The organism is Pectobacterium hainanensis (assembly GCF_046237015.1).
Classification (GTDB): Bacteria; Pseudomonadota; Gammaproteobacteria; order Enterobacterales; family Enterobacteriaceae; genus JBJYIN01.
In genome coordinates this window covers 57,672-223,562 of record NZ_JBJYIN010000007.1, presented here as the reverse complement: position 1 = coordinate 223,562, position 165,891 = coordinate 57,672, and the positions used below count along the sequence as shown (strand labels likewise).

Annotated in this window: 138 protein-coding genes, 2 pseudogenes and 1 other annotated feature (1 of these 141 cut by a window edge); of the genes and pseudogenes, 54 read left to right on the top strand and 86 right to left on the bottom strand. The window is 48.4% G+C overall.

Annotated features, from left to right (window positions below; genetic code table 11):
• Window positions 1–165: 165 nt before the first annotated feature.
• The 6 genes and pseudogenes from ACKPVM_RS09700 to ACKPVM_RS09670 all read right to left on the bottom strand — a co-directional run bounded on the left by ACKPVM_RS09700 (window position 166) and on the right by ACKPVM_RS09670 (window position 7,965).
• On the bottom strand, window positions 166–900 hold the full coding sequence (locus ACKPVM_RS09700) for an oligogalacturonate-specific porin KdgM family protein (RefSeq protein ID WP_409308834.1): 735 nt from the start codon (window positions 898–900) through the stop codon (window positions 166–168).
• Window positions 901–1,369: 469 nt separating this feature from the next.
• Window positions 1,370–2,173, bottom strand: a complete 804-nt coding sequence (trpA, locus tag ACKPVM_RS09695) for a tryptophan synthase subunit alpha (protein WP_409308833.1) — start codon at window positions 2,171–2,173, stop codon at window positions 1,370–1,372.
• Entirely contained in the window at window positions 2,173–3,366 is a 1,194-nt protein-coding gene (gene trpB / locus ACKPVM_RS09690; RefSeq protein ID WP_409308842.1) for a tryptophan synthase subunit beta, read from the bottom strand. The genes trpA and trpB overlap by 1 nt, the downstream gene beginning before the upstream one ends.
• Before the next feature lie 19 nt (window positions 3,367–3,385).
• On the bottom strand, window positions 3,386–4,792 hold the full coding sequence (gene trpCF / locus ACKPVM_RS09685) for a bifunctional indole-3-glycerol-phosphate synthase TrpC/phosphoribosylanthranilate isomerase TrpF (protein WP_409308832.1): 1,407 nt from the start codon (window positions 4,790–4,792) through the stop codon (window positions 3,386–3,388).
• A gap of 7 nt (window positions 4,793–4,799) precedes the next feature.
• A pseudogene (trpD, locus tag ACKPVM_RS20595) lies at window positions 4,800–6,403 on the bottom strand (bifunctional anthranilate synthase glutamate amidotransferase component TrpG/anthranilate phosphoribosyltransferase TrpD).
• Complete coding sequence (locus tag ACKPVM_RS09670) at window positions 6,403–7,965, bottom strand: anthranilate synthase component 1 (RefSeq protein ID WP_409308829.1); 1,563 nt, start codon at window positions 7,963–7,965, stop codon at window positions 6,403–6,405. Before ACKPVM_RS09670 ends, trpD begins: the two are co-directional and overlap by 1 nt.
• Before the next feature lie 28 nt (window positions 7,966–7,993).
• Window positions 7,994–8,097: a sequence feature (Trp leader region), on the bottom strand.
• A 223-nt stretch (window positions 8,098–8,320) separates the two neighbouring features.
• Between ACKPVM_RS09670 and rnm the strand changes: the two genes are divergently transcribed.
• The 3 genes from rnm to rluB all read left to right on the top strand — a co-directional run bounded on the left by rnm (window position 8,321) and on the right by rluB (window position 10,908).
• A complete protein-coding gene (rnm, locus tag ACKPVM_RS09665; protein ID WP_409308828.1) occupies window positions 8,321–9,208 on the top strand; it encodes an RNase RNM in 888 nt (295 codons plus the stop codon).
• 27 nt (window positions 9,209–9,235) lie between these two features.
• Complete coding sequence (locus ACKPVM_RS09660) at window positions 9,236–9,856, top strand: L-threonylcarbamoyladenylate synthase (protein WP_409308827.1); 621 nt, start codon at window positions 9,236–9,238, stop codon at window positions 9,854–9,856.
• A gap of 167 nt (window positions 9,857–10,023) precedes the next feature.
• Window positions 10,024–10,908 (top strand): 23S rRNA pseudouridine(2605) synthase RluB, encoded by an 885-nt coding sequence (gene rluB, locus ACKPVM_RS09655; RefSeq protein ID WP_409308826.1) that lies wholly within the window; start codon window positions 10,024–10,026, stop codon window positions 10,906–10,908.
• A gap of 81 nt (window positions 10,909–10,989) precedes the next feature.
• Here the strand turns inward: rluB and cobO are convergent, their stop codons facing one another.
• Complete coding sequence (cobO, locus tag ACKPVM_RS09650) at window positions 10,990–11,580, bottom strand: cob(I)yrinic acid a,c-diamide adenosyltransferase (RefSeq protein ID WP_409308825.1); 591 nt, start codon at window positions 11,578–11,580, stop codon at window positions 10,990–10,992.
• Between the two features lie 17 nt (window positions 11,581–11,597).
• Window positions 11,598–12,359: a YciK family oxidoreductase gene (locus ACKPVM_RS09645; RefSeq protein WP_409308824.1), complete on the bottom strand. Its 762-nt coding sequence runs from the start codon at window positions 12,357–12,359 to the stop codon at window positions 11,598–11,600.
• A 754-nt stretch (window positions 12,360–13,113) separates the two neighbouring features.
• Between ACKPVM_RS09645 and sohB the strand changes: the two genes are divergently transcribed.
• Window positions 13,114–14,160: a protease SohB gene (sohB, locus tag ACKPVM_RS09640; protein ID WP_409308823.1), complete on the top strand. Its 1,047-nt coding sequence runs from the start codon at window positions 13,114–13,116 to the stop codon at window positions 14,158–14,160.
• Between the two features lie 77 nt (window positions 14,161–14,237).
• On the opposite strand, the gene ACKPVM_RS09635 is transcribed toward sohB, so the two are convergent.
• Together ACKPVM_RS09635 and ACKPVM_RS09630 are read right to left on the bottom strand one after the other, a co-directional pair.
• Window positions 14,238–14,507 (bottom strand): YciN family protein, encoded by a 270-nt coding sequence (locus tag ACKPVM_RS09635; RefSeq protein WP_409308822.1) that lies wholly within the window; start codon window positions 14,505–14,507, stop codon window positions 14,238–14,240.
• A 278-nt stretch (window positions 14,508–14,785) separates the two neighbouring features.
• The gene (locus ACKPVM_RS09630) at window positions 14,786–14,920 is read right to left on the bottom strand and encodes a hypothetical protein (RefSeq protein WP_409308821.1); all 135 of its coding nucleotides are present in this window, start codon (window positions 14,918–14,920) and stop codon (window positions 14,786–14,788) included.
• Window positions 14,921–15,009: 89 nt separating this feature from the next.
• Between ACKPVM_RS09630 and topA the strand changes: the two genes are divergently transcribed.
• Both topA and cysB read left to right on the top strand, forming a co-directional pair.
• Window positions 15,010–17,613 carry a type I DNA topoisomerase gene (topA, locus tag ACKPVM_RS09625; RefSeq protein WP_409308820.1) on the top strand — a complete coding sequence of 868 codons (2,604 nt, stop codon included), beginning with the start codon at window positions 15,010–15,012 and terminating at the stop codon, window positions 17,611–17,613.
• Between the two features lie 394 nt (window positions 17,614–18,007).
• The gene (cysB, locus tag ACKPVM_RS09620) at window positions 18,008–18,982 is read left to right on the top strand and encodes an HTH-type transcriptional regulator CysB (RefSeq protein WP_409308819.1); all 975 of its coding nucleotides are present in this window, start codon (window positions 18,008–18,010) and stop codon (window positions 18,980–18,982) included.
• 74 nt (window positions 18,983–19,056) lie between these two features.
• On the opposite strand, the gene dtpA is transcribed toward cysB, so the two are convergent.
• The 11 genes from dtpA to ACKPVM_RS09565 form a co-directional block, all read right to left on the bottom strand.
• Complete coding sequence (gene dtpA, locus ACKPVM_RS09615) at window positions 19,057–20,574, bottom strand: dipeptide/tripeptide permease DtpA (RefSeq protein ID WP_409308818.1); 1,518 nt, start codon at window positions 20,572–20,574, stop codon at window positions 19,057–19,059.
• Window positions 20,575–21,138: 564 nt separating this feature from the next.
• On the bottom strand, window positions 21,139–21,774 hold the full coding sequence (gene nth / locus ACKPVM_RS09610) for an endonuclease III (protein ID WP_409308817.1): 636 nt from the start codon (window positions 21,772–21,774) through the stop codon (window positions 21,139–21,141).
• Entirely contained in the window at window positions 21,771–22,475 is a 705-nt protein-coding gene (locus tag ACKPVM_RS09605; RefSeq protein ID WP_409308816.1) for an electron transport complex subunit E, read from the bottom strand. The genes nth and ACKPVM_RS09605 overlap by 4 nt, the downstream gene beginning before the upstream one ends.
• Window positions 22,472–23,101 (bottom strand): electron transport complex subunit RsxG, encoded by a 630-nt coding sequence (gene rsxG / locus ACKPVM_RS09600; protein ID WP_409308815.1) that lies wholly within the window; start codon window positions 23,099–23,101, stop codon window positions 22,472–22,474. The genes ACKPVM_RS09605 and rsxG overlap by 4 nt, the downstream gene beginning before the upstream one ends.
• A 57-nt stretch (window positions 23,102–23,158) precedes the next feature.
• On the bottom strand, window positions 23,159–24,214 hold the full coding sequence (rsxD, locus tag ACKPVM_RS09595) for an electron transport complex subunit RsxD (RefSeq protein WP_409308814.1): 1,056 nt from the start codon (window positions 24,212–24,214) through the stop codon (window positions 23,159–23,161).
• Window positions 24,215–26,395: an electron transport complex subunit RsxC gene (gene rsxC / locus ACKPVM_RS09590; RefSeq protein ID WP_409308813.1), complete on the bottom strand. Its 2,181-nt coding sequence runs from the start codon at window positions 26,393–26,395 to the stop codon at window positions 24,215–24,217.
• Window positions 26,388–26,966, bottom strand: coding sequence for an electron transport complex subunit RsxB (gene rsxB, locus ACKPVM_RS09585; RefSeq protein WP_409308812.1), 579 nt, complete (start codon window positions 26,964–26,966; stop codon window positions 26,388–26,390). Before rsxB ends, rsxC begins: the two co-directional genes overlap by 8 nt.
• A complete protein-coding gene (gene rsxA / locus ACKPVM_RS09580; protein WP_409308811.1) occupies window positions 26,966–27,547 on the bottom strand; it encodes an electron transport complex subunit RsxA in 582 nt (193 codons plus the stop codon). Before rsxA ends, rsxB begins: the two co-directional genes overlap by 1 nt.
• A 137-nt stretch (window positions 27,548–27,684) precedes the next feature.
• On the bottom strand, window positions 27,685–27,900 hold the full coding sequence (gene ydgT, locus ACKPVM_RS09575) for a transcription modulator YdgT (RefSeq protein WP_409308810.1): 216 nt from the start codon (window positions 27,898–27,900) through the stop codon (window positions 27,685–27,687).
• Window positions 27,901–28,054: 154 nt separating this feature from the next.
• Window positions 28,055–29,560 (bottom strand): L-arabinose isomerase, encoded by a 1,506-nt coding sequence (araA, locus tag ACKPVM_RS09570; protein ID WP_409308809.1) that lies wholly within the window; start codon window positions 29,558–29,560, stop codon window positions 28,055–28,057.
• A gap of 48 nt (window positions 29,561–29,608) precedes the next feature.
• Window positions 29,609–31,288: a ribulokinase gene (locus tag ACKPVM_RS09565; RefSeq protein WP_409308808.1), complete on the bottom strand. Its 1,680-nt coding sequence runs from the start codon at window positions 31,286–31,288 to the stop codon at window positions 29,609–29,611.
• A 373-nt stretch (window positions 31,289–31,661) separates the two neighbouring features.
• Between ACKPVM_RS09565 and ACKPVM_RS09560 the strand changes: the two genes are divergently transcribed.
• The 6 genes from ACKPVM_RS09560 to ACKPVM_RS09535 all read left to right on the top strand — a co-directional run bounded on the left by ACKPVM_RS09560 (window position 31,662) and on the right by ACKPVM_RS09535 (window position 38,668).
• Window positions 31,662–32,645 (top strand): arabinose ABC transporter substrate-binding protein, encoded by a 984-nt coding sequence (locus tag ACKPVM_RS09560; RefSeq protein ID WP_409308807.1) that lies wholly within the window; start codon window positions 31,662–31,664, stop codon window positions 32,643–32,645.
• Between the two features lie 110 nt (window positions 32,646–32,755).
• The gene (gene araG / locus ACKPVM_RS09555) at window positions 32,756–34,279 is read left to right on the top strand and encodes an L-arabinose ABC transporter ATP-binding protein AraG (RefSeq protein ID WP_409308806.1); all 1,524 of its coding nucleotides are present in this window, start codon (window positions 32,756–32,758) and stop codon (window positions 34,277–34,279) included.
• Between the two features lie 18 nt (window positions 34,280–34,297).
• On the top strand, window positions 34,298–35,284 hold the full coding sequence (gene araH / locus ACKPVM_RS09550) for an L-arabinose ABC transporter permease AraH (protein ID WP_409308805.1): 987 nt from the start codon (window positions 34,298–34,300) through the stop codon (window positions 35,282–35,284).
• A gap of 149 nt (window positions 35,285–35,433) precedes the next feature.
• Window positions 35,434–36,369, top strand: coding sequence for an arabinose operon transcriptional regulator AraC (araC, locus tag ACKPVM_RS09545; RefSeq protein WP_409308804.1), 936 nt, complete (start codon window positions 35,434–35,436; stop codon window positions 36,367–36,369).
• 100 nt (window positions 36,370–36,469) lie between these two features.
• Window positions 36,470–37,516, top strand: coding sequence for an oxidoreductase (locus ACKPVM_RS09540; protein ID WP_409308803.1), 1,047 nt, complete (start codon window positions 36,470–36,472; stop codon window positions 37,514–37,516).
• Window positions 37,517–37,669: 153 nt separating this feature from the next.
• Complete coding sequence (locus ACKPVM_RS09535) at window positions 37,670–38,668, top strand: bile acid:sodium symporter family protein (RefSeq protein WP_409308802.1); 999 nt, start codon at window positions 37,670–37,672, stop codon at window positions 38,666–38,668.
• An 81-nt stretch (window positions 38,669–38,749) separates the two neighbouring features.
• Here the strand turns inward: ACKPVM_RS09535 and add are convergent, their stop codons facing one another.
• The 4 genes from add to manA form a co-directional block, all read right to left on the bottom strand.
• Window positions 38,750–39,763, bottom strand: a complete 1,014-nt coding sequence (add, locus tag ACKPVM_RS09530; RefSeq protein WP_409308801.1) for an adenosine deaminase — start codon at window positions 39,761–39,763, stop codon at window positions 38,750–38,752.
• A gap of 196 nt (window positions 39,764–39,959) precedes the next feature.
• Window positions 39,960–40,940 (bottom strand): arsenic resistance protein, encoded by a 981-nt coding sequence (locus ACKPVM_RS09525; RefSeq protein ID WP_409308800.1) that lies wholly within the window; start codon window positions 40,938–40,940, stop codon window positions 39,960–39,962.
• 89 nt (window positions 40,941–41,029) lie between these two features.
• Entirely contained in the window at window positions 41,030–42,589 is a 1,560-nt protein-coding gene (locus ACKPVM_RS09520; RefSeq protein WP_409308799.1) for a YdgA family protein, read from the bottom strand.
• 59 nt (window positions 42,590–42,648) lie between these two features.
• Window positions 42,649–43,830, bottom strand: coding sequence for a mannose-6-phosphate isomerase (manA, locus tag ACKPVM_RS09515; RefSeq protein WP_409308798.1), 1,182 nt, complete (start codon window positions 43,828–43,830; stop codon window positions 42,649–42,651).
• Window positions 43,831–44,050: 220 nt separating this feature from the next.
• Here manA and fumC point away from each other — a divergent pair, with 220 nt between their 5' ends.
• A complete protein-coding gene (gene fumC / locus ACKPVM_RS09510; protein ID WP_409308797.1) occupies window positions 44,051–45,448 on the top strand; it encodes a class II fumarate hydratase in 1,398 nt (465 codons plus the stop codon).
• Window positions 45,449–45,503: 55 nt separating this feature from the next.
• Here fumC and tus read toward each other — a convergent pair whose 3' ends face one another.
• Window positions 45,504–46,436, bottom strand: coding sequence for a DNA replication terminus site-binding protein (gene tus / locus ACKPVM_RS09505; RefSeq protein ID WP_409308796.1), 933 nt, complete (start codon window positions 46,434–46,436; stop codon window positions 45,504–45,506).
• A 116-nt stretch (window positions 46,437–46,552) separates the two neighbouring features.
• Window positions 46,553–47,797, bottom strand: coding sequence for an MFS transporter (locus tag ACKPVM_RS09500; protein WP_409308795.1), 1,245 nt, complete (start codon window positions 47,795–47,797; stop codon window positions 46,553–46,555).
• Window positions 47,798–47,908: 111 nt separating this feature from the next.
• Here ACKPVM_RS09500 and ACKPVM_RS09495 point away from each other — a divergent pair, with 111 nt between their 5' ends.
• From ACKPVM_RS09495 to ACKPVM_RS09480, 4 genes are all read left to right on the top strand, one after another.
• On the top strand, window positions 47,909–48,802 hold the full coding sequence (locus tag ACKPVM_RS09495; protein ID WP_409308794.1) for a LysR family transcriptional regulator: 894 nt from the start codon (window positions 47,909–47,911) through the stop codon (window positions 48,800–48,802).
• A 196-nt stretch (window positions 48,803–48,998) separates the two neighbouring features.
• On the top strand, window positions 48,999–50,216 hold the full coding sequence (mlc, locus tag ACKPVM_RS09490; RefSeq protein ID WP_409308793.1) for a sugar metabolism global transcriptional regulator Mlc: 1,218 nt from the start codon (window positions 48,999–49,001) through the stop codon (window positions 50,214–50,216).
• A gap of 172 nt (window positions 50,217–50,388) precedes the next feature.
• Complete coding sequence (gene bioD / locus ACKPVM_RS09485; protein ID WP_409308792.1) at window positions 50,389–51,054, top strand: dethiobiotin synthase; 666 nt, start codon at window positions 50,389–50,391, stop codon at window positions 51,052–51,054.
• A gap of 169 nt (window positions 51,055–51,223) precedes the next feature.
• The gene (locus tag ACKPVM_RS09480) at window positions 51,224–52,711 is read left to right on the top strand and encodes an MDR family MFS transporter (protein ID WP_409308791.1); all 1,488 of its coding nucleotides are present in this window, start codon (window positions 51,224–51,226) and stop codon (window positions 52,709–52,711) included.
• A gap of 116 nt (window positions 52,712–52,827) precedes the next feature.
• Here ACKPVM_RS09480 and ACKPVM_RS09475 read toward each other — a convergent pair whose 3' ends face one another.
• Together ACKPVM_RS09475 and ACKPVM_RS09470 are read right to left on the bottom strand one after the other, a co-directional pair.
• On the bottom strand, window positions 52,828–53,109 hold the full coding sequence (locus ACKPVM_RS09475) for a DUF1161 domain-containing protein (protein ID WP_409308790.1): 282 nt from the start codon (window positions 53,107–53,109) through the stop codon (window positions 52,828–52,830).
• A gap of 115 nt (window positions 53,110–53,224) precedes the next feature.
• Window positions 53,225–53,575 carry a DUF1283 family protein gene (locus ACKPVM_RS09470; protein ID WP_409308789.1) on the bottom strand — a complete coding sequence of 117 codons (351 nt, stop codon included), beginning with the start codon at window positions 53,573–53,575 and terminating at the stop codon, window positions 53,225–53,227.
• A gap of 194 nt (window positions 53,576–53,769) precedes the next feature.
• Here ACKPVM_RS09470 and ACKPVM_RS09465 point away from each other — a divergent pair, with 194 nt between their 5' ends.
• Complete coding sequence (locus tag ACKPVM_RS09465) at window positions 53,770–53,958, top strand: ParD-like family protein (protein ID WP_409308788.1); 189 nt, start codon at window positions 53,770–53,772, stop codon at window positions 53,956–53,958.
• A gap of 8 nt (window positions 53,959–53,966) precedes the next feature.
• Window positions 53,967–54,743: a type I methionyl aminopeptidase gene (gene map, locus ACKPVM_RS09460; RefSeq protein WP_409308787.1), complete on the top strand. Its 777-nt coding sequence runs from the start codon at window positions 53,967–53,969 to the stop codon at window positions 54,741–54,743.
• Window positions 54,744–54,828: 85 nt separating this feature from the next.
• On the opposite strand, the gene ydfG is transcribed toward map, so the two are convergent.
• Entirely contained in the window at window positions 54,829–55,578 is a 750-nt protein-coding gene (gene ydfG, locus ACKPVM_RS09455) for a bifunctional NADP-dependent 3-hydroxy acid dehydrogenase/3-hydroxypropionate dehydrogenase YdfG (RefSeq protein WP_409308786.1), read from the bottom strand.
• Between the two features lie 249 nt (window positions 55,579–55,827).
• On the bottom strand, window positions 55,828–57,012 hold the full coding sequence (locus ACKPVM_RS09450) for a pyridoxal phosphate-dependent aminotransferase (RefSeq protein WP_409308841.1): 1,185 nt from the start codon (window positions 57,010–57,012) through the stop codon (window positions 55,828–55,830).
• Between the two features lie 218 nt (window positions 57,013–57,230).
• Between ACKPVM_RS09450 and ACKPVM_RS09445 the strand changes: the two genes are divergently transcribed.
• From ACKPVM_RS09445 to ACKPVM_RS09435, 3 genes are all read left to right on the top strand, one after another.
• A complete protein-coding gene (locus ACKPVM_RS09445) occupies window positions 57,231–57,488 on the top strand; it encodes a hypothetical protein (RefSeq protein WP_409308785.1) in 258 nt (85 codons plus the stop codon).
• 5 nt (window positions 57,489–57,493) lie between these two features.
• Window positions 57,494–58,348 (top strand): pyridoxine/pyridoxal/pyridoxamine kinase, encoded by an 855-nt coding sequence (gene pdxK, locus ACKPVM_RS09440; RefSeq protein WP_409308784.1) that lies wholly within the window; start codon window positions 57,494–57,496, stop codon window positions 58,346–58,348.
• Between the two features lie 275 nt (window positions 58,349–58,623).
• Window positions 58,624–58,737 carry a type II toxin-antitoxin system TacA family antitoxin gene (locus tag ACKPVM_RS09435; protein ID WP_409308783.1) on the top strand — a complete coding sequence of 38 codons (114 nt, stop codon included), beginning with the start codon at window positions 58,624–58,626 and terminating at the stop codon, window positions 58,735–58,737.
• Window positions 58,738–59,023: 286 nt separating this feature from the next.
• Here ACKPVM_RS09435 and yjjJ read toward each other — a convergent pair whose 3' ends face one another.
• From yjjJ to ACKPVM_RS09400, 7 genes are all read right to left on the bottom strand, one after another.
• Window positions 59,024–60,328, bottom strand: a complete 1,305-nt coding sequence (gene yjjJ / locus ACKPVM_RS09430) for a type II toxin-antitoxin system HipA family toxin YjjJ (protein ID WP_409308782.1) — start codon at window positions 60,326–60,328, stop codon at window positions 59,024–59,026.
• Between the two features lie 93 nt (window positions 60,329–60,421).
• The gene (locus ACKPVM_RS09425) at window positions 60,422–60,880 is read right to left on the bottom strand and encodes an RES family NAD+ phosphorylase (protein WP_409308781.1); all 459 of its coding nucleotides are present in this window, start codon (window positions 60,878–60,880) and stop codon (window positions 60,422–60,424) included.
• The gene (locus ACKPVM_RS09420) at window positions 60,877–61,320 is read right to left on the bottom strand and encodes an Xre family toxin-antitoxin system antitoxin (RefSeq protein ID WP_409308840.1); all 444 of its coding nucleotides are present in this window, start codon (window positions 61,318–61,320) and stop codon (window positions 60,877–60,879) included. The genes ACKPVM_RS09425 and ACKPVM_RS09420 overlap by 4 nt, the downstream gene beginning before the upstream one ends.
• 89 nt (window positions 61,321–61,409) lie before the next feature.
• Window positions 61,410–62,219: a YaeF family permuted papain-like enzyme gene (locus ACKPVM_RS09415; protein ID WP_409308780.1), complete on the bottom strand. Its 810-nt coding sequence runs from the start codon at window positions 62,217–62,219 to the stop codon at window positions 61,410–61,412.
• Between the two features lie 30 nt (window positions 62,220–62,249).
• Window positions 62,250–63,449 (bottom strand): MFS transporter, encoded by a 1,200-nt coding sequence (locus ACKPVM_RS09410; protein ID WP_409308779.1) that lies wholly within the window; start codon window positions 63,447–63,449, stop codon window positions 62,250–62,252.
• Between the two features lie 117 nt (window positions 63,450–63,566).
• On the bottom strand, window positions 63,567–64,121 hold the full coding sequence (locus ACKPVM_RS09405) for a TetR/AcrR family transcriptional regulator (protein ID WP_409308778.1): 555 nt from the start codon (window positions 64,119–64,121) through the stop codon (window positions 63,567–63,569).
• Between the two features lie 226 nt (window positions 64,122–64,347).
• Window positions 64,348–64,743: a cytochrome b562 gene (locus ACKPVM_RS09400; protein WP_409308777.1), complete on the bottom strand. Its 396-nt coding sequence runs from the start codon at window positions 64,741–64,743 to the stop codon at window positions 64,348–64,350.
• Between the two features lie 346 nt (window positions 64,744–65,089).
• On the opposite strand from ACKPVM_RS09400, the gene ACKPVM_RS09395 reads away from it, so the two are divergent.
• The 4 genes from ACKPVM_RS09395 to ACKPVM_RS09380 all read left to right on the top strand — a co-directional run bounded on the left by ACKPVM_RS09395 (window position 65,090) and on the right by ACKPVM_RS09380 (window position 72,521).
• Window positions 65,090–65,356 carry a YjbD family protein gene (locus ACKPVM_RS09395; protein ID WP_409308776.1) on the top strand — a complete coding sequence of 89 codons (267 nt, stop codon included), beginning with the start codon at window positions 65,090–65,092 and terminating at the stop codon, window positions 65,354–65,356.
• A 252-nt stretch (window positions 65,357–65,608) separates the two neighbouring features.
• A complete protein-coding gene (locus ACKPVM_RS09390; protein ID WP_409308775.1) occupies window positions 65,609–67,066 on the top strand; it encodes an SrfA family protein in 1,458 nt (485 codons plus the stop codon).
• Complete coding sequence (locus tag ACKPVM_RS09385) at window positions 67,066–70,050, top strand: virulence factor SrfB (RefSeq protein ID WP_409308774.1); 2,985 nt, start codon at window positions 67,066–67,068, stop codon at window positions 70,048–70,050. Before ACKPVM_RS09390 ends, ACKPVM_RS09385 begins: the two co-directional genes overlap by 1 nt.
• Complete coding sequence (locus ACKPVM_RS09380) at window positions 70,047–72,521, top strand: putative virulence factor (protein WP_409308773.1); 2,475 nt, start codon at window positions 70,047–70,049, stop codon at window positions 72,519–72,521. Before ACKPVM_RS09385 ends, ACKPVM_RS09380 begins: the two co-directional genes overlap by 4 nt.
• 73 nt (window positions 72,522–72,594) lie before the next feature.
• On the opposite strand, the gene cybB is transcribed toward ACKPVM_RS09380, so the two are convergent.
• The gene (gene cybB / locus ACKPVM_RS09375) at window positions 72,595–73,134 is read right to left on the bottom strand and encodes a cytochrome b561 (RefSeq protein WP_409308772.1); all 540 of its coding nucleotides are present in this window, start codon (window positions 73,132–73,134) and stop codon (window positions 72,595–72,597) included.
• A 258-nt stretch (window positions 73,135–73,392) separates the two neighbouring features.
• On the opposite strand from cybB, the gene sodC reads away from it, so the two are divergent.
• Window positions 73,393–73,917: a superoxide dismutase [Cu-Zn] SodC gene (gene sodC, locus ACKPVM_RS09370; RefSeq protein WP_409308771.1), complete on the top strand. Its 525-nt coding sequence runs from the start codon at window positions 73,393–73,395 to the stop codon at window positions 73,915–73,917.
• 66 nt (window positions 73,918–73,983) lie between these two features.
• Here the strand turns inward: sodC and ACKPVM_RS09365 are convergent, their stop codons facing one another.
• A complete protein-coding gene (locus ACKPVM_RS09365) occupies window positions 73,984–75,297 on the bottom strand; it encodes an ABC transporter substrate-binding protein (RefSeq protein WP_409308770.1) in 1,314 nt (437 codons plus the stop codon).
• 170 nt (window positions 75,298–75,467) lie between these two features.
• Window positions 75,468–76,757 (bottom strand): Gfo/Idh/MocA family oxidoreductase, encoded by a 1,290-nt coding sequence (locus ACKPVM_RS09360; protein WP_409308769.1) that lies wholly within the window; start codon window positions 76,755–76,757, stop codon window positions 75,468–75,470.
• Window positions 76,758–77,089: 332 nt separating this feature from the next.
• Here ACKPVM_RS09360 and ogt point away from each other — a divergent pair, with 332 nt between their 5' ends.
• From ogt to uspE, 3 genes are all read left to right on the top strand, one after another.
• Window positions 77,090–77,626, top strand: a complete 537-nt coding sequence (gene ogt, locus ACKPVM_RS09355) for a methylated-DNA--[protein]-cysteine S-methyltransferase (protein WP_409308768.1) — start codon at window positions 77,090–77,092, stop codon at window positions 77,624–77,626.
• 168 nt (window positions 77,627–77,794) lie between these two features.
• Complete coding sequence (gene fnr / locus ACKPVM_RS09350) at window positions 77,795–78,547, top strand: fumarate/nitrate reduction transcriptional regulator Fnr (RefSeq protein ID WP_409308767.1); 753 nt, start codon at window positions 77,795–77,797, stop codon at window positions 78,545–78,547.
• 139 nt (window positions 78,548–78,686) lie between these two features.
• Window positions 78,687–79,643 (top strand): universal stress protein UspE, encoded by a 957-nt coding sequence (gene uspE / locus ACKPVM_RS09345; protein ID WP_409308766.1) that lies wholly within the window; start codon window positions 78,687–78,689, stop codon window positions 79,641–79,643.
• An 84-nt stretch (window positions 79,644–79,727) separates the two neighbouring features.
• On the opposite strand, the gene pntB is transcribed toward uspE, so the two are convergent.
• Window positions 79,728–81,116 carry a Re/Si-specific NAD(P)(+) transhydrogenase subunit beta gene (gene pntB / locus ACKPVM_RS09340; protein WP_409308765.1) on the bottom strand — a complete coding sequence of 463 codons (1,389 nt, stop codon included), beginning with the start codon at window positions 81,114–81,116 and terminating at the stop codon, window positions 79,728–79,730.
• 10 nt (window positions 81,117–81,126) lie between these two features.
• The gene (pntA, locus tag ACKPVM_RS09335; protein WP_409308764.1) at window positions 81,127–82,656 is read right to left on the bottom strand and encodes a Re/Si-specific NAD(P)(+) transhydrogenase subunit alpha; all 1,530 of its coding nucleotides are present in this window, start codon (window positions 82,654–82,656) and stop codon (window positions 81,127–81,129) included.
• A 501-nt stretch (window positions 82,657–83,157) separates the two neighbouring features.
• Between pntA and ydgH the strand changes: the two genes are divergently transcribed.
• On the top strand, window positions 83,158–84,108 hold the full coding sequence (ydgH, locus tag ACKPVM_RS09330; protein WP_409308763.1) for a DUF1471 family protein YdgH: 951 nt from the start codon (window positions 83,158–83,160) through the stop codon (window positions 84,106–84,108).
• 96 nt (window positions 84,109–84,204) lie between these two features.
• Here ydgH and kdsA read toward each other — a convergent pair whose 3' ends face one another.
• The 6 genes from kdsA to hemA form a co-directional block, all read right to left on the bottom strand.
• The gene (gene kdsA / locus ACKPVM_RS09325; protein ID WP_409308762.1) at window positions 84,205–85,059 is read right to left on the bottom strand and encodes a 3-deoxy-8-phosphooctulonate synthase; all 855 of its coding nucleotides are present in this window, start codon (window positions 85,057–85,059) and stop codon (window positions 84,205–84,207) included.
• Between the two features lie 130 nt (window positions 85,060–85,189).
• Complete coding sequence (sirB1, locus tag ACKPVM_RS09320) at window positions 85,190–85,999, bottom strand: invasion regulator SirB1 (RefSeq protein ID WP_409308761.1); 810 nt, start codon at window positions 85,997–85,999, stop codon at window positions 85,190–85,192.
• A 2-nt stretch (window positions 86,000–86,001) separates the two neighbouring features.
• Complete coding sequence (locus ACKPVM_RS09315) at window positions 86,002–86,391, bottom strand: SirB2 family protein (protein WP_409308839.1); 390 nt, start codon at window positions 86,389–86,391, stop codon at window positions 86,002–86,004.
• Between the two features lie 29 nt (window positions 86,392–86,420).
• On the bottom strand, window positions 86,421–87,254 hold the full coding sequence (gene prmC / locus ACKPVM_RS09310) for a peptide chain release factor N(5)-glutamine methyltransferase (protein WP_409308760.1): 834 nt from the start codon (window positions 87,252–87,254) through the stop codon (window positions 86,421–86,423).
• Window positions 87,254–88,336: a peptide chain release factor 1 gene (gene prfA / locus ACKPVM_RS09305; RefSeq protein ID WP_409308759.1), complete on the bottom strand. Its 1,083-nt coding sequence runs from the start codon at window positions 88,334–88,336 to the stop codon at window positions 87,254–87,256. The genes prmC and prfA overlap by 1 nt, the downstream gene beginning before the upstream one ends.
• A gap of 34 nt (window positions 88,337–88,370) precedes the next feature.
• Window positions 88,371–89,627 carry a glutamyl-tRNA reductase gene (hemA, locus tag ACKPVM_RS09300; RefSeq protein WP_409308758.1) on the bottom strand — a complete coding sequence of 419 codons (1,257 nt, stop codon included), beginning with the start codon at window positions 89,625–89,627 and terminating at the stop codon, window positions 88,371–88,373.
• A 266-nt stretch (window positions 89,628–89,893) separates the two neighbouring features.
• Between hemA and lolB the strand changes: the two genes are divergently transcribed.
• The 3 genes from lolB to prs all read left to right on the top strand — a co-directional run bounded on the left by lolB (window position 89,894) and on the right by prs (window position 92,463).
• On the top strand, window positions 89,894–90,517 hold the full coding sequence (lolB, locus tag ACKPVM_RS09295; RefSeq protein ID WP_409308757.1) for a lipoprotein insertase outer membrane protein LolB: 624 nt from the start codon (window positions 89,894–89,896) through the stop codon (window positions 90,515–90,517).
• A 3-nt stretch (window positions 90,518–90,520) separates the two neighbouring features.
• Window positions 90,521–91,378 carry a 4-(cytidine 5'-diphospho)-2-C-methyl-D-erythritol kinase gene (ispE, locus tag ACKPVM_RS09290; protein ID WP_409308756.1) on the top strand — a complete coding sequence of 286 codons (858 nt, stop codon included), beginning with the start codon at window positions 90,521–90,523 and terminating at the stop codon, window positions 91,376–91,378.
• Window positions 91,379–91,515: 137 nt separating this feature from the next.
• Window positions 91,516–92,463 (top strand): ribose-phosphate diphosphokinase, encoded by a 948-nt coding sequence (prs, locus tag ACKPVM_RS09285; protein ID WP_264088679.1) that lies wholly within the window; start codon window positions 91,516–91,518, stop codon window positions 92,461–92,463.
• A 175-nt stretch (window positions 92,464–92,638) separates the two neighbouring features.
• Here prs and ychH read toward each other — a convergent pair whose 3' ends face one another.
• Window positions 92,639–92,908, bottom strand: a complete 270-nt coding sequence (ychH, locus tag ACKPVM_RS09280) for a stress-induced protein YchH (protein ID WP_409308755.1) — start codon at window positions 92,906–92,908, stop codon at window positions 92,639–92,641.
• Between the two features lie 397 nt (window positions 92,909–93,305).
• Between ychH and pth the strand changes: the two genes are divergently transcribed.
• Both pth and ychF read left to right on the top strand, forming a co-directional pair.
• Window positions 93,306–93,893, top strand: a complete 588-nt coding sequence (gene pth, locus ACKPVM_RS09275; RefSeq protein WP_409308754.1) for an aminoacyl-tRNA hydrolase — start codon at window positions 93,306–93,308, stop codon at window positions 93,891–93,893.
• Window positions 93,894–94,023: 130 nt separating this feature from the next.
• Window positions 94,024–95,115, top strand: a complete 1,092-nt coding sequence (ychF, locus tag ACKPVM_RS09270) for a redox-regulated ATPase YchF (RefSeq protein ID WP_409308753.1) — start codon at window positions 94,024–94,026, stop codon at window positions 95,113–95,115.
• A 149-nt stretch (window positions 95,116–95,264) separates the two neighbouring features.
• On the opposite strand, the gene ACKPVM_RS09265 is transcribed toward ychF, so the two are convergent.
• From ACKPVM_RS09265 to ACKPVM_RS09250, 4 genes are read right to left on the bottom strand one after another with little or no spacing between them, the layout of a single operon-like run.
• Window positions 95,265–95,702: a hypothetical protein gene (locus ACKPVM_RS09265; protein WP_409308752.1), complete on the bottom strand. Its 438-nt coding sequence runs from the start codon at window positions 95,700–95,702 to the stop codon at window positions 95,265–95,267.
• Window positions 95,678–96,967 carry a phosphatase PAP2/dual specificity phosphatase family protein gene (locus ACKPVM_RS09260; RefSeq protein WP_409308751.1) on the bottom strand — a complete coding sequence of 430 codons (1,290 nt, stop codon included), beginning with the start codon at window positions 96,965–96,967 and terminating at the stop codon, window positions 95,678–95,680. The genes ACKPVM_RS09265 and ACKPVM_RS09260 overlap by 25 nt, the downstream gene beginning before the upstream one ends.
• Window positions 96,964–98,724 (bottom strand): bifunctional alpha/beta hydrolase/class I SAM-dependent methyltransferase, encoded by a 1,761-nt coding sequence (locus ACKPVM_RS09255; RefSeq protein WP_409308750.1) that lies wholly within the window; start codon window positions 98,722–98,724, stop codon window positions 96,964–96,966. The genes ACKPVM_RS09260 and ACKPVM_RS09255 overlap by 4 nt, the downstream gene beginning before the upstream one ends.
• 48 nt (window positions 98,725–98,772) lie before the next feature.
• Window positions 98,773–99,378 (bottom strand): CDP-alcohol phosphatidyltransferase family protein, encoded by a 606-nt coding sequence (locus tag ACKPVM_RS09250; protein WP_409308749.1) that lies wholly within the window; start codon window positions 99,376–99,378, stop codon window positions 98,773–98,775.
• Window positions 99,379–99,621: 243 nt separating this feature from the next.
• Here ACKPVM_RS09250 and ACKPVM_RS09245 point away from each other — a divergent pair, with 243 nt between their 5' ends.
• Window positions 99,622–100,101 carry a hypothetical protein gene (locus tag ACKPVM_RS09245; protein WP_409308748.1) on the top strand — a complete coding sequence of 160 codons (480 nt, stop codon included), beginning with the start codon at window positions 99,622–99,624 and terminating at the stop codon, window positions 100,099–100,101.
• A gap of 130 nt (window positions 100,102–100,231) precedes the next feature.
• On the opposite strand, the gene ACKPVM_RS09240 is transcribed toward ACKPVM_RS09245, so the two are convergent.
• Together ACKPVM_RS09240 and ACKPVM_RS09235 are read right to left on the bottom strand one after the other, a co-directional pair.
• Window positions 100,232–100,525, bottom strand: coding sequence for an AzlD family protein (locus ACKPVM_RS09240; protein WP_409308747.1), 294 nt, complete (start codon window positions 100,523–100,525; stop codon window positions 100,232–100,234).
• Window positions 100,522–101,253: an AzlC family ABC transporter permease gene (locus tag ACKPVM_RS09235; protein ID WP_409308746.1), complete on the bottom strand. Its 732-nt coding sequence runs from the start codon at window positions 101,251–101,253 to the stop codon at window positions 100,522–100,524. The genes ACKPVM_RS09240 and ACKPVM_RS09235 overlap by 4 nt, the downstream gene beginning before the upstream one ends.
• Window positions 101,254–101,445: 192 nt before the next feature.
• Between ACKPVM_RS09235 and ACKPVM_RS09230 the strand changes: the two genes are divergently transcribed.
• Together ACKPVM_RS09230 and ACKPVM_RS09225 are read left to right on the top strand one after the other, a co-directional pair.
• On the top strand, window positions 101,446–101,910 hold the full coding sequence (locus ACKPVM_RS09230; RefSeq protein WP_409308745.1) for an Lrp/AsnC family transcriptional regulator: 465 nt from the start codon (window positions 101,446–101,448) through the stop codon (window positions 101,908–101,910).
• 120 nt (window positions 101,911–102,030) lie between these two features.
• Window positions 102,031–102,654, top strand: coding sequence for a hypothetical protein (locus ACKPVM_RS09225; RefSeq protein WP_409308744.1), 624 nt, complete (start codon window positions 102,031–102,033; stop codon window positions 102,652–102,654).
• An 88-nt stretch (window positions 102,655–102,742) separates the two neighbouring features.
• Here the strand turns inward: ACKPVM_RS09225 and ACKPVM_RS09220 are convergent, their stop codons facing one another.
• Window positions 102,743–103,156, bottom strand: coding sequence for a RidA family protein (locus ACKPVM_RS09220; RefSeq protein ID WP_409308743.1), 414 nt, complete (start codon window positions 103,154–103,156; stop codon window positions 102,743–102,745).
• A 146-nt stretch (window positions 103,157–103,302) separates the two neighbouring features.
• Here ACKPVM_RS09220 and ACKPVM_RS09215 point away from each other — a divergent pair, with 146 nt between their 5' ends.
• A complete protein-coding gene (locus ACKPVM_RS09215) occupies window positions 103,303–103,896 on the top strand; it encodes a TetR/AcrR family transcriptional regulator (RefSeq protein ID WP_409308742.1) in 594 nt (197 codons plus the stop codon).
• Window positions 103,897–104,072: 176 nt separating this feature from the next.
• Here ACKPVM_RS09215 and ACKPVM_RS09210 read toward each other — a convergent pair whose 3' ends face one another.
• Window positions 104,073–104,666 carry a hypothetical protein gene (locus ACKPVM_RS09210; protein ID WP_409308741.1) on the bottom strand — a complete coding sequence of 198 codons (594 nt, stop codon included), beginning with the start codon at window positions 104,664–104,666 and terminating at the stop codon, window positions 104,073–104,075.
• Between the two features lie 616 nt (window positions 104,667–105,282).
• Between ACKPVM_RS09210 and ACKPVM_RS09205 the strand changes: the two genes are divergently transcribed.
• The 3 genes from ACKPVM_RS09205 to ACKPVM_RS09195 are packed head-to-tail and all read left to right on the top strand — an operon-like array spanning window position 105,283 to window position 107,872.
• Window positions 105,283–106,296 carry an ABC transporter substrate-binding protein gene (locus tag ACKPVM_RS09205; RefSeq protein WP_409308740.1) on the top strand — a complete coding sequence of 338 codons (1,014 nt, stop codon included), beginning with the start codon at window positions 105,283–105,285 and terminating at the stop codon, window positions 106,294–106,296.
• Complete coding sequence (locus tag ACKPVM_RS09200) at window positions 106,293–107,102, top strand: ABC transporter permease (protein ID WP_409308739.1); 810 nt, start codon at window positions 106,293–106,295, stop codon at window positions 107,100–107,102. The genes ACKPVM_RS09205 and ACKPVM_RS09200 overlap by 4 nt, the downstream gene beginning before the upstream one ends.
• Entirely contained in the window at window positions 107,102–107,872 is a 771-nt protein-coding gene (locus ACKPVM_RS09195) for an ABC transporter ATP-binding protein (RefSeq protein WP_409308738.1), read from the top strand. The genes ACKPVM_RS09200 and ACKPVM_RS09195 overlap by 1 nt, the downstream gene beginning before the upstream one ends.
• A 422-nt stretch (window positions 107,873–108,294) precedes the next feature.
• On the opposite strand, the gene ACKPVM_RS09190 is transcribed toward ACKPVM_RS09195, so the two are convergent.
• Window positions 108,295–109,302: a zinc-binding alcohol dehydrogenase family protein gene (locus ACKPVM_RS09190; protein WP_409308838.1), complete on the bottom strand. Its 1,008-nt coding sequence runs from the start codon at window positions 109,300–109,302 to the stop codon at window positions 108,295–108,297.
• Window positions 109,303–109,459: 157 nt separating this feature from the next.
• Here ACKPVM_RS09190 and ACKPVM_RS09185 point away from each other — a divergent pair, with 157 nt between their 5' ends.
• Entirely contained in the window at window positions 109,460–110,398 is a 939-nt protein-coding gene (locus ACKPVM_RS09185; protein WP_409308737.1) for a LysR family transcriptional regulator, read from the top strand.
• A 55-nt stretch (window positions 110,399–110,453) separates the two neighbouring features.
• Here ACKPVM_RS09185 and hisN read toward each other — a convergent pair whose 3' ends face one another.
• From hisN to ascF, 3 genes are all read right to left on the bottom strand, one after another.
• A complete protein-coding gene (gene hisN / locus ACKPVM_RS09180) occupies window positions 110,454–111,245 on the bottom strand; it encodes a histidinol-phosphatase (RefSeq protein ID WP_409308736.1) in 792 nt (263 codons plus the stop codon).
• Window positions 111,246–111,484: 239 nt separating this feature from the next.
• Window positions 111,485–112,915: a 6-phospho-beta-glucosidase gene (locus ACKPVM_RS09175; RefSeq protein WP_409308735.1), complete on the bottom strand. Its 1,431-nt coding sequence runs from the start codon at window positions 112,913–112,915 to the stop codon at window positions 111,485–111,487.
• Window positions 112,916–112,933: 18 nt separating this feature from the next.
• Window positions 112,934–114,406, bottom strand: a complete 1,473-nt coding sequence (gene ascF / locus ACKPVM_RS09170) for a PTS cellobiose/arbutin/salicin transporter subunit IIBC (protein ID WP_409308734.1) — start codon at window positions 114,404–114,406, stop codon at window positions 112,934–112,936.
• Between the two features lie 379 nt (window positions 114,407–114,785).
• On the opposite strand from ascF, the gene ACKPVM_RS09165 reads away from it, so the two are divergent.
• The gene (locus ACKPVM_RS09165) at window positions 114,786–115,823 is read left to right on the top strand and encodes a LacI family DNA-binding transcriptional regulator (protein WP_409308733.1); all 1,038 of its coding nucleotides are present in this window, start codon (window positions 114,786–114,788) and stop codon (window positions 115,821–115,823) included.
• Window positions 115,824–115,842: 19 nt separating this feature from the next.
• Here ACKPVM_RS09165 and ACKPVM_RS09160 read toward each other — a convergent pair whose 3' ends face one another.
• Together ACKPVM_RS09160 and ACKPVM_RS09155 are read right to left on the bottom strand one after the other, a co-directional pair.
• A complete protein-coding gene (locus ACKPVM_RS09160) occupies window positions 115,843–116,370 on the bottom strand; it encodes a ClbS/DfsB family four-helix bundle protein (RefSeq protein ID WP_409308732.1) in 528 nt (175 codons plus the stop codon).
• A gap of 84 nt (window positions 116,371–116,454) precedes the next feature.
• On the bottom strand, window positions 116,455–117,294 hold the full coding sequence (locus tag ACKPVM_RS09155; protein ID WP_409308731.1) for an AraC family transcriptional regulator: 840 nt from the start codon (window positions 117,292–117,294) through the stop codon (window positions 116,455–116,457).
• Window positions 117,295–117,564: 270 nt separating this feature from the next.
• On the opposite strand from ACKPVM_RS09155, the gene ACKPVM_RS09150 reads away from it, so the two are divergent.
• The 3 genes from ACKPVM_RS09150 (at window position 117,565) to ACKPVM_RS09140 (ending at window position 122,619) form a co-directional block, all read left to right on the top strand.
• Window positions 117,565–118,968, top strand: coding sequence for an MFS transporter (locus tag ACKPVM_RS09150; RefSeq protein ID WP_409308730.1), 1,404 nt, complete (start codon window positions 117,565–117,567; stop codon window positions 118,966–118,968).
• Window positions 118,969–118,982: 14 nt separating this feature from the next.
• Window positions 118,983–120,992, top strand: coding sequence for a glycoside hydrolase family 127 protein (locus ACKPVM_RS09145; RefSeq protein WP_409308729.1), 2,010 nt, complete (start codon window positions 118,983–118,985; stop codon window positions 120,990–120,992).
• 385 nt (window positions 120,993–121,377) lie between these two features.
• Window positions 121,378–122,619, top strand: a complete 1,242-nt coding sequence (locus tag ACKPVM_RS09140; RefSeq protein WP_409308728.1) for a M20 peptidase aminoacylase family protein — start codon at window positions 121,378–121,380, stop codon at window positions 122,617–122,619.
• A 71-nt stretch (window positions 122,620–122,690) separates the two neighbouring features.
• Here ACKPVM_RS09140 and ACKPVM_RS09135 read toward each other — a convergent pair whose 3' ends face one another.
• From ACKPVM_RS09135 to ACKPVM_RS09115, 5 genes are all read right to left on the bottom strand, one after another.
• Window positions 122,691–123,056, bottom strand: a complete 366-nt coding sequence (locus ACKPVM_RS09135; RefSeq protein ID WP_409308727.1) for a hypothetical protein — start codon at window positions 123,054–123,056, stop codon at window positions 122,691–122,693.
• Between the two features lie 30 nt (window positions 123,057–123,086).
• The gene (locus ACKPVM_RS09130; RefSeq protein ID WP_409308726.1) at window positions 123,087–123,560 is read right to left on the bottom strand and encodes a hypothetical protein; all 474 of its coding nucleotides are present in this window, start codon (window positions 123,558–123,560) and stop codon (window positions 123,087–123,089) included.
• Window positions 123,561–123,658: 98 nt separating this feature from the next.
• Window positions 123,659–124,030, bottom strand: coding sequence for a hypothetical protein (locus tag ACKPVM_RS09125; RefSeq protein WP_409308725.1), 372 nt, complete (start codon window positions 124,028–124,030; stop codon window positions 123,659–123,661).
• A 58-nt stretch (window positions 124,031–124,088) separates the two neighbouring features.
• Window positions 124,089–124,577, bottom strand: coding sequence for a hypothetical protein (locus ACKPVM_RS09120; RefSeq protein WP_409308724.1), 489 nt, complete (start codon window positions 124,575–124,577; stop codon window positions 124,089–124,091).
• Between the two features lie 190 nt (window positions 124,578–124,767).
• A complete protein-coding gene (locus ACKPVM_RS09115) occupies window positions 124,768–125,220 on the bottom strand; it encodes an Rrf2 family transcriptional regulator (protein ID WP_409308723.1) in 453 nt (150 codons plus the stop codon).
• Between the two features lie 116 nt (window positions 125,221–125,336).
• Between ACKPVM_RS09115 and ACKPVM_RS09110 the strand changes: the two genes are divergently transcribed.
• Window positions 125,337–125,723, top strand: a complete 387-nt coding sequence (locus tag ACKPVM_RS09110; RefSeq protein ID WP_409308722.1) for a DUF1360 domain-containing protein — start codon at window positions 125,337–125,339, stop codon at window positions 125,721–125,723.
• A gap of 98 nt (window positions 125,724–125,821) precedes the next feature.
• Window positions 125,822–125,971: pseudogene (locus ACKPVM_RS09105) on the top strand (SymE family type I addiction module toxin); the annotation flags it as partial.
• Window positions 125,972–126,018: 47 nt separating this feature from the next.
• Here the strand turns inward: ACKPVM_RS09105 and ACKPVM_RS09100 are convergent.
• Together ACKPVM_RS09100 and ACKPVM_RS09095 are read right to left on the bottom strand one after the other, a co-directional pair.
• Window positions 126,019–126,381, bottom strand: coding sequence for a CDI system immunity component (locus tag ACKPVM_RS09100; protein WP_409308721.1), 363 nt, complete (start codon window positions 126,379–126,381; stop codon window positions 126,019–126,021).
• Between the two features lie 9 nt (window positions 126,382–126,390).
• Complete coding sequence (locus ACKPVM_RS09095) at window positions 126,391–128,316, bottom strand: CdiA C-terminal domain-containing protein (RefSeq protein ID WP_409308720.1); 1,926 nt, start codon at window positions 128,314–128,316, stop codon at window positions 126,391–126,393.
• Window positions 128,317–128,552: 236 nt separating this feature from the next.
• Here ACKPVM_RS09095 and ACKPVM_RS09090 point away from each other — a divergent pair, with 236 nt between their 5' ends.
• The gene (locus ACKPVM_RS09090) at window positions 128,553–128,789 is read left to right on the top strand and encodes a SymE family type I addiction module toxin (protein ID WP_409308719.1); all 237 of its coding nucleotides are present in this window, start codon (window positions 128,553–128,555) and stop codon (window positions 128,787–128,789) included.
• Between the two features lie 48 nt (window positions 128,790–128,837).
• On the opposite strand, the gene ACKPVM_RS09085 is transcribed toward ACKPVM_RS09090, so the two are convergent.
• The 8 genes from ACKPVM_RS09085 to ACKPVM_RS09050 form a co-directional block, all read right to left on the bottom strand.
• Window positions 128,838–129,311 carry a hypothetical protein gene (locus ACKPVM_RS09085; RefSeq protein WP_409308718.1) on the bottom strand — a complete coding sequence of 158 codons (474 nt, stop codon included), beginning with the start codon at window positions 129,309–129,311 and terminating at the stop codon, window positions 128,838–128,840.
• Window positions 129,308–145,060 carry a hemagglutinin repeat-containing protein gene (locus ACKPVM_RS09080; protein WP_409308717.1) on the bottom strand — a complete coding sequence of 5,251 codons (15,753 nt, stop codon included), beginning with the start codon at window positions 145,058–145,060 and terminating at the stop codon, window positions 129,308–129,310. Before ACKPVM_RS09080 ends, ACKPVM_RS09085 begins: the two co-directional genes overlap by 4 nt.
• A gap of 22 nt (window positions 145,061–145,082) precedes the next feature.
• The gene (locus ACKPVM_RS09075; protein WP_409308837.1) at window positions 145,083–146,747 is read right to left on the bottom strand and encodes a ShlB/FhaC/HecB family hemolysin secretion/activation protein; all 1,665 of its coding nucleotides are present in this window, start codon (window positions 146,745–146,747) and stop codon (window positions 145,083–145,085) included.
• Window positions 146,748–146,996: 249 nt separating this feature from the next.
• Window positions 146,997–147,815, bottom strand: a complete 819-nt coding sequence (locus tag ACKPVM_RS09070) for an ABC transporter permease (protein ID WP_409308716.1) — start codon at window positions 147,813–147,815, stop codon at window positions 146,997–146,999.
• A gap of 222 nt (window positions 147,816–148,037) precedes the next feature.
• Window positions 148,038–149,309: an ABC transporter permease gene (locus ACKPVM_RS09065; RefSeq protein WP_409308715.1), complete on the bottom strand. Its 1,272-nt coding sequence runs from the start codon at window positions 149,307–149,309 to the stop codon at window positions 148,038–148,040.
• Between the two features lie 123 nt (window positions 149,310–149,432).
• Window positions 149,433–150,479, bottom strand: a complete 1,047-nt coding sequence (locus ACKPVM_RS09060; protein WP_409308714.1) for an ABC transporter substrate-binding protein — start codon at window positions 150,477–150,479, stop codon at window positions 149,433–149,435.
• Window positions 150,480–150,650: 171 nt separating this feature from the next.
• Complete coding sequence (locus ACKPVM_RS09055) at window positions 150,651–152,105, bottom strand: NAD-dependent succinate-semialdehyde dehydrogenase (protein ID WP_409308713.1); 1,455 nt, start codon at window positions 152,103–152,105, stop codon at window positions 150,651–150,653.
• Between the two features lie 9 nt (window positions 152,106–152,114).
• Window positions 152,115–153,380, bottom strand: coding sequence for a 4-aminobutyrate--2-oxoglutarate transaminase (locus tag ACKPVM_RS09050; protein ID WP_409308712.1), 1,266 nt, complete (start codon window positions 153,378–153,380; stop codon window positions 152,115–152,117).
• Window positions 153,381–153,536: 156 nt separating this feature from the next.
• Between ACKPVM_RS09050 and pdxR the strand changes: the two genes are divergently transcribed.
• The 3 genes from pdxR to ACKPVM_RS09035 all read left to right on the top strand — a co-directional run bounded on the left by pdxR (window position 153,537) and on the right by ACKPVM_RS09035 (window position 157,053).
• Window positions 153,537–155,030 carry a MocR-like pyridoxine biosynthesis transcription factor PdxR gene (gene pdxR / locus ACKPVM_RS09045; protein ID WP_409308711.1) on the top strand — a complete coding sequence of 498 codons (1,494 nt, stop codon included), beginning with the start codon at window positions 153,537–153,539 and terminating at the stop codon, window positions 155,028–155,030.
• A 187-nt stretch (window positions 155,031–155,217) separates the two neighbouring features.
• Window positions 155,218–156,312, top strand: a complete 1,095-nt coding sequence (locus tag ACKPVM_RS09040) for an ABC transporter ATP-binding protein (protein WP_409308710.1) — start codon at window positions 155,218–155,220, stop codon at window positions 156,310–156,312.
• Window positions 156,313–156,435: 123 nt separating this feature from the next.
• Entirely contained in the window at window positions 156,436–157,053 is a 618-nt protein-coding gene (locus tag ACKPVM_RS09035) for a LysE family translocator (protein WP_409308709.1), read from the top strand.
• 47 nt (window positions 157,054–157,100) lie between these two features.
• On the opposite strand, the gene ACKPVM_RS09030 is transcribed toward ACKPVM_RS09035, so the two are convergent.
• The 7 genes from ACKPVM_RS09030 to ACKPVM_RS09000 all read right to left on the bottom strand — a co-directional run.
• A complete protein-coding gene (locus ACKPVM_RS09030; RefSeq protein ID WP_409308708.1) occupies window positions 157,101–157,349 on the bottom strand; it encodes a GlsB/YeaQ/YmgE family stress response membrane protein in 249 nt (82 codons plus the stop codon).
• Between the two features lie 137 nt (window positions 157,350–157,486).
• Complete coding sequence (locus ACKPVM_RS09025; RefSeq protein ID WP_409308707.1) at window positions 157,487–157,867, bottom strand: VOC family protein; 381 nt, start codon at window positions 157,865–157,867, stop codon at window positions 157,487–157,489.
• Between the two features lie 174 nt (window positions 157,868–158,041).
• Window positions 158,042–158,731, bottom strand: a complete 690-nt coding sequence (narI, locus tag ACKPVM_RS09020; protein ID WP_409308706.1) for a respiratory nitrate reductase subunit gamma — start codon at window positions 158,729–158,731, stop codon at window positions 158,042–158,044.
• The gene (gene narJ / locus ACKPVM_RS09015) at window positions 158,731–159,450 is read right to left on the bottom strand and encodes a nitrate reductase molybdenum cofactor assembly chaperone (protein WP_409308705.1); all 720 of its coding nucleotides are present in this window, start codon (window positions 159,448–159,450) and stop codon (window positions 158,731–158,733) included. Before narJ ends, narI begins: the two co-directional genes overlap by 1 nt.
• Window positions 159,443–161,008: a nitrate reductase subunit beta gene (gene narH / locus ACKPVM_RS09010; RefSeq protein WP_409308704.1), complete on the bottom strand. Its 1,566-nt coding sequence runs from the start codon at window positions 161,006–161,008 to the stop codon at window positions 159,443–159,445. Before narH ends, narJ begins: the two co-directional genes overlap by 8 nt.
• Entirely contained in the window at window positions 161,008–164,769 is a 3,762-nt protein-coding gene (locus tag ACKPVM_RS09005) for a nitrate reductase subunit alpha (protein ID WP_409308703.1), read from the bottom strand. The genes narH and ACKPVM_RS09005 overlap by 1 nt, the downstream gene beginning before the upstream one ends.
• Before the next feature lie 395 nt (window positions 164,770–165,164).
• Window positions 165,165–165,891, bottom strand: the final stretch of a protein-coding gene (locus tag ACKPVM_RS09000) for an acetyl/propionyl/methylcrotonyl-CoA carboxylase subunit alpha (protein ID WP_409308702.1). Its footprint extends 1,025 nt past the window's final position; the window shows 727 of its 1,752 coding nt (coding positions 1,026–1,752); its start codon lies beyond the right edge, outside the window — the gene reads right to left on this strand; its stop codon occupies window positions 165,165–165,167.

Genomic DNA, 165,891 nt, shown 5'->3' with positions numbered 1-165,891 from the left:
ATCGGGATTCCTTCGCTTGCCGCCTTCCTGAAACTTGAATTATTTTGGGTATATATGTAAAAAAACGGCGGATAATATATCCGCCGTTTTTAGAGACAGGAACTAACAAACCAATGAGTGAATATCTACTTCTTTATTAATATAGTGTTTACAAAATATTAATAATTAGAAGTTATATTGAATACCTGCACGATAACGGGTTTGACGATGATCGGTCGCCGAGTCTTGTTCAACGTTAGCTAACTGAATATACGGAGTCCAGTTTTTGTCGAATTTGTAGGACAGTTTCACGTCGTGGGTCATATTATCGTTGTCGTTATCATATATGTAGCCAAAGCTACCAGCTTTAGTGTTTTTAACGTATTCAAACTCATATTCAATAGTGAAATTGGCTGGCAGTTTATAACCGATAACGCTAGTGATGGCATAGCCTTTCATATCTGTATCTTTGGCTGTGCCGATATTGCCGCTATAGCGTTTGTAGAAAGGACGATAACGCAGGTTATAGTACAGGGAATCAGTGATGTTGACTGCACCCTTGATATATGGGCGGTAGTTATTGGTGTTGGAGTCAGTCACCATGTTGAAACCACCTTCCAGACTGAACGTCTTGTCAAACTTGTATAGATAGCTGGCGGTGACTTCAGTGCCGTTGCTGACGGTTTCGTTATAAGGTTTGTTTGGTTTATTATACGGATCGCTTTTATCACCAGAAGATTGTTTCCATTTACCTTCCAGAGACAAACCAAAACCGTTATCAAAACGGTTAGAGATCAGGAGACGATCCTGGTGGTTTGCATTTGCGGTATCTTTCATTTCATGGCGGTAGTCAATCGTTACCGCCATAGAGCTTAAACTTACTAAGGAGGTTACCACCATCGCTAAAATTTTAACTTTCATGTTATTTTCCCGTGTCGAAGAGAATTATTATTTAGAAACTGCTGCCACTTTTGTTCAGCGAGTTCCATTCTATTTATTATTTCTTTAAGTAATGTGAACAAGATCTTTAAAATAGAAAAATTAAAAATGATTTCAGTTATGTGATTTTCCTCTTATTTTTTGATTTTGTTTTATGAAGTGTGGAAATAAAACGCTATTTCATCTTAAATAATTCGAGAAAATAAAAAATTAATTTCAATTTGAAATTAATTTTTACATTTTTGATTTTTTTGAAATAAAATAGTTGTTGAGTTTGATGTTATTTCTTTAATAAAGGGATGTGCAATACTAAAATGAGATCGTATGCATGTGGATGCATGTTTATTGCTCGTCATACTTCAGGCTGATTGCGTATTGGCTTAGTTGGCCCATCCATGGGCTCTACTCCAGAAAACCAATGCATTGCATTGCTCAAGAGGATAACGTTTTATTAACGTGTTGCTGCTTTCATTTCACTAACAAAAGCCCGCAACTGGCTCAACATTTCAGAGGGATGCTGCTGATTCTTTTCAATGATGCGGACAATCGCTGAGCCGGATATTGCGCCTGCTGCGCCAGCCGCGAGTGCTTCTCGTACCTGGGCGGGTTCTGATATCCCGAACCCCTGAAGCGGTGGGGCAGCGTGATATTCGTTTAATTTTGCTATCAGGTGGTGTAACGGCATTTGCGCTCGTTTTTCCGTGCCAGTGACGCCTGCACGGGATAACAAATAAGTATAACCACGGCCATGCGAAGCAATTTCATGAAGCAGTTCGTCATCGGCATTTGGCGGGCAGATAAATATCGGCGCGATATCATGACGTTGTGCAGCGGCGCGGAAAGGGGCTGATTCCTCCACCGGCACGTCAGCAACCAGAACTGAATCAACGCCGACACTGGCGCAGCGTTGATAAAACGCATCAATACCATTACTAAATACTAAGTTGGCGTACATCAGTAGACCAATTGGCACATCCGGGTGTTTCTGCCGGATTGCAGCCAGCATTTCAAAACAGTGGCCTGGCGTGACACCGGCCGCAAAAGCGCGGAGATTGGCATCCTGAATGGTTGGGCCGTCAGCTAATGGATCAGAAAAGGGGATGCCAAGTTCTAAGGCATCAGCGCCAGCGGCGATGAGCGTATCGATGATCTTCAGTGATTGCTCGGGGGAAGGGTCGCCTAGCGTCACAAAGGGAACAAATGCCCCTTCTTTTTTATCTGCCAGACGTTTGAATAAATGTTGATAACGCGCCATTAAATTTCTCCCCGTTCTTTCAGAATATCGTAAACGGTAAATATATCTTTATCGCCACGGCCAGACAGATTGACCACCAGTATTTGCTCTTTTTCCGGCTCTTCTTTAATCATCTTAAGCGCATAAGCCAGTGCATGAGACGACTCTAACGCGGGAATAATCCCCTCGTGGCGAGAAAGCGCCTTAAATGCTTCCAGCGCTTCATCATCGGTGATCGAAACATAGTCGGCGCGACCAATGCTATTGAGGTAAGCATGCTGTGGTCCGACGGAAGGAAAATCCAGACCGGCTGACAGCGAATAAGACTCTTCGATTTGTCCGTCTGTCGTCTGCATCATGGGGGATTTCATGCCGAAGTAGATCCCGACGCGGCCGTGTTTTAACGGTGCGCCGTGCTGTCCGGTTTCTATTCCCAACCCTGCGGGTTCGACGCCAATCAGACGCACTGACTCATCGTCAATAAAATCGGCGAACATGCCGATGGCATTGGACCCCCCACCGACACAGGCTAAAACGGCATCAGGCAGGCGACCTTCTTTTTCTTGCATTTGAGCTTTCGTTTCTTCGCCGATCATGCGTTGAAATTCGCGAACGATCGTGGGATAAGGGTGTGGACCTGCCGCCGTTCCCAACAGGTAGTGCGCGTTTTCATAACTGCCGGACCAGTCCCGTAACGCTTCGTTACAGGCGTCTTTCAACGTAGAGGAACCACTGTGTACAGGGATGACTTCGGCGCCCATCAAACGCATACGGAAAACGTTAGGCGATTGGCGCTCAACATCCTTAGCTCCCATATAGATACGACATTTCAACCCTAATAATGCGCAGGCGAGGGCTGTCGCCACCCCATGCTGACCCGCACCTGTTTCGGCAATAATCTCACTTTTGCCCATTCGCTTTGCTAACAGAGCTTGTCCCAGAACCTGGTTGGTTTTATGCGCACCGCCGTGCAATAAATCTTCACGCTTCAGGTATAACTTGGTTCGTGTCCCCGCCGTTAAATTTTTGCACAAGGTGAGGGCCGTTGGACGACCCGCATAATTTTTCAGCAGATCAAAAAACTCAGCCTGAAAATCGGGATCCTGCTGAGCGCTAACGAAGGCTTCTTCCAACTGGCGCAGGGCAGGGATCAGAATTTGTGGAACATATTGTCCACCAAATTCACCAAAATAAGGATTAAGTAACGTCATAATATTCCTGTCTTTTATTCATTTAATGGTGAGCAGTTTTATTCGTTTGAACGGTGCGTAACGTTTGGAACACCGCGGCAATTTTATCGGCGTCTTTCAGGCCTGGCTGGCTTTCAACGCCGGAATTGAAATCCAACCCGGCACAACCCAATTGAGCGGCCTGTGCGCAGTTTTCGATATTTAACCCACCGGCCAGCATGACATTGTCCAGTGGTTGACCTTCCAACAAAGACCAATCGAAGGCGCGACCGCTTCCTCCTTGAGCATTGTCCAGTACATAGCGATCGACATCCTGCAAATGGAGAGGGGGAAATTCCGTCTTGATACTGAATGCCTTCCAAATTTTACAAGATGCGGGTAACTGTTGGCGAAGTTGAGAAATCGTCTGTTGGTTTTCCTGACCATGCAGTTGGACGGCGGCTAATTTGAGCTGTTTAGCAATATTGACGATATGCTCAATGGACGCATTGCGGAACACACCTACATAATGAAGCGGAGCACCAGCGATCACGTTTTCAGCCTGTGCCGGGGTAACATAGCGCGACGAGTCTTCTACGAAAATTAAACCACCGTAAAATGCTCCGCTATGATAAGCGGCCTTCGCATCGTTAGCTCGGGTTAGCCCACAGACTTTGTTTTCCCCCAGAATGACACGGCGCACTGCCATGGTCAGGTCTGGTTCAGACATTAATGAGCTGCCGATTAGAAATCCATTAGCGAACTGGCTCAATTCACGGATTTGTGCGTGGCGGTTGATCCCCGATTCGCTAATCACCGTCACGTTAGCAGGAAGACGAGGAGCCAGTGTCCGGGTTCGGTTAAGATCGATAGACAGATCGCGTAAATCACGATTATTGATACCGACAACACGAGCTTCAAGTTGGATGGCTCTGTGCAGTTCTTCCTCATTACTGACTTCAGTTAATACGCCCAGTTTCAGACTATGGGCGAGTTCTGAAAGTTGGCGATACTGAGTGTCGTCAAGCACCGATAGCATCAATAAAATGGCGTCTGCCTGATAATAGCGTGCCAGATAGATCTGGTAGGGGGAGATAATGAAATCTTTACACAACACGGGCTGTGACACCGCTGCGCTGACCCGTGGCAGAAAAGCAAAATCACCCTGAAAATATTTTTCGTCAGTCAGAACAGAAATAGCGGAAGCATAGTCCTGATAAACCTGCGCAATGGCGACGGGATCGAAATCATGACGAATTAACCCCTTCGACGGGGAAGCTTTTTTACATTCCAGAATAAACGCCGGTTTATTCTGGCGAAGTGCCTGATAAAAATCACGCTGGCTTGGCACGATTTCGTGCTGGAACGTAGACAGCGGCTGTTGTTGCTGGCGTTCTTCAACCCATAGGGCCTTATCTCGCACTATTTTATTCAACACCGTTTCCTGTTTATTCAAAATCGTTTCCTGCATGACTACTTTATCCTCTGGCTGACAGGTCAATAACGCGTTGATAAGCCTGTCCACTGTGTATGACTTCTAGCGCATGTTGAGCATTCTGACGTAGGTTTTCCTGCCCGAACAGGCGCATTAATAATGCAACGTTGGCAGCAACGGCTGCGCCGTGGGCTTGTTCACCTTTACCTTGTAGCAGCAATGCCAGAATGTCACGATTTTCTTCAGGCGTTCCGCCTTGCAATGACGATAGCGAATATTCATTCAGACCGAAATCTTTAGGGGTCAATTCGTACGTTTCAATCTCACCATGATGAAGTTCAGCAACCAGCGTTGGCGCATGTACCGCTACTTCGTCCATCCCTCCGCCATGAACCACAGCAGCACGCTGATACCCCAGCACACGTAGCGTTTCGGCAATCGGGCGCACCAGTTCAGGGCTATAGACCCCGATAAGCGCCAGCGGTGGGCGTGCTGGGTTAACCAGGGGGCCCAACACATTGAAAACGGTACGGGTTTTCAACTGCTGGCGAACGGGCATTGCGTGACGAAATCCCAGATGATACTGCGGGGCAAACAGGAAGCAGACACCCAGTTCATCCAGCGCCTGACGCGATGTTTGCGCTGACATATCAAGTTTGATACCAAATGCCGACAGCAGGTCAGACGAACCCGAGCGACTGGAAACACTACGGTTGCCATGCTTGGCGATTTTTAGTCCGCAACTGGCTGCGACAAAGGCGCTGGCGGTTGAGATATTAATACTGTTGGTGCCATCACCACCGGTACCGACGATATCGGCAAACAAATAATCCGGTCGAGGAAAGGGCTGGGCATCGGCCAGCAATGCCGCCGCCGCCCCTGCGATTTCATCAGGGTGCTCACCACGCACTTTCATACTAATGAGTGCCGCGGCCAACTGACTGGCTTCCAGTTCACCATGAATAATGGCGGCAAACAGCGTCTGACTCTCCTGACGGTTGATGTTTTCTGCGCGGTAGAGTTTTTCCAGCGTGTGTTGTAACGTTTGCATGATCGATTCCTTCCTTTTTAAGCCAAAGCCCAGCTCAGCGTTTGTTCGAGTAAACGAGCGCCGTGAGTGGTTAAAATTGATTCCGGGTGAAACTGGAAACCACAAACGCGGTCTGCATCGTTTCTCACCGCCATGACCATATTGTTAAAGCGAGCATTGATGGTCAGCGTATCGGGAATATTGCTGCCTACCAGCGAGTGGTAGCGGGCAACGGGTAAAGGCGACGGAAGACCGTCAAACATGCCTGCTTCGTCATGCTCGATCGCGGAGGCCTTACCGTGCAGAATTTCACCGGCCTGACCCACATGACCGCCGTAAGCTTCGACAATCGCCTGATGGCCAAGACAGATACCGATAATGGGCAGTCGACCACGCAGACGTTGCAGCAGTTGCGGCATGCAACCTGCATCGGCTGGCGTTCCCGGACCGGGGGAGAGCATCAGGATCGGATTTTCCATATGCTGCAAGCGATCGATAATCGTATCGGCTGGTATGTGGTTACGATAAATCACGACGTTGTGGCCGCTGGCACGTAGTTGATCCACCAGGTTGTAGGTGAATGAATCAATGTTATCGAGCAATAAAATATCGGCCATTAGAATATCTCCTTGGCATGATGTGCACTGGCAATGGCGCGTAATACTGCCCGGGCTTTATTCCGTGTTTCATCGGCTTCAGCCTGAGGATTTGAATCCAGAACCACGCCCGCACCAGCCTGAACGGTGGCAATCCCATCTTCTACATAGGCGGATCGGATAACGATGCAGGTATCGAGGTCGCCATGAGCCGTAAAATAGCCAACGGCACCGCCATAGCTGCCTCGACGGGTTTTCTCACTTTCCGCAATCAGTTGCATGGCACGGACTTTTGGCGCACCGCTTAACGTCCCCATATTCATGCATGCACGATAGGCGTGAAGAACATCTAAATCGTCCCGCAGGCGTCCTACGACGCGAGAGACCAGATGCATTACAAAAGAGTAACGATCGACTTTGGTCAGATCGGCAACGTAGCGGCTACCGGGTTGGCAAATTCGCGCCAGATCGTTGCGAGCCAGATCGACCAACATCAGATGTTCCGCCAGTTCTTTATGGTCAGTACGCATTTCCAGTTCAATACGGCTGTCGAGATCGCGATCCAGTGAGCCATCGGCGCGGCGGCCGCGCGGACGTGTACCGGCAATCGGATAAATTTCAATCTGTCGACTATCGGCATCGTATTTCAACGAACTTTCCGGTGAAGCACCAAATAAGGTGAAATCCTGATCCTGCATAAAGAACATGTAAGGGCTGGGATTGTTTTCTTTCAGCGTTTGATAAGCCGCCAGCGGAGAGGGACAAGGCAATGAAAAACGGCGTGAAGGCACCACCTGGAATATTTCACCACGGCGAATAGCGTGTTGCATCTGACCAACGACATCGCCGAAGGCTTCGTCACTTTGGTTACAATCTAGCGTCATGCTCGCGATTGATTGGCGAGGCAGCGCTGGTGCGGGATGCGTCAACTGTTGCTGTAGTTGTTCCAGACGGTGTTGTAAACGCTGACGTTCAACATTATCTGGCGTAAACAGGCTTGCTTGCAGCCGGGTCATTCGTTTTTGATGGTCAAGAACCAATAGCGTTTCCGCCAGATAGAAACAAAAATCTGGACAGCGTTGTTGTTGGCTGAGCGCCGGGAGTGATTCAAACCCTGCGACTAAGTCATAGGCGAAGAGTCCACCGAAGAACATAGCTTCACGTTCATCTTTTGGGCTGTCAACCAGCGTCAGAATTTGGCGTAAGGCATCAAAGACGGAGAGAGAACGCAGACGGGTATCTTCATCCTGTAGTGAATCTACGTCAGGAAACGTCAATTCGCGACCATTCGGACGACTCGCATTGATAACGTCCACAGGTAACGCTGCATCCAGTAAGGGGAGTAACGCCGCGCCATTTGCCGTCAGGGCATGAACGGACACCTGCTGTCCGAGAGCGGTAATGCGTAATGCGCTATCGACAATTAACAAACTTTGCAGATTTTCTTTGCTGTCGATTTCAGCAGATTCCAGTAGCAGCGTTGCGGGTCTGGCACCACAAAGTTGGTGGAAAATTGCGCTAGGATCGTTGCGATATACCACCTCGGTACGCAGCAATTCCAGTTGAGGTTTCATTGTTTGCATTATTGCTACCCGTAAAAATTTGTTCATAAATAAAAAGCCCGCTGGATAAGCGGGCCTGGAAATATCTGCATGTGCGATAACAGCGATGCGTGATTACTCCACCCGCGAAAGGGAAGAGCGCCACCAACTATTTTTATTTTTACGAATATTTTCATTCTTATGAATAAACTGCATCGCCATGTCATCATCTCGCTAACAACACACTGAACTTGTGTACTAGTTAACTGGTTCGTGATTTAAAAGTCAACACTAAAAATGCATTATTTTATTGGCATGAGGGAAGAACGGCTGGCATGACATTACCATTTGGTGAAGGTTAATGGCATGATGCCGCTTTAGCCGACGATTGTTCTTGATGGATAACCTTGTGTCAGATGCCTCTCACTCTATTTTGTCATCATTTCCTCTCTATGATTTACATAGCCATACGACTGCGTCGGACGGCCTACTAACGCCGACTGAACTGGTTGAGCGGGCTGTCGCGATGAGAGTGAATGTTCTGGCTATCACCGATCACGACACTATCGGCGGTCTGGAAGAAGCCCGGCAAGCGATCCATCATCAGCAATTACCCTTGCGGCTAGTTGCTGGCGTAGAAATTTCCACATTGTGGGAAAATCATGAAATCCATATTGTCGGTTTAGGAATGAACACGGAGCATCCCTCCCTGTGTGAATTGCTACGACAACAGGTTCAACATCGACAAAACCGGGCTGAACATATTGCGGCCCGCTTAGAGAAATCTCGAATTCCTGATGCCTTGGCTGGTGCAAGCCGACTCGCATCGGGAGGGCAGATCACTCGTGCGCATTTCGCTCGTTATCTGGTAGAAATCGGCGCGGCGCCGTCTATCAATCAGGTGTTCAAAAAATACCTGGCGAAAGGGAAAATCGGCTATGTTCCGCCGCAGTGGTGTACAATAAAACAAGCGGTTGAGGCGATTCATCAATCCGGCGGTGTTTCGGTATTAGCTCACCCTGGGCGTTACGATCTGACCGCTAAATGGTTGAAACGGTTGTTAACCACGTTTGTTGAAAGTGATGGGCAAGCGATGGAGATCGCACAATGCCAGCAGGCGCCGGATGAACGTACCCAACTTGCGCGCTATGCCCGTGATTTTCACCTGTTGGGCTCGCAAGGATCTGATTTCCATCAGCCTTGTGCCTGGATTGAATTGGGGCGAAAATTGTGGCTGCCTGCCGATGTTGAACCTGTTTGGCAGCATCGGGCGCTGGCACAGTAATGAATAAGGTGTGAATGAGGTCGTATTATGAGTCAGTTTTTTTATATTCATCCGCAGAATCCACAACCGCGATTGATTACGCAATCCGTTGAATTTCTGCATAAGGGTGGGGTGATTGTTTATCCTACAGACTCCGGTTATGCGCTGGGTTGTATGCTGGGCGATAAAAATGCGATGGAGCGTATTTGCCGCATTCGTTCATTGGACAGCAATCATAACTTTACGCTGGTGTGCCGCGATCTTTCGGAATTATCAACGTACGCTTATGTTGATAACACAGCATTTCGCCTGATGAAGAATAATACGCCGGGTAACTACACGTTCATCCTGAAAGCGACGAAAGAAGTGCCGCGTCGTCTAATGAATGAAAAGCGTAAAACAATAGGTTTGCGCGTTCCCTCGAACCCGATCGCGCTATCGTTGCTGGCGGCCTTGAATGAACCGCTCATGTCTACCACGCTGATGTTGCCGGGTAATGATTTTGCCGAGTCCGATCCTGAAGAAATTCAGGATACGTTGGGTAAACAAGTGGATTTAATTATTCATGGCGGTTTTCTTGGTCAACAACCCACTACAGTGATTGATTTAACCGAGGCGTCACCGCAGATTGTGCGTGAAGGAACAGGGGATATCACACCGTTCCAGTAGCCCTTATACAAAAGGAATGGGCATACAAATCACGCAAATCTCTGTATAATCGCGCCAGCATTTTTTGTAAGGCATTGTTTATCATTATTTTTACGTAGCTCATTGAATTTTATTATGAGTTATGAATCCCCCCGACGCCTGGGAAGGCGACACGCAGAGGTTGCTCAATGAGCGAAAAGCTACAGAAAGTATTGGCACGCGCAGGTCACGGTTCGCGACGTGAAATTGAAGGTATCATCCAGGCAGGGCGCGTGAGCGTTGATGGTAAAATTGCCACACTGGGTGATCGTGTTGAAGTGACAAAATCTACCAAGATTCGTATTGACGGTCATGTCGTGCAGGTGAAGGAAACGGAAGAAGCCGTTTGCCGCGTGCTTATTTATTATAAACCGGAAGGTGAGCTATGCACCCGCAGCGATCCGGATGGCCGTCCTACCGTGTTTGATCGTTTACCGAAAATTCAGGGATCTCGTTGGGTCGCAGTAGGGCGTCTGGATGTGAATACTTCTGGCCTATTGTTGTTTACCACTGATGGGGAGTTAGCCAATCGTCTGATGCATCCGAGCCATGAGGTTGAGCGTGAATATGCGGTCCGCGTATTCGGTGAAGTTGATGACGAGAAACTTAAGCAACTCAGTAAAGGCGTTCAGTTAGATGATGGCCCAGCGTCATTCCGCACTATCCGCTATCAAGGCGGCGAAGGATTGAACCAGTGGTATAATGTGACGCTGACGGAAGGGCGCAACCGAGAGGTTCGCCGTCTGTGGGAAGCGGTAGGCGTTCAGGTTAGCCGCCTGATCCGTGTGCGTTATGGTGATATTCAGTTACCTAAAGGTTTGCCGCGCGGTGGTTGGGCGGAGATGGCGTTGGACGATATTAACTACCTTCGCGAGCTGGTACAGCTACCCTCAGAAACGGTGACAAAATTACCTATCGAGCGCGAGCGTCGGCGGGTAAAAGCTAATCAAATCCGTCGGGCGATAAAACGCCACAGTCAGGTTAGTTCAGCGCCAGCAAGGCGCACCTCGACAAAACCAAAGCGTAACGGGTAATTTCTTTAAGTTCCCACCGGAGACGTCACTTATCGTGATTTCTCCGGTGATTATCATTCGTTGGCTTACTCGATTGATAACTTACCAATCAATACCTTGTTGGGCTTTTATCCCTGCTTCAAATGCATGTTTAACGGGGCGCATTTCCGTCACGGTATCGGCCATTTCCAGTAAATCCCGATGGCAACCACGGCCTGTAATAATGACGGTTTGTCCGCTCGGGCGTTGGTTCAAGGCATTGATAACATCATCCAGCTCCAAGTAACCGTAGCTCACCATATAGGTCAGTTCATCCAATACCACCAGGTCTAACTGCGGATCGGCAAGCATTCGCTTGCCATGTTGCCAGACTTTTAATGCGGCCTCCGTATCGGTTTGACGGTTCTGTGTTTCCCACGTAAAACCGGTTGCCATGACCTGAAACTCAACGCCATGCTTTTGCAGCAAATTCTTTTCGCCATTCGGCCATTCACCTTTAATAAACTGAATAACACCTGCGCGTAACTCGTGCCCCACGGCACGTGTTACCGTGCCGAAAGCGGCCGTCGTTTTTCCTTTACCATTTCCGGTAAAAATAATCAGAATACCGCGTATTTCGCTGGCTGCTGCAATTCGGGCATCTACACGCGTTTTGATGCGTTGCTGACGCTGTTGGTAACGTTCATCACTCATTAGATACGCTCATTGGGTTATTCGGCTGCGCCGGGTTTTCTTCCTGGTTGAGCATCAAAACTTATCCCCGTTTTTCGCCGACTATCATCGCCCATTAGATACAAATACAGTGGCATGATATCGGCTGGTGTTTTCAATTTATCTGGATTTTCGTCTGGGAAAGCGGATGCCCGCATGGTGGTCCTCGTGCCGCCAGGATTGATGCAATTGACCCGTAAATTGGTATGACGATATTCTTCGGCCAATATTTGCATCATCCCCTCGGTCGCAAATTTTGACACTGAATAGGCTCCCCAACCCGCACGCCCTTGACGCCCGACGCTGGAACTAGTGAAAACCAGTGACGCACTCGGGGACTTCAATAATAACGGGAGTAGCGCTTGTGTCAGCATAAACGCCGCATTGACGTTGACCTGCATGACCTGATGCCAGGTTTCAACAGATTGTTCCGTCATGGGGGCAATATCACCGAGTAACCCTGCATTGTGCAGGACACCATCCAAATGAGGGATAATTTGTTCAAGCTCACCAGCAAGTTGGAACAACTGTTGAGATGATGCCGTTAACAGGTCACAAACTAGCGTATGGGCTTGCATACCCAGTGTTTGCTGGATTTCTTGTTTTACAGACTGAAGTTTACTGTCTGTTCGACCTAACAGAATAAGGCGCGCGCCAAATCGAGCATAAGTAAGCGCGGCCTCGCGACCGATGCCATCACCCGCACCGGTAACGAGAATAATCCGTTGTTGTAGCAAATCATTTTTGGGCTGATAGTGCATAGGACATTCCTCTTAACGTGGCGACGTCGAGGCCACGTTTCAGATAATCGATCGGCCAGATACCTTGACTGAGCGGCATGTCATTACGACGGCTCTGGCGGAGAACGATATTGAGTTGGGATGAAAATAAAGGGTGTTATGCCTTAAAAAACACGTGTTTTCAATGAGAGTCATGCCATTTATTCCGAACGGTTATCTTCTCGACGATGTGAAAAGCGAGGTTTTACTACGGAGAAGAATACGCTGCGGTTTTATACCCGTCATACTTCAAGCTGCTTGTGTGTTGGCAATACTCGGCTCATCTCTGAGCCTCGCCCTGAAGGGCCGCCGTAAACGGCGTTCAAATTGGCTTAGCCAATTTGTCCTTACTCACCCCAGTCACTTATCTGAGTAAGCTCCTGGGGATTAATGAGCTTCATAAATGAAGCTCACCCTGCGGGCCAGCGCTAGCGCTGTTTAAATCGGTTAAAACCGATTTGTCGTGCGGTTGCCGCCTTCACGCAACTTGAATTATTTTGGGTATAGTGGCAAGTGCGGTAAAAAGCAGCGGAAGAGATTGAAGTGGTAGGAATAATATCGCCATATCGCTCGTCATCAGTTAGGTTAAGGGGTTATACATCATCCTTCAGCGCTGTGTGCGCTCGCGGTTTTCTCGCGACGGGATAAAGGCACGACGCTGGTGGTGTAGTTGGTTAGAATAATCAACATCATATTAATACTCAGTTTTAATACTCAGTGAATGAGGACGGTCTTTGTGGAATTTCTTTCTCAGTATGGTTTGTTTCTGGCTAAAGCGCTCACCATTGTGCTGGCGATTGGCGCGCTGGTGATCCTGGTCTTTGGTATGTCGCAGCGAAAGCGCCAGCATAAAGGAGAATTACAGGTAGTGAATCTGGGCGAGCAGTACCGTGATATGCAGCGGGAAATGCAATCAGCCTGTATGAATGATGCTGAACGTAAGTTTTTATCCAAAAAAGAAAAAAAGAAAGAAAAAGAGACCGCCAAGCAAGATAAACAGCGCGCTAAGCGCGGCGAAGAAAAAGAGATAAAACCCTGTCTGTATGTGTTGGATTTTAACGGCAGTATGGATGCGGGCGAAGTGAGTTCGTTACGCGAAGAGATTTCTGCCGTTTTAGCCGTAGTGAAACCTCAGGATGCGGTGTTGCTGCGGTTGGAAAGTCCAGGGGGCGTGGTTCATGGTTACGGATTGGCAGCATCTCAGTTACAGCGACTACGGCAAGGTGGTGTGCGCCTGACGGTCGCGGTCGATAAGGTTGCCGCCAGCGGTGGTTATATGATGGCTTGTGTCGCTGATCGCATTGTTGCCGCGCCGTTCGCCATTGTCGGTTCAATTGGCGTTGTGGCTCAAATCCCTAACTTCAACCGTCTGCTGAAGAATAAAGATATTGATGTTGAATTACATACGGCGGGGGAATTTAAACGCACGTTAACCCTGTTTGGTGAAAATACGGAAGCGGGGCGAGAAAAATTCAGGGAAGATCTGAACGTTACACATCACTTGTTCAAACAATTTGTGCAGGAAATGCGTCCTTCATTAGATATTGATGCTGTGGCAACGGGTGAGCACTGGTTTGGTTCACAGGCCAAAGATCTGGGGCTGGTTGATGCGATCGGCACCAGTGATGATTTATTGATTGCTGAAATGGAGAACCATGAGGTACTCAGTGTGCGTTATACGCGCCGTAAACGCCTGCTTGAACGCTTTACTGGTAGTGCCGGCGATACCATGGAACGATTAATGCTACGTTGGTGGCAGCGCGGCAATAAGCCATTGCTGTAAGCGAGAAAAAACGAACGACACTGTCAGCGCCCGCAAGTTTAGCGGGCGTTGTTTTAACCGTAAGAAATGATGCGTAGCTAATCGATCAGGTAGTATTTTTCTGACAGAACATGGGCCAGATGTTTGAACATATTGAAAACCGCGGTTGTTTTCAGCGTAGGGAGTCCGTTCTCATCAAGAAAAAATTCGCCACGGAAAACCAATATCCCGTTTTTTTGCTCAACGCCCTCGGCAATCATTCCATGGAGGTAATCATCATGTTCCTGAATGAGGGTATTGGCTTCAGTCAACAATGTTTGACGATCGATCGGGGATTTTTCTTCACGAATCTGAGATTCATTAGACATTTACTGCCTACTCCTGCGTTTTTTCAACGCCGTCCTGAGTCGTAAAGGAGCGAAATTAACTTCTAATAGCGGTGTCAGGAGCGATGTCGGGGTTCTATGATGATGTGATTGTACTGCGTCAAACGCGGCTATCGCAAATATACTCATTTTCGTCGCGCGTCTGCCGATACTGAGTTCAGTCCAGATTAGCTAAAACGTCGTTTCCATGCTAATTAGGTTGCGTGGCGTCATTTATCAGGTAGAGTGTGGGATTTTGTGCTGCCAGTGGAATATTTTCTTTACGTCATGGCGGCCAGTGCCGATTTAATGTGGTAATGGGCAACGTTAATATTCAGGCAGAATAGCGGGTTACCGGTGTCGCCTTGGAAAAATGGCGCATTCGGACAGGATAAATACGCAACGTCGTAATCCACAATTAATCGAGTATTCGCCCTTGTTTATTGCGGCGAATGCCCCCAGAAAATATCTGATTTTCAGCAGAATTAAGCAGGTAATAGTACATATGGGTAAAGCTCTCGTTATCGTCGAGTCCCCGGCAAAAGCCAAAACGATCAATAAGTATCTTGGCAATGACTATGTGGTTAAATCCAGTGTTGGTCATGTGCGTGATTTGCCGACGAGTGGCTCAGTCAGTAAAAAGAGCGCGGACTCCACCAAAGCCAAAGACAAAACGAAAAAGGCTGTCAAGAAGGATGAAAAATCCGCGCTAGTCAATCGTATGGGCGTCGATCCTTACCATGGTTGGAAAGCCAATTATGAGATATTACCGGGTAAGGAGAAGGTGGTTTCTGAGCTGAAAACGCTGGCAGAAAATGCCGAGCACATCTATCTCGCAACTGACCTTGACCGCGAAGGGGAAGCCATAGCCTGGCACCTGCGGGAAATTATTGGTGGTGATGATAAACGTTTCAGCCGCGTGGTATTCAATGAAATTACCAAGAATGCCATCCAACAGGCATTTCAGAAACCGGACAAATTAAATATTGATCGCGTCAATGCGCAGCAGGCCCGTCGTTTTATGGACCGCGTTGTGGGATACATGGTCTCGCCGTTGCTATGGAAGAAGATTGCGCGTGGGCTATCTGCCGGGCGTGTACAATCTGTCGCTGTTCGGTTGATCGTTGAGCGTGAGCGCGAAATCAAAGCGTTTGTGCCCGAGGAATACTGGGAGTTACATGCAGATTTGCTTTCTGGCAACGATACTCAGTTGCAAATGCAGGTCACGCATTTCAATGGTAAACCGTTTAAGCCAGTCAATAAATCCCAGACTTATGCTGCGGTCAGCCTGCTGGAAAAAGCTAGCTATGTTGTTGCCGATCGTGAAGATAAGCCAACCAGCAGTAAACCCAGTGCGCCTTTTATCACATCAACGCTACAGCAGGCTGCCAGTACGCGCCTCGGTTTTGGTGTCAAAAAAACCATGATGATGGCGCAGCGTCTCTACGAGGCAGGCCACATTACCTATATGCGTACTGACTCCACCAATCTGAGTCAGGATGCGTTAACCATGGTTCGCGAATATATTGGCGAAAATTTTGGTAAACGCTATCTTCCGGATGCTGCGAATCACTACAGTAATAAAGAGAATTCTCAGGAAGCGCATGAGGCGATTCGTCCCTCGGCAGTGTCTGTTTTAGCTGACAGCCTGAAAGATATGGAAGCGGATGCGCAGAAACTGTATCAGCTGATTTGGCGTCAGTTCGTCGCCTGTCAGATGACATCAGCGCAATACGATTCCACCACGTTGATTGTTGAAGCGTTGGACTATCAGTTACGTGCTAAAGGTCGTACATTGCGTTTTGATGGCTGGACGAAAGTCATGCCCGCGTTGCGCAAAAATGATGAAGATCGCACGTTACCCGCTGTTGCTGTGGGTGAAAAATTGGCTTTGCAACAATTATCGCCAGGTCAACACTTTACTAAACCACCCGCACGTTACAGCGATGCGTCGCTGGTCAAAGAGTTGGAAAAACGGGGAATTGGTCGTCCTTCCACTTATGCTTCTATTATTTCCACCATTCAGGATCGCGGCTATGTACGTGTAGAAAATCGTCGTTTCTATGCGGAAAAAATGGGCGAAATTGTCACCGATCGTTTGGAAGATAACTTCCGCGAGTTGATGAATTACGATTTTACTGCCCGAATGGAAAGCAGCCTGGATCAGGTTGCAAACAATCAGGCGGAATGGAAAGCCGTGTTGGATGAGTTTTTTGCTGAGTTTAGCAAGCAACTGGAAACGGCTGAGCAAGATCCGGAAAACGGCGGAATGCGGCCAAACCAGATGGTGATGACCAGCATTGATTGTCCAACCTGTGGTCGTAAAATGGGAATCAGAACGGCCAGCACGGGGGTATTCCTTGGTTGCTCTGGTTATGCGCTGTCGCCGAAAGAGCGTTGTAAGACGACGATTAACCTGATTCCAGAAGCGGAAGTGCTAAATGTGTTGGAAGGTGATGACGCCGAGACTAACGCATTGCGCGCCCGGCGCCGTTGTGCAAAATGTGGCACAGCAATGGATAGCTATCTGATTGATAATCAAAGGAAATTGCACGTTTGTGGTAATAATCCTGCCTGCGATGGTTATGAGATAGAAGAAGGCGAATTCCGTATCAAAGGCTATGATGGGCCGGTTGTTGAATGCGAGAAATGTGGCTCTGAAATGCATCTCAAAATGGGGCGTTTTGGTAAGTACATGGCTTGTACCAACGAGACCTGCGGCAACACGCGTAAAATACTGCGCAATGGTGATGTTGCTCCACCCAAAGAAGATCCCGTTCCGTTGCCGGAGTTACCTTGCGAGAAGTCGGATGCGTATTTCGTTTTGCGTGATGGCGCAGCTGGTGTGTTCCTGGCGGCTAACACGTTCCCGAAATCTCGTGAGACACGAGCGCCTCTGGTGGAAGAATTACAACGCTTTAAAGATCGCTTGCCTGAAAAATTGCGTTATTTAGCCGATGCCCCAGCAACGGATAAAGACGGCAACAAATCGATGGTGCGCTTTAGCCGTAAGACGAAACAGCAATATGTTTCATCGGAAAAAGAGGGTAAGGCGACCGGGTGGTCGGCGTTTTATGTCGATGGGAAGTGGGTCGAAGGTAAGAAATAGCGGTGTTATCCGTTATATTCGAGCGAGGATAAACGACCGGTGAAATTCCCCAGCCAGCCTTTTTAGGCTGGCTTTTTTGATCTGGATAAGGGGATAGCGATTTACCCGAGAGAATAATTATCCGTTGATATACCCTGCATTGGCATACTGGTTTCATTCATTCTGGCGATCGATGCTTTGGAGGCTATAACCATCCATCTCACCGTGGTCTATAGCAGGTTTCTTTGTGAACAATATGCGATTGTGGTTATATAAAAACTATTTTTATGATTAAATGACATTAAGTGATGAAATATGCGCCAGCGTACCGGATAGATAAAGCATATTTCCTTTCATGGAACATCATCAAACTTTAGATGCTGCACGCACAATTCAATTGGGAATGGGATAAATTATGAAACTGCAACAGCTTCGTTATATTGTTGAAGTTGTTAACCACAACCTGAACGTTTCTTCGACCGCTGAAGGGTTATATACCTCTCAGCCAGGGATCAGTAAACAAGTCAGGATGCTAGAAGACGAACTGGGCATTCAGATTTTCGCCCGTAGTGGAAAACATCTGACACAAGTGACGCCAGCAGGACAGGAAGTCATTCGTATTGCACGAGAAGTCCTTTCCAAAGTTGATGCTATCAAGGCTGTCGCGGGAGAGCATACCTATCCCGATAAAGGTTCGTTATACGTTGCGACGACGCATACGCAAGCGCGTTACGCGCTTCCTAACGTTATCAAAGGGTTTATTGAACGTTACCCTCGAGTCTCGTTACATATGCATCAGGGTTCGCCTACGCAGATTGCGGAAGCCGTGGCTAAAGGGACGGCGGATTTCGCGATTGCGACAGAAGCGCTGCATCTCTATGATGATTTGATCATGTTGCCATGTTACCACTGGAACCGAGCCGTCGTTGTAAAACCCGATCACCCGCTGGCGTCCAAGAAAGATATCTCCATTGAAGAGCTGGCGGCCTATCCGATAGTGACTTACACCTTTGGTTTCACGGGGCGCTCAGAGCTGGATACGGCATTTAATCGCGCGGGGTTGACACCACGCATTGTGTTTACCGCGACGGATGCTGATGTGATTAAAACCTATGTTCGCCTGGGGTTAGGGGTCGGCGTCATTGCAAATATGGCTGTCGATCCGCAAATTGAAACTGATTTAGTGACAATCAATGCCAACAGTATTTTCAGTTACAGCACAACCAAGATTGGTTTCCGGCGTAGCACGTTCCTGAGAAGTTATATGTATGATTTCATTCAGCGGTTTGCACCACATTTGACGCGAGATGTTGTAGATACCGCCGTTGCGCTACGTACCAATGATGAAATTGAAGCGATGTTTAAAGATATCACTTTACCAGTGAAGTGACCGGACTCAAACAAACGAAAAGAAAGCCAGGTAGCGTTAAGCTATCTGGCTTTTGTGTGTAATGTATCTGGCGTTTAAGCGGCAGGTGTTACGGAGTCTACTTCCTTGCTTGCAGGGAGAGAATCTTGCGTCATGCGTGTCAATTTTGGCGCGGTCAGCAGCATCAGAATGGCGATAATGCCTGTCACGAGCCCTATCTGCATAAAGACATTGCTGTAAATTTCCAGAGAGACATGCGGGTCTGCGATATTTTCAGGGACAGCCATCATATTGGCGACGTAACCTGCGATGATCGCGGCGCTGGCGGATGTCAGGAACCATGCTCCCATGATAAATCCCATCAAACGCTGTGGTACCAATTGTGCCACCATCGCCAGACCGAGACCGGAAATCATCAGCTCGCCGATGCTTTGCAACCCATAGCACAGGATAAGCCAGCCAACAGACACGATCCCATGTTCGTTTGCCATGCTTGCGCCCCACGGTAGCACCAGAAACGCTCCGGAACACAGCACCATACCAATAGCAAATTTGTGCGCCATCGGCAGATGGTCGCCCATTTTGTTATAAATAGCGGCCAGAATGGGGCTTCCAACCATAATCCAGAAAGGGTTAAGCGCCTGATATTGTTCCGGCTCAAACGTGAAACGAAAAATCGAATGCTCAACGTTGTGGATAGCAAAGAAGTTCAGTGAGGTTGGCATCTGGTTGTACAACACAAAGAAGACGACGGCTTCCAGCATCAGTAGCAGGGCAACGATCATTTTCCGACGTTCTACATCTTTAACCATCAGCATTTCTTTGATGAAGATGGCGACGATGACCAGCGAAATCAGTGCCAGAATCCAGCGGGCGATAGACTGGTTGTGCAGCAGCCAGCTAGACAGTGCAATCAGTGCGACAACACCAACGAGCGTTGCCAGCAGTTTAGACAGGTTTATTGGTTGGAAATCCGGTTGAGAGCCTTGCGTGCTGACCCATTTTCGGCAGAACATAAAATTGACCAGTGTCAGAATCATACCAACCACGCTGAGCGAGAAGGCGACACTCCAGCCATAGCGAGCAGCAAGCACGGGGGTTGCCAACATAGAGAAGAAGGAGCCGATATTGATCGACATGTAGTACATGGTGAAAGCGCCATCCAGACGCGGGTCGTCCTTGGCATAGCAGGTAGACAGCAGCGCGGAGGGGTTCGCTTTAAACAGGCCATTCCCCACGGCAATTGTCGCCATCCCGACATAGACCCAGAACACGCTATGGCCGGAGTAAGCAATCATGGCATAACCGAATGCCAGTACAATGGCACCCAGCACAATCACGCGTTTGGTGCCGAGAACCTTGTCTCCCAGCCAGCCGCCGATGGCAACGAAACCGTATACCAGTGCGCTGAATGAGGAAAACAGAGTGATAGAATCTGCTTCGGTCATACCCAGCATTTTGACCAGATACACCGCCATGATGCCCTGTAATCCGTAGAAGCCGAAACGCTCCCATAGTTCAATGCTGAAGATGAGATAGAACGCTTTTGGCTGTTTGAAAGCATTCATGCTGATGCTTTCTGTGGATGTGTTGTTTTGGTTTGCTGTTGACACAAAGACCTCTGATTTTTATATCTCGTTTTTTTGAGCGAGAAAATAACATGAGTGATGCAGCGTAGCCGCCGTCTCATTTGATTGTTATGGGAAGTACAAACCCCGCTATCTTGACGTGATTTTATCTACAGGCAAGTCGACTTACATATTTTGTTACATATGGTTTTTGTGTCATAAAAAATCTGATGATCAATTGTTATGCAGAGTTTAATTTCACACTTTGATTTAACTTTGAATGATTATTTCATTTAAATGATAAGAGGTGTTTCATGAGTGAAATGAACTGAGTTTTTGATATAAATATAGTTTATATGAGTAGGTATTGTTGCATAACTAGTTTTATATTTTGCATATAACGGTATATTTAGTTTGGTTTAAAATTGTTCATTAAGAAAGAGATAGTGTTATCTGAAATAGTTACCACGTGGTAGTAACGTTCACTAAATTTATTCTTGAAAATAATGAATTTACCTTAAAAAGTGGTTATTTGGTGTTTTATACAGTAACAGCGTCGTGTAGGGAGGGAGATACTAACGGTGATAGGGGAACGGCGTAGCACCAAGGCTACGCATACACTTTTTCTTTAAACTCGCAGAGATCTTCTATCAGGCAGGAACCACAGCGCGGTTTACGAGCAATGCAGGTATAGCGACCGTGCAGAATAAGCCAATGATGACAGTCGACTTTGAACTCTGCCGGCACCACTTTCAGCAGTTTTTCTTCAACTTGTTCGACGTTTTTACCCGGTGCAAAACCGGTACGGTTACTGATGCGGAAAATATGGGTATCGACGGCAATGGTTGGCCAACCGAAAGCGGTATTTAAGACTACATTAGCGGTTTTACGACCCACGCCAGGTAGTGCCTCCAATGCGGCACGATCTTCCGGCACCTGACTTTGGTGTTGATCAATCAGAATGCGGCAGGTTTTGATCACGTTTTCCGCTTTGCTGTTATATAAACCGATAGTCTTAATATATTCTTTGATTCCATCGACACCTAACGCCAGCATATCTTCTGGCGTATTGGCGACAGGATAAAGTTTGGCGGTTGCTTTATTAACGCTGACATCGGTAGCCTGTGCTGAAAGCAGTACGGCAATCAGTAATTCAAACGGCGTACTAAACGTTAATTCGGTTGTCGGATGGGGATCGTTAGCACGTAATCGGCTTAAGATCTCGATTCGTTTCGCCCTGTTCATAAGGATTCCCCTGCGGTCTTACCGGCAGTGTTTTTTGGTGTAGTCGCTAAAATAAGTGCTCGGCGTTGTTTCATTTTCTCGTCAATCAAATATTTTGCCGCCAGCAATAAACCTAAACCGATAAAGGCACCCGGCGGTAACATGGCCAGGAGAAAAGGTGTGTCTAAATGAATAACCTCTATTCGTAGGGATTTTGCCCAGCCGCCTAATAACAGATCGGCACCATCAAACAACGTTCCGTTGCCTAACACTTCTCGTAGAGAACCTAAAACAAGCAATGCACTGGTGGCACCAAGGCCCATCCCCAGACCATCGATTGCGGATAAACCGATAGGATTTTTTGAGGCAAAGGCTTCGGCGCGACCAATGACAATACAATTTGTGACAATCAGTGGAATAAAGATACCCAGTGATTGGTATAACCCATAGGCATACGCGTTGATCAACATTTGAACGGCACTCACCACGGATGCAATGATCATGACGTAAATTGGAATGCGAATCTCGGTCGGAACCCAGCGTCTCAGCGCGGATACGGCGACATTGGTACAAACCAGCACGAGTGTCGTAGCGAGCCCAAGCCCCAATGCGTTGGTTGCCGTTGAAGAGACAGCCAGCAACGGGCAGAGCCCCAGTAATTGCACTAGCGCGGAGTTATTCTTCCATAACCCTTGGATGAGCAGGTTTTTGACTTCACTCATGTATTCTCTCCACATGCCGGCAGGGTATTAAGTTTCGATGGCAGCGTTTGTAAGAATAACGCACTACGTTTCACACTATTAATGACGGCGCGCGGGGTGATGGTTGCGCCGGTGAACTGGTCAAACATCCCACCTTCTTTTTTGACTGCCCAACGATCATCGTCGGAGTGTTGTACTTTTTGACCGCTAAAACGAGTTATCCAGTCGGAAATACGAACCTCGATTTTATCACCTAAACCCGGGGTCTCATGGTGTTCAGTCACTCGGACGCCTAAAACATTGCCAGAAAAATCGGCACCAATCAGCAGTTTTATTGCACCCGAATATCCATCAGGTGCTGTACTCTCAATCGCTGCCGCAACGGGAAGGCCATCTTTGCGAGCAATAAAAAGACGATGGGAGGCGGTTGAGCCTAATGCTGAATCGGTGACAAGGTAACATTCCTGCTGTATATCGTTATTATATCTATCTGCAGGAACGACCTGATCCAATAACATTTTTTGTTGTCGCTGCGCTTGTTGGGTAATCGTCGGTCCCGTCAAGCTGTTGACGACGGCGGTTATTGCTGTCGTCAATGCGGCAAATAACGCCAGTGTTGTCGCGTGGCGGCGCATGGTATTAAACATAATAAATAGTATTAAACGTAATAAATGTGAGTAAGCACAGGCATGGCAAACGGATCCTTAGCGATGATGGCCGTAAGCGCGTGGCTTCGTATAGTAATCAATTAGCGGTACGGTAATATTCGCCAGCAATACTGCAAAGGCAACACCATCTGGATAGCCGCCATATGTACGAATCAACCATACCAGCAGACCGATTAATGCACCGAAAATCAGGCGACCCCGATTGGTGGTTGACGCCGTCACCGGATCGGTAGCGATAAAAAATGCGCCCAACATGGTGGCTCCGGATAACAGATGCATTACGGGGGGTGCGCATTTTTCTGGCGACAGTAGCCACCCGATTGACGCACATAGCATCAGGCTGAGCAAGAAACTGACGGGAATATGCCAGCGAATGGTTCCTCTTACCAGTAGAAACAATCCACCGATAAGAAATCCTATATTCACCCACTGCCAGCCGAGGCCCGCCATGCCTGCTGCGAATAGGGGTTGTTGCAGAATGTCCTGAGGCTGTTGACCTGAACGCAATCCCGTTTTAAACGAATCCAACGGTGTCGCCTGGCTGACGCCGTCTACCGTATGCATAAGCTGCTGCACGGTATCGCCCGATGATGTATGACCCGACAAAATGATTTGTAAGGTATCGTAGAAACCGATGGGGAGGGTTTGCAATGGCGCAGGCGGTAGCCAACTGGTCATTTGCACCGGGAATGAAATAAGTAACACCACATAACCAATCATTGCCGGGTTGAATGGGTTTTGCCCCAGACCGCCATATAATTGTTTGGCAATCACGATGGCAAAGGCGGTTCCCATGATAACCATCCACCATGGTGCGAGCGGTGGCAGACTAATGCCGAGTAAGATCGCGGTGAGCAGGGCGGAATTATCGGATAATGCCGCACGAACGTTGAACTTCCTGAGTGACACTGTCACTGATTCTGTTACTAATGCAGTCACCGATGCCAGAACCACCTGAATGAGACTGCCGTAACCAAAAAAATAATACTGCGCTACCATTCCTGGAATACACGCCAAAATGACCAGCACCATAATACGCTGGGTGCGTTGCTGATTATGAGTAAAAGGAGAACTCGCGATTTTGAAAGCCATTTATTCCTCTTGAAACTTTGATGCCATCTGAGCGGCTTTACGCGCTTTCACTCGGGCAATGGCCGCAGCGACAGCGGCTTTACGTGGATCGACAGGTTCATCGTTCATGCTATCGACGCTATCCGATGTTGTGGGCTCGGATGGTTCAGGCGCTGCATCAACAAGTTGAGCGGCTTTACGCGCTTTCACTCGGGCAATAGCCGCAGCGACGGCGGCTTTACGTGGATCGACAGGTTCATCATTCACACTATCGACGCTATCCGATGTTGTGGGCTCGGATGGTTCAGGTGCTGCATCGACACTTTGGGCGGCTTTACGCGCTTTCACTCGGGCAATAGCCGCAGCGACGGCGGCTTTACGTGGATCGACAGGTTCATCGTTCACACTATCGACGCTATCCGATGTTGTGGGCTCGGATAGTTCAGGTGCGGTATCGACACTCTGGGCAGCTTTACGTGCTTTTACGCGAGCTAATGCGGCGGCTACCGCTGCTTTACGAGGATCGACATCATCCGAATGGTTTACACTTTCAACCTCAGTGGTTGCCAATTGTGTTTGTTTTTCGCGAGCCTGGGCCTTGCGTGCCGCTCGGGCGGCAATGGCGGCACGATTATCTGGCTGCTGACCCGGTATGATTTCAATAGCTTCATTCGCAGTTTCACCCGCTTCTTTTTTGCTATGAATTCTTGCCAGTGCCGCTTGTACAGCCTGTTTATCGTTGGTCGATAGATTGGCCGCCGCTTGCTTGTGTCGCTGTGCTCTGGCAATTTTTTCTCGTTCTAGTCGAGCCTGTTTCGCTTCAAAGCGTTGTTTTGCCTGAGCCGCTCGCTGAACTTCTTCGTCAATAGCCCGGATTTCTGCTTTTTCCTGACGATAATATTGCACCAATGGAATATTGCTGGGGCAAACATAGGCACAGGCCCCACATTCAATACAATCGAACAGGTGATGGTTACGGGCTTTCTCATGTTCCAGCCCTTTGCTGAACCAATAGAGTTGTTGCGGTAACAAGCCCGCAGGACAGGCGTCCGCACATCGGCTACAGCGTATGCATGACTGCTCTTCGGCGACAGGTTCTATCTCTGTATAAGATGGTGCTAACAAGCAGTTACTAATTTTGACGATGGGCACATCCAATGACGGAAGCGTAAACCCCATTAGCGGCCCACCCATGATCACCATCGGCTGCTTATTGACGTGGAATCCAGCCTGTTTTAATAAATGACGAACCGGCGTGCCAAATCGAGCCCAGACGTTGCCGGGTTGGCGAAGCGATTCGCCCGTCAGGGTAATCACTCGTTCAGTCATGGGTTCACCGTCAATGACGGCACGCTTAATCGCGAACGTCGTACCGACGTTTTGCATTAAAACGCCAATAGACGCGGAGTGTCGCCCAAACGGCACCTCTTTTCCCGTCAGGATCTTCGTGAGCTGTTTTGCGCCACCGGAGGGATATTTAGTCGGAATAACCCGCAACGCGATATCGTTACGCTGTCGCAGAGCATGACGCAACGCTGCAATTGCTTCCGGCTTATTATCTTCAATCCCGATAAGCGTGTGCTGGGGTTGTAGTAGATAATTAAGGATATCAATGCCTTGTACGATTTCATCCGCACACTCTTGCATCAGTCGATCATCTGCCGTGATATAAGGTTCGCATTCTGCGGCGTTGATAATCAGCGTTTTGATGCCGTGCAGACCGCCTTGTAGCTTTGCGGCGGTGGGAAAGCCAGCTCCTCCGAGACCAGCAATACCGGCCTGATGCAAGAGATTCAGAATACTGTCTATGGAATGATTACGATAATCGACCATACCATGGCGTTCACACCAGCGATCATCGCCATCGGAAGTGATAATAACGCTTAACTCAGACAGGCCGGAAGGATGGGCCGTCATATGCTGACGAATGGCGTAGATTGTGCCTGATGTAGGGGCATGAACCGGAAGCGTCCGTCCCTTACCAATAGTCAACGATTGCCCACGCAACACTTTTTCGCCAACTTTTACACACAGTTCACCCTCAGGGCCAAGGTGCTGTTTGAGGGGAATAATAAATTGTTCAGGTAAAGGAATCTGACGCAACGGAATCCGACTGGATTGTGTTTTCATTTCTGGCGGATGAATACCACCATCGAAATCCCAAATTCGATCTTTTCTGAAGGCGGAAAACAGCTTAAGCATGTTGTTCTACTTGAATAACGCGAACCGGAATAGTATCGAGATCCCATTTCCAGTTAGCGGGGGTCGGCGCGATGGCGCGTAGCTCAATACAGTCTGTCGGGCAGGGCGAGACGCAAAGATCGCAGCCCGTACATAAATCACTGACAACGGTGTGAACGGCTTTGGTACTGCCAATAATGGCATCAACCGGACAAGCCTGAATGCATTTCGTACAGCCAATGCAATTACTCTCATCGATCCATGCAACTTTTCGCTCAGGGTTCAACACGGCGCTATCGCCATTTAGCGGCTGAGGATCGATATTCAGTTTTTCTGCCAGCTTGAGCATCATGGCTTCGCCACCGGGGCCACATTTATTGATGTCCTCACCGTTCAAACAGACGGCTTCTGCGTAAGGACGGCAGCCTGGATAACCACACTGGCCGCATTGACTCTGTGGCAACATGGCTTCGACCTGTTCAACGACAGGATTGCCTTCAACCTTAAAGCGTCGTGAAGCGTAGCCAAGGATAAGACCAAAAAGTAGTGCGAGGGCACTTAGCGTGAGAATGGCAATCCAAATCGCAGTCATCAGAATTTCACCAATCCGGTAAAACCCATAAAGGCCAGTGACATTAAACCTGCGGTAATTAAGGCTATCGAGTTGCCCCTGAACGGTGCTGGCACATCAGAAACGGCAATACGCTCACGAATTGCGGCAAAAAGCACCATGACCAGGGAAAAACCTGCTGCGCCGCCGAATCCATAAATGGTTGACTGAAGGAAACCATGCGACATATTCACATTAAGCAATACCACACCTAAAACGGCACAGTTGGTGGTGATCAAGGGCAAAAAAATGCCGAGTAAACGATAAAGGTCAGGGCTGGCCTTGCGCACAAACATTTCGGAAAACTGTACGACAAATGCCAATACCAGAATAAATGCCATGGTACGCAGATAAATAATATCCAACGGCACTAACACGTATTCATTGATCAACCAGGAAAACATGGAGCCTAATGTCATGACGAACGTTGTTGCCAGCCCCATACCAATAGCCGTTTCCAGTTTTTTAGAAACGCCCATAAATGGGCACAGCCCCAAGAATTTCACCAAAACGAAATTGTTTACCAGGAGGATGCTAACAAATAACAAAGCGTATTCGGTCATTACGATGCCTAAAAAAACAAAACCCGCATATTATCGGGTATTGTCGGGCTTTCGACAACATACTCAAAGTGGGGTTATAGCAGAAAGCCTGATAAAGGACGTGTTTTTAACTCAAAAGGGTTACGCCATTTAAGGTGTTACACCACATAGTGCCATACTGATTTTGGGACGCAGCCTACATCAAAGAGTTTCCCACCGGAGACCAATTCTGCCCGACGGTGGTCAGCCGCACGATACATACTGATAATCTCTTGGCTATCTGTCAGTGAGTAATTGAGATGATCAAAGAGTTTTTCCAGACTTTCCGACGTACTGACTTTTCTGAATTTAAACAAATAATTATGAACGGTCATAGTTAATGAACAACATGGTGATGTAATTGAAGTGATTCAGTATAAGCAAGAGAGAAATGCTGTCCAGAGGTTAATGGTGCTCTGTGATTTAAGCCGGACGCGCTTTGGAATGGAGGAGGCATTATCCGCCTCCTCGCATCATAGTAGGTTATTTTTAATGTGCGCTAAGTTTGTAATAAAGGTCATTCCAGCGTAATGCGTCTTTGAACGCAGGAATACGCGTATCGTTGTCGATAACAAGCAGCTCAATATTCTGCATATCGGCATACAACCGGATATAGTCTAAATCCAGTGCCTGGCTGAATACCGTGTGGTGCGCACCACCAGCCAGTATCCACGCTTCGGCTGCGGTTTCCAGCGATGGCTGAGCTTTCCATATTGCACGTGCAACGGGCAGTTTGGGTAACGGTCGCGGTTGCTCAATGGTATCGACGATGTTAACCAGCATGCGGAAACGATCGCCCATATCGATAACGCTGGCGTTGAGTGAAAGACCGGCTGGCACGGAGAAAATCAGACGGGCAGGGTCGTCTTTTCCACCAATGCCCAAATGCTGCGCATCCACGATGGGTTTTTGTTCCTTGGCGATGCTGGGGCAAACTTCCAACATATGGGAACCGACAACCAGATTGTTGTTATGTTGGAAGTTATACGTATAGTCTTCCATGAATGACGTTCCGCCGGATAATCCACCCGCCATGACTTTCATGATGCGCAGGAGCGCCGCAGTCTTCCAGTCGCCTTCGCCACCAAAGCCATAACCTTGTTGCATTAGACGTTGTACGGCCAGCCCCGGCAGTTGTTTCAGACCGTAGAGATTTTCAAAATCGGTGGTAAAGGCTTTATAGCCGCCTTGTTCCAGAAAGCGTTTCATCCCCAACTCAATCTGCGCGGCGTCTAATAAGTTCTGACGATTGGGACCATGAAGTTTAACGGCATCGGTAAGTTGATAACTTGCCTCGTATTCTTCAACCAGGGTATCGATGTCGCCTTTGGAAACGTCGTCCACGACCGCAACCAGATCGCCTAATCCCCAGGCGCTAACGGAATAACCGAACTGGATCTGGGCACTGACCTTATCGCCTTCGGTAACGGCCACTTCACGCATATTATCGCCAAAACGTGCCAGTTTTAGTTGCTTACTTTCCTGAATGGCCGCGGCGACCCGCATCCATTTAGCGATACGTTCGTGCGCATTTTTATCCTGCCAGTGACCGACTACCACCTGATGAGACTGACGCATCCGGGCACCGATAAACCCAAATTCACGTCCACCATGAGCGGTCTGATTCAGGTTCATAAAATCCATATCCATGGTGTCCCATGGGATTTCCGCATTAAACTGGGTATGAAATTGCAACAGCGGTTTGTTAAGAATACTCAACCCACCGATCCACATTTTGGCGGGGGAAAACGTATGTAACCACGTCAGTAAGCCGATACAGCGATCCTGATAGTTTGCGTCACGGCATAGTGCGGTGATTTCATCAGGCGTTTTAACCAAGGGTTTCAGTACCAGTTTAACCGGGAGCCTTCCACTCTGATTCAACCCTGCGACGACTTTTTCAGCGTTTTCTTTTACCTGTTGTAACGTTTCAGGGCCATACAGGTGTTGGCTACCGATAACAAACCAGACTTCGAGTTGCTTAAAATAATCCATGATGACTCCTGTTTTGATATTCCCCGTGAGGGAAAAAATAAGCGATGGTTAAGCTTTGGCTTTCGGGCTGTAAGCGGGTTCAGCCAGTCGACACCATTGCTGGTAACGTTCATAAAGTTGCTGATAGCGAGCGACGCGCTGGCTATCAGGCATGAGTGTCTGTTCAATACCGCTGGCCATATGGCGCTGTGCAGTAGGGATATCGGTATGTTCGCCTGCGGCGACGGCAGCAAAAATCGCAGCGCCTAATGCACAACACTGATCGGACGCAACAATTTGTAGCGGACGATTCATCACATCGGTGCAAACCTGCATGATCGTGGGGGACTTACGGGCGATGCCCCCCAGAGCCAGAATGTTCTCAACCGGTACGCCTTGCGTTTCAAAGCATTCCATGATGGCGCGAGCACCGAACGCGGTTGCCGCGATAAAACCACCAAAGAGTGTCGCTGCATCGGTGCCGAGATTAAGATCGGCAATCACGCCTTTTAAGCGCTGATTAGCAAAGGGCGTTCTACGTCCGTTAAACCAGTCAAGCACCACAGGCAAATGATCCCACGTTGGATTGTCGGCCCAGGTTTGAGTGAGTCGCTCAAGCAATTTCCCTTCAGTGGCCTGTAGTGTTGTTTTCAGTTCGGGGTGATCGTTGATGGCCTGTTGTAGCGACCAACTCAATAGACGGCTAAACCAGGCATACATGTCGCCAAAAGCGGATTGTCCCGCTTCTAAACCGATATAACCGGGTATCACACTGCCATTGACCTGACCGCAAATGCCGGCAATGGTGCGATCGGCAATGCGGGATTCATCCGCGATCAAAATATCGCAGGTTGAAGTGCCAATCACTTTGACCAACGTATAGGGTTGCGCTCCCGCGCCAACCGTGCCGACATGGCAGTCAAACGCCCCGCCTGCGATGGTGACGGTGTCAGACAGACCAAGCCGTTGCGCCCATTCCGGCGTCAGCGTGCCAACAGGGTGGTCGGCGGTCCAGGTCTCGGTAAACATTGGATATTGCAGGCGTTCAGTGAGGCAGGGATCGAGAGCGTGTAAAAAGTCTTTGGGGGGTAATCCACCCCAATCTGGGTGCCAGAGGGATTTGTGCCCGGCACTACAGCGACCGCGTTTGATTTGCGCTGGTGCGTTTGTTCCAGAAAGTAGGGCTGGCACCCAATCGCAGAGTTCTATCCACGATACGGCAGCCTGACGGACTTGCTGATCTTCACGCGAAACATGCAGGATCTTTGCCCAGAACCATTCGGAAGAGTAAACGCCACCAATATAACGCGTGTAGTCAGGGAATTGCCCGCTGCGACACAGTGTATTGATCGCCTCCGCTTCTTCTATTGCCGTGTGATCCTTCCATAAAACGAACATGGCGTTTGGGTTATTGGCAAATTCAGGGCGCAGGGCGAGAACGTGTCCTTGTTCGTCAATGGGGGCGGGCGTCGAACCAGTGGAATCAACGCCGATACCGATAACCTGTTGGCGTTGCTCCGTCGTTAAACGACTCACTACCACCTTAATGGCTTGTTCCAGCGATTCGATGTAATCCAGCGGATGGTGCCTGAATTGATTATTGGCAGGCTGACAATATTTCCCCTCACGCCAGCGAGGGTAATAGACCACTTCTGTTTCTAATTCTTGCCCGGACTGGCAATCAACCGCCAGGGCACGTACCGAATCACTGCCAAAATCGAGGCCAATCGTAATCGCACCCGTACTCATTGCTCCGCTCCTGTTCAACCTGATTTCATTGCTGTAACGATAGACAGGGGGGCAGAGATGATGTGAGGAGTTGTTAGCTGGAAGTATGCATTTTTCTGTCGCCAGCAGTCATTTTGTGATGATCGTCAAAAGTTAACAACTGGTTAAATTTGCTATATGTATGCACAAACCTGTCGTTGTTCCGGGATGTGATTGCGCTCTCCATTCTTGATGAAAATACCCGCTAAAACATAAAGCGTCTGAATGCTACTGAGTAAAGGTGTGATACTAAGTCTGTGTTTTTCCTTTATCCAGACCTGAAATGCTTTACCGAGAACGATGAGATACATCAGCCTGGCTGGCGTATACAAAGATAACCATATCGGAGAAGATCATGCATAAATTCACTAAGGTGCTAGCGACGATTGGGCTGGCGGCCATTATGTCACAATCAGCTATCGCTGAGACATTGAAGCTGGGATTTCTGGTTAAGCAACCGGAAGAACCCTGGTTTCAAACTGAATGGAAGTTTGCTGATAAAGCAGGAAAAGATCTCGGTTTTGATGTCATTAAAATCGCTGTACCTGATGGTGAAAAAACGCTGAATGCGATTGATAGTTTAGCGGCCAGCGGGGCGAAAGGTTTTGTTATCTGTACGCCAGACCCTAAATTGGGGCCGGCCATTATGGCTAAAGCACGCAGTTATGATTTGAAAGTCATCGCGGTTGACGATCAGTTTGTCAATGCCAAAGGGCAACCGATGGATACGGTGCCATTGGTTATGATGGCGGCGACCAAAATAGGTGAGCGTCAGGGTCAGGAACTGTGGAAAGAAATGAATAATCGTGGCTGGAAGGTGGAAGAAACCGCCGTCATGGCGATTACCTGCGATGAGCTGGATACCTGCCGTCGCCGGACATCTGGTTCGATAGGGGCGCTGAAGGCTGCCGGTTTCCCTGAAAAACAAATTTATCAGGTTCCAACCAAATCCAATGATATCCCCGGCGCATTTGATGCCGCTAACTCTATGCTGGTCCAGCATCCTCAAGTAAAAAACTGGCTGATCGTCGCGTTTAACGATAACAACGTGCTGGGTGGCGTGCGTGCTGCCGAAGGGCAGGGGTTCAAAGCGAATAACGTGATTGGTATCGGTATCAATGGTGTCGACGCCGTGAGTGAATTGTCCAAGAGTCAGGCGACCGGCTTCTATGGTTCACTGCTGCCAAGCCCGGATGTTCATGGATATAAAAGTATCCAGATGCTGAATGAATGGGTAACCAAAAACGTTGAACCAGAAAAATTCACCGAAGTAACGGACGTGGTGCTGATCACCCGCGAAAACTTCAAGGTTGAGCTGGAGAAAAAAGGTCTGATGTAAGTCAGAAAGGACAAGGATGTCCTATCTATTGGATATATTCAGCCAGCCAAAAAATGGCGGAATCGACACTCCACGGGGTAAAGCCGGTGGTTAACCATGAGGAAACGGACATGACAGCACAGTCACCCTATTTGTCGTTTCATGGAATTGGTAAGGAATTTCCCGGTGTTAAGGCACTTTCCGATATTAGTTTTGCCTGCCAAACTGGACAGATCCATGCATTGATGGGGGAAAATGGGGCAGGGAAATCCACGTTGCTGAAGATCCTGAGTGGCAACTATGCCCCCTCTGCTGGGGAAATTCATATTCAGGATAAGCCAGTCCAATTTAATAACACGATGGATGCCCTGAATGCCGGGGTTGCCATTATTTATCAGGAATTACACCTGATACCGGAAATGACCATTGCTGAGAATATCTATCTCGGCCAGTTACCGCATAAATATGGCATGGTCAATAATTCTCTGCTGCGTTATGAGGCAAAACTGCAACTTGAGCATCTGGGATTGGATCTTGATCCCGATACCCCGCTGAAATACTTGTCGATCGGCCAGTGGCAAATGGTGGAAATAGCCAAAGCACTGGCTCGTAATGCCAAAATTATTGCGTTTGATGAGCCCACCAGTTCGCTCTCCGCCCGTGAAATAGAGCAATTATTTCGGGTAATTAGAGAATTACGCAGTGAAGGGCGCGTCATTTTGTATGTTTCGCACCGGATGGAAGAAATTTTCGCGTTGGCCGATGCGATCACCGTGTTTAAAGATGGTCGCTATGTCCGTACCTTCGACGATATGCAGCAGGTTAATCATGAACTGTTGGTACAAGCCATGGTCGGGCGTGATCTGGGGGATATTTATGGCTATTCACCGCGTCCGCATGGCGACGAACGGTTGACGTTGCAAGAGGTAAAAGCGCCGGGCGTTAAATCGACCATTTCTCTGAATGTCCGGCAGGGTGAAATTGTCGGCCTGTTTGGGCTAGTGGGCGCTGGACGTAGCGAGTTGATGAAGGGGTTGTTTGGTGCCACCCGAATAACGGCAGGTAAGGTGTTGCTGGATGGCAAACCGCTGGTGGTGAATTCGCCGATTGACGCTATTCGTCAGGGAGTCATGCTCTGTCCTGAAGATCGTAAAGCGGATGGCATTATTCCCGTCCATTCCGTACGAGACAATATAAACATCAGTGCTCGGCGAAAAAGTGTGAAAGCCGGTTTCATCATCAATAACCAGTGGGAAGAGGATAACGCTTCTCGCCGTATTACGGCGTTGAATATCAAGACACCTTCTGCGGAACAACTGATCATGAACCTTTCCGGAGGGAATCAGCAGAAAGCCATCCTTGGCCGCTGGCTCTCGGAGGAAATGAAAGTGATTCTGCTGGATGAACCGACTCGCGGAATTGACGTGGGAGCCAAGCACGAGATTTACAACGTGATTTATACCTTGGCCAAACAAGGGATTGCGGTGCTGTTCGCGTCTAGTGATTTACCAGAAGTGCTTGGGCTGGCTGACCGGATCATTGTGATGCGTGAAGGTGCAGTCTCTGGTGAGCTTTCACATGACGAGGCCACAGAGCAAAAGGTACTGAGCTTGGCAATGTTACGAACCCCCGATATCGAATCTGCGGTTGCCTGACCGCGAAGGAGCAAAATAATGTCAACGGTTACGTCTGCTACCCCTGAAAAGAAAAAGAATGGTATGGGGATGTCTCGCATTTGGGATGACTACGGCATGCTGGTTGTGTTTGCCGTATTGTTTGTAGGATGCGCTATTTTTGTGCCGAACTTTGCTAGTTTCATCAACATGAAAGGGCTGGGGCTGGCGATCTCCATGTCCGGGATGGTCGCGTGTGGAATGCTGTTCTGCCTGGCTTCCGGTGATTTCGACCTGTCAGTCGCATCGATTATTGCCTGTGCTGGTGTGGCAACGGCGGTGGTAATCAATATCAGTGAAAGTCTGTGGATTGGCGTCGGTGCTGGTTTACTGCTGGGAATGGCGTTTGGTTTGTTAAATGGTTTTGTTATTGCCCGGCTCAAAATTAATGCGTTGATCACCACGCTGGCCACCATGCAGATTGCTCGCGGGCTAGCCTATATCATTTCTGATGGTAAAGCGGTTGGGATTGAAGATGAACGTTTTTTTGAATTGGGTTATGCCAATTGGCTGGGATTGCCCGCACCGATCTGGATCACCGTGGCGTGTATGACGCTGTTTGGCTTATTGTTGAATAAGACCACATTTGGTCGTAATACGTTGGCTATCGGCGGCAATGAAGAGGCGGCTCGTCTGGCCGGGGTGCCGGTCGTGCGGACCAAAATTATCATTTTCGCGCTTTCTGGTTTGGTGTCGGCGGCGGCGGGGATTATTCTGGCGTCTCGTATGACCAGCGGACAACCAATGACGTCCATCGGTTATGAGCTAATCGTGATTTCTGCCTGTGTGCTGGGTGGGGTATCGTTGAAAGGTGGGATCGGCAAGATTTCTTATGTTGTGGCGGGTGTCCTGATTCTGGGAACGGTAGAGAATGCCATGAACCTGTTGAACATTTCGCCGTTTGCACAATATGTCGTGCGTGGGCTGATCCTGCTGGCCGCAGTGATTTTCGACCGTTACAAACAGATGTCGAAGAAAACAGTATAAAAACTTATTTATTTGACTTACCCGCGTAAGCGGGTATTTCTTTCATCCAGTAGACGATGAAACTGTGCCCTGATTAATGGCGATGACGCGATGAAAGCAGGTGTGAAAAAGAGACATTTTGTGATGGCTTAACGTGTTCCGGAGGTTCGATGTATCACCGTATGGCGCATGAATCCCAGTCCAATCCGTTGCTACCGGGGTATTCTTTTAACGCGTACCTGGTTGCAGGGTTGACGCCTATTTTGGCTGAAGGACCGCTCGATTTTTTTATTGACCGACCCGATGGCATGAAGGGATATATCATTAATCTCACCATCAAAGGGCAAGGACAGATTTTTGAGGGTGACGATACGTTCTATTGTAATCCTGGAGACTTGCTCCTATTTCCACCCAAATCAAAACACTTCTATGGTCGCTCACCCAGTAGCGATTGTTGGTACCACCGTTGGGTTTATTTCAGACCTCGCGCCTACTGGGCCGACTGGCTTGAGTGGCATAGTAAAAATTGTGGTGTGGGGCGATTGAGTCTGCCGAATAACCAGTTATTACTGGAGTTTGATCGGTTGTTTGCCAATATTGAGCAAACCCAGCGTTCCGGACGGCGTTTTTCTGAAGAGTTGGGGATGAATCTGCTCGAACGTTTATTGTTAAGAGCAATGGAGGAAGATCCGCAAAGTCCGCAGAAAATCATGGACCCACGCGTTATTGAGGCGTGTCAGTTTATCACCAGTAATCTGGCCGGTGAGTTGCGAATTGATGAAGTGGCGCGACATGTGTGTTTATCACCGTCTCGTCTTGCGCATTTATTTCGTGAACAGGTGGGCATTAACATCTTGCGTTGGCGTGAGGATCAGCGTGTTATCCGCGCCAAATTATTGTTACAAACGACGCAGGAGTCGATTGCCAACATTGGTCGAGTCGTGGGCTATGACGACCAGCTTTATTTTTCCCGAGTGTTTCGCAAACGTGTCGGCGTGAGTCCGAGTGATTTTCGTCGTCGCAGCAGTGAGATCAATTATCCGTCAGCCAAAAATAATGATTCACCGCAATGGGGAAATCATGTTTCTGGTGCAATTGGCGTGTGAACAGGGGACTCAATTAGCCCAAAGAGTGTACGTCCCCTTGGTGCTATACTGAATCAATATGATGAGGTAATGCGGTAAAAAGTCACTAAGGGGAATCTTCATGAGTCATCACGTTCGTGTCGGGTTGCTGGGGTATGGTTACGCCAGCAAAACCTTCCATGCGCCGCTGATCGCCGGGACATCGGGTATGGAATTGGTTGCAGTTTCCAGCAGTAATGCGGATAAAGTGCATGCTGACTGGGCAACATTACGTGTAGAACGTGAACCGCAGACGTTATTTAACGATCCCGATATTGATCTGATCGTTGTCCCTACACCAAATGACACGCATTTCCTACTGGTTCGTCAGGCTTTGGAAGCTGGGAAGCATGTGGTGGTTGATAAACCCTTCACCGTGACGTTGTCACAAGCGCATGAACTGAGTGCGGTGGCCGAACGTACTGGAAAGCTGCTTTCTGTATTTCATAATCGCCGTTGGGATAGTGATTTCCTGACGCTTTGTAACCTGTTGCATAGCGGTACGCTGGGTGACGTGGTTTACATGGAATCCCATTTTGATCGTTTCCGACCTGAAGTTCGTCATCGTTGGCGAGAGGATGGGAGTGAAGGTAGCGGTATCTGGTATGATCTGGCACCGCATTTGATCGATCAGACATTACAGTTATTCGGTCTACCGGTGGCTATTCAGGTCGATATGGCACAATTAAGACCCGGCAGTAAGGCGGTTGATTATTTTCATGCTACGCTGATTTACCCACAGCGCCGGGTTGTATTACATGCCAGTATGCTGGTGGCTGCTGCTTCAGCACGTTATATTGTTCATGGCACTCGCGGTAGCTTTATAAAATATGGTCTTGATCCACAGGAAGAGCATCTGAAAGCTGGCGAGCGTCCACCGGTAGAAAACTGGGGGCAAGATAAACGTGATGGCATACTGACTTTACATCGGGACGGCGTGATGGCTGAACAGGTGGTTCCGACGATACCGGGTAATTATCCGGCTTATTATGCCGCGATTCGCGATGCGCTTAGTGGCAAGGGGGAGAATCCTGTCAGTGTCCATCAGGCAATCAACGTGATGGAGTTAATTGAATTAGGATTGCTTTCTTATCAACAGAAAAAAGTTATGACAGTTAAGAATAGTTAGGTGTCGTGTTGCCAATGGTAGGCATTTGCTGCCCGCCGTTTTTTGTTCTATCGAAAGCGGCGATGTTTCTCACAGATATTGGCGTTTGGTTTAAGCGGGCGATCTTAGGATCGCCTTTACTATTTAATTAAGCAGTAGAAAGGTATACCGATAATGGGATGGTTACAGCGGCTACGGATTGACAGTTTTTTGTTGATATTAACTTTGGTTGTTATTACGGCGTCATTCTTTCCCTGTGAAGGAAATGCCAAAGTTTTTTTTGAGTACTTAACAACGGCTGCCATCGCACTGTTATTTTTTATGCATGGAGCAAAGCTATCTCGTGAAGCCATTACCGCTGGAATGGGGCATTGGCGACTACATCTTGTTGTATTTGCTAGTACCTTTATTCTTTTTCCCTTGCTTGGCATGGGAATGACGATGTTAGTGCCGGTGGTGTTAACACCGACGCTTTATCTGGGCTTCCTCTACCTGTGTGCATTACCCGCAACGGTTCAGTCCGCAATAGCCTATACCTCTATGGCTGGCGGAAACGTGGCGGCAGCGATTTGTAGTGCGTCTGCCTCCAGCATTCTCGGCGTTTTTCTGTCACCGATCCTGGTGGGGTTGTTGATGCATACTCAGGGTGGAGAAACGGATACGTTACATGCTATTGGTTCTATTATTATGCAGTTAATGGTGCCATTTGTAGTAGGGCATCTGTCACGACCGTTGATTGCAAGCTGGGTTGATCGTCACCGTAAATTGATTAACGTGACTGACCGATCATCCATTCTTCTGGTCGTTTATGTCGCCTTTAGTGAAGCCGTGGTGCAAGGAATTTGGGGGCAAATCGATGGATGGTATTTATTGGCGGTGGTGGGATGTTCCATCGTGTTGTTGGGTATCGTGTTGATAGTCAATACGCTGGTGGCCCGTAAATTAGGCTTTAATACTGCGGATGAGATTACCATTGTGTTCTGCGGTTCGAAGAAAAGCCTGGCAAATGGTATTCCGATGGCCAACGTATTATTTCCTGCCGCGGCAGTTGGCGCGATGGTATTGCCATTGATGATTTTTCATCAGATTCAATTGATGGTGTGCGCGGCATTGGCGCAACGCTATGCTAAACAGCATAAACCAACTGAACAAATAATAGGAAGTAGGCAGTAAGCAAGCGCGTTGTCATCACTCTGAAAGCGGCTCAGTAAGCCGCTTTTCTTATCTCATCAGCAACGAGCGCTAGCCGCTAACTTACGATGCTTCACTGCGTTTTAACACTTTTTCACGCAGCTTTTGCTTGTCCTGTTCGCTGATAAAAGCAATATTCAAGCCATTCTCCTGAGCCTGCCGGGTTTCTCTGGCGGTTAACCCAGCCAACGGTGCAGCGATTTCATATTCATGTTTGATTTCAATCCCTTGAACCGCAGGATCGTCGGTATTGATTGTGGCAGGAATACCATAACGCAGGAAATGGATCAGCGGATGTTGATCCAGTGACTCAACCGTACTGGTTTGGATATTGGATGTCAGACACGACTCGATACCAATGCCGTGTTCAGCCATATATTTCATTAATGTGCTATCGATAATCGCGGTAACACCATGCCCAATGCGCTCAGCCTTCAACGTGTTAATGGCTTGCCATATACTCTCGGGGCCTGCCGCTTCACCCGCGTGCACGGTAATACGCCACCCGGCATCGCGTGCCTGACGAAAGTGAGACGCGAAAAGATCGCCGGGATAGCCCAATTCATCGCCAGCTAGATCAAGTGCGGTAATCTGATCGCGATAGGCGAGCAACGCATCTAACTCGTGTTGACAGGCATCGGTACCAAATGTGCGGCTTAGAATGCCAATCAGGCGGATATCAATATCGTGATCGCGACAACCTGCCATCACGCCATCAATGACGGCTTCAACCACGCCCGCAGCGGGGAGGTTATGACTCATCGCCATGTAGTAAGGAGAGAAACGCAGCTCAGCGTAATCCAGCCCAGCGTTGACAGCATCTTCAACGTTTTCGTAAGCAATCCGTCGGCAGGCATCCAGTGAGCCTAAAACGGTTACCCCCCAATCCAGTTTCTGCAAAAAGCTCAGTAAATCAGGTTCATTGTTGGTGATTTGAACATGAGGGCGCAAGGTGTCCAGATCATGGCCAGGAAGAACAACGTTAAACTGTCTCCCCAGTTCCAGAATGCTCTGTGGCCGGATATTACCGTCCAGATGACGATGAATATCGGTCAACGGGAGTCGTGAATCAATCATGATGTGCTCTTTACTAAATTTGATATACCTATCATTTTTCAAGTTGCACATGCGATAACCAGATAGCTGTTGCGCGTTGAAACCGGTTAGGTATTTGTTAGTCGTTAGTACGATGCAGTATAAGAAAAAACGGCAACAAATAATTCATATTGTCGCAAAAAAATCGTTTTTATTTCATTAGAAATCATTAGTGAATCTAATGACTAACGCCTGCTTGTGAGGAATGCGCGTTAAGCCGAGGAATTATCCGGATATAGACCAGCTCGCTTAGTAATTCTATGAGTGTCTGGCTCACAATGATGACCGGCAATAGCGACGTTGCACCGGGCATAGCAAGCGCGATAGGCAAGACAATCAGCGAGTTTCTGGTTCCTGCACTGAATGCCACAGCACGTCCACTGGCGGAATCAAGCCTGAAAAAACGGCCTGCCATCCAGCCAAGAATAGGGGCGACGATAGCGAACAAGAGGTAAAAAGGTAAAACGGATAACACCGAATGCCATGCGTTTTGAAGTTGCGGTATGACTGACGCCACAACAACAAACAACACCAGTGCGGTTGCCGGAACGGGAAAAAAGGATAAACCTGCTGCCAGTCGTCTTATTGATTGTTGTCGCGAACTTCCCCATTGAATGGCGGCGGCCAACAGAAGTGGAGCCGCAATCAACCAGATAAATGCATGTAAAAATGGGGTGAACTGGACAGAGGCAGCGGCTTCCTGGCTGAGAAACAGGCCAAGATAAAGAGGGAGCGCCAACATCTGCACCATTAACAACACCGGTGTAGCCGCCAACAGTCGTGGCGCATCGGCTTGGCCGATTTGAGAGAATGTCACGACATAATCAATGCAGGGAGCAAGCAATACCAACAACATCCCAAATCTAATCATCGGGTTATCGGGTAAATACGGCAGTAAAATCCAAATAAATAGGGGGATCGCAATAAAATTGACGCTCAGTAGCGCAGCAAGAAAGCGCCATTGGGTGAAACTTTTCCCCAACGTCGTCATTGGTACCTGCAAAAACGTGACAAACAGCATGAAGGCTAGCGCCGGATTGATCGCCATATCCAGTGTGGTGGAGTCAGGAATCAATCTGCCAACGAGCGCGGCTAGGACCACCGCCGTAAAATAGATCGCTGTCTGGTGTGTTTCCATTAAGGCCCTGAATGCGTACATAGCGGATCTCGTCGTGATAAAAGAATGCGTTCATAATTTGCACTAATGGCGGCACATTGGCCGCCATTAGCGATTTTCGACGTTAATGATTATGGTGCGGGAATGGGGGATACCGGGTGTTCATGACCACTAGGCTGTGATTCTTCACCTTCTTCTTCAGCCGGTAGACTGATAAATGGGGAAATGAATTCATCTAATGACATTTTCTGACCATTGAAATCAACTTGACCGTCAGCATATTGCAGCGAACTGGTAATAGCGTTGTCTTTGGTCACCGAGAAATGGTTCATTTGACCAATGCTTGCGAACATTTTAGCCCGTTGCATCGCTTCATTATTTGCCTTCTGTTTTTCTTCCTCGGTGGTCGGTTGTTTCGATTCTGACTGCACCATTAATTCTGTCAGCATGGCTAAAGGTATATTCAGCTTAACATCCAGTTTTTTCACTGCTTGCAAAATGACTTTTTCTTTATCCGCTAGCCTGCTATCGGCGACGCTTGCGCTATTTTGCTGTGGATCGGTCAGATCCAATGACAGGGTAAATGTACTTTCGCCTTTGCTATTTTTCCAACTGATAGGGGATATCGTGATCGCTGGGTTTCCTTTCAATAATTGAGGAAGGTGTTGCAGGATCGTGTTGGTCATTTCGTACTGATAAATAGACGGATTAAGATCTCTAGTCTGCTGTAGCAGCTTATTAACATTCTGTTGATAAGCCGTTGCAAACTGTTTTGTACCTTCTCCGTCAAGCTGAGCAATTGTGATATTCACTGCACCAGAACCTAAGTTACGGCCAGCCACCGTGAGTGATTCTAATCCCAACGATAATTTACTCGCTAAGTTTTTGTCATCCTCCGTCACACTAGTTTGCATCGAAACGTTATTTAACGTGACCGGGTCACTTCTGTCGGAAGAAAATGTCATCGATTTAACGGTAACATTGGCGTCGCCTAAATCGAGATCAAACTTACCTTTAGCGTTATTACCACTCAGAGTGAAATCGCTCATCTCGAATTTTTCGGTTCTCTTCCATGGGCCTTTCTTTTCACTCATGAGGTGGCCGATCGTTCCTGAAAGCTTGCTGCTACGTAAATCCTGACCAACAGCCAACTGGAATTCGGCTCCGCTGAAAGTAAACGTTTGATCGTCTTTCTGAAAATCGACAGGGATAAAAGTCACGACAGATTGTGTATCGCCGCTGTAAGCCACGCGCGTTTCCGCCGTCAAAAACGATTTATTCTTCGTTAATTCAAAGACCTCTTTCATTGCTGGTGTGTTAGCAAATTCGGTGTGTACAGAGGCAAGCGCGGGAATTAAGTTGAACGTTTTCAGTTGGGTTAACGGAAAAGGGCCATGAGAGATCGTTTGATTTAGGACTATTTCTTCATCAGGCGTAAGGAATGTCGCGCCTTTTGCCGAGCCATCAGCTTGAAGAACGTAAGAGAATGTACTGGTAAATATGCCGCCTTGATAATCACGGTAAACTATTTTGAGACCCGCATCAGGATAGGTTTCTTTCAACTGGGTATTCAATGTATCGGTAAGGCCATCAAGTTGCTGAGCAAATTGCTTCCCCGTGTACCAGGAAGCACCTGTCCAGATGGCTCCCAAAGCAATAACAATGCCAGTGGCGACTAACGACTTCTTCATTTTAATTTATCCTTTATTAAAAGTTTTGCCCTTGTTTGAGAGCATAACAAAACGATTGGTTAACGAGGTAGGTGATTGAACACCCGAGCAATACATCCTTGTCCCTGAACGTTTATCGGCGATTCATTGGCAGAGATAAAGCAAGATTCTCCGGCTTTAAGTTTGAGTTGCCTATCATTTTTTTGCAGCAACGCCTCCCCGTCAACGCAAAAAATGATAGCAGCGCTACGCTGTGAAAGCGCTTGTGGAGAATCATTCAGGTAGTGCAGAGAAAAGGCAAAATCATCAACAGGAACCGGGAAATTCAGCTCATTTCCTTGCTTGATTGGGGCGGTTAACAATTGTGCCGCCGGCTTTGCTTCGAACTTAACGTTATCGAGTAATTCTGGAATATCAATGTATTTTGGTGTTAATCCCGCCCGTAACACGTTGTCTGAATTAGCCATGACCTCCAGTGCGACGCCGTTTAAATAGGCGTGAGGCGTTTGTGCATATAAAAACATGCCTTGACCGGGTTGAAGGGTAATGACATTCAGTAGTAGCGGGGAAAACAAACCACAATCATCTGGGTAAAAACGAGTAATGTCTCGAATAGTAGCCCAGGGTTCGCCATGTTGACTATTTAATGCGGCCTTGAGCACCCCTAACGCCTGACTTTTCTGCAAACCCGTCATGCTGAGCAGATTAGCAAACAGCATCGCGAGGTGTTTGCTATCTGGCTGTTGCAAAAACGCAGAGATAGAGGGATGTGCACTGGTTACGGGTTGGAGGAGCGTCACAATTTCAGATAATTCTCGAAATCCATTCATGGCCTGAAAAGGCGTCAGTGCGACGACCAATTCTGGTTTGTGATTCGCGTCTTTATAATTTCTTTCTGCCGCATCCAGTGGCATTCCGGCCTTATTTTCTCTGGCAAAACCGAGTTTAGCGGCTGATTTACTGGGGTGAACCTGAATAGACAGCGGTTGTTCGGCGCAGAGAACTTTAAACAGAAAGGGTAATTCACCAAATCGTTGTGCGACGGCTTCCCCTAAATGACCGGATAAGTCCTCTGCGATTATTTCACGGAGGTTATGTTCATGGCCTTTTTCATCAATGACATGGGAACTACTTTTTGGATGAGCGCCCATCCACAATTCCGCCATTGGCAAATTATTCGGATTATCAATGCCATAAAGCTCATTCAGTGCATGTTGACTGCCCCAGGCATAATGCTGGACACGGTTGAGCATTTTTTGCATGTTGGCTCCCGAATGTTATACAACATGTGAGTTAATATAATTTAACTGGTTAAATTAGTTAGAAAACCAGCCAATGATGAATACACTGTATCGCTTCACATCATGGTAATGTTTTGTGTGCCACTATTCCAGAGAGTGAAACTAAGGCTATTCCCCATCCAGAATGCCAGAGAGTGAAACTAAGGCTATTCCCCATCCAGAATGTTAAGGAGTAAAGGTAATGACAACGACGCGTATTGAAAAAGACTCAATGGGACCGATTGATGTACCTGCCGATCGCCTGTGGGGGGCTCAGACGCAACGTTCATTGGAGCATTTCCGTATTTCCGAAGAAAAAATGCCGCGAGCGCTGATTTATGCACTGGCTCAGACCAAACGGGCCGCCGCCAGCGTCAACATGGATCTCAATTTACTTCCCGCCGAACGTGGTAACGCGATTGTTCAGGCAGCAGATGAGGTGTTGGGGGGAGAGCATGCTGGCGAGTTTCCTCTGGCTATCTGGCAAACGGGTTCTGGCACTCAAAGCAATATGAATATGAACGAAGTGTTGGCTAACCGCGCCAGTGAATTATTAGGCGGAGAGCGCGGGAATAGTCGGTTGGTTCATCCTAATGACGATGTTAATAAGAGCCAAAGTTCTAACGATGTTTTCCCTACCGCGATGCATGTTGCCGCGGTGATCGCGATTAATGAACACCTTATTCCTGAATTGAAGGCGCTGCATCAGACGTTGGCGTCGAAAGCAAATCAGTTCAAAGATATCGTGAAAATTGGTCGTACCCACTTGCAGGATGCGACGCCGTTGACGTTGGGCCAGGAAATTTCTGGCTGGGCCGCCATGTTGCAACATAACCTGAAGCATATTGAACATAGCGTTCCACATCTTAGTGAACTGGCGTTGGGGGGGACGGCTGTAGGTACGGGATTAAATACACATCCTGAGTATGCGGTACGTGTCGCTGCTGAATTGGCAAAATTGACCGGACAACCGTTTGTGACGTCGCCAAATAAATTTGAAGCATTAGGAACCTGTGATGCGTTGGTTCATGGTCACGGTGCCCTGAAAGGGCTGGCTGCTTCATTGATGAAGATCGCTAACGATGTTCGCTGGCTGGCATCAGGCCCGCGTTGTGGTATTGGCGAACTCAGCATTCCGGAAAATGAACCGGGAAGCTCCATCATGCCGGGGAAAGTGAATCCGACACAATGTGAAGCCATGACAATGCTTTGTTGTCAGGTCATGGGGAATGATGTGGCTGTCAACATGGGCGGTGCATCCGGTAACTTTGAACTCAATGTGTATCGCCCGATGGTGATTCATAATTTCTTGCAGTCTATTCGTTTACTGGCTGATGGCATGAAAAGCTTTAACGAGCACTGTGCGGTGGGGATTGAGCCGAATCGTGAAAGAATCGACCAACTGTTAAATGAGTCTCTCATGCTGGTTACTGCACTGAATACGCATATTGGCTATGACAAAGCGGCTGAGATTGCTAAAAAAGCACATAAAGAAGGTCTGACATTAAAGACATCTGCTTTAAAGCTGGGCTATCTGACCGAAGCCCAGTTTGATGAATGGGTTCGCCCGCAGGATATGGTGGGAAGTTTAAAAGCGTAAAACACGCGTCCTGTGATGAAGAAAAGCCTACTGGTTTGTATCAGTAGGCTTTTTTCTAGAAGCTATCGGTGTAAAGATGTAAACGGGGAATAAGTAAACGTAGCGCTACGGCCTGCGGTTTATGCTTATGTTTGATGTTATTGGCATCATAATGGTTGAGTTCTCCTATTTGTGGCATTCCCTCACTATTTTCCTGATGATTAAAAATTAACAGCGGGGAAGGGCAAGGATGTTGGACTTGTTTCTGTTGTTCCGCATACCAAACACGAGCAATAGGCTGTACTTTTACCGGTCGCTTTATTTTCCATTTTGCATGTTCTGGCAAACGTAATACCTCTTCAATTTCGTGCTCAATCAATTCAACCCATTGTTCTTTGCTGTAAGGGGCCTGATTTCGTTCGGCTCTTCTACTTTTATCCAGTTTCTCAAGGAGCTCCGCACGGCTCATATTCTTAATAATGTGTTTATTTGCCCAACCAAAACGTACCGATGTTGGATTCGTTATCTGCGTGACTGAACGATAGGCGCTTAGTGTAATCAATCCTCGCAAATGGGTATGGACAAAATCGAAACGTTGCTCTGGGGTTAAACCCGAATCAATGGTGATAATTTGTTCCAGTTCTTTTTTCAAGGTATTGATGCTGTTAATTAGTTGGCTAGCCTGAAGATATTCATTCTGACTAACGGAAAAGCACAGTGCACCAGGTAATCGAATGGCTGCTTTGCTGCTGATCGTTTCGGAATAATCATGGATGAATAAACGTTGAAAATGGGCCAAACCGAGGTCACGAGCTTTCTTACCGACATATTGGGTCACTGGGATATTTTCGATAGGATCATGTTCTGTGCCTTTTGTGATATCGGGAAGGGTGTACACTCGGGCTGCAAGTAAGGGGAATGACGAAAACAGGGAATGCATGAGTGCGAGTTGTTTTTCCAATGTGGAGAAACAGAGGTTCATTTGTTCAATCAGTAAATAGTGATTCATTAAGTATATCTATTTAGTTACAACATACTTATATTTATAGTCCAAAACGAATACATCAGCAATAGCGTCAATTTTCCTTTCTAACAGGGATATCGGGGGATTCACGATAGGTTAGGTCAAAGTCGGTTCAATCGAAAACTAATCAATAAAGAGAATAGTAGCAATCCTCCTAAAAAGAAGGTCATGCCAGCCCAACCATAAGCATGCCAGAAGATTCCGCCTAACGTACCTGCGAGGCTGGACCCAAGATAATATGAAAAAAGATACATTGACGATGCCTGGCCTTTCGCCCGACGAGCTCGCTGACCAACCCAACCACTGGTTACCGAGTGGGCGGCAAAAAAACCAGCAGTAAACAGCATCATGCCACCGAAAATAAAAAGAAGATTTTCCAGCGCGATAATACCTAACCCGAGCAACATCAGCAGAATGGAAATGCTTAATACAGGCCCCCGCCCGAAACGATAAGTGAGCGCGCCAGCTTTAGGCGAGCTGTAACTACCGGTCAGATAAACGATGGAGAGAAACCCCACAACCGCCTGACTGAGAAAATAGGGCGAACCCAATAGTCGATAGCCAATGTAGTTAAAGAGGGTAACGAACGCTCCCATCAACAAGAAACCTTGTAAAAATAAAAGCGGCAACCCAGCATCATGCCAATGGAGCTTCATATTTAATAATAGTGATTTAGGCCGTAAAGACCCTGCTCTGAAATGGCGTGACTCAGGCAAAATTCGCCAGAAAGTGAGTGCGGCGATTAACGCAAGTATGCCAATCACCCCGATCGCGATTCTCCAGGGGAAATAATCACTCAAAACACCGCTAACCAGACGACCGCTCATACCACCAATCGAGTTACCGCTGATATATAGCCCCATTGAAAACGCTAACACGCTGGGATGAATTTCTTCACTCAGATAGCTCATAGCAACTGCCGCCACGCCGCTAAGTGACAAACCAATCATTGCCCGCATGATCAGGACACCATGCCAACTGGTCATAAATGCACAAATTAGCGTGCAAATAGCGGCTAACATCAGGGATACCACCATCACGTTTTTACGTCCAATCGTGTCAGACAAAGGGCCGGTAAACACCAACCCAATGGCCAACATCACCGTGGACACCGAAAGTGCCAGACTGCTACTCGCGGGAGAAATGGCGAAATCATGTGAAAGCACCGGTAACAAGGGTTGTACACAGTAAAGGAGTGCGAACGTGGCAAGCCCCGCAGAAAACAACGCTAGCGTAACGCGCGTAAACAGGGAGGTGCCTCGTTTAATATAGGGCGTTTTGCCGTTTATTTGCGTACCAGAATGATCAATAACCGATACCGTTGCTGAAGATGGCAGAATGCTCAAAACACATCCTTAAAGAGATAACCAATAGAAAACAAAAATGATGCAGAAAGCATAGGATGGCGAAATTATTTTGTATAATAGATTAATCATTACAATTAAGACGTTTAAAATATGAATATCGAACTTCGACATCTTCGTTATTTCATCGCGGTGGCTGAAGAGTTGCATTTTGGCCGCGCGGCAGAACGCTTGAATATTTCTCAACCGCCGCTAAGCCAGCAAATCCAGATATTGGAAGAGCGAGTGGGGGCAAGATTGCTGGAGCGAAATAACCGGAACGTACAATTGACACCTGCCGGCACCATGTTTCTAAAAGAGGCGTGGGCAATCATCGATCAAGTTGACCAAGCGGCAGAACGCGCCGCTCGTATCCAACGAGGAGAAATAGGGGAGTTAACGATTGGTTTCACTTCATCTGCACCGTTTATTAAAAAAGTATCACGTAGTTTGCTGACGTTTAGGCAGTCTTATCCAGAAGTACATATTCAGATGATTGAACTCAATACCAAGCAACAAATTGAACCATTACTGAATGGAAATCTCGATCTTGGTGTTATGCGTAACAATCCCTTACCCGAAGCGCTCGAACACCAATTACTCTTGCACGAAGCGCTCGTCGCTGTCGTACATGAAGCGCACCCGCTAGCCAGATATGCGGCCGAAGGTTCCATTAGTATAAAACAACTGGCGCAAGAGCCTTTTGTGTTTTTCTCCAGAGCCGTAGGAACGGCGCTTTATGACAAAACACTCGCGTTGCTAAAGCGATACGACATAAGCCCATACATCACACAAGAAGTCGGTGAGGCGATGACGATTGTCGGACTGGTATCTGCGGGCCTGGGGGTTTCCATTCTTCCTGCCTCGTTTTTGCGGATTCGCGTGGACGGGGTGAAATATATCTCATTGATCGAAAGTGATGCCACAACAGACGTGTGGTTAGCTACCGCTCGGCATCGTCCACTCAGCACCCCGGCAAGAACGCTAATTAATTTAATGCTGACGTGATAACAGAGTCGATATGTGCGACAAATCACATAACGAATCAAATATTTGACGGATTTGGTGAAAAGCCCCACCATATCCGCAGTTTTTTTATTTTGCAGTGTAAAAAATAGCATGTAATACAATCAAACCATTAATACCCTGCGCAGTAGAAATGAATGTTCAGTTGTATCCGCAATGAAGAGTAGGAGCCAGGTTTGTGATTGCCGATGGTCAACCAGGTCACATCGATCAAATTAAACAAATGAATGCCGGTGCGGTATACCGACTGATCGATAAGTACGGTCCAATATCACGCATTGAGTTATCAAAGCGCGCTCAACTGGCACCCGCCAGTATCACCAAGATTGTACGTGAACTCCTGGAAGCGCATTTAGTTCAGGAAACAGAATATCAGGATATAGGCAGTCGAGGACGCCCCGCAATTGGTGTGATTCTTGACACTCAGGCCTGGCATTTTCTTTCCGTTCGCATTGGCAATAACACGATGACATTGGCTCTGCGTGATTTGAGCAGCAAATTGGTGGTTGAAGACGACGTTCCACTTCCGGCTGAACATCCTCAACCTTTGCTCGATCGAATTTTGAATGAAATTGATAAATTCTTCATTCGTCATCAAAAACGACTGGAACGTTTGACCGCTATCGCAATTACCGCACCCGGTATTATTGATGCGACGACGGGCATTATTCACCGGATGCCGTTTTATAATGTTGAAGAGATGGCTATCGGCTCTAAGCTGGAACAACGCACTGGACTTCCGGTTTATCTGCAACATGATATCTGCGCCTGGACCATGGCAGAGGCGTTATATGGTGCTTCTCGTGGCTCGCAGAACGTCATTCAAGTGGTGATTGATCATAACGTCGGCGCTGGCGTCATTACCGGTGGGCGCATTTTGCATGCAGGGAGCCGCAATTTAGTCGAAATCGGCCATACGCAGGTTGATCCTTATGGCAAGCGGTGTTATTGCGGTAATCATGGTTGCCTTGAAACCGTAGCCAGCATTGAAAGTATGCTTGAACTTGCTCAACAACGAATGAACGCCTCAATGAGTTCGATCCTGCATGGTTCGCCACTTACCGTAGACAGCCTATGTGATGCGGCGCTTGCTGGCGACGCATTGGCAAAAAACATTATTCATGATGTAGGTAGTAACGTCGGCAGGATCGTCGCCATCATGGTCAACTTATTCAACCCGGATAAAATTTTGGTTGGGTCACCGCTTAACCGGGCAGCCAATATTTTGTATCCGGCGATTATGGGTTGCATCCATCAGCAGTCATTTCCCGCATACAGTAATAATATTCAGGTAGAAGCGACACAGTTTTATAATCAAGGAACCATGCCTGGAGCCGCACTAGTGAAAGATGCTCTGTATAATGGTTCGTTGCTGGTCAAACTATTACAAGGGTAACCGGCATTTCTACCTTCCTGACTGTTTTTCGCCTTCTGGGCGTGGAGCCCAGAGAAACAAAACATTGAGCTAACGCAAACTGCCTGAACAGTGCATCGCCTAGACTTTCGCAATTGGAAAGCATTTTGTTGTGCTTGTTATTTTTCAGGTGGCCAGGAGTGGGGTTTATCTCATGTTGAAGCGTATTTTCGTCACAGGTACAGATACTGCCGTCGGTAAGACGGTGGTTTCCAGAGCGCTATTACAAAAGCTGGCAATGAGTGGCAAATCCGTTGCAGGTTATAAACCCATTGCGAAAGGGTGCCAGGAAACTGAAGAGGGTATGCGGAACCGAGATGCTCAGCTATTGCAGTCGGCTTCAACACTGGAACTAACCTATGAGCAAGTTAACCCCATTGCCTTACTGGAAGATGAAATTAGCGCCAGCGCCTCTCCCATTAACTACAGCGCGATGACCCAAGGTTTACAATATCTGAACGAAAAGGCAGACGTTGTGGTTGTCGAAGGCAGTGGCGGTTGGCGTACGCTAATGAACGATTTGCGTCCTTATTCCGAATGGGTTATTCAGGAGCAACTGCCCGTAGTATTAGTGGTTGGTATAAAGTTAGGTTGTATTAGCCATGCCCTATTAACGGCTCAGGCCATTCTTAATGACGGCTTACCCTTGATGGGCTGGGTTGCCAACCGAATTAATCCCGGATTGGCAAACTATGCGGAAATTATAACCGTACTCCGTAAAAAGATTCCTGCTCCACAGTTAGGCGAATTACCTTATCTTCCTCGGGCTGAACAACGAGATTTATCTACCTATATCGATCTCTCTCCAGTGATGAATTAGCATTCATACACATCGTGTTGTCTACACGATGTGATGCCCAGTCAACACAATAAAATAGGCTTTTGCTCGTACATAAGCGGAAATCGTTTCTTTTCCTTTACGCCATACGCCTGCCTGATAACACCTGATATACTCAAAAACAGAACTCTTTTCCTCCATCGAAAACGTAATGAAAACAGCGAATAACTCTGAGCATCCACCGGTTCCTCATCGTCACTGGGTATTGATTGCCTGTATGTTGGCAATGTTTACTGCTGCCATCGAAGTCACCATTGTGGCAACGGCACTGCCGACGATTATTGCCGATCTTGGCGGTTTTTCTCTGTTAGGGTGGGTTTTCGCGGGCTATCTGCTGACACAATCAATCAGCATTCCTATTTATGGCCGTCTGGCTGACCTTTTTGGCCGAAAACGTATTTTTTTCATTGGCACCATCACATTTTTACTGGGATCGGTGCTGTGTGGATTCTCGACACACATGGGATGGTTAATCCTATTTCGCATGATTCAAGGATTGGGCGCAGGTGCCATCACGCCTATCGCTTTTACCATTGTCGCAGATGTTTATAGCAGTACCGAACGGCCCAAAATACAAGGTTATCTTTCCAGCGTGTGGGGTATTTCTGCTATCGTCGGACCGCTGCTAGGTGCGTTTATCGTGCAACATTTCAATTGGGCATTGGTTTTCTGGGTCAATGTGCCGATTGGATTATTATCCATCTTTTTACTGGCTCGTTATCTGCCAGTCGTTAATCATAAACGCTCACATCGGTTAGATTGGGCAGGGGCCTTTTATCTTTCGGTGACAGTCGCAAGCCTGCTTATGGCACTACTTCAAGCAGAAGTATTCGGGCTTTGGGTTATTCCGCTGCTACTCATCGCATTCATTAGCGGAGTATTACTGTACCGACAAGAAACCCGTACACCTGAGCCACTTTTCCCACTGGCTCTGTGGCATAACAAGGTTATCGTCGCGGGCAATTTGGGCGGACTCATTATCGGCGCTGCAATGATGGGAGTCAGTGCATTTCTACCGACGTTTATACAAGGCGTTATGGGCAAAACACCGCTGGAAGCGGGGAGTATACTGGCGTTAATGTCAATTGGTTGGCCATTGGCGAGTACCCTGAGTGGTCGTTTGATGCTACGGACATCTTATCGATTCACGGCGGTCAGCGGTGGCGTACTGATTATTATAGGCAGTCTGGCGTTATTGACTCTCGATCAAAGCAGTGACTTAAACTGGGCTCGTGTTGCGGCATTTTTAATCGGTGCAGGAATGGGACTGTGCAATACGACTTTTTTAGTTTCGGTACAGAATGCCGTTGATTACTCTATCCGGGGCATTGCAACCGCCTCCACGATGTTTACCCGTATGTTAGGTTCCGCATTGGGAACCGCCATTCTTGGCGCAACACTCAATATCAATCTTCACTGGCGATTACCGGAAATGGCGGATCCACTGCAAACGTTGATGGATACCCAAAGCAGAAATTTAATGGGCACAGCGCAACTCGATGCGCTTTCCTTGCAAGTCTCATCGTCTATTCACTGGGTTTTTGTCGTCTCTGCATTGATTGCCGTTATTACGCTATTTGCAGCTTACATGATCCCAGCCTGCCAACGTCCAGGGAGCCAAAATTCTCCATCCCGGTAGCTTTTTTCGTTACTGGCAGGTATCCACAGACAGGGGAACGGGAGAATAATAAAGGTGCGACGATTGCACCTTTATTATTCCAGGTTCGCGTTGATGTTTATTGTATGGGGAGCACGTTATTGTGCGGGTTGCGCTGGCTGACTTTCTGACGGCGCATCACCATCGGCATGACGGATATAAACAATCTTTTGTGAATCATTTTCACAATGGCCAACCACCTGACCACCAACCTGATTCACCTGATCGTTAGGTACGATTTCCAATGAAAAACCGGATTCAGGCACACCGTTATTGATGATTTTTTGTGAAATATCAGCTTGAACGCTTTCACAAGACGCTTGCGCTGCCAGAGGGAGAATCACACATAAAGCCGCGCCAAAAGTCATTATCTTTTTCATACTGTCACCCTTTTATTTGAATTACATCCCGCCATTTATCCGATCCTAAAACGCAAAATCTATTAGAAATAAGCATCAGATAAATGGCGATTGCTATAAAAGAGTAGACCAAAAATCAAGGATTGACCGGACGCCCCGTACGGCGATCAAGGCAACGATCGGTATTGGCTTCCCAATACGCATTCACATTATAACTGGCGTTGCACTTTTCACGACCATCGATCGCTTTTTCAACTTTATCGAATTCTTTCTCAGTTCGGGAATTAACTTTATTGCGCAAAGAGCGAGTTGAATTCCACTGTTCGCTACTTTGACGAGCGGCTTCTTTAGATAAAGCGCTATCGCCAGATTCAATGACAACATGGCGGGTGTCTGCCGATGCGGCAGGCTGCCAGATAACGGCCGCCATCACCATGGAGAGCGGGATCAAGGCCCGGATCAGAGAAGCAAAAGAATATTGGTTCATGTTTCACCTTGACAGGACAAATGAAGAAAACAAACGCCACGATAACAACAATGACAAAGTCTAGCTTACCATCCTTCAACTCAACAGCACCATAACCAGATAATGAATGCCATGATAGACGGCTGGATTAATGCTTGCCGTCACCGACATGTGAATATACGATATATATACGTTTTATATACTCAGAGAACATCATGGGGATCGTAAAAATTAATGATGAACTACATGAAGAGGTCCGTAAGGCCAGTACCGCAATGGTTCGCTCTATCAATGCGCAAGCTGAATTCTGGATAAAAATCGGGATGTTGGCCGAAACTAACCCCAACATGACCTATATCGAGATCATGCAACAGCAACTAAAATTAGCCGCAGTGGAGCAATAAGATTAACAATGGAAAATATTGTATTAAAGAACAGTGATGAACTCATGCTGATGCGTGAATCCGGCAAATTATTGAGCTCGGTTTTTACCTATCTGGATTCTTTCATTCAGGTTGGTATTTCAACAATGAAAATTAACGATTTAGCCGAAGAGTTTATCACCAACACGCTCAAAGCAAGGCCCGCCAGTAAAGGGCAATACGACTTTCCTTACGTACTTAATACGTCGGTAAATGAAGTCGTATGTCATGGCATGCCATCTGAGACACACCATTTGAAATCCGGCGATATTATCAACGTAGACATTACTCTTGAAAAAAATGGGTTTATCGCTGATTCAAGCAAAATGTATATGGTCGGAAACGTATCGCCACTGGCGAAACGACTCGTCGAGTCCACTTATCAGGCAATGTGGCAGGGCATTCGGGTGGTAAAACCTGGTGCAACATTGGGCGATATCGGCCATGCCATTCAAAAATTTGCTGAGGCGCAGGGTTACTCCGTAGTGAGGGAATATTGTGGTCATGGCATTGGTAGAGAAATGCATGAAGATCCTCAGGTTGTCCACTATGGCTCTCCAGGAACAGGCATCGTCCTGGAAGAAGGTATGACATTTACGATTGAACCGATGATCAACCAAGGTTCTGCAAAAATTAAGATGAAGCGAGATGGTTGGACCGTCGTCACTCGAGATAAAAAGCTATCGGCGCAGTGGGAACACACGATTGCGGTAACGGCAGATGGCTATGAAGTTTTTACATTACGTGATGAAGAGTGTACTCACTAAAAAGGCGATTTTTATCGCCTTCATCTGCGAATACATACTGAAAAATAGTGACGTTTAACGAAAGTCTCTCGCAATCAACTTTTGATCAACTTTCGCGATACACGCTAAGGCCAGCAAATGATTGGCTGACAGGCATCATTTCCAGCGTATTGATATTAACGTGCGCTGGTAACGTTGCCACCCAGAACACCGCCTCAGTCACATCTTCAGGTGTTAGGGGCGTAGTGTTGCCATACGTTTTGCTAACTTTATCGCCGTCACCTTTAAAACGCACAGCGGAGAACTCAGTGCCTCCGACCAGGCCGGGCTCAATATTCGTGACGCGAACTCCGGTGCCAAACAGATCGGCCCGCAATCCAAGACTAAACTGCTGAACAAACGCTTTACTCGCCCCATAAACGTTGCCGCCAGAATAGGGCCAGTTGCCTGCTGTCGAACCAATATTAATGATATGCCCAATGTTACGTTCAACCATTCCCGGCAATAACGCCCGGGTCATAAACACCAATCCTTTATTATTGGTATCAATCATGGTTTCCCAGTCATCCAGCGACGCTTTATGGGCCGGTTCCAGTCCCAGCGCCAAACCAGCATTATTAACCAGCACATCAATACTCCGCCATTCAGTAGGCAGCGATGCGATCGCTTGTTCGATGGCCTGTCTGTCACGAACATCCATCTTTAACGTATACAGTGCATCACCCAGTTCGGTTTTCAATGCGTCCAGACGCGACTGACGACGCCCCGTGGCAATCACCTTATGACCTTCCTTAATGAATCTACGAGTAATTGACTCACCAAACCCAGCAGTTGCGCCGGTAACAAAAATAATCATATTTTTTCCTCTGACTGTGCTCATGATGATTCCCAATTAAAGGGCATCGATGCGAAAGACCGCGCCGTAACTCTTGTTTGTGCCTGATATCAATAAAAATCAACGAGAGGCCTGATGTCATTTAGCCGCGCAATTCCCTATGGGTCAAGCGTTAGTCGGCACATTCAGGGTGACGGGCACTCGAAACCGAGAGCCTGCCACGCCAGAAGACAGGAAAAAATAGGACGTCAAGAAAAGGAGCTATGAAGGTTAAATCCAGTTCTTTTTGCGAAACTCACGCATTGTATCCGCCACCCACTGCATTTCTTCCGGTGTACCAAGAGAGATTCGACACCAGTCATCCGCCGGGGGAAAAGCACGACCAATCAACACGCCAGAATCCGCCATATGTTTTTGATAATCCTTTAATGGTACAACCAACTGATGAAAGACAAAATTGCCTTCAGATGGCAGATAGGGCAGTTTCAACTCATCCAGCGCTTTCAGTAAAATCTGGCGGGATACGTCATTACTTTTTTTGCTGTAGGCGATAAACGCATGGTCATCCATAGACGCCCGAGCTGCATCGACACCGCTGAAATTGATTTTTTCACCCGCAACATACCGTCCCATCAATGCAATCGCGTCAGGATGTGCAACCGCGTACCCGACACGCATGCCGGCCATCGCATGGATTTTGGAGAATGTTTTAAGCAGGATGACATTCTCAGCGCCTTTACTAATCATCGGTGCAACAGAGCGAAAACGCGGATCATTGACAAACTCGGCGTAAGCTTCATCAACAATAAACATGGTGTTCGCAGGTTTACTCGCGATCCAAGGTTCGATCTCGTCGGCTGGCGTGATCGTCCCCGTAGGGTTATTAGGGTTGACCAGATAAACCAGCGATAGACCATTATAGCTGGCGACAGCTGATTTCATTCCGTCAATATCGAACGCCCAACGATCTCGCATTTTAACCTTGGTGATTGTCATACCGGCAATCTTGGCAAAATGCTCACCGTCTCCGTAGGTAAGCTCAGGTATCACTAACTGAGCGCCCAGCGGTGAATAAGCTTCAATTGCGGCCCGAATGCCTTCCGATGATCCCGCTGTCAATAAGATGGATGGTTGTTCAACCTGATGGTGTTCAGCTAATTTTTTACCGAGCATCAGGATCTCGCTTTTTGCATAGCGATTAGCTTTGACAACGGCATCCCGTGCGGCAGCCTGCGCCTTGGGTGACATTCCCAGCGGATTTTCATTGAAATTGATACGAATAGGGTTATCACGTGTTGGTGCTGAGAAGGCCGTTTTTTCAGCCTGTGTTTCAGCCAAAACCCGTGGGCTGAACCCTGTCACAACTGCGGCACTTCCCAGCAGGGCGCCTGAAAGTTTTAATAATGCTCTGCGTTTTGGGTTTAGCACGTCGCTTTCATTCATTAAAAAATTCATCAAAACACTCTCCTTAGTTACATAATGGCAGGAGAGATAAAGCACAAAGCGCGCCAGTTTTTATTACGACAAGCTATCTCATCCTTTATAAAAAAATGGAATAATATTCCATCCATGATAATGGTGCCCAAAGCAGGGAAACTCACGTTCTTCTATTGGCCCTGAAAAGATAAAATAAATTCATTTATTCACTGGGTGATTATCATGCACGAATGAACATGGCTGCACATTTAACACGCAAAGGGATCATGATGATGCAACATTTGAGCGATAACCAAGCGATAGCCTTGCCCGCACTTCTTTTTTGGGTTTCTTTCGTTAATCAGATAAGAAAATGCATAGAGACAAGCGAGATCAAGGAAGCAGTGTTTTCACTCTGGAAACCAATAAAAATGCTACATGGTCTGAGAAAAAATATGATGAACTCACGCATCGATTTATCGAAACTCATTGCAATAAGTAAGGAATTACAGTGAAACATGTGCCAATAACTCCAAACCCTGAACACAGTGGCCATTTCGCTGGTCCAGCGAAATATGACGTTATCTCTATCCAATCACAGGTCATTTATGGTTGCGTCGGAAACAGTATTGCCGTTCCGGCTTTAATGCAGCACGGCTTACGGGTTTCATTTGTACCAACCGTCATCCTCAGCAATACACCACATTATCCGACCTGTTATGGTGGTAACGTTCCTGTTGAATGGTTTGAAGGCTTTCTTAAAGGCCTGCTCGAACGAGATGGGCTAAAATACGTCAAAGCTATCGTCATTGGTTATATTGGTTCACCTGTATTGGTAAAACCACTTGCCGAATGGCTGAATATTGTTCGGACCATCAATAAAGATATTCAGGTTATTCTTGATCCTGTCATGGGCGACACCGACTGTGGTTACTACGTCAGTGAGGAAATAAACGAATATTATCGCCAGTATCTGCTACCCATGGCTACCGGATTAACGCCAAATGCATTTGAGTTAGCATGTTTGTGCGGAAAAACAATCAGCAGCACAGAAGAGACTATTTCCGCTGCCCAAACCTTGCTTCGGGGAAATACTCAATGGGTGGTTGTGACCAGTGCAGCAGGGGCGGTGGATACAAAAAATATCCATGTTATTTGTGTGACTAGAGATGAAGCGACCGTCATTAAACATGCCAGATTACCCATTTCACCAAAAGGAACCGGTGATCTTTTTTCTGCCGAATTAACCGCCTGGATTTTAAAAGGCTATTCGTTATCAGATGCAACCGAACGCGCTTGCCATCAGGTTGAGCAATCCGTTTTAAAAACACAGCTAGCGGAAAGCGAAGAACTTTGTATTGCTGCGGTTATTTAGGCGCTGGAGCAAAATTGGGGCAGGGAAGCAACCTACGGTTTATCCGCACATCTGTAAAGAAAATGCCATCTCTCGTTAACTCAACGACAATAGCTAATCCAGTTTGAGAAACATGCGAATCATTCAGACTTTTCAGCGATAGCAGATTAAATTTCGTATAGCAATTTGTTACCAACTGGAGAATCCCATGCAAACCAGCGTCCGTAAGCCGACTCGAGATAAGCAAATTAATATCCGCGCTAGATGAGGCCCAGAATATCATTCTGGATCAACGTGTGTTCGTCTTGGACGATGCCTGTTATCAGTCTTTTATTGAACTGCTTGAAGCGCCTGTGCAAAATGTTGAGGGACGTCAACGCCTGATGGATGTGAAACCTAAATGGAAATAAATTGTACTCTCAATCTAATACAAAGAATGTGGAAGGCAGGGCCAAAGCCATGGGTACATATGAAGTTATTTATCACCGCATGTTATTTAACATAATATACATTATGCGAACCAATGGACAAGGAGGCAAAATCTGGCGTTCTGGCCAGCGTGATTCGTTATCGCTGATGCGTTCTCTTGTCTTCAGCCATAATCACTTAAAGCGCTTGTTCAACGCGCCGCAGATAAAACACGCTTTGCAGGAAGCGCATTGCGCAGTTTTTCTTTTCTCTGACGAATGTCGAGTATTATCCCAAGCGCGCTATACGCGATCTAACTTCGTCAAGGTGGCTACGCAACGCCATAAGGCATGGACCAAAATTGACGGAAAAACGGCCGCAATCCCTGGCTAAAGAAAAAAAGTTCTCAGCCAGTTCTAGTGTTTCCTGCCATATTTCCCCGCTAATCACTTCAAGTAATGTCACCGGTCGAAGTGTATTCACTATTCCGCCACCTGATTTCGGGGCAAAACCCATTGGCAGAATGTCGTAGGCTGGTGCAAGGTGGTACGGATGACCATGGCTACTGATAAACGATAGATTACCGTGGTGCATGTCAGTATTGCCGATCAACATTCCAAACGCCCAAAGCCTTGCTGTGCCAATAGCTGCTTCAGGATGAACAAGCCCCAGCTTAACCAGTTCATTAACCAGAATGGGCCAGGAATCCCTTGCCCGACCGACAAATTCTGCCTCCAGCGCCCGTAAAGAAACGATACCTATACGGCTCAGTTGACCTACACGGTCGAACCGGGGGATCTCTAGGAAGCGTTGTCCTCCAAAATCAAATACTTCTGTCTCTACTCCCAGCACTTTTAACGCAAGATGTTCGGCCTGTAGCAGGTCGCGCCAACGTTCGCTTATTGGGTTATCGTCCAGAGCCGTGAATTTCACTATCACATGACCACGTTCCGTGTAGGTGCAAAATTTTGGTTGTTCGCCTCCAGCAGATGAACCAGGCACTTCACCGGAGCTAGCAGCCAACGCCAGCGTGGGATATGTTGTGGCTCGATCAACTGGTGTAGGCAACGCCATCTCCAGAAACTGGTTTCTTGCCTGTTCCCCTATTAATAAATTCCCCACAGCATCGTGCCCATGAGCGAGTAAGGCTCTAATAACATCAGTGTCTGACCAATCTTCTGGATTAGGCGATAAGCCAAGCTCGGCTGAATAGGTTGATGCATACGCGCGTCCCAGATATCCCTGTGGTCTCATGTCAAATAGCCACCATGGTAGCCCATCGCTATAAAGACTCACTTTGTCAGACTGCTCCATGACAAATCCGCTGGGATGAACCGGAATGAGTTTACCAAGTGATTTTACTTGCCCTTCTTCGGTTATGCGGTAAACGGGGGCGGAACGAAACCCGCGAAAAACGTCGCATAAAGCATATTGAATAGATGGCCCCGATCCAATTCGAACGACATCATCACCAAGCGCTTTTAAATCCCGTGAAATGGTAGGCTGACTAATTTCCATAATATCAATTAGTTGCCTTACGCTCATTGGTTCATGGCGTAGCAATTGGCGTATCATGTCAGATCGATTTATCATCGCTATGAATCACTTAATGAATAGGTTAATGAATAGCTATATGAATATATAATCTATCAGTTATTCAGTTTGTGTAAAACTGGTGACACAACGTTATTTCAGTCGTTCGTCAAACTTGAAATTAATATGCACTGCGTCATTTACCATTTTCTGAAACGCGGGGTGTGTGGGATTAAGTAAAAAATTATATTCAACGGGTGATAATGCACTGGGAACACGCAATGCGACAGAAGTACCACTACTAAGCCATTGATCGCCTATACTGGCTAATTCCGAGGGAGCTTTAGATGCCCCCCAATCACTTGGCAATTGTGATTCATCGATAGTCTGGATCAGCGCCTCCGCGATATCGACAGACAACAAGGTATAGGAGTCAAGCAGGTTCGCTGCGTGAAGATGCACTAGCGTTTCCAGCATTGAGAGTGACGCAGTACCCGATGCGTAAATCATCGCCATCCCAATGCTGTTCCAGCGCCCTCCAGCTTCTTTTGCTCCCTGCCCTGACCAGGCTGTATACAAGTAGCGAGTTTTGGTGAGGCGATAAACGATCAAGAATAGACCCCATGTTCCAGGCGCGTGATGAGCCTCATTACTTCATAGGCACCAGATTCAGAGGATAACAATTCAGACGGCTGCTTCCATCCCAACGCCCGGCTTGGTTCATTGAGCCATTCTAGTGCTTTGATTTTATCGCCTTCAAATAAATCAACCGCCTTATCAAACACACGAATAAAACGCACGATACGTTCGCTTTGGTCAGGACTAAAACGTGTTTTGCTGCTACGGCTAAAGGTTGTGCTTGGAATACCGGTCATACGGCGAAGGTCAGCTTGAGTAATTTGCGCCCATGAAACAATGCGGCTCGCTACCTCACCTTCCAAGCCCTTGTCGATCTCATCAACCAGCATAATACCATCGGCATGGTTGAGCCCGGCATATCGCCAGAGGTTGTCCGGTGTTTTAGCGGGTAACGTCGGGGTAAATAATTTCATCATTAATCCCTCCATATGGTCATATTATTATAACCATATGGTTGATTTGTGCACAAGTTTGATCGTAAAAATGCCTTACGCAGTACGCATCACATGCCGATGAGCCGTCTGGCACTGAGATAAATACCTGGCTTAATATGGCCAACATAATCCAACTCAGTATTCGGCGCTAACGTTGCAATATCCCCTTCCCGCATATGCAGTAAATCTGAAGGGCTGACCCAGCCTGCCGATGCTACCGTCAGCGGATTTCCTGCATGTTCAAACGCAGCAATCACAAACTGTGAGCAAAAGTAGCTGGATGCTTCTTCACCCGTAGGTGTGCTTAACTGCGCCGCAGCCATGCCTTGTACACACTGCTGCCGAAATTCTTTAGAAAAAGGGTTCAATGAACAAAGCTGCTTCGTTACCATAAATGGAGCCATTTCAATGATGCCCCTGTAATTGTAACGGCTACCTATCTTCTGTTGGCTAAATGCCCGGATGGTTTTAGCCTGCTCTTCTGTCAAGGTTGGCATGCGCAATGCGAAGAGTTTATTACTATGATCCATTGCTTCTTGCAGGGTAACAATTTGTACGCCGGAACCAACCGCCTCCGCCACTTCGCCTTCACCAATATATATAGCTACATGGCTCACAGCGGACGTACTGAAAAGACGGATCCCAACAGATGTCAGACCGATGGTTGAGGAAAGCAGTAAATCGCCAGGCTTAAGATCGGCTTCCTGAATATCTTTCACCGATTGCCGGGGAGCAGAACTCATTCTCTGAAAAGTAATGCCAGCAGGTTGACCTGACACAGATGGTTCTCGGGTCGGCAGCGCCACATCCATCGTACAACTGATTAAAAATAAAGAGGCAGAGGCGGCTATCAATACCGGACGAATACGAAGTCGCATAATAATCCTTTCTGTAAAAATCCTTTAATATCAGCATGAAGTTTCAGGTGCCGTTCTGCCCGTACGCTCATCACGCGCCGAGGAAGAACAGACAAAGGCCAGTATCACCATAACGAGCACCGGCAGCATGGCGATCCGTAGCCCAGCGACCTCGCCGATAAAGCCCAACGCAGGTGGCCCAACAAGAAACGCAAAGTAACCAAGCGTCGCGGCAATAGTAACGCGTACCGCACTGTTTTCTCCACTTCCTGCTGCGGAAATCGTCAACGGGAAACCTAATGATGCACCGATTCCCCAAAAAACCACCGCTGCCGCTGCCAGCCACTGAGCATCAGAAAAGATCACCAATACCAGTCCGATTGCAGCAGAAGCCGCGCTGAATCTGAGCATATTGACTTTGCCATAACGATCAACAAAGAATCCGCCAGCAAAACGGCCTAATGTCATACCTGCGGTGAACCCAACATAAACCAGCGTTCCCGCAGTATGCCCAAAATGATGACCATCGATCATCAACAACGGCAACCAGTCGTTTGCAGAACCTTCCGCAAGCGCCATTGCCAGAATAACCACGCCTAAAACCAATAGGCGTCGATCCTTCAGTTCATTGAAAACCTGGGTCTTGTAGTCGCCTTTCGCTTCTTGTCGGGCGCTGGCCTGATCGCTCAGCCATGGCATCTGACGCATGAACACTACGGCCGCCAGCAACGCGAAAACAAAAACCATAGCAAAATGGAAAGTGGTATTAACATCCAAAGCCGTCATCATCATGCCTGCCAATGCGCCGATCAATGTCCCCAAACTAAAAAAACCATGCAGCGTCGTCATCAGGCTTTTCTTTAAATGTTGCTCGAACGCCGTACCTTCAATATTAACCGCGATATCTACCAGGCTAATTCCCGTGCCGAAAAATAACAGCCCGATAAACGCGCAGGGCGTACTACGAATAGAAAGAGATACGGCAAGCACCAGCAAGCCAAACAGGAGAAACAGAAAACCACCCGACATGGTTTTACGAATACCGAAAACATTAATAATTTTTCCAGCGCTCAACACACCAAGCATAGATCCACATGAAAAACCAAAAAGAATCATTCCCATGGTTTCCGTTGAAGCATTCAAGACATCGCGCATCACAGGCGTTCGGGTGACCCACGTTGCCCAACTGAAGCCCGGTAAAAACATCAATCCGAACAGCGCTAATTTATTAATGACAGGTTTAGTGGCCATGTTCTCGTCTTTAAACAGAATTCGTACATTTGTACGAATAACTATCGCACGAATACAACCGATTTTACACCAGTTTCATTACGCACTTTATCAATAGGAAAAACGTGAAATATAGTGTCAGGACGTCAGTTTCACCACCGTGTCCAATATATCCTCACGGCTAACAACGTCGTTATTCAAGTAGTTATGAATGGTATATCCTTCTATCATTGCATCCAGAGAACAAGCGGTAGCAATACTAAAATGGAGATGAAGTGATTCCCTGCTACGTGTCATCCACTCTTGCAATATCAGTCGGTATTCTTCTTTACGCGATGCCAGCGCATAAAGTTCAAAACTTAACGTCAGATGCCGAGGTGTCGCCCAAATATCCCCACAGATCAGATCGACCACGGCTTCACGCGCGCCATCTATATCTTTAGCCTGTTCCAGACGGACACGGAATTCGCGAGAAATACCATCGACCATGTAAGCGAATGCACGATTCAGTAGCATTTCAATACTACTGTAGCGATAAGTCAGCGTTCCCGGTGATAACCCGGCTTTTCCCGCAATTCTGCGATACGTCGCCCCTCTTACACCGTGATCCAGTATGACCTCCAGCGTCGCTTCAAGAATTCTGTACTGCGTATCTTTGCTATCGTTCATTGAATCGCGTAAAGGTGACGTCATCCGGTTATCCTTAGCCAGAATTGTCCTCGATTTTGTATCATCGTCATTCCTTTCGGGGGCGCAGTCTTGATGGTTCAAAAGGCGATAATAAAACCACTTGTTACCAAACGCCAGTTACGTTCGCCACAGGCGATAGCACATGCTTTACACTATCGCCTATGAGAATCTGAATGAGTATTTGCCGGATACAACACATTAATGGCACCCGATAACGTCCCCTTTTAACTTACCCTCTCATTTTTTTATGATATTCATTTCTTAGTAAAACGATATCCGAAAGGGATGCTTTAGCCTCTTTTAACTTGCCTTCATTGGCTAATGTCAGTGCACTGTCGACTTTCTCCAAAAGTTTATCCAAACCTTCTACGTAGGCTTTTCTGTCCGGTCCATCAGCAGGTTGATTAGCAAAATCCGGTGGCACCTGAGTTTTGGCACGGGTAACACTATCGCGAAACGTCGTCAGTGCTGCTTTTAATGTAGCAATATCTTCAGACTTACTTGCACTGACATAACTCTCTTGCATCGTTCGCATATCCGCCGCAACCGTCGCATTGACGAAAGTAGGCACCATTAAGCTACTGGCCAGCAAGACCGAAAAACAGATTTTGGTTACGCTATTCATTGTTTAACTCCCAGTTTATTCAGAACACGACATGCATCTGGAACACGTGTACCCACCTCGTTCATGGTCCAATGTTCTTATTGTTAAATTTTCACCACGCCATTGCAGCGTTTGGATGCAAGCATCAGAACCAATTCTATTGTTTTTTCATGACATAAGTTAAATTATTTTTAACGCCATCACCCAAATAGAGCAACACAACATTAAAAATCCAACGTAACAATTAACGTCAGATAAGGCACGATACGCTGTTGTTTCCGCTTCCGATCAACTCGCTATTGATTTTTATGACCCATCCAAGCTTTTCCTCTACAATGAAACCGCCTTCTTGAACAGGAGAAATACGATGCCTCGATTAACCCAAAAAGATATGACAGAGAGCGAGCAACGTCAGTTAAAGACACGGCTCGATCAAGAAAGGAAAAAGCTGGGACGTACGCTGACTAACGCTGAAAATAACCGTATAAAAGACGATTACATTGATAAGTTAATGCAGGAACGTGAGGCGGCAGCGAAAAAATCCCGGGCTGAAAAGAAAAAGAATAAGTTTAAACCTGACGTTTCAGCGACATATGAATGGTCGGCGAATACCAACCACCGAGGCCGACGTTAACATCAATCACTAAACCATATCGTTTTCGCTTTCCGTCTTGTTCCTCTTTCGCCAGCTTTTATTGGTGAAATGGAACAATCACGATTTTTTCTTCCTTAGTACCGATTTTTATGCCATCTATGGCTTAAATATTTGTTAATTTTGTCACTTCTTTAAGCGTTTGATTCACCATCATGGGTACTACAGTATATCCTGTCGCAAGTTACACTCTATTTTCTGCCTTAGGCATTTATTACAAAAGGTCTCTTTTGCGTGGCAAAATTATTTTTACGTAGTGGGAGTTTGGATGACTTTCTGGCATTGGGCGAAAATGGTCAGCCAGTTTACGCCTCAGCACTTCAACTACGGGAAACATTACGTCTCAGGAAACAGCAACAAATCGCAGACTGTCTGGCCATCCCCCAGCCCAATGAAAGCGGCGATAGGATTGACTGGTATTCACCCATTGACGGTAAAGTGACTTCGTGGATTGCAGCCAGTGAAGAAGAACGCAGTGCTGCCCTGAAACAACTGGAAACCTACCAAGCTTCCGTGGCTGAGATTAGCCAAAAAGCACAGCATGCGGAAAAATCAGGTCAGAAACTGTTTGGTGTCCTGCTGGCTAAAACTATTCAATTCCCAGGGCCGAACCATGTTTATTTGGTGGACGGTAAACCGGTATTGACCTTCTGGGGATTCGTCAATCTGGATAAAAAATCACGTTCCGATGCTCTTGATTGCCTGCGCCCGGCAGAAAAAGAGAAAGAACCGGTTTTTGTTTCCCCAGCGGCTGCTTATGTTACGACGCCGGAAGATGACGAAACGCCAGAAGTGCCGACTGTCCCAGAGGCATCTGAGTCAAAACCGACCCCGGTCATCAAGCCAGAACCGATTCCAGCCCCTGACGTTGCGATTACAACAGCACGTAGCCCATGGCTACGTATGTGGTGGTTGCTGCCTGCTGCCGGACTGATGGCGATACTGTCTCTTCAGATTCGTGGTTGCATGTCAGACCATCAGGCTACACAAGACGCCTCATCCATCGCTGCAACCGTAAAACCGGAAAAACGGGCACTACCGTCATCAACATCGGTTCCTTCGCCTGAAGTAGAAAAGACCGTAGAACAGTCGGAAAAAATACCCTCCGAAAGTGTACCGCCAGAAACCGTACCCTCAGTCGAAAAAGCCACACCGGTTTCTCCACCAGCAGCAGAAACGACAGTTGCTGAGAAACCAGTTGCACCACCGTCTCCGTCGCTTGCTACTGCCGAACCAAAAGAAATAGCTGCCGCACCAGCGGAGCCAACACCGGTTCCCGAGGCTCCTGTCGTTCCTCCGGCGGGTAAAGACGATCTGGTTATGCCTGCCGATGCGGTTCGTATTGGATCGATTAACTTCCTGAATGGAAACTGGCGTGTCTCAGTGGATGCAAAATCCCCTCCGATCACGGGCAGACCACCAAGCCTGAGATATCAAATCAGGAACGGTAAAGGAACTGCGCGGATTACACATGGTGACGGTGTCACTTGTCGAGTGGATATTGAAGCTGGATTAATGAGCTCGGGGAATTTGGTTATCAACAGCCGAACCAAAGCGCGTTGCAGCGATAACTCCCGTTTCCAGATGCCGGAACTCGTGTGTAAACAAGGCGCTGGCGCCGCAGAGTGCATCGGTCGTTACGACGCTGACTCGGTCTTCCCTATGACGATAAAGCGTGAGAGTAAATCCTAATGCTGGCAACGATTACTGATTACAAACAAAAAATTACGCTGATTCAGGACAGCGGAATCCAGTTTCTGGATTTCGCGTTAAAACCACAAGCAAGTGCGGATTCGTCTAACAAATATGTGCGTAAAAGCGCGAACGGGCCCCTGCTTCGCCTGATATACGATGAACAGACAGATAAATATTTATTGCCTTCGCCCGTTGGTTTGCCTGAAGTCGTCAAGCCAGAACTGAGTATTTCACTCGAACAATCGCTGAAGCTATTGGAAAAAGTCTGGCTACCGCTTCCGTTCCTGCGATTCAATCCGCCACGTACTTTTATGGGCGGGCCGGATAATTGGGCTCGGGTGCAAATACTTGAACTGGATACGCCGGATCAAGATGGTAACACGCACCGTATCTGCCTCGCGTTTGATACCAAGGTCTATCCGGAAGGCCATCCTTATGAAGCGCTGGCACCGAATGAAAATGACATTAAAACCGGTGGCAGCTTTGCCTTAGCCTACCATAGCGATGAGTTAGGTGAGTTTCTGGACCAAACCTGGGTGGATGGCTGGTTGAGAGAGATCTTCACTCAGCAGGCGAGTGAACGAGAGAAACGGGATGCCCGCGATATAAAAACGGCACTCCGAGGGTTTGAGTATCAGGCTCACTATATGAATTTGTTGGATATGTTGGGTAACCAACTATCCGTGCCAGAAATACGCATTAATACGAATACGTTGCAAGAACCAGCGGTCAATGTGGACCTGATTCTTGACGTCGGTAACTCACACACCTGCGGTATTCTGGTTGAAGATCATGCTGATGAGAGTAACGGTCTCAAACAGACTTACGAGCTACAACTGCGCGATCTGGGTGAGCCTCACTATCTCTATAACGAACTGTTCGAAAGCCGCGTCGAGTTCGCCCAGGCAAAATTTGGTAAGCAGAATTTCTCGGTAGAAAGCGGTCGCGATGATGCCTTTATCTGGCCATCGATTACCCGCGTGGGTCGTGAAGCCAGCCGAATGGCGCTATTGCGTCAGGGAACAGAAGGTTCGACAGGGATCTCCAGTCCACGTCGTTATCTGTGGGATGAAGAAAGCTATGCACCCGGTTGGCGTTTCAGTCAGTCTGACGGACAGTCACCAAATGAACCGTTAGCAACCGCTATGCCATTAACCATCCTGCTCAACGACGAAGGCCAACCGTTATACGATCAGCCATTAGATGAGCGTTTACCGGTCTTTTCTCCGCATTACAGTCGCAGTTCCATCATGACATTTATGCTCTCTGAACTTTTAGTTCAGGCAATGATGCAGATGAATAGCGCCGCACAGCGGTTGAAAATGATCCACACCTCGGCACCGCGTCAGTTACGTCATATTATTCTGACATTACCTTCCGCCATGCCGAAGCCAGAACGTGAGATTTTCCGTCGCCGTATGCACGAAGCTATCGCGCTGGTGTGGAAGGCCATGAATTGGCACCCGATGGATGACGATTTTACGACACCATTAGATAAACAAAAAAGCCGGGTTCCCGTACCGGAAGTGCAAATCGAATGGGATGAGGCAACCTGCGGGCAAATGGTGTATCTCTATAACGAAGCACAGGTCAATTTTGGTGGACGGGCTGAGGATTTCTTTGCCAGCATGGCACGTCCAGATAAAGAACTGGCTGAAGGCGAACCTGCGGGGAAAACCCTGCGCATTGCGTCAATTGATATTGGCGGCGGGACAACAGACCTGGCTATTACTCAGTATCTGTTGGATGACGGTGTCGGCAACAACGTTAAAATTATTCCGCGTTTGCTGTTCCGCGAAGGCTTTAAAGTCGCCGGAGATGACATCCTGCTTGATGTCATCCAGTTGTATGTTCTGCCTGCATTGCATGCCGCGTTGAAGAATGCAGGGGTACCCAGCCCTGACGCCCTAATGGCAAAGCTGTTTGGTCATGAAGGCCGTATGGACGGACAGCTTACGCTGCGCCAACAGGTCACATTGCAGATTTTTATTCCCATTGGTCGTTCGATTCTGGAAGCCTATGAGGGATTTGATCCACTGGATACCAGCGCCGAAATCGAATCAACATTTGCCGAACTGCTAGCGCAACATCCCACGCCAAAAGTGCTGGAATACATTAATACGGAGGTGCAACGCGAACTCCCCGTTGATGACAATCCATTTGATATTTTACACGTGCCGCTCATCCTTAAGTTGAGCAAGTTACACGGCGAATTCTTGTCCAACCGCATGAATATCACGCAGAATCTGCGCCTGATGTCCGAGGTGGTATCACTCTACTCCTGCGATATTTTGTTACTGACTGGACGCCCTTCTCGCTTCCCCGGTATTCAAGCGTTGTTCCGCCATTTACAACCGTTACCGATTAACCGCATGTTGTCACTGGATGGTTACCACACGAATGATTGGTATCCGTTCAATAAGCGTGGGCGCATTGATAACCCAAAATCGACCGCCGCCGTTGGGGCAATGCTCTGTCTGCTGGCGCTTGACCTGCGTTTACCTGGTTTCTATTTCAAAGTCGGTGATTTTCAGCCCTATTCTACCATCCGATATCTCGGCATGATGGACAGTAATAACGCATTGACGACGGATAACGTGTATTACAGCGATATCGATCTGGATGAAACCGATTTTGAGCTGGAGCCCGATATCAGTTTCCAGGTTCGCGGTTCCCTCTGTCTGGGGTTTCGTCAGTTAGATAACGAACGCTGGCCTGCCTCTTCACTGTATACGTTATCGATTGTCGATCAGGATTTAGCGAGAAAAGTCGTGGGTGATAGCATTCTGCGCGTCAAACTGGCCGTCACAAAAGGCGATGGTCAGGATAGCCCCGAACGCTTTGAAATCGCGAGTGCCGAGCTGGAAGATGGTACGCCCATTCCCCCGGCGCATTTACGACTTAAGTTAAACACCTTAACCGCTAACGGAACAGGCGCAACACATTACTGGATCGATAGTGGGAGTGTATTTAGAAAATGAGACCATTAACGCCCAAGCAACTCTCCAGCCGACTCCATAGCCAGCTACAAGCTGTCACCGAGGGCGTAGATCAGGCCATCGACTGGGTTGAGAACACGCGACAAAATGCGCCACGGCTTGATATAGAAGCCGATCGCCTGATTGTCAAACTACGTCGCCATCGTAACAAAGCCAAACACCTGGCAGATGTCGCACTCAAAGAGATCGCCATAGGATTCTTTGGCCTGTCACAGGCCGGTAAATCTTATCTAATTTCTGCGCTAGCATCCGGAGAGAACGGTAAGCTGGAGACTTCATTCGAAGGGCAACAACTCGATTTCTTGACGAATATTAACCCAACGAATCAGACGACAGCGTTAGTTACACGTTTTAGCCGTCAGGCTGGCGTGAAAAATAAATCGTTCCCGGTACAACTACTACTGCTTAGCGAAGTAGATATCGGCAAAATTATGGCGAATGCTTTCCTGCATGAACTTAATCAGGAAACCTCGTTTGAAGAATTGGACGAGTACCATATTACCGAGCACTTGAAAACGTTGCTGCGGCATCGCCAGCCAGAACCCGTAGAAGGATTCACTCGCGATGAAGTCGTCGAACTATGGGATTATCTGGCTCGTCACGATGCCAAACGCCAGAAACAGTTGGAAACGCATTACTGGCCGGTAGCCGTAGAGTTAGCGCCTTATCTCAGCATCGACGATCGCGCACATTTGTTTTCCGTACTGTGGGGAGATTTAAAAACGCTGACGGCGGCCTATCGCCATTTTGCCCACACCTTGCAGCATCTTTCCGGCACCAGCAAGGTGCTGGCACCGCTACGCATTTTGGTCGATGACGAGCAACAACCGGCTAACGGCATTATTAACGGCGCTACGCTGGCTCGCCTTAATACAACATTCGATCCTGGCGTACTGGTTCGTCCGGTATTAAACGGTCGTGCCGGAAAAACCGTCGAATTATCGTTGGCTGAATTGACCATGCTAGCTGTTGAATTGTTGATTCCTCTACATTCAGCCCCCCGCGAAGCACTATTTGAACAGGTCGATATTCTGGACTTCCCAGGCATCGGGGATATTGAACAACCAGAAGATACCTCAGAAACGGCAAAAAACGCTGGCACCGAGAGTCATCCGTTGGCACAAACGCTACTGCGAGCCAAGCGAGCGTATTTACTAGAACGTTATACCGATAATCAGGAAATGAATATCCTGATGGTTTGTTCTGCGGCAGGCAAACGCGAAGAGGTTAAGACCGTTGGTAAGGCGCTGGATCACTGGGTTAGACAAACCCAGGGTGAAAATACTCAAATCCGTAGCCATCGTAAGCCCGGCCTGATTTGGGCGGTAACCAAGTTTGATCGACGTATTACCCACGGACAGAATTATGATGCTGCGGTGCAACGTTATGTCGGTAATCCCGGCGATGCATGGGGAACCATGCTGGCAATGGACAAACGCGGCGTCACGCGAATGGCAACCTGGCTAGGCACTGAAGTTCATCGCGAAGTGAAGCTGGGTCGCATTAGTGAGCAACTCAGCGAAGTTCAGCGTGATCTGAAGGATAATCTACTGGGTAACTGGTCCCTGCCCGTTGAAAGCGATAGTCCGGAAAAGAAACAGCGTATCGCTGAAATTCTATTGAAATCATTGCAGACCAGAACAGGCGTACACGGAGAATTGCTGGAGCGCTTACTCCCTTCTCGTGATGAACTACGCCGTCTCTATCTTAAGCAGCAAAACCAACCCGAATATGGTACTTATCATCCGGAAACCGAAGAGGTTGGAATGCCATCCGCCAGCGTCGATCCTTTTGGTATCGGGATCGATATTGATCTGTTTGCCGACGAACCGATCGATCTGGAGCCGCAGTCGACCTCTCCCGTCCAAGCCCTCGACCATGGATACGAAGCGGAATACGCTCATCATGTCTATCGCTATTGGATTAACCATCTACGTGGCTTACCTGAAAATGCGCCTCTGATCGAGTTGCTGGGCGTGACAAAAACGACGATTGAGATTTTGGTGGAAGAACTCATCACCGCCAGCATTCGTCTGGGTATTGAGGATGCGCTAGTCGGTATGTTGGTCGATAGTGAACAACTGGGGGTACATCGTGAAAGTAAGGCAGACCGTCAAGTTTCCCGGGTGCTCACCGTTCTGGGAGATTTCGTCGCCTGGTTAGGATTTCAGCAAATGGAAGAGGCCTTGCGCCCTGCCAGCCGAATTAATCGCGGCCATAAAATCTTTGCTAAACCAGAGAAACAAGCTGTCAGTTTCGGCGCTTCTCAGCGTTTAACTAAACTATCATTGACGCCAACCAACAATACCGCTTTTTATATCTATGATTGGTTAGTCGGCTTGAATGAAACGATTGTCCAAAATGCTGGGTATTCTGCGGGACGAGAAGTCAACGCTGAGCAGCGTGAATCATTAGCGACTATTTTAACGTTGATTAAACCTGTCGAGAAATAAGCATAACACGCACAAAAATGTTCCGTTCTTGTGCGTGTTTTTCACATCACCGTCAACGCAGTAACATTGCCCCTTACCCTTTTCTATTTCCTGGCATCATTCTGATCAGCGTATTGTCACGCACCACATAATGATGATAAAGCGCGGCAACGGCATGAAGTCCGATAATAAAATAACCAACCGTGGCAATAGTTTCATGCCAATCGATGAGATCACTTTCTATGATTAAATCCGGTTCAGCGCTCAACGGCATTGAATAGGTAAAAAATTGCCATTCGATACCACCAAAATAAAGCGACAATACGCCCAATAACGGCAGGCCAATAAACAGGAGATAAAGCACACCATGAACCGATTTGGAAAGAATACGCTGCCAGCGTGGTAACGCTGGCACAATTGGTGGTTCTTTATGCGCCATTTTAATAAAAATGCGGACCACGCTCAGAATCAATACGCTCAATCCACAGGTGTAATGTATTACTCGCATCCATTCACGTGCATTTGATCCCCGAGGCACAACGCCTCTGAGCTCCATGGCACCATATGTCACAACAATTAAAACGAAAATGACCCAGTGGAAAAATATTTGACTGGGCGCATACTTCTTATTCATGAACCGCTCCTCCGAAAACCACAACATTCACACATGCTATCAATCACATTAGGTCAATATTCAGACCATCTAAAAATTAATAACCCACTTTTCATATCCATAGTGACTTAACCACTTATTTTAGGTGAATACCAAATTCACTAGCAATGCGTGTGATTTGACGAACTGCCTAGCTCTACTATTCTTTCATTCCGATGTGAGACGTTATCTCTGTATAAACAATAAATATCACGATCGCAATCCGAGAGGTAAAAGACAATGAAACTGAAGGCACTTATCCTGACAGGCATGATCTTTTCCTGTTCTTCATTCGCAACCGACATACAGGTGACACTGAATGAAGTACTGCCAACGGGCCAGGGAAAAAATATTGGCGAAGTCACACTGACGGAAACTCGCTATGGACTGCTACTGACACCTAATCTTAAGGGTTTGGAACCAGGTATTCATGGTTTCCACATTCACGCGAATGCCAGGTGTGAACCTGCTGAAAAAGAGGGTAAATCGGTTCCCGCCTTAGCAGCGGGTGGGCATTTTGATCCTGAGAAAACCGGTAAACATCTTGGTCCTTATAACGATCAGGGGCATCTTGGCGATCTTCCCGGATTAGTTGTCAATGCTGATGGAACGGCAACCTACCCGATTTTAGCGCCGAGAATTAAGTCGCTCTCAGAAGTGAAGGATCACGCATTAATGGTTCATGTCGGTGGCGATAACTATGCCGATACACCAGCGGAACTGGGCGGAGGTGGTGCTCGCATGGCCTGTGGCGTGATAAAGTAGCCATACCTGTCAAAAACCCATCCCCGAATTGCGGGGATGGGTGATGAATCAATACATTAACGAATATTAGCGAATAGCACGTTTTAATATACGATTCGCCCCATTCATGAATTCATCGGCAACATCGTCGACTTTCTGTGCCTTATTATAATCCAGTTTTTGCAAGCTATTGGTCCACAACTGGACGAACTCCTGATTCTCCATATAGGGTGAAACCGGCACGTTGGATTCAGGCTGTTCTGCCGCGGCACGATAGGCATTAGCCAGCAAGTTACCCGGATTAATAATTCCCGCTTCTTCAAGCATTTTTACCGCATTGGGGTTAGCTGGCATGCCATTTTGTAATGCTACCGCTTTCACTCCAGCCGGAGAACTCAACAAAAAATGAATCAGCATTGCCGCTTCTTTAGGATGCTTACTATTCTTGCCAATAGAAAAGAGCGATGAGGGTTTAGTCGTAATACCAGAATCTTTCGCCCCATCCATGGTAAGAAACGGCCCATTTTCCAGAACAGCTTCTTTAGGCATATTACTGGAATAGGTATAAATGGCTGAATCCCATAAATACATGCCACCTAATTCACCATTAATCCACGGGCGAATTTCATACACATTCGTTCGGCCAAATGATGAGAAATAACGCTGATCGGGTATCACATGAGAATCCGTCAGACGTTTATAAAATAGGAAAAGCTCCCGGACCTGTTCGCGGCTGTAGCCAATGCTTTGTTTTGTCTCATCAATAAGATCAATGCCGTATTTTTGTGTCATATAGCTACGGCCCAGCGTCAGAATATCCAACAAATCCGATGATCCTTGTGCCACCCCTAGGGGGTAAAAATTTTCACCCAACTTCTGCTTAAAAATCGGCCCAGCAGCAAATAACTCCTCCCAGGTTTTTGGATAGGCAACGCCAGCCTTTTCCCATGTTGCTTTATTATAAATAAAGCTACGTGAGGTCATTGAGAGCGGCAGACCTTGCAGTTTGTCTTTCACATCGGCGGTTTTAAGATATTTGTCAGGGAAATCGCTAAGAGCCAGCGTTGCTTTCTGCTTATTCAGATCATAAAAACCATCACCATTGCGGGAAAACTGCGGTAACCAGTTCCAGTCAATACGAATGACATCAGGCTCTTGCCCTCCAGCCATTTGCGTTGACAACCGGGAGAGATAGCCGTCCCATCCGGCATATTCTGCTTTCACCGTAATCGAAGGGTTTTCTTTCTGGAAAGCGTTAATCGCCGCCAATGTAGCCTCATGTCGCTGGTTTCCACCCCACCATGAGATACGTATTTCAGCGGCCTGAGTAAAGGTTGCACTTAGTGGTAACATAGCACTGAAGAGAAGTAGGTAAGGCCATTTGTTCAACACGTTTGCCATAATAGTACCCTTATTATATTAATATCGGTGGTTTTCTACCCACACTGCAGGTAAATCGTGGGGACGTTATACTCGTCATACTTCGAGTTTCGTTTCATATACGTTGGATGCGATGGATATTAAGCATGTCTGCCTGAGCAACAACATGCTCAGGCAGATTCTCTCTCTGTTTATTTTCTCAATTTCACCGCCAGATCGTTTATTTTCACAGGCAGCTCGGTACGCAAAGAGCGATTAGCGGCGATACCCGTTAAAATAGACATGGCACCATCACGATAATCAGCGGCACGATGCAATGGATCGGGTTCTGGTGTGCCAAATAGATCATTTAACATAACCTGATCGCCTCCGCCATGCCCGCCCTTCTTATATTCAACATGTACTTCATAAGGTTCGCCAAACATGGGATACACGTTTATTTCACAGGTATTCAGTGCGCCCTCATCCTCTTTTTGTCCACCGCCATTTACATAGGATTTTTCGACCAATTTCATTTCCAATCGACCTTTACTGCCATTAAACACCACATTTAACCCTTCCCAGGGCAAATAGGCATTTAATGAGTAAGTCATGATGGCTTTATTTTTATAACGCACCATAACACCCATCACATCTTCAATATTAATTCCATCATCAAAAACGCTTTTATCACGCAAATAACCATCTTCATGCTCGGCATCCAGATAAAGCACCGTCAACTGTTCGCTTTTATTCATATGCAATGCAAAGGGATCATTCTCTGCTGCAGCACTATTATGTGAACGAGAATAAAATTGTGTTACACCCCGGTTTTCTGCATTCGCTTTACCATAAAAACGCAGATCGCCTTGTGCATAGACAGTCTCAGGCTCACTATCCAGCCAGAAATTAACCAAATCAAAATGGTGAGTTGATTTGTGCACCAATAACCCACCACTGTTACGTTTATCGCGATGCCACCGACGAAAATAGTCGGCACCATGCTCGGTATTAAGCAACCACTCAAAATGGACCGAAAACACCTCGCCGATAATACCGGCCGCAATTAACTCGCGAATCTTGCTGTGGTGCGGTGCATAACGATAATTAAACGTCACACGTAATTTACGTCCCGTACGTTCAATCGCATCAATAATTGCCTGACATTTTTCCTCATCAATAGTCATAGGCTTTTCACTAATAACATCACAGCCAAGTTCCATTGATCGAATAATATAATGGTGATGGGTTCTGTCGATTGACGTGACAATCACAATATCGGGTTTTGTCTCAGTAATCATTCGCTCAAATTGATCAACTGGATAAGTAACAACCGTATCATGACCAAACTTGCTAATTATTTTATTCGCATAATCCATTCGTGTCTGGTTAGTATCACAGAATGCAACGAAGCGTCCTTCCTGTTGATAATCTCTGGCGATTGACTCCAGATACAACCCTGCTCGCCCACCGGTGCCGACTATGGCATATTTCTTTTTCATTCTACGTATTCTCTCCAAATAACCGTGGCAATCTTAAAAGAGCTCACCTGATTGACAGGATCATGCCAGTTGAAGGGACGTGATTTTCACAATGACATTACGTATCCATAAAAATGTGTCTTTAACTATAAGAAAGTAGAGTACAACTGGCGCGTTTACCTTAATAATATTGCCATATGAGGTCAAAATCCGGCAGTAGGATGAAGATTGACATGATCCATCTCTCATAATACGCATTTGAATATTTTAGGGATGGTTACATTCCAATAACGAACTGATGGCTTATGATGTTTGCTCAAGTATTGGCGTCATCACTCACGTAAGGAACCACTATGCAGACTTTTTTTCTGGACAAAATGCCAACGCCAATTGGTGAATTAATGATTATTGCCGATGAAAATAATCATCTTCGTGCCGTCGAATGGAGCGAATATGAAGAAAAACTCTACCACCTGCTTAATCGCCATTATCGCCACACGCCGTTTTCCCTTGAACCTCGTGATAACCCTGGAGGATTAACGGAAAGTCTGCAACGCTATTTCGCGGGGGAAATAAACGTCATTGAAACACTCCCTGTGGCATCGGTAGGAACTGAATTTCAACAACAGGTCTGGCAACAATTACGTCAGATCCCGGCTGGCGAGATCATGACTTATGGCACATTAGCAGCACGGTTGGGGCGCCCTACTGCATCTCGTGCGGTCGGCATGGCAAATGGTTCAAACCCCATCAGCATCGTCGTACCTTGCCATCGGGTAATCGGTGCCAACGGCGCTTTAACGGGGTATGCAGGTGGTGTACACCGCAAACAGTGGTTATTGACCCATGAAGGATATTTTCCACAGCAGGATACGTTGCCGTTATCGTGAATATTTTTCCAACAACATACTGATCGTTAACCGCTATAAGACTAAGTATTCGTCTAAATTTATAGTTAGTTCACTCTTTGTAGGCCTTTTCGAAGGATGAGTAGTCTTATCACCGACGATAAAAGCTGTTAAAATTGACCAATATCAATTATCGCCTGAGCAAAGTCTATGATCCCGGAAAAGCGAATTATTCGACGCATTCAGTCTGGCGGTTGTGCCATCCACTGCCAGGATTGCAGCATCAGCCAGTTGTGCATCCCTTTTACCTTAAATGAACATGAGCTCGATCAGCTCGACAATATCATTGAAAGGAAAAAACCGATCCAAAAAGGGCAAGCGTTGTTTAAAGCTGGGGATGAGCTGAAATCGTTGTACGCTATTCGTTCCGGTACCATAAAAAGTTACACCATCACTGAGCAAGGCGATGAACAAATCACCGGTTTTCATTTAGCAGGCGATCTGGTGGGATTCGATGCGATTGGTAACGCCCAACATCCCAGTTTCGCCCAGGCCTTAGAAACCTCCATGGTTTGTGAAATTCCTTTCGAAACCCTGGATGACCTCTCCGGCAAGATGCCCAATTTACGCCAGCAAATGATGCGTTTGATGAGCGGCGAAATTCGTGGCGATCAGGATATGATCTTGCTGCTCTCAAAGAAAAACGCAGAAGAGCGTCTGGCCGCGTTTATTTATAACTTATCACGCCGTTTTGCCCAACGCGGCTTTTCTCCTCGAGAATTCCGGTTAACCATGACGCGTGGCGATATCGGCAACTATCTGGGATTAACCGTGGAAACGATTAGCCGTCTGCTTGGTCGTTTCCAGAAGAGTGGTATTTTAGCGGTCAAAGGCAAATACATTACGATTGAGAATATCGATTCACTCTCCGAACTCGCTGGTACACCTCGTAATAAAGCCTAACCCATTCTGCCGGATCGATGATTTTCTTATTTTATTGATCCGGCACTCGCCATCTGTTTTTCAAAGAGATTGTCCAAAATGATGCCATTGGGGTACTCTTAATTTACAGGCTGTGGATTAACAGCTGTTTGGAGGAACTATGGCAAAGTATCAGAATTTACTTGTCGCTATTGACCCGAATCAGGATGACCAACCCGCGCTGCGTCGGGCCGTTTATCTGGTTCAGCGGCTTGGTGGTCGCATCAAGGCGTTTCTGCCGATTTATGATTTCTCTTATGAAATGACGACTCTGCTTTCCCCTGATGAGCGGATCGAAATGCGGCAAGGCGTCATTCAGCAACGTACCGAATGGATTGCGGAGCAATGTAAATATTATCTTGAGGCAGGCGTTCCTATAGAGATTAAAGTCGTCTGGCACAATAAACCTTTTGAAGCCATTATCCGGGAAGTCATTGCCGGACAGCATGATTTACTGCTGAAAATGGCACACCAACATGATCGGCTGGAAGCCGTTATTTTCACCCCTACCGACTGGCAATTACTCCGTAAATGCCCTTGCCCGGTCTGGATGGTAAAAGATCAGCCTTGGCCTGAAGAAGGTCGTGCGCTGGTTGCCGTCAATTTGGCCAGTGAAGATCCGTATCACGATCCACTCAATATTAAACTGGTCACCGAAACGCTGGAGTTGGCGAAGCAAGTGAATCAGACCGAAGTTCATCTGATTGGCGCTTATCCGGTTACCCCCATCAATATCGCCATTGAGTTACCGGATTTTGACCCTGGCGTATACAACGATGCCATTCGCGGTCAGCACCTGATTGCCATGAAGTCACTGCGTCAGAAGTTTGGGCTTGATGAACGCGTTACACATGTAGAAAAAGGTTTACCAGAGGAAGTGATTCCTGATTTAGCCGAACATCTGCAAGCAGGGGTCGTCGTCTTAGGTTCACTGGGCCGAACGGGGCTTTCTGCCGCTTTCATCGGTAATACCGTGGAACACGTCATCGATCATCTGAAATGTGATTTATTGACCATCAAACCGGACGATTTTGTTTCTCCACTCTCGCAAGAAGATGAAGAAAATGGGGATGCATAGCCCATACCCTGTTGCAAACTGAATATTCAAAACATGTAAAAAGGGGGCGATATCGCCCCCTTGTCATCTTTCTTCAAACACGAATTACAGTGCTTTCAGGATCGCCTCTACGCTTTCTTTTGCGTCACCAAACAACATTTGGGTATTTTCTTTAAAGAACAGTGGATTCTGAACACCAGCGTAGCCTGTATTCATTGAGCGTTTGAATACGATAACGTTCTGTGCCTTCCACACTTCCAGTACTGGCATACCCGCGATAGGGCTGTGTGGATCTTCCTGAGCCGCAGGGTTAACCGTATCATTAGCACCAATGACCAGCACCGTGTCGGTATCAGCGAAATCATCATTGATCTCATCCATCTCCAGCACGACATCGTAAGGGACTTTAGCTTCTGCCAATAGAACGTTCATATGACCGGGCAGACGTCCAGCGACCGGATGAATACCGAAGCGAACATTAATGCCACGAGCACGGAGTTTCGCCGTGATATCATGAACCGGGTATTGCGCTTGTGCGACAGCCATACCATATCCCGGCGTGATAATCACAGAGGTCGAGTTCTTGAGTAGTTCGGCGACGTCTTCCGCCGACGCCTCGCGGTACTCGCCCATTTCCTCACTTTCACCCGTAGAAGAGCCATCAGTCCCGAACCCACCAGCAATAACGCTAATGAATGAACGGTTCATGGCCTTACACATAATGTAGGACAGAATAGCCCCGGAAGAACCGACCAGTGCACCCGTTACGATCAGCAAGTCATTGCTCAGCATGAAACCAGCGGCGGCGGCGGCCCAACCCGAATAGGAGTTCAGCATGGAGACGACGACGGGCATATCAGCCCCACCGATCGATGCCACCAGATGCCAGCCGAAGGCCAGTGCAATGATGGTCATCAGCAGTAATGCAATAACCTGCAACGCGACACTGCCTGTATTAACAAAGACCAGCAACAACAGGAAAGAAACTACCAGTGCGGCCAGGTTCATTTTATGACGATGAGGCAACATGAGTGGCTTAGATGAAATTTTGCCACGCAGTTTACCAAACGCGACCACCGAGCCCGTAAAGGTGACCGCACCGATGAATATTCCCAAAAAGACTTCCGTCAAATGGATATTCACCATCACCGGATCGGTGATTTCTCCGTGATCGAGAAAGCTGTTAAATCCGACCAATACCGCAGCCAACCCCACGAAACTGTGCAGGATAGCCACCAATTCAGGCATTTCGGTCATTTCAACTTTGCGTGCCAGATAGACACCGATCGAACCACCGATCACCATCGCAACGATAATCCAACCCACGTTCCCGGCATCCGGTCCCAGAATCGTGGCAAGTAAAGCAATGGTCATCCCGGTGACACCAAAGATATTTCCTTGTCGGGATGTTTCGTGCTTAGACAACCCAGCCAAACTAAAAATAAACAAGATCGCGGCAACAATGTATGCAGCTGTAACTAATCCACCAGACATGTGTTACCCCTTAATTTTTGCGGAACATTTTCAGCATGCGCTGAGTGACGGTGAAACCACCGAAAATATTGATGCTGGCAATCAATACGGCGATGAAAGAGAAGAAAGAAACCCAACCACCGTGGCCGATTTGTAATAATGCCCCGACAACGATAATGCCGGATATAGCATTGGTTACCGACATCAACGGGGTATGCAGCGCATGACTAACGTTCCATACAACGTAGTAACCGACGACGCAAGCTAAGGCAAAGACGGTGAAGTGCGATAAAAACTCTTTCGGTGCGACATTCGCCAACCAGCCAAATAATAGGATCGCCAATGCCAGGAAAGCATATTTCTTCCACGGGGAAACCGGTTTTGCTTCTTCTTTCACCACTGCAGCAGCCGGTTTAGCCTGTTGTGGCTGTGCGGAAACCTGAATCGGCGGTGCCGGCCAGGTAACTTCGCCATCTTTAATGACGGTTACACCACGAATGACGTTATCGTCAAAATCGACATCAATCTCACCGTTCTTCTCTTTGCACAAGAGTTTCAGCAGGTTAACCAGATTGGTGCCATACAGTTGGGATGATTGCGTGGGTAAACGGCTTGGAAGGTCGGTATAACCAATAATCTTGACGCCATTTTCCGTCACAGTAACCTGATCAGCGACAGTCAACTCACAGTTACCACCGGTCTGAGCAGCCAGATCGACGATCACACTGCCGGGTTTCATGCTCAGCACCATCTCTTTCGTGATCAGTCGCGGAGCGGGTTTCCCAGGAATTAATGCCGTCGTGACAATGATATCGACGTCTTTTGCCTGTGCCGCGAACAATTCCATCTCTGCTTTGATGAAGGCCTCGGACATAACTTTGGCATAGCCATCGCCACTTCCCGCTTCTTCTTCAAAATCTAGCTCAAGGAACTCCGCTCCCATACTTTTGACCTGTTCTTTAACTTCAGGACGAGTATCAAAAGCACGCACGATGGCACCAAGACTTCCGGCGGCACCGATAGCAGCCAGCCCTGCTACACCAGCACCGATAATCATGACTTTTGCTGGCGGAACTTTACCCGCCGCAGTTATTTGGCCAGTGAAGAAGCGACCAAATTCATGCGCAGCTTCAACAATAGCGCGATAGCCTGCGATGTTCGCCATTGAACTGAGCGCATCCATTGATTGCGCACGGGAAATTCGAGGAACGGAATCCATCGCCAGTACGGTCACCTGACGAGCGGCCAATTTTTCCAACAGTTCAGGGTTCTGTGCGGGCCAAATAAAGCTAACGACCGTACTTCCGGCCCGAGTCAGCGTTATCTCATCATCCAGAGGTGCATTCACCTTCAAGACGATATCTGCCTGCCAGGCTTCAGCATTATCAACAATGGATGCGCCCGCATCCTGATATGCCGTATCATCAAAGCTGGCTAATTTCCCAGCCCCACTTTCTATTGCGACCTCAAAACCCAATTTCAGCAGCTGCTCAACCGTTTTCGGCGTTGCTGCGACACGGGCTTCATTGGTCAACCGCTCTCTTGGTACACCAATACGCATACTGATTCCCTTTTAACGAAGGTTGTTATTTTCACTGCATCTGTAATATGAATCAGCCGAGACTTACTGCACCCTGTATCTCTTTAAGCAAATTCACCTATAACCTACTGAAAATGTGATCGATGATCCATACATAAAACGAATTTCACACAAAAGCCGAGTTATCACGGGGATAGCCTACTTTTTTTGGTCATAAATCACGCTTATCTTTATCTTTTGTAGCATTATTATTGAAGTATTGTTCAGGGGCATTTCACAAAAATGATGTGTTACTGGCTTGTTAATACAGAGAGCCTGATAAATATCCCTTATGATGGTAAAACAATCATTAACGGTTATTATTAGAGTTTTTCTCTATTTCATCGGTAAAGAAATAACGCTGGGTGTTGCTCAAAATGCTAAAGCACCCATGATTATTCCATGCGATAATCACGGGCTATTCTGTTATATCTTGCTTGCCAGGCCGTTATAAACCAAAAGCATCAGGCGAAAGGATTTTTTATGAAGCTGAAAACCACCGTTATCGCATCCACGTTACTTTCATTAGCTGCATTTTCAGCATACGCAGCACAGGAACTCACGCCGGAGCAGGCTGAATCATTACAGCCATTTGAGCGGATCTCTTTTATTGGGCGTTTCAATGCGATAAATGAAGCTGTAGCGGCAGCATCAAAGCGCGCGGATAAATTAGGCGCAGACTCGTTTTATGTTCAGGCGATGACCGACGTAAACTCTCGTGGTAATTGGAATGTCACCGTTGACCTCTACCACAAAGACGCGCCGAAGGTAAGCCAGTCCGTTGAATTACGTACCTTTTATGGCGTAAAAGAGTTACCGAAAGACATGGCCTATAGCCTGGAACCGTTTGATACCGTGACCGTAAGCGGTTTTTTCCGTAGCCAACCGGATCTTAATGATGCCATTGCAAAAGCGGCAAAAGATAAAGACGCCGACTCGTTCTATATCGTACGACAAGTCGATGTTAACTCCAGTGGTGCAAATCAGAAGGTGACCGCCTACATTTATAAAGCGGATGCACCCAAACGTCAGGTTCAGAGCACCGATTTAATCCCGGCAGATTCCGATGCGGGTCGTGCTGCGTTGGCAGCAGGTGGCGCAGAGGCAGCAAAAGTAGAAATTCCTGGCGTGGCAAACTCAGGAAGCCCGAGCCGTAATATTGGTAATTTCTTCGAAACACAGTCATCTAAGGGTGGTCGTTACACCGTAACGCTGTCTGACGGTACAAAAATTGAAGAACTTAACAACGCAACCGCCGCACAGATGGTGCCGTTCGACTCCATCAACTTCCGCGGTAACTTCACTAACATGCCAGCGGTTTCTGAAGCCGTTGCCAAACGCGCCGCTCAAAAAGGGGCAAAATACTACCACATTACTAAACAGTGGCAGAATAAAGGCAGCAACATGACAATCAGTGCCGATTTGTATAAATAATCGCATGGTTTTGCCGGGTCTTAACAACGGCATACCAGCATAAAAAAACCCGCAAAAATGCGGGTTTTTTTATGCAACAGATAAAGCGACGAAGGCTTAATGACTGGTATCCAACTCGGGGAAACTTTTCACCAGTTCATCAATCGCTTTAATCTGCTTCAGGAACGGTTCCAACTTATCTAGTGGCAACGCCGAAGGACCATCACATTTTGCGTTGGCTGGATCTGGATGCGCTTCAATAAACAGCCCAGCTAAACCGATTGCCATACCCGCTCGCGCCAATTCAGTGACCTGTGCACGACGGCCACCGGAGGCAGCACCAAACGGGTCACGGCATTGCAATGCGTGAGTCACATCAAAAATAACCGGTGCACCATGAGATGCTTGTTTCATCACATTGAAACCGAGCATGTCTACCACAAGGTTATCATAGCCAAAGTTACTGCCACGATCGCACAAAATAACCTGATCATTGCCGCCTTCAATAAATTTATCGACGATATTGCCCATTTGACCTGGGCTGACAAATTGGGGTTTTTTCACATTAATCACTGCCCCTGTTTTTGCCATAGCTTCAACTAAATCCGTCTGACGAGCCAAAAATGCTGGCAACTGAATCACATCGACGACATCTGCAACCGGCTGTGCCTGGTGAGACTCATGAACATCCGTGATGATTTTTACACCAAACGTTTGTTTTAGTTCCTGGAAGATTTTCATCCCCTCTTCCAAACCAGGACCGCGGTAAGAGTGAATAGAGGAACGGTTAGCCTTGTCGAACGACGCTTTGAACACGTATGGAATACCAAGTTTCTGCGTCACGGTAACGTAGTGCTCACAGATACGCATCGCTAAATCACGTGATTCAAGAACATTCATGCCACCAAACAGGACAAAAGGCATATCATTGGCAACCGGAATATCGCCTACCTTGACCACTTTGTTCTTCATACTTTTACCTTAATGTCGGATAACTCGAAATTAGATCAGTGTAAAATGCTCTTGCACTCATAATGTGGATGCCACTGACATCCATGTGAGTCAAGGCTAATGAATGTAAAACCAGTTAATGTAAAACAGATTAATGTAAAACAATGTGTTTTTGCTCAATGGAATGGATCTGAACTTTAATCATTTCACTTACCGGATCTTCTGGACACTGCTCGACAAAATAATTTAGATCGGACAACGCGATATGATCGCAATCCAGTTGGGCATAAATCAAACCACGATCGCGGATTTCATAGGGATCGTCTGGATCAAACTGCAACACCGCTTCGCTAGCTCTCAGCGCCAACTCCATTTGCTTTTCTTCCATCAATGCCACTTTCAAGGTATCAAGCATTTTTCGGACGATAAGCACATTTTCGGCTTCATCCAAGTCTTCGTCCATCAACTGTGATGACAGGCCAATGTTACCTTTAAGCCACACATCCAAAACATGTTCGCTTAACGTATCACCATTGAGAGGGTTGATGAGCCACATTTCTTCATCCAACCAGTCAGCCCGAAGAATCAACTGTGTCGGAAAAATCACGGGCATTAACGGCAAACCAAGTTCATTGGCAATATGCAGGAAAATCACCCCCAGAGAAACCGGCATTCCCTGACGTGATTCAAGTACTTTATCCAGCCAAAGCACATCTGAAAGTCGATATACCCCACTCGCCCCGCCAAACCCCCAGGTATGAAAAAAAAGCTCAATCAACTTCTCAAGTTGCAGGTCCTGTTCAATATCGTCAGAAATGACCGAACGAGCTTCATCAACCAGTTGTTGCAGATTTTGTCGCACATCCTGAGCGGGGAAGTCACGGCGAATGGCCTGTGAAACTAAAACGACACCTTCACTTAATAGTGAACGGTTGAATTCAAAATCAGCAATAGAACTCATAGTTATCCCATCAGCAACGGTAACTTAGTAAGCGAAATCTGGGTAACCAGGTAGAAGCATACCAAGGCGAAAATAAACGCCAGCCAGCGAATATTCCAGCTACGCGGACGTTTCCCCAAGGCTATCGCGCCAAGGAAGATATAAATAATAACGCCAAATAGTTTTTCAGTCAGCCAGCTTTGTTCTGCCGTAAAAGGATAAACGTGGTTAATAAAAACCAAACCAGCACCACTGATCAGCAGCAAGGTGTCATTAATATGTGGGATAATCTTCACCCAACGCTGTTGCAGCATTGCAGACTGGCGGCATAACCAGAAAAAACGCAAAACAAATAAAAAAAGGCTGGCACCAACAGTAATCATGTGCAAATAAGCAAAACCAAGAAAAAGCATCACGCGAACTTACCCCTTAGTGATCATATTTATTTTTTCCATTGTCCAAACGAGACTCGTTCATTACCGCCATAATCCTGACAGGTTTCGACGAGTACAAACCCGTGCTGCTGCAATAGCTGACGAACGTTTTTCCCCTGCTGCCAGCCATGTTCCAACAACAGCCAACCACCTGGTTGCAAATAATCGCTGGCATTTTCAATAATAAAACGCAGATCGGCGAGCCCTTTTTCATCAGCAACCAATGCACTAGCTGGCTCAAAACGTACGTCGCCTTGCGCAAGATGACTATCGGCTGCATCAATATAAGGAGGGTTACTGACAATCATGGAGAAACCGGTTGACGTTAGCGACGAAAACCAATTCCCTTGAAGGAAATGGACATTATTTATGCCCAACCGAGCCGCATTATGCCGGGCCAGCGCCACAGCTTCTTGTTGAATATCAACCCCTGTAATCTGACAATCCGGACGCTCGCTGGCGATAGATAGCGCGATTGCTCCTGTTCCCGTCCCCAAATCCAATACGCGGTTAGCACCGTGCGGCAACCGCTGTAATGCCTGTTCAACCAAGCATTCGGTATCAGGTCGGGGAATTAACGTTGCTGGCGACACGGCAAGCGACAGTGACCAAAACTCACGCTCTCCCGTTAAATACGCAACGGGTTCACCGTTTACTCGCCGGGCTAACAATGCCTCCAAATCATGCAGTTGAGTCTCCGTCAGACGAGTTTCACCAAACGCCAACAGGAACGTGCGCGATTTGCCGGTAATAAACCCTAGCAATATTTCAGCGTCTCGCTTTGGACTTTCGCCACCCGCAAGCCGGTTTATTGCCAACGTTAACCAGGTTTGATAATCCATTATTCTTGGTCAGACAATGCGGCGAGCTGGTCGGCCTGATATTCTTGCACGATCGGCTGAATCAGCATATCCAGCTTTCCTTCCATCGCTTCATCCAGACGGTAAAGTGTTAGATTAATACGATGGTCGGTCACCCTTCCCTGAGGAAAATTATAGGTTCGGATGCGATCTGAACGATCGCCACTCCCCAGCAGATTACGACGTGTCGACGCCTCTTCCAACTGACGTTTTTGCATCTCGGCGGCACGGATCCGCGCCCCCAACACAGAGAGCGCCTTAGCTTTATTTTTATGCTGTGACCGTTCATCCTGGCATTCAACCACAATGCCTGTCGGCAAGTGAGTAATTCGGATTGCGGAGTCAGTGGTGTTAACGTGCTGACCACCGGCACCAGAAGAACGGAAGGTATCGATACGTAAATCAGACGGACTGATTTCCGGCAGTTCGGCTTCAGGAACCTCAGGCATCACGGCAACGGTACAGGCAGACGTATGAATACGACCTTGAGATTCGGTAGCCGGGACACGCTGGACACGATGACCGCCAGACTCAAACTTAAACTGACCGTAAACGCCCTCACCGGAGACTTTCGCAATAATTTCTTTGTAACCGCCATGTTCACCATCACTGGCACTCATGACCTCCACGCGCCAGCGGCGAGCTTCGGCATAGCGGCTGTACATACGGAAAAGATCACCAGCAAAAATAGCTGCTTCATCGCCTCCCGTTCCTGCACGTACTTCCAGAAAACAGCCCCGTTCATCATCAGGATCTTTCGGCAACAAAAGCACCTGAAGCTGTTGTTCCAGCTCGTCATTAGCCACTTTCGCCTGCTTTAGCTCATCTTGCGCCATTTCGCGCATTTCCACGTCATCCAGCATCAATTCTGCCGTTTGAATGTCCTCCTGCACCTGCTGCCATTGCTGGAAACAGCGAGTAATATCAGTGAGCTGTGCATATTCACGCGATAGCGCACGAAAACGCTCCATATCAGCAATAACGCTGGGCTCACCAAGTAACGCCTGGACTTCTTCATGGCGTTCTTGTAACGCTTCCAGTTTGGCAACAATAGAAGGCTTCATTCGGGCGGTTAAATCCTGTTAAGAGAGATGAATGCTAGTCCAGCCCAAGGCTGTCACGTAAAATTTGTAAACGTTGCAGATCGCCATCACGGGCGGCCTGCTGAAGGGATTTGGTAGGAGCATGGATCAAACGATTGGTTAACCGGTGCGTCAATTCCTGGATCACGGTTTCAACATCATGTCCTTGCTGAATAGCGGCCAATGCTTTCGCCGTCATTTCCGCACGTAACTCATCAGCCTGAGCCCGATAATCTCGAATTGTCTCGACCGCAGATTGCGATCGCATCCAGGCCATAAAATCGGCGCTTTCCTGCTGGACGATGGATTCAGCCTGCACAGCAGCGGCTTTACGTTGTGCAAGATTATGCTGAATAATCGCGTGTAAATCATCGACGCTGTAAAGATAGACGTTGGGTAACTTACCTACTTCAGGTTCAATATCACGAGGAACTGCAATATCGACCATCAACATCGGCTGATTACGTCTGGCCTTCAGCGTCCTTTCCATCATTCCTTTCCCGATAATTGGCAACGTACTGGCCGTCGAACTAATGACAATATCCGCATGGACTAGCTGTTCGTCAAGTTCCGCGAGTGTAATCACCTCCGCACCAACTTCATTTGCCAGCGCCAGCGCGCGCTCACGAGTACGATTGGCAATGACCATACGTTGAACCCGATGTTCACGTAAATGGCGGGCAACCAATTCAATCGTTTCTCCAGCACCGACCAGTAACACATTGACATCAGCCAACGATTCAAAAATCTGCCTTGCCAGCGTACAGGCAGCAAACGCTACCGACACCGCACTGGCACCAATATCGGTTTCCGTTCTAACGCGCTTGGCTACGGTAAAAGATTTCTGAAACAGACGTTCCAGTTCGCCGGAAAGCGACTGTCCACGCTGCGATTCGGCAAAGGCTTTCTTGACCTGTCCCAAAATTTGAGGTTCGCCCAGCACCAGGGAGTCAAGCCCGCTGGCAACCCGCATCAGGTGACTGACTGCCGCATTATCCTGATGCCAATAAAGGCTATTGCGCACATCGTCCGGATCTAAATGATGATATTGGCACAACCAATTAACGAGCTGCTCAAGTTGGTTTTCCTGCTCTTCGACGCTCAGATACAGTTCGGTACGGTTGCAAGTCGACAGCAACACACCGCCCTGTACCAGCGGTTGCTGTAACAAGCTGTCGAGAGCCTGCCCCAGCGTATCTGGAGAGAAAACAACGCGTTCCCGCAAAGAAACAGGAGCAGTTTTATGGTTAATACCAAGCGCGAGCAGGGTCATTGAGCAATTCTTGAGTAATACCGATGTTAGTATGGGTTTCGTCTGAGTGGCATTCTACTTGATGCGGGGAAGCAAGAAAAGCGACGGCACGCGATCCCCCCCATATGAGGTATATCCGTCATGCAACTCGAATTATTTTGGGCGTATATACTCTATAACCAGAAATAACCGACACCACAGGGAAGAACAAACATTGACGCTAAGCAATAAGCTCGTTAGCGTGGCATCCCCTGTAGCATTTAATTTGACTGATAGGATCACGCGACATGCCCATAAATACCGTCCGTTGCCTGCGGTTACTGCCGTTAGCCAGCCTGTTACTCACCGCTTGTAGCCTCAACCAGCCGACTGGTTCGGGAAAAAGCCCTACCACCGCAGAGTGGCAGCAGCATCAGAAATCGGTTCAGCAACTCACGCAATATCAAACCCGCGGTTCTTTTGCCTATATCTCCGAAAAGAAAAGAGTATCAGCCAATTTTTTCTGGCAGGATACGCCGCCACAACGTTACCGCTTGCTGCTCACCAACCCGCTGGGCAGTACAGAGCTTGACCTTCGCACCCAGCCTGATGGGGTACAGATCACGGATAATCAGGGCAAGCGTTATACCGGTAATGACGCCGAGTCCATGATTCAGCAATTGACGGGGATGGCTATCCCGCTAAACAATTTACGTCAGTGGATCCTTGGCCTGCCAGGCGATGCCAGCAACTTTACGTTAGACGAGCGATCTCTTCTAAAAACCATCACTTATCATCAGGGTCATCAAAGCTGGACGGTGGATTACCAAAGTTACAACAATGATATTAATCCGCCATTGCCTGTAAGTCTGGAACTGACTCAAGGAGAGCAACGCATCAAGTTGAAAATGAATAATTGGATCGTTAAGTAAATCATGCAATCCCATTACATTGAAAAATGGCCCTCACCCGCCAAGCTCAATCTTTTCCTCTACATCACGGGTCAAAGAGCGGATGGATATCATCTGCTACAAACACTGTTCCAATTTCTTGACTACGGTGACACATTAACCATTACGCCGCGTCAAGATGACCATATCAATCTGCTTACACCGCTGGTGGGCGTCGAAAACGAAGATAATCTGATCGTTCGTGCAGCTCGCCTATTACAAAATCACGTTGTCTCCCCTCATCTTGGTGCAGATATCCATATCGATAAACGCTTGCCGATGGGAGGAGGACTTGGCGGGGGATCGTCTAACGCCGCCACTGTATTGGTCGCGCTGAATCACGTGTGGAAGTGTGGATTGGACACCGATACGTTAGCAGCGCTAGGGTTACAATTGGGTGCTGATGTTCCGGTATTCATCCGAGGCCATGCCGCGTTCGCAGAGGGTATCGGCGAAAAACTGACCCCTGCGTCACCACCGGAAAAATGGTATCTGGTCGCGCATCCTGGAATCAGCATTGCCACCCCTCTGATTTTTCGCGATCCGTTGCTAAAACGGGACTCTCCAGTGCGATCGTTAGAGACGCTATTAAACCAGACCTTTGTCAATGATTGTGAAGCTATCGCAAGAAAACGTTTTCGTGAGGTTGAACAGCTACTTTCATGGCTGTTAGAATACGCTCCGGCGCGCCTGACAGGAACAGGAGCTTGTGTGTTTGCTGAATTCGACACCGAGTCCGAAGCCCGCCAGGTGCTTGACCAGGCCCCGGAATGGTTAAACGGTTTTGTTGCGCGAGGCGTAAATGTCTCTCCGTTGCAACGTACACTTTCCGGGCAATTTTAGGTTTTGATAACACTCGCTGTTGCGTTTTATCAAACCTGATTCATACACCCGTATGCATATTGTGCCTGTGATTACGCTCTGCTCCCAAATGCAAGCAGGTGCAATATTTCTCTGGACGCAAGCCTGAGGTTCTTCTCGTGCCTGATATGAAGCTTTTTGCTGGTAACGCCATCCCGGAACTAGCACAACGTATTGCCAACCGTTTGTACACTAGCCTTGGCGACGCCGCCGTCGGTCGTTTTAGTGATGGCGAAGTCAGCGTGCAAATTAATGAAAATGTACGCGGTGGTGATATTTTCATCATCCAGTCCACCTGCGCACCAACCAATGACAATCTGATGGAACTTGTTGTTATGGTTGATGCACTGCGTCGTGCCTCCGCGGGGCGCATCACTGCTGTTATTCCTTATTTTGGTTATGCTCGCCAGGATCGTCGGGTTCGTTCTGCTCGTGTACCTATCACGGCCAAAGTGGTTGCCGATTTCCTGTCCAGCGTAGGCGTTGACCGTGTGCTAACGGTAGATCTGCACGCAGAACAGATTCAAGGCTTCTTTGACGTTCCAGTCGATAACGTTTTCGGTAGTCCAATCCTGCTGGAAGACATGCTGCAACAAAATCTGGAGAATCCGATTGTGGTTTCCCCTGATATTGGCGGCGTCGTTCGTGCCCGGGCTATCGCCAAGCTGCTAAACGATACCGATATGGCTATCATCGATAAACGTCGTCCACGCGCTAATGTGTCTCAGGTAATGCATATCATCGGTGATGTTGCCGGTCGTGACTGCATTCTGGTTGACGATATGATCGATACTGGCGGCACGTTATGTAAAGCGGCTGAAGCGTTAAAAGAACGGGGAGCTAAACGCGTATTCGCCTATGCGACTCACCCCATCTTCTCTGGCAACGCCTATGACAATATTAAGAATTCCGTCATTGATGAAGTGATTGTCTGCGATACCATTCCATTAACGGATCACATTAAATCACTGCCGAATGTCCGTACACTAACGCTCTCAGGTATGCTGGCCGAAGCGATTCGCCGTATCAGCAACGAAGAATCCATTTCTGCCATGTTTGAGCATTAATCGTCTTTGCCCTTACCGGTCTTTGACGATAAAAAAGTCACCAGTAAAACTGGTGACTTTTTTGTATGAAAAATTAGGTTTCACTTTAGCCAAATTAAAAACAATGCATTTTAACTGAAAAACCCGCTACGGCAGATTTACCATAACGGGTTTAATATTCCGCTCAAAACATCATTTAGGAATGACGCTGGCGGCGGCAACGTTTATCAAAATGCTTAACCCACCAATAACGATCTGCGACCTCTTCACGACCACTAATTCTGGCACCCACCAGCCAGAAAATAGCACCCGCGAAAATACCTACCAGGTCGATATAAGTCATATAATTAGGTATATTCAACTCAGGGAATTGACTGACAATTGAATAACCAATTCCGCCAATCATCAAGACCATGCCTAACCCCATCAGGACATTCCCTAATAGCGTTGCGCTTTTACGTTTCATCTGTCACCTCCAGATAAACTCGGTGGATGAATGAAATTGCTGCCCAGTCAGTTTTACCTTGATGTAATTATAGACAATGAAGTGGTCGGATGATTGCGGTAAAGATCACAGATATAGGGTGAAATTCATATTTTTTTACTTTTAAACAAATAAATAGACAATATTTTAAATAGTTCCATTCTGGTATTAATTCACAGCATTGTACTGGAGGTTTGGCGTTCACCCTGCCCTGTGTGTAAACTAACGGCCTTCATTATTTACATGGCGCACGCTGTTCCTCCCTATTAGATTCTAGTCACAGGACAACTGAACCGTTTTAAACGCATCGTCCTCCCCTGGGGGAAAAGATGAGTTGGTGAGTTGAATACGGGTATGTCGTGCAATTTGGAATATTACCGTGAGTAGCATTAAATTAATCGTTGGTTTGGCAAATCCTGGCGCTGAATATGCGGCAACCCGCCATAACGCGGGAGCATGGTATGTTGACCGCCTGGCTGAAATCTATCGTCAGCCCTTGAAAGAAGAAAGCAAGTTTTTCGGTTATACCTCCCGCTTAACGCTGGCTGGGCATGACATTCGCCTGTTAGTTCCTACCACTTTCATGAACCTCAGTGGTAAGTCTGTTTCCGCTATAGCGACATTTTATCGCATTCAACCCGATGAAATCTTGGTCGCCCATGATGAATTAGACTTATTGCCAGGCGTCGCCAAGCTTAAGCTCGGGGGCGGACACGGCGGTCATAACGGGTTGAAAGACATCATCAGTAAATTGGGTAACAACCCGAACTTTCATCGTTTACGCATTGGCATTGGTCACCCGGGTGATAAAAATAAGGTTACTGGCTTTGTGCTAGGTAAGCCGCCGATGAGTGAGCAAACATTGATCGACGATGCAATTGATGAAGCCATACGCTGCACAGAAATTTTGTTGAAGGAAGATATGGTGAAAGCAATGAACCGTTTACATGCGTTTAAAGCAGCATAATTCGCCTACCGATGCGAATGGCCGTTCGAGATAAATCGTCATTCTGTGTATAATCGGCCGAAATGTTTTCATTCTGACAGGCAATATCACACAATTGTCTGATTAATAAGTTATTTAAGGTGATAGAAATATGGGATTCAAATGCGGTATCGTCGGACTGCCGAACGTCGGTAAATCCACTCTGTTCAATGCGTTGACCAAAGCCGGTATCGAAGCGGCCAATTTCCCATTTTGTACCATTGAGCCAAATACCGGTGTGGTGCCAATGCCCGACGCTCGTTTGGATAAACTGGCTGAAATCGTCAAACCGCAGCGTATTCTCCCTACCACCATGGAATTTGTTGATATTGCGGGTCTGGTTAAAGGCGCTTCCAAAGGCGAAGGCCTGGGCAACCAATTTCTGACTAACATCCGTGAAACCGAGGCTATCGGCCACGTTGTACGCTGCTTTGAAAACGACAACATCATTCATGTGAATAACAAAGTTGACCCTGCCGATGACATCGACGTGATCAATACTGAATTGGCGTTGTCCGACTTAGATACGTGTGAACGCGCCATGCATCGAGTGCAAAAGAAAGCCAAAGGCGGTGATAAAGATGCTAAGGCTGAACTGGCTGCGCTGGAGAAATGTTTACCTCATCTGGAAAATGCAGGAATGTTACGCTCGCTTGACCTAACGGATGAAGATAAAGCGGCCATCCGTTATCTGAGCTTCCTGACGTTGAAACCCACCATGTACATCGCTAACGTCAACGAAGACGGTTTCGAAAATAACCCGTACCTCGATAAAGTACGCGAAATCGCTGCCGCTGAAGGTTCTGTTGTCGTTGCCGTCTGCGCGGCCGTTGAATCAGATATTGCGGAACTGGACGATGCCGACCGCGAAGAATTTATGGCTGAGTTAGGTCTGGAAGAACCTGGCCTGAACCGCGTTATCCGCGCAGGCTATGAACTGCTGAACCTGCAAACCTACTTCACCGCTGGCGTGAAAGAAGTTCGTGCCTGGACCATCTCTGTCGGCGCTACCGCCCCGCAGGCGGCTGGTAAAATTCACACCGACTTCGAGAAAGGCTTCATCCGCGCCCAGACTATTTCCTATGAAGACTTTATCACCTACAAAGGTGAGCAAGGTGCGAAGGAAGCAGGGAAAATGCGTTCAGAAGGTAAGGAGTATATCGTCAAGGATGGTGATGTGATGAACTTCTTATTTAACGTCTAATTTAATTCTGTTGTCTCATGTGATCTCACAGCATCGCATGAAGACTAAAAAAACCTTTAAAATCCACGCAATTGCGTGGATTTTTACTTCAAACAGCCTCAAGTAAAGCTCTTAAGACGTTGCCGTAACAAATATTGCTGCTCTCGCGTTTATAAAATACCGGGAGATGAAGAAGTGACATAATCCCATAACAACGCCATCAGCCAAGTCATCCACAATACTCCCGTGGACCACATTGTACGTCGATACAGATTCAGTGCGCCTCGTTGACGCTCGACAAACGCGAGCTTTTGTAGTTTTTCTCTGCGCCAGATAGCAAAGAGTGCCTCTCCGGCAAGGTGGTTATTTTCTTCACTCATCAACATGAAATAGTGCTCGTCTAACCAAATACGCCAACAACCAAACCAGACGATACCGCATAGTAATGCGATAAAAATACGGGGAAAAACCAGCGGGTCGGCGAATATCACCCATGTCATCGGTGGAATGGAAAAGATCAGAAAGAAACGTCCACTTTTCAGGGTTTGCTGAACGAAGCGCGTTTGCAGATCGATCTGGTTTGTTACATTGGAATTTTGGTTTTCCATCTTTCCAGTAACTCCATATATTCATTAGGAAACACGACTGGTGGGCGAGCCATGCGCACTTGTGCAACCGCTTGTGCCGGAGTCAGATGAGGATAACGCTGCAACAACCAAGCGGTTGCAACCAGCGCACTGCGCGAAAGCCCCAGCGCACAGTGAATCAGTACGCTGCCATGTGCTAGCCGCAATCGCTCCAGTTCATCCACCGCGCGACGAAGCGTAGCGTCATCGGGCTTAACCAGATCCAACATGGGCACACAATAATAAGCAACGCTGTGTAGAGCCCGAGAACGGGAAAATTCGCTGGTCAGATCCAATACCGCATGCTGCTTTGGAGGCATACGCGGGTATACCCCCAAGGATACACCATCGGCCAGTTGGCTGAACGACGGTAAGCGACGGGTATAGAGGCGCATGGAAAGCATCATCCCTATTCGCCAGGGTAGCAACAGCCACCAGACGGGAGGCGCTAGTTGCCCCTTCTCATCTTTTTGTAACGCATCGACACCCAACACGCCGTAAGCGAGTGCCACAATTAACAGCGCCACCGTTGGCCACCACAGCCAAGCCGTCAGAAAGGCTCCGGCCAAACAAACTAGTGCACCGCAAAGATACCGTTTTGCCAGAACCTGGTGTTTCCCCACGGCACAACACCAGCGCCATTTACCCTGTTCCGGAATCAGCCAATCGATAATCATACCGACGGCGAACCCCGTGATCACATCAATAACGTGATGCTGCCATGTAGTCAGAACCGATAAGGCGATCAGCAAAAACCAGCTACTGTTCAGCGTCTGCCATCGGGTCATCGTCAGATGGCGCTGAAAATGCCGCCACAATAGCCAGCAAAGAATAATGTGTAATGATGGCGACTGGTTGTACGGTAAATCAAACTGCTCCAATTGACCGAATAACCAACCGGAAAGACCGCTCAATTCTGGTCTGATAAAGGTAAATTGCAGCGGGAATAACAAAAAACCAGCGCAGGCGATCAGCGAGGCAAGCAGTAAACGACCGACCAGCCGGCGCTGCTCATTCAATGACGAGCAAACGAACAGCGATAAGCCATACAGCAAATCCAAACTCCAATATGGGATGATGCTCAGCGGCACAAAAGGAATATGCCGCTCCCAGCCAAAAACCAGACTGCCAATGTTTTCTCGTCCAGCCGTAAACTGATTAGCCTGCCCGTAAGTCAAAAAGAAAAATGGGGCGAGCAGAATCAACCAGCCAATCCCCTGCCAGTAAACAGAACGTCGTGTTGTCATGATGCCCGGCGTACCGCCATAGAAACGGTGAAAATTCCCCACTCGTCAATCAACTGAGTGCATTTATCAAAACCCGCCTCGCGTACCAACGCATCCATTTCCCCCTGCGTACGCACACGCATCACCCAGGCTTTGCCATCTTTATGGCTGGTAAGCGACCAGGCGATGGTTTTTAGCTGCGGATGCCACGGTTGACCGGTGTAAATCAGGATACCGCCTGGCTCAATGGCCTCTGCCAATCCAGCAAGCGAATGACGCACCGGCGTGTTCTCCGGAAACAACTCATACAATCCAGAGACAATACCGAGTGTTGGGCGGGGCTCCAACGCGGCCAGTTCTTCGCGGTTAAAGGCATCACCCTGTTCAAAACGCGCCCGCTCTGACATATTACGGCTGGCGATCATCTCCTGTCCTTTCGTCACATTCAGTTCACTGTAATCACGCAACAGGATTTCACTCACGTCCGTTTCCCCCTCCAGAGCGTCAAGCACATAGCGTCCATGTCCAGCCGCGACATCCACGACTCTTACTGTTTTTCCCTGTTCAACCAGCTTCGCTACAGCACGCTGAATTAACATCTGGAGATGAATTTTTCGCTGGCGGATCCCTTTCCAGCCGACGCTATTGAGGTAATTTTTATCAATCAAACGTCCCAGTGCGCTACTGCCCTGAGGCTGGTTACGATAGACATAATCCAGCGTACTGCCCGAATCAAACCCCGTTTCAAACCCCAGACGTACCCCTGTAGACTGAGTCCCCAGCATTTTCATGCCATAACGCAGGCCGCGATACGCCATATCGTCCATCGAGTAAGGTTCCGGCCCGCCGTTTAACATCCGCCAGGTATCCGCCCCCGGACTCCAGCGATCTTCATGGCTATAATCAAAACGCTGTGGTGGCGCGGCATAGAGCGTATCGATGAATTCGCGCATTTTATCGAACGCAACATGTCTCTCCTTTTCACCCAACGTATCGTGATAAAAACCCGGCAGTACATGCAACTCCTTCAACGGGTTGCGTAGTCGTTGGTAAAAATCGATCTGTGGTTGGCGGTGTACAACGTAATCCTCCCCGGAAACCAGCATCTGCACCGGTAACGTAATCGCGCTGGCATCGCTGACAATACGTTCTGCTGTTTTGTAGAGATCGAGGAGAATGTTTACCGCAATGGGGCGGGTAATCAGTGGGTCCTGATTAAAACTCGCCACCCGTTGCGGGTCATGTGTCAAATACTTGCCTTTAACGTAGGAATTAACGAAAAAGAGACCGCGTAACCGGTACATCAACGCCAGCCCTTGACGGGCAAACGGTACATACAGTTTGACTTTAAACGCCGGAGAAGCCAGCACCAGACCGCGAATGGCTGGGGCATAATCATGTGCCCACGTTGCGGCCAGAACCGCGCCAACGCTTTGTGCGACCACTACCACATCGTCCATTGACGCCTGACTATCAGCCGCCGCAAAACGGACAAACTCATCAACATCCTGTACTGAACGGGCCAGCGATGGGCTATAACCACGTTGACCGGGAGAGCGACCGTGTCCACGGGCATCCCAGGCATAAAACGTGGTGCCTGGCATCGCCAGTTCGTCGACAATATGTTGCAGGCGCCCTGAATGCTCATGTCCGCGATGGAACAACACGATCACTTTCGGCGTTGCACCCGCCGATGTTGCAGGCCAATAGCGATAAAACAGTTCCGTGTTATCACTGGTCAAAAATTGCCGCTCGTCCGGCGTCCGTGTATTAATCATGAAGATGATTCCCTGTTGTTTTGCTTGCGAAAAAGAAACTGGGTAGCATTATTTCGCCCCCTCGTCACATAATGCGCTACGACAACGATTGAAGACCGTCCACAGCAACAACACGATTACGATCCCCCATACAACGTTATTCCATTGTACCAGCGATGGCCAGATCGCCAGTACCAATCCCCAGGTACCCAATACCAGTGCCCTATCGCTTTTTCCCATCGGGCCGGCATAACTTCGTACGCCATTAATGGTTTGCGCCAGCACACCGCAGAACTCCGACATGACGGCACAGAACAGCATCGCCAATACCAACAACGGATTACTGTGCTCAAGCAACATAAAAGGTAGATAGAGTGCGACATCGGAGAGCACATCGCCAGTCTCATTGAGAATAGCCCCCAGGCGTGATTTTTGGTTGCACTCACGCGCCAACATGCCATCCAGCGCATTGAGCGCCATACGTAAAAACAACACGACAGGCAAGAGTGCGAAGAAACCAGGATAAGGGAAAAGGATCAACACCGCGCCAGTGATAAAGGAAAGTGCCATAGCAGCGAGAGTAATGTGATTGGCGGTAACACGTTGTTGATACAACCAGAACATCAATGGGCGCAAAAGCGCCTGAAAAGCAGGCTTTATCTGATAAAGCGTCATTATTCTATTCCCTGATAATGCGTAGATTTTCTCATGATGTATCAATTAGCCTGATGATGAGAAGCATTTTTCTCGACCAAAAGAAAATATCGGTTCCTCCACCCCGATAACTATTCTTTTCGGCAATAAGTTATAACCGAACGCTGATAAAACACTACTTGCAGGAGAATCAGTCGCCCCCTAGAATGCTTTCCGACCGTATAATTGCGGCCCGTTATCGACATAAAGGATCTGTACTAAATTATGGAAACTGTACTTGAATTGCTCGGTGGTGCCATTGGCATCTACTTCATTATTGCAATGCTGATGTTCTTCTATTGGTTCTACTTCAGGAAAGGTAGCCTGAAAAAATCATTGCTCCACATCGGTCTCTCTCTCGTGCTATTAAGTACGGTGGTTGCGATCTGGATGATCCGCGGTAACAGCATTAACGCTCAACTGGAAGCCGAGCGTGCTGCATCGGCCCCTAAGCCGATCACCATTGAACCGGAATTATTGGACATCCTCGCCAACCGCGAACCGGCTTCGGTCGATTCTTCTAAAGTAGCCGCTATCGCGCAGTTGGCTAACCAGAGATTAGGGGATGCCGGTACACAGAATGCTGCGGCATTGAAGAAATATTATATTTACTACCACACTAAACTTGCGCCAAAGAAACTACCGGACAGCGTCGCAGGTATTCAATTCGATGCTCAGCGTCGTAACGCCGAACGAGCACCGTAAACAGAAATAGCAAGACTCAGGCTGGTACAAGACTGGACCAGCCTTTCCCTTATCCTTTTATTCCATTCTTCTTATTCTCTGTATTGTTCTATCCGGTATTTTTGTCAGCGAGCTGTGTTGTATGAGTCTGTCATGACAACAGATAGCGTAAAAACGCGGTTGCCAGTACGCTGATGACTACGACGGGCAGTAGTGAAAACCGCATCGCGGCTAACAGAGCAATGAGTAATGCCAGTTGGTCGGCGAGTTCAGTCGTCGCAAAATGCGGGGCAATAACTGTGATCAGTACACAGCCGGGAGCTGCCTCTATCACCGCTTTTAAACGAGGCCCGAGTTGCCTGCCATGCAGCAGCGCATAACCCGTAATACGGGTCAGATAGGTTGTGAGAGCCATCAGTAGAATGGTCAGTAATGTTAGACTCACGATGCTTTCCTGTTCATCAACAATATGGTGAAAAGCCCCATTGTCGCACCGACGGGAACATAGGCCGCACCGGGACAAAAACGGTATGTTGCCGCAGCGCTCACAAGACTAACCAGCCAGGGGATCGCTGGTATAAACCCTCGCCACATTCCTTTCAGCAGCACCAGGAAAACGGCAGGGAAAGCCATGTCGAATCCCCACATGGTGACGTCTCCGAGCATTGGCCCCACCATCACGCCCGTTCCCGTTGATATGATCCAAATTAGCCACAGCGACAATGCCACACCGGCGTAGTACGCCATGCTAAAAGCCGATAAGCCCTGCTGACGGCGTTTTGCAACATCGGCAATGCTCATTGCCCAACTTTCATCACACATAAAAAACAGCGCCAGCAGCGCATGACGACGTGGAAGGTGAGCAAGATAAGGCGCAAGCGATGCGCCCATAAGAAGATGACGGCTGTTCACCAACAGGCTGACAAAGACGATAGTCAGGACATGCGGCGGCGATGTCCAAAGTGATAACGCGGCAAACTCGGAACCACCACCAAAATTCAACCCCGTCATCAATACCAGTTCCGACACAGAGAATCCCTTCTGCACCGCTTGCGTCCCCAATAACAAACCAAACGGAATAAATCCAATCATCACAGGAACCGCCGCAAGAACCCCTCTGTTGAATTCATTAGCAGAGGGACCGGCAAAAGAAAATGCGAAATCGCGAAACATAAATTCTCCTTTTTTGAGCGGAGTATTATAAATTTTCGCTGTTAGAATTTGGGGGCGAGTTAGTTATTAAAATCAGTTAAATTGGCATCAGATTTCATCATTTCACATTCCGTTGAAATTATCAGCCAAATGCTTTTTTTTGAATTTTGCCGCATACTGAACTGAAAAAAAATCCCATCAGGCAATCAATGGATGACATTAATGGACGAAATCGATAACCGTATTTTACGAGAATTACAAAAAGATGGCCGCATCCCGAACAATATTCTGGCTGAGAAAGTGGGCTTATCCCCTTCACCCTGCCTCCGCCGCGTAAAAAACCTGGAAGACAGCGGAGCTATCGATCGTTATGTGGCTATTTTGAACCCTCCGGCGATGGGGCTAAACCTAACTGTTTTTGTTCGCATCTGGTTGGAAAGCCAGGGTGAAGAAACGGTTGAACATTTTTGCCGTGAGGTCGCAAGGCTCCCTGAAGTGGTTGAGTGTCACCTCATGGTCGGCGACTGTGACTTTATCCTGCGCGTCGTTGCCGCCGACCTTAATGCCTATCGGCAATTTCAAATAAAACACCTGGCGCGAATTAAAGGAGTACAAAGCATTAAGACCGAACTCCCAATGCAAACCATTAAACAAACAACGGAACTTCCTATCCGTTAAAAAGCCAGCAAACCCCACCGGGTATAAAATACGGTAATATATCTCTCTGAAATGAGTGAATCCTTCACCGAAGGTAGTCTATTTTCCACCATGCGCCAGCGATGAATCTCAGGAAATGAAATGGCTCGCAATAACAAAAAGAATGACAATAAAAAAAATGACATTGCCCCACCACTGCTCTCCCAGCACGAGATCACTATGCTTTTACAGCCCGTGCCACAATGTATTTCTGATGAATATCCGTGGGTGAGCAATGATGAACAACTCATCGAGAAACACTTAAAAAGCGTTTGCGCGCAGGTCATGCGCCTGACCAATACCCAGTCAAGGATTGAATGGAATCATTATGGCTCTGGTTACGCCTCTTTTATTGACACCTGGTTTTATAGAAACACGCCAGATTTTAATGTCAAACGACCCGTTGGTTATGGTGAAGAACACATTGGGCTAACGGTCTTGTTGAGTCGCCTGTCGCCCTATTTTGTTTTTATGGAGAGTGATAAGCACTGGCATTCTAAAGGAGGCTATCAACCACTTCCTGATCTGGAGCGAGTCGACAAACTGGAAACACCCGCTGTCATTAAATTAAGTCAACACGTTCAGTCTGTACTTGAACAATGTGGGCTTACCCGTATTTATAAGGGACAATTAACCGCATCCTTGCCTACAGGAACGCATGTACCAACCGTACTCAACGCTCGCGGTTTCACTCAGTTCGATGCACTGTTCTATTGGGAAGATTGAGTCCATCCCCTACCGCGAATTATTCATTTAACTGGGAATGAATAATTCGCGGCAAACCTCTACGCCCGTATCTTGACGTTCAGAAAGCTCAATTTGCTTCAATAGATTGAGTAGCAGGAATGCGGGCCACCACTTTGATTTCAAAATCAAATCCCGCCAGCCAATTCACACCGATTGCCGTCCAGTTTGGATACGGTGCGCAAGGAAATACCACCTTTTTCACATCCATAATCACACCAAATTGATTTTCAGGGTCGGTGTGGAATGTCGTTACGTCAATAAGATCGTCAAGAGTACAACCGGCGGCGGCTAACGTTGCTTGCAGATTGGTAAAAGCCAATCTGACCTGCGCGGCGAAGTCAGGTTCTGGCGTACCATCAGCACGGCTTCCTACTTGTCCTGAAACAAACAACAAATCGCCGGAGCGAATACCTGCGGAATAGCCATGTTCCTCATATAACGCATGCCGATTGGCGGGAAAAATAGGTTCACGTTGAATCATAAAATGCCCTTCTCATGGAGGTAAATTCGGGTAAGGATGCGCAACGTGCATAATTAATTTAATATACACGACGTATGTCAAATTAAACACACATACGAAGTGTATGTCAAATGACATACGAACCGTATTTGAATACCGGAGGGTTCATGGCTGCAAAACGTCGAGCTGAAACAATGGAAGAAAACCGGGCTAAACTCATCTCTGCGGCACGTAAAGCCTTTGCTGAAAAAGGATTTGCCGCCGCCTCAATGGATGAGTTAACCGCCAGTGTTGGGCTAACCCGAGGGGCGCTCTATCACAATTTTGGGGACAAGCGGGGGTTGTTGGCCGAAGTTGTTGCACAGGTTGACGGTGAGATGGCACAGCGAGCCAAAGCGCGAGCAAAATCGTCCAAAGACAGTTGGGAGCGATTACTCTCTGAAGGTATCGCTTATATTGAGATGGCACTCGATCCGGAAATTCAGCGCATCGTGTTGCTGGACGGCCCTGCATTTCTCGGCGATCCGTCTCGTTGGCCAAGCCAGAACACCTGTCTGGATGCAACCCGCCATGCAGTGGCTGAAATGGTAGAAACGGGTGTTCTCAAACCTGTAGATGTAGAAGCAGCATCACGACTGTTAAACGGTGCCGCACTCAATGCTGCCTTGTGGGTAGCCGCAAGTGAAGAACCGCAGGCGACGCTGCCAAAAGTCATTGAGGCATTTACGCTTTTGGCGGGAGGATTACGAGCAACCGACTGATGCTGGCGTTATGCTTGAACCAACCGTTCCAGTTTCTCGAACTGCGCTGGCAAACGCGCCATAAAAAACATCGCTGTTCACTCCACAACCGTCCGCAAAAAAGGTTACTGATGGCAGTAACCTTCTCATTTCATTAGCGGCAAACGGTTGTGAAGACAACAACATCATCGAGTTGACTATTTCTTCAACGCCAGTAGCGCTTTTCCTATTTCCACCATCATCGCGTTTTGCTGATCCGTTATTTTTTGCAGTGCATCAGTACCGGATGTCGGATCCAGTGTGTTAATCGCCTGAATTTCCAATACTCGCCCTTTGACAAGCATAGAACAAAGTGAATGCATCACCTTATTATTCAACACGCTCTGCAAACAACGAAATTTGGTCGCGCCATCAACCTGAATATCTCGCTTATCGGGCCGGATCCGCTGGCGCAGCATTTCTTTTTCTGTGCTAGTGATAACAAGTTCGAGATCGCTGTCGCTTGAAGCGATTGGTATTTTGCCTTCTTTACTGGGCGGCAACGTATAGAGTGTCACCAACGCTTTATTATTGGCGGCACTATCCATATATTCCGTTTGCACCGAGTGATTTTGCGCATCAACGGCGACATCCCGTTTCACCATGGTGAATACTTTCGCAGGCAATACCGAAGCCAAATCCTGTGAAGTGTAACCTGCGATCAAATCAGGGTTGCCCGTCTCTGCCAGACCGCATAGCGGCAACGCCAGCAGCAGGCCGCAAACGCCCTGCTTTATTGCACCTTTCCTCATTTCACTCTCCTGTGACTAATCTAGAACCGGATATATCCGTAACGGTAGGAAGAATAAAGTTTCTTGCACGACCATTTGTTGATCCCAGCCAGTATTTCACCCTCGCCAGCGTGTCGCCAGAAAAGAGGAAAAGGCCATAGCCTCGCGCTTTACCACTTATTCATCGGCATAGGCTTATCCTACTTTAGCGCCTGAGCCGTAGCGACTCTCGCTTACCGATATTCAGAGACGTTGAATACGCTAAATGATAAACACGATATACCCGTCATACTTCAAGTTGCTTGTGCGTTGGCTGCGCTCACTCACCCGAATCACTTACTCAAGTAAGCTCATCGGGATTCCTTCGCTTGCCGCCTTCATGCAACTCGAATTATTTAGTGTATATGAAGGTGAAATTTGTCATTAATATTAATCCCGATTGTGATATTTTCATCATAAACCGGTTAAAACCATAGGATATCAATATCCTACTCTTGTTTTTTTGAACACCACGATTGTTATTTTTAACACAACGGCTCAGTCCCCTATTTGCCGTTGTGCTTGCAGAAAAGAGTGACCGACGCAGAACCGTTTAGCACACCTCACTTTTTTATTACGACACCAGAGAGGAAAAAATATGTCAATTTTGCTGAAGCTTAAAAAAAAGCGATTTAAAAAGATCACCACTAAGATTGCATTGGCCTGCTGTGCTGGCTTGCTAGCGACCTCTGCAATGGCGGCAACCACACCTGAAGCTGGCACATTCAAAATGGGTATTCAGCCCTGGTTAGGCTATGGTCAATGGCATGTTGCTCAGGCTCACGGTATTTTCGCCAAACAAGGTATGAGCAAAGTAGACATCATTAACTTTGCCGAAGATAAGGATGTCAATGTTGCATTAGCTAGCGGTCAGATTGACGGAGCCAGTATCGCGACGCATACGGCTATGGCAATGGTTTCAGCGGGCTTACCCATTAAAGTCGTCTTGTTATTGGACCAAAGCGAAAGTGCCGATGCTTTGTTAGTCAATCGCGATATCGCCAGTCTAAATGACTTGAAAGGCAAGCAGATTGCTTTTGAGGAAGGCGCCACCAGTGACATTTTACTGCACAGCGCGGTCTCCTCCGCTGGAATGAAATGGAGCGATATCATTCCCGTTCCCATGCCTGCGGATTCTGCCGGCAGCGCGTTGATCGCTAAGCGTGTTGACGCTGCCGTAACGTATGAACCTTATATTTCTGCGGCGTTAAAACAAGATCCTACGCTGAAGGTGCTGTATAGCGGGACGTCCGATCCTGGCCTGATCAGCGATGTCTTTGTCGTTCGCGACGCGGTTTTGAAAGAAAAACCAGGACAGGTCGCGGCCCTGATCAAAAGCTGGAACGAGGCGCTCAGTCACTATCAGGCAAATACGGAAGCGGACCGCGCCCTGATAGCAAAAGCCGTTGGCGCGACGCCGGCTGATTTGAATACGGCATTCGACGGCGTGAAGTATTTCTCTCTGGCAGAAAACAAAGCGGTGCTTAGCCACAGTTTCGCTGAACAAACCTTCACTCATGTGCTGGATGCAGCGTCTGCGGCAGGGTTGATTCCTAAACCGGTAACAGCGGCACAAGTTATCGACGCCAGTTTTGTGAACAGCCAGCCATGAAAGTTCGTCGTAAATCATTAAACCTTTTGGTGATCGGGCGACTTCCTTCCCGCACCCTATTTATCAGTATCAGCGTAGGATTATTTATTACGCTGTTTTTACTGTGGTGGCTGGCAACACGCAGTGGTACCGTCCCTGCCATATTTTTACCCAAGCTCAGTGATGTGTGGTTAAAAATGGTCAGTCTGGCGCTAGACGGTACGCTATGGAGCGATGTGAAAAGCAGCCTGTACCGAATCAGCGTTGCTTTTCTTATTTCCTCTGCCATGGCCATTGTGATAGGTGTGCTGGCAGGCTGTTATGGCGTATTCAAAGCTCTCACCGAACCGCTCGTCGATTTTATCCGTTACATGCCGGTCGTCGCGTTTGTTCCGTTAACCATTCTCTGGACCGGTACCGATGATGTGCAAAAATTCTTGATCATCTGGATTGGTACTTTTTTCCAGCAAGTTCTGATGGTGATTGATGCGGTAAAACGGGTTCCCGTCGACTTTGTCGGATTGGGCCGCACACTAGGAATGCCGGATAGAAAGATTCTGTTTCGCATTGTCCTACCCGGTGCTTTACCGGGTATTTGGGACGCATTGCGTATCAGCTTGGGATGGGCATGGACTTGGTTAGTGCTGGCAGAGTTAGTCGCCTCAACGTCAGGTCTGGGCTACCGGATTGTGGTATCACAACGTTTCTTCGCCACCGATACTATCATCGGCTATATCCTGCTGTTAGGTGTTTTAGGATTAATCAGCGATCAGCTGATGCGTGCCGCAGAGCGCGTTCTGTTCCGATACAACAAGAGGCGCGTCTGATGTCTGTTCTTACGATATCTAACCTGAGTAAATCGTTTCAGGTTGGTAAGCAGTCTCGTGAAGTGCTGCACAACATTAATCTGGAACTGGCTGACAACGAATTTGTATCGGTTGTCGGGACGTCCGGTTGCGGTAAAAGCACGCTGCTTTCCATCGCCGCTGGGCTGGAAGATTATGATAGCGGTGACGTACAGGTCGATGGCAAAACCATTCGCGGTGCGGGAATTGATCGCGGCGTCGTTTTTCAGTCTTATACGTTGCTGCCGTGGCTGACCGCGCGGCAAAACATCGAGTTCGCGCTGAAGGCTGCCGGGTACAGCAGGACAGAATGTCGGGAGAAAGCCGACCAACACCTTGAGTTGGTACAGCTCACTGCATTTGCCGATGCCTGGCCAACGGAACTTTCTGGTGGGATGAAACAACGAGTAGCAATTGCTCGAGCACTGTCATATCGCCCAAAAATCCTGCTGATGGATGAGCCTTTTGGCGCACTGGATGCGATGACACGTCACCAAATGCAGGAGTTATTAACCGGTATTTGGGAACAGCATCGTTTGACCGTTATGTTCGTGACCCATGATATTGAAGAAGCAGTGTATCTCTCCGATCGCATCGTGGTGATGGGGCCCGGCAGTATCCAGACAACATTTGATGTGCCATTACCTCGACCACGCCACGAAGATCTGATAGCCAGCCCGGAGTTTTCCGATCTACAGCGGCAGGTGCTACACGCAATTCGTCATGGTCATCACCGAGCGAACCAAACTTAACCTCGTGCGTGTATTTATAAAGATCGCCGGAGTGCTGTGATCGGCGTAAAAAATTATGCTGAGGAGACAGCGGGCTTAGGATGAGCCGCAGGGATGCGGCGAAAGCTTGCGTCACGTCAGACAAAAACGTCAAAGACGTTTTTGAACAGCACTTGTGCTGGCCCGCAGGGCGAACCCCATTTATGGGGTGAGTAAACGTGTCGCAAGCGGTCCGTTAAGCCCGATGTCGACGAAGGCACCGCGTCAGCGGCATAATTTCAGCCGACAGCCTGGGGTCACGGGGCGAGCGGCGTTTGAGCCGCCCCGTGTCGGGCGCGTGCCATGAGGCTGCATAAAAGTGATGCCATTATCGCGCACGAAACAGTCGCTTAGTTTGCATAAAAATGTGGCTAAGCGGCAATCGGACACAAGAACACCCTTGTTTAGAAACCTTCAAGAACGATTTTTCCTTGAGAACGTCCGCTTTCAATCAATTCGTGTGCCCGACGCAGATTTGCAGCGTTAATAGTGCCGAAATGGTTCCCTACCGTCGTGCGGATCGTACCATTATCAACCAGATTACGTACACCCTCCAAAATCTCATGCTGACGGATCATATCCGGCGTCTGGAACAGCGAACGTGTAAACATCAGTTCCCAATGAAGTGAGATAGCTTTGCGTTTGAGTTGCGTTGCATCGAGCTGAATGGGATCGTCGATAATTCCGAGTTTTCCCTGTGGCAACAAGGCTTCAACGATTTGAGAATAATGTTTATCCGTCTGCGTCAGACTGGCGACATAGCGTACTTGTGGCTCGCCGATACGCTTCAATTCTTCCGCAAGAGGAAGGGTATGGTCGATAACATCATGGGCCCCAAGATCACGAACCCATTCGGTCGTTTCCGGACGTGAAGCCGTCCCGATAACACGTAATCCCGTCAGCTTACGAGCAAGTTGCGTCAGAATCGAACCGACACCACCTGCTGCACCGACGATCAGCAATGCATCCCCCTCACCCTCGCCTTCTTTCAGACCCAGACGGTCGAACAGTAATTCCCACGCAGTCAGGGAAGTCAATGGCAGCGCGGCAGCATCCGCGTCGCTCAATGATGTCGGTTTATGGCCGGCGATACGTTCATCAACAAGGCCATACTCGGCATAAGACCCCGGCCTGACAAGAGAGCCAGCGTAATACACCTCATCGCCGACCTTAAACAGCGTGACGTCCTTGCCCACCGCTTCTACCGTTCCAACAGCATCCCACCCCAGAATACGCGGCGTATCTGTTGGCGCATTAGTGCGAACTTTGGTATCAACTGGATTCACCGCAATAGCCCGAATTTTCACCAGCAGATCATGAGTACCAGGCTCCGGCTTAGCGAATTCGGTATCATATAAAGACTGTGGATCCTGAATGGGTAAACCATTTTGGCTATAAACAACGGCTTTCATCATGGCAATCTCCGAATAATGTTTATAAAGGAAATGAGATAGACAGCAACGCGTTAATCCGTACGGTTGCAAATCACGTCATGATGATTAGCTTACCCTAGGCGAATTTTTCCAAAAATAGGTATATTAGGTTAAGACTTTAACGCCAGGAGTGAAAATGATTCGTCTTGAGGATCTCACCCTTTTCGTCCGCTCTGCCGCACTGGGGAGTTTTTCCAACGCCGCTCGCGAAGCCAATTTGCTACCAGGACAGGTGAGCGCCGCCATTCAGCGTCTTGAACGCGAGTTGGATATTCGTCTGTTTGCGCGTTCAACGCGCAGCCTACGGCTAACCGCAGAAGGGGAAAAATATCTGCCGTTTGCCCATGAAATGCTGGAAATACTCAAGAGCAGTCAGGAAACACTCCACGGTGAAACACACGAAATACAGGGCGAAATCAAGATCGCGATGCCGTCTGACATCGGGCGTAACGTGCTGCTGCCATGGATCACCGAGTTTTGCGATTCCCATCCCAAATTGACGCTACGGCTATTTCTTTCCGATCACGTTAGCGATGTTTTTCGCGATCCCGTCGATATTGCCATTCGTTACGGTGTCACAGAAAATGGAAGCTATGTTGCACTACCACTGGCTGAAGACAACCGACGTGTACTGGTCGCTGCACCTCGATATCTGGAAAAAGCCGGGCACCCGCAAGTGTTAGAAGATCTGCATCAACATCATTGTCTGCTCTATTCATTGAACGGACGTCTCTATGATAAGTGGGTATTTCCTGAAAACGGAGCCCGCCGCTACATCACCGTGAAAGGCCGTCTCCAAAGCGATGATGCCGACATTGCTCGCCGCTGGGCATTAGAAGGATTAGGTATCGTCTATAAATCCTGGATTGATGTCAGCCAAGATGTCGAAGCAGGAAGGCTGGAAGTGCTGCTGCCCGAACAACAGGGTGAAGCGGCACCACTTCACCTAATTTGTCCCCACCGCAAACAGTTTTCTCCAGCGATACGTCAGTTACACATGAAGTTGAGAGAACATTTACTTAAACGTACCGCCCTGTTGCAGACCTATCGGGCTTTCACCATCAAGCCAGCCTGACTTATCGTCATATCGATAAAAATACAACTCATCACGTGGCTGCTCATCACAAAGGCTATCCATTCAGTACCCGTAGGACCTGTTCATGAAGTGCCGGACAGCCTGTTGCTACCACCGTGCCACCCGATTCCGCTCGTTGACCATTGATATCCGTGATCACACCACCGGCTTGTTCAACAATCGGAATCAACGCCACAATATCGTAAGGTTGAAGCCCGAACTCTACACAAATATCGATGCAGCCCGCCGCCAGCATGGAGACGGCATAACACTCCCCGCCGTAACGCGTCATTAACGTTTGTCTGGTCAACTCGGCAAAGTTGACTGCCGGATTCATGGCAACGGCTTCCGGTGCCGTGGTATGCAAAATAGCCTGTTCCAACACAATGCCTTTGCGTGTTTCCAGTTGTTTTTCTCCATGCCGATTACGCATCCAGGCACGTACACCGTCAGCCCAAAAACACTCACTGGTATAAGGTTGACTCATCATACCCATCACGGCCCGCTCATCATGAAGCAAGCCAATCAGCGTTCCCCATATCGGTAAACCACACAAGAAAGGACGCGTTCCATCCACCGGATCCAGCACCCAACGAATAGGCCCCTCACCGCTGAAGCCAAATTCTTCCCCTTGAATAGCATGATCTGGATAGCGTTGCGTAATCAACTCGCGCATGACGCGTTCCGCGTTGCGGTCGGCCGCCGTTACCGGATCAAAGCGGAACCCCTCTTTGGGTTTTGTTTCAACCGGATTATCCAGATTTGATCGAAAACGAGGTAACGTTTCCTGGCTAGCCAGGTTGGCGAGTTCGTGGAAAAAAGCGATATCAGGAAGTGACTGGTTCATAGGGATACCCATCCATGTTATCGGGGGAACTTACGCGCGCCATAAATGGGTCGCGTAACGAAGAAAAGTAAAGGCAATATCAGAAATATTGAGAATCTAACTCATTATAGAACGGTAATATATTCACACTAGGACAGGAAGCCAACGTTATGTTGCCCCCAAACTCCGATTCACTCATGAAGGCGGCAAGAGTGATCGGCAGTTTGTCGGCAACCGACTCCGATGATGATCGGCGCTATTTAGTCTAAATCAGCCCCATTACTGGCAATAACCCGCTTGTACCAATGGAAAGACTTCTTTTTCTTTCTGGCTAAAGAACCATTGCCTTTATCATCGCGGTCAACATAAACAAAGCCATAACGCTTGCTCATCTCCCCCGTTGACGCTGCAATCAAATCAATACAACCCCATGAGGTATAACCGATAACCGGAATACCGTCTTCGATGGCCTCTCTCATTGCTTTAATATGTTCACGCAGATAGCTGATACGATAATCGTCGTCGATCTCACCCTGCTCATTCATCACATCTCTGGCACCCAGCCCGTTTTCCACCAAAAACAGCGGCTTTTGATAGCGGTCATACATCATATTCATCGTGATACGTAAGCCGAGCGGATCGATTCCCCAGCCCCACTCGCTGGCCTTGATATGTGGGTTTTTCAGTGATTTAACAATATTTGCAGCGCTGCTGTTCTGGTCATTCATGTCTGCCGACGCACAACGAGAGGCGTAATAACTGAACGAAACAAAATCCACCGTGTTTTTAAGAATCTCGTCATCGCCCGGTGCCGTGGTTATCGTGATGCCTTTCTCTCTAAATAACCGCGTCGTATAGGACGGATACGCTCCACGCGCCTGAACATCGATGAAAAACAGATTCTCGCGATCTTTTTCCAGTGCCGCCCATACATCTTCTGGTTTGCACGACCATGGGTAAAAATTGCCTCCCGCCAGCATACATCCAACCTGATTATCTGGGTTGACCTCATGGGCAATCTTGGTCGCCAACGCGCTGGCAAGCAACTCATGGTGAGCGGCCTGGTATTTTACTTGTTCCTGATTGTCGCCTTTCTCAAAAACCAGCCCTGCGCCAGAAAAAGGACTATGTAACAAGATATTGATTTCATTGAACGTTAACCAATATTTCACCAACCCATCAAACGCTTCAAAACAGGTTTTCGCATAGCGCGTAAAGAACTCAACCATTTTACGATTGCGCCACGAACCGTACTCCTTCACCAGATGCATCGGAACGTCAAAGTGGCACAGCGTGATCAGGGGTTCAATATGGTGCTTTTTACATTCAGTAAAGACGTCACGATAGAACGCGATCCCTTCCTCATTGGGTGTAAGTTCATCGCCGTTGGGGTAAATCCGACTCCAGGCAATTGACGTCCTGAACACGGTAAACCCCATCTCCGCCATTAACGCGATATCGTCTTTATAATGATGATAAAAATCGATAGCCTGATGGCTCGGATAAAATTCATCGTCACGCAGGGTAAAGCGGGGTTCCTGCCCCAACTTCACCGCCAGACGGCTGGCCCCATGTGGGATCATATCAACCGTCGTTAAACCTTTACCGCCTTCAAGGTAGGCCCCTTCAGACTGATTCGCAGCTAACGCCCCGCCCCATAAAAAACCGTCGGGAAATGTTAATGCTGACATAAGTGACCTCTTTTTGATCTAGTGAGTTTTTACTGTATTTTGCGGTGTTGAAATTGAGGAGGATTGGGGATCGTTTTTCCGATCGTCTTTTGCAACAGCGTCGTCTACCGGGATATCGTCAAAACCCAGCAACAGCGTAACAAAGAAGGAGATCACCACGGACAGGAGCATGACTCCAAACACCCATGCGATGCTCATCGGATTTGTCGGGTCAAAAAACTGAACGCTAGTGAACAATCCCGGCGACGCCATAGAATGGCTCGCTAATCCACCAATACCGGCAACGGCCCCGCAGATAAAACCGGTAATGAGGCAGGCGATCAGCGGACGTTTTAAGCGAAGCGCCACACCATACAAAGCCGGTTCAGAGATACCCGCAACGATCGCGGAGGCCGCCGCAGCCAGCGCGGTTTGACGAAGTTCAGGGTTTTTTGTACGCCATGCCACGGCCAGAGAAGAGCCGCCTAGCGACAGGTTGGCGCCGATTTCAGAAGGCATCACCATGCCTTCTTTACCCGTTTCCGCGATCGTTTGAATAATCGTTGGTGTAAAAACACGATGCATGCCGGTCATGACCAACAATGGCCAGATCGCGCCCATAATGGCGACAGAAAGCCAGCCCAGATAATCATGTACGGTATAAACCACGGCAGATATACCGCTACCAATCCAGATACCGATCGGACCAATAAGCATAATGGCGATAGGCGCCGAAATCAGCACGATTAACATCGGCTTCAGAAAGTTCTTGGTGACCGCGGGCGTAATGCGATCTACCCATTTTTCAATGTAAGAAAGGATCCAGGTCATACATAACGCCGGAATAACGGTATAGGTATATTTCACCGCCGTAACGGAAAGGCCAATAAACTCAACCTGCTGGCCCTGCGCCGCTTTGGCCATCAAATCAATGAAATTGGGATGAACTAATACACCAGCAATGGCAATCGCCAACGACATGTTCGTTTTAAATTTCACTGCCGCCGAGGCCGCCACCATAATCGGCAGGAAGAAGAATGCGCCATCGCCAATCACATTTAAAATAATGAGCGTGGATGAGCCTTTTTCAAAGACGCCAGTCATATCCAGAATCATGGCCAGCAATTTCACCATCGATCCGCCGATAATGGCTGGGATCAGCGGCGACATGGTTCCGATCAACGCATCCAGAATCCCCGCGCCAATGCGCCGTAGCGTGATCTTGTTTTTTGTTGTGCTGGCTTCCGCGGGCTGGAGGTTCTCTGGCATCAGTTTCAGCACTTCTGCATAGGCATGAGAAACGTTATTACCGATGATGACCTGACACTGATTGTCATTCTTCACCACACCGAGGACGCCACTCACGGCCTTCAGTTCTGCGACATTGACTGCGTTATCGTCTTTCAGCACAAAACGCAGGCGCGTCATACAATGCGTCACTGCCTCTACGTTATTCGCACCACCAATGGCATCAACTATCGATCGTGATACTGCCGCAAAATTCTTTGACATGGGTAAGAGATCTCTCGTCATGGCGTACGCTACATCAAGATAAACAACCCGAAGCCATTAAAATTGGCTTATCGCTTGTGCATAAACGTACATTTATTTTTTAAATTCATTAGGTTATGAATATATTTATGTCGGAAACCCCTATCATCACTCGGCAGATGAAACACTAATGGGTAACCGGTTCCACAAGATGATGTTTATATATTAAAAATATATCAATAGATAAATTTTTTATTTTTACTAATTTGTGATGATGATCGAAATGGAAAGGATTCAGCACGCTCCCTAAAACAGGGCGTCATTCCCCTTCCGGCATCCTGCTTGCGAATGAACAAAAATGTGTAAAATAGGCTTAATTTCTCCGGAGTCGGAATGTGTCATGTCTACAATGCAGGAAGTCGCAAAAAAAGCAGGCGTTTCAAAAGCCACCGTATCACGAGTGCTGTCAGGTAAAGGATATACCAGCGACGAAACCAAAACGCTGGTCTACAAGGCCATTGAGGAGACAGGATATCGGCCGAATTTACTGGCACGCAATCTGGCAACCAGCAAATCGGAATGCATCGGCATGGTCGTGACCAACACACTTTACAGTGGCAGCTATTTTAGCGAACTGCTGTCGCAGGCCGCCAAAAAACTGGAGGAAAATGGTCGCCAGTTGATTCTGGTGGATGGCAAGCACAGCGCGGAAGAAGAAAAAGCCGCCATTCAATTCCTGCTGGATTTACGCTGCGATGCCATCATTGTCTACCCACGATTTTTGACCGTGGATGAAATGGACATGATTATCGAAGAGCATAAACAACCAATCATGGTGGTTAATCGTAAACTACGAAAACATCAAAGCCACTGTATCTGCTGCGACCACAAGGGTGCCAGCTATAACGCCACTCGTTACCTGATTGAACGGGGCCATCGTGATATTGCGTTCATTACGGGTTCGCTGGACTCACCGACAGCCATTGAGCGACTTTCCGGTTATAAAGATGCGCTAAGCCATGCCCATATTGCCGTTCGCGACGAACTTATCGTCAAAGGTGCATGGACGCCAGCCAGCGGATATCAGGGAATAGCATCGTTATTGGGTCATCAAGTCACCTTCAGCGCGTTGCTCGCCAGCAATGACAATATGGCAATTGGCGCGATGAAAAAGTTAAGTGAAGCGGGGGTTTCCGTACCCAACGACCTCTCTATCGTGGGATTCGACGATATCCCCACCGCGCCCTTCCTGAAGCCTGCGTTATCCAGTATTAAAGACCCGATTAGCGCGATGTTCAGTGAGGTGATTAACCGCCTGATATCTATGCTGGATGGCGGCTATTTTTCTAAAGAGAATATTTTGGTGCCCGAGCTGCAAATCAGGGACTCCATTCAGAATGGGCCCTTTTTTATAACGCCCACGGAAACCGATTATTGATATTCAGCGAACGATGTCATCATGGAACAGCATGTTGTGATAGGCGCTGTTTTTCCCAGGCTCGTAGACGACCGGCCGCGTTTTTATAGGGTGACGCCGTATTAAACTGAATCATTCTGCCGCGAGTCCACTTGCCATACCACGGTTCGTCATACAGTTGAGCGTTCGAATATCCCTCAACCAGCATAATTAATTTGCCCTTATTGTCTTCCAACTGTGCAACCAGCGTTGGCCAATCCTGTATCGATGCATAGTCCTGATAGAATTTTTGTGCCAACAGCCCAAGCTGATTCCATTTATAACCCGTTTCCGGGAAGTCAATCGACATGCCCTGACGCTCCCGATCATGCCACTTCAACACTAAATTACCCCACCCTAATAAATAGGACACCAGGTTGGCCGCGCTCATGTAAGAACCCTGTGCGTGTCCCGGCATATCGGCGTTAAAAGCCAATTCTGGCGGCACCGCATTAATTTTCTTCATCAAAAGTGCAAATTGGTGATCGATCGCCGTAATCAATGCTTCTTTCGTATTCGGTACTGCCATCACACACGTTCCTGTCATGAGGTTAGAGTAGGCATTTTACCCACAGCTCACGCATCATTCTCCGTGTCAGCTCACAAGAGAATTTCAATCCGAGTTAATATGCTCCTTACAGTAGCGCTGCTTCCATGCAGCAGGCGTCAACCCCGTTAACCTACGGAAGATTTGCCTAAAATACCCTACATCACTAAAACCACACCGTGTGGCGACTTCCGTGACTGAACAAGAATCGGTAATCAGCCATTTTTCAGCAGCCAGAATGCGCTGCCGGTGAATGGCCTCCGTCATAGTAATATGGAACGTTCTACGATAAACCCGCCCCAAATAATCTGCGTTACAGTGTAACTGTTCAGCCAGTACAGATGTGGCTATTGCCTGATGATATTGGGTACGTATAAGCTGTTGCGCTTTATAGGCTAAGGCGATACCCGCCTCTTCCAGTGTCTGCTTATGGCTGGCAGCGGAGGCGATCTGCTGTAATATCAAGAGTAGAATCAACTCCAACGCCACAGAGCGAAGAACATTTTCCTGCTCGCTGAGAAATTGACGAAAAAGCGAAATAATATATTGCGTATCCTGAATTTTTACGTGCTGAGGTATGGATAATATCTCCGCAGGATAATCCATATTATTATCGTTCGTCATTTTAATATCTGAATATATTACTTCAAAATGCAACCAGTAAAATTTAAGATCGGCAGGAAAATCCCCCACGCCAACATGTTTTCTCTTGGGCCACAATAATAAGCTTTCACCCGATTTAACCTGAAAAACATGCTCATTCTCTTTAAGCGTAAGCGTCCCCTTTTCGACAAAAATCAATTCCCATGAATCCAACATCCGTTGAGGATGCATGCCAACGCCACGGGAGATAAACAGGCCACCATTTTGTACCTTTATCGGTACTTTTATCGTAAAATCAAGCATTAATTAGTTTGTCAGTGAGTGTGCTTTCATTTACTTTAGTCAAAAAATCATTATCCGTAAGCCGCTAAAATCACAGTTCTGATCTCGTTCACACTTTTTTCATCTGGTCGGAATCGTCATCTTTTTATACTTTTTCACGGTCTTGTTGGGTGCCCTATGTTATGCGAGATTTAAACATAAGCGATGAAAACGCTATTACGCCATAAAATTACCCCAGGAATTATGCCGTTTATTTCTGGCACCCTACTCTTATTTTGTGAGGAGTTCGTCATGACCTCTACACCAATAATAAATACTGAGATAGCTAATAATAAAAATAACGACCGACTTTGTATCCGCGAAAAAATAGGCTATGGGTTAGGTGATGCCGGTGGCACGGTAATAACCTGTCTGATAATGAATTTTTTGACCTTTTTCTATACCGATATTTTTGGCTTAACCCCGGCACTCGTTGGCACCTTATTTATTGTATTACGCATCTGTGACGCAATTTCTGACCCGCTAATGGGTATTCTTGCCGATCGAACCACCAGTCGCTGGGGACGTTTCCGCCCCTGGCAACTTTGGATCGCATTGCCGATTGGTTTAGCCGGGATACTGACGTTCACCGTACCCGATCTCAGCATGAACATGAAAATTGCCTGGGCGTTTGGTACCTATTTTTTGTTATCGATGAGCTATACCGCGATCAATGTGCCCTATTGCGCATTAATCAACACCATGACCACCCGCCACGAAGAAGTGTTGTCCTGCCAATCATGGCGTTTTGTGCTATGCGGCGTGGCGGGTTTCTTGGTCTCTGTTGGCCTCCCTTGGCTGGTCACGATATTGGGGAACGGCGATGCGGCATTCGGTTATCAAGCTGGCGTAGGTGTTCTGTGTGCCATTGCGGTTGTGATGTTCCTTTGCTGCTTTTTCTGGGTTCGGGAACGGGTGCCTTTGGCGTTAATGGGGAAATTCACGCTGAAGGAGCACCTTGCCGGATTAAAAAATAACGATCAACTGTTGCTAATGCTGGTGATGTCTTTTCTGCTGATCAACGTTTTTAACCTGCGTGGCGGCGGCTACATGTATTTCATCACCTATGTGCTAGAGGGCGGTGCAGGGTTTGCTTCCCTGTTCTTTACCATGGTGACCTTGGCTGCGATTTTAGGCGCGATCCTGGTGAGTCCATTAGCAAAAAGAGTTGATACGGTTCAACTCTATTACGTCACAAACCTGATTCTGGCAGCTCTGGCGGTGGCGATGTGGTTCCTGCCCGCCGGACCCGATTACCAGATATTGTGGCTTGCCGTGATTCTTGGTAATGGCATCATTCTGGGTTTCACGTTGCCATTACACTTTTCGATCATGGCCTTTGCCGATGACTATGGTGAATGGAAAAACGGTGTTCGCTCCTCTGGCATGAACTTCGCGTTTAACCTGTTTTTTATCAAACTCGCCTGGGCGGCAAGTGCCGGGATCATTAGTCTGGTGTTCATTTTTGTCGCTTACCAGCCCGGAATGGAAAACCAGACCCAGGCGTCACTCGCCGGCATCACCGCATTTGAAACGCTACTGCCTGCTGTATTTCATCTGTTGCTTGCTTTCGCTATTCGCTTTTGTCGCCTGAACGACACCATGATGAACCGTATATCGAATGACCTGCGCGTACGTCACGCTAACCAATCCTGACGATGGAGATGTTTATGAATCAGCCCAATACTCTACCCGAACATGAGCAATACGATGACGTTAATGGTCTTCCCCGTCAGGAAGTTGATCTGCGTCTGGTGAACATTACCGACCCGTTTTTAGGGCAATACCAACGACTGGTACGTGAGGTGGTTATCCCTTATCAATGGGATGCGTTGAACGATCGTCTTGATGAAACAGAGCCAAGCCATGCTATTACGAACTTTCGTATCGCCGCTGGGCTGGAACAAGGCGAATTTTACGGCATGGTTTTTCAGGATAGCGACGTGGCGAAATGGCTCGAAGCCGTCGCCTGGTCACTTTGCCAAAAGCCGGATCCGGCGTTAGAAAAAACGGCGCAAGACGTCATTGCGCTGGTTGAAGCGGCCCAGTGCGAAGATGGTTATCTGAATACGTATTTTACCGTCAAGGCCCCGCAAGCGCGTTGGACTAATCTGGCGGAATGCCATGAATTATACTGCGCGGGACACATGATCGAAGCGGGCGTCGCGTGGTTTCTGGCTACCGGACAACGTCGCTTGCTGAATGTCGTTTGTAAATTGGCCGATCACATTGATTCTGTCTTTGGACCGGGTGAACAGCAGTTACACGGCTATCCCGGTCACCCTGAAATAGAATTGGCGCTCATGCGGTTATACGAAGTCACCGGTAATGAACGATATCGCGCACTGACGCAATATTTCGTTGAACAGAGAGGCGCTCAGCCACATTTCTACGATTGGGAATACGAAAAACGCGGCAGGACATCCCATTGGAGCAACTACGGTCCGGCATGGATGGTCAAAGATAAGGCTTACAGCCAGGCACATCTTCCGCTAGCTCAGCAAGAATACGCCGTGGGACATGCCGTTCGCTTTGTTTATCTCCTCACGGGGGTTGCACATCTCGCACGCCTGCATAACGATCCAGAAAAGCGACAGATCTGCCTGCATCTTTGGAAAAATATGGTGCAACGTCAGTTGTACATCACGGGCGGTATCGGTTCACAAAGTAGCGGAGAGGCGTTTAGCCACGATTACGATCTGCCAAATGATACGGTTTATGCGGAAAGCTGTGCATCCATTGGCTTAATGATGTTCGCTAACCGGATGATACAACTGGAGGGAGATAGCCAGTTTGCCGATGTCATGGAACGCGCATTATTCAACACGGTACTGGGCGGCATGGCGCTTGATGGCCGACACTTTTTTTATGTAAACCCATTGGAAGTTCACCCCAAAACGCTGCCCTTTAACCATATTTACGATCACGTCAAACCCATTCGACAACGCTGGTTCGGTTGCGCGTGTTGTCCACCGAATATCGCCAGATTGCTAACCTCATTGGGGCACTATGTTTACACCCAACGTGACGACGCGCTGTACATTAATCTCTACGTCGGCAACGAACTGAATCTCTCGGTCGAGAATCAACCTTTCGGCATCAGCATCTCAGGAAATTATCCGTGGCAGGAGGACGTCAGCATAACAATACGCTGTGAACGCCCGGTGCCATACACTCTGGCCCTGCGTATCCCGGAATGGTGTGATCAGGCGGAAGTTCGGATAAATGATCAAAGATGCGGTGATAATGCAACTCGAGGTTATTTACACCTCTGTCGTGAATGGCGAAACGGGGATGAAATAACGCTGACACTCCCGATGCCAGTGCGCCGTGTATACGGTAATCCGCTGGTGCGGCATCTGGCGGGAAAAGTGGCGATACAGCGTGGCCCATTGGTTTATTGCCTGGAAGAGGCTGACAACGGTAGTGAATTACATAATCTGTCTCTCGATCAAGACAGTGATTTTACGTTGATAGAAGGTAAAGGTATTTTTGCACACAAAATTCTGATTCAGGCTAAAGGCACGCGGCTTACCTGTGAACAGGCTGATACGCAACCTCTCTATCGCTATGATCGTGCGCCGGGGCCATCACAACCACAAACATTGACCTTCATTCCATGGTTTAGCTGGGCAAACCGTGGTGAAGGGGAAATGCGCATTTGGATCGATGAGAAATAGCGAACTTCACTGACAAACGGGGAAATTGCCCAACCACAAACATGGGCAATTTTCGCGTTGCCACCTTAACGCTCACGCCCAATATTTTTACCGTTTTTTTGCTGCAAAAAAGAAATACAGACGTTAGCCAACACATCATACTAATAGCATCGTAAAACACAGCAGATAACGTTCATGATGATCCGCTATGAAATATAACCAGACGGTATTTATCGTCTGAAACGCTCTCCACTACCTTTAAGCTATTCGTTACCCGGTACTTTTCGTAACAGGTTTGTTTCAGTGTCTCTGCGATGACCACGCCGCTTGACGGTGAATGTCTCTCGATTGTGATACCAACCTGACGCCGGGGATTCTCTGTTCTGATAGGTATAGGTGGATTGATATGGTCGAAAACAAGGTCTGTCGTCATGATGAATTTGAGCATCAGCTCATCGAATGGCGTCGTGAATTACATCAATACCCCGAATTATCCAACCAAGAACACCAAACCACCGTTCGTATCACTCACTGGCTAAAAGATAATGGAATTTCATTACTTCCGTTGCCATTAACATCCGGCGTTATCGCCGAATTAGGTAACGGTTCAGGCCCTACGATTGCACTGCGAGCAGATATTGATGCCCTGCCAATCGAAGAACTGACAAATCTCCCTTTTCGCTCGAAAAACCCCGGTATCATGCATGCTTGTGGACATGATTTTCATACCGCAGTGATGCTGGGAGCCGCCTGTTTACTGAAAAAGCAGGAGTCTCGCCTTCCCGGTCGCGTTCGTATTCTTTTTCAGCCCGCAGAGGAAGTTTCAACCGGTGCGGAGCATTTCATTCAAGCTGGCGCATTGCAGGGCGTTTCTGCAATTTTTGGACTACATAATGCCCCAGATTTGCCCGCTGGCACATTCGCCACTCGCAGTGGCCCGTTTTATGCCAATGTCGATCGTTTCTCTATCTACGTAACAGGCAAAGGTGCGCACGCGGCCAAACCAGAAGAAGGCATTGATAGCATCGTGTCAGCCTGTAATATTGTTAATGCTTTACAGACCTTGCCGAGCCGTAGCTTTAGCTCTCTTGAATCGCTGGTCATCAGCATCACCCGCATTAACGGCGGCAATACCTGGAATGTACTACCACAGACCGTGGAGTTGGAAGGTACAGTACGAACCTACAACGCACAGATTCGCGCACAAGTTCCAGCGCGCATCGAACAATTGATTCAGGGGATCGCTCATGCACTCGGCGCCAAAGCAGAACTACATTGGCAACCGGGCCCACCATCGGTGGTCAATACCGATTTTTGGGCCGATTTCAGCAAGAAAATCGCACAGGATGCGGGCTATAAGGTAGAACAGGCCGAACGCCAGATGAGTGGTGAGGACTTCGCGCTCTATCTCCAGCAAATTCCCGGAGCATTTGTCAGTATCGGCTCAGGTAGTGCATTCGGGTTACATCACCCACAGTTCAACCCAGATGAACGCGCTATCGCACCAGCGGCACGCTACTTTGCCCAATTAGCAGAGGCGGCATTACATCAGCACCACCGACAAAACGACTTAGCGAAACCTGTCGTCATTCCAGATCCCACGCGAATATCAACAAACGATAGCCTACTGCACGCCGATCAGCGTTAATCCCATCAGTTGTCGTTAGTTTGCTGTAAGCGGCGAAGCATTTTTTCAGGAGCGAGTCGCCGGGATCGACATTATGTAGAAGGACCATCATGATGGGTAAACACATTTTCAGGCATCTCAGCAAGGTAATCAGGGACCTGGACATGTTCAGCTAAAAATATTCGATGTTGCTCTATGGCGGCATAGGCTTGCCGCAACGGCGCTTTTATTTGATCGGCACCAGCAACCCATCGTTGGTTATGCAATAAAAATTCTGCCACTCTCTCCAGTTCTCCCACTGACCATTGATCGATGGGGTCATAAACCTGTTCAAGCTCAGCGATATACGCAATAAGCTCAGATAAATAGTGCTGAAACAGATTAATATCAGCAACGGTGGCACAAGACGCGCGATCAAGAAATGCATTAAATGCCTGCTGAACCAATCCTCTATTCATATAAAAATCCTCCTTCCTTGCGTAAAACCACTAATAAACGACCAATTTACCCTCTGGCCACTCCCCTTCCCAACCACAAGGAATATGTCCCGCTTCATAAACACAGATTAGCGAATCAAAAAATAAAGGACACTTCAATTTATCTTTATATGTTGATTCCATTAGATAGTTCACCAGATCCCACTTCACATTATTTAATATAATATTATTGGCAATAACATCTTCCGGCATGGCAGGAATGATTTCACTATCCAATATCACTTTACTTTCTCTTACCAATGTATTCCAGTAATGATATTCGTTTGGAAATTTCTTAGCTAAGAAACCGGTCATTTCATTACCTGCCGCCAGGCTAGTGTTTTCCCATTTAATATTATTGATAATCTTAATGAAATCATACTCATTTTTAACTGCCCTCACGTCAGGTTGTTGAACAACATCACCTACATGTGAAAACCAATTTATCTGCAACAATCTATCAACAGCTAAACGAGATATCTTCATGTTCTAGCCCAATTAATTATTTTTAAGATTAAATGTCTCGACGCTACTATGCTGTGCCTGGAACGGCTTATGGCACTCATAAAATAAAACTAAAAAATTCATTCCAACCAATAGGCTAATCGTTGCCCAGTTGTTAAGTTCTCTCGTGGGTAATAAAATACCGTATCAAAATTGACCAAAATTTTATCTGCGATAACACTGAATGTCCTTTCATTGTCTGAGAAAAACGATAACATATTTTTTTCAGATATATAGTTGATGAAATCTTCATTTACGTCGCAAGACCAATCTGTCACGCCATGGATAAAAGTGGGCGTGATCAAAGTAATCTCCATTGTATGGTAATAAGAAAGATCATCACTAGCAGAAATAACCAAACAACCACGGTCATAAGAAAAAATAGAAAAATCGAGCCAGGACCGTCTCCAATTATGCGTTTTAATTTCCTGAACTAATTCCTTGTTAATCATAAACACTCTCTATAATAAAAATCTGTTTATTCAAAATGTTAATAATTCCTCAAACATACTAAAATATAGCATCAGCCTTATTTTTTATTAAAAGCATTCCCTTCGGATCGTTCCACCTCAGGCTGTTTATCATATGAACGAGCGCTTGTTGCTCATTATCAACCTGATAAGTCACATCATGTTGGTCACAATCAATGAGCGTTAAAATAGCCCAGCGTTCAATTTTACATAAAAATGTATTAATAAACCGAAAAATGTCGTTATTTTCCACATCCAACTCGTTATTAACACACCATTCCAAATCGGATAGCGCATTTCCTTTTAAAATATAAACACAATAATCAGCTAAAGGTACGTAAGCACCTAGCAATCGCTCATAAATAGCCATTTCAGCATGTTCTGAAAATGAAAGTGTCTTATTCCATTCAAATATAGCCGGGCATTGTGAATAGATTTCCCCACCAAAAGTGACGTAACTTTCTTTCATTTCTAACATTGTTAGATCTACATCTTTGGGTAAAAAAAGTTCGAATGATATCTCCATCATCTTTTCTCATACTCATTTTTATCGAATACCCGGCATGCTACCGCCCTACCGGGACACGATTGCCTGCAACCGCCACATCATAACAGCGACATCTGCCGCTGCCATTATTCGTTTTGCCTTTCTGGATTAATGTGCTGCTTGTCTGCTGTAGAGACGAGCAACGGAGACAACATTAATCCTGTGACTCCTGTTATTTCCTGAGCTTTGAGATTTCCGGAATGGCTTGGCAATGCGCATCAAAATCGGTCAGTAAATCAGATAAAGAAATACACCCCAACCGCTTAACCAATAGATCTTCTGCTTCCCGTAAGGCATCTTTAAGTGCTGAATTCACCGCTTTTTGCACAGCACAATTGGACTCTTTCGTTTCAATTCCAATGGCGAAAATGTGAGGCCCGCCGACAGCTTTGTGAATATCAAGTAATGTCACCTTTTTAAGATCACAAGCGATTGACCAACCTCCTCCATGCCCCTTCTCCGAGAGAACATAACCAGCATCGCGCATACCGGCCATTGTTCGTCTCACGACCACAGGATTCGTTCCTAACATTTCAGCCATTTGCTCGGATGTCATAGGGCTGTCACTCCGAGCCAAGTGAAGCAAGGCATGTAACATGCGTGACAATCGACTGTCGTTTCTCATACTTCTAACCTTTGAGATAGTTACTTTCTTAAGAAACATTATATGTTGCATGAGATCCATTGTCGATCTATCATGTAACATATGATGTATCGTGAAAACAAAAGAAGGAAACGGTGATGGAAGTGATATTTGAGTCAGAGTTCATGAATTCAGTATGGATGTGCGTCGTCATTGCGGTGGCGGCAAGCAATATATCGATTACGATTACCCAAACAGAAATTTTTTCCCCTTTACGGAATATAAGTAAAAAAATAGGACATATGGCAGAACATTTGTTCCATTGTTTCTATTGTATGAGTCACTGGATTATTGCGGCAGGAATATTGATTTATCAGCCAAGAATCATTGAAAGCAATTATTTTATCGTCGATCTTATTGTCTCTTGGTTTTTCTCAATATCTATGGCTACGCTTTTTAGCGGCATTATTTTCAAAGTATTTATTGCAGCCATGACCTCAAAAATAAAAGAGACGGAGCTCAAGAAAGTACTTGCTGAAGAGTAGCGCCACAATCTGAGGTCGGTAATCATGGCTGAACGCGATTCTAAGTCAGAACCCCGAGCAACTGAAGTAAGAGAGCCACAACGGCATTACACTGTCGGTATGCCCCCAACGGCGGTAAAAAACCGCCCAGCCCGCAACTTAAGCTCAGCGGCAAGTGGATCGAAGACCTCGGTTTTAATATCGGGCAGCCCGTTATCGTCACCGTGGAGCACGGGCGACTGGTGATTGAGACTGAGCTAAGGTTCTGACCAACAGATGTAGAAATCCCGGCACTAAGGCCGGGATAACTCACCATTTAAATTAGATCTTCACCATTTAGAATCACAACAATATTCCCTTCCCCTAATTCTCGCCTGAATACATCTGCTATTTCAGAAGTATTCAAATCGGGAAAGGATTTGTCATTGACCGCAACGAAAAAATAGGACCTTGGTTCTTTTAGGCCAAACTCCTCAGCAATTAATAACTTAGTTTCCTGATTGTACTTTTCTATACGATCATCAATCAGCTCAAGTTGTTGGCGGCTTAAAATTACATGAGGCTCAAACATAAGATATGGGCCATCAAAGAGATGACCAGTGTGTTTCCTCGTCATATCTAGCCTTTCCTTCAACTCACCAATATCTATTGATGTGTAACATGTTATGTCAATTGACATTTACGCACCTTACTTAATTTTTATTGGTTTTCCAGACTGGTCAATAACAATAACTTTATCTAGCCCTTTTATAGGCCAATCATGAAATTGTTTTTGCAAATCGCTAACATTTGCTTTCGTATCTGCCAAATTGATAACGACATTATTAGTTTGACCACTATTCACTTTCTCTAAAGCACGATCGTAAATATTACGAACTGAATTTGTTTTAGGAGCAATATTATCAAAAATTTCGCCATTAATTTTATAGTCTGGATTTTTAGCTCCAGACGTTACAGGGTTCTGCTCAACATGGTAGCCATTTTGGGACAGAATAGCTGCTCCTTCATTTTCTCGTTGCAATGAACGTATATTTTCTGCTGAAGCATTAGGCGGTAGTTTAGTTGGTCGACCGCTTAACGAGCCCGAAACAGCCTTTTCTGTTTTATTAGCACTTTTCCCTGCGCCTCCAATAATACCGGCTGCACTAGTCCCGGCGACCTGAGCCAACGAGTTGATTGCAAGCTGCTTCGCCTCCGGTGAATCGCCAGACATCAGTGCGTTATGAATTGCAGCATTTCTATCTGCTTCAAGCTGGATAGTTGTCACCTGAAGAATAGACAGCTCATTCTGTTCTTCTGGGTTCAAGCCGCCTGTAGCACGAGCTTTTTCCAGCAATTCATTTGTGCGGTTGGCATAATCAGCCTGCAACTTGCCAACTTCATTCGCTTTATCGACACAATTCTGAGCACCAGAGCAGTTCACAACGATTTGATGTTGCTCAGCATTTATTTTCTTATATTTTTCAATAACAGTACTACAGGTATCCCCTTGGCACTGAGTCATTTCTTTAGCTCGATCCTGGTTTTCCTTAACGCTCAGCGAGTTATTCTCAACCTCATTCTTCGCCACATTCGCACCGCTTCCTGCTCCGGCGAGATTACCACTAGTTAGCCCGCCTGCGCCAGCACCAGCGATCGTCATCAAATTGGCTATCAGTTGTTTTTGTTCAGCAGAGAGTCCCCCTTTCTTCGCTTCAGGATAGAGTAAATTAGCCAATACTTCTGCACCCGCAGACGAGACCAATCCCCCCGTAGCGCCGCCAACTGCATTCCCCCCCTGAGTGTGCGCCAATACCGCACCTAACGCCGTGTGCAACGCAATGCGTGCAGGCTCGTTCCCCTCGGAAACATCTTTTACCAGCGCAGCTAAATACGGGGCTGCCGCGCCACTTACTGCTCCGTTAAGATTTCCTCCCAGTCCACCGGATGCAAGCGCGGTGAATGCCGAACCGGCCATCCAGAAGGCGCTGCCGACACCATACTCTTTTTCAACCTGCTTCACTTCATGACTGGTTCGTACCTGCGCATCCAGTTCTGTAGCAGGCACACCTTCAGCTATCAATCGGGCTCTGGCCTGCTCTTCTGCTTCACCCTTTTTACTGGTCTTATAAGCATCCAACGCCTGTACACCCAGCGCCGTGGCTTCCCGCTGAATAGCCAGTTTGTCCTCAATTCTGTCCCGATCAAAGCCGTCTTTTACACGACCATTGGCATCAGATATATCTCGACTCAGCGTGCTCACATCTTGTCGTAGCTCATTGCGGTTTTTGATCTCAATCGTTGCCGGAGACACCGCTGCATGCGTCACACCCGTCTGCTTCCCACTAACCAACCCCAATCCCGCTGTCGGCATACTATCCGATGATACACCAAGATTCGTGCTCGTGCCTTTGTAACGAGACGCATTGATAATATCCCGCCAGCCCAGCGTGCCAGTGCTGAGCAGGTTTTTCTCTACTGCTGCCGTCGACGAAACCACCGCGCCATCCAGTTGTGTATGACCGTTGGTACGGATTGTAAAACCCTCTTCACCAGCTCGAATACCGCTTTGTTCTTGTACCGATGCATAGCGGTTATTCATAATCTGTTGGCTCAGGTTGGCATTGCCCGCCACGGTTTGACCACCACAAATGGGGAATAGTGTGATGTATCCTGCTGGCTACTGATGAGTAAATCACCGCCAAGGCTTGAAGCCGTCAGCGGGACCCACGAAAAAGAGTGCCGCATTATCAATGTATTACTGGATGAAGTGATACTGAAGTACCAGGCTACATATATTACTGAACACAGTTAGAACAGGCGGCGACCTGTCCCAACTGCTCACCACTGGCAAGTAAAGAAATAGCTACTATGGCTAGGCAGCATCATAAGTCAGAACCCGCCACACCCCAAGCATTACGACACCTGAAGGTCGGCTATGTCAGCCGCCGCCATGCAGACCGCAACGATATGACCTGCTATTACAGCCGCAGCCCCAGCCTGCACCTTCAGGGTAACTGGCTCGAAGCGGCAGGATTTGGGACCGATACCCCGGTCGTCGTCACCGTTGAGCACGGCCAACTGCTGATACGCATTGTGGCTGAATGACAGACAGACAAAAAAATCCCGGCCTTTTTAGGGGCCGGGATTTTTCATTTATAATGACTGATACTTAATACCTTCGTCGTGTTCATATAATGGTGGTAAAGAGTTAAAGATATTTATTTCATCCCCCAAATTTACAATAATTAAATTTAAATCACCTTCGAAAACAAATTTTATTCCCACGAAAGCATCTTCAACAGAAGAGAATATCGAGTAAATCTCTAACAACCGCTTCCCAATATAATCAATGAATAATGTAATATTCGACAGATCCATAATTATTTCTTTACCGTATTCGCCGAGATCACTTTCCTGAATAGGCGAGTCCGTAAGCTCAAGTGATGATCCATCTTTACTGCACATGAAGCTAAACAACTTCTCTGTATTAGAAAAAATAAACTGCAATTTTTGAGGGTGATAAAAATCAGGTTTATCAAAAACATAAATCAGCCCCCTAACATCTAAAAGATGCTCATCAATAACACTACTGGCCCATTTTTGATATTGCCCTAAAGATTTAATCATTTAGGATCTCCCTTTAGTGCATTTTTCACAGATGTATTATTAACTCCGTCTTTCAAAACAGTGACAAAACTGCCATCCGGTTTGGTAACAACAACATCGTTTCCCTTTACTCTAAAGAATACGTCTCCACGACTGGCACCATTACCAACACCTTGTCCTGCAAATTTACCGGCGACAACTTTATCAGGCTTAGAACCGATATCATTTATAATATCCAATACACGCTGCCTGTCTGCCGCATTCGATGCATTACCACCGAAATCTTCAACATGTTTTCCGAGTTTTTTACCCAATTGCGCATTGGTAACTGAAAATGCAGCGTTAGAACCGACTCCCGAGCTAGGTAAAGATATATTTCCAGGACTTGGTAAATACCCAGATATTTCATCACTAGCTTTATTAATCAGCTTCGACGCTTCGGCAACATCTCCTTTCTTCAGCGCCATTTCTGCTGCTTTAATAGCTTTACTCGCTGCATCGCCTGCTACCGGGATCAACCCAGCCATTGCGGCGAGATAATCGATGGCAGACTGCGCTTCCGCAAAGCCTTTAATATCACCAACAACCGGTACAAAGTCTAATCCAAAACTAGTAGCACCTTTCAGCAATTCATTGCGATGTTCACTTATCTTGGTCGAACATGCTTCCGCACTTAATCCTGCACAATTCTGAGCTTTGAATTCTTCAACCATAGCAACAAGTTGCTTCTGCGCGCTCTGATATTTCTCCTCCTGCGACATACCGGAGACTTTATTCTCAATAATGTCACTTAGCGCATTATTCTCAACCTCATTCTTCGCCACATTCGCGCCGCTTCCTGCTCCGGCGAGATTACCACTAGTTAGCCCGCCTGCGCCAGCACCAGCGATCGTCATCAAATTGGCTATCAGTTGTTTTTGTTCAGCAGAGAGTCCCCCTTTCTTCGCTTCAGGATAGAGTAAATTAGCCAATACTTCTGCACCCGCAGACGAGACCAATCCCCCCGTAGCGCCGCCAACTGCATTCCCCCCCTGAGTGTGCGCCAATACCGCACCTAACGCCGTGTGCAACGCAATGCGTGCAGGCTCGTTCCCCTCGGAAACATCTTTTACCAGCGCAGCTAAATACGGGGCTGCCGCGCCACTTACTGCTCCGTTAAGATTTCCTCCCAGTCCACCGGATGCAAGCGCGGTGAATGCCGAACCGGCCATCCAGAAGGCGCTGCCGACACCATACTCTTTTTCAACCTGCTTCACTTCATGACTGGTTCGTACCTGCGCATCCAGTTCTGTAGCAGGCACACCTTCAGCTATCAATCGGGCTCTGGCCTGCTCTTCTGCTTCACCCTTTTTACTGGTCTTATAAGCATCCAACGCCTGTACACCCAGCGCCGTGGCTTCCCGCTGAATAGCCAGTTTGTCCTCAATTCTGTCCCGATCAAAGCCGTCTTTTACACGACCATTGGCATCAGATATATCTCGACTCAGCGTGCTCACATCTTGTCGTAGCTCATTGCGGTTTTTGATCTCAATCGTTGCCGGAGACACCGCTGCATGCGTCACACCCGTCTGCTTCCCACTAACCAACCCCAATCCCGCTGTCGGCATACTATCCGATGATACACCAAGATTCGTGCTCGTGCCTTTGTAACGAGACGCATTGATAATATCCCGCCAGCCCAGCGTGCCAGTGCTGAGCAGGTTTTTCTCTACTGCTGCCGTCGACGAAACCACCGCGCCATCCAGTTGTGTATGACCGTTGGTACGGATTGTAAAACCCTCTTCACCAGCTCGAATACCGCTTTGTTCTTGTACCGATGCATAGCGGTTATTCATAATCTGTTGGCTCAGGTTGGCATTACCTGCCACGGTTTGACCACCACAAATGGGGGGAACGCAGAGACTGATATTCAGCCCCGCCTGCGTCGTTTTACTATCATAGTGTGATGTATCCTGTGGGCTGCGGATGAGTAAATCACCGCCGGTGGTCGCCTCAACATGCTTGCCGGAGACTACCGCACCGTTTAACACCGTATCCGCACCACTACGCAGGTTCACTGTTCCTGCGGCCGTTACCTCCGTAAGTTGGTGAGACTGACCATTACCGTCTTCTTTCCCCTTCTGTCCACTGGCAGACAGTTCTAGCGTAATGCCGTTTTGTTGCCCCCCCAGCCCGAAACCGACACCCACTCCCGCATGACTACCGCTAGTGCTGCCGATAATCTGCGATTCACTTTGAGCTGAAACCAGATTTAACGCATCACCCGCCGTCAAATCGATATTTCTACCACGGACATCTGCGCCGATTAGAGTGATATCTTTTTCTGCTCTCAGATGAATGTCATCGTTAGCAGACAATTGACTGCCTTCTCGCGTTAACGAATCTTGTTGCTGACGATTTTGAGTAGATCCACCGCCAGCACTGACGGTCACTTTGATCGCCGACGCATTCATATTGTTCGCTACTGTCTGGGTCGCAAGGTTGAGGGCAGACTGTGCAGCATAAATCGCACTCAAGCGCGGATCTTTTTTGTCCTCTACCGATTGTGACAAACGTTCAACAGCCTGCAACGCACTTACTGCATAACCCGACAACGCCGTTGTCACACCATACTGGCTACTGCGCTGTTCACGTAATCTGTGCTCGGTATCTACCGCTGGATCGACCGAGATATTACGTCCATTCAAGAGCAGAGACTTACCAGCCTGGATATCCGCTCCCGCAATAGCGACATTCTCTTTTGCAGCAATATTAATATTGCCCTCGCCACTTTGGATAACGCTACGCATCGTGCTTTGCTGGTTGACATCATCCAATGAATGATAACGACTCGACTGCCAACCAACTGTACCGCTGTAGCCGTCTCCGCCTAAATCACCAACGCTACTACTGCTGCCAGTGATTTCATTACGTGCATGATTTTGCCCTGGGTTAACGGTGACATTGCCGTTATTCGCTATGATGGCAACATCTTTTATCCCTGTAACCGCACTACCCGTAATATTGATGTCCCGTTGTTGACTACTTAACGTGACATTATTACCGCTCAGGGTGCTGGCCGTTTGCGCTACTGTGTCACCCTGTTGTTTCTCTTTTGCTGATTCACTGGCAACGGGGAACGTGCTCACACCGTGGTTAGGACCACCACTAAGATGACGGATGGATGAACCAATGTCAGGGATTGCATTACTGAAAGACCAACCGCTGTGGGTACTGTTTGCGTTCGTTTTCTCCCAATCACTAGCACTTTGCAGGTTAATATCCCGTTCAGCATTCAGTAGCAGGTTACCCCCTGCCTGTATCGAACTCCCAGCGATCAGAATATCCCCGGTATGCGGACTAAACGCATTTTCGGCTTTATCAACTCGTGTCGTCTGAAGTTGAATATTCCCTGCCGCCGTTAATGCACTCCCCGTTTGATAAGCTCCCTGCGTACGTTGCTCTGTTTTACTGCTGTTACGACCTATTGATAACACAATCTGAGGCACATCAAACACCATTGCAGCAGTTTCACTCATATACAACCGGGCTTTCTGCGTGACGCCATCCGTCTTACCTATATCCCGCAAATTTTGATAGCTGTCAGCCGGGGTGCCCTTCAAGGAGATACCGATCCCACTACTTTTAGTTTCAAAGCGGCGAGTGATGTCCCGAGTGTCTTGACCAGGAGTAATATCAATCTCCTGTGCACTGAGCGTAATATTCCCATGTTGTCCATCTTTGCTGGCAGCAATGATATCACTTCCGCCGATCGCAATACGTTGGCCTGATTGCATCACGACATCGCCGTCGACAACGCCCACAACGCTGCGTGACTCACTTTGCGTCGTTTTCGCTCCCTTATATTCGGCACGACTGGATTGTGTACCGATACTGAAACCTAACCCGCCTCCGCTCATCAAACCAGATTTTTTCTTGGTTCGCTTTTCATAAACACGCTGCGTTTCAATGCTGGCAGCCATATTAATATCATTTCCGGCATTGAGTGCGACAAGCTGCTCTCCGGACAACGCTGACCCCGCCATATTGATATCATGGTTAGCCCGCAACACGATTTGATCACCAGACAGTACACTCTCTTTCTCATCGCTGCGGAAATTATCGCGAACAGTATGCGTTACCGTCTTCGAGAAGGTTTTCTTCTTGATTTTTGTTTCTTCAAAAAAGGTGTGTTGCGTTTCGGTAGCCGACAATAAATTGATATCTTTACCTGCCTGCGCTATCACCGAGCCTTCCGCTACGCCCTGCGCTGCTTGCAAATTAATGTTGCTGCCTGCTTGCAGGTTCAAATTTTTACCTGCTGTTAATTCAGTGCTTTGCTGGGTGATAGTTTGCTGCCAGTCGGTATGACGTTTCCGCCAGTTACCACTGTAGTTTTCTTCCTCCTCCGATAGCAGATTAAGATCGCGTCCGGCAGCCAGAGTCGCGTTACCTTTGGCATCCAGACTGGAGGCTTCGGAAAGTACATCTCGCCCGGCAATCAGGTTCATATCGCCGCCGCTCAGCAACTGGCTGTTTGCCACCTCCTGCATACGGCGCTGCGTCGTACGGCGGCCTTGATTTAATGTCTCTTTTAATGTGTCCTGTGCTGTAAGACGAATATCGTTACCGGCTGCCAGCGTCAACTCAGAACCGCCGGAAAGCTGGCTGGCATCAACCTGAATATCCCGATCCGCTACCACTTTCAGGATACCGTTTGCATTGAGCGAACTGCCTTGAATGGCCGTATTCAGATCGGTATTGCTGCTACGCCATCCAATATCCACGCGATTGTTGGTCAACGTCAGCGATTCAATCGCTACATTGCCTTTGGCATTCAATGTCATATCCTGCCCTGAGTTCAGCCTCGCCGACACGTTACGGATATCCTTGCCCGCACTGAGCATCAGGTTGTTACCCGCCACAATTTCGGCCGTTTTGCCTACCTCAGTAAAGATGATAGAGCCGGTACCACTACGCGAAGATGTCGGCTGTACTGTCTGAAAGTTACGCGACTCAGTCTGATTGATGATATCGCCATCAATACTCGCGAGTTGCACTTCTTTACCTTCTATCCGGCTACCGCTGTTAGTTATATTGTTCAGCGCGACCAGATTCAGGCCACCATCAGACTTAATCAACCCACCTTCGTGGTTGTCAACCTTGTCGCCGCTGGCAATTGCCAGAACTTCAACCGCCTTGAGCGTACCGTTATTGGTCACACTACCGCCAGCATTCAGGTCGACCTTATTTGCAACAATCGCACTGCCTTGCAGATTGTTTTTATCCGCCTGCGCCAGATAGAGCTTCGGTGCCAATACCGTTTGCCCATTGACTTCAATATTTTCCCACCAGACGATGCTCTGGCTGAGATTCGCTACCTGATCTGACGTCAGGCTGACGCCCAATTGCAGGTTCAGCCCCTTCTGTGCCTGCGCAGCGTTATCAAGCAACATTTGCATCTGTGCCAAATCGGAACCCGTGCCATTCAGGTAGCGCTGCCCACTCTGTTTTAGCACCGCCTGACTGATGTAGCGGGTATCAAACTCCTCATCACCTAAAAATCGATAGTCGTGGTCCGCATCCAGATTCAACTTATTTAGCAGATAGGAAGAACCCAGTACCTTATCAGTTTGCGTCCATTGTGAGCGCGTTTCGACAGGCACCACCGTTGATGGTTGCTGCCCCAGCAGCGTTTGCAGATCGTGGAATAGCGTGTTATCGACCTGTCCCAACTGCTCCAATTTTGGATTGGTATGGATCAAATAGCGGCTATCTGTATTAGGATCGACAACCAACAGCCCGTTATTGCCCGTTGGCAGCGGATAATCCGACAATGGATTGTTGCTCAGATTTTGTAAACCGTGCCCGATAGCGTCCAACAACGCAGTTGCCGTCAATGGCGCCGGCGATGTGTCGGTTTCCTGTCCTACACCCGGTTTCACGGGATCGAGTTTCACCTTTCCTGGTTTTTCCAACACCGATGTCGCACCGTTACTCATCGCTGTCGGCACCAATTCACCCGTTTTTGCCACCAGTGAAGGCATGGTATTGGTCGTTTCACCCGTCAACAAGATAGATTCCACAACGGTGCCGCCACCTTGTGCAGGGTGTTGCAATGAAACCGAACCGGAGGGATTAAGTGTTAACTGCCCCGGCGTCGTTTGCCCCACTGCGACAGTGCCGACCTGTTCGGCCCGCGCGCCCGTTTGCAAAGCGATGCCTGCCTGTTGAGTCAGTTGCACATTTTTACTAACCGTATTCGCATTCGTGGCGTCGCCTGCAAAATCAGCTTGTTCACTGTTTGTTTGAGCGATATTGGTGACGCCTGCGTGAAACGAAGAGTCCTGACTCACCAGTTGGCGCGTGGTCTGCTTCTGTAATGGCGACAGCGTGGTCATCCCATCTAATACAGGTATGGTGGCAGCAGGCATAAATCCACCGCTACCCGGTTGCAACGTGGTATTACTGATATCTTGTTTAAAATCGGCAGTAATCGTGCCACCCGCTTGAATTGACGCATTATAACTTTCGCCGATGGTTTGCTCAGTGATTGGAGTATTATCTAGTGTTAATTTTACAAAGTTATCTTTTTTAGATGGATAGCGTACATACTCAAGTCGTTCCGCTACAACTGAGTCATCCATCATTTTATTCCATTGATACAACGAGTATTCAGGAGATGGCCCTATATACTTATAAGATACGAATTCAGTCAACCGACCAGAATGATACGATTGATTATTTAGCTTATCCCCTTCGATAATTAAATCGCCATAAGAAACAACATTAGATGCTACATTATTAAAAACAGCGGATAATATCTTTAAATTACCGGAAGAGTTTATTTTTGAAATCCCCCCAATAACATCAACAGCTATATTTTTTTCAGAAATTATAATCTTATAATTATTTACATGTGGGTAAAGCGCCCATTGCAATGTATAATTGTAGTCAAAACCTCTATCTGTATCATGGCTATCACTAGCTTCGCTGTGAATATAATAACCAACATCGTGAATACTGAATTTATCGGGAGTGATATATAAAGTAGTGCCTTCAGCTTTTTCTGCATCAGCCGAAGGTTGGCTTTTAGTCTCCGTCACAACCAACCCTTCACGCTGATTGGTTAACGTACCGGTATTAATAGTGATATCGCCGGATTGGGTTTCAATCGTCCCGGAGCTGTTTAATAGTGAGGTGCTGGCGTTTCCCTTTGCATCACGCTGAATCCATAGATTATTGCCTGCCAGCAAGGTGCCGAACACGTTAGTCAGTGAGTCGGATAGCAGGTACATATTGCCACCCGCATAGATCATGCTGCTGTTATGTAACACACTACCAGCCTGAATTAACAGGTCGCCTGTGGTGCCGATGAGTCCCTGATTCTTCAGTGTGTTATCACTCACCAGCGTCAGATTGCCGCCAGCCTGAACGCTGCCCGACTCTTGTTGTGCAATGTCTTTAGCACTAATGCGCGAATCACCGCTACCTGCCAGAATATCGCCCTGATTGATTAGCGTACCCGTACTGCTCAAGTGGACAGAATTACCTTGCAAGGTGCCCCGCTGATCGAGGTCGCCTGCCACGTTCAGAGTTAATTTTCGCCCGGCGGCCATACTCTGTGTGAAAATTAATGGCCCGGTGATATCGGCAGTCAGGTTGCCGAGCGCCACCAGTTGCCCATCCTGTTGCAGTTCAGCCGTTTTCAGCCGCAAATCTTGTGCACTGTAAAGTTTCGCGCCCTGACGATTGATCAGACGCTGCGTCTGTAACGCCAGTTGCGTTAAACCCAGCAGAGTACCGTGATTGTCTAGTTGGTCAGCGATAATCTCCAACTCACCCGCTTGTAGCAGTCCATTGTTCACCCATTGTGGGATGCGCAGCGTCAGTTTATCCTGCGCCATCAGGCTGCCCTGCTGGGTAAATTGTGTGGACTGCACATCCAGCGCCCGCCCCTGCAACCAGCCGAAGTTTTCCACCACCACCGCCTTCAGCGTCGTGGAACCATCAGACAACAGTTGCCCAGATTGTTGGTTGACGATGTTGCCCGTGGCATTCAACAACAACGCGGTAATACCTTGCACCGTGCCCGTGTTGGTGAGTGTGGTCCCTATCAATGTGGCGACGGCGGCTTTTATTTCGCCCTGATTCTTCACCGCTGCCGCCTGCACGTTCAGCGTACCGTCACTGCTTACATTCGCCTGTTGTGTATTGTTAAGCTGGTGCGCCAGCGTCGCATTCAGCGCATCACTGCTCCGCAAAGAACCTTGATTATTTAGCGTGTCGCCACTCAACGTCAGTGTTTTACCCTGAACCTGCCCACGGTTGGTGATGTCATTGGCCGCCAGCATGAGATCGCCACCGCTAACCAATTCGCTGCCCTGCGTCCCAAGATACGTGCCCGTTAATTGTAGTGTACCGTGCTGAACCCCTAGCAAATTGCCCTGCTGATCGAGTTCACGTGCCGTCAGGCGCAGATCGTCGGATTGCCATAACCCTTGATTAGTCAGTACCCCCGTCGTGAGGTCGCCAATGCCACCGCTAAGCAAACGTCCCGTCGCCAGATTATCGACGCGATCGGTGAGTTGCAGCGTGAAGCCGTCGATCCCCGTCAGCGTACCGCCGTTTTCCAGCGTGTTACCCGTTAGCGTTACTACACCTTGAGAGAACAGTTCGCCCTGATTTATCAGTTGGTCACTGTTTAACGACAGACTATTCAACCCTGCCACCGTACCACGGTTACTGAACAATTCGCCATTCAGCGTCAGCGCCCCTGCCTGCCATAATCCCGCATTCTCAGCCTGTTTAGTGTTGAGTGTGGCATCGCTTTTGCTGAGCAACTGGCTGTTTTTATCGCCGACATACCGCAGCACATCGAGCAGGCGCAACGCATCCGTTCCCTGAATCCGCCCCTGATTGTCGATATCACTGGCTCGCAGTTGCAGATCGTTGGCCTGTAGAGTTCCCGCATTGCTGAGCGTCGTACTGTCGATTCGGCCTGCGCCGTTGGTGAGCAGTTCTCCATCAGCATGGTTGATCAGGTTGCCACGGTTAGTCACCGTCAGGCCATTCATCCCCAGCACTCGTCCGCGGTTATCCAGCGTTTCCGTGCTCAGTTGCAGCGCCGCCGCTGCAATTTCACCGCGTTGTGTTAAACGTTCGGCATTGATGGCAGCATCCCCGTCGCTGATCACACGAGATTGGGCATCGCCCTGATAGGTTTGCCCAGCATCAAGCCGCAATCGCTGTTGCCCAAACAGCGAACCGCCGTTAATCACTTCGTTCGCCGTCAATTCCAGCGCTTTCCCCTGCCAGAACCCCTCATTGTTGATCTGACCCGCCTGCGCCAATAGCGTGCCATTCGTCAGAAGTTGACCCGAGTTACCAACCGTCAGACCATCACGCAGTTCCAGGGTAATGCCGTGCTCGCCGATGATCGTACCTTGATTGTTGAGCGTGCCGCCGTTCAACATCAACACTCGGCTTTCCCAACGACCGTTGTTGTTCAGTTGATTCCCGCTTAGCGTTAACGTGTCATCCGTTTGGACAAGACCTGTACCCTGATAGTTACCGTCAAGCGATAACGCGCCCCCGGCAATAAGATTGCCTGTATTGAGGGTATCGGCACTCTGCACCGCCATCTCGCCCACAACGGAGACCGTGCCCTGATTTTCGAACTGACTGGATTGCAATTGGCTATTGCTGCCGGAAATCAACATCCCCTGATTCACCAAACGACTTGCGGGGTTGTGGCTGTCCAGCGTTATCGCTAACCCTCGATCGCCCTGAACACGCCCACGGTTAATCAACCGCTGAGCATCCACTTCCAGAGTATCTGTCTGCAAGGTACCGTCATTCGCCACGCTCTCTGCACGCAACACCGCGATACCCTGAGAAAACAGTTTGCCGTTTTGCTGGTTATTCAGATCATGCGCTATCGTTAAGGCCAGCGTATTGATACCGAAAATCTGCCCGCTATTGATCAGATCACTCGCGTGCAGCGTGATGTCTCCTGCCTGCCACTGCCCGTGATTTTCCACCTGATTGGCCATAAGCAGGCTATTGCCCTGACTCAGCCACTTGCCCTGATTATTTGCTGACTCAGTAATCGCCAACGTCAACGCGTCTACGCCCAGAATTTCACCGCGATTGTCCAGCGTATCGGCTTCTACATGCAGTACGCGGGCTTCCAGCGTCCCCTGTTGATCGAGGTTCTTCGCCATCACATCCAGCGTATTGCTGCCGCTGATTAAACCACGATTATCCAGCTTATCGCGCAGCGTCAGTTGCAGGTCATCAGAACCTATCATCTGCCCGTGATTGAGTGCGTCCTGCGCGGTAGCGGCAATTCGCTGGCTAATGAGATCGCCGGTATTGGTCAACTCGCCTGTAAGCGTCAATTGCAGATCGCCTATACCGTTGATCTGTCCGCCGTTGATGAGTGCATTTGCGGTGATGGCGAGCGTTTGGCTATTTAGCGTACCCTGATTGTCTATACGGTTACCGAGCAGGAAGGTCAATCCGTTGACGCCCGTGATCGTGCCGTGGTTGAACACGTCGTTAGCAGAGATCGTCAATTCATGGCTACCCAGTTCGCCCAAGTTGTTCAACGTGCGATCCAGCTCCAAAAGCAGGCTATCCACCCCCGTTATCGTGCCGCTGTTAGTGAGATCGCTGGCGCGCAACGTTAGCGCCGAACCGTATAACGTTCCTTGATTGTTGAGGTTATCGTTCACCGACAATTCAAGCCGATCGATACCGTTAATCTGTCCGGTATTACTCAGATGCTCGGCTTGTGTGTGCAAGCGATAGCTGTTCAGTTCACCCTGATTGACAATTTCCCCACCCAGTGCCAGTTGCAGCCCAGCAGCACCTGTAATGTTGCCTTCATTGGTCAGCGTCTGAGCGGCAATATTCGTGTTTTCACCCCACAACTCGCCCTGATTGTGTAATGCACCGTTCGCTAGCGTCATTTTGAGGGCACGATCCCCCTGAATGTGGCCGCCATTGGTGAGATGTTGAGCCTCCAGTGTCAGGTTCTGCGCCTGCCATTCACCAGCGTTGATCGCGTCCACAGCTTTCAGCACCGCGACGCCCTGAGAGAGTAATTTTCCGTCCTGCACATTCGTCAGACGGTTTTTCGCCGTCAGTGACAAGGTTGAAAGTGCCAGCACTTGCCCGGCATTCTCTACTTCGTCTGCTGTCAGTACCACGTTCCTCGCCTGCAAATGACCGTTGTTCTCTAGCCGCTGCGCGGTGAGCAAACTGTCGCCCTGACTCAGCCATTTACCGCTGTTGCGTGCCGTGGTGTTAATCGCTAATGTCAACGCATCCACACCCAGCATGTTGCCCTGATTATCCAGAACGTTTGCCTGCACACGCAGATCGCGGCTTTCCAGATCACCCCGTTGGTCGAGCTGGCTGGTTTCAAGCTGCATGCGTTCAACACCGCTGATCAGGCCACGGTTGAGCACACCGTTTTGTAGCGTCAGGCGTACATCATTGCCGGATAATTCCCCCTGATTAAACAAGTCGGTCGCCGATAGCGTCAGTGCCGTACTGTGTAATGTTCCGCTGTTGGTCAACTGATCAGCTAACGTCAATTGCAGCGCATCCACGCCGGCGATGATGCCATCGTTGGTCAAGGCGTTCGCCGTCGTCTCAAGGTGTAATCCCGACAGCGTTCCCTGATTGGCTATTTCCAGCGCCCGCAACTGCACATCGCCACCAGATGTCAACGTGCCGGAATTCTCCAGACTCCCGAGTGGAGTGGTGTCGATGATTTGCTGCACATCTGTTGCGAGTGATACCGCTATTGCCAACAAGGCACGCTGGGTGGGTGCTGCCGGTGTCACCTCAATGGCAAGATGGCGATCGGCCTGCACCAACCCGGTGTTGGTAAGGCGTTCGGTATGTAACGTTAAGTTATCCGCCAGCCACTCGCCGTGGTTCACCACCTCCGACGCCTGCAAGACGGCCACGCCCTGTGTGAGTAGTTTACCGCTCAATTGATTAGTCAGGCGGTGGCGCGAGTCGATTGACAATGCCTGAATCCCCAGCAGTTGCCCGGCATTTGTGATTTTATCAACATCCAACGCAAGGGTATCGGCCTGCCACAATCCGCTATTATCGACCTGCTTCGAGCTCAGCGTCCCCGTACCTTGAGTCAGCACATTACCGCTATTGGTGACATTACCAGTGATGGCCAGCGTCAGTGCATCAACACCGACGATGTTGCCCTGATTCACCAGCGAGGCGGAGTCGACCGTCACCGTTTTCCCTTCCAGCGTCCCCGCTTGTTGGACTCGGTTCGCCTTCACCGCCAACGTCTGATTGCCACTGATAACCCCCGTGTTATCTAACAACCCGGAGACATTCACTTGCAGGGCATTGACCCCCAGCACGCTACCAGCGTTGTTAAGATCGTGCGTGGTGACGGCAAGTGCATTGCTACGCAGATCGCCTGTATTTTGCAGCACATCCCGCAGTGATAGCGTTAGATCATCCACACCCGTGATGTCACCATCATTCAACAGGTGATGTGCAGAAATGGCGACACTATCGCCCAGTAACACCCCCTGATTGGTAAAGGTCTGTCCTTGCAGGGATAGTGCCCGGCTTTCCCAACGCCCCCTGTTAACCAGTGTGTCGCCCTGTAGCGTCAGAGTCCCTGCCGTATTCAGCAGGCCGTCGCCCTGATAGTCGCCCAAAAGAGACAGTTCTGTACCCGAGATGATCCGTCCCGCATTCTGTAACGTCATCCCTGTCAGTACAGTACGCCCTTGGCTGAGCAATGCCCCCTGGTTGTCGATACCCCGCGCGGATAACTGAGTATCACCACCCGATATTAACATTCCCTGATTGAGGAGTACGCCATGTCCGTCAGATGGTTCCAGCGTAATTCGCAGCCCGTTATCCCCCTGGATCTGGCCACGATTCGTTAGATTACGAGCATCCAGTTGCAGATTCTGCGCCTGCCATTCCCCCAGATTGACAACCTGTGCCGCCTTTAACACCGTAGCACCTTGAGACAATAACGTGCCGTTTTGCTGATTGGTAAACCCGTTGACTGCCGTCAGCGTCAGCGTATCCGTACCGTACAGAGACCCCTGATTGTTAATCTGTGATGCTTCAGCATGAAGCTGGCTGCTCTGCATCGAGCCGTGATTTTCCAGCGTGCCGTTTAACGACAGTGTCAGTCGATTGATTCCGCTGAGGCTGCCACGGTTAGCAAACTCCTCACCCTGTACGGCAAGCGCCAACGCTTGGAGATTGCCCCGGTTTTCTGCCTCTGCCGCCTGAAGGTGCAACTCCGCCCCGCTGAGCCAGTCGCCACTGTTGATAAACGTGTCGGTAGCGATCAGATCCACGGTATTCAGTGCCTGTGCCTGCCCGCTGTTCTCTATAGTATTAGCCTGAATATTCAGCGAATGACCTTGCAATGCTCCCGCATTGCTCACCGTATCCCCATCGATCGTCCAGTTCCCGCTTGCCAACAGGTCACCACGATTGTCCATCTGTCGAGCGGTAATCTGTCCGTTGCCCTCAACGCTGGTTTTGCCTGCATTGATCCAGCGTTCAGCATTGATCAGGAACTGCCGTGCCTGAATGTCCCCGTCAGTTTCTGCACTATCCGCCTTCAACGTCAGGCTATTTCCCGCCAGAAGTTTGCCGTCAGCAGATTGCGTTAACTCACGAGCGCTCTCAAGCACCAGCGCATTATCCGCTTGAATCGTGCCCCGGTTAGAGAACGCACCGGTTTTCAACTGTAACTCCGGGGCAGTCAGCGTACCTTCATTACGGAGTTTGTCAGTCGTCACTGCTGCGGTGTGCCCCGCCTGTATCATGCTACGGTTATCCAGTGTGCTATCAAGCGTCAACGCCAGTTTTTCACCCGCGCTGAGAGTACCGTTATTCAGCATACTGCCACCGTGTAGCGCTATCATGTGTTGCGCGTTAATGACACCGTGGTTTTCCACCGTCTGGCTGGCCAGTTCAAGCGAACCGGCCATCATCTCGCCCTGGTTCGTAAGCTGGTTGCTTTGCAAAGCAACCGAATCCCCCTGCATGGCACCGTGATTGGTTACACTATCGGCCAGCAGGAACAGGCGCTTCTCGGTCAGGATCTTGCCCTGATTGTTCAGCAGTGTTTGCAGTTCAAGTTTTACCTCTCCCTGCGCGCTGAGTAACCCCGCGTTATCCAGCCAATCCGCGTTGACGACCATCTGCTCCGCGGCTACCAGTGTGCCGCTGTTAGTCAGCTGCGTACCGCTGAATGTCAACCCTTGCAGCGACGCGATCTCGCCCTGGTTATCCAGTGCCTCTAACGCTAGCGCGACCGTTTTCCCCGCGACAGTACCGCGTTGCAGCATACGTCCACCATCAACCGTCAGTGTATTCCCCGCCGTCAGATCACCTTGCCAGTCACCCTGTTGAGTTACGTGCACCGTTGCGCGCTCTTTCGCCTGTAGCTGTGCGCTATCTGCGCCGTTGAGGGTTTGCGCTTCGAGCCGCAGTTCCTCTGCACCAGCTATTCCCGCCAGCGAGACGGCACCTCCGCGCACATCTAGTAACGCCTCCGCTTTAATACCGCTTTTCGCATCTTGCTGTAGCGATTTTCCCGCGTCGATCATGATGTTACCTGCGGCGAGTTGCGCATCAGATATAGTGACGCCGTCACTTTTTATCGATAATCGATTCCCCTGTTTAACCTTACCCTTTGTATCGACACCCGCGCTGATGATGCTCTGATGCGCCTTGAGTTCACCGCCGGATTGAATAGCAATATCTTTCCCCGCACGTAAAGTCGCGTCCTGTAACGTGATGCTTTGCTTGGCTTGCAGACTGAGTGTATTAGCGGCTTGCTGTTTACCCTGTAGTGCCAGCGCATCGCCTTCTGCACGTAAATTACCCTGCGTGACAACATCGCCGATGCTGAGTTTGCCGTTGGCAGACAGCGTGATATCTCCGCTACGGGCGCTCAGGTTACCAACATTTACGCCTACGCCTTTATCGCTGGAAACCAGCTTGATACGGTTGGTGTACATACCACCGAGCGCACGGGTATCCAGCGCCACCTTGACGCTGCTGTCTGCCGTCTGTGCTGTAATCTTGCCATTCGCATCAACCTGATTCGCACCGAGCACGATCTGTGCATCGTTGGCATTCAGTCCGGCATTAATCTGTGCGGTACGGGAAATCAGGCTGAGATAATCGCTCTTACTGGCATCCAACCCCTGTCCTGTCAGTGTGATATCCCCCCGAGTAACATCAATACGCTGTAAATTGCCCTGCGCATCCAGTTGCGGTTTCCCTGTGGTCAGCGTCACCTGTGGCGTATTAATGAAACCACAGCCGTCGCAGGTAATACCGTTCGGGTTGGCGACAATCACACTGGCCTGTTTACCACCGACTTCAAGGTAACCTGCCAACGTACTGCGGTTAGTCGACACCACTTCATTGATAATAGCGTCGGCAGCTTTCCCTTTAAGATTCGGGTTACTCTGAATCAGTCCGCCGAGTTGGGTCGAATTCAGTCGTTCCGTTCCGTTATTCAGGATCAGACCCGGTTTATCGACGTTAAAATCACGATACTGATTATGGGAAATTCCCGCGCCGTTGGGCGTGGCAATATTGATGACTGGCACACCGTTTCCAGCCCGATCCAGCGCGGTGTTACCTGTAGCAACCTGCACACCCGCAGCCATTGCAGGTAACAGAGGTTGGAATGCGATGAGATTGATCAGCGTATACACGATCAGACGCTGTGTCGTTTTTATTGGTTTCATCCCTGATCCCCGGTATCAACAATTAAAAAGAAAGTCCTACGCGGTAATAAACCACCGCCGTATCCGGTTTTAGCCAGTCTGGATACGCCAACGGCCAGCCAACAGTAATCTGTTGTGATAAATACGGATTGGAGATACCCATGCCCACGGAGGCCCCCCACAATGTTCCCGCCGTGTCCCCGTCAGTCTTATGTGAGAAAAGGTGTCCGCCGTCTAACGCAACGGTGAAAGTTGTGCTGCCAAGCCACGGCAATTGCAACGGCTGCCAGTTGACCTCGTTGCGCCAATAACCACCACGATCGCCAGAAAGATACTGCTCTTTGAAGCCACGCACCGATGTCTCACCGCCCAGCGTTACCTGTTCGCTGCCATACAGGGTCTGCGGCGAGTATTGCGCATAGAAATTGGTGAGATAGTTGATGTTGTTACTGAGTGGGTAGTAATAACTGGCGGCCAACGTCAGTTTATTAAACTCGGCACGTGGCGCGTCGTCTGATTTTCCTTCGTCACCCTCTGCGCCAAACCAGCGCGTTCCGCGGCTATAAGCCGGGTTGAGCGTTGCCAACCCGCCCCACAACTTCTGGCTGTGGTTGATGCCGATAATCGCGCTGCTCAGTTTACGACTGCTGGATTGCAACAGCACATCATTCAGGTAGTTCTGCCCAATACGATGCGACATCCCTGCCGAAACACTGGTTTTCATCTCACCATTGCGGAAAATCACACGTGATAACGTGGCACGATGCGTTTGACTGTTACCTGTTGAATGCCAGAGAAATTCCCGATTAGTAAAATCATTACGATAACGGCTTTTAGAATAGTCATAGTTGAACGTCCAGTGACCATAGGGAAACGACACGCCGGTTTGCAGACTTTCCACATTCTGACCATCTCGAAACTCGCTGCTATGCCCACCATTAACAAACCACTGGTCGGCTAATCCCAATACATTGTCTGCCCACAGACCACCGCTTAACTGCTGCTCGCCAGTACTCTTTTGCCCGCTATTATCAAAACTAATATTGGCCGTCAGTGGTATCTGTTTTTTGCTGGTGAGATTCACAATGGAATAGCCAGGGTGACTGCCGGGGTGAATTTCAATACTTACTTGCTGTGTCGGCATGCGGTTAAGCTGTTCCATGCCCTGCTCTATATCCCGCAAATTGAGGATTTCACCTTCCAATCTTGGAAAAACCTGCTTTAGTGCCAATGTTGATTGATTGTTAAGTTGAATAGCTTCAAGCCGACCTTCCAGAATATCGATTTGTAATAGGCCATCAGAGAGATCTTGCTCGCCAATAAAAGCCCGACTGGTAATATAACCCCGGTCGATATACCAATTACTGACGTCATGAATCAGTTGATTTATATTATTAACATTAATACAACGGTTAACATAATATTCATTCAGCCTGAATTTGTCTTTTTCACGCAGCAAAGAAGCATTACGATAATTAATTTTTCGGATAAAAAAGCAGTGTTTAGCATTATTTTTACTCTCAGAGCCCGCTGCTATTTCTGTTTGATTTAATTGTGATAATGAATCGCGTTGCTGTTTGGACTGTTCAATAATTTCCGACTGTCGTTGTTGTATGTCATTTCTATCTGCTGGATTAAGTAACGCCGATAACGATAAACAAGGAAAAACGATAGCAAAAATCAAAAGCAGTCTGATAAAAAACTGCATCATCTTCATTCCTGAAGTTATTAACTTTTACCGGCATAGTAGAACGGTTAATTATTAATCTCAATATATGAAAGAACATATAGGTCTATAATAATAAATTTAGTTTAGCGCCATATAAAATATCGCGGTAAGTAATAACCGCGATAATATTGGCAACACATAACAAAATAATATTCAACTTAAGAAATAATAAGCATGGTTTGAATATGTTATACCCTTCAAGCTGCGGGAAAATGGCAATCCCCTAACCTAGCGCCCACTGCGTAAACGCTCAGAACGGCGGCGCAGTATTTCCATCGTGATCAATAAAATTAAGGCCGCACCCACCATCATTGACGCCGCCGCCGCTATCGTCGGGTCCAGGTTTTCGCGGATCCCGGCAAACATTTGTAACGGTAAGGTACGCTGACGAGGGCTGGCCAGAAATAACGTTACGATCACTTCGTCAAATGAGGTCGCGAACGCAAACAATGCGCCGGAAAACACACCGGGAGCAATTAACGGAAAGGTCACTTTACGAAACGCTAACAGCGGTGGCGCACCAAGGCTGGCCGCAGCACGCGTCAGATTATGATCATAATTCTTCAGCACAGCGGTTACCGTGATGACAACAAACGGTACGCCCAGCATCGCATGAGCTAAAACCAGCCCCAGATAGCTGTTTAACAATGATAATTTGGCGAAAAAGAAAAACATGCCCACCGCGACAATCACTACCGGCGCAATCATCGGCGAGATCAAGACAGCCATCACCAGTGATTTACCGCGAAATTCTCCACGAACCAGCCCCACGGAAGCCAACACGCCCAATATTGTCGCCAATAGCGTTGCCAACGGCGCGATTAATAGGCTGTTGCCTAACGCGCCTAACCAAGCGCTGGAACTGAAAAACTCGTTATACCAGCGTAAAGAAAATCCGCTCAATGGGTAACTCAGGAACGATCCTGCATTGAACGATAGCGGGACAATCACCAAAACGGGTATCACCAGAAAAAGTAACATGGCAGCACCATAAAAATTGAAGAAGGTATTCCACAAGCGGATCATCCATTCACCTTGTTGTCTCATTTTTACTTCCCCCTGCTGTGCTGCTGCTTTTCATTAAACGGGTGTGATAGTTTTGTTCGCCACTTCTCATGACTTTCTGCCAATAAAACAGTACCTATACCCAAAATAATTCAAGTTGCGTGAAGGCGGCAACCGCACGAATCCCCAGGAGCTTACTCAGGTAAGTGACTGGGGTGAGTAAGGGCAGCCAACGCACAGGCAGCTTGAAGTATGACGGGTATATTAATGCGCCGCACTTTCGGCCTGAGTTCGGGTAACACGGATGTACACCACATACAGCAGCGTAACGATAACCAGTAACTGCGTGCCCAACGCCGCAGCCATTCCCCAATTCATCGTGGTATTAGTGAAAAATGCCACGAAATAACTCAGCATTTGATCGCCAGGCCCGCCCAGCAACGCTGGCGTAATGTAGTAACCAATCGCCATCATGAAAACCAGAAGCGCCCCCGCCGTTACACCGGCATAAGTCTGCGGTACATACACACGCCAGAATGCAATAAAGGGATGTGCGCCCAGTGATACCGCTGCTCGAACATAATTAGGAGAAATGCCTTTCATCACGGCATACAGCGGTAAAATGAAGAACGGCAGCAAAATGTGTGTCATCGAGATATAGACACCGATGCGATTAAACACCAACACCAGCGGTTCGTTGATCGCGCCCATGTTGATTAACGTCCGGTTGATCAAACCACCGGATTGCAAGAGCACAATCCAGCTAGCGGTACGCACAATCAATGAAGTCCAGAACGGTAGCAAAACCAGAATAAGCAGCAAGTTAGCTCGGTTAGCGGGTTGCTTCGCCAGCCAGTAAGAAAGCGGATAGCCCAGCCCCACACACAATAATGTGACCACGCCTGCCATCAGTAATGTGCGAAATAGCACATCGACATACAAAGCCTGATCGGCGGGCTGCATGACAATGTCTTGGGTCTTGGCATCAACTTTATGGTCGAATACCGCGAGCAGGTAATAGCTGGTTAGTGGGCGTGACGCTCGATCCAGTGTCTGCCAGGTGGACAACTCCCCCCATAAAGGTTGCTTGTCAATCAACTGAGCACGAACATCACGACTCCCCTCTGCTGGCATATTACGCAATGTACGGGTAATTAATGTTCGATACTCTGCGCCTTCATAACCTAACCGTTTGGTGATATTCGATAATTTTCCACTACTGCGGGCTTCACGCAGATCGCTCACCACCGCGTTAAATACCGTTTCATCTGGAATGTCTTTACCAGCCCACAATCGCATCGCCGCAACCGTCTCCGGCATCGTTTCGCGGAGTTCGGGATTCGATACGCTTTTCCCCAATATTGAGATGATAGGAAAGAGAAAACTCACCGTGATAAACAGAAACAGTGGCGCAATCAGTAACAGTGAACGTTTTTTATATACGGATTGTGCAGCACGCAATTGCTGTTTCAGCGTATTGTTCCCTTCTTTCTCGCGGGAGGGGGGCGTAGTCGCCAGCTCGTCACTGTTAGGCATAGACTTTATCTCCATTATGCTTACGGCATGTCGGTCATACATGAGATCACATAGACATTGGCAAAGTGGCGGGAAAGGCACGAACGCCATTTTCCCGCGATATCGGCTAAGTGCCGCAATACGTTATTGGGCAGCCCAGGCGTTGAATCGCTGCTCCAACTCCTCGCCGTGGTCAATCCAAAATTCGGTATCCACCTGTAAAGCACTGGACAAGTTTTCAGGTGCCGTTGGCAGGTTGCGAGCAATATCTGGTGACAACAACGTGGTGGCTTTCACATGTGTTGGACCGTAGGGAATATTTTCTGCAAACACTTTCTGATTTTCGGGCTGATTGGCAAACGCGATAAACTGTTGCGCTAACGCTTTGTGTTTACTGCCTTTGACGATAGCCCAGCTATCTAAATCGTAAAGACTGTCCGTCCAGACGATCTTAAAGTCATGTCCTTCTTTCTGCGCGGATGCGACACGGCCATTGTAGGCAGACGTCATGACAATATCGCCGGAGACCAACCATTGCACTGGCTGTGCGCCCGATTCCCACCACTGAATATGTGGCTTCAGTTGATCCAGCTTTTTGAACGCCCGTTCAATACCTGCTGGCGTAGCCAGTGTGCTGTAAAGATCTTCGCGCTTCACGCCATCGGCCAAGAGGGCGATTTCAAGCGTATATTTGGCACTTTTCCGCAACGCGCGCTTTCCGGGGTAGGTTTTAACATCCCAGAAATCAACCCAGTTTTTCGGGGCCTGTGGCAGTTTTTTGGCGTTGTAGGTCAGTGCGGTTGACCACATAAAAATCCCCGCGCCGCATTCCGACACCGCGCCTTTAACAAACTGGGATTGATCGCCCAACGTTGACCAGTCCAACGGCTCAAAGAGCCCTTCATTACAACCACGCATCAGTTCCGGGCTTTCCACTTCCACCACATCCCAACCCACCTGACCGGTCTCCACCATGGCCCGGATACGAGCCATCTCACCGTTGTACTCACCGGCTTCAATGGTCCCTTTTCCTGCGGCGGCGAACGGCTTATAAAATGCTTTATCCTGCGCGTCCTTATTCAGACCGCCGAAGGAAATAACGGTCACCGTTTCTGCCTGAACCTGACAGGCGATAGCGACAAGAAACGCAGGTAGGACAATGTTCTTCAATCCCGTTTTACCTTTAAGCATGGTGTGGCTCCTGAAAAGTAGTGTGAGTCAATGTAACCTTCGGTCATCAAGCATCAATTTTTGAGCGACAGTCAGAGCAACGAAGCATAAAACATGCCATCGCAGAAATTTTCTTCATATTGGGTGTTCATCCCTGACGGAAACGGCAGTCTCCGCCCAGGATGAGAAAGTCTATCGAGACAGATCGACGCAGATGTATTTCATCTCCAGATACTCATCGATCCCAAAACGCGATCCTTCGCGCCCCAAGCCAGACTGTTTCACGCCGCCGAATGGCGCAACCTCGTTAGAAATCAGTCCGGTATTCATGCCGACCATGCCATAGTCCAGCGCTTCGGGAAGCGTCCACTGACGAACCGCATCGCGGGTATAGACGTAAGCCGCCAGACCAAATTCCGTATCGTTCGCCATCGCCACTACGTCAGCTTCATCACTAAATAGGAATAATGGCGCAACGGGGCCGAATGTCTCTTCACGGGCAAAACGCATATCCTGAGTCACATTACCAATGATGGTGGGCATAAAGAACGTACCGCCCAGAGCGTGGGGTTCGCCACCTAACAGCAGCGTGGCCCCTTTTGTAAGTGCATCATCAATGTGTTGCTTAACTTTATCGATGGCGTCAGCATCAATCAGCGGACCTTGTGTCACACCGGGGTGGCTGCCATTGCCGACCTGAAGTTGTTTAACTTCTTCCACCAGTTTTTCAACCAGAGCAGAATAAATCCCCCGTTGAACATAAATCCGGTTGGCGCAGACGCAAGTTTGCCCGCTGTTACGGTATTTCGAGGCCATAATGCCTTTTACCGCCAGATCCAAATCGGCATCATCAAACACGATGAACGGCGCATTCCCCCCCAACTCCAAAGACAGTTTTTTTACCGTCGGCGCACTTTGCGCCATAAGGATCCGTCCTACTTCCGTCGAGCCGGTAAAGCTCAATTTACGCACCGTTGGACTATCACACAGAATTTTGCCAACAGATTCGGCATTACCGGTGATCACCTGCAATACGCCACTGGGAATACCAGCCTGCTGCGCGAGTTCCGCCAAGGCCAGTGCGGTAAAGGGTGTTTGCTCCGCGGGTTTGACAATCATGGTGCAGCCCGCCGCCAGTGCTGGCGCGACTTTACGAGTGATCATCGCCGCCGGGAAATTCCACGGCGTAATAGCGGCGCACACACCAATCGGCTGCTTGATGACTAACATCCGTTGATGCCCTTGCGGTGATTGCAGCACGCTGCCTTCAATACGCTTGGCTTCTTCTGCAAACCAGTCAATAAATGACGTGGCGTAGGCGATTTCACCACGTGCCTCTGCCAACGGCTTACCCTGCTCTGCGGTCAGCAACGTAGCGAGATCATCCTGATGCGCCATGATTAAGCGAGCCCATGCTTGCAACAGAACCGCTCGTTCTTTTCCCGTCTTCTTACGCCATTCCGCCAGCGCTCGTTCAGCGGCGGCTATCGCACGCTCTGTTTGTGACGCTGTAACTAGTGGCACAGACCCCAGCACCTCACCCGTCGCCGGATTGGTGACATCCAGACGTTCACCGTTTTGGCTGTCTTGCCACTCACCGTCAATCAGGCAGCACTGGCGTAGTAACGTTTGTTGTTTCAGTTTCATATCGTCCCTTTATTGTGCGAGCACGCGGGTCAGCGTGGTCAACGCACGGTTAAATTGATCGTCAGGAATCGTCAGTGGATACAAGAAACGAATCACATTGCCATGTACGCCACAGGTCAACAGTAGCAGACCCGCTTCCAGTGCGCTTTTCTGGAACTGACGGGTGATTTCTGCCGATGGTTTATCCGTCTGGGGATCGTTAAATTCTGCGGCGACCATCGAACCCTGCGCACGGATGGCTACCAGCGCCGGACACTGTTGCTGTGCTTTTTTCAAGGTTTCCACCAATGCCGCGCCGAGAAACTGTGAACGTTGACACAATTTTTCTTCTTCAATTACGTCCAATACTGCCAGCGCAGAAGCGACGGCCAGCGGGTTACCCGCGTAAGTCCCCCCCAGCCCTCCCGGCGTCGGCGCATCCATCACCGCTGCGCGGCCGACAACACCCGAGATCGGAAATCCGCCTCCCAGACTTTTCGCCATGGTGATCAGATCGGCGTGTTCGGCATAGTGATCCATTGCAAACAACTTACCGGTGCGGGCAAAGCCGGTCTGCACCTCATCGGCAATGAGCAGTATGCCGTGCTTGTCACACAGCTCACGTAATGCGGTGATAAACTCAGGTGGCGCCACATTGAACCCGCCTTCCCCCTGAACGGGCTCCAGTAAAATTGCCGCGACTTGATCGGCTGCGATATCGGCATGCAGTAAGTGATCGATACTGGCCAGTGATTGCTCGACCGTGATACCCAATTGCTCATTGGGATACAGCGCATGAAAGATGGAACCGGGGAATGGGCCAAAACCGGTAGAGTAAGGTGCCACTTTTCCGGTGAGAGTCATGGTTAACAGCGTGCGCCCATGAAATGCCGCGCCAAATGCGATGACTCCGGGGCGACGCGTATAGCAACGGGCTATTTTCACTGCGTTTTCCACTGCCTCGGCGCCAGTGGTAAAGAATGTCGTTTTGGCAGGGCCATCGATAGGAGCCAATGCATTAATTCTTTCAGCCAATTGGACATAGCTACCATAAGGCACGATCTGATAAGCGGTATGCGTGAAGCTTTCCAGTTGCTCGCGCACTGCCGCCAAAATTTTCGGATGGCGATGTCCGGTATTCAGTACGGCGATACCGCCAGCGAAATCGGTAAATTCCCGCCCTTCGATATCCCACAACGTGGCATTCTCTGCCCGGGCGGCATAAAAATCACACATTACACCGACACCACGCGGAGTCGCGGCCAAACGACGCTGATTCAATTCGCTATTCTTCATTTTCTGCTCCGATCACAAGGTACGCCCATGTTCATTGATAACGGCACCCAACGGCTTACGAAAAGAGCCATGAGTCCACTTCTTTCTGTTGCTATTTATAGGCGTCAGATGGTTCTATAATCCAGAGCCAGTTTTGAATATTTGAGGGATCCACTTTTGCGTTCGCTTATCACTGATTTGTTGCTACAACGTTTAAGTCACCAACAGAGCGGGACGTTGAATAAACGACTCTATGACAGTATCCGTCTGTCTATTCTCGACGGCGCGCTTGGTGCAGGGAGTCGGCTGCCCTCTTCGCGCGATTTATCTCAACAACTCGCGCTATCACGCAATACGGTATTGGCTGCGTATGAACAGTTGTTAGCGGAGGGATACATCGAAACGCGCACCGGAAGTGGAACCTTCGTCACACAGCAATTGCCCGATGGCAATATGGTCGCGGTGCGTCATGAGAACCACGTGACGACGCGGTTCCCCACACAAGAGCTATCACGGCGTGGGCGACAACTGCTGGGGTATGCGGGTGCATCACCGCGACAATGGGGCGCATTTATGCCCGGCATTCCGGATATCGCCAGTTTTCCACACGCGTTATGGCGCAGGATCCAGACTCGTCTCGCCCGGCGCACCAGACCGGAACAGCTTTCCTATTCTCCTGTCGGAGGTTGCCCTGAGCTTCAACTGGCACTGGTGGACTATCTGCGCGTCTCGCGTTCAGTCGAATGTACGCCAGAACAGATCCTGATTACGGAAGGCACTCATCAGGCAATGGATTTGCTGGCAAAAATGCTGTGTAATCCCGGAGACCTCGCCTGGATTGAAGATCCCTGTTATTGGGGAACCCGTAACGTTCTGACGATTAATGGCTTGCGAGTCTCCCCCATTGACGTTGATGAGCAAGGAATGGTGCCGCCTGATACTGTTACCGCTCAATCTACTCCCCGGCTCATCTGCGTCACACCGTCCCATCAGTATCCTCTGGGAGCCGTGATGAGCCTCGTGCGCCGCCAGCGGCTACTGGCGCTGGCTCAGGAACACGGATGCTGGGTGGTAGAGGATGATTATGACAGCGAATTCCGCTTCTCAGGCAACCCGATTCCGTCGCTGCAAGGATTGCAAAACCACGCACCGGTGATTTATATCGGGACCTTTAGTAAAACGCTCTACCCCGGCCTGAGAGTGAGCTATATGGTCTTGCCGCCTTCGCTGGCAAAAGACCTGCGGACAGCGCATTCTGAATTATATCGTGGCGGTCACTGGCTGACGCAAGCGACGCTGAGCCAGTTCATTCAGGAAGGTCACTATGCCGCACATATCCGCCGGATGCGTCTGCTATATGCCAAACGCCGCGCGATGTTGACCGCATTGATTGAACAACGACTCGGGCCTGAATATGTGGGAGACGCCAGTAACGCAGGGTTGCACATGATGCTTAAGTTGCCTGTGGGCATGGATGATGTGATGCTCAGTGCGCATATTCAGCAGCGTGGCGTCACGGTTAAACCACTGTCCAGCTACTATCTACGACCTACCTCAAATCGGGGATTGCTGCTGGGCTATGCTGCGGTGGAAGAGCACAATATGTCCCAGGCTTTCGACATCATCGTCGACAGCATTCAGTCCGTTCAGAACGACCCATTTCGTACCTGAAAAACGCAGCCAGTCGCGCACCTTAACGGTGCGTTTCCCCATACGCCTCACCATAACGGAGCAATATCGCCGCCTCATCACGCCATTCTCAACCATTGATGTACACGCCATGCTCATATTGACAAAAAACGGCATGCTTTATGCATAGTCATGCGGTAAGACACCGTCACCGCGAGAGAATGGCACTATGAGAAATTATGTCAGCTTCAAGAACATCCAGAAAACGTATGATGGCGATCGTCTGGTCGTTAAAAACCTGAATCTGGATATCCATGAAGGCGAGTTTCTAACCCTACTCGGTCCATCCGGTTCAGGGAAAACGACCAGCCTGATGATGCTAGCCGGATTTGAAACGCCCACTCAGGGTGAAATTTTACTGCGTGATACGCCGCTGCATCACTTACCGCCCCATCAGCGCGGCATCGGTATGGTATTCCAAAATTATGCTTTATTCCCACACATGACGGTGGCAGAAAATCTGGCTTTCCCATTGTCCATCCGCCGGATGAACCGCACCGATATAAAGGAAAAAGTCGATAACGTACTCCAGCGCGTCAAATTGACTAGCTTAGCCGATCGCTATCCGGCCCAGATGTCGGGTGGCCAACAACAACGCGTCGCGCTGGCACGGGCATTGGTCTTCGAACCCAAACTGGTATTGATGGACGAACCGCTAGGCGCGTTAGATAAACAACTGCGTGAGCATATGCAGTTAGAAATCAAAGCATTGCACGATGCATTGGGATTAACCGTCGTTTATGTGACACACGATCAGAGTGAAGCCATGACCATGTCTAACCGGGTCGCCGTTTTCAACGATGGCGTGATCCAACAAATGGCCAGCCCCAGTGAAATTTATGAGAAACCGGAAAATGCGTTCGTGGCACAGTTCATTGGGGAAAATAATACGCTGCTCGCCACACAGGCAGGCGCGGACGGCAATTTCTATCGCGCAACGCTGGATGACGGCACCTCATTGCGAGCATTGAAGGTCAGACCAAGCTCTCCAGGTAAAAAAATTACGTTGTGTATTCGCCCGGAACGTATTCGGATTAATGCTGAACACCTTGATCATCAGACACAGCAGGTCAAAGCGCGTATTCAGCAATTCATTTATCTGGGTGACCACGTGCGAATGATGACAGAAGTGGCCGGTCAGCCACAGTTTATGGTGAAACTCCCCGCCAGCGAGATTCAGCCACATTGGAAAGTCGGCACCGAGGTCAACCTGTCGTGGCAACCGGAGCACCTGCGCGCACTAGACAGCATCATTACGCATTAACGCCTTTCGTATTCGCAGCTTTCTGGTTCATTCACCGGGCGCAATATGCGCCCGTTTCACTGATTTCCAGCCCACACTATTGTATAGTCTCGCTAAGAGACACTGGGCTGAACTCTCAATATCATGGATCTACTGGGCTTTATCATCGCGTTAACCCCGATAACGTTATCTCCTGGAGCAAGTTTTACGCTGGCAATGAACAACGTAACCAACGGGGGAATGTACGCTGTATCACGCATTGTTATCGGTACTGCGCTGGGTATTTATACGCATAGTTTACTGGCAAGCATTGGCCTCACAGGGTTGTTATTCCTTTATCCTACGCTTATGCATACCATTACCGCTGTTGGTACGGGTTATCTGCTCTACTTAGCGTTTCGTTTGATAGAAAGTGGATTACGGGAGAAAGGCACAATCTCCTGCAACAGCAGCAGAGTGGGTATCAAAGAGGCCTATTTGGCAAATGTTTTGAATATTAAAGCGATTTTGCTATATGTCACTATCGTACCACTATTTGTGGGTGCCAACGGCACCTCATCAGTATCGCTTGTATCCTACCTAACACTCGCGACCCTGCACATTGTTATGATGTCGGCTTGGCTGCTATTTTCAGCACAGTTACTTATCCGTTCATCAGGTAGAATCAACCCTATTGCGTTGAAAAAAAGTATCAATATTGGCGGCGGGATCGTGCTGATTGTTCTGACGCTTTCTCCCTATTTCTCAACCTATTTTCACTAGAAATAACATTCCCGCCGAAGCGGGAATGAAGATGCAAGCCTGTAGTTCTAATCTCGAATCTTGCGGTACACCCACAGCACGACAATCGCACCAACAATCGCTACCACAAAACTGCCGAAGTTAAAGCCATCGACCCGGCCGAATCCAAAGAAAACGCTGATATAACCACCCACGACTGCACCGACAATACCAAGCAACACCGTCATGATAAAGCCGCCGCCGTCTTTACCGGGCATAATCCACTTAGCCAGAATCCCCGCAATTAAGCCAAAAATAATCCAGGATAAAATCCCCATAACCACCTCACTTTGTCGTTTTACACAATGCCGACACACATTTAGGCCGACAAACACAATACACATTCAAGTATAAAGTATGACGAGTATAGACAAAGATTGATAAACCGTAGGGAGATGACAGAGGTATACACAAATTACTGGATATTGCTTGTATCCGTCGCACACACTCGCAAACGATGACCATCAGGATCAAGCGCAACAAAAGTATAACCGAACGCCAAATGAGTCGGTTCGAGAACAAACGTCAGTCCTAATGCCTTCCATTCCGAATAAAGCCTATCCACTTCTTCCGGTGTCACATCAGCCAGACAAATCTCAAAACCGCCGAAATGGGGCTGCGGTTTAGGATCTATGCCATCTTTAGCTTGCAACCCTAAAATAAAGTCTTCGCCGAGCGGGAAAACAGTAAACTCCTCAAATTGCTCTATGGGTGCCGAATGCAATATTTTTGCATAGAAATCTGTGCTTAACGCAACATCATCAACATAAAGAATCAAACTATTTGGCTTAAACATCGAGTTTCCCTCATAAAATTATCACAGCGAATATATCGTAATAGTTATCGGGGATTTATGACATGAAGCAACAACCGGCCTGAGTTATTAACGATGGCGAGAGTGATCATTATCGATTGGTGGAGGAAACAGCGGCATCTCACAACGCCGCCATTTTCGATCATGTTTACAGACTTAGCGACGGTTACGCACAAGCTGGTAACGACGCGTTAGATACTCGACCGGTGCGCTCCAAATGTGAACCAGACGGCAGAACGGGAACAGGACGAACAGCGTCAAACCCAGCACGATATGTAGTTTGAAGATCAGCGCAACACCCGCCAGATGTGCAGACGCACCACCCTGGAAGTACGCCACACTCTGTGCCCAACCGACCAGCTTCAGCATTTCACTGCCGTCCATATGCTGTGCAGAGAACGGGATGGTCAGTACACCCAAACCAGCCTGAATCACTAGCAAAGACAGAATGAGAATGTCGCCAACGCTGGACGTGGCGCGAATACGTGGATTAGTCAGACGGCGTTTTAACAGCAGCGCACCACCAACAAACGTCAACAGGCCAGCCGCACCGCCGCCGAACATCGCCATTTTCTGTTTTACATCCATTGGCAGGAAGGCTTCGTACATCCAGTGCGGCGTCAGCATACCGAGGAAGTGCCCGGCAAATACACCCAGAATCCCCAGATGGAACAGGTTAGACGCCAGACGCATCCCTTTTTTATCCAGCATTTGGCTCGAACCTGCGCGCCAGCTGTACTGGCCGTAGTCATAGCGCAGCCAGCTACCAATCAGAAAAATCGCCATCGCCAGGTAGGGATAGATATCAAAAAAGAACACATTAAAATAATTGGTGATTGCACTCATTAGCGTTGCCCTCCCGCCGATGTCGCGTCAAGATTCAGATATTGCGGCACCACCGCACCCGCAAAGCGGCGTTGGTGTTGCGTCTGCTGGGCCGATGCGCAGCCTTCTTCGCCGAGGAACTTAACCTGTTCCTCTTCCCACACGGCATCCAGCGCTTGGGGTGTGTCGTCACGCGCTTCGTCAACCACCTTGTGTGTGACATCGTCACTTTTCAGGTCACTACCGGACAGCGATAACAGCAGATCAAACAGCACGGCATAGCTGCTGTCACGCTGCTGCAAACGCGCGCCAATCAATGCCAGAATCGGCGCGATATCGAGTAAACCCGCGCAACTCTGCGCAGGCTCCAGACGAGAAAGGTACTCAAGGTACAGCGGCAGATAATCCGGCAACTCACGGCAATCCAACGCCAGCCCGGCGTCCTGATACTGCTGCATGAGATCGACCATTGCCTGACCACGATCGCGAGACTCACCGTGAACATGTTCGAACAGCAGCAGCGAGGTCGCCCGACCGCGGTCAAACAGGCCGCTATACTCCGCCTGTTTGTCCAACAGATCCTGCGCGCACAGCGTGTTGATGAACTGCATGAGCTGATGGCTCTCACGCAGCGGTAAAGCATCAGCCTGCTCTACCGCTTCGATCAATTCCGCCTTGTTTTCCCACAGCTCGCTATCGGGATAGTCCAGCAGTCTGGCAATAATCCGCAGGCTAATCATGATTCGTCTCCCGCATGATTTTGCTGTTCATGTCGCGCGTTTTGTTGCTGACATCAATGGCATCAATACGCTTGCTGTTAAACAGGTTGAATTTGGTATCGCTACCGTGGCAACCATCGCCAAAGCTGAAGCCGCAACCTTTGCTTTCCGGGAAAGCTTCACGCGCCAGTTCACGATGACTTGACGGGATCACGAAACGATCTTCGTAGTTAGCAATCGCCAGATAGCGGTACATTTCCTGCGCCTGCGCTTCAGTCAGCCCAACCTGCTCCAGCGCGCTGGTATCAATTTTGCCTTCTACGGTTTCTGCACGTTTGTAGTGACGCATCGCCAGCATACGTTTCAGCGCCAGCAATACTGGCTCGGTATCCCCAGCGGTCAGCAGGTTTGCCAGATATTGCACAGGGATACGCAGGCTTTCGACGTCAGGCAATACGCCAGTGTGTGCCAATTGTCCTGCATCCGCCGCAGACTGAATCGGTGACAACGGCGGCACATACCAAACCATCGGCAACGTGCGGTATTCTGGGTGCAGTGGCAGCGCCAGCTTCCAGTCCATCGCCATTTTGTAAACCGGCGACTGCTGTGCCGCTTCAATCACGCTGTTTGGAATGCCATCTTTCCGTGCTTGCTCAATGACTTTGGGATCGTGCGGGTCAAGGAACACATCCAACTGGCTCTGGTAGAGATCTTTCTCGTTTTCGACAGAGGCCGCTTGTTCGATACGGTCAGCATCGTAGAGCAGCACACCCAGATAGCGGATACGTCCGACGCAGGTTTCTGAACAGAGCGTCGGCTGACCACTTTCGATGCGCGGATAGCAGAAAATACATTTCTCTGATTTTCCGCTCTTCCAGTTGAAGTAGATTTTTTTGTACGGGCAACCGGTCAGGCACATACGCCAGCCGCGACACTTGTCCTGATCGATCAGGACGATGCCGTCTTCACCACGTTTGTAGATCGCGCCGCTCGGACAGGTCGCCACACACGCTGGATTCAGGCAGTGTTCGCACAGGCGTGGCAGATACATCATGAACGTGTTTTCGAACTGGCCGTACATCTCTTTCTGCATATGCTCAAAGTTTTTATCTTTGGCGCGCACGCTGAATTCACCACCCAGATCGTCTTCCCAGTTCGGGCCGTTCTCGATTTTCTTCATCCGCTGACCGGTAATCAGCGAGCGCGGACGGGCGACAGGCTGATGCTTGCCTTCCGGCGCTTTACGCAGGTTCTGATAGTCGTAGTCGAACGGCTCATAGTAGTCGTCGATTTCCGGCACATCCGGGTTAGCGAAGATTTTGGACAACACGCTGACGCGGTTACCCATACGCGGTTCGAGCTTGCCGCTGATTTTACGGATCCAGCCGCCCTTCCATTTTTCCTGATCTTCCCAGGCATGGGGATAACCCACGCCCGGTTTGGTTTCGACGTTGTTAAACCAGGCGTATTCCATCCCTTCACGGCTGGTCCAGACGTTTTTACAGCTAACGGAGCAGGTGTGACAGCCGATGCATTTGTCCAGATTCAGCACCATGCCCACTTGTGAACGAATTTTCATCAGGCTTTCTCCTGCTGTACCGCTTTCTGTGCATAATCCTGGCCTTCATCATCCAGCCAATCGATGCGTTTCATTTTACGAACCACGACGAACTCATCGCGGTTTGAGCCGACGGTGCCGTAGTAGTTAAAGCCATAAGCCAGTTGGGCATAGCCGCCGATCATATGGGTCGGTTTCGGCGTGATACGGGTCACTGAGTTGTGGATACCGCCACGCTGCTGGGTGATTTCTGATCCCGGCAGGTTAATAATGCGTTCCTGTGCGTGGTACATCATGGTCATGCCCGACGGTACACGCTGGCTGACCACCGCACGCGCCGTCAACGCACCGTTGGCGTTAAACGCCTCGACCCAGTCGTTATCCGCAATCCCCAATTCGCTGGCATCGTCTTCACTCAGCCAGATAATCGGGCCACCGCGACCCAGCGTCAGCATCAACAGGTTGTCGCTGTACGTGGAGTGAATGCCCCATTTCTGGTGCGGCGTCAGGAAGTTCAGCGGTTTTTCCGGGTTGCCGTTAGGCTTCTTATTCATCACCGGCTCAGCCGCACGGGTATCAACTGGCGGACGGTAGACCAACAGGCTTTCACCGAAGGCACGCATCCACTCATGGTCTTGATACAGCTGTTGGCGACCGGACAGCGTACGCCACGGAATCAGCTCATGAACGTTGGTATAACAGGCGTTATAGGAAACGTGTTCGTCTTCCAAGCCAGACCAGGTCGGGCTGGAGATAATCTTGCGCGGCTGTGCCTGAATATCGCGGAAGCGAATTTTTTCGTCTTCTTTATTCAGTGCCAGATGCGTGTGATCACGTCCCGTGAATTTGCTCAGCGCTTCCCACGCTTTCACCGCCACCTGACCGTTGGTTTCCGGCGCCAGAGACAGGATCACTTCTGCCGCATCGATCGCCGTTTCAATCTTCGGACGACCCGCCGCCGCACCGTCAGCCTTGGTGTAGTTCAGCTTTTTCAGGAAATCAACTTCGGTCTGCGTGTTCCAGCCGATGCCTTTACCGCCGTTGCCTAACTTGTCCATCAACGGCCCAAGTGAGGTGAAGCGTTCGTACAGATTCGGATAATCACGTTCCACCACCATCAGGTTCGGTGCTGTTTTGCCTGGAATCAGATCACACTCGCCTTTCTTCCAGTCCTCCACACCGAACGGCTGCGCCATTTCTGCCGGGGAATCGTGTTGAATCGGCAAGGTAACCAGATCCGTTTCCTGACCTAAGTGTCCCTGACAAACGCGGGAGAAGGCTTTCGCGATGCCTTTGTAGATTTCCCAGTCGCTTTTGGAATCCCATGCGGGATCGACAGCCGCAGACAGCGGGTGAATAAACGGATGCATATCCGAGGTATTCATATCGTCTTTTTCGTACCAGGTTGCCGTCGGCAGCACGATGTCGGAGTACAGGCAGGTGCTGGACATACGGAAATCCAGCGTCACCACTAAATCCAGTTTGCCTTCCACGCCTTGATCGCGCCATTCCACTTCTTCCGGCTTCACACTGCCCGCAGTGCCCAGATCTTGCCCTTGAATACCGTGCTCCGTACCCAGTAGGTACTTCAGCATATATTCGTGGCCTTTACCCGAGGAACCCAGCAAGTTAGAGCGCCAAATAAACAGGTTACGTGGGTAGTTTTGTGCGCTGTCCGGCTGTTCGGCGGCAAATCTGATTTCACCGGATTTCAGCGCGGCAACGGTATATTCCTGCGGCGTAACACCAGCGGCACGCGCTTTTTCTGCAATATCCAGCGGGTTAACGTTCAACTGCGGTGCAGACGGCAGCCAGCCCATACGTTCGGCACGCACGTTGAAGTCAATCATGCTGCCGCTAAAGCGGGATTTGTCAGCCAGCGGTGACAGCAATTCCTGCGGGGCGACGGTCTCATAACGCCACTGGCTGGAATGGTTATAGAAGAACGAGGTACTGTTCATGTGGCGCGGCGGACGCTGCCAGTCCAGCCCGAACGCCAGCGGCATCCAGCCGGTTTGCGGGCGCAGTTTCTCCTGTCCGACGTAGTGCGCCCAACCGCCGCCGCTCTGACCGACACAACCGCAGAAAATCAGCATATTAATTATGCCGCGGTAGTTCATGTCCATGTGGTACCAGTGGTTGATCCCCGCCCCCACGATGACCATCGAACGACCGTGCGTTTTATCGGCGTTGTCCGCGAATTCACGCGCAATACGGATGATGTTCTGACGAGAAACGCCGGTAATCTCCTCGGCCCAGGCCGGGCTATACGCTTTCACATCGTCATAATCACGGGCGCAGTTGTCGTCGCCCAGACCGCGATCCAAGCCGTAGTTCGCCATCGTCAGGTCATACACGCAGGCGACCAGCGCTTCACTGCCGTCAGCCAACGTTAAACGCTTAACCGGCAGTTTGTGTAGCAGGATGTCTTGCAGCTCAACGTTGTTGAAATGTTCGCTGACCGCGCCGCCAAAATACGGGAAGCCGACATCCACCACATCGTCGTGCGAACCCAGCAGGCTCAAGCGCAGTTTAACCTCTTCGCCGCTCAGACCGTCGCGCTGTTCCAGATTCCATTTACCCTGATCGCCCCAACGGTAGCCAATCGACCCTTGCGGAGCCGTCAGGTTACCGCTTTCATCGTCAATCGCGATGGTTTTCCACTGCGGGTTATTGTCCTGACCGAGGTTGTCCACCAGATCGGAGGCGCGCAGCTGTCGACCCGCTGCGTAATACCCCTCTTCACGTGGCTCCAGCAGCACCAGCATCGGTAAATCCGTGTACTGACGAACGTACTCGCTGAAATATTGACTCGGTTTGTCGAGGTGGAACTCTTTCAGAATAACGTGGCCCATTGCCAGCGCCATCGCGCTGTCGGTACCCTGTTTCGGGTTTAGCCAGTGGTCGCACAGCTTGGCGATTTCTGCATAGTCCGGCGTGACCGCCACGGTTTTAGTGCCTTTGTAGCGGACTTCCGTAAAGAAGTGGGCATCTGGCGTACGGGTTTGCGGAACGTTAGAACCCCAGGCAATGATGTAAGAGGAGTTATACCAGTCTGCCGATTCCGGTACGTCAGTCTGCTCGCCCCAGGTCATGGGTGACGCGGGTGGCAAGTCACAGTACCAGTCGTAGAAGCTCAGGCACACGCCGCCGAGCAGAGAAAGGTAACGTGCACCGGCCGCGTAGGACACCATCGACATCGCAGGAATCGGTGAGAAACCGATCACGCGGTCTGGGCCATAGGTTTTGGCGGTGTAAACGTTAGAGGCAGCGATCAGCTCGTTAACTTCGTTCCAGTCAGAACGAACGAAACCACCACGGCCACGAATTTGTTTGTAGTATTTAGTTTTTTCGGGGTCATTGACGATGGACGCCCAGGCATCAACCGGATCGCTGTGCGTCAGTTTCGCTTCACGCCACAGTTTCAGCAGGCGCTTGCGCATCATTGGATATTTCAGGCGGTTGGCGCTGTAAAGATACCAGGAATAGCTGGCACCGCGCGGGCAGCCACGCGGTTCATGGTTAGGCAGGTCCGGACGGGTGCGCGGGTAGTCAGTCTGCTGCGTTTCCCACGTCACCAGACCGTTTTTCACATAAATCTTCCAGCTACATGAACCGGTGCAGTTTACCCCGTGAGTAGAGCGTACGATTTTGTCATGCTGCCAACGGCTGCGATAACCGTCTTCCCAGTCACGATTGGTATTGAGGGTCTGGCCATGACCATCGGAAAACGGTTCAGCCAGTTGTTTGAAGTAACGTAACCGGTCAAGGAATTTGCTCATCCGGACTCTCCTGCTGCGAAGCCTGCTGGCCCCTGTCGTTATGAAATGCTCGTAGCAGACATCTGTTTTTGCTGACGACACATCGCTCAAATTGGCGCTAGGGTATCCAGCAAACCCCTCGTCAAATTTGATAACGATCAAGAGAATTTCCAGACAGAATGCAGGGGCTTACCTCAATTACCCCCAAAGTACTAGACCGATTATTTCACTTAACACAATGAAAAGTAAAAATAAAAACCGGACACAAAAACCATACGGAATAAGTGATTTACCCTAGTGACTATTTGGAGGTAGTAGGCCTACGGTTTGTAGAATATAGAGGTAGAAGAAAGAGAGGAGTGACGATTGCAAACGCAACACCATACGTCTGCAATCACAAAATAATACACCGTGAATTAACGAATAGTTGCCAAGACTGCTTCCGCAGCAAGATAAGCACCTTGTTCAACACTGTGGTGTAGCGTACCCGCCCGGTGTGCCTGGATCTGCACTTCCATTTTCATCGCCTCCATGATCGCGACAACATCACCTTTTTCGACCGATTCACCGTCTTCAACCAGCCAACTGTGCAGGGTACCGGCAATCGATGTTGGCAATTGCGAAGGATCCACCGAGTTATCTATTGGCACTTCGGCGGAAAACGTCGTCGCATGTGCAGTCAGTCCCCCCAGTAGATGCAGAGGAAACGCCAATTGATGCCGGCGGCCATCAATCTCAATGAAAGTACGCGTCATCGTCTTGTCTGGCGTTGCGATACAACGAGCCTGCGCATGAATGTCGCCGGAAAATTCGGTTTCAATCCAGCGGGTATGAACTCGAAACGTTTCTGTAAAATCAGCGTCTTCCATGACGGCACGGTGAAATGGCAACACGGATGCGATCCCCTGAATATCGAACTCACGCAGCGCACGTCGTGCCCGCTGTATCGCTTGGTCACGCGTACTTCCTGTCACGATCAACTTCGCCATCAATGAGTCATAGCTACCGGGGATGGTCGAGCCTGCATCAACGCCGCTATCAAGACGAACGCCCGGTCCGCTGGGAGCGCTAAAGTGAGAAAGTGTACCCGGCGTCGGTAAGAAGCCTTTTGCCGCATCTTCCGCATTAATACGGAATTCAAAT

Excerpts from the sequence above, each read along its gene's own strand:
- ACKPVM_RS09700 (WP_409308834.1), bottom strand. The coding sequence starts at position 900 with ATGAAAGTTAAAATTTTAGCGATGGTGGTAACCTCCTTAGTAAGTTTA.
- trpA (WP_409308833.1), bottom strand. The coding sequence starts at position 2,173 with ATGGCGCGTTATCAACATTTATTCAAACGTCTGGCAGATAAAAAAGAA.
- trpCF (WP_409308832.1), bottom strand. The coding sequence starts at position 4,792 with ATGCAGGAAACGATTTTGAATAAACAGGAAACGGTGTTGAATAAAATA.
- ACKPVM_RS09670 (WP_409308829.1), bottom strand. The coding sequence starts at position 7,965 with ATGCAAACAATGAAACCTCAACTGGAATTGCTGCGTACCGAGGTGGTA.
- rnm (WP_409308828.1), top strand. The coding sequence starts at position 8,321 with ATGGATAACCTTGTGTCAGATGCCTCTCACTCTATTTTGTCATCATTT.
- ACKPVM_RS09660 (WP_409308827.1), top strand. The coding sequence starts at position 9,236 with ATGAGTCAGTTTTTTTATATTCATCCGCAGAATCCACAACCGCGATTG.
- rluB (WP_409308826.1), top strand. The coding sequence starts at position 10,024 with ATGAGCGAAAAGCTACAGAAAGTATTGGCACGCGCAGGTCACGGTTCG.
- cobO (WP_409308825.1), bottom strand. The coding sequence starts at position 11,580 with ATGAGTGATGAACGTTACCAACAGCGTCAGCAACGCATCAAAACGCGT.
- ACKPVM_RS09645 (WP_409308824.1), bottom strand. The coding sequence starts at position 12,359 with ATGCACTATCAGCCCAAAAATGATTTGCTACAACAACGGATTATTCTC.
- ACKPVM_RS09635 (WP_409308822.1), bottom strand. The coding sequence starts at position 14,507 with ATGTCTAATGAATCTCAGATTCGTGAAGAAAAATCCCCGATCGATCGT.
- topA (WP_409308820.1), top strand. The coding sequence starts at position 15,010 with ATGGGTAAAGCTCTCGTTATCGTCGAGTCCCCGGCAAAAGCCAAAACG.
- cysB (WP_409308819.1), top strand. The coding sequence starts at position 18,008 with ATGAAACTGCAACAGCTTCGTTATATTGTTGAAGTTGTTAACCACAAC.
- nth (WP_409308817.1), bottom strand. The coding sequence starts at position 21,774 with ATGAACAGGGCGAAACGAATCGAGATCTTAAGCCGATTACGTGCTAAC.
- ACKPVM_RS09605 (WP_409308816.1), bottom strand. The coding sequence starts at position 22,475 with ATGAGTGAAGTCAAAAACCTGCTCATCCAAGGGTTATGGAAGAATAAC.
- rsxG (WP_409308815.1), bottom strand. The coding sequence starts at position 23,101 with ATGTTTAATACCATGCGCCGCCACGCGACAACACTGGCGTTATTTGCC.
- rsxD (WP_409308814.1), bottom strand. The coding sequence starts at position 24,214 with ATGGCTTTCAAAATCGCGAGTTCTCCTTTTACTCATAATCAGCAACGC.
- rsxC (WP_409308813.1), bottom strand. The coding sequence starts at position 26,395 with ATGCTTAAGCTGTTTTCCGCCTTCAGAAAAGATCGAATTTGGGATTTC.
- rsxB (WP_409308812.1), bottom strand. The coding sequence starts at position 26,966 with ATGACTGCGATTTGGATTGCCATTCTCACGCTAAGTGCCCTCGCACTA.
- rsxA (WP_409308811.1), bottom strand. The coding sequence starts at position 27,547 with ATGACCGAATACGCTTTGTTATTTGTTAGCATCCTCCTGGTAAACAAT.
- ydgT (WP_409308810.1), bottom strand. The coding sequence starts at position 27,900 with ATGACCGTTCATAATTATTTGTTTAAATTCAGAAAAGTCAGTACGTCG.
- araA (WP_409308809.1), bottom strand. The coding sequence starts at position 29,560 with ATGGATTATTTTAAGCAACTCGAAGTCTGGTTTGTTATCGGTAGCCAA.
- ACKPVM_RS09565 (WP_409308808.1), bottom strand. The coding sequence starts at position 31,288 with ATGAGTACGGGTGCGATTACGATTGGCCTCGATTTTGGCAGTGATTCG.
- ACKPVM_RS09560 (WP_409308807.1), top strand. The coding sequence starts at position 31,662 with ATGCATAAATTCACTAAGGTGCTAGCGACGATTGGGCTGGCGGCCATT.
- araG (WP_409308806.1), top strand. The coding sequence starts at position 32,756 with ATGACAGCACAGTCACCCTATTTGTCGTTTCATGGAATTGGTAAGGAA.
- araH (WP_409308805.1), top strand. The coding sequence starts at position 34,298 with ATGTCAACGGTTACGTCTGCTACCCCTGAAAAGAAAAAGAATGGTATG.
- araC (WP_409308804.1), top strand. The coding sequence starts at position 35,434 with ATGTATCACCGTATGGCGCATGAATCCCAGTCCAATCCGTTGCTACCG.
- ACKPVM_RS09540 (WP_409308803.1), top strand. The coding sequence starts at position 36,470 with ATGAGTCATCACGTTCGTGTCGGGTTGCTGGGGTATGGTTACGCCAGC.
- ACKPVM_RS09535 (WP_409308802.1), top strand. The coding sequence starts at position 37,670 with ATGGGATGGTTACAGCGGCTACGGATTGACAGTTTTTTGTTGATATTA.
- add (WP_409308801.1), bottom strand. The coding sequence starts at position 39,763 with ATGATTGATTCACGACTCCCGTTGACCGATATTCATCGTCATCTGGAC.
- ACKPVM_RS09525 (WP_409308800.1), bottom strand. The coding sequence starts at position 40,940 with ATGTACGCATTCAGGGCCTTAATGGAAACACACCAGACAGCGATCTAT.
- ACKPVM_RS09520 (WP_409308799.1), bottom strand. The coding sequence starts at position 42,589 with ATGAAGAAGTCGTTAGTCGCCACTGGCATTGTTATTGCTTTGGGAGCC.
- manA (WP_409308798.1), bottom strand. The coding sequence starts at position 43,830 with ATGCAAAAAATGCTCAACCGTGTCCAGCATTATGCCTGGGGCAGTCAA.
- fumC (WP_409308797.1), top strand. The coding sequence starts at position 44,051 with ATGACAACGACGCGTATTGAAAAAGACTCAATGGGACCGATTGATGTA.
- tus (WP_409308796.1), bottom strand. The coding sequence starts at position 46,436 with ATGAATCACTATTTACTGATTGAACAAATGAACCTCTGTTTCTCCACA.
- ACKPVM_RS09495 (WP_409308794.1), top strand. The coding sequence starts at position 47,909 with ATGAATATCGAACTTCGACATCTTCGTTATTTCATCGCGGTGGCTGAA.
- bioD (WP_409308792.1), top strand. The coding sequence starts at position 50,389 with ATGTTGAAGCGTATTTTCGTCACAGGTACAGATACTGCCGTCGGTAAG.
- ACKPVM_RS09480 (WP_409308791.1), top strand. The coding sequence starts at position 51,224 with ATGAAAACAGCGAATAACTCTGAGCATCCACCGGTTCCTCATCGTCAC.
- ACKPVM_RS09475 (WP_409308790.1), bottom strand. The coding sequence starts at position 53,109 with ATGAAAAAGATAATGACTTTTGGCGCGGCTTTATGTGTGATTCTCCCT.
- ACKPVM_RS09470 (WP_409308789.1), bottom strand. The coding sequence starts at position 53,575 with ATGAACCAATATTCTTTTGCTTCTCTGATCCGGGCCTTGATCCCGCTC.
- ACKPVM_RS09465 (WP_409308788.1), top strand. The coding sequence starts at position 53,770 with ATGGGGATCGTAAAAATTAATGATGAACTACATGAAGAGGTCCGTAAG.
- map (WP_409308787.1), top strand. The coding sequence starts at position 53,967 with ATGGAAAATATTGTATTAAAGAACAGTGATGAACTCATGCTGATGCGT.
- ydfG (WP_409308786.1), bottom strand. The coding sequence starts at position 55,578 with ATGATTATTTTTGTTACCGGCGCAACTGCTGGGTTTGGTGAGTCAATT.
- ACKPVM_RS09450 (WP_409308841.1), bottom strand. The coding sequence starts at position 57,012 with ATGAATTTTTTAATGAATGAAAGCGACGTGCTAAACCCAAAACGCAGA.
- ACKPVM_RS09445 (WP_409308785.1), top strand. The coding sequence starts at position 57,231 with ATGGCTGCACATTTAACACGCAAAGGGATCATGATGATGCAACATTTG.
- yjjJ (WP_409308782.1), bottom strand. The coding sequence starts at position 60,328 with ATGATAAATCGATCTGACATGATACGCCAATTGCTACGCCATGAACCA.
- ACKPVM_RS09420 (WP_409308840.1), bottom strand. The coding sequence starts at position 61,320 with ATGAAATTATTTACCCCGACGTTACCCGCTAAAACACCGGACAACCTC.
- ACKPVM_RS09415 (WP_409308780.1), bottom strand. The coding sequence starts at position 62,219 with ATGCGACTTCGTATTCGTCCGGTATTGATAGCCGCCTCTGCCTCTTTA.
- ACKPVM_RS09410 (WP_409308779.1), bottom strand. The coding sequence starts at position 63,449 with ATGGCCACTAAACCTGTCATTAATAAATTAGCGCTGTTCGGATTGATG.
- ACKPVM_RS09405 (WP_409308778.1), bottom strand. The coding sequence starts at position 64,121 with ATGACGTCACCTTTACGCGATTCAATGAACGATAGCAAAGATACGCAG.
- ACKPVM_RS09400 (WP_409308777.1), bottom strand. The coding sequence starts at position 64,743 with ATGAATAGCGTAACCAAAATCTGTTTTTCGGTCTTGCTGGCCAGTAGC.
- ACKPVM_RS09395 (WP_409308776.1), top strand. The coding sequence starts at position 65,090 with ATGCCTCGATTAACCCAAAAAGATATGACAGAGAGCGAGCAACGTCAG.
- ACKPVM_RS09385 (WP_409308774.1), top strand. The coding sequence starts at position 67,066 with ATGCTGGCAACGATTACTGATTACAAACAAAAAATTACGCTGATTCAG.
- ACKPVM_RS09380 (WP_409308773.1), top strand. The coding sequence starts at position 70,047 with ATGAGACCATTAACGCCCAAGCAACTCTCCAGCCGACTCCATAGCCAG.
- cybB (WP_409308772.1), bottom strand. The coding sequence starts at position 73,134 with ATGAATAAGAAGTATGCGCCCAGTCAAATATTTTTCCACTGGGTCATT.
- sodC (WP_409308771.1), top strand. The coding sequence starts at position 73,393 with ATGAAACTGAAGGCACTTATCCTGACAGGCATGATCTTTTCCTGTTCT.
- ACKPVM_RS09365 (WP_409308770.1), bottom strand. The coding sequence starts at position 75,297 with ATGGCAAACGTGTTGAACAAATGGCCTTACCTACTTCTCTTCAGTGCT.
- ACKPVM_RS09360 (WP_409308769.1), bottom strand. The coding sequence starts at position 76,757 with ATGAAAAAGAAATATGCCATAGTCGGCACCGGTGGGCGAGCAGGGTTG.
- ogt (WP_409308768.1), top strand. The coding sequence starts at position 77,090 with ATGCAGACTTTTTTTCTGGACAAAATGCCAACGCCAATTGGTGAATTA.
- fnr (WP_409308767.1), top strand. The coding sequence starts at position 77,795 with ATGATCCCGGAAAAGCGAATTATTCGACGCATTCAGTCTGGCGGTTGT.
- uspE (WP_409308766.1), top strand. The coding sequence starts at position 78,687 with ATGGCAAAGTATCAGAATTTACTTGTCGCTATTGACCCGAATCAGGAT.
- pntB (WP_409308765.1), bottom strand. The coding sequence starts at position 81,116 with ATGTCTGGTGGATTAGTTACAGCTGCATACATTGTTGCCGCGATCTTG.
- pntA (WP_409308764.1), bottom strand. The coding sequence starts at position 82,656 with ATGCGTATTGGTGTACCAAGAGAGCGGTTGACCAATGAAGCCCGTGTC.
- ydgH (WP_409308763.1), top strand. The coding sequence starts at position 83,158 with ATGAAGCTGAAAACCACCGTTATCGCATCCACGTTACTTTCATTAGCT.
- kdsA (WP_409308762.1), bottom strand. The coding sequence starts at position 85,059 with ATGAAGAACAAAGTGGTCAAGGTAGGCGATATTCCGGTTGCCAATGAT.
- sirB1 (WP_409308761.1), bottom strand. The coding sequence starts at position 85,999 with ATGAGTTCTATTGCTGATTTTGAATTCAACCGTTCACTATTAAGTGAA.
- ACKPVM_RS09315 (WP_409308839.1), bottom strand. The coding sequence starts at position 86,391 with ATGCTTTTTCTTGGTTTTGCTTATTTGCACATGATTACTGTTGGTGCC.
- prmC (WP_409308760.1), bottom strand. The coding sequence starts at position 87,254 with ATGGATTATCAAACCTGGTTAACGTTGGCAATAAACCGGCTTGCGGGT.
- prfA (WP_409308759.1), bottom strand. The coding sequence starts at position 88,336 with ATGAAGCCTTCTATTGTTGCCAAACTGGAAGCGTTACAAGAACGCCAT.
- hemA (WP_409308758.1), bottom strand. The coding sequence starts at position 89,627 with ATGACCCTGCTCGCGCTTGGTATTAACCATAAAACTGCTCCTGTTTCT.
- lolB (WP_409308757.1), top strand. The coding sequence starts at position 89,894 with ATGCCCATAAATACCGTCCGTTGCCTGCGGTTACTGCCGTTAGCCAGC.
- ispE (WP_409308756.1), top strand. The coding sequence starts at position 90,521 with ATGCAATCCCATTACATTGAAAAATGGCCCTCACCCGCCAAGCTCAAT.
- ychH (WP_409308755.1), bottom strand. The coding sequence starts at position 92,908 with ATGAAACGTAAAAGCGCAACGCTATTAGGGAATGTCCTGATGGGGTTA.
- ychF (WP_409308753.1), top strand. The coding sequence starts at position 94,024 with ATGGGATTCAAATGCGGTATCGTCGGACTGCCGAACGTCGGTAAATCC.
- ACKPVM_RS09265 (WP_409308752.1), bottom strand. The coding sequence starts at position 95,702 with ATGGAAAACCAAAATTCCAATGTAACAAACCAGATCGATCTGCAAACG.
- ACKPVM_RS09260 (WP_409308751.1), bottom strand. The coding sequence starts at position 96,967 with ATGACAACACGACGTTCTGTTTACTGGCAGGGGATTGGCTGGTTGATT.
- ACKPVM_RS09255 (WP_409308750.1), bottom strand. The coding sequence starts at position 98,724 with ATGATTAATACACGGACGCCGGACGAGCGGCAATTTTTGACCAGTGAT.
- ACKPVM_RS09250 (WP_409308749.1), bottom strand. The coding sequence starts at position 99,378 with ATGACGCTTTATCAGATAAAGCCTGCTTTTCAGGCGCTTTTGCGCCCA.
- ACKPVM_RS09245 (WP_409308748.1), top strand. The coding sequence starts at position 99,622 with ATGGAAACTGTACTTGAATTGCTCGGTGGTGCCATTGGCATCTACTTC.
- ACKPVM_RS09235 (WP_409308746.1), bottom strand. The coding sequence starts at position 101,253 with ATGTTTCGCGATTTCGCATTTTCTTTTGCCGGTCCCTCTGCTAATGAA.
- ACKPVM_RS09230 (WP_409308745.1), top strand. The coding sequence starts at position 101,446 with ATGACATTAATGGACGAAATCGATAACCGTATTTTACGAGAATTACAA.
- ACKPVM_RS09225 (WP_409308744.1), top strand. The coding sequence starts at position 102,031 with ATGGCTCGCAATAACAAAAAGAATGACAATAAAAAAAATGACATTGCC.
- ACKPVM_RS09220 (WP_409308743.1), bottom strand. The coding sequence starts at position 103,156 with ATGATTCAACGTGAACCTATTTTTCCCGCCAATCGGCATGCGTTATAT.
- ACKPVM_RS09215 (WP_409308742.1), top strand. The coding sequence starts at position 103,303 with ATGGCTGCAAAACGTCGAGCTGAAACAATGGAAGAAAACCGGGCTAAA.
- ACKPVM_RS09210 (WP_409308741.1), bottom strand. The coding sequence starts at position 104,666 with ATGAGGAAAGGTGCAATAAAGCAGGGCGTTTGCGGCCTGCTGCTGGCG.
- ACKPVM_RS09205 (WP_409308740.1), top strand. The coding sequence starts at position 105,283 with ATGTCAATTTTGCTGAAGCTTAAAAAAAAGCGATTTAAAAAGATCACC.
- ACKPVM_RS09200 (WP_409308739.1), top strand. The coding sequence starts at position 106,293 with ATGAAAGTTCGTCGTAAATCATTAAACCTTTTGGTGATCGGGCGACTT.
- ACKPVM_RS09195 (WP_409308738.1), top strand. The coding sequence starts at position 107,102 with ATGTCTGTTCTTACGATATCTAACCTGAGTAAATCGTTTCAGGTTGGT.
- ACKPVM_RS09190 (WP_409308838.1), bottom strand. The coding sequence starts at position 109,302 with ATGAAAGCCGTTGTTTATAGCCAAAATGGTTTACCCATTCAGGATCCA.
- ACKPVM_RS09185 (WP_409308737.1), top strand. The coding sequence starts at position 109,460 with ATGATTCGTCTTGAGGATCTCACCCTTTTCGTCCGCTCTGCCGCACTG.
- hisN (WP_409308736.1), bottom strand. The coding sequence starts at position 111,245 with ATGAACCAGTCACTTCCTGATATCGCTTTTTTCCACGAACTCGCCAAC.
- ACKPVM_RS09175 (WP_409308735.1), bottom strand. The coding sequence starts at position 112,915 with ATGTCAGCATTAACATTTCCCGACGGTTTTTTATGGGGCGGGGCGTTA.
- ascF (WP_409308734.1), bottom strand. The coding sequence starts at position 114,406 with ATGTCAAAGAATTTTGCGGCAGTATCACGATCGATAGTTGATGCCATT.
- ACKPVM_RS09165 (WP_409308733.1), top strand. The coding sequence starts at position 114,786 with ATGTCTACAATGCAGGAAGTCGCAAAAAAAGCAGGCGTTTCAAAAGCC.
- ACKPVM_RS09160 (WP_409308732.1), bottom strand. The coding sequence starts at position 116,370 with ATGGCAGTACCGAATACGAAAGAAGCATTGATTACGGCGATCGATCAC.
- ACKPVM_RS09155 (WP_409308731.1), bottom strand. The coding sequence starts at position 117,294 with ATGCTTGATTTTACGATAAAAGTACCGATAAAGGTACAAAATGGTGGC.
- ACKPVM_RS09150 (WP_409308730.1), top strand. The coding sequence starts at position 117,565 with ATGACCTCTACACCAATAATAAATACTGAGATAGCTAATAATAAAAAT.
- ACKPVM_RS09145 (WP_409308729.1), top strand. The coding sequence starts at position 118,983 with ATGAATCAGCCCAATACTCTACCCGAACATGAGCAATACGATGACGTT.
- ACKPVM_RS09140 (WP_409308728.1), top strand. The coding sequence starts at position 121,378 with ATGGTCGAAAACAAGGTCTGTCGTCATGATGAATTTGAGCATCAGCTC.
- ACKPVM_RS09135 (WP_409308727.1), bottom strand. The coding sequence starts at position 123,056 with ATGAATAGAGGATTGGTTCAGCAGGCATTTAATGCATTTCTTGATCGC.
- ACKPVM_RS09130 (WP_409308726.1), bottom strand. The coding sequence starts at position 123,560 with ATGAAGATATCTCGTTTAGCTGTTGATAGATTGTTGCAGATAAATTGG.
- ACKPVM_RS09125 (WP_409308725.1), bottom strand. The coding sequence starts at position 124,030 with ATGATTAACAAGGAATTAGTTCAGGAAATTAAAACGCATAATTGGAGA.
- ACKPVM_RS09120 (WP_409308724.1), bottom strand. The coding sequence starts at position 124,577 with ATGATGGAGATATCATTCGAACTTTTTTTACCCAAAGATGTAGATCTA.
- ACKPVM_RS09115 (WP_409308723.1), bottom strand. The coding sequence starts at position 125,220 with ATGAGAAACGACAGTCGATTGTCACGCATGTTACATGCCTTGCTTCAC.
- ACKPVM_RS09110 (WP_409308722.1), top strand. The coding sequence starts at position 125,337 with ATGGAAGTGATATTTGAGTCAGAGTTCATGAATTCAGTATGGATGTGC.
- ACKPVM_RS09100 (WP_409308721.1), bottom strand. The coding sequence starts at position 126,381 with ATGTCAATTGACATAACATGTTACACATCAATAGATATTGGTGAGTTG.
- ACKPVM_RS09090 (WP_409308719.1), top strand. The coding sequence starts at position 128,553 with ATGGCTAGGCAGCATCATAAGTCAGAACCCGCCACACCCCAAGCATTA.
- ACKPVM_RS09085 (WP_409308718.1), bottom strand. The coding sequence starts at position 129,311 with ATGATTAAATCTTTAGGGCAATATCAAAAATGGGCCAGTAGTGTTATT.
- ACKPVM_RS09080 (WP_409308717.1), bottom strand. The coding sequence starts at position 145,060 with ATGAAACCAATAAAAACGACACAGCGTCTGATCGTGTATACGCTGATC.
- ACKPVM_RS09075 (WP_409308837.1), bottom strand. The coding sequence starts at position 146,747 with ATGCAGTTTTTTATCAGACTGCTTTTGATTTTTGCTATCGTTTTTCCT.
- ACKPVM_RS09070 (WP_409308716.1), bottom strand. The coding sequence starts at position 147,815 with ATGAGACAACAAGGTGAATGGATGATCCGCTTGTGGAATACCTTCTTC.
- ACKPVM_RS09065 (WP_409308715.1), bottom strand. The coding sequence starts at position 149,309 with ATGCCTAACAGTGACGAGCTGGCGACTACGCCCCCCTCCCGCGAGAAA.
- ACKPVM_RS09060 (WP_409308714.1), bottom strand. The coding sequence starts at position 150,479 with ATGCTTAAAGGTAAAACGGGATTGAAGAACATTGTCCTACCTGCGTTT.
- ACKPVM_RS09055 (WP_409308713.1), bottom strand. The coding sequence starts at position 152,105 with ATGAAACTGAAACAACAAACGTTACTACGCCAGTGCTGCCTGATTGAC.
- ACKPVM_RS09050 (WP_409308712.1), bottom strand. The coding sequence starts at position 153,380 with ATGAAGAATAGCGAATTGAATCAGCGTCGTTTGGCCGCGACTCCGCGT.
- ACKPVM_RS09040 (WP_409308710.1), top strand. The coding sequence starts at position 155,218 with ATGAGAAATTATGTCAGCTTCAAGAACATCCAGAAAACGTATGATGGC.
- ACKPVM_RS09035 (WP_409308709.1), top strand. The coding sequence starts at position 156,436 with ATGGATCTACTGGGCTTTATCATCGCGTTAACCCCGATAACGTTATCT.
- ACKPVM_RS09030 (WP_409308708.1), bottom strand. The coding sequence starts at position 157,349 with ATGGGGATTTTATCCTGGATTATTTTTGGCTTAATTGCGGGGATTCTG.
- ACKPVM_RS09025 (WP_409308707.1), bottom strand. The coding sequence starts at position 157,867 with ATGTTTAAGCCAAATAGTTTGATTCTTTATGTTGATGATGTTGCGTTA.
- narI (WP_409308706.1), bottom strand. The coding sequence starts at position 158,731 with ATGAGTGCAATCACCAATTATTTTAATGTGTTCTTTTTTGATATCTAT.
- narJ (WP_409308705.1), bottom strand. The coding sequence starts at position 159,450 with ATGATTAGCCTGCGGATTATTGCCAGACTGCTGGACTATCCCGATAGC.
- narH (WP_409308704.1), bottom strand. The coding sequence starts at position 161,008 with ATGAAAATTCGTTCACAAGTGGGCATGGTGCTGAATCTGGACAAATGC.
- ACKPVM_RS09005 (WP_409308703.1), bottom strand. The coding sequence starts at position 164,769 with ATGAGCAAATTCCTTGACCGGTTACGTTACTTCAAACAACTGGCTGAA.